Annotated in this window: 206 protein-coding genes, 7 tRNA genes and 2 pseudogenes (1 of these 215 only partly in view); 103 read left to right on the top strand and 112 right to left on the bottom strand. The window is 65.7% G+C overall.

Annotated features, from left to right (window positions below; genetic code table 11):
* The 3 genes in view from QX108_RS03590 to QX108_RS03580 are tightly spaced (at most 39 nt apart) and all read left to right on the top strand, a layout consistent with a single transcriptional unit that may run on beyond the window.
* A protein-coding gene (locus QX108_RS03590; RefSeq protein ID WP_315720183.1) for an efflux RND transporter permease subunit crosses the window boundary here: on the top strand, positions 1-2883 show its 3' portion. The gene continues 246 nt to the left of window position 1, outside the view; the window shows 2883 of its 3129 coding nt (coding positions 247-3129); its start codon lies beyond the left edge, outside the window; the stop codon is at positions 2881-2883.
* Positions 2883-5987, top strand: a complete 3105-nt coding sequence (locus tag QX108_RS03585) for an efflux RND transporter permease subunit (protein WP_315778755.1) — start codon at positions 2883-2885, stop codon at positions 5985-5987. The genes QX108_RS03590 and QX108_RS03585 overlap by 1 nt, the downstream gene beginning before the upstream one ends.
* 39 nt (positions 5988-6026) lie before the next feature.
* Complete coding sequence (locus tag QX108_RS03580; protein ID WP_315778757.1) at positions 6027-6767, top strand: tRNA-uridine aminocarboxypropyltransferase; 741 nt, start codon at positions 6027-6029, stop codon at positions 6765-6767.
* 271 nt (positions 6768-7038) lie between these two features.
* Here QX108_RS03580 and QX108_RS03575 read toward each other — a convergent pair.
* A tRNA-Cys gene (locus QX108_RS03575) sits at positions 7039-7112 on the bottom strand.
* A gap of 173 nt (positions 7113-7285) precedes the next feature.
* Complete coding sequence (locus QX108_RS03570) at positions 7286-7594, bottom strand: hypothetical protein (protein ID WP_315720166.1); 309 nt, start codon at positions 7592-7594, stop codon at positions 7286-7288.
* Positions 7595-7917: 323 nt separating this feature from the next.
* Here QX108_RS03570 and QX108_RS03565 point away from each other — a divergent pair, with 323 nt between their 5' ends.
* On the top strand, positions 7918-8493 hold the full coding sequence (locus QX108_RS03565) for a ubiquinol-cytochrome c reductase iron-sulfur subunit (RefSeq protein ID WP_315778759.1): 576 nt from the start codon (positions 7918-7920) through the stop codon (positions 8491-8493).
* A gap of 79 nt (positions 8494-8572) precedes the next feature.
* Positions 8573-10315 carry a methanol/ethanol family PQQ-dependent dehydrogenase gene (locus QX108_RS03560; RefSeq protein WP_315778761.1) on the top strand — a complete coding sequence of 581 codons (1743 nt, stop codon included), beginning with the start codon at positions 8573-8575 and terminating at the stop codon, positions 10313-10315.
* Positions 10316-10461: 146 nt separating this feature from the next.
* Here QX108_RS03560 and QX108_RS03555 read toward each other — a convergent pair whose 3' ends face one another.
* The 6 genes from QX108_RS03555 to QX108_RS03530 form a co-directional block, all read right to left on the bottom strand.
* A complete protein-coding gene (locus QX108_RS03555; RefSeq protein ID WP_172108797.1) occupies positions 10462-10641 on the bottom strand; it encodes a hypothetical protein in 180 nt (59 codons plus the stop codon).
* 535 nt (positions 10642-11176) lie between these two features.
* Complete coding sequence (locus QX108_RS03550) at positions 11177-11593, bottom strand: response regulator (protein ID WP_315720163.1); 417 nt, start codon at positions 11591-11593, stop codon at positions 11177-11179.
* Complete coding sequence (locus QX108_RS03545) at positions 11590-11976, bottom strand: response regulator (RefSeq protein ID WP_315778763.1); 387 nt, start codon at positions 11974-11976, stop codon at positions 11590-11592. The genes QX108_RS03550 and QX108_RS03545 overlap by 4 nt, the downstream gene beginning before the upstream one ends.
* Before the next feature lie 294 nt (positions 11977-12270).
* A complete protein-coding gene (locus tag QX108_RS03540; protein WP_315778765.1) occupies positions 12271-13116 on the bottom strand; it encodes an EamA family transporter in 846 nt (281 codons plus the stop codon).
* Positions 13117-13151: 35 nt separating this feature from the next.
* On the bottom strand, positions 13152-13655 hold the full coding sequence (locus tag QX108_RS03535) for an NUDIX domain-containing protein (RefSeq protein WP_315720161.1): 504 nt from the start codon (positions 13653-13655) through the stop codon (positions 13152-13154).
* Positions 13656-13856: 201 nt separating this feature from the next.
* Positions 13857-13931 (bottom strand) — tRNA-Asn (locus QX108_RS03530).
* Between the two features lie 256 nt (positions 13932-14187).
* On the opposite strand from QX108_RS03530, the gene QX108_RS03525 reads away from it, so the two are divergent.
* From QX108_RS03525 to QX108_RS03505, 5 genes are all read left to right on the top strand, one after another.
* Complete coding sequence (locus QX108_RS03525; protein ID WP_172108807.1) at positions 14188-14373, top strand: hypothetical protein; 186 nt, start codon at positions 14188-14190, stop codon at positions 14371-14373.
* A gap of 126 nt (positions 14374-14499) precedes the next feature.
* A complete protein-coding gene (locus tag QX108_RS03520; protein ID WP_315720138.1) occupies positions 14500-15165 on the top strand; it encodes a protein-L-isoaspartate O-methyltransferase family protein in 666 nt (221 codons plus the stop codon).
* Positions 15166-15449: 284 nt separating this feature from the next.
* A complete protein-coding gene (locus QX108_RS03515; RefSeq protein ID WP_315720137.1) occupies positions 15450-16835 on the top strand; it encodes a TolC family outer membrane protein in 1386 nt (461 codons plus the stop codon).
* A gap of 378 nt (positions 16836-17213) precedes the next feature.
* Positions 17214-17966 (top strand): DUF2497 domain-containing protein, encoded by a 753-nt coding sequence (locus QX108_RS03510; RefSeq protein ID WP_315778769.1) that lies wholly within the window; start codon positions 17214-17216, stop codon positions 17964-17966.
* Between the two features lie 265 nt (positions 17967-18231).
* Positions 18232-21096 (top strand): valine--tRNA ligase, encoded by a 2865-nt coding sequence (locus QX108_RS03505; RefSeq protein ID WP_315778771.1) that lies wholly within the window; start codon positions 18232-18234, stop codon positions 21094-21096.
* Between the two features lie 108 nt (positions 21097-21204).
* Here QX108_RS03505 and QX108_RS03500 read toward each other — a convergent pair whose 3' ends face one another.
* Complete coding sequence (locus QX108_RS03500; protein WP_315778773.1) at positions 21205-21828, bottom strand: DNA-3-methyladenine glycosylase; 624 nt, start codon at positions 21826-21828, stop codon at positions 21205-21207.
* Between the two features lie 134 nt (positions 21829-21962).
* Between QX108_RS03500 and lipA the strand changes: the two genes are divergently transcribed.
* Both lipA and QX108_RS03490 read left to right on the top strand, forming a co-directional pair.
* A complete protein-coding gene (gene lipA / locus QX108_RS03495) occupies positions 21963-22922 on the top strand; it encodes a lipoyl synthase (protein WP_315778774.1) in 960 nt (319 codons plus the stop codon).
* A 10-nt stretch (positions 22923-22932) separates the two neighbouring features.
* Positions 22933-23406, top strand: a complete 474-nt coding sequence (locus QX108_RS03490) for a type II toxin-antitoxin system RatA family toxin (RefSeq protein ID WP_315778775.1) — start codon at positions 22933-22935, stop codon at positions 23404-23406.
* Between the two features lie 343 nt (positions 23407-23749).
* On the opposite strand, the gene QX108_RS03485 is transcribed toward QX108_RS03490, so the two are convergent.
* Positions 23750-25012 (bottom strand): methyl-accepting chemotaxis protein, encoded by a 1263-nt coding sequence (locus tag QX108_RS03485; RefSeq protein ID WP_315720131.1) that lies wholly within the window; start codon positions 25010-25012, stop codon positions 23750-23752.
* 849 nt (positions 25013-25861) lie between these two features.
* Between QX108_RS03485 and QX108_RS03480 the strand changes: the two genes are divergently transcribed.
* Both QX108_RS03480 and QX108_RS03475 read left to right on the top strand, forming a co-directional pair.
* On the top strand, positions 25862-26419 hold the full coding sequence (locus QX108_RS03480; protein ID WP_315778778.1) for an HD domain-containing protein: 558 nt from the start codon (positions 25862-25864) through the stop codon (positions 26417-26419).
* 247 nt (positions 26420-26666) lie between these two features.
* Positions 26667-27014, top strand: coding sequence for a DUF1127 domain-containing protein (locus QX108_RS03475; protein WP_315778780.1), 348 nt, complete (start codon positions 26667-26669; stop codon positions 27012-27014).
* A 296-nt stretch (positions 27015-27310) separates the two neighbouring features.
* Here the strand turns inward: QX108_RS03475 and QX108_RS03470 are convergent, their stop codons facing one another.
* Positions 27311-27922 (bottom strand): CinA family protein, encoded by a 612-nt coding sequence (locus tag QX108_RS03470; protein WP_172133103.1) that lies wholly within the window; start codon positions 27920-27922, stop codon positions 27311-27313.
* Positions 27923-28281: 359 nt separating this feature from the next.
* A complete protein-coding gene (locus QX108_RS03465; protein WP_315778782.1) occupies positions 28282-29463 on the bottom strand; it encodes a bifunctional 2-C-methyl-D-erythritol 4-phosphate cytidylyltransferase/2-C-methyl-D-erythritol 2,4-cyclodiphosphate synthase in 1182 nt (393 codons plus the stop codon).
* A 391-nt stretch (positions 29464-29854) separates the two neighbouring features.
* Between QX108_RS03465 and dusB the strand changes: the two genes are divergently transcribed.
* The 9 genes from dusB to QX108_RS03420 all read left to right on the top strand — a co-directional run bounded on the left by dusB (position 29855) and on the right by QX108_RS03420 (position 42396).
* Positions 29855-30856, top strand: a complete 1002-nt coding sequence (dusB, locus tag QX108_RS03460) for a tRNA dihydrouridine synthase DusB (RefSeq protein ID WP_315779488.1) — start codon at positions 29855-29857, stop codon at positions 30854-30856.
* Positions 30853-32028, top strand: a complete 1176-nt coding sequence (locus tag QX108_RS03455) for a nitrogen regulation protein NR(II) (protein WP_315720126.1) — start codon at positions 30853-30855, stop codon at positions 32026-32028. Before dusB ends, QX108_RS03455 begins: the two co-directional genes overlap by 4 nt.
* A 9-nt stretch (positions 32029-32037) precedes the next feature.
* Entirely contained in the window at positions 32038-33480 is a 1443-nt protein-coding gene (gene ntrC / locus QX108_RS03450; RefSeq protein WP_172108835.1) for a nitrogen regulation protein NR(I), read from the top strand.
* Positions 33481-33658: 178 nt separating this feature from the next.
* Positions 33659-36001, top strand: a complete 2343-nt coding sequence (locus tag QX108_RS03445) for a PAS domain-containing sensor histidine kinase (protein ID WP_315778785.1) — start codon at positions 33659-33661, stop codon at positions 35999-36001.
* A 17-nt stretch (positions 36002-36018) separates the two neighbouring features.
* Positions 36019-37389, top strand: a complete 1371-nt coding sequence (locus QX108_RS03440) for a sigma-54-dependent transcriptional regulator (protein WP_172108838.1) — start codon at positions 36019-36021, stop codon at positions 37387-37389.
* 271 nt (positions 37390-37660) lie between these two features.
* Positions 37661-37909 carry an RNA chaperone Hfq gene (hfq, locus tag QX108_RS03435; protein ID WP_006613906.1) on the top strand — a complete coding sequence of 83 codons (249 nt, stop codon included), beginning with the start codon at positions 37661-37663 and terminating at the stop codon, positions 37907-37909.
* Between the two features lie 11 nt (positions 37910-37920).
* Positions 37921-39300 (top strand): GTPase HflX, encoded by a 1380-nt coding sequence (gene hflX, locus QX108_RS03430; RefSeq protein WP_315778787.1) that lies wholly within the window; start codon positions 37921-37923, stop codon positions 39298-39300.
* Between the two features lie 198 nt (positions 39301-39498).
* A complete protein-coding gene (locus QX108_RS03425) occupies positions 39499-40422 on the top strand; it encodes a hypothetical protein (RefSeq protein WP_315720123.1) in 924 nt (307 codons plus the stop codon).
* Positions 40423-40452: 30 nt separating this feature from the next.
* The gene (locus QX108_RS03420; RefSeq protein ID WP_315778789.1) at positions 40453-42396 is read left to right on the top strand and encodes a D-Ala-D-Ala carboxypeptidase family metallohydrolase; all 1944 of its coding nucleotides are present in this window, start codon (positions 40453-40455) and stop codon (positions 42394-42396) included.
* Positions 42397-42450: 54 nt separating this feature from the next.
* Here the strand turns inward: QX108_RS03420 and mazG are convergent, their stop codons facing one another.
* The gene (gene mazG, locus QX108_RS03415) at positions 42451-43269 is read right to left on the bottom strand and encodes a nucleoside triphosphate pyrophosphohydrolase (protein ID WP_315720121.1); all 819 of its coding nucleotides are present in this window, start codon (positions 43267-43269) and stop codon (positions 42451-42453) included.
* Between the two features lie 132 nt (positions 43270-43401).
* On the opposite strand from mazG, the gene queC reads away from it, so the two are divergent.
* Positions 43402-44112, top strand: coding sequence for a 7-cyano-7-deazaguanine synthase QueC (queC, locus tag QX108_RS03410; protein WP_315778791.1), 711 nt, complete (start codon positions 43402-43404; stop codon positions 44110-44112).
* Between the two features lie 54 nt (positions 44113-44166).
* On the opposite strand, the gene QX108_RS03405 is transcribed toward queC, so the two are convergent.
* From QX108_RS03405 to nthA, 4 genes are all read right to left on the bottom strand, one after another.
* Positions 44167-44979, bottom strand: coding sequence for a hypothetical protein (locus tag QX108_RS03405; protein WP_315778793.1), 813 nt, complete (start codon positions 44977-44979; stop codon positions 44167-44169).
* 165 nt (positions 44980-45144) lie between these two features.
* Complete coding sequence (locus QX108_RS03400) at positions 45145-45534, bottom strand: nitrile hydratase accessory protein (protein WP_315778795.1); 390 nt, start codon at positions 45532-45534, stop codon at positions 45145-45147.
* Entirely contained in the window at positions 45531-46190 is a 660-nt protein-coding gene (nthB, locus tag QX108_RS03395) for a nitrile hydratase subunit beta (RefSeq protein WP_172182903.1), read from the bottom strand. The genes QX108_RS03400 and nthB overlap by 4 nt, the downstream gene beginning before the upstream one ends.
* Positions 46190-46840 (bottom strand): nitrile hydratase subunit alpha, encoded by a 651-nt coding sequence (gene nthA, locus QX108_RS03390; protein ID WP_315779490.1) that lies wholly within the window; start codon positions 46838-46840, stop codon positions 46190-46192. The genes nthB and nthA overlap by 1 nt, the downstream gene beginning before the upstream one ends.
* A 196-nt stretch (positions 46841-47036) precedes the next feature.
* Between nthA and QX108_RS03385 the strand changes: the two genes are divergently transcribed.
* Both QX108_RS03385 and QX108_RS03380 read left to right on the top strand, forming a co-directional pair.
* Positions 47037-48497, top strand: coding sequence for a GH1 family beta-glucosidase (locus QX108_RS03385; protein ID WP_315778797.1), 1461 nt, complete (start codon positions 47037-47039; stop codon positions 48495-48497).
* Positions 48498-48785: 288 nt separating this feature from the next.
* Entirely contained in the window at positions 48786-49622 is an 837-nt protein-coding gene (locus QX108_RS03380) for a hypothetical protein (protein ID WP_315778798.1), read from the top strand.
* Between the two features lie 45 nt (positions 49623-49667).
* On the opposite strand, the gene QX108_RS03375 is transcribed toward QX108_RS03380, so the two are convergent.
* Positions 49668-50483: a hypothetical protein gene (locus QX108_RS03375; protein WP_315778800.1), complete on the bottom strand. Its 816-nt coding sequence runs from the start codon at positions 50481-50483 to the stop codon at positions 49668-49670.
* A gap of 435 nt (positions 50484-50918) precedes the next feature.
* Positions 50919-51770 carry a hypothetical protein gene (locus QX108_RS03370; protein WP_315778802.1) on the bottom strand — a complete coding sequence of 284 codons (852 nt, stop codon included), beginning with the start codon at positions 51768-51770 and terminating at the stop codon, positions 50919-50921.
* 466 nt (positions 51771-52236) lie between these two features.
* Between QX108_RS03370 and QX108_RS03365 the strand changes: the two genes are divergently transcribed.
* The 4 genes from QX108_RS03365 (at position 52237) to QX108_RS03350 (ending at position 58300) form a co-directional block, all read left to right on the top strand.
* Complete coding sequence (locus QX108_RS03365) at positions 52237-53379, top strand: hypothetical protein (protein ID WP_315778804.1); 1143 nt, start codon at positions 52237-52239, stop codon at positions 53377-53379.
* 164 nt (positions 53380-53543) lie between these two features.
* Positions 53544-54185 (top strand): papain-like cysteine protease family protein, encoded by a 642-nt coding sequence (locus QX108_RS03360; RefSeq protein WP_315778806.1) that lies wholly within the window; start codon positions 53544-53546, stop codon positions 54183-54185.
* Positions 54186-54200: 15 nt separating this feature from the next.
* Positions 54201-56621, top strand: coding sequence for a chitosanase (locus QX108_RS03355; RefSeq protein ID WP_315778808.1), 2421 nt, complete (start codon positions 54201-54203; stop codon positions 56619-56621).
* 29 nt (positions 56622-56650) lie between these two features.
* Positions 56651-58300, top strand: a complete 1650-nt coding sequence (locus tag QX108_RS03350) for a hypothetical protein (RefSeq protein WP_315778810.1) — start codon at positions 56651-56653, stop codon at positions 58298-58300.
* 24 nt (positions 58301-58324) lie between these two features.
* On the opposite strand, the gene QX108_RS03345 is transcribed toward QX108_RS03350, so the two are convergent.
* Entirely contained in the window at positions 58325-58528 is a 204-nt protein-coding gene (locus QX108_RS03345) for a hypothetical protein (RefSeq protein WP_315720110.1), read from the bottom strand.
* A 527-nt stretch (positions 58529-59055) separates the two neighbouring features.
* On the opposite strand from QX108_RS03345, the gene QX108_RS03340 reads away from it, so the two are divergent.
* Genes QX108_RS03340 through QX108_RS03330 form a run of 3 tightly spaced genes read left to right on the top strand, consistent with a single transcriptional unit; the run spans position 59056 to position 63667 of the window.
* Entirely contained in the window at positions 59056-60075 is a 1020-nt protein-coding gene (locus QX108_RS03340; RefSeq protein WP_315720109.1) for a TRAP transporter substrate-binding protein, read from the top strand.
* A gap of 33 nt (positions 60076-60108) precedes the next feature.
* Positions 60109-61995, top strand: a complete 1887-nt coding sequence (locus QX108_RS03335; RefSeq protein ID WP_315778813.1) for a TRAP transporter large permease subunit — start codon at positions 60109-60111, stop codon at positions 61993-61995.
* 28 nt (positions 61996-62023) lie between these two features.
* Positions 62024-63667, top strand: coding sequence for an acyl-CoA synthetase (locus QX108_RS03330; protein WP_315778815.1), 1644 nt, complete (start codon positions 62024-62026; stop codon positions 63665-63667).
* A gap of 289 nt (positions 63668-63956) precedes the next feature.
* Here the strand turns inward: QX108_RS03330 and QX108_RS03325 are convergent, their stop codons facing one another.
* From QX108_RS03325 to QX108_RS03290, 8 genes are all read right to left on the bottom strand, one after another.
* Entirely contained in the window at positions 63957-64616 is a 660-nt protein-coding gene (locus tag QX108_RS03325; RefSeq protein ID WP_315778817.1) for a hypothetical protein, read from the bottom strand.
* A gap of 3 nt (positions 64617-64619) precedes the next feature.
* A complete protein-coding gene (locus QX108_RS03320) occupies positions 64620-65249 on the bottom strand; it encodes an antibiotic biosynthesis monooxygenase family protein (RefSeq protein ID WP_315778819.1) in 630 nt (209 codons plus the stop codon).
* A gap of 161 nt (positions 65250-65410) precedes the next feature.
* Positions 65411-66211 carry an MBL fold metallo-hydrolase gene (locus QX108_RS03315; protein ID WP_315778821.1) on the bottom strand — a complete coding sequence of 267 codons (801 nt, stop codon included), beginning with the start codon at positions 66209-66211 and terminating at the stop codon, positions 65411-65413.
* Entirely contained in the window at positions 66208-66999 is a 792-nt protein-coding gene (locus QX108_RS03310) for a TatD family hydrolase (protein WP_315778823.1), read from the bottom strand. The genes QX108_RS03315 and QX108_RS03310 overlap by 4 nt, the downstream gene beginning before the upstream one ends.
* Positions 66999-69131 carry a methionine--tRNA ligase gene (metG, locus tag QX108_RS03305; protein ID WP_315778825.1) on the bottom strand — a complete coding sequence of 711 codons (2133 nt, stop codon included), beginning with the start codon at positions 69129-69131 and terminating at the stop codon, positions 66999-67001. The genes QX108_RS03310 and metG overlap by 1 nt, the downstream gene beginning before the upstream one ends.
* A 69-nt stretch (positions 69132-69200) precedes the next feature.
* Positions 69201-70241 carry a DNA polymerase III subunit delta' gene (locus tag QX108_RS03300; RefSeq protein ID WP_315778827.1) on the bottom strand — a complete coding sequence of 347 codons (1041 nt, stop codon included), beginning with the start codon at positions 70239-70241 and terminating at the stop codon, positions 69201-69203.
* Positions 70238-70918, bottom strand: a complete 681-nt coding sequence (gene tmk, locus QX108_RS03295; protein ID WP_315778829.1) for a dTMP kinase — start codon at positions 70916-70918, stop codon at positions 70238-70240. The genes QX108_RS03300 and tmk overlap by 4 nt, the downstream gene beginning before the upstream one ends.
* Before the next feature lie 4 nt (positions 70919-70922).
* A complete protein-coding gene (locus QX108_RS03290) occupies positions 70923-72077 on the bottom strand; it encodes a D-alanyl-D-alanine carboxypeptidase family protein (protein ID WP_409998502.1) in 1155 nt (384 codons plus the stop codon).
* Between the two features lie 251 nt (positions 72078-72328).
* On the opposite strand from QX108_RS03290, the gene QX108_RS03285 reads away from it, so the two are divergent.
* Positions 72329-73291: an alpha/beta hydrolase gene (locus QX108_RS03285; protein WP_315778831.1), complete on the top strand. Its 963-nt coding sequence runs from the start codon at positions 72329-72331 to the stop codon at positions 73289-73291.
* A gap of 12 nt (positions 73292-73303) precedes the next feature.
* Here QX108_RS03285 and QX108_RS03280 read toward each other — a convergent pair whose 3' ends face one another.
* The 4 genes from QX108_RS03280 to QX108_RS03265 form a co-directional block, all read right to left on the bottom strand.
* Positions 73304-73822, bottom strand: a complete 519-nt coding sequence (locus QX108_RS03280) for a GNAT family N-acetyltransferase (protein ID WP_315778832.1) — start codon at positions 73820-73822, stop codon at positions 73304-73306.
* Positions 73823-73840: 18 nt separating this feature from the next.
* The gene (locus QX108_RS03275; protein ID WP_315720097.1) at positions 73841-74389 is read right to left on the bottom strand and encodes a phage tail protein; all 549 of its coding nucleotides are present in this window, start codon (positions 74387-74389) and stop codon (positions 73841-73843) included.
* A gap of 53 nt (positions 74390-74442) precedes the next feature.
* Positions 74443-74976, bottom strand: coding sequence for a phage tail protein (locus QX108_RS03270; RefSeq protein WP_315778834.1), 534 nt, complete (start codon positions 74974-74976; stop codon positions 74443-74445).
* A 126-nt stretch (positions 74977-75102) separates the two neighbouring features.
* A complete protein-coding gene (locus QX108_RS03265; protein ID WP_315720095.1) occupies positions 75103-75648 on the bottom strand; it encodes a phage tail protein in 546 nt (181 codons plus the stop codon).
* Between the two features lie 416 nt (positions 75649-76064).
* Between QX108_RS03265 and QX108_RS03260 the strand changes: the two genes are divergently transcribed.
* Complete coding sequence (locus tag QX108_RS03260; RefSeq protein WP_315778836.1) at positions 76065-80522, top strand: beta strand repeat-containing protein; 4458 nt, start codon at positions 76065-76067, stop codon at positions 80520-80522.
* Between the two features lie 77 nt (positions 80523-80599).
* Here the strand turns inward: QX108_RS03260 and QX108_RS03255 are convergent, their stop codons facing one another.
* Both QX108_RS03255 and QX108_RS03250 read right to left on the bottom strand, forming a co-directional pair.
* The gene (locus QX108_RS03255) at positions 80600-81520 is read right to left on the bottom strand and encodes a septal ring lytic transglycosylase RlpA family protein (RefSeq protein ID WP_315720093.1); all 921 of its coding nucleotides are present in this window, start codon (positions 81518-81520) and stop codon (positions 80600-80602) included.
* 468 nt (positions 81521-81988) lie between these two features.
* Positions 81989-82207: a hypothetical protein gene (locus tag QX108_RS03250; RefSeq protein ID WP_315778838.1), complete on the bottom strand. Its 219-nt coding sequence runs from the start codon at positions 82205-82207 to the stop codon at positions 81989-81991.
* A 252-nt stretch (positions 82208-82459) separates the two neighbouring features.
* On the opposite strand from QX108_RS03250, the gene QX108_RS03245 reads away from it, so the two are divergent.
* A tRNA-Ser gene (locus QX108_RS03245) sits at positions 82460-82549 on the top strand.
* A gap of 308 nt (positions 82550-82857) precedes the next feature.
* Here QX108_RS03245 and QX108_RS03240 read toward each other — a convergent pair.
* Both QX108_RS03240 and QX108_RS03235 read right to left on the bottom strand, forming a co-directional pair.
* Positions 82858-84144, bottom strand: a complete 1287-nt coding sequence (locus QX108_RS03240; protein ID WP_315778840.1) for a hypothetical protein — start codon at positions 84142-84144, stop codon at positions 82858-82860.
* 356 nt (positions 84145-84500) lie between these two features.
* Positions 84501-85232: an NIPSNAP family protein gene (locus tag QX108_RS03235; protein ID WP_315778842.1), complete on the bottom strand. Its 732-nt coding sequence runs from the start codon at positions 85230-85232 to the stop codon at positions 84501-84503.
* Between the two features lie 84 nt (positions 85233-85316).
* Here QX108_RS03235 and QX108_RS03230 point away from each other — a divergent pair, with 84 nt between their 5' ends.
* Positions 85317-85943, top strand: a complete 627-nt coding sequence (locus tag QX108_RS03230) for a TetR/AcrR family transcriptional regulator (protein ID WP_315778844.1) — start codon at positions 85317-85319, stop codon at positions 85941-85943.
* 34 nt (positions 85944-85977) lie between these two features.
* On the opposite strand, the gene QX108_RS03225 is transcribed toward QX108_RS03230, so the two are convergent.
* Positions 85978-86637, bottom strand: coding sequence for a Spy/CpxP family protein refolding chaperone (locus tag QX108_RS03225; RefSeq protein WP_315779494.1), 660 nt, complete (start codon positions 86635-86637; stop codon positions 85978-85980).
* 451 nt (positions 86638-87088) lie between these two features.
* Here QX108_RS03225 and QX108_RS03220 point away from each other — a divergent pair, with 451 nt between their 5' ends.
* From QX108_RS03220 to QX108_RS03190, 7 genes are all read left to right on the top strand, one after another.
* The gene (locus tag QX108_RS03220; protein WP_315720088.1) at positions 87089-88429 is read left to right on the top strand and encodes an ABC transporter substrate-binding protein; all 1341 of its coding nucleotides are present in this window, start codon (positions 87089-87091) and stop codon (positions 88427-88429) included.
* A 132-nt stretch (positions 88430-88561) separates the two neighbouring features.
* The gene (locus tag QX108_RS03215; RefSeq protein ID WP_315720087.1) at positions 88562-89500 is read left to right on the top strand and encodes a sugar ABC transporter permease; all 939 of its coding nucleotides are present in this window, start codon (positions 88562-88564) and stop codon (positions 89498-89500) included.
* Positions 89500-90411: a carbohydrate ABC transporter permease gene (locus QX108_RS03210; protein ID WP_315778847.1), complete on the top strand. Its 912-nt coding sequence runs from the start codon at positions 89500-89502 to the stop codon at positions 90409-90411. Before QX108_RS03215 ends, QX108_RS03210 begins: the two co-directional genes overlap by 1 nt.
* 18 nt (positions 90412-90429) lie before the next feature.
* Positions 90430-91530: a sn-glycerol-3-phosphate ABC transporter ATP-binding protein UgpC gene (locus QX108_RS03205; protein WP_315720085.1), complete on the top strand. Its 1101-nt coding sequence runs from the start codon at positions 90430-90432 to the stop codon at positions 91528-91530.
* 35 nt (positions 91531-91565) lie between these two features.
* Positions 91566-92564: a hydroxyacid dehydrogenase gene (locus QX108_RS03200; RefSeq protein ID WP_315778849.1), complete on the top strand. Its 999-nt coding sequence runs from the start codon at positions 91566-91568 to the stop codon at positions 92562-92564.
* A gap of 194 nt (positions 92565-92758) precedes the next feature.
* Entirely contained in the window at positions 92759-93154 is a 396-nt protein-coding gene (locus QX108_RS03195; RefSeq protein ID WP_172109793.1) for a hypothetical protein, read from the top strand.
* Between the two features lie 255 nt (positions 93155-93409).
* A complete protein-coding gene (locus QX108_RS03190) occupies positions 93410-94201 on the top strand; it encodes a transporter substrate-binding domain-containing protein (RefSeq protein ID WP_315778851.1) in 792 nt (263 codons plus the stop codon).
* Positions 94202-95124: 923 nt separating this feature from the next.
* Here the strand turns inward: QX108_RS03190 and QX108_RS03185 are convergent.
* Entirely contained in the window at positions 95125-96144 is a 1020-nt protein-coding gene (locus tag QX108_RS03185) for a 1-aminocyclopropane-1-carboxylate deaminase (protein ID WP_172108925.1), read from the bottom strand.
* Between the two features lie 146 nt (positions 96145-96290).
* Here QX108_RS03185 and QX108_RS03180 point away from each other — a divergent pair, with 146 nt between their 5' ends.
* Both QX108_RS03180 and QX108_RS03175 read left to right on the top strand, forming a co-directional pair.
* A complete protein-coding gene (locus QX108_RS03180; RefSeq protein WP_172131834.1) occupies positions 96291-96767 on the top strand; it encodes an Lrp/AsnC family transcriptional regulator in 477 nt (158 codons plus the stop codon).
* A gap of 91 nt (positions 96768-96858) precedes the next feature.
* The gene (locus QX108_RS03175) at positions 96859-97752 is read left to right on the top strand and encodes a DUF2147 domain-containing protein (protein WP_315778853.1); all 894 of its coding nucleotides are present in this window, start codon (positions 96859-96861) and stop codon (positions 97750-97752) included.
* 68 nt (positions 97753-97820) lie between these two features.
* Here the strand turns inward: QX108_RS03175 and QX108_RS03170 are convergent, their stop codons facing one another.
* Both QX108_RS03170 and QX108_RS03165 read right to left on the bottom strand, forming a co-directional pair.
* Positions 97821-98225 carry a cupin domain-containing protein gene (locus QX108_RS03170; protein WP_172131836.1) on the bottom strand — a complete coding sequence of 135 codons (405 nt, stop codon included), beginning with the start codon at positions 98223-98225 and terminating at the stop codon, positions 97821-97823.
* Positions 98226-98261: 36 nt separating this feature from the next.
* Positions 98262-98960 (bottom strand): ribonuclease activity regulator RraA, encoded by a 699-nt coding sequence (locus QX108_RS03165; RefSeq protein WP_006613956.1) that lies wholly within the window; start codon positions 98958-98960, stop codon positions 98262-98264.
* Positions 98961-99205: 245 nt separating this feature from the next.
* On the opposite strand from QX108_RS03165, the gene pxpB reads away from it, so the two are divergent.
* Genes pxpB through QX108_RS03150 form a run of 3 tightly spaced genes read left to right on the top strand, consistent with a single transcriptional unit; the run spans position 99206 to position 101774 of the window.
* Positions 99206-99937 (top strand): 5-oxoprolinase subunit PxpB, encoded by a 732-nt coding sequence (gene pxpB, locus QX108_RS03160; protein ID WP_315720080.1) that lies wholly within the window; start codon positions 99206-99208, stop codon positions 99935-99937.
* On the top strand, positions 99934-100968 hold the full coding sequence (locus QX108_RS03155; protein ID WP_315778856.1) for a biotin-dependent carboxyltransferase family protein: 1035 nt from the start codon (positions 99934-99936) through the stop codon (positions 100966-100968). The genes pxpB and QX108_RS03155 overlap by 4 nt, the downstream gene beginning before the upstream one ends.
* Before the next feature lie 32 nt (positions 100969-101000).
* Entirely contained in the window at positions 101001-101774 is a 774-nt protein-coding gene (locus tag QX108_RS03150; protein WP_315778858.1) for a 5-oxoprolinase subunit PxpA, read from the top strand.
* 14 nt (positions 101775-101788) lie between these two features.
* Here QX108_RS03150 and QX108_RS03145 read toward each other — a convergent pair whose 3' ends face one another.
* The 5 genes from QX108_RS03145 to QX108_RS03125 all read right to left on the bottom strand — a co-directional run bounded on the left by QX108_RS03145 (position 101789) and on the right by QX108_RS03125 (position 107604).
* On the bottom strand, positions 101789-101938 hold the full coding sequence (locus tag QX108_RS03145) for a hypothetical protein (protein ID WP_315720077.1): 150 nt from the start codon (positions 101936-101938) through the stop codon (positions 101789-101791).
* A 172-nt stretch (positions 101939-102110) separates the two neighbouring features.
* Complete coding sequence (locus tag QX108_RS03140) at positions 102111-103727, bottom strand: sulfite reductase subunit alpha (protein ID WP_315778860.1); 1617 nt, start codon at positions 103725-103727, stop codon at positions 102111-102113.
* Positions 103724-105514, bottom strand: coding sequence for a NirA family protein (locus QX108_RS03135; protein ID WP_315778862.1), 1791 nt, complete (start codon positions 105512-105514; stop codon positions 103724-103726). The genes QX108_RS03140 and QX108_RS03135 overlap by 4 nt, the downstream gene beginning before the upstream one ends.
* Positions 105515-105862: 348 nt before the next feature.
* Positions 105863-107017, bottom strand: coding sequence for a CmpA/NrtA family ABC transporter substrate-binding protein (locus QX108_RS03130; RefSeq protein ID WP_315778864.1), 1155 nt, complete (start codon positions 107015-107017; stop codon positions 105863-105865).
* Entirely contained in the window at positions 107014-107604 is a 591-nt protein-coding gene (locus QX108_RS03125) for an ANTAR domain-containing response regulator (protein WP_008965342.1), read from the bottom strand. The genes QX108_RS03130 and QX108_RS03125 overlap by 4 nt, the downstream gene beginning before the upstream one ends.
* A gap of 113 nt (positions 107605-107717) precedes the next feature.
* Between QX108_RS03125 and rimO the strand changes: the two genes are divergently transcribed.
* A complete protein-coding gene (gene rimO / locus QX108_RS03120; protein ID WP_315720073.1) occupies positions 107718-109043 on the top strand; it encodes a 30S ribosomal protein S12 methylthiotransferase RimO in 1326 nt (441 codons plus the stop codon).
* Positions 109044-109056: 13 nt separating this feature from the next.
* Here the strand turns inward: rimO and QX108_RS03115 are convergent, their stop codons facing one another.
* On the bottom strand, positions 109057-110178 hold the full coding sequence (locus QX108_RS03115) for a DUF2336 domain-containing protein (protein ID WP_315779497.1): 1122 nt from the start codon (positions 110176-110178) through the stop codon (positions 109057-109059).
* Positions 110179-110586: 408 nt separating this feature from the next.
* On the opposite strand from QX108_RS03115, the gene QX108_RS03110 reads away from it, so the two are divergent.
* Positions 110587-111783 carry an acetylornithine transaminase gene (locus QX108_RS03110; RefSeq protein WP_315778866.1) on the top strand — a complete coding sequence of 399 codons (1197 nt, stop codon included), beginning with the start codon at positions 110587-110589 and terminating at the stop codon, positions 111781-111783.
* A 32-nt stretch (positions 111784-111815) separates the two neighbouring features.
* On the opposite strand, the gene QX108_RS03105 is transcribed toward QX108_RS03110, so the two are convergent.
* A complete protein-coding gene (locus QX108_RS03105; protein ID WP_315778868.1) occupies positions 111816-112802 on the bottom strand; it encodes an LLM class flavin-dependent oxidoreductase in 987 nt (328 codons plus the stop codon).
* A gap of 245 nt (positions 112803-113047) precedes the next feature.
* Between QX108_RS03105 and QX108_RS03100 the strand changes: the two genes are divergently transcribed.
* Complete coding sequence (locus tag QX108_RS03100; RefSeq protein WP_315778870.1) at positions 113048-113329, top strand: hypothetical protein; 282 nt, start codon at positions 113048-113050, stop codon at positions 113327-113329.
* Positions 113330-113448: 119 nt separating this feature from the next.
* Entirely contained in the window at positions 113449-114201 is a 753-nt protein-coding gene (locus QX108_RS03095; protein ID WP_315720070.1) for a hypothetical protein, read from the top strand.
* Between the two features lie 7 nt (positions 114202-114208).
* On the opposite strand, the gene QX108_RS03090 is transcribed toward QX108_RS03095, so the two are convergent.
* The 3 genes from QX108_RS03090 to pcsA all read right to left on the bottom strand — a co-directional run bounded on the left by QX108_RS03090 (position 114209) and on the right by pcsA (position 116803).
* A complete protein-coding gene (locus QX108_RS03090; protein WP_315778872.1) occupies positions 114209-115183 on the bottom strand; it encodes a quinone oxidoreductase in 975 nt (324 codons plus the stop codon).
* A 163-nt stretch (positions 115184-115346) separates the two neighbouring features.
* The gene (locus QX108_RS03085; protein ID WP_315778874.1) at positions 115347-116072 is read right to left on the bottom strand and encodes a TerC family protein; all 726 of its coding nucleotides are present in this window, start codon (positions 116070-116072) and stop codon (positions 115347-115349) included.
* Positions 116069-116803, bottom strand: coding sequence for a phosphatidylcholine synthase (gene pcsA, locus QX108_RS03080; RefSeq protein WP_315778876.1), 735 nt, complete (start codon positions 116801-116803; stop codon positions 116069-116071). Before pcsA ends, QX108_RS03085 begins: the two co-directional genes overlap by 4 nt.
* Before the next feature lie 117 nt (positions 116804-116920).
* Between pcsA and QX108_RS03075 the strand changes: the two genes are divergently transcribed.
* On the top strand, positions 116921-118120 hold the full coding sequence (locus QX108_RS03075) for a UbiH/UbiF family hydroxylase (protein ID WP_315778878.1): 1200 nt from the start codon (positions 116921-116923) through the stop codon (positions 118118-118120).
* A gap of 7 nt (positions 118121-118127) precedes the next feature.
* On the opposite strand, the gene QX108_RS03070 is transcribed toward QX108_RS03075, so the two are convergent.
* Positions 118128-119081: an AEC family transporter gene (locus tag QX108_RS03070; RefSeq protein WP_315778880.1), complete on the bottom strand. Its 954-nt coding sequence runs from the start codon at positions 119079-119081 to the stop codon at positions 118128-118130.
* 131 nt (positions 119082-119212) lie between these two features.
* Between QX108_RS03070 and hspQ the strand changes: the two genes are divergently transcribed.
* The gene (gene hspQ / locus QX108_RS03065; RefSeq protein ID WP_172108970.1) at positions 119213-119545 is read left to right on the top strand and encodes a heat shock protein HspQ; all 333 of its coding nucleotides are present in this window, start codon (positions 119213-119215) and stop codon (positions 119543-119545) included.
* A 175-nt stretch (positions 119546-119720) separates the two neighbouring features.
* Here hspQ and QX108_RS03060 read toward each other — a convergent pair whose 3' ends face one another.
* Positions 119721-120500 carry an invasion associated locus B family protein gene (locus QX108_RS03060; RefSeq protein WP_172108972.1) on the bottom strand — a complete coding sequence of 260 codons (780 nt, stop codon included), beginning with the start codon at positions 120498-120500 and terminating at the stop codon, positions 119721-119723.
* 261 nt (positions 120501-120761) lie between these two features.
* Between QX108_RS03060 and QX108_RS03055 the strand changes: the two genes are divergently transcribed.
* From QX108_RS03055 to QX108_RS03045, 3 genes are all read left to right on the top strand, one after another.
* Positions 120762-122588 carry an extracellular solute-binding protein gene (locus QX108_RS03055; protein ID WP_315778883.1) on the top strand — a complete coding sequence of 609 codons (1827 nt, stop codon included), beginning with the start codon at positions 120762-120764 and terminating at the stop codon, positions 122586-122588.
* Positions 122589-122639: 51 nt separating this feature from the next.
* Positions 122640-124148, top strand: a complete 1509-nt coding sequence (locus QX108_RS03050) for a class I adenylate-forming enzyme family protein (protein ID WP_315778885.1) — start codon at positions 122640-122642, stop codon at positions 124146-124148.
* A gap of 114 nt (positions 124149-124262) precedes the next feature.
* Positions 124263-125495 (top strand): GGDEF domain-containing protein, encoded by a 1233-nt coding sequence (locus tag QX108_RS03045; RefSeq protein ID WP_315778887.1) that lies wholly within the window; start codon positions 124263-124265, stop codon positions 125493-125495.
* A 42-nt stretch (positions 125496-125537) separates the two neighbouring features.
* Here the strand turns inward: QX108_RS03045 and QX108_RS03040 are convergent, their stop codons facing one another.
* The 3 genes from QX108_RS03040 to QX108_RS03030 form a co-directional block, all read right to left on the bottom strand.
* A complete protein-coding gene (locus QX108_RS03040) occupies positions 125538-126248 on the bottom strand; it encodes a hypothetical protein (RefSeq protein ID WP_315778889.1) in 711 nt (236 codons plus the stop codon).
* Positions 126249-126747: 499 nt separating this feature from the next.
* Complete coding sequence (gene mfd / locus QX108_RS03035) at positions 126748-130263, bottom strand: transcription-repair coupling factor (RefSeq protein ID WP_315778891.1); 3516 nt, start codon at positions 130261-130263, stop codon at positions 126748-126750.
* Positions 130263-130550, bottom strand: coding sequence for a succinate dehydrogenase assembly factor 2 (locus QX108_RS03030; protein ID WP_315778893.1), 288 nt, complete (start codon positions 130548-130550; stop codon positions 130263-130265). Before QX108_RS03030 ends, mfd begins: the two co-directional genes overlap by 1 nt.
* A 198-nt stretch (positions 130551-130748) precedes the next feature.
* On the opposite strand from QX108_RS03030, the gene recG reads away from it, so the two are divergent.
* Positions 130749-132851, top strand: a complete 2103-nt coding sequence (gene recG / locus QX108_RS03025) for an ATP-dependent DNA helicase RecG (protein ID WP_315778895.1) — start codon at positions 130749-130751, stop codon at positions 132849-132851.
* A gap of 200 nt (positions 132852-133051) precedes the next feature.
* On the opposite strand, the gene QX108_RS03020 is transcribed toward recG, so the two are convergent.
* Both QX108_RS03020 and QX108_RS03015 read right to left on the bottom strand, forming a co-directional pair.
* Entirely contained in the window at positions 133052-133903 is an 852-nt protein-coding gene (locus QX108_RS03020; RefSeq protein WP_315778897.1) for an NAD(P)-dependent oxidoreductase, read from the bottom strand.
* 171 nt (positions 133904-134074) lie between these two features.
* Positions 134075-135955: an autotransporter domain-containing protein gene (locus QX108_RS03015; RefSeq protein WP_315778899.1), complete on the bottom strand. Its 1881-nt coding sequence runs from the start codon at positions 135953-135955 to the stop codon at positions 134075-134077.
* A gap of 275 nt (positions 135956-136230) precedes the next feature.
* On the opposite strand from QX108_RS03015, the gene QX108_RS03010 reads away from it, so the two are divergent.
* Positions 136231-136608, top strand: a complete 378-nt coding sequence (locus tag QX108_RS03010; RefSeq protein WP_315720057.1) for a VOC family protein — start codon at positions 136231-136233, stop codon at positions 136606-136608.
* A gap of 53 nt (positions 136609-136661) precedes the next feature.
* Here QX108_RS03010 and QX108_RS03005 read toward each other — a convergent pair whose 3' ends face one another.
* From QX108_RS03005 to glmS, 3 genes are all read right to left on the bottom strand, one after another.
* Positions 136662-137453, bottom strand: coding sequence for a DUF502 domain-containing protein (locus tag QX108_RS03005; protein ID WP_315720056.1), 792 nt, complete (start codon positions 137451-137453; stop codon positions 136662-136664).
* 153 nt (positions 137454-137606) lie between these two features.
* Positions 137607-138506, bottom strand: a complete 900-nt coding sequence (locus QX108_RS03000; RefSeq protein WP_315799386.1) for a LysE family translocator — start codon at positions 138504-138506, stop codon at positions 137607-137609.
* Between the two features lie 128 nt (positions 138507-138634).
* On the bottom strand, positions 138635-140461 hold the full coding sequence (glmS, locus tag QX108_RS02995) for a glutamine--fructose-6-phosphate transaminase (isomerizing) (protein WP_315720054.1): 1827 nt from the start codon (positions 140459-140461) through the stop codon (positions 138635-138637).
* A 230-nt stretch (positions 140462-140691) separates the two neighbouring features.
* Here glmS and QX108_RS02990 point away from each other — a divergent pair, with 230 nt between their 5' ends.
* Positions 140692-140919 (top strand): hypothetical protein, encoded by a 228-nt coding sequence (locus QX108_RS02990; protein WP_315778903.1) that lies wholly within the window; start codon positions 140692-140694, stop codon positions 140917-140919.
* Between the two features lie 229 nt (positions 140920-141148).
* On the opposite strand, the gene glmU is transcribed toward QX108_RS02990, so the two are convergent.
* The gene (gene glmU, locus QX108_RS02985) at positions 141149-142495 is read right to left on the bottom strand and encodes a bifunctional UDP-N-acetylglucosamine diphosphorylase/glucosamine-1-phosphate N-acetyltransferase GlmU (RefSeq protein WP_315778905.1); all 1347 of its coding nucleotides are present in this window, start codon (positions 142493-142495) and stop codon (positions 141149-141151) included.
* Between the two features lie 138 nt (positions 142496-142633).
* On the opposite strand from glmU, the gene QX108_RS02980 reads away from it, so the two are divergent.
* Complete coding sequence (locus QX108_RS02980) at positions 142634-143905, top strand: hypothetical protein (RefSeq protein WP_315778908.1); 1272 nt, start codon at positions 142634-142636, stop codon at positions 143903-143905.
* Positions 143906-144012: 107 nt separating this feature from the next.
* Positions 144013-144393 (top strand): hypothetical protein, encoded by a 381-nt coding sequence (locus QX108_RS02975; protein ID WP_008963041.1) that lies wholly within the window; start codon positions 144013-144015, stop codon positions 144391-144393.
* On the opposite strand, the gene QX108_RS02970 is transcribed toward QX108_RS02975, so the two are convergent.
* Positions 144353-145927 carry a beta-(1-6) glucans synthase gene (locus QX108_RS02970; protein ID WP_315778910.1) on the bottom strand — a complete coding sequence of 525 codons (1575 nt, stop codon included), beginning with the start codon at positions 145925-145927 and terminating at the stop codon, positions 144353-144355. The genes QX108_RS02975 and QX108_RS02970 overlap by 41 nt on opposite strands.
* A 397-nt stretch (positions 145928-146324) precedes the next feature.
* On the opposite strand from QX108_RS02970, the gene QX108_RS02965 reads away from it, so the two are divergent.
* The 5 genes from QX108_RS02965 to QX108_RS02945 all read left to right on the top strand — a co-directional run bounded on the left by QX108_RS02965 (position 146325) and on the right by QX108_RS02945 (position 153835).
* On the top strand, positions 146325-146900 hold the full coding sequence (locus QX108_RS02965) for a beta-1-3, beta-1-6-glucan biosynthesis protein (RefSeq protein WP_315726153.1): 576 nt from the start codon (positions 146325-146327) through the stop codon (positions 146898-146900).
* 337 nt (positions 146901-147237) lie between these two features.
* Positions 147238-149955 carry a glycosyltransferase gene (locus QX108_RS02960; RefSeq protein ID WP_315778912.1) on the top strand — a complete coding sequence of 906 codons (2718 nt, stop codon included), beginning with the start codon at positions 147238-147240 and terminating at the stop codon, positions 149953-149955.
* 509 nt (positions 149956-150464) lie between these two features.
* Positions 150465-150540 (top strand) — tRNA-Lys (locus QX108_RS02955).
* Between the two features lie 273 nt (positions 150541-150813).
* Positions 150814-151941, top strand: coding sequence for a TylF/MycF/NovP-related O-methyltransferase (locus tag QX108_RS02950; RefSeq protein WP_315778914.1), 1128 nt, complete (start codon positions 150814-150816; stop codon positions 151939-151941).
* Between the two features lie 187 nt (positions 151942-152128).
* Positions 152129-153835, top strand: coding sequence for a hypothetical protein (locus QX108_RS02945; RefSeq protein ID WP_315778916.1), 1707 nt, complete (start codon positions 152129-152131; stop codon positions 153833-153835).
* A 101-nt stretch (positions 153836-153936) separates the two neighbouring features.
* Here QX108_RS02945 and QX108_RS02940 read toward each other — a convergent pair whose 3' ends face one another.
* Positions 153937-154686 (bottom strand): endonuclease NucS domain-containing protein, encoded by a 750-nt coding sequence (locus QX108_RS02940; RefSeq protein WP_315720046.1) that lies wholly within the window; start codon positions 154684-154686, stop codon positions 153937-153939.
* A 276-nt stretch (positions 154687-154962) separates the two neighbouring features.
* Between QX108_RS02940 and QX108_RS02935 the strand changes: the two genes are divergently transcribed.
* Entirely contained in the window at positions 154963-155703 is a 741-nt protein-coding gene (locus QX108_RS02935) for a hypothetical protein (protein WP_315720045.1), read from the top strand.
* Positions 155704-155842: 139 nt separating this feature from the next.
* Here the strand turns inward: QX108_RS02935 and QX108_RS02930 are convergent, their stop codons facing one another.
* Positions 155843-156343 carry a hypothetical protein gene (locus tag QX108_RS02930; protein ID WP_315778920.1) on the bottom strand — a complete coding sequence of 167 codons (501 nt, stop codon included), beginning with the start codon at positions 156341-156343 and terminating at the stop codon, positions 155843-155845.
* A gap of 126 nt (positions 156344-156469) precedes the next feature.
* The gene (locus tag QX108_RS02925; RefSeq protein ID WP_315720043.1) at positions 156470-157009 is read right to left on the bottom strand and encodes a hypothetical protein; all 540 of its coding nucleotides are present in this window, start codon (positions 157007-157009) and stop codon (positions 156470-156472) included.
* A 982-nt stretch (positions 157010-157991) separates the two neighbouring features.
* Between QX108_RS02925 and QX108_RS02920 the strand changes: the two genes are divergently transcribed.
* Complete coding sequence (locus QX108_RS02920; protein WP_315778922.1) at positions 157992-158621, top strand: LysE family translocator; 630 nt, start codon at positions 157992-157994, stop codon at positions 158619-158621.
* Positions 158622-158931: 310 nt separating this feature from the next.
* Here the strand turns inward: QX108_RS02920 and QX108_RS02915 are convergent, their stop codons facing one another.
* Positions 158932-160569, bottom strand: a complete 1638-nt coding sequence (locus QX108_RS02915) for an isocitrate lyase (RefSeq protein WP_172185731.1) — start codon at positions 160567-160569, stop codon at positions 158932-158934.
* A 146-nt stretch (positions 160570-160715) separates the two neighbouring features.
* Between QX108_RS02915 and QX108_RS02910 the strand changes: the two genes are divergently transcribed.
* Positions 160716-162182 carry a short-chain fatty acyl-CoA regulator family protein gene (locus QX108_RS02910; RefSeq protein WP_315778926.1) on the top strand — a complete coding sequence of 489 codons (1467 nt, stop codon included), beginning with the start codon at positions 160716-160718 and terminating at the stop codon, positions 162180-162182.
* Positions 162183-162361: 179 nt separating this feature from the next.
* Entirely contained in the window at positions 162362-163486 is a 1125-nt protein-coding gene (locus tag QX108_RS02905) for an acyltransferase (RefSeq protein ID WP_315778928.1), read from the top strand.
* On the opposite strand, the gene der is transcribed toward QX108_RS02905, so the two are convergent.
* The 6 genes from der to QX108_RS02875 form a co-directional block, all read right to left on the bottom strand.
* On the bottom strand, positions 163375-164745 hold the full coding sequence (gene der / locus QX108_RS02900) for a ribosome biogenesis GTPase Der (RefSeq protein ID WP_315778930.1): 1371 nt from the start codon (positions 164743-164745) through the stop codon (positions 163375-163377). The two genes, QX108_RS02905 and der, sit on opposite strands and share 112 nt — an antisense overlap.
* Before the next feature lie 91 nt (positions 164746-164836).
* The gene (locus tag QX108_RS02895; RefSeq protein WP_315779499.1) at positions 164837-165370 is read right to left on the bottom strand and encodes a hypothetical protein; all 534 of its coding nucleotides are present in this window, start codon (positions 165368-165370) and stop codon (positions 164837-164839) included.
* Positions 165371-165436: 66 nt separating this feature from the next.
* Positions 165437-166090, bottom strand: coding sequence for a tetratricopeptide repeat protein (locus QX108_RS02890; protein WP_315778932.1), 654 nt, complete (start codon positions 166088-166090; stop codon positions 165437-165439).
* 178 nt (positions 166091-166268) lie between these two features.
* Positions 166269-167864, bottom strand: a complete 1596-nt coding sequence (locus QX108_RS02885) for a class I adenylate-forming enzyme family protein (protein WP_315778934.1) — start codon at positions 167862-167864, stop codon at positions 166269-166271.
* 114 nt (positions 167865-167978) lie between these two features.
* Positions 167979-168566 (bottom strand): NnrU family protein, encoded by a 588-nt coding sequence (locus tag QX108_RS02880; protein WP_315720034.1) that lies wholly within the window; start codon positions 168564-168566, stop codon positions 167979-167981.
* 100 nt (positions 168567-168666) lie between these two features.
* Positions 168667-169263 (bottom strand): hypothetical protein, encoded by a 597-nt coding sequence (locus QX108_RS02875; protein ID WP_315778936.1) that lies wholly within the window; start codon positions 169261-169263, stop codon positions 168667-168669.
* A 165-nt stretch (positions 169264-169428) separates the two neighbouring features.
* Here QX108_RS02875 and QX108_RS02870 point away from each other — a divergent pair, with 165 nt between their 5' ends.
* The 3 genes from QX108_RS02870 to QX108_RS02860 all read left to right on the top strand — a co-directional run bounded on the left by QX108_RS02870 (position 169429) and on the right by QX108_RS02860 (position 171516).
* Positions 169429-170160: an aspartate/glutamate racemase family protein gene (locus QX108_RS02870; protein WP_172185721.1), complete on the top strand. Its 732-nt coding sequence runs from the start codon at positions 169429-169431 to the stop codon at positions 170158-170160.
* 94 nt (positions 170161-170254) lie between these two features.
* Positions 170255-171121 (top strand): S1C family serine protease, encoded by an 867-nt coding sequence (locus QX108_RS02865; protein ID WP_315778938.1) that lies wholly within the window; start codon positions 170255-170257, stop codon positions 171119-171121.
* Positions 171118-171516, top strand: coding sequence for a response regulator transcription factor (locus QX108_RS02860; RefSeq protein WP_315778940.1), 399 nt, complete (start codon positions 171118-171120; stop codon positions 171514-171516). The genes QX108_RS02865 and QX108_RS02860 overlap by 4 nt, the downstream gene beginning before the upstream one ends.
* A gap of 137 nt (positions 171517-171653) precedes the next feature.
* Here the strand turns inward: QX108_RS02860 and QX108_RS02855 are convergent, their stop codons facing one another.
* The 9 genes from QX108_RS02855 to QX108_RS02815 all read right to left on the bottom strand — a co-directional run bounded on the left by QX108_RS02855 (position 171654) and on the right by QX108_RS02815 (position 180571).
* Positions 171654-173273, bottom strand: a complete 1620-nt coding sequence (locus tag QX108_RS02855) for a peptide chain release factor 3 (protein ID WP_315720030.1) — start codon at positions 173271-173273, stop codon at positions 171654-171656.
* A 139-nt stretch (positions 173274-173412) separates the two neighbouring features.
* On the bottom strand, positions 173413-174420 hold the full coding sequence (locus tag QX108_RS02850; RefSeq protein WP_315720029.1) for an inorganic phosphate transporter: 1008 nt from the start codon (positions 174418-174420) through the stop codon (positions 173413-173415).
* A gap of 11 nt (positions 174421-174431) precedes the next feature.
* On the bottom strand, positions 174432-175076 hold the full coding sequence (locus QX108_RS02845; protein WP_172109042.1) for a DUF47 domain-containing protein: 645 nt from the start codon (positions 175074-175076) through the stop codon (positions 174432-174434).
* Between the two features lie 144 nt (positions 175077-175220).
* Positions 175221-176189: a branched-chain amino acid ABC transporter permease gene (locus QX108_RS02840; RefSeq protein ID WP_315778943.1), complete on the bottom strand. Its 969-nt coding sequence runs from the start codon at positions 176187-176189 to the stop codon at positions 175221-175223.
* A 1-nt stretch (position 176190) separates the two neighbouring features.
* Positions 176191-177054: a branched-chain amino acid ABC transporter permease gene (locus tag QX108_RS02835; RefSeq protein ID WP_315720028.1), complete on the bottom strand. Its 864-nt coding sequence runs from the start codon at positions 177052-177054 to the stop codon at positions 176191-176193.
* Positions 177055-177130: 76 nt separating this feature from the next.
* Positions 177131-178351, bottom strand: a complete 1221-nt coding sequence (locus QX108_RS02830; RefSeq protein WP_315778945.1) for an ABC transporter substrate-binding protein — start codon at positions 178349-178351, stop codon at positions 177131-177133.
* Positions 178352-178393: 42 nt separating this feature from the next.
* Positions 178394-179140 (bottom strand): ABC transporter ATP-binding protein, encoded by a 747-nt coding sequence (locus QX108_RS02825; protein ID WP_315778947.1) that lies wholly within the window; start codon positions 179138-179140, stop codon positions 178394-178396.
* The gene (locus QX108_RS02820) at positions 179133-179888 is read right to left on the bottom strand and encodes an ABC transporter ATP-binding protein (protein ID WP_315720025.1); all 756 of its coding nucleotides are present in this window, start codon (positions 179886-179888) and stop codon (positions 179133-179135) included. Before QX108_RS02820 ends, QX108_RS02825 begins: the two co-directional genes overlap by 8 nt.
* 326 nt (positions 179889-180214) lie before the next feature.
* Positions 180215-180571 carry an ArsC family reductase gene (locus QX108_RS02815; protein WP_315778949.1) on the bottom strand — a complete coding sequence of 119 codons (357 nt, stop codon included), beginning with the start codon at positions 180569-180571 and terminating at the stop codon, positions 180215-180217.
* A gap of 219 nt (positions 180572-180790) precedes the next feature.
* On the opposite strand from QX108_RS02815, the gene QX108_RS02810 reads away from it, so the two are divergent.
* Positions 180791-180991: a hypothetical protein gene (locus tag QX108_RS02810; protein WP_172185135.1), complete on the top strand. Its 201-nt coding sequence runs from the start codon at positions 180791-180793 to the stop codon at positions 180989-180991.
* Between the two features lie 50 nt (positions 180992-181041).
* Here the strand turns inward: QX108_RS02810 and QX108_RS02805 are convergent.
* From QX108_RS02805 to QX108_RS02790, 4 genes and pseudogenes are all read right to left on the bottom strand, one after another.
* Positions 181042-181248 (bottom strand): annotated as a pseudogene (locus tag QX108_RS02805) (hypothetical protein); the annotation flags it as partial.
* A 78-nt stretch (positions 181249-181326) separates the two neighbouring features.
* Complete coding sequence (locus QX108_RS02800) at positions 181327-181917, bottom strand: histidine phosphatase family protein (protein WP_315778952.1); 591 nt, start codon at positions 181915-181917, stop codon at positions 181327-181329.
* A gap of 134 nt (positions 181918-182051) precedes the next feature.
* Positions 182052-183029, bottom strand: a complete 978-nt coding sequence (locus QX108_RS02795; protein WP_315778954.1) for an oxygenase MpaB family protein — start codon at positions 183027-183029, stop codon at positions 182052-182054.
* Positions 183026-183730, bottom strand: a complete 705-nt coding sequence (locus QX108_RS02790; RefSeq protein ID WP_315778956.1) for a glutathione S-transferase N-terminal domain-containing protein — start codon at positions 183728-183730, stop codon at positions 183026-183028. The genes QX108_RS02795 and QX108_RS02790 overlap by 4 nt, the downstream gene beginning before the upstream one ends.
* Positions 183731-183854: 124 nt before the next feature.
* On the opposite strand from QX108_RS02790, the gene QX108_RS02785 reads away from it, so the two are divergent.
* A complete protein-coding gene (locus tag QX108_RS02785; RefSeq protein ID WP_315778958.1) occupies positions 183855-184214 on the top strand; it encodes a hypothetical protein in 360 nt (119 codons plus the stop codon).
* Positions 184215-184216: 2 nt separating this feature from the next.
* Here QX108_RS02785 and QX108_RS02780 read toward each other — a convergent pair whose 3' ends face one another.
* Entirely contained in the window at positions 184217-184444 is a 228-nt protein-coding gene (locus QX108_RS02780; RefSeq protein ID WP_172109065.1) for a hypothetical protein, read from the bottom strand.
* 79 nt (positions 184445-184523) lie between these two features.
* On the bottom strand, positions 184524-185606 hold the full coding sequence (locus QX108_RS02775; protein ID WP_315778960.1) for an Acg family FMN-binding oxidoreductase: 1083 nt from the start codon (positions 185604-185606) through the stop codon (positions 184524-184526).
* 1139 nt (positions 185607-186745) lie between these two features.
* Between QX108_RS02775 and QX108_RS02770 the strand changes: the two genes are divergently transcribed.
* Together QX108_RS02770 and QX108_RS02765 are read left to right on the top strand one after the other, a co-directional pair.
* A tRNA-OTHER gene (locus tag QX108_RS02770) sits at positions 186746-186820 on the top strand.
* A gap of 173 nt (positions 186821-186993) precedes the next feature.
* On the top strand, positions 186994-188334 hold the full coding sequence (locus QX108_RS02765) for a vWA domain-containing protein (RefSeq protein ID WP_315720018.1): 1341 nt from the start codon (positions 186994-186996) through the stop codon (positions 188332-188334).
* A gap of 78 nt (positions 188335-188412) precedes the next feature.
* Here the strand turns inward: QX108_RS02765 and QX108_RS02760 are convergent, their stop codons facing one another.
* Both QX108_RS02760 and QX108_RS02755 read right to left on the bottom strand, forming a co-directional pair.
* Positions 188413-189402: a ribonuclease Z gene (locus tag QX108_RS02760; protein WP_315778962.1), complete on the bottom strand. Its 990-nt coding sequence runs from the start codon at positions 189400-189402 to the stop codon at positions 188413-188415.
* A gap of 281 nt (positions 189403-189683) precedes the next feature.
* The gene (locus QX108_RS02755) at positions 189684-189995 is read right to left on the bottom strand and encodes a hypothetical protein (protein ID WP_172109074.1); all 312 of its coding nucleotides are present in this window, start codon (positions 189993-189995) and stop codon (positions 189684-189686) included.
* Positions 189996-190726: 731 nt separating this feature from the next.
* Between QX108_RS02755 and QX108_RS02750 the strand changes: the two genes are divergently transcribed.
* The 5 genes and pseudogenes from QX108_RS02750 (at position 190727) to QX108_RS02730 (ending at position 193493) form a co-directional block, all read left to right on the top strand.
* Positions 190727-191134 carry a hypothetical protein gene (locus QX108_RS02750; protein ID WP_409998478.1) on the top strand — a complete coding sequence of 136 codons (408 nt, stop codon included), beginning with the start codon at positions 190727-190729 and terminating at the stop codon, positions 191132-191134.
* Positions 191135-191319: 185 nt separating this feature from the next.
* Positions 191320-191733: pseudogene (nuoB, locus tag QX108_RS02745) on the top strand (NADH-quinone oxidoreductase subunit NuoB); the annotation flags it as partial.
* Positions 191734-191903: 170 nt separating this feature from the next.
* Complete coding sequence (locus QX108_RS02740) at positions 191904-192131, top strand: hypothetical protein (protein ID WP_315778966.1); 228 nt, start codon at positions 191904-191906, stop codon at positions 192129-192131.
* 375 nt (positions 192132-192506) lie between these two features.
* Positions 192507-192920 carry a response regulator gene (locus QX108_RS02735; RefSeq protein ID WP_315720014.1) on the top strand — a complete coding sequence of 138 codons (414 nt, stop codon included), beginning with the start codon at positions 192507-192509 and terminating at the stop codon, positions 192918-192920.
* Positions 192921-193070: 150 nt separating this feature from the next.
* Entirely contained in the window at positions 193071-193493 is a 423-nt protein-coding gene (locus tag QX108_RS02730; protein ID WP_315720013.1) for a group II truncated hemoglobin, read from the top strand.
* Positions 193494-193504: 11 nt separating this feature from the next.
* On the opposite strand, the gene QX108_RS02725 is transcribed toward QX108_RS02730, so the two are convergent.
* The 5 genes from QX108_RS02725 to QX108_RS02705 form a co-directional block, all read right to left on the bottom strand.
* The gene (locus QX108_RS02725) at positions 193505-193699 is read right to left on the bottom strand and encodes a hypothetical protein (RefSeq protein ID WP_172109804.1); all 195 of its coding nucleotides are present in this window, start codon (positions 193697-193699) and stop codon (positions 193505-193507) included.
* A 48-nt stretch (positions 193700-193747) separates the two neighbouring features.
* Entirely contained in the window at positions 193748-194134 is a 387-nt protein-coding gene (locus QX108_RS02720) for an NUDIX hydrolase (protein WP_315720012.1), read from the bottom strand.
* 173 nt (positions 194135-194307) lie between these two features.
* Positions 194308-194952, bottom strand: a complete 645-nt coding sequence (locus tag QX108_RS02715; protein WP_315778969.1) for a hypothetical protein — start codon at positions 194950-194952, stop codon at positions 194308-194310.
* A 591-nt stretch (positions 194953-195543) separates the two neighbouring features.
* Entirely contained in the window at positions 195544-195720 is a 177-nt protein-coding gene (locus QX108_RS02710) for a hypothetical protein (protein ID WP_315778973.1), read from the bottom strand.
* 12 nt (positions 195721-195732) lie between these two features.
* The gene (locus tag QX108_RS02705) at positions 195733-195984 is read right to left on the bottom strand and encodes a hypothetical protein (protein ID WP_315720010.1); all 252 of its coding nucleotides are present in this window, start codon (positions 195982-195984) and stop codon (positions 195733-195735) included.
* A gap of 326 nt (positions 195985-196310) precedes the next feature.
* Between QX108_RS02705 and QX108_RS02700 the strand changes: the two genes are divergently transcribed.
* A complete protein-coding gene (locus QX108_RS02700; protein WP_172109088.1) occupies positions 196311-196664 on the top strand; it encodes a DUF6481 family protein in 354 nt (117 codons plus the stop codon).
* Positions 196665-196798: 134 nt separating this feature from the next.
* Here QX108_RS02700 and QX108_RS02695 read toward each other — a convergent pair whose 3' ends face one another.
* Positions 196799-197038: a pentapeptide MXKDX repeat protein gene (locus QX108_RS02695; RefSeq protein WP_172109806.1), complete on the bottom strand. Its 240-nt coding sequence runs from the start codon at positions 197036-197038 to the stop codon at positions 196799-196801.
* 363 nt (positions 197039-197401) lie between these two features.
* Here QX108_RS02695 and dctP point away from each other — a divergent pair, with 363 nt between their 5' ends.
* From dctP to QX108_RS02680, 3 genes are read left to right on the top strand one after another with little or no spacing between them, the layout of a single operon-like run.
* On the top strand, positions 197402-198424 hold the full coding sequence (gene dctP / locus QX108_RS02690) for a TRAP transporter substrate-binding protein DctP (RefSeq protein ID WP_172109090.1): 1023 nt from the start codon (positions 197402-197404) through the stop codon (positions 198422-198424).
* 3 nt (positions 198425-198427) lie between these two features.
* Positions 198428-198973 carry a TRAP transporter small permease gene (locus QX108_RS02685; protein ID WP_172185145.1) on the top strand — a complete coding sequence of 182 codons (546 nt, stop codon included), beginning with the start codon at positions 198428-198430 and terminating at the stop codon, positions 198971-198973.
* Positions 198970-200328: a TRAP transporter large permease gene (locus tag QX108_RS02680; RefSeq protein ID WP_315778977.1), complete on the top strand. Its 1359-nt coding sequence runs from the start codon at positions 198970-198972 to the stop codon at positions 200326-200328. The genes QX108_RS02685 and QX108_RS02680 overlap by 4 nt, the downstream gene beginning before the upstream one ends.
* Positions 200329-200392: 64 nt before the next feature.
* On the opposite strand, the gene QX108_RS02675 is transcribed toward QX108_RS02680, so the two are convergent.
* From QX108_RS02675 to QX108_RS02665, 3 genes are read right to left on the bottom strand one after another with little or no spacing between them, the layout of a single operon-like run.
* Positions 200393-201307, bottom strand: a complete 915-nt coding sequence (locus tag QX108_RS02675) for a hydroxymethylglutaryl-CoA lyase (protein WP_315778979.1) — start codon at positions 201305-201307, stop codon at positions 200393-200395.
* A 22-nt stretch (positions 201308-201329) separates the two neighbouring features.
* Positions 201330-203336, bottom strand: coding sequence for an acetyl-CoA carboxylase biotin carboxylase subunit (locus QX108_RS02670; RefSeq protein ID WP_315778981.1), 2007 nt, complete (start codon positions 203334-203336; stop codon positions 201330-201332).
* A 2-nt stretch (positions 203337-203338) separates the two neighbouring features.
* The gene (locus QX108_RS02665; protein ID WP_315720005.1) at positions 203339-204946 is read right to left on the bottom strand and encodes a carboxyl transferase domain-containing protein; all 1608 of its coding nucleotides are present in this window, start codon (positions 204944-204946) and stop codon (positions 203339-203341) included.
* Between the two features lie 328 nt (positions 204947-205274).
* Here QX108_RS02665 and QX108_RS02660 point away from each other — a divergent pair, with 328 nt between their 5' ends.
* Positions 205275-205913, top strand: a complete 639-nt coding sequence (locus QX108_RS02660) for a TetR/AcrR family transcriptional regulator (RefSeq protein ID WP_315720004.1) — start codon at positions 205275-205277, stop codon at positions 205911-205913.
* A 12-nt stretch (positions 205914-205925) separates the two neighbouring features.
* Positions 205926-206414: an Lrp/AsnC family transcriptional regulator gene (locus QX108_RS02655; RefSeq protein ID WP_315778983.1), complete on the top strand. Its 489-nt coding sequence runs from the start codon at positions 205926-205928 to the stop codon at positions 206412-206414.
* 55 nt (positions 206415-206469) lie between these two features.
* Here QX108_RS02655 and QX108_RS02650 read toward each other — a convergent pair whose 3' ends face one another.
* Complete coding sequence (locus QX108_RS02650) at positions 206470-206775, bottom strand: ETC complex I subunit (RefSeq protein WP_172109106.1); 306 nt, start codon at positions 206773-206775, stop codon at positions 206470-206472.
* Positions 206776-206998: 223 nt separating this feature from the next.
* Here QX108_RS02650 and QX108_RS02645 point away from each other — a divergent pair, with 223 nt between their 5' ends.
* The 5 genes from QX108_RS02645 (at position 206999) to QX108_RS02625 (ending at position 211781) form a co-directional block, all read left to right on the top strand.
* Positions 206999-208198 (top strand): OpgC domain-containing protein, encoded by a 1200-nt coding sequence (locus QX108_RS02645; RefSeq protein WP_315720002.1) that lies wholly within the window; start codon positions 206999-207001, stop codon positions 208196-208198.
* Positions 208199-208336: 138 nt separating this feature from the next.
* Complete coding sequence (locus QX108_RS02640) at positions 208337-208741, top strand: translational machinery protein (RefSeq protein WP_172109110.1); 405 nt, start codon at positions 208337-208339, stop codon at positions 208739-208741.
* 36 nt (positions 208742-208777) lie between these two features.
* Complete coding sequence (locus QX108_RS02635) at positions 208778-209860, top strand: efflux RND transporter periplasmic adaptor subunit (protein ID WP_315799385.1); 1083 nt, start codon at positions 208778-208780, stop codon at positions 209858-209860.
* Entirely contained in the window at positions 209857-211092 is a 1236-nt protein-coding gene (locus tag QX108_RS02630) for an ABC transporter permease (protein WP_315720000.1), read from the top strand. Before QX108_RS02635 ends, QX108_RS02630 begins: the two co-directional genes overlap by 4 nt.
* Positions 211093-211118: 26 nt before the next feature.
* Positions 211119-211781, top strand: coding sequence for an ABC transporter ATP-binding protein (locus tag QX108_RS02625; RefSeq protein WP_315779502.1), 663 nt, complete (start codon positions 211119-211121; stop codon positions 211779-211781).
* 350 nt (positions 211782-212131) lie between these two features.
* Here QX108_RS02625 and QX108_RS02620 read toward each other — a convergent pair.
* The 3 genes from QX108_RS02620 to QX108_RS02610 all read right to left on the bottom strand — a co-directional run bounded on the left by QX108_RS02620 (position 212132) and on the right by QX108_RS02610 (position 214028).
* Positions 212132-212208: transfer RNA gene (locus tag QX108_RS02620), tRNA-Pro, on the bottom strand.
* Positions 212209-212415: 207 nt separating this feature from the next.
* The gene (locus QX108_RS02615) at positions 212416-213069 is read right to left on the bottom strand and encodes a cold-shock protein (RefSeq protein ID WP_172109115.1); all 654 of its coding nucleotides are present in this window, start codon (positions 213067-213069) and stop codon (positions 212416-212418) included.
* A 197-nt stretch (positions 213070-213266) separates the two neighbouring features.
* The gene (locus QX108_RS02610) at positions 213267-214028 is read right to left on the bottom strand and encodes an SIR2 family NAD-dependent protein deacylase (RefSeq protein ID WP_315726145.1); all 762 of its coding nucleotides are present in this window, start codon (positions 214026-214028) and stop codon (positions 213267-213269) included.
* 348 nt (positions 214029-214376) lie between these two features.
* Here QX108_RS02610 and QX108_RS02605 point away from each other — a divergent pair, with 348 nt between their 5' ends.
* Entirely contained in the window at positions 214377-214541 is a 165-nt protein-coding gene (locus QX108_RS02605) for a hypothetical protein (RefSeq protein ID WP_172109117.1), read from the top strand.
* Positions 214542-214619: 78 nt separating this feature from the next.
* Here the strand turns inward: QX108_RS02605 and QX108_RS02600 are convergent, their stop codons facing one another.
* The gene (locus QX108_RS02600; protein WP_315779504.1) at positions 214620-214904 is read right to left on the bottom strand and encodes a hypothetical protein; all 285 of its coding nucleotides are present in this window, start codon (positions 214902-214904) and stop codon (positions 214620-214622) included.
* A 130-nt stretch (positions 214905-215034) separates the two neighbouring features.
* Between QX108_RS02600 and QX108_RS02595 the strand changes: the two genes are divergently transcribed.
* On the top strand, positions 215035-215178 hold the full coding sequence (locus QX108_RS02595) for a hypothetical protein (protein WP_315778989.1): 144 nt from the start codon (positions 215035-215037) through the stop codon (positions 215176-215178).
* Positions 215179-215641: 463 nt separating this feature from the next.
* On the opposite strand, the gene QX108_RS02590 is transcribed toward QX108_RS02595, so the two are convergent.
* Entirely contained in the window at positions 215642-215944 is a 303-nt protein-coding gene (locus QX108_RS02590; RefSeq protein ID WP_172109121.1) for an HU family DNA-binding protein, read from the bottom strand.
* 601 nt (positions 215945-216545) lie between these two features.
* On the opposite strand from QX108_RS02590, the gene QX108_RS02585 reads away from it, so the two are divergent.
* Together QX108_RS02585 and QX108_RS02580 are read left to right on the top strand one after the other, a co-directional pair.
* Complete coding sequence (locus tag QX108_RS02585; RefSeq protein ID WP_315719998.1) at positions 216546-216998, top strand: VOC family protein; 453 nt, start codon at positions 216546-216548, stop codon at positions 216996-216998.
* A gap of 275 nt (positions 216999-217273) precedes the next feature.
* Positions 217274-217912: a glutathione S-transferase family protein gene (locus QX108_RS02580; RefSeq protein WP_315719997.1), complete on the top strand. Its 639-nt coding sequence runs from the start codon at positions 217274-217276 to the stop codon at positions 217910-217912.
* 310 nt (positions 217913-218222) lie between these two features.
* Here the strand turns inward: QX108_RS02580 and QX108_RS02570 are convergent, their stop codons facing one another.
* The 3 genes from QX108_RS02570 to QX108_RS02560 all read right to left on the bottom strand — a co-directional run bounded on the left by QX108_RS02570 (position 218223) and on the right by QX108_RS02560 (position 219244).
* Positions 218223-218480: a PilZ domain-containing protein gene (locus QX108_RS02570; RefSeq protein WP_172109129.1), complete on the bottom strand. Its 258-nt coding sequence runs from the start codon at positions 218478-218480 to the stop codon at positions 218223-218225.
* Between the two features lie 137 nt (positions 218481-218617).
* Positions 218618-218692, bottom strand: a tRNA-Glu gene (locus QX108_RS02565).
* 219 nt (positions 218693-218911) lie between these two features.
* Positions 218912-219244: a Rieske 2Fe-2S domain-containing protein gene (locus QX108_RS02560; protein ID WP_315719995.1), complete on the bottom strand. Its 333-nt coding sequence runs from the start codon at positions 219242-219244 to the stop codon at positions 218912-218914.
* A gap of 199 nt (positions 219245-219443) precedes the next feature.
* Between QX108_RS02560 and QX108_RS02555 the strand changes: the two genes are divergently transcribed.
* Entirely contained in the window at positions 219444-220196 is a 753-nt protein-coding gene (locus tag QX108_RS02555; protein WP_172131895.1) for a hypothetical protein, read from the top strand.
* 246 nt (positions 220197-220442) lie between these two features.
* On the opposite strand, the gene QX108_RS02550 is transcribed toward QX108_RS02555, so the two are convergent.
* The 4 genes from QX108_RS02550 to QX108_RS02535 form a co-directional block, all read right to left on the bottom strand.
* Complete coding sequence (locus QX108_RS02550) at positions 220443-220664, bottom strand: hypothetical protein (protein WP_315719993.1); 222 nt, start codon at positions 220662-220664, stop codon at positions 220443-220445.
* Between the two features lie 82 nt (positions 220665-220746).
* Positions 220747-221322, bottom strand: a complete 576-nt coding sequence (locus QX108_RS02545; RefSeq protein WP_315719992.1) for a hemerythrin domain-containing protein — start codon at positions 221320-221322, stop codon at positions 220747-220749.
* Between the two features lie 140 nt (positions 221323-221462).
* Complete coding sequence (hemA, locus tag QX108_RS02540) at positions 221463-222695, bottom strand: 5-aminolevulinate synthase (RefSeq protein ID WP_315778995.1); 1233 nt, start codon at positions 222693-222695, stop codon at positions 221463-221465.
* 116 nt (positions 222696-222811) lie between these two features.
* The gene (locus QX108_RS02535) at positions 222812-223993 is read right to left on the bottom strand and encodes a PLP-dependent cysteine synthase family protein (protein WP_315778997.1); all 1182 of its coding nucleotides are present in this window, start codon (positions 223991-223993) and stop codon (positions 222812-222814) included.
* Positions 223994-224308: 315 nt separating this feature from the next.
* On the opposite strand from QX108_RS02535, the gene QX108_RS02530 reads away from it, so the two are divergent.
* A complete protein-coding gene (locus QX108_RS02530) occupies positions 224309-224545 on the top strand; it encodes a hypothetical protein (RefSeq protein ID WP_315778999.1) in 237 nt (78 codons plus the stop codon).
* A 190-nt stretch (positions 224546-224735) separates the two neighbouring features.
* On the top strand, positions 224736-225764 hold the full coding sequence (locus QX108_RS02525) for a PrsW family intramembrane metalloprotease (protein WP_315779001.1): 1029 nt from the start codon (positions 224736-224738) through the stop codon (positions 225762-225764).
* Between the two features lie 41 nt (positions 225765-225805).
* On the opposite strand, the gene QX108_RS02520 is transcribed toward QX108_RS02525, so the two are convergent.
* Positions 225806-227176: a hypothetical protein gene (locus QX108_RS02520; RefSeq protein ID WP_315799384.1), complete on the bottom strand. Its 1371-nt coding sequence runs from the start codon at positions 227174-227176 to the stop codon at positions 225806-225808.
* A gap of 78 nt (positions 227177-227254) precedes the next feature.
* On the opposite strand from QX108_RS02520, the gene QX108_RS02515 reads away from it, so the two are divergent.
* Positions 227255-228745: a M6 family metalloprotease domain-containing protein gene (locus tag QX108_RS02515; RefSeq protein WP_315799383.1), complete on the top strand. Its 1491-nt coding sequence runs from the start codon at positions 227255-227257 to the stop codon at positions 228743-228745.
* Positions 228746-228937 lie beyond the last annotated feature (192 nt).

The raw sequence follows: 228937 nt of genomic DNA, 5'->3' as shown, positions 1-228937 counted from the left end.
ACGAGTTCGTTCGGCGTCAGCCAGATCTCGCTGCAATTCGATCTCGGACGCGACATCGACGGCGCCACGCAAGACGTGCAGGCCGCCATCAACGCCGCCGCCGGCGTGCTGCCTAAGTCGCTGCCCTATCCGCCGACCTACGCCAAGGTCAATCCGGCCGACGCCCCCGTGATGACGCTGGCGCTGACCTCGGACACGATCTCGCTGCGCGCGATGAGCGACATGGCCGATACGATCCTGGCGCAGCGGCTCAGTCAGGTGTCCGGCGTCGGCCGCGTGTCGGTGCTCGGCGGGCTGAAGCCGGCGGTCCGTGTTCAGGCGGATCTGGCGCGGCTCGCGGCCTATGGCATCTCGATGGAGGATCTGCGCGCCGCGATCGCCGGCGCCAACGTCTCTGGTCCCAAAGGCTCGCTGGACGGCGCCCAGCAGGCCTATCTGATTACGGCCAACGATCAAATCGCGGCCGCCGACGCCTACAAGCCGATCATTATCGCCTACCGCAACGGCTCGCCGGTCACGATCGGCGACGTCGCGACCATCGTCGATGGACTTGAGAACGACCGCACCGGCGGCTGGTACCAGGGCGTGCCGGCCGTGATCCTCGACATCCAGCGCCAGCCGGGCGCCAACGTCATCGAGGTCGTCAGGCAGATCCGCGCCGAGATCCCCAAGCTGCAGCGCACGATCCCGGCCGGCGTGAAGCTCGCTACTGTCAGCGACCGCACTGTCACGATCCGCGCCTCGGTGCACGACGTGCAGTTCACGCTGGTCTTGAGCGTCGTGCTGGTGACGCTGGTCGTATTGCTGTTCCTGCGCTCCATCCGCGCCACGATCATCGCCGGCGTCGCATTGCCGCTGTCGCTGATCACGAGCTTCGGCGTGATGTATTTCGCGGGCTTCAGTCTCGACAATCTCTCGCTGATGGCGCTGACGATCGGCACCGGATTCGTCGTCGACGATGCGATCGTCATGATCGAGAACATCGTGCGCCACATGGAGAACGGCGAGAGCGCGATGAATGCCTCGCTGCGCGGCGCGCGCGAGATCGGCTTCACCGTGATCTCGCTGACCGTGTCGCTGATCGCGGTCTTTATTCCGCTGCTGTTCATGTCCGGACTGGTCGGCCGCATGTTCCGCGAATTTGCGCTGACGCTGACGATCGCGGTGGTGACCTCGGCGGTGGTGTCGCTGACATTGACGCCGATGATGTGCTCGAGGCTGCTCAAGCACGCCAGCGAGGAATGGGTGCTGCCCGGGTTGAACGCGGTCAGCCGCTTCATCGACCGCACGGTGGCGCTCTATCACCGCAGCCTGCTTTGGGTGCTCGACCGCCAGACCGAGACGCTGGTGGTCACCTTCGCGACCCTGGCCGCGACGCTGGCGCTTTATGTCGCCGCGCCCAAGGGATTCCTGCCGCTGCAGGACACCGGCTCGATCACCGCGGTGACCGAGGCAGGTCCCGATGTCTCGTTTACCGAGATGAAGAAGCGGCAGGCCGAGGTCGCGGCCGCCATCCAGGCCGATCCCGATGTGATCGGCGTGGTCTCGGTGATCGGCGCCGGATCGGTCAACCCGACCACCAATGTCGGCCGCCTGGTCATGACCTTGAAGCCGCTCGGCGAACGCCAGGATGGCGTCTCCGAGGTCATTGACCGGCTCAAGCAGAAAACGTCGGGCGTCCCCGGCATGACCGTGTACTTCCAGCCGGTCCAGGACGTGCAGATCTCGACCCAGGCGAGCCGCTCGCAATACCAGTATACGCTGACCGGCGCCGATGCCGGCGACGTGTCGAAATGGGCGCGGCAGCTGGTGGCGGAGATGCGGCGCGATCCGCTGTTCCGCGACGTCTCCTCAGAGGCACAAGAGGGGGGCCTGCGCGCGGAGCTGACGATCGATCGCCAGCGCGCCGGCCAACTCGGCGTCAGCCTGCAGGGCGTCACGGATACGCTCAACGACGCCTTCGCGCAGCGGCAGATCTCGACCATCTACGGTCAGGCCAACCAGTACCGCGTGGTGCTGGAGGCGCTGCCGATGTATCAGCGCGATCCGTCGATCCTGTCCAAGCTCTATCTGCCCGGCGCCGGCGGCCAGGTGCCGCTCTCGGCGGTCGCCAGCCTGAAGCGCACCACGGCGCCGCTGGCGATCTCGCATCAGGCGCAATTTCCGGCGGTCTCCTTGAGCTTCAACCTCGCGCCCGGCGTCGCGCTGAGCGAGGCGGTGGACGCGCTCCACGCCACGGAGAACCGCATCGGCATGCCCGGCAGCATCATCGGCGTGTACTCGGGCGATGCTGCCGAATTCGCCAAATCGCTGGCGGGTCAACCCTGGCTGCTGCTGGCCGCCGTCATTACGATCTACATCGTGCTCGGCGTGCTCTATGAGAGCTATATCCATCCCATCACGATCCTTTCGACGTTGCCGTCGGCCGGCGTCGGCGCCATCCTCGCCTTGATGCTGTTTGGCCAGGATCTCTCCGTGATCGGGCTGATCGGCATCATCCTGCTGATGGGCATCGTGAAGAAGAACGCGATCATGATGATCGACTTCGCGCTCGAGGCCGAGCGGCACGACAGCCGCACGCCTTACGACGCGATCGTGCAGGCCTGCCTGCTGCGCTTCCGGCCGATCATGATGACGACGCTCGCCGCGCTGTTCGGCGCGCTGCCGCTGGCGATCGAAAGCGGCACCGGCTCGGAGCTGCGCTTTCCGCTCGGCATCTCGATCATCGGCGGCCTGCTGCTCAGCCAGCTGCTCACACTGTACACGACGCCGGTGATCTATCTTGCGCTCGACCGGATCAATCGCCGCTTCGAGCGCGCCTTGCCGCCTGCGCCCGACCTGCCGTCGCCGCCGATCGCGGGTGCCACCGAAGGCATCCAGTGATGGCCTCGATCTCCGAGCCGTTCATTCGCCGGCCGGTCGGCACCACGCTGCTCTCGGTCGGCCTGTTCCTGCTCGGCATCGTGGCCTACATCTTCCTGCCGGTCGCGCCGGTGCCGAATGTCGATTTCCCGTCGATCTTCGTGAGCGCATCGCGGCCGGGCGCCGATCCCTCGGTCATGGCGGCGACGGTCGCAGCACCGCTGGAGCGGCGGCTCGGCGAGATCGCGGGCGTCGACCAGATCACCTCGACGAGCTCGCTCGGCACCACCAACATCCAGATCCAGTTCTCGATCGGCCGCGACATCGACAAGGCGGCGCGCGACGTGCAGGCGGCGATCAACGCTTCGCTGTCGGACCTGCCGAGCGACCTGCCGGCGCTGCCGCGCTTCCGCAAGGCCAACACGGCGGCTGCTCCCGTGTTCGTGCTGGCGCTCACCTCGAAGACGCTGACGCCGAGCGCGATGTACGACGTCGCCGACACCGTTCTGGCGCAGCGCCTGTTCCAGGTGCCGGGCGTCGGCAATGTCACGGTCAGCGGCGCCGATCAGCCGGCAGTGCGCATCGCGCTCAATCCGGTCTCGCTCGCCAATGCCGGGATTTCGACCGACGACGTCAGGACGGCCATCGTCAACGCCAATCCGATCGGGCCGGTCGGGATCTTCGAGGGCGGACGGCAGAGCGAGACCATCGCGGTCAACAAGCAGATGCGCACCGCCGCGGAATTCCGCGACATCCTGATCAAGAGCAGCAATGGCAGCTTCGTACGGCTGTCGGATGTCGCCGATGTCGAGGATTCCGTGCGCAACGTGCGCTCGATCGCCTGGTTCAACAAGCAGCCGGCGGTGCTGATCCAGATCGCCAAGCAGGGCGATGCGAACGTGATCGAGACCGTCGACCGCGTCAAGGCGCTGATCCCGGAGCTCAAGCAATGGCTGCCGGCGGGCATCGAGATCGCCACTCTGGTCGACCGCACCGGCACCATCCGCGCCTCGGTCGAGGACATGCAGTGGACCCTGCTCGCGACCGCCGTGCTGGTGATGGTGGTCGTGTTCCTGTTCCTGCGCCGCTTGGTGCCGACGGTCGCGGCCGGCGTCTCGGTGCCGCTGGCGCTGGCCGGCACCTGTGCCGCGATGTGGCTCGCCGGCTTCTCGATCGACAATCTCTCGCTGATGGCGCTGGCGATCTCCGTCGGCTTCGTCGTCGACGACGCCATCGTCATGATCGAGAACATGTACCGCAATCTCGAGCATGGCCTGTCGCCGATGCGCGCGGCGCTCGACGGCGCGCGCCAGATCGGCTTCACCGTGCTGTCGATCAGTCTCTCGTTGATTGCCGCCTTCGTGCCGCTGATCTTCATGGATGGCGTGGTCGGCCGTCTGCTGCGCGAGTTCTCGCTGACGCTGACCTTCGCGATCGTGGTGTCGACCCTGGTGTCGCTGACGGTCACGCCGATGATCTGCGCGCATTACATCAAGGAGACGCTGTCCGACCGTGCCACCTGGTTCGACCGCATCGTCGAAGGCGCGCTTTCGGGCATGGTCGGCTTCTACACGTGGACGCTCCGTTACGTGCTGATGTTTCCGTTCCTGACCCTGCTCGTGTTCTTCGCCACGATCGCGCTCACGGTGACGCTCTACATCAAGGTGCCCAAGGGCTATTTTCCGACCGATGATTCCGGCTTCATCATCGGCGCGACGCGCGCCTCCGCCGACATCTCGTTCCAGTCGATGCTGAGCCTGCAGCAGCGGCTCGCCGACATCGTGATGGCGGATCCCGCCGTGGCTGGCCTTGGCTCGACGATCGGAGGCGGCGGCGGGCCGGGCGGCGCGACGTCGAACCGCGGCACGATGTTCATCAATCTCAAGCCGCCGGAGGAGCGGGGGGGCGTCCCGACGCAGGCAGTGATCGATCGTCTGCGGCGGAGCCTGTTCATGGTTCCCGGCATCCGTCTCTTCATGTTCGCCGCCCAGGACGTGCGCACGGGCGGTCGGCAGAGCGATTCCGACTATCAATACACGCTGAGCAGCCCCGACCTGGACCTGTTGCAGAAATGGGCGCCGATCGTGGCCAAGCGGCTGGAGACGGTCGAGGGCATCACCGACATCTCCAGCGACCGCGATCCCGGCGGCTTGCAGCTGGCGCTGAAGATTGACCGGCAGAAGGCGGCGAGCATGGGCGTGCGCGTCCAGGACATCGACAACGCGCTCAACAACGCGTTTGCGCAACGCCAGGTCTCGATCGTCTACAGCCAGCGCAACCAGTACATGGTGGTGCTGGAGATCAATCCGAAGCTTCAGACCGATCCGTCGAATCTCGACCGCATCTATGTGGCCGGGGCAGGGGACGCGCAGGTCCCGCTCTCGGCGCTGGTGAAGGCCGAGCGCGGCCTGTCGCCGCTCGCGGTCTATCACTCGCAGTCGTTCCCCTCGACCACCGTGTCGTTCAACCTGCTGCCCGACGTGCCGCTGCAGGCGGCAACGACGAATATCCAGCGTGCCGTCGACGAGCTGCATATGCCCGAGGGTATCCGCGGCAGCTTCGACGGCAATGCCGGCGATTTCAACAAGAGCAGCGGACGGCAGCCGCTGCTGATCCTCTCCGCGCTGGTCGCGATGTATATCGTGCTTGGCGTGCTCTATGAGAGCCTGGCGCATCCGCTGACCATCATCTCGACCCTGCCGTCGGCCGGGCTTGGCGCGCTGCTCGCCTTGCAGATCACCAATACGCCGCTCACCGTGATCGCCTTCGTCGGCATCATCCTCCTGATCGGCATCGTCAAGAAGAACGGCATCATGCTGGTCGACTTCGCGCTCGAGGCCGAGCGCCAGCGCGGCATGTCCTCGGCGGACGCGATCTTCGAGGCGTGCCGCGTCCGCTTCCGGCCGATCCTGATGACGACGCTGGCCGCACTGTTCGCCGGCCTGCCGCTGGTGATCGCGACCGGCCCCGGCACCGAGCTGCGCCGGCCGCTCGGCATCACCATCATCGGCGGCCTGCTGGTGTCGCAGATCCTCACCCTCTATACGACGCCGGTGATCTACCTCCTGATCGACCGGCTGCGCCGCCGCTCCGCGCCCGAGCCGCTGGCCGCGCCCGCGGAATGAGCGATTGTCGCGCTGCCTGCGGGCGCGTATAGGCGCGATATGTCCGACCAGCCTCAAGACCATCCGCCGCTCACCGCCGAGCCGCCACCCGACTGTCCGCGCTGCCAGAAGCCGTTGCCGCTGTGCATCTGCGACAGCGTCGTCCCGCTGGAGAGCCGGCTGGGGCTCCTGATTCTGCAGCACCCGCAGGAGCAGGACCGCGCGCTCGGCACCGCGCGGCTGGCCGCGCAGCATTTCAAGAACGCGGTGGTCAAGGTCGGGCTGTCCTGGCCGAGCCTCGCCAAGGCGCTGGGCCGGCCGGTTGCGGACCCGGCCCGCTGGGCGATCCTCTATCTCGGCTCGGCCAAGGCGGCCGAGTTGGATCCCGAGAGCGAGGTGATGGCGCTGACCCGCAAGGGCGAGATGGCCGAGAACCAGCGCGCCATCCTCAAATCGATCGAGGGCGTGATCCTGCTCGACGGCACCTGGAGCCAGGCCAAGGCGCTGTGGTGGCGCAATCCGTGGATGCTGAAATGCCAGCGCGTCATTCTCGGACCGCGTCGCCCCTCCCGCTATGGGCATCTGCGCCGCGAACCGCGCCGCGACGGTCTGTCGACCATCGAGGCGGCGGGCCTGCTGATGGCGGCGCTGGAGCGCCGGCCGGAGATTGCCACGACCCTCGATGCAAGCTTCGAGCGGATGCTGGCAAGGTATCGGGAGGTGGAGAAGGCGCACCCCGAGCTCACCTCGCGGCCCAAGCCCCGCAAGCCCGACTGGCGTGGCCGTAAACGCCGGATTTAGGAACCCCGGGTACGCTTCTTGCATTGCAGCATGGAACGAGGATGAGAGCCATGCAGGAAGCAGAAAAAACCAACGTGGTGCAGTTCCGAGACTATGCGCCCCGGCGAGCCGGCAGGTCCGGGTCCGAACGGGCCGGTGTCTCGGCTGGCGAGCGAGGGGCGGTTCTGACCTGGCCACGCGCACCGGCCAGCTATCCCGGCGGCATCGACGATCTGCCCATCTAGCGCCGGTCTCGACGCGACGGGTGGTCCAGCCGCTTGATTCGATTGAGTGGAGGCCACGACCAGAATTGAACTGGTGTAAACGGTTTTGCAGACCGCTGCGTAACCACTCCGCCACGTGGCCCCATGGCGCATGCCTTAGACTTTTCCGTCGCATGTCGCAAGTGCAACGGTTCGCCGAGCGGAGGCGGCATCGTCACGCACCCGCCGGGTGTCACGTTCCGTGTATGTTTTCAGGCTACATGGCCGATCGTCCGGCGAGATCCGATCATGGCTCCCAACATGACGTCGCGGTTTTCATTCCGCGATGGTGAGACCAACAGCAACATCCTCGCCTGTGCGTGCAAGCCTCCGAGTTCGCGTGTCATCAATTGCGGAGGACAAATCGTGGAGCAATGCCTTCAGCTCGGTTGATAGGCCCGCCGTGTTGACGATCTTGATGATGTAAGGCGGCTTGAGCGTGTTCAAGCCACCTCCAAAAATGGAATCCAAGAACGCACCTACGATGTCGCCGTGCCATGTCGGGGCTCCAATCGCGCCCTTGAGCGCCGATCGGAAATCGTCAGGCGTTCTCCAGTTCCTTGCATCGAGTTCGATGTCCTGCATATCCGTATGATCGGCCGCTGCAAAATGAAGGCTCCCACGCTGCGACTGTCGGAGCCTTGCTGCAGGATGCTCAAGCGCGATCAGTGACGCAATCGTAGTGCGTGAGCGCACGCCCTGCAACCGCGGCGTTCGCCGGCTGCTGCATCCGCGATGACGCGAAGCAGCGACGATATTTGAAAACATCGCGGCGAAATCGCGCTGCGCGCCTTGATTTCGGCGGGTTGTATTGTTCTAATCATTCTATGTCAGGGTGCGCTGCGGGACGGCGGGTGTAAGGCAGCATTCCCAGAACTCACACACAACATCACACGCAAAGATCTGTCATGGACGAGCATCCGACACGTCGTTCGGTGGTTCTCGGCACGCTTGCCGCTTGCGCGTCGGTCGCAGGCGCGGCGGCCGATGACGATGATCCTCGTAAGGAGAAGCGGCCACAAAAAGGCGACCTGCTCGTCTTCTCGGAAGGGGACCGCGAAGGACAGACGATCACGCTGGGCGACATGAAGGTCGGAGAGCCACCGGTCCATGCATGGCCGAAGGATCCGATGGATGCGATCGTGCGCGACGGTTCGCGGCTGAACGAGGTGCTTCTCGTCAGACTGGATCCGAACGAACTCGACGAGAATACGCGTTCGCGCGCAGCGGAGGGCATCGTCGCCTATTCGGCGATCTGCTCGCATGCGGGGTGTCCGGTAACGGCCTGGATCAAGGCCAGCGAAGGCAACGACGATGTCTTCAAATGCATGTGCCACAACTCCGAATACGATCCACGGCGCGGGGCGCAGGTCGTGTTCGGTCCCGCGCCGCGGCGGCTTGCCGCGTTGCCCCTCGTGATCAAGGACGGCGTGCTCGTGATCGCCGCACCTTTCATCGGAAAGGTAGGTGGCCAGCAGGGCTGATGAGATCTCGTGTGCCTATCGGAACTCGCATCGTCACGACAAGCATTGAAGCGAAAAACGAAGCAGGGGAGGTTTGTCCATGTCCATCACGTCCATCACGATCAAACAATGGCTGCTATCGAGCGCCGTCGCGTTCAGCTGTCTCGCCGCACCGGCGGCCATCGCCGGTCCGATCGACAACTACAGTCCGGTTACGCCGGCGCGGCTCGAAAATCCCGAGCCCGGCAACTGGATGCTCTATCGCCGCACCTATGACGGCCAGGGCTACAGCCCGCTCGACCAGATCAATACCACCAACGTCAAGAGCATGGTGCCGGTCTGGACCTTTGCTACAGGCGTGGTCGAGGGGCACGAGGCGCCGCCGCTGGTGAACAACGGCGTCATGTTCATCACGACGCCGATGGGGCAGGTGATCGCGCTCAATGCCAAGACCGGCGATCAGTACTGGCGCTACAAGCGCGAGCTGCCCGAGGATCTGTTCCAGCTGCATCCGACCAACCGCGGCGTCGGGCTGTGGCAGGACAAGCTCTATCTCGCCACCACCGACGATCATCTCGTCGCGCTCGACGCCAAGACCGGCAAGGTGCTCTGGGACAAGAAGGTCCAGGACTACAAGAAGGGACAATATCTCACGCTGATGCCGCTCGTCGTCGACGGCAAGGTCATGGTCGGCGGCTCGGGCGGAGAGTTCGGCGTGCGCGGCTATGTCGCCGCTTATGATGCCGAGGACGGCAAGGAGCTGTGGCGGACTTTCACGATCCCGGCCGAGGGCGAGCCCGGGCATGACACCTGGAGTGGCGACGATTGGAAGAACGGCGGTGGTTCCGCCTGGATGACCGGCACCTACGACAAGGACACGAAGACCGTGTATTGGGGCGTGGGCAACGCCGCACCATGGCCGGGGAATCTGCATCCCGGCGACAATCTCTATACCAGCTCGGTCATCGCGCTCGATCCGTCCACCGGCAAGATCAAGACGCACTTCCAATATCACCAGAACGATTCATGGGATTGGGATGAGGTCGATGCACCCATGCTGATCGATCTGCAGCGCGATGGCCGTACCTTCAAGAGCCTGATCCATCCCGGACGCGACGCGATCTTCTGGGTGCTCGAGAGCACGCCGGAGCGCATCAAATACGTCAACGGCTGGAACTTCGTTCACACCGACGTCTGGAAGGGCATCGAGCCGGAAACGGGACGGCCGATCGTCGATCCCGCGCACAAGCCGACGCTCGGCAAGCGCGTCGATTTCTGTCCGTCGCTCTGGGGCGGCAAGGACTGGCCGTCGGCGGCCTACAGCCAGAAGACGCGCTTCGTCTACGTGCCGGCGAACGAGAACTTCTGCGGCGGCTTTACCGGCGAGAAGTTGCCGCTCGTTCCCGGACAGCTCTGGCTCGGCACCAAGGCCGAGGACATCGGGTTGACGGTGCGGCCGGGCGCGGATCATTTCGGCGAGCTGCAGGCCTGGGATCCGGCGTCAGGCAAGAAGGTGTGGTCGCACAACTTCCCGAAGTCGCAATTGTTCGGCTCGGTGACGGCGACCGCGGGCGATCTCGTCCTGGTCGGCGGCACCAACGACCGGATGTTCCGCGCCTTCCACGCCAAGACCGGTGAGCTGCTGTGGGAGCAGAAGACCAACTCGGGCATCATGGGGATGCCGGTTGCCTATGAGGTCGACGGCACCCAGTACATCGCCGTGCAGTCCGGCTGGGGCGTCGATGCGCAGCGCATCCAGGATGCGCTCGCCAAGGGGAACACGGGGCTGGAGGACAACGTGCCGCAAGGCGGCGTGGTCTGGGTGTTCGCCGTCAAGAAATAGCTGGTGTGATCAGCAAGGCGGCGGCCATCGCGCCGTCGCCATTGCATCAACGGGAACCGTTTCGGGTGAAGTCAGAGGACGACCGTCGACCCAATCGCCGGGCGAGCCGGACGCATCAAGAACAGGCCCGAATCCGCAGGCGCGAATCAACAGGCCGCGAACCAGCCATCCGGAAACGGGATCAGCGGCCAAGCGCCCTGATTGTCGTTGGCAGCCTTGGGGAAGGTTGAAATTGAAAACAAGCGGGCCATGGAATCGATCTCAAGCTCTGGCGCAATAGCCGTTCTTACAACGTCCATCAACAACTCGTATTCGGCTTCGCTCATCGTGCCCTCGCGCAACTGCGAGCAAGATCGCAAAGCTTCACTTTGTTCAAATTGAGCGGATCACTCAAATTCTAACGATCCGGAGCGAAAGACCTAATTGGTTACCGGTGCCTTTCGTTCCAGCGATAGGTATCTCAGTCTGCGAGCCGTCTGGTGTGAACGAGGTCACATCCCATCGAACTTAATCGTTCCTAAATGGCTCCAGGACTTCGCGTGTCCGCATGAGATGGGATGAAGAAGATGAAGCCGCGATTCGGACGACGCTTTGTCGCAGGCTCTCGAGCTTCGCCGAGCTCGACGCTCAAGCTCTTTCTGAACCTGTTCCTTCTCGCATCAGTCCGGCGCCGACCGGTCAGGCGATTCGCGGTCGTCCGGGGCTGACGAGCCAACTTGCCAAGCGCGCGTTCCGGCCTGGATGCGCACGGCTGCAATTCAGCAACTCCCGCGCGGCGGCCCTGGACTGTCGGCGACGCATGCCGTCCCGCAATGAAGGGCGGAGCGGGCGCGCGTGTCAACGGCTCATGTCCGGGTCATCCTACTGTCGGGTCATCGTCGCGACGGCAAGGGGCTCGGAGTCGTGAGCAAGAATGTCTCGCATCAGCTGCGACAGATCGCGTGGCTTGAACGGTTTTGCCAGACGATGCAGGCCGACCACCCGGGCCGAGAGTCCGAGGAAGTCGGGCGTCCCGTGTCCGGACTCCAGGACCATGCCCGACATCATCACGATCGGCATGTTCGGCCGCGCTGCTCGCGCGGCCCGAATGACGTCGTTACCGTCCATGTCGGCCAAGTTGAGGTCGATCAGGGCGGCGGCGAAATCGTCGCGTGCCACGGCGTCCATCGCCAGTCGACCGTCCGTGACGGCGGTGACAGCATAGCCTTCGCGAACCAGAAGATGCTGGATGACACAGCAGACGCCAACTTCGTCATCGACAACCAGGATGTTCGTCATGAGGCTTTCCTGACAGATGTGGCTGCGGAGCCGGGTTGCCGGGCTTCGACCAGCAGCTGTTGACGGACCTCGATCGCACGATCCACGGCTTCGAGCAGGTCAAGAATGTCGAACGGCTTCTGCAGAGCCGCCGTCGCTCCGAGCTTGATCGCCATGCCGAGGAAGTCCGGAGCTCCCTGCTTCTTGTCGGTGAAGGCGTAGCCGGAGATCGCAATGAACGGCACCGTGGGATCAATCTTGATAAGCTCGCGAATGGTCGCGATTCCGTCCATGCCCGGCATGAACATGTCGATCACGACGGCATCGAACGAGACGCTGCCGATCAGCCGAATGCCGGTGGGTCCGTCCGGCGCGAGAAACACGCAGAATCGCTTCTTCTTCAACAACGTTTCCAGCGCAGCGCGCGTGGCAGAATCATCATCAATAATGAGGACGGTAGGCATGGGCCACCTCAGTATCAGCTGGACTGAAGGACTCTCACGCTACAAGGACAATGGGGCTGGGACTCAAAAATGACAAAGTGATTAACACTGAATTAGTTGCCTCCGATTTGCAACCAGGAGTTTTACGGAGGTTTCGTTGGCGTGCATCATCGTGGCACATCTATGCACACTGCGATGAACATGGAACTATGGCATTCGGCAGCGTTCCTCCACAGGACGCAGCGACAGGCCAGCTCAGGCCGGCTTGAGCAGTGCGATGACGACCAGGCCTCCTGCGATCAGTGCCGCGCAACAGAGCCGTCGTGGCGTTGGACGCTCGTTCAGAAACAGGACACCGATCAGCGTCGCAAACAAGACGCTGCACTCGCGAAAGGCGACAACGCTGGCGATCGGATTTCGGCTCAGGGCCCACAGGAACACGGCGAACGAGATGACGCCCAATGCTCCCGCGACGAGGACCGGGAGCAGGGCGTTACGAATATCCGACAGGATTGCCGGTCCTTGCAGTCCCGTCGCGACAACGAAGAAGACGATGCTGTCGAGCACGATCACCCAGACCGTGAATGACGCCCATCCCTCGATCTGCCTGGTGCCCGCGCCATCAACGACCGAGTAGGCGGCGACCATGGCCGCGGCAGAGACTGCAGCCCAGAACGCGCGGCGGTCGATCGGACCATGGATGCGGTCACGTGCAAGTCCGAGGATGCCAAGGACGACGATGAGGATGCCGACGAGCTGCTCGAGGCCGGGCCGTTGCTGCAGCCCGACATAGGCGAGCAGCGTCGCGAACAGTGGCACGGTGCCGCGGGCGATCGGGTAGGAGCGCCCGAACTCGGCCGAGCGGTAGGCCGTTGCCAGACTTGTCTTGTATCCGGCGTGCAAAACGAGCGAGGCGAGAATGATCGGCCATGTCGATCTGGATGGCATTGGAACGACGAACATGAAGGGCATCGTCAGCACGCTGCTGACCAGACCCATGCCGGCCAGGATGGACAGCCCGCTGCCGGTCTTGACGATCGCATGCCAGGTCGCATGCAGCAGACCAGCCAGCAGCATCAGAATGGCAGCGACGGGGTCCAACGTTGCAGGGCCTTGGTGAGATCGGGGCTCGGAGGTCAGTTCTCGGGCCGCCAGCCTGCTGCAGCAAAATACGGTGCCGTGTCTTGGTCAAACGCCTGGCGAGAGATGATTCGGCTCGACGGCGACACTGGGAGCTGTTCCCATTCCTCGCGATCGACGAAGCGCAGGGTTGCAATCTCCTCGCCGTCGGGCACGAGCGCCCCGCCGACGATCACGGCTTCAAAGGCGATCACGGTGTAATAGGTCAGGTCGCCATTGGGATAGCGGATGAGAAATTCGGGGCCGCCGAAGACACCGAGCAGGCGCTGCGGCCGAACGATGAGCCCGGTCTCCTCGAAGCATTCTCGGCTGGCTGCGTCGGCCGGATGCTCGTTCGGATCGATGGCGCCGCCGGGCAAGGTCCAAAGGTTGGTTTCGGCGTCGCGCCCCAGCAGGATTCGGCCCTTGTCGTCGAAAATGGAGATCGAGACCGCCGTCGTCGCCAGGAGATCGTGGCCGATCTTGCTGCGGACGGCTTTCAGATGGTCGGAAATGGGCATCGCGGGTCGTCGCTCGCAGGAGGTCGGCCCCGCTTGCCCGAGCCCTCATGCGCCGTCAAGACGGGCCGCACGCGAGCAGATCCCGGCTGGAGATCGTCTGGGCTGGCCATGTGGCAGCGCATCGGTCCGCACCGAACGCCGGGAGGGATCATTCACGGGGGAAGAATGGGGGTGAAGAAGAACCATTCGGCATGGCCAGAATGGCTCCCCGGGCTGGATTCGAACCAGCGACCATTCGATTAACAGTCGAATGCTCTACCGCTGAGCTACCGAGGAACAGGCGAAGCAATGTTCGCGAGCGGGGTGCGTATAACAAAGCCCTTTCGCCTTGCATAGAACGAAATCGCATCTTGATGACAATTACGGTTGCTCAGCCAATTTCACGATTTTTCAGCAACTTACTCTGATTTTGAACGGTTGGTGGGCAGCTGGCGCCCACAGTTGGATGACAAGAATTTCACTTGGACAACGGCAAACCGGCACCGATAGTTGCTGGAACTTGCCAGTCACCGGGGTCAGGGAGTGTTGTCAGATGCCGAACACCATCATCCAGTTCACCCAGGCTGTCGCTGCGCCCTCGCTGATTCCCGACCCGCTCGAGCGTCTCAGCGATGACGAGTGCCTCACGCGATTGGCCGATGCCGTGACACGCGGCGAATCGGAGCAGCTGGACGAGATCGTGCAACTGATCGGCCGGCTGGCTGTGGTGATCGAGTAGTCCCGTCGACGATCACCCGACATCGCGGTGTGTCCGTTCGAACCGCGTGTTGCCTTTTCGGGAGCCTTGTACCAAAAGATTGCGCAGATCGTTCGCGGTCCATCCGCTTTGCTTGCAGGTCTGCTCATGTCTTCATTCGCGACGGCGCGCCAAAAAATGGTCGATGGTCAGGTCCGGACCAACGACGTGACCGACCACCGCGTGCTGGACGCCATGTTGACCGTGCCGCGGGAGGCTTACGCTCCCGCCGACCGGCAGGCGCTGGCCTATCTGGATCTCGATCTCGACGTCTCTGAAACTGCTGGCGCGAAGCGGTTTCTGATGAAGCCGATGCTGACAGGAAAGCTGCTTCAGGCTGCCGAGATCAAGCCGACCGACAGCGTCCTCGTCGTGGGCTGCGCGACCGGCTATCTCGCGGCCCTGGCCGCCAGGCTGGCCGGCAGCGTGACCGCCACCGAGATCGATCCCGCCTTGGAAGGACGCGCCAAGCAGTTGCTCGGCGCGGCCGAAGGGTGCCCCGTTACGATTCGTGTCGCGCCTGCCGTGCAGGGCGATCCGGCCGACGGCCGGTTCGACGTGATTCTGCTCAATGGGGCCACCGAGATCGCTGTCGACGGCCTTTGTCGCCAGCTCAAGGACGCCGGGCGGCTCGTCGGCGTCTTCGGCAAAACCAGGCCCGCCCGTGCCATGATCTTTACGCGATCGCATGGTGACATCGGCAGCAGGGTCCTTTTCGATGCCGCGGCACCAGTCCTTCCCGGTCTCGAACGGGTCCCCGAGTTCGTGTTCTAGGCGTTCATCGACGTTCCCTCTCGATTCGCTCGGGCGTGCGGTCATCCGGTCGTGCAATGGGCCGTAGTTGAGTCGTCTTGGCGGCTCCGCTCAGGCAAAATTCTGTTTCAAATCAGAAGTGTGGCCCGGATGCTGCACGTGGGGAGATTTCCGCAGGAGTTCCAGGGGAGGGTGGTTCCGTTGCGCTTGCATGGGGAATAAGGTGCGAGGTGCGCGGGAGTCTCTTCAACAAGTTACGGCCCGGCTCTGGCGTTCGAGCCGGTAACAAAATGAATGGAACAGGGATGTTTGGGGTGAAGCTCGTCACCGCGGCGGCGGCTGCGGTTCTCGTGATGGCTTGTGCGGGGCCGGCGCCTGCGCTTGCCGACACGATCGAGGCTGCGCTGGTGCGCGCTTATCAGAACAACCCGCAACTGAACGCGTCGCGGGCGCAGGCGCGTGCGGTCGACGAAGGCGTCCCACAGGCGCTCTCCGGGTATCGGCCGAAGGTCAATCTGACTGCGACAGCGGGCATTCAATATACGGACTTGCAGGCAGCGCCGGGGGCACCGGCCGTTAACGGCGTACAGAGGCCCCGCAGCGTCGGTCTGACCGTCAACCAGAATCTCTACAACGGCCAGCAGACCGCAAACGGCGTGCGCAGGGCCGAGGCGAACGTCTCGGCGCAACGCGAGGCCCTCCGCGTGCTGGAGCAGCAGGTCCTGCTGCAGGCGGCTACCATCTACATGGACTATCTGCGCGACGCGGCGATCGTCGAGGTCCAGCGCAGCAACACGCGGGTGCTGGAGCAGACACTCAAGCAGACCCGCGATCGTTTCAACGTCGGCGAGGTGACCCGAACCGACGTCGCACAATCCGAAGCGCAGCTCGCCGCGGGTCGCACCCAGCAGCTCACGGCCGAAGCCAACCTGACCGCGACGCGCTCGAACTTCCGCCGCATCATCGGCAACGATCCCGAGAACTTGGCTCCAGGCTCTCCTGTCGACCGGTACTTGCCGCCGTCGCTGCAGCAGTCGATCGAAACGGCGCTGACGGAAAGCCCGAGCGTGACCTCGGCGATGTATGGCATCGACGTCCAATACCTGCAGGTCAGGATCAACGAAGGTGCGCTGCTGCCGACGGTCAATCTCCAGGCTCAAGCCCAGCAAGGCTATGAGTCGAGCTTGCAGTCCTACCGTGGGTTCACCGCTTCGGCCGTCGCCTCGGTGAACGTCCCGATCTACAACGGAGGCGCGGAATATGCGCTGATCCGTCAATCCAAGGAGTCGTTGTCGCAGCAGCGTCTGGTCCTTGAGCAGACGCGCGATCAGGCTCGCTCCGACGTGGTATCTGCCTGGGGCAAGCTGCTCGCCGGCAAGGCCCAGGTGCAGTCGGCGCAGGCCCAGGTCTCGGCCTCGGAGATCGCCTTGAACGGCGTCCGCGAGGAGGCCAAGGCCGGCCAGCGCACCACTCTCGACGTCCTGAACGCCCAGCAGGCGCTCGTCAACGCGCGGGTCTCGCTGGTGACCGCCCAGCACGACCGTGTGGTTGCATCCTATTCGGTCCTTCAGACCGTCGGACGCCTTTCGCCGCAGGTGCTGAACCTGCCGACGACCACCTACGATCCGAGCGTTCACTACCAGCAGGTTCGGGACAGTTGGGCGGGTGCACGGACCCCCGATGGTCGTTAGTGAAATCTTAATATCAGTGCTGATCCCTCGGTCCTTGGCCGGGGGATTTTTTTATGGCACATGCTGTGGTTGTGATGATTGCGCGACGCTTGCCCGGCGAACTCCGTGCTCCACCGGTTCGCGGCGGGCGTTGCTTGCATTCATTTGTTGCCATGACATAGCCTCAAAATGGCCGCCGAACGATTCGGACTACGTCGGATGTTGTTCCAAGAATAGACTCCGAGATGAGCAGTATCGTTCTGTTGTTTTGTATCAATCGGGCCTCGTCTGGAGACAGTTTGGCATGTCCGTTGAGAAGTCCAAGCCAATTGGATCCGGCGCCCGGGACTTTTGCGCTAAGCCGACGCGTGCGGCGGCATCGCTGATTTGGAGTCGGAAATGACGCAGCCTGCGAAGGTCCAAGAACCCTCCATGGAGGAGATTCTGGCGTCGATCCGGCGTATCATTGCCGACGACGAAGCCAAGCCGCCGGCAGCCGAGAAGGCGGCCGCCCCGGAGCCCGTGAAGGCCGAGAAGCCTGCTGCTGCGCCCGCTCCAGCGCCCAAGCCCGTGATGAACGACATCCCGCCGTCGAAGATTGCGGCGGCTCCCGCCAAGCCTGCGCCACCCCCACCGGCGCCGCCGCCTGCGCCGGCTGCGACGAACAATCAGGACGACATTGACGCATTGCTGGCGGGTTTGGATGAAACGACTCCGGTCGCGGAGGTCAGGCCGGCGGAACCCGAGCCTGGGCCCGAACCAGAAGTACTCGAGTTGACGGACGACATGGCAGTGGCACCACCGACCCCCGCTCCGGCCCCCGCAGCGGCCTCCTTCCGCAAGGTGGATCCGCAGGACGACATCGAGTTCATCGAGTCCGGGCGGCTCAACCACAAGGCCGCCAGCTTCGAAACCTCGTTCGAGCAGGTCTCGCCGAAGCAGCCGATCATGGCGCCATCCACGGTTAACGCCGTCGAGTCGGCGTTCAACGCGCTGGCCAACACGGTGCTGAGCAACAATGCCCGGACGCTGGAGGATCTCGTCAAGGAGATGCTGCGCCCGATGCTCAAATCCTGGCTGGACGACAATCTTCCGGCCCTGGTCGAGCGCATCGTCAAGGCCGAGATCGAACGGGTCTCGCGGGGCCGCTGAGGACAGGGCAGGGCTCTCACGCTGCCGTCAATGTTGGCCGCCGCTGTTGACTTGGCGGCCCGCGGCGGCTTTCTAGCCTGTTCAAGCTGATGCCGGCCGGGCGGATCGGAGAGAGGTCTCCGAGAGCGCGATAGGTGGCCGGACGTCGGTCCGAAAAGAGCCCAAGCCCCAATAGCTTGCGCGAGCTTTTTCAGGTCGCGATGAAGACCCGGACGAGCCGCGCCATCCCGAATTGGACGGCGGCCTTGCGCCCGCTGGAAGTGTCATGATCGAGAAGAATTATCAGCCCGCCGACCTCGAGGGACGCATGTCCCTGATCTGGGAGGATGCCCGCGCGTTCTCCGCCGGCCGCCCGGATCGCCGCGGCGCCGATCCCTTCACCATCGTGATCCCGCCGCCGAACGTCACCGGCTCGCTGCACATGGGGCACGCGCTCAACAACACGCTGCAGGACATCCTGTGCCGGTTCGAGCGCATGCGCGGCCGCGACGTGCTGTGGCAACCAGGTACCGACCATGCCGGCATCGCCACCCAGATGGTGGTCGAGCGCCAGCTGATGGAGCGCCAGCAGCCGGGCCGCCGGGAGATGGGCCGCGAGAAGTTCCTCGAACGCGTCTGGCAATGGAAGGACGAGAGCGGCGGCACCATCATCAACCAGCTCAAGCGCCTCGGCGCGTCCTGCGACTGGGGCCGCGAGCGCTTCACCATGGATGAGGGCCTGTCCAAGGCTGTCGTGAAGGTGTTCGTCGAGCTGCACCGCGCCGGCCTGATCTACAAGGACAAGCGGCTGGTCAACTGGGACCCAAAGCTCTTGACCGCGATCTCCGACCTCGAGGTCCAGCAGATCGAGGTCAAGGGCAACCTCTGGTACCTGCGCTACCCGATCGAGGGCAAGACCTTCAGTCCCGAGGATCCCTCGAGCTTCATCGTCGTCGCCACCACGCGTCCCGAGACGATGCTGGGTGACAGCGCGGTCGCCGTGCATCCGGATGACGAACGCTACCAGCACCTGGTCGGCAAGCGCGTGATCCTGCCGCTGGTCGGGCGCGAGATCCCGATCGTCGCCGACACCTATTCCGACCCGGAGAAGGGCACCGGCGCGGTCAAGATCACGCCGGCGCACGACTTCAACGACTTCGAGGTCGGCCGCCGCCACGGCCTGCCGCAGATCAGCATTCTCGACCGCGAGGGCTGCATCGCGCTGGTCGACAACGAGGACTATCTGCGCGGCCTGCCGGAGGGCTCCGAGGAGTTTGCGAAGGAGTTCCACGGCATCGAGCGTTTCGCCGCGCGCAAGAAGATCCTGGAGCGGCTGGAGACCTTCGGCTTCCTCGAGCGCGTCGAGCCGAACACGCACATGGTGCCGCATGGCGACCGTTCTGGCGTCGTGATCGAGCCGTACCTGACCGACCAGTGGTACGTCGACGCCAAGACCTTGGCGCAGCCGGCGATCGCCGCCGTGCGCTCGGGCGCAACGACGTTCGTGCCGCGCAACTGGGAGAAGACCTATTTCGAGTGGATGGAGAACATCCAGCCCTGGTGCATCTCGCGCCAGCTGTGGTGGGGCCATCAGATCCCGGCTTGGTACGGCCCCGACGGCAAGGTGTTCGTCGCCGAGACCGAGGAGGAGGCCGTCGGCCACGCCATCGGCTACTACGTCGAGCAAGAAGTGATCACGGCGGAGCAGGGCCGTGAGATGGCGCTCGACCGCAACAAGCGCGAGGGCTTCATCACCCGCGATGAAGATGTTCTCGACACCTGGTTCTCCTCGGCGCTGTGGCCGTTCTCGACGCTCGGCTGGCCCGACGACACGCCCGAGGTGAAGCGCTACTACCCGACCAACGTGCTGGTCACCGGTTTCGACATCATCTTCTTCTGGGTCGCCCGCATGATGATGATGGGCATCCACTTCATGAAGGAGGTGCCTTTCTCGACCGTCTACATCCATGCGCTCGTCCGCGACGAGAAGGGCGCCAAGATGTCGAAGTCGAAAGGCAACGTCATCGATCCCCTGGCCTTGATCGACGAGCAAGGCGCCGACGCGCTGCGCTTCACGCTCGCCGCCATGGCCGCCCAGGGCCGCGACATCAAGCTGTCGACGCAGCGGGTCGAGGGCTACCGCAAGTTCGCCAACAAGCTCTGGAACGCCAGCCGCTTTGCCGAGATGAACGGCTGCACCGTCCCCGAGGGCTTCGATCCTGCCTCCGCCAAGGAGACGCTGAACCGCTGGATCGCCCACGAGGCCGCCGCCGCCACGCGCGAGGTCACCGAGGCGCTGGAGGCCTATCGCTTCAACGACGCGGCCAACGCGATCTACCGCTTCGTCTGGGACGTCTATTGCGACTGGTATGTCGAACTCTCCAAGCCGACACTCCTGGGCGAAGAGGGCCCGGCCAAGGATGAGACCAAGGCGATGGTCGCCTGGGCGCGCGACGAGATCCTCAAGCTGCTGCATCCGTTCATGCCCTTCATCACCGAGGCGCTGTGGGAGTCGACGGCCAAGCGCGACAGCCTGCTGACGCTCTCGCCGTGGCCGCACCGCGTCGACACGCCGACCGTCGCCGAGATCGCGGCGCTGTCCGCTGCCAGCTTCGGCGATCCGCTGGTGCCACCGGTGCTGGTGTCGTTCGACGCCGCCAGCTTCAAGGACGAGGCGGCCGAGGCCGAGATCGGCTGGGTGGTCGATCTCGTCACCGCGATCCGCTCGGTCCGCGCCGAGATGAACATCCCGCCGGCGACCTTGATGCCGCTCGCCCTCGTCGGTGCCTCCGCCGAGACCCGCGACCGCGCGCCGCGCTGGAGCGAGGTGATCAAGCGCCTCGCGCGGTTGTCGGACATCACCTTTGCGGACACCGCGCCGGAAGGCTCGGCCCAGTTCGTCATCCGCGGCGAGGTGGCAGCGTTGCCGCTCAAGGGCGTCGTCGATCTCGCCGCCGAGCGCACCCGGCTCGGAAAGGAGATCGCCAAGGCCGAGGCGGACATCGAGCGCGTCGACAAGAAGCTCGGTAACGAGAAGTTCGTCGCCAACGCGCCGGAGGAGCTCGTGGAGGAGGAGAAGGAGAAGCGCGAGGCGGCGTTGGCGCGCAAGGCCAAGTTCCAGGAGGCGCTGTCGCGGCTGCAGGGCGTCTGACGCGACGCTCTCTCTCTCCGTCATTCCGGGGCGATGCGAAGCATCGAACCCGGAATCTCGAGATTCCGGGTCTGGTCCTTCGGACCATCCCGGAATGACGGCCCAGCATTAAGTCGGGAACGGCTTGCTGACGAACCGCGAGCCCTTCAGGCCGAAGCGCCAGGGCTTCTCGACGGCCTTGGTGATGCCGATGCGGACGCCGGTGACGATCTCGACATCGGCAGATCGTGCGAACAGCTCGATCGGCGGAGCATCGAGCGGCAGCGCGTTATGCGCGATCGTGATCCCCATCGCCTCCGTCAGCTTGCCCGGCCCCGAGCACAGCATCCTGATATCCTCCAGCCCGCGCCGTCGCTGCATCTCGCCAATCCCGAGCGTCGGCTCGATCGCCCGGATCAGCACCGCGCTGGCCGAGCCCGCAGGCTCGCAGACGAAGTTCACGCACCAATGGATGCCGTAGGAGCGGTAGACATAGGCGAAGCCGGGCGGGCCGAACATCACCTGGTTGCGCGGGGTCGGTCCGCGGAATGAATGTGCCGCCGGGTCGGTGTGGTGATACGCCTCGACCTCGACGATCACGCCGCCGACGCCGTCGACCAGGAACGTCGCCCCGATCAGCTCCGGCGCCACGTCGAGCACGTCGCGGGCGAAGAACGCCCGCGTGAGCCGCTTGCCTGGCGCGACGCGCGAGGGCCGGGAAACTCCGGTGGTTCTTGCTGGTTTTTGCGCCATTCTTGAAGAATTCCGCCGGGATCAGCGCGGTTCCGCGCTGCCCATATCTGCCATGCCCTGGTATCCTCGGCCAGCCGGTTGCGGCGCGGGCCGACACGGAATAGCTAGGGCGCAACAGAGATTTGCTGGGCATCATGGTCACCATCGTCGACATCAACGCGAACACGCCGCTGCGCCCCCGCCACCCCGAGAAGGTGAACCGGCCGGACTCGGTCTCGCCGGCCAAGCCGGCCTGGATCCGCGTCAAGGCGCCGACCACCCGCGGCTATGCCGACACCCGCAACATCGTCCGCGAGAACGGCCTGGTCACCGTGTGCGAGGAGGCCGGCTGCCCGAACATCGGCGAGTGCTGGGACAAGAAGCACGCCACCTTCATGATCATGGGCGACACCTGCACGCGGGCCTGCGCCTTCTGCAACGTCAAGACAGGCATGCCCGCCGCGCTCGATGCCGGTGAGCCCGAGCATGTCGCCGAGGCGACCTTCAAGCTCGGCCTTGCCCATGTCGTCGTCACCTCGGTCGATCGCGACGATCTCGCCGACGGCGGTGCCACCCATATCGCCGCGACCATCCGCGCCATCCGCGCGAAGTGTCCGACCACGACCATCGAGGTGCTGACGCCCGACTTCCTGCGCAAGGACGGCGCGCTGGAGCAGGTCGTCGCCGCCAAGCCGGACGTCTTCAACCACAATCTCGAGACGGTGCCGTCGCGCTATCTGTCGGTCCGCCCGGGCGCGCGCTACTTCCACTCGATCCGGCTGCTGCAGCGGGTCAAGGAGATCGACCCCACCATCTTCACCAAATCCGGCATCATGGTCGGCCTGGGCGAGCAGCGCCACGAGGTGCTGCAGGTGATGGACGATCTGCGCTCCGCGGAGGTCGATTTCCTCACCATCGGGCAGTACCTGCAGCCGACCAAGAAGCACCATGCCGTGATGAGCTTCGTCACGCCGGAGGAGTTCTCCAACTACGAGACCGTCGCCTACACCAAGGGTTTTCTGATGGTGTCGGCCAGCCCGCTGACGCGCTCCTCCCACCACGCCGGCGAGGATTTCGCCAAGCTGAAGGCCGCGCGCGACGCGCTCGCGCGCTGATCGAGACGAGATGCCGAGATTTTCCAACAAGCGCCGTGTCGCGCATACGGCCGACCAGATGTTCGACCTCGTCGCCGATGTCGAGCGTTACCCGGAGTTCGTGCCGCTGTGCGAGCGGCTGGTGGTGCGCCAGCGCAACGCGAAGCCCGATGGCACCGAGGTGGTCGTCGCCGACATGACGGTGTCGTTCAAGCTCGTGAAGGAGACCTTCACCAGCCGGGTCACGCTGGACCGCGCCAAGCGCAACATCCTGGTCGAATATGTCAGCGGGCCGTTCTCCAGCCTGGAAAACCGCTGGAGCTTCGAGCCAACAGGCGAGGGCGCCTGCGAGGTGACGTTCTTCATCGCCTACGAGTTCAAGAGCCGCATGCTGGCGATGCTGATGGGCTCGATGTTCGACACGATCTTCGCTCGGATGTCGGCGGCGTTCGAAAAGCGCGCGGACGCGATCTACAGGCGAAAGCCGGCGGTGTCGTCGACGTAAGTCTTTCTCCATGCCAGCCGGTGGTAGACGACAGAGGGCGCCTCACCCTCAGTTGTCGTCCCGGCGAACGCCGGGACCCATAACCACAGGGGGGCGTGTGGCCGTACGCCCGTCCTTCCGATCTCGTCTCACCACATCCGCCGCGGAGTATGGGTCCCGGGTCAAGCCCGGGACGACGGCGGAGGGTTGGTCGGCCGCGTGCCAACTCACAGCAAAGCTGCCCCCTATCAAGCCGCTGCCAGCTCGACTTGGCTTCAAATTCCTATCCACGTTTCAAACAGCTGCTCCGCGACATCGTCGCGGAGCCGGTCTGATCGCGGACGGTCAGTCTGCGACCAAGACCCTACGCCGCCTGCACGGCGGTCAAAAAGTCCTTCACCTTGCCGCGCAGCTCGTCGGCATGCTTGGAGAGCTGACCCGCAGCTCCCAGCATCTGCCGCGCGGCGCCGCCGGCGGACTCCACCGTCTGGCTGACCGAGCCGATATTGGTCGCCACCTCGCGGGTGCCACTGGCAGCCTGGCTCACCGAGCGGGCGATCTCCTGCGTCGCGTGGCCCTGCTGATCGACCGCGGTGGCGATCGTCTTGGCGATCTCGCTGATCTGGCCGATGGTGCCGCCGATGCCCTGGATGGCGGCGACGGTGTCGCTGGTGGCGCGCTGCATCGCGCTGATATGGGCCGAGATCTCGTCGGTCGCCTTCGCGGTCTGGCTCGACAGACTCTTCACCTCCGAGGCGACCACGGCAAAACCTCGGCCGGCATCGCCGGCCCGCGCCGCCTCGATCGTGGCATTCAAAGCGAGGAGATTGGTCTGGCTGGCGATCGCATTGATCATGTCGGTGACCGCGCCGATCTTGGCGGCCGCATCCGCGAGGCTGTTGACGAGGTCGTTGGTGCGAGAGGACGCCTCGACCGCTTCGGCCGCAATGGTCGAGGAGGTCGCGACCTGGCGGTTGATCTCGCTGACCGAGCTCGACAGCTCTTCGGTCGCGCCCGCGACCGACTGTACGTTGGACGAGGCCGAGCTCGACGCCGATGCGACCAGCGCCACGCGCTGCGCCGCCTGGTCGGCGGTCGTGGTCAGCGACGCCGCGGTGGTCTCGACCTCGCGCGAGGCGCCGGAGATCGCATTGGCGATCGCGCCGACGCTAGCCTCGAAATCCTTGGCGATCCGGTCCAGCGCGCGCTTCTTCTCCTCGCGCGCGGCGACGAGGTCGGAGAGATCGCGGCGGAAGCTGAAGACGTAGGTCTGGCCCTCGATCGTGGTCGGCACCAGCGTGATCTGCACCAGCGCCGGGCTGCCGTCGGCGCGCTTGGTGGTCCACTCGAAGCTGGCATGGCCCTCGCGCTTGGCCTTGGCGTCCATCTCGCGCACCACGTCGGCGGACTTCTTGCCGTTGGGCTGCACTTCCGGCGCCATCGCCGCCGGCGAGCGCGACAACAAGTCCTGCTTGCTGCGGAAACCGCCGAAGCGCACCGCACTTTCGTTGCAGGCGATGATCTTGCCCTCGGACATCACCAGGATGGCGTCGCGATGGCGTTCGAACAGCTCGGCCATCAGGAGGTTGTGCACGCGATCAGCCGACTTGCCGGAGAAGAAAGCCATGGGGATACCGAATCCACTGTCAGAGAAGAATGAGCGAGAGCTAGCAGGACAAAATTAACCAAAACCTTTCGGCGCACGGTCGGTGAGCGATATTCATCGGGAGGGGCGCGGTCCGCACAAATACGGGTGAGAGTGGCTGCGGGCGTGCAGCCGCGTCTTCCGCGGCGCGATGACGCCCGGGCTGTGCTCGTCGATCACCCTCGGAACAATCACGAGGGCGCAGGGAATGCCGGGCGCTGGCCGCAACCCATGGCCCGCCTGCAACAAAAAAGCAGGCGGCAGTCACCACAGGTTCAGCCGACATCCGGCATTCCCTGCGCGATGGTCTTCACGCTTATACGCAGTCTCCCCGGGGACCGGCTGTCTTGCCCCCGTGACCGGCGGATCATCACCGCCGGCGTGACACCAGCATCGGGGTGTCAGGACGCTGCGACTTCACGTCCGCCAAGAGCCGTTCGTCGGCACGTCCTTGGACGCGCTGCGGCTCACCGGCGGCCATCGCCTCCCCACCTCGCGTCTCGTGACGATCGCGATACGTCCCTCGTGTCGAGGCGGGATGAGGGGAGAAAACATGAAATTCGGAAAAATGAAAGTAGGATATTTTTGCTGTGAGGACTGGACAGTGAGTCGGGTGTTGAATGCACAGGAGAAATTCGCCGCGCGACGCACGGCTTCTGCTTCGCTTTCCGGCCGCTGAAGGTTCGGCAAGGGCGACCGACGCAGGCCGGCGGCATTGCCGATTTGCCCGACGGGCGGGCTGGTCTGGTGCTCGATATCCCCCGGGGGCTGCTGAATGTGTCTCACGTCTGAGATGATGATCCTCAATCATCAGGAGAAGGAAGCTAACCAATGTCACTCTCGAAAATCTACGATGACGCGCTGGTCTATGCGGCAGAGCTGCATCGCAGCCAGTTCCGCAAGGGCAGCAACGTGCCCTACATCGCGCATCTGCTGAGCGTCTCCAGCCGGGTGCTGTCCGCCGCCGGCAGCGAGGTGCAGGCGATCGCCGGCCTGCTGCACGACGCGGCGGAGGACCAGGGCGGTCAGCCGACGCTGGACGACATCCGCCGGCGGTTCGGCGACGGCGTCGCCGACATCGTCGCGGACTGCACGGATTCCTGGGTCGATCCGAAGCCGGCATGGCGTCCTCGGAAGGAAGCCTATCTCGCGAAACTGCCGGACAAGCCGGCGTCATCGCTCCTGGTCTCGCTCGCCGACAAGATCGACAATGCCGAAGCGATCGCGCGCGACCTCGACGAAGTCGGCGACGCGGTGTGGCAACGCTTCACAGGCGGAAAGGATGGGACGATCTGGTACTACCGCACGCTGAGCAGCATCTTCGATCAGGTGTTGCCGGGATCGTTGGCGCGGCAGCTTGCGCGGGCCGTGGACGCTTTTCCGGCCTGACAGATTGGACAAGGCGGGTGCCGATCTTTGGCCGGACCGGCAGATGACAACCTCAGATCGATCAGCTATAGAGCCAACCATGATCACCGTCGCCACCCATCGTTTCGGTCGTTGGACGCACCGTAGCTCGCGGGCGGCGGGAGGATCACGCGCAATCTGATGAATTGCAGTCTTTGATCCGAACAGCCGCCAGGAACCTGGCGGCTTTTTTGTTGCCGGCAGGTTCTTCTTTTCAAGGGAGTCCGCCATGCAGAGCACGACCGACGATCCGAGCCTCAGCGCCATCGGCACGCGCGGATTTCGTGGTGTCGCGCATGGGCCGCGGATCTTCGAGCGCGGTCGCGATCGCTCCGCGCGACGTCCTGCTTCGCCGAAGCCTGGAGGCAACGTCTACTACTTGCCGCATGTGGTTGCCGACCCCGCCCGCGCTGAGCCCGAGTCAAAATCGCTGCTTCGGCTCTGGTGGGCACGCTGGCGCGAGCGTCGCCGCTTCGCCATGGAGCTGCCCTGGCTCGCCGACGAAGTGCTGGAGGACTACGGCCTGACGCGCGACGAAGCGCGGCGGCTGTGCCGGCGGCCGTTCTGGCGCGCATGAGGACTTCGAGCTGAGACCGAGGTGGCGGCCCACCCACAATTGTCATCCCGGGCAAGCCTCCACGGCGCAACGCGCCGCGGAGGCGCCGACCCGGGATCCATACGCCGCAGCAGATGTGGTGAGAGGAGATGTGAGCCACCGACGTGCCGCCACACGGGATCCTGTGGTTATGGATCCCCGCTTTCGCGGGGATGACGACGGAGGTTGAGGCGGCAGACGAGATCAAGGCCATATGGGCCAAGCACGGTCTCTGAGGCTTCGCTTCACGACTCGTGCGGCCCGCATCCTGTGGCCAGTCAAGTCCGTGGCCGTCTCGGCCGCTTCACCGGATGCAGCCGCGGCGCCCGTGCCACGCGTGGACGCAGCCGGGTCGCCGCCGCGCGCTTCGGCTTCGCCGGCACCTGCGGCCTTGCCAGTTCCATCAGCATGCGCAGCGCCTCGATCACCGACCGTGTCCGCACCGTGCTGCGGCCGATGGCGCCAAAGCGGTGTTCGCGGTGGGTGATGCGGCCGTCGCGGGCGGCGACGGCGAAATGCACGAGGCCGACCGGCTTGCCGGGGGTGGCACCGCCGGGGCCGGCGATGCCGGTGATGGCCACCGCGAGGTCGACGTCGGCGCGTTCGAGCGCGCCGACAGCCATCTGGATCGCGGTCTCCTTGGAGACGGCGCCGAAGGTCTGCAGGGTCGAGGCCTCGACGCCGAGCATCGCGCGCTTGGCCTCGTTGGAGTAGGTGACGAAGCCGCGGTCGATGACGTCGGAGGAGCCGGGGATCTCGGTCAGCGCCGCGGCGACCAGGCCGCCGGTGCAGGACTCGGCGGTCGCGATCATCAGCTTGCGCGACCGGCAGAGGTCGAGCAGCGAGCGGGCCAGCGCGCTGGTGGAGCCGATTTGACGTTCGCTCGCCATGTGCAGCCTGTCCTCGAAGCAATAGCTACTTCAACGTGGACCGCGCCTGGAATGGACGGCCCCGAGGGATTCGAGACGCTTCCGCGGGCTCGGCTCGACCTTGCCCCGCCAGGGCGAAGCGAAGCTTCGCTCGGGCCGGGAGAGGTCGGATTGCATCGCAAGATGCAATCCGGGTGAGGGGGTACAGGTCTTTCCGCACACACCTCCCGTGCGGCTGCCCCTCACCCCAACCCTCTCCCCGTAAGAACGGGGCGAGGGGGCGCACCGCCGTCGCGGTGATAGCTCGACTCAAACTCGGATACGATCAATCTCGTAGGTCAATGGTTTCCATCACCTGCGAATCAATCCAGTGCTACTCGCTACTCGCCCCACGGCAACCGGATCGTCGCGCTCGCCGTCGCTGCGATGCCTTCCTCGCGGCCGGTGAAGCCGAGGCGTTCGCTGGTGGTGGCTTTCACCGCGATGCGGGAAATGTCGACGCCGGAGATCTCGGCGATGCGGGCGCGCATCTGGTCGCGGAGAGGGCCGATCTTCGGGCGCTCGCAGATCATCGTGACCTCGAGATTGGCGACGCGGCCGCCGCGGGCGGTGACGCGCTCGATGGCGTATTTCAGGAACTGGTCGGAGGAGGCGCCCTTCCACTTCATGTCGGAGGGCGGGAAGTGCGAGCCGATGTCGCCGTCGGCCAGGGCGCCCAAAATTGCATCAACCAGAGCGTGCAGGCCGACGTCGCCGTCGGAGTGGGCCAGGAAGCCCTTGCTATGCGGCACACGCAGGCCGCACAGCCAGACATGGTCGCCTTCGCCGAAGGCGTGGACGTCGTAGCCGGTGCCGGTCCTGATGTCGCCGAGCGAGGCTGCCAGCCGCGCTTCCTCGCGCACGAAATCTTCCGGGGTGGTGAGCTTCATGTTGGCAACATCGCCCTCAAAGGTCGCGACGGTCAATCCCGCCCATTCGGCAATCGCCGCATCATCTGTGAACTCGGTGAGGCCCTCGCGCGCGGCGCGGCGATGCGCCTCGAGGATCGCCTCGAACTTGAAGGTCTGCGGAGTCTGCGCAATGCGCAGCTTGGCGCGCTCCGGCGTCGCGGTGATGTCACCGCCGGCGCCGACCTCCTTGATCGTGTCGGTGACCGGCACGACGGGGATCGCGGCGCCGGTCTTGTTCGCAGCTTGAATCGCGCGCGAGATCACCGCCGGCGTCACGAAGGGGCGGGCGGCGTCGTGGATCAGCACGATCTCCGGCTTGTGCGGCACCAGCGCTTCGAGTCCTGATAGCACCGAGGCCTGGCGCGTCGCGCCGCCATGCGCGGGCGCCTCGTGGCGCAGGCCCGATACCGCGGCATTGAAGACGTCGATGTCATCGGGGTTCACCACCGGCTGCACGACGGCCACGTCGGGATGATCCGCGAACGCCGCGAGCGCGCGATGGATGACGGTGCGGCCGCCGATCGTGCGGTATTGCTTCGGACCGCCGGCGCCGGCACGCAGGCCGCGTCCGGCTGCGACGAGAATGGCTGCAGTCCGCTGAGAAGTCGTCATGGGAACAGGGTATCGGTGCTGAGGAGATGAGGAAGCGGTGAATGGTCGCGGCTTCTTACATCTGCAGAGGATGTTAAGCGAGCAGGATCACACATTGCATGAGCGGCGGAAGCCCGACGCAGGTGCAGGAAGCATCGCGGGTCCGACGACCGGCTCGCGGAGGTCGCCTGCGAGCCATGCAAAAATCCGGCGGCTCAAGGGTTTACCATGACTGCCGAACAAGCATATTTTGCTGCACTGCACTTGAAATGCTGGGGGTTTTGGCTAAAGTGTAGGCATGACGCTTGACTGCCCAAGAATTGTGCTCAAGAGTGCAGGCAGACGCAATGATGCGTCGGAAGAGCTTTAAGAGTCGTTCGTGACCGGTCCGGCCAATACACCTGCCAACGCTTTGAAGATAGGCGACGTTTCGCTCGCGAACCGGGCCATCCTCGCGCCGATGTCGGGCATCACCGACGCGCCGTTCCGCCGACTCGCGGCCGAGCTCGGTGCCGGGCTGGTGGTGTCCGAAATGACCGCAAGCGACGATCTGGTGCGCGGGCGCTGGATATCCCGGTTGCGCTGCGAGGCCAGCGGCATCGGGCCGCATGTGGTGCAGCTCGCCGGCTGCGAGGCCCACTGGATGGCCGAAGGCGCCAAGGTCGCCGAGGATGGCGGCGCCGACATCATCGACATCAACATGGGCTGCCCGGCGCGGCACGTCACCGGCGGCCAGTCCGGCTCGGCGCTGATGCGCGATCTCGACCATGCGCTGACCCTGATCGAGGCGACGGTCGAGGCTGTCGACGTGCCGGTCACCCTGAAGATGCGACTCGGCTGGGACGAGCGCAGCCTGAATGCGCCGGAGCTGGCGCGCCGCGCCGAAGCCGCCGGCGTGCAGCTGATTACCGTGCACGGCCGCACGCGGCAGCAGTTCTACAAGGGCGAGGCGGACTGGAGCGCGGTGCGCGCGGTGAAGGACGCCGTCGATCTGCCGGTCGTCGTCAACGGCGACATCACCACCTACGCGGATGCGCGCGAGGCGCTCGACGCCTCCGGCGCCGATGCCGTGATGATCGGCCGCGGCGCGCAGGGCGCCCCCTGGCTGCCGGGCCAGATCGGCCGCCGCCTCGACGGCGGCGCGGAGGAGGGTGCGCCCGAGCTGGCGCAGCAGCTTGGTCTTCTCACCGCACTCTATGACGAGATCTGCCGCCACTACGGCGAGCGGGTCGGCCTGCGCCACGCCCGCAAGCATCTCGGCTGGGGGCTCGACGTCGCCGCCCGGCACGCCGACGCGCCTGCCGAAAAACTGAAGGCGTGGCGCGAGCGTATCCTGACATCCGAGCAGCCGTCCCTGGTGCATCGGGCGCTGCGTGACGCCTTCGACGATTTTGCCTGGAGTGCAGCCGCATGAGCTCAGCCGCAGAACAGCGCAAGCGCCTTCCCTCGGATGGCGACGCCATCCTCAACGCTCTGCCGAATCCGGTGCTCGTCATCGGCCCGGACGGCATGATCATGGACGCCAACATGGCGGCGGAATCGTTCTTCGATTCCTCGACGCAGTTTCTGCAGCGGCAGTCGCTGAAGAAGCTGGTGCCGTTCGGCTCGCCGCTGCTGGCGCTGATCGATCAGGTGCGCACGACCAGCGCGCCGGTCAACGAGTACAAGGTCGATCTGGGCACGCCGCGCACCGGCGCGGACCGGCTCGTCGATCTTCACGTCGCCCCCTTGCCGGAGCGGCCGGGCCATATCGTGGTGATGCTGCAGGAGCGCACCATCGCCGACAAGATGGACCGCCAGCTCACCCACCGCAGCGCCGCGCGCTCGGTGATCGCGCTGGCCGCGATGCTAGCGCATGAGATCAAGAACCCGCTGTCGGGCATCCGCGGCGCCGCGCAGCTGCTGGAGCAGCAGGCCTCCTCGGAGGACCGCATGCTGACCCGGCTGATCTGCGACGAGGCCGACCGCATCGTCACCTTGGTCGACCGCATGGAGGTGTTCGGCGACGACCGCCCGGTGGCGCGCGGGCCGGTCAACATCCACTCCGTGCTCGATCACGTGAAGCGGCTGGCGCAGTCCGGCTTCGCCCGCAACATCCGCTTCATCGAGGACTACGATCCGTCGCTGCCGCCGGTGCTCGCCAACCAAGACCAGCTGATCCAGGTGTTCCTGAATCTGGTCAAGAATGCCGCCGAGGCGGTCGTCGACCTCGGCTCCGATGCGGAGATTCAGCTCACCACGGCCTTCCGCCCGGGTGTGCGGCTGTCGGTGCCCGGCAAGAAGTCGCGGGTGTCGCTGCCGCTGGAGTTCTGCGTCAAGGACAACGGCCCCGGCGTGCCGGAAGACCTGATGCCGAATTTGTTCGATCCGTTCGTGACCACCAAGCCGACCGGAAGCGGCCTCGGTCTTGCATTGGTCGCGAAGATCATCGGCGACCATGGCGGGATCATCGAGTGCGAGTCGCAGCCGCGCAAGACGACCTTCCGGGTGCTGATGCCGATGTACAGCGCTAGCAAACAACCAGACCACAGCAATCGCGATGACGTTTCGGGGACGCCGTTGCATGCCTCTCAGGGATCAAATTGAGGACCACCCATGCCTGCAGGTAGCATTCTCGTTGCCGACGACGATACGGCCATCCGCACGGTCCTGAACCAGGCGCTGTCACGCGCCGGCTACGAGGTGCGGCTGACCGGCAACGCCGCCACCTTGTGGCGCTGGGTGAGCCAGGGCGAGGGCGATCTCGTCATCACCGACGTGGTGATGCCCGATGAGAACGCGTTCGACCTGTTGCCGCGGATCAAGAAGATGCGGCCGAACCTGCCGGTCATCGTGATGAGCGCGCAGAACACCTTCATGACCGCGATCAAGGCCTCCGAGCGCGGCGCCTATGAGTATCTGCCGAAGCCGTTCGACCTGAAGGAGCTGATCGCGATCGTCGGCCGCGCGCTGGCCGAGCCGAAGGAGCGTGCGGCGAGCCAGCCCGATGACAGCGAGTTCGAATCGATCCCGCTGGTCGGCCGCTCGCCGGCGATGCAGGACATCTACCGCGTGCTGGCGCGGCTGATGCAGACCGACCTCACGGTGATGATCTCCGGCGAGAGCGGCACCGGCAAGGAGCTGGTGGCGCGCGCGCTGCACGATTACGGCAAGCGCCGGAACGGCCCGTTCGTCGCCGTCAACATGGCGGCGATCCCGCGCGACCTGATCGAATCGGAATTGTTCGGCCACGAGCGCGGCGCCTTCACCGGGGCCAACACCCGCGCCTCCGGCCGCTTCGAGCAGGCCGAGGGCGGCACGCTGTTTCTCGACGAGATCGGCGACATGCCGATGGAGGCGCAGACGCGGCTTTTGCGCGTGCTGCAGCAGGGCGAGTACACCACCGTCGGCGGCCGCACCCCGATCAAGACCGACGTGCGTATCGTCGCGGCGTCGAACAAGGACCTGCGCATCCTGATCCAGCAGGGTCTGTTCCGCGAGGACCTGTTCTTCCGCCTCAACGTCGTGCCGCTGCGGCTGCCGCCGCTGCGCGAGCGCATCGAGGATCTGCCGGATCTCGTCCGCCACTTCTTCGCGCTGGCCGAGAAGGACGGGCTGCCGCCGAAGAAGCTCGATGCCGCCGCGCTCGAACGGCTCAAGCAGCACCGCTGGCCGGGCAACGTCCGCGAGCTGGAGAATCTCGCCCGCCGCCTCGCCGCGCTGTATCCGCAGGACGTCATCACCGCGTCGGTGATCGACGGCGAGCTGGCGCCGCCGGCGGTGACCACCGGCTCCAACACGCCGACCTCGATCGACAATCTCGGCGGCGCGGTAGAGGCGTACCTGTCATCGCATTTCCAGGGATTTCCGAACGGCGTGCCGCCGCCGGGCCTGTATCACCGCATCCTCAAGGAAATCGAGATCCCGCTGCTCACGGCCGCGCTGGCGGCGACACGGGGAAATCAGATCCGCGCGGCCGATCTGCTCGGCCTCAACCGCAACACGCTGCGCAAGAAGATCCGTGACCTCGACATCCAGGTCTACCGCAGCGGCGGCTGATGACGGTTAAATAATACCATACCGGTGCGGCCGGGACGGCCGCAGATGAGAAATATTGTAGACAAATCCGCGACGCCCTCCCGCGCCGCGGATTTGTCGCAATTTGGCAACAGCGTGGTAGGAATGCATCAGTCCGATTCCCGGACGTGCCGCGTTCAGCATCACACCAATTGCCGGAATGACCAGCGCAGAGGCCTCGGCCACCCCCTTCGACTCCTCGTCCGCCGATGGCCGGCGCTGGACCTGGCGCACCTGGCTGGCGCCGGTGGCGGTCGGGCTCGCACTGCTGTCGGCCTTTTTGACCTTCATCGTGCTGGTGGGCCTGAGCCCGATCGAGCCGACGCCCGAGGTCGTCAGCACCTTCCTGCTGATCGACGCCGGAACGATCCTGATCCTGGTCGGGATCATCATCCGCGAGGTCTGGCAGATGGTCCAGGCACGGCGGCGGGGCCGGGCCGCGGCGCGACTGCACGTCCAGATCGTCAGCCTGTTCTCGGTGATTGCGGTGCTGCCGGCCGTGCTGGTGTCGCTGGTCGCCAACGTCACCATCGACCGCGGCCTCGACCGGCTGTTCTCGGGGCCCGCCAAGGAGGCGATCCAGAACTCGCTGACGGTGGCCCGCGCCTACACCTATGAGCATGCCCAGCTGATCCGCGGCGACATCCTCGGCATGGCCAACGACATCGCGCACGCCCGGCCGCTCTACGACCAGGACCGCGGCACGTTCCGCGAGCTGCTCACCGCCAGCGCCGCTTCGCGCAATCTGCCGGGCGCGATGCTGATCGACAAGGACCGCAACGTCCTGGAGACGGCGGAGACCGGCATCCAGCAGACCTTCCAGACGCCGCCGGCCGACTTCCTCAGCAACGTCAACGAGACCGAGCCGCAGATCGCGGTGTTCCCCGACGCCAACTACGTCGCCGCCGTGATCCGCCTGCGCGCCTTCAACGACACCTTTCTCTACGTCGCGCGGCTGCTCGATCCGCGGGTGATCGCGCAGCTCAAGCAGACCGAGACCTCGGTCGCCGAATACGCCCAGGTCGAGTCGCGCCGCCTCGGCATCCAGGTCGCTTTCGCCCTGATGTTCGCGGTGATCGCGCTGACCATCCTGATGGCCTCGGTGCTGATCGGATTGAACTTCGCCAACTGGCTGGTGTCGCCGATCCGGCAGCTGATGAACGCCGCGCACACGGTTGCGACCGGCGATCTCAACGTCCGGGTCCCGGAGCATCGCTCCGAGGGTGATCTCGCCCAGCTCGGCCACACCTTCAACAAGATGACGCAGGAGCTGCGCACCCAGCGCGACGAGCTGGTCAGCGCCAGCGAACTGATCGACAGCCGGCGGCGCTTCATCGAGGCGGTGCTGTCGTCGGCCTCCGCGGGCATCATCGGCGTCGATGCGTCCGGCAGCGTCGGCATCCTCAACCGCTCCGCCGAGAAGCTGATCGGTCATGCCGAGCAGGAGGTGCTCGATCATCCGCTGTCGGACGTGCTGCCCGAGCTCGACGACATGATGAAGACCGCGCGCGAGGGCAAGCAGCGCCTGGTGCAGGGACAGATCACGATCCAGCGCGACGGACACGAGCGCAATCTCTCGGTGCGCGTCACCGCCGAGCAGACCAACCAGGCACGCGACAGCTACATCATCACGCTCGACGACATTACCGAGCTGGTATCGGCGCAGCGCACCTCGGCCTGGGGCGACGTCGCGCGCCGCATCGCGCATGAGATCAAGAATCCGCTGACGCCCATTCAACTCTCGGCCGAGCGGATCCGCCGCAAATTCGGCAAGGTCATCACCGAGGACAAGGCCGTATTTGAGCAATGTACCGAGACGATCGTGCGGCAGGTCGACGACATCAGGCGAATGGTCGACGAGTTCTCGCGCTTTGCGCGGATGCCGAAGCCGGTGATGGAAGGCGAGGACGTCGCCGACACGGTGCGTCAAGCGGTGTTCCTGATGAAGGTCGCGCATCCCGAGATCGATATCGAGACCGAGATCAAGCAGGACCCGCTGCGCGCGCAGTTCGACCGCCGGCTGATCTCGCAGGCGCTGACCAACATCATCAAGAACGCGACCGAAGCGATCGAGGTGGTGCCCGAGGCGGAGCTCGGCAAGGGGCGCATCGACGTCGTGGCCTCGCGCGAAGGCGACGACGTGCTGATCGACGTGATCGACAATGGCATCGGCCTGCCGAAGGTGGCACGGCAGCGGCTGCTCGAGCCCTATGTCACCACGCGCGCCAAGGGCACCGGCCTCGGGCTCGCGATCGTCGGCCGTGTGCTGGAAGACCATGGCGGCAAGCTGGAGCTGAAGGACGCGTCTGACTTTCGTTCCGGTCAGCGCGGCGCCTGGATGCGGCTGCGCTTTGCGGTGTCCGGCCAGGCCGCGCAGCCCGGGGCGAAGGAGCTCGCGGCCGCTACGAGCAATCCGCAGACGACCGAGGCCGGCGGGGAAACCGCGGGCAACGTTCAAGCGACCAATGATCAACCAAAAATCCAAGCTGCAACCGGCAGCTGACGAGACAGGCGTGACCCATGGCGAGTGATATTCTGATTGTCGACGACGAAGCCGATATCCGGGAGCTGGTGGCCGGCATCCTGGACGACGAAGGCTTCACGACTCGAACGGCTCGCGACAGCGATTCGGCGCTCGCCGAGATCGCGGGCCGCCGGCCGAATCTCGTGTTTCTCGACATCTGGCTGCAGGGCTCGAAGCTCGATGGCCTGCAGCTGCTCGAGCAGATCAAGAAGGATCACCCGGATCTGCCGGTCGTGATGATCTCCGGCCACGGCAACATCGAGACCGCGGTCGCGGCGATCAAGCGTGGCGCCTACGACTTCATCGAGAAGCCGTTCAAGTCGGACCGCCTGATCCTGGTCGCGACGCGGGCGCTGGAGACCTCGCGGTTGAAGCGCGAGGTCCGTGAGCTCAAGCAGCTGGCGCCGACCGCAAGCGCGATGACCGGACGCTCGCCGTCGATGAACCAGCTGCGCCAGACCATCGAGCGCGCCGCCAAGGCCAACAGCCGCATCCTGATCGTCGGTCCTCCCGGCTCCGGCAAGGAGCTCGCCGCGCGCACGCTGCACGCGCAGTCGCCGCGCGCCGAAGGACCGTTCGTCGTCATCAACGCCGCCGCGATCACGCCGGAACGGATGGAAGAGGAGCTGTTCGGCATCGAGCAGTCCAACGGCGAGCAGTCGCGCAAGACCGGCGCGCTCGAAGAGGCGCATGGCGGCACCTTGTTCGTCGACGAGATCGCCGACATGCCGCGGGAGACGCAGAACAAGATTCTGCGCGTCCTGGTCGATCAGACCTTCCAGCGCGCCGGCGGCACCACCAAGGTGCACGTTGACGTGCGTATCATCTCGTCGACGGCGCGGAACCTGGAGGAGGAGATCGCCAGCGGCCGCTTCCGCGAGGATCTCTATCATCGTCTCTCGGTGGTTCCGATCCGCGTGCCGCCGCTGTCGGAGCGGCGCGAGGACATTCCCGAGCTGATCGACTATTTCATGGACCAGATCTCGGTCACGACCGGCCTGCCGAAGCGGCAGATCGGCCAGGACGCAATGGCGGTGCTGCAGTCGCATGTCTGGCCCGGCAACGTCCGCCAGCTCCGCAACAACGTCGAGCGCGTGATGATTCTCGCCGCCGGCGGACCGGAGGTGATCATCACCGCCGACATGCTGCCGCCCGACGTCGGCTCGATGGTGCCGGCGATGCCGACCAGCAACAATGGCGAGCACATCATGGGGCTGCCGCTGCGCGAGGCACGCGAGGTGTTCGAGCGCGATTATCTGATCGCGCAGATCAGCCGATTCTCCGGCAACATCTCGCGCACCGCGGAGTTCGTCGGCATGGAGCGCTCGGCTCTGCATCGCAAGCTCAAGGCGCTCGGGGTGGGGTGATCCGCGCAGGCCGGCCAAAATTGCCGAGCTGGACGAATTTACATTGGAAAAAACGTCCAGTTCCGGAATTTTACGGGCGAATCCGGTTCTTTTGGAACCGGCTTCGCTGCAAGCGGCTTGCCTAATATGCTCGCCTGTCTTCTAATCCGGCATCCCGTGGTCCCTCGAGGGGGATCTCAATGGACCATGGGCCACCTTGACGAATCCGGGGCCTGCGAACGGATCGTCGAAGGTTCAATAAGAAAAAGCACAAGACTGCGAGATAACAACAATGGCGGCAGACCGCGCACAAAACCTACAAGACACCTTTCTCAACCATGTCCGCAAAACCAAGACTCCGCTGACGATCTTTCTGGTCAATGGCGTGAAACTGCAGGGGATTGTCACATGGTTCGACAATTTCTGCCTGTTGCTCCGGCGCGACGGTCACTCGCAGCTCGTCTACAAGCATGCGATCTCCACCATCATGCCGGGCGCCCCGATCCAGCTGTTCGAAGGCGGCGAGGACGCCTCTGCGTGAGAGTAACCTGATTGGAACCCAGGGATCGCGAAGGGACCATCGGCCTTGCGAGGCCGGATGACGTCAAGACAACGGGCCGAGTCATCGTGGTCGGCCCGTATTTGCGGACACGCCGCGGTGACGACGGCGCGTCCGCCAGCCAATCCGAAATGCGAGATGTCGAGGCGCGGATCGATGAGGCCGCGGGACTGGCGCGCGCCATCAATCTCACCGTGGCCGAGTCCATCCTCGCGCTGATCGGTCAGATTCGTCCTGCGACCTATCTCGGCAAGGGCAAGGTCGACGAGATCGCCGGCGTCATCGCCAGCCAGGATGCCGAGCTGGTGGTGATGGATTGCGCGCTGTCGCCGATCCAGCAGCGCAACCTCGAGAAGGCGTGGAACACCAAGGTGCTCGATCGCACCGGACTCATCCTCGAAATCTTCGGCCGCCGGGCCAAGACCAAGGAAGGCGCGCTGCAGGTCGAGCTCGCGCATCTCAACTATCAACGCAGCCGCCTGGTGCGGTCGTGGACCCACCTCGAGCGCCAGCGCGGCGGCTTCGGCTTCATGGGGGGCCCCGGCGAGACGCAGATCGAAGCGGACCGGCGATTGATCGGCGATCGCATCACGCGACTCGAAAACGAGCTGAAGAAGGTCCAGGCGACGCGGCGGCTGCATCGCGCGGGCCGCCAGCGCGTGCCTTATCGCGTGGTCGCGCTGGTCGGTTACACCAATGCGGGCAAGTCGACACTGTTCAATCGCCTGACCCGCGCCGACGTGCAGGCGGCCGACATGCTGTTCGCCACGCTCGATCCGACCTTGCGTGCGATCAGTCTGCCGCATGGTGGCAAAGCCATGCTGTCCGATACCGTCGGCTTCATCTCCAACCTGCCGACGCAACTCGTCGCGGCGTTCCGCGCCACGCTGGAGGAGGTGCTGGAGGCGGATGTCATCCTGCACGTCCGCGACATGTCGCATGAGGACGCCGAGGCGCAGCAGCACGATGTCGAGCTGGTGCTCAGCCAGCTCGGCATCGATCCCGAGGCGACCGACAGCCTCATCGAGGTCTGGAACAAGATCGACCGGCTCGACGACGCGGCGCGCGAGAACCTCGCCAACATCGCCAGCCGGCGGCCGCCGGAGCGGCCGTGCCTGATGGTCTCGGCCGAGACCGGGGAGGGCGTCGACGCGCTGCTGCAAGCAATCGAGGACCGCCTCGCCGCTGCGCGAACCACGCTCGACCTCACCATCGACGCCGCCGACGGCGCCGGCATCTCCTGGCTGCATCGCAACGCCGAGGTGCTCGCCAAGGAACTGCACGAGGGCCACTACGACATGACCGTGCGCGTCGACGCTACCAAGCGCGACATCGTGGTGGAGCGCTACCACGGCATTCCAAGGGTGGCGTGAGCGAGCCGTCGCCTTGGCTTTCGCTCTCATCGCAGGAACGGTGGAAGACACCGCTCGGCGCGGGCGGCACGCCCGGGTTGCGCCCGGCTCGGATATGACCTAATCTTGCCATATTGTCATCGGGGCCGGCCAGCAGAGCTCGCATGATCTCGGAGCTCCCTTAGAAGAAGAAGCTGGGTCTCGTTTGTGGGGGCAAGCGTGGCTAAGGCGTATTCGGCGGTCGCAGCACGTCTGCGGCTCGTCACAATGTTCATTGTCGGCTTGGCCCTGGCGTCTTGCGCTAGCGTTCAGGGCGTCGAGCAGTTCGAAGCCTATCGTGTCGCTTTCGACAAGACCTACGGCGCCTCGACCGCGATTCTCGATCAGCTTGCCGTTCAGGAGCGCGCGCTGTTTCTGCGCCGCTACCGTATCGATGGATCGTCGGGATCGCTGAGGTTCGATCCCAACCTCGCGCGCTATTACACTGATGCCGTCGATCCGCCCGGGACGGCCGCCTTCCGCCATTCGATCGATGCGGTCAAAGCCTACAACGAGCTCCTCTACGGACTCGCGACCGGGCAGACCGCGGCAGCGCTCACAGCAAAGGTGGGACAGCTCAACGGCAAGATCATCGATGCCGCGGGGGAGGCCGGCGCGCTGCTCGGAATCGCGAACCAGGCCAAGATCCAAGCGCTCGGCGCACTGTTGAACGCCGCCTTCACCCAGGCGCAGCCGTTGGTTCAGATGGGGCTGACCTATCAGTCGCGCGAGGAATTCAGACGCTACGTCATCGAGTATCACCAACCGGTTCGCGCCATTCTCGTCGAGCTCAGACAGGGAACGGAAGCGATCTTTCCGGTCCTCACCGCGGCCACGTTGAGGCGATCGCGGGTGGCCGTGACCGCGGCGGAAGGCAAGCTCACCCAGCAGGAGGTCGAGAAGCTGGAGACCTATCGGAAGCTGCTCGCGGACTGGGTCATCCTGCTCGATGCCACCATCAAGTCGATCGATCAGGCGAAGGCGGCCGCCGAGGCGCCGCCGACCGTGGTTGGAACCATCACGGGACTGACCACGGTCGCCATCGAACTCGAAACGGCGTCACAAGCCGCCCGCAAACATCTCGCGGAGCTGGCAGCCAAATAGCGGCCGAACCCGCGACGGGGGGACATAGTCATGGCTGAGCTGGACGATCTCATCGATGAGGCCAGGGAGAAGCTGCGCGCGGCCTATGCCGAGGCCGAGGGCAATGCGCAGGTCCAACAGGGAATACGTGAGCAGCTCATTGCGCTGGCGGATCTCCAGGAGGACATCGCGCTCGGTGAGCTGCTCAGAAGGGCCGCGATCCTCAACAAGCTCAGCGCCATTCTCGAGGCGGCCATCGAGACCATTAAGCACAACATCGCCAACTTCTTCCTGGACGACCTCAAGGAGCTGAAAGACAAGATCGACAGGAAGTCCGGCGCCGCTCCAGGACGCCCGGCTTCGCCAAATCTCGGCGGCCGACCCGCCGGACCTGTCGTGCCGCCACCTCCACCTCCGCCGCCTCCCATCCACCCACCTGCACAGATGGGCCGCGTGCTGCTTGGTCGCGCGCCAGCCGGTTGCCGCGATCCCAGCGGCCCGCTGGTCATGGCGCTCCAGGCCGCCCTGATCCGGGCCGGCCAGGCGCTCGAGCCCGACGGCGCCTTCGGAAACATCACCGCCGGAGCGCTCCGGCGCTGGCAGAAGGCGAACGGCTTCGAGGAGCATGACGGCATCGACGAGGCTCAGTGGAAAAAGCTGACGCGCAGCGACCGCTTGCCCGCTCCGTTCGATATCTGCCTCAACATCACGGCGGACTATGAAGGCACGTCGTTCGATCGCGTTGTCGGCAATTTCGACGGTGCCGGCATCACGTTCGGACTGATCGGCTTCACGCTCGCGAACGGCGAGATCGGACGTCTGCTGACCAGGATCGAGGCGATGCGCCCGGGTTCGGTTGCGACGGCGTTCGGCGCGCTCTATCCGCAGCTCATGTCGATCCTGTCCGCCACCAAGGCGGAGCGTCTGGCCTGGGCCGACAGCATCTCGCTGGGTGCCAACAAATACGACGTGGCGAAGCCCTGGAAGGACGCCTTCAAGCGGGTCGGCTCCTATCCGCAAGCGAGGCGTGCCCAGATCGAGCACGCTTATGACGTCTATTGGAAGGCCGCCAGATCCCGAATATCAGACTTCATGCCAGGCAAGCCTCTGACGATGCAGGATGCCGCCTTCTGGTTCGACGCGGCCGTTCAGAACGCGCTCGACGACGAGGAGCGGGACCTGCTGAAGCAGGCAGGCCATTCCGCCGCGACGGGGAGGCAGCTGCGCGGTGACTTCGCCAAGATCATCGCCGACGGCAGCAGCCCGCGATGGCGCAGGGACGTGCTGTCCCGCAAGATGACCTTCGTCGACGGCACCGGCGCCGTTCACGGCTCGCAATACGCGCTGGACTCCTGGGGTGTCAGCAGCGCCGCAGTGGCCGCAGCCGATCTCGCGACGCCCTCGGCCATCATCGATCTGGTCAGCTCGGTGGCGACGGCGCCGCAAGACGATATCACGGCGCCCAGCGATGAAGCCGGCGAAGCCGCCATGGTGGGTGGTGCGGCACCGCTTACCGAAGCGGTAGCAGGGACGAGCCCGCATGCGGGTTGGCCGCTCTATGCGAGGTTCGCCGCCTTTATCGCCCAGCTAGGCCTGCGCCATTTCGACGCCGACGAGCTGCTGTATCTCGGCAGCCAGAATGCCGGAGGCACCTGCAAGGGTCTCAACACCTATCCACCCGAAACGCTCTGGCCGAATATCGCTCCGACGGCAGCGGTGCTCGACAAGTTGCGCGAGGAGCTGAATGTTCCGATCCGTATCCTCAGTGTCTACCGGTCACCGCTCTACAACAGGTGCATCGACGGCTCGGCCGTCAACAGCTTCCACATGCAGTTCAAGGCGGTCGACTTCGCCTGCGATAGCGGCTCTCCCGCTGTCTGGGCCGCGAAGCTGAAGGAGTACCGGTCGCGCGGAGTCTTCGCCGGCGGCATCGGCGTCTACCGATCCTTCGTGCATGTCGACACCCGCGGCTACAATGCGGATTGGACGGGGTGAGAGGCCGCGCGGCTGGTTCGATTGCGGCGTGGGCAAGATACGCGAATGCGTGAACTACTTCTCCAACCGCTTGGCCTCGTTCCACAGCTCGTCCATCTCGTCGAGAGAGGCCTCCGCAAGCGTGCGTCCCTTGGCGGCGAGGGCGTGCTCGATGTGAGCGAAGCGACGTTCGAACTTGGCGTTGGTGCTGCGCAGCGCAGTCTCGGGATCGACTTGGGCGTGGCGGGCGAGGTTGACCAGCGCGAACAGCAGGTCGCCGGTCTCGGCAGTCAGCTCGGCGGCGTCCCTCTTGTCGAGCGCGGCTTCGATCTCGTCGGCCTCCTCGCGGATCTTCTGCAACACCGCGCGTGGATCGTTCCAGTCGAAGCCGACGGTGGCAGCCTTCTTCTGCAGCTCCATCGCGCGCACCAGCGCCGGCTGCCCGGCCTTGACGCCTGATAGCAGCGAGGACTTGCCGGCGTGCTCCTCGGCCGGCCGTCGCGCGGCGCGCTCGGCCTTTTCCTCGGCCTTGATGCGATCCCAATTGCCCTTGTTGGGCTTGGCGACGTTGCCGTCCGCGTCGGGAAACACATGCGGATGGCGGCGGATCATCTTCTTCGTGATGCCTTCGACGACGTCACCGAACGCGAACGCGCCTTGCTCCTCGGCGATGCGGGCGTGATACACCACCTGCAACAGGAGATCGCCAAGCTCCTCGCGCAGGTCGTCGAGATCCTCGCGCGTGATCGCATCCGCCACCTCATAGGCTTCCTCGATCGTATAGGGCGCGATCGTCTGGAAGGTCTGCTCGACGTCCCAGGGACAGCCGGTGACGGGCGTCCGCAGCGCGGCCATGATTTCGATCAGGCGTGAGATGTCGCGGGAAGGGATCATGGCAGGTCCTGACGGCGTCTTTCGATCGGCTCCTGTATGCCTCAAGCCACGCGCCGGTCCCAGCAAAAACGGCCGGAGAGCGCAGCGAGCGGCGGGTTGGCCGGGCCTGATGATGATGCTAAGCGGAGAAGCATGATTGAACAGGATGACACGGCCCTGGTGCTGTTCTCGGGCGGGCAGGATTCGACGACCTGCCTCGCATGGGCGCTCGACCGCTTCGCCCGCGTTGAGACGATCGGATTCGCTTATGGTCAGCGCCATGCGATCGAGCTCGATTGCCGCGCCAGGCTGCTCGAAGGCCTTGCGCACATGCGCCCCGACTGGGCGGCCAAGCTCGGCTGCGAGCATACGCTGGACATTCCGACGCTGGCGGCGATTTCAGAGACCGCGCTGACGCGCGACGTCGCCATCGAGATCGGCGCCGACGGCCTGCCCAACACCTTCGTGCCGGGCCGCAACCTCGTGTTCCTGACCTTTGCTGCGGCCTTGGCCTATCGGCGCGGCATCCGCCACATCGTCGGCGGCATGTGCGAGACCGACTATTCTGGCTATCCGGACTGCCGCGATGAGACCATCAAGGCGCTGCAGACGGCGCTGAGCCTCGGTATGGCCCGTCGCTTCGAACTGCACACACCGCTGATGTGGCTGTCGAAGGCGGCGACCTGGCAGCTTGCCCATGATCTCGGGGGCAGGGGCCTCGTCGATCTCATCCGCGACCAGTCGCACACCTGCTATCTCGGCGAGCGCGGCGCACGGCACGATTGGGGGCACGGCTGCGGTCAATGTCCCGCCTGCGAGCTGCGCGCCAATGGCTGGCACGCTTATGTCGGCGGCGGGTCCTGATACGAAAGCGGGGCCATCGGGCCCCGCCTCAGGCGCAGATTGACGTGATCGAGGTCAGGCCGCTTCGTGGTCGGACGGCTCGCGCTTGCTCACGACGACGAGATCGGTGTCGGCCTCGTCATGGCTGTCGTCGTCCTGGCTGACGGCGGCGGAGGCCGCCTGGGCGGCGAGACGCGCGGTGATGTCGTCCTTCGCATCCTTGCTGCTCTTCTCCCAGGCTGGCGCGTTGAGGACGACGATGTCGTCATCGTGGCCGGCATCGGCCTCATGATCCGCGGGCACGATCGACGGCGATGTGGCCTCGACGACGCGCAGCGCGGGAGTCGCCGGCTCTGCATCGACCTCGGCTTCCGCGGGCTCGGCGGTGGGCTGCTCCGCGACCGCGGGCTCGACCGCCTCGTTCTCGGCATTGTCCTGGTCGACGTCGGCGGCCTCGGCGGCGACGGTCTCCGCGGACGCGGTCTCGCTCGCGGCCTCTGCGCCCACAGCGGCGGCCTCGGGCTTCGCGTCATCGGCAGCTGCAGCCACACTCGGCGCGGCCGCTGCATCGTCCTGCGCGGTGAGGCCGAGATGCTGCGAGATTTCCTTGATCACCCTGTCGATCGCCACGAGCACGCGATATTGCGGGATCGAGGTCATGTGCTGCTCGAACCGGGTGCGCGCATATTGCAGCGAGTCGATCACGTCGGTCGCGATCGACGAACCAGAGGCCTCCGTGCCATGCAGCGCACCGGCCGCCTTCTCGGTCGAGTCCTCGATCAGCAGGAAGGCCTCGTATTGCGGGATCGATTTCAGCTTTTCGTGATAGTCGCGGCGCACGCTCATGAGCGTGTCGATGACGGTGGCGAAAGACTCTGGCGCGGGCATGTCGGCGTCCCCCTCAACTTCAGCACAGAAGATGCGCGGGACGCTACGGACACACTCGTGAACGTTCAATTTCGAGCAAATACGGCTCTTCGCGTCATGAATACCGGCCCGTTAAGACATGATCGTCAAATGCCGTGCAAGCTGGTCACCAGCGCTTAACGCTGCTCAGCCGGCGAAATCTTCGGGCGAGAGCTCGATCGGCTTGCCGTGGGGCGTGCGGTCGGCGGCGTGATCCCAGGCGTCGCGGTAACGGGCAAGGTTGGCCGACGTGGTCACGCCCTTGTCCGCGACCAGGCGCTCCAGAGTCGCGAGCCAATGCCGGTAATAAGTGTAACCGCAATCGGAATCGCCTTCGGCCTGCGCGCGCGCAATCTCCTCGGCGAGCGCTGCGGCCCATTCGGGCCAGGTGAACAGCCCGCGCGCGTGCAAGGTCACCGCCATCGCGAAGGCGTGGGCCTCCCACGGCTCGCGAAACACCGGCCCGTCGGCATCGACGGGAATGCCGGGCAAGGCATGCGTCGCCGCCAGCGCGGCGTGATGATCGGGGCCCGTCATGCGCGCTCCAGATACGGCTCGAAGGCGTCGACGGTCACCTCGAGCAGCGGGTCGGGCGCATCGGCCCACAACTCGGCGCCGCTGAACGACACCGTATAGAGCCATTGCGGATCCTCACCGCCGCCATGTGCGTTGCTGTCCGGGAAGACGTGCGTCCCTCTGACCGCCTCGATGCGGCCGAGATGGCCGCGGACGTAGCGCGGCAGGCGGGTATGGGTCGGCGGATGCATGTCCTTGGCGCGCACGCGGTCGCCGACCGCAAACAGCGCGGGCCTGGTTGCCGGGCGCTCCGTCGGGCCACCCCGACGCAGTGTGCCAGCAACCTCGTCGGCCGTGAGGATGCGCGCGACGGGCTTCGGCGGATGCAGGACCTTGCCGGCGGCGAGCTCGTCGGCTTCGACGAGATGCCGCTCCTGCATGAGGCGCGCGAGACCGGCGAGCCAGATCTGGTAGTAGCTCATGCCGAGGTAATCGTCGGCCGGCCGGTTCTCGCGCGCAAAGCGCGACATGTCGATGTTCCAGCCGCCCGGCATCGCCATCGCCAGCGTGATGGCGAGCGCACGACGCTCCCACGGGGCGTGAAACACCGGCTCGTTCGGCTCGGGGCGGACCGGGCCGAAGCCGGAAGCGCCGCCCATGTCATGCGCGCCGTCCATCAGGATCGCCCCCCGGAGCGTTGCACCTCATCGGGTCGCTTCGGCAGGCCGGTGCCGATCATGCTGTCGCGCGTGACCAGCTCCGCGAGCTGCTCCTCGCTCCAGCCGTCGGTGCCTGCGGGGCGCATCGGCAACACGAAATAGCGGATTTCCGCGGTCGAATCCCAGACCCGGATCTTCGTCGTCGGCGGCAGCTCGAAGCCGAAATCCTTGAGCACGCCGCGCGGGTCCTTGACCGCCTTGGCGCGATAGGGGGCGGACTTGTACCAGACCGGCGGCAGGCCGAGCACCGGCCATGGATAGCAGGAGCACAGGGTGCACACGACCATGTTGTGCAGCTCGGGGGTGTTCTCGACCGTCACGATGTGCTCGCCCTGGCGCCCGGCATAGCCGAGCTCGCCGATGGCCGGCGTGGCATCGGACAGCAGGCGGTCACGAAAGGCCGGGTCGGTCCAGGCCCGCGCCACGACCTGGGCGCCGTTGCGGGGGCCGACCTTGCTCTCATAGGTCTCGATGAGCACATCCAGCGCGGCCGGGTCGATATAGCCCTTCTCGGTGAGGATGCTCTCGAGTGCACGGACGCGCAGCTCGGTCTCGGACAATTCCGAGTGATCGTGGTGATGGTCGTGGGGGTGATCGTGATCGGTCATGGCGTGAAAATACGGCGATCCCGCTGCACTGTCGAGCAAGGCGTTTTCCAGGTGGTGAGCCGTCGCGAAGGCACGCTGAAAATGTAACTTCATTTTCGGCGGGTTCCACCGGTTCAAATCGGCGCCGAGTTATGCTTCCTGTTGGACGATGCCTGCCGGGCAGGGGGCAAAACGACCACAGGATTGAGGTTCATCAATGCCGAACGACGTCTCCCGCCGTGATCTTGCGAAGCTGGCCGGACTGGCTGCCCTCGGGGCGGCGAACGGGCCAGCGCAAGCCGAGGAGGCCGCCGTGAGGGAAGATGCCAGCCGTCGTTTCCCCGCCGATTTCGTCTGGGGCACGGCGACCTCGTCCTATCAGATCGAGGGCGGCGCCACTGCCGATGGCCGCGGCCCCTCGATCTGGGACGTGTTCACGCACATTCAGGGCAACATCGAGGACGCCAGCACCGGCGACGTCGCCTGCGATCACTACAACCGCTACAAGGATGACGTGCGGCTGATCAAGGAGCTCGGCTGCCGCGCCTATCGCTTCTCGATCGCCTGGCCGCGGCTGTTTCCCGATGGCGGGCTGACGCCCAATCCGAAGGGGCTCGACTTCTACAACCGCCTGGTCGACGAACTCCTGGCCAACGGCATCGAGCCGTACGCGACGTTGTACCATTGGGACCTGCCGCAGGCGCTGCAGGACCGCATCGGCGGCTGGCGCTCGGCCGACGCCGCCAAGGCGTTCGCGCATTATGCCGGCTACGTCGCGCAGCATCTGAGCGACCGGGTCAAGACCATCTTCACCATCAACGAATGCGGCCGCTTCATCCCGTTCGGCTACGGCCTCGGCGTCGATGCGCCCGGCCTGAAGCTGCCGCCGCAGGAGGTCAATCAGGCGCGCCATCACGTGGCGCTGGCGCACGGCCTTGCCGTCCAGTCGATCCGCGCCCAGGGACGGGCGGGCACGCGTGTCGGCATGGCCGAGAATATCACCGCCTGCCTGCCGGCGATCGATACGCCGGAGAACATCCGCGCCGCCGAGATCGCGACGCGCGAGATGAATGCCGGGTTTCTCAACGTCATCCTCGAGGGCCGCTACACCGACGGCTTCCTGGCCTGGTCGGGCAAGGATGCGCCGGTCTTCACGGCGGACGAGCTGAAGACGATCGCCGCGCCGGTCGATTTCGTCGGGCTCAACATCTACGCGCCGCAGGCCTATGTCGTGGCCTCCGACCGCGCGCCAGGCTTCGACGTGCTTCCGATGCCGGCCTCGTTTCCGCATATGAGCTCGCCGTGGCTCTTGGTCGGGCCGGAGACCGCCTATTGGGTGCCGAAGCTCGCCGCCAAGATCTGGAATCTCAAGACCATCTACATCACCGAGAACGGCACCTCGTCGGACGACATGATCACGGCCGACGGCAAGGTCCACGACCTCGATCGCGTGATGTACTTGCGCAACTATCTCGCCCAGTTGCAGCGCGCGACGTCCGAAGGGGTGCCGGTGAAGGGCTATTTCCTGTGGAGCCTGATGGACAATTTCGAGTGGGTGTTCGGCTACAAGCAGCGTTTCGGCGTCTATCACGTCGACTTCGACACCCAGGTGCGCACGCCCAAGCTCAGCGCGTCCTATTATCGCCACGTCATCACGCGCAACGCCGTGAGCGCGTGAGCAGGTGGCCGCGCACGCTGGCGCCGTGCGAATGAATGACGACGTGCGGCGCTGATCGTCCCCGGACGTCGATTGATCGGCGTCAAATCTTCACGTGTTGATTGCAAATCCATGATCTGGAAAGCACACCGCGTGCGACTCTTTTGCGCGCGCGAGGTTTTCGAGGCGAAAGGACAGGAAATTTGACGTAAACCGCTGGCAGCCGGCTCCTCAACAGAGAATTCTTGCATGCAAATTTTCCTCATTCGTTCGCCCGCGCGGATTGTGCGCGCTGCGGTCTTGTCCTGCATGGTAGGCGCGATCGCGAGCTCCGGCGCCTGGGCGCAGAGTTCGGCCGGTGATGCAGACAAGGCTGCCAGCGAAAGCTCCGCGACGGCGCCGCCCGAGAAGCCCGTCGAGGCCGAGGTGAAGCCGGCGGGCACGGACAGCAAGCCCGTGGAGCAGGTGGTGGACAAGCCCGCGGGTGCGGCCGAGCCGGAGAAGGTGGCGGCCGAAAAGGCCGCTGAACCCGCAGCACCAGCGGCCGCTGCCGTTGCGCCGACGGACACGGCAGCCGGCAAGCCCGGAGAGCCGAAGGCCGACGAGTCGACAGCAGAGTCCAAGGCTGAGTCCAAGCCGGAGGCCGATGCCGCTCCCAAGCCCGCCGTCACCGAGGCGAAGCCGGCCGAGCCGGTCGTTCAGCCGGCCGCTGCCAAGGACGCCGTCGCTCCGGTCCAGGACAAGGCCGAGGAAAAGGCTGACAGCAAGCCTGCGGTCGCAGCGCCTGCCGAGAAGCCCGCCGCCGCTGCGGAGGCGAAGCCAACGCCTGCTGCGGCCGAGACCAACAAGCCCGCATTGCCGTCTGCGGCCGTGGCCGCGCAGCCGACAGCCGCTCAGGACAAGCCTGCCGCCAAGCAGGACGTTGCGAGCCCGTCAGCCAAGCCCGAACGCCAGGGTCACGCGCACCATCACCATGCCAATGGCGATCAGGACAAGCCCGCCAAGCGAAAGCGCAACGCCGGCAAGAAGAGCGAGTTGAAGCGGGAGGCGAAGAGGGGCAGCGTCAGCTGCAAGACCTTCCGCACCTATGATGCGGCGAAGGGCACCTATCGCGGCTATGATGGGCAATTCCACGCCTGCTCTTGACCGCGATTGCTGGGGATCGTGCTGGCGGCCGCTGCTGATCCAGGATCAGCGCGGCAGCGGCGATTGAATGCCGGAGTTGTTGCGGGTCAGGAACGTCCCGAACGTCGAGCCCTGCTGCGGCGGCTGGTTTCGCGCCAGCCCCGTCGTGGTCCGCTGCTGCGGCGTCACGACGATCTGCTGCGGCGGAGGCGGCGGCACGCCCGCGCCGCGCGCCTGCGCCGCCTGGTTCGACATCCGTGACACCAGGCGCATCAACTGATCCTGGCCGGCCTGCAACTGCTCGATGGCCCGGGTGTGATCGCGGCTGGCCTGATCCTGCGTGGACTTGATCTGCTCGATGCCCTGCTGCAGCTCGGCGATATCGCGCGCCATCCGCTGCATCAACGTTCCCGGCTCACGGGCGCCGTCTTCCGAGCCTCTCAACGAGGCGTTCGACATCATGGCCTCCTCGTTGCCCGGCTGGGCCGAGGCCTCGTCCTGTGTCCCCTCGGTCGCGCCAGGCATCCAGCGGTCCATCAACGACGAGCCGGCGTCGCGCTGCGACCAGGCGACGGATCCGCCGACCAGGACGACCAGCAGCGCGAGCCCCACGGCATTGCGGCCGCGCAACTTGCCGAGCGGTGCCTTGATGCGCGCCCAGCGGCTGACCGCAGGACCTGCAGCGTCGCGGGTACTGGCGGCTGCGGCCGCATCCGCCGCCACGCCCGGTTTCTCGATCGCCGCCAGCCGGGTGTCGATCCGCGTCAGGACCTCGCGCAGGACCCGCCGATACAACTGATCGTAGCTGGTCTTCTCCGGCTTCTCCGGGGCGAGGCCGATCTCGCTCGGATCGATCTGTTGCACATTCTGTGTGGATTGCATTGGTGATCCCCAAACCCTGAACGCCCGCCGCCGACGCCGATTTCTCTTTGAATTTTCAAACGTGACTCGACCCGCCGCTTTGGCCGAAAGCAAGACAGCGTCGTGACGAGGAGGGGGCCTTTTCGGACAATATTCCCCCCGCAGCGGTGCCTAGGACTGGTGGGAAAGTGCTGGAAAAGCCCGAGTTTCTTGCATCGGCGTCAAGCTGGAATATGCCGGCACCTATCTGGTCTCGCGCTGGCGGCGCTTCTCGCCGTCATGACCTGCGACGTGCATGAGGTGCTCAGTCACTTGTGCGGCAGCCTGCCTGAGCCGCCGTCCGCCAAGGGCCGGGACGAGCCCGGCCATGACGATACGGAGACGACGCGCGCAATACTTCCCATCGTCATATGCAGGAGTGCCGGGGGCAGGGGCACCCCTGCTCGGATCTCATCCTCAGAAGTTCGGAAACCGAGGCTGGCGCGTCTGTGGTGGCTGCGGCGGTCTTGGCGCGAGACGCGCGGCTGCGCCGACGGTCGTGGGCTCGGTCTTCGACGTCCGGACGGCGCGCGCGAGCTGCTCCTGGCTGGCCTGCAGCTGCTCGATGGCCTTGGCTTGATCGCGGCTGGCCTGCTCCTGGCTGGCCTTGAGATCCTGCAGCCCGGTCTGCAGCGCGGCGACGTCATGCGCGATCTTTTCCATCAGGGGGGCGAGCTCTCGCTCGGCCGCGGGCGGCATGTCGCGCTCGGGTGTTGCTTCGGCCATTGCGGAGGATGGATCGCTGGACCGTCCGGAGGACGGCTCCGGTGACGGCGACGCGGACGGAGATGATGCGGCCGGGACCGTGTCTGCGGTCTCGGTTGTGCTCGATCCGGACGTCGCCGCGTCCCCTCCGCCGGTCGGCATTGCCATCTGGGGCGTCTCGCGACGGATGGATTGGATCGCGGCCTCGATCCGATCGGTCACCGATGTGATGGCCTCCTGATGATCGCGCGCCAATGTGGTGACAGCGCCCACGAGCCCGGCTGAGGCGGCGAGCGTGATTGCGGCTCGTAACACGGGCCGACGCCTCGTTGCGGTTGGCGCAGCTGCGCTGCCGGCTTCGGCCGATGGTTCGGCGGCTTCGACGGCCTCAGCATCGACTTCAGCCTCCGCCGCAGCCTGGGCCTCGATGGCCGCAATCCGCTGGTCGATGCGAGCACGCACCTCAGTGAGGACGCGCTGATAGATCTGCTCGCAGATCTCGTTGTCGGGCGACAGCGCGACATCGTCCGGATCAACTTCCTTCGGCGCCGACTGAACTGACATGTCCTCGGGTCCTGTACGCGAAACGCCCGTGCCCAATCCCCGCCAGCGATTTGGCCAAGGGCTTTGACGAAACCAAGACTAAGGGGTGACCAGTGAGGGGCGATTTCGCACGCCTGCGTGGCTGACGGCGCGGTGCCATCGGGCCGGCACGGGCTGTGACATCTCACCATCGGACCCGTATCGCTTTGCGCGCTGCACGCTGCATTGACACGGCTTGGTTGCGGTATAGGATGCAACTTCCCGATGTAGAGGGAGGGCCATGCTGATGCATGTGCAGCGCAGATTTCTGCTTTCATTTTCTTTGTTCATTTCGATCGGCTGCCATAGCAGCTCGAGTTTTGCGCAGAGTGAGAACCAGAACAGCTATTCGGCATTCGTGTCGGCGTTGTCCGCGATGTCGGTCTCGGCGAACGATCTGATTCAGAACGAAAGAAATGCCGCACGGCGCGAGTTCGTTAGACAAAAGGTGACCGCCAAGGTTCTGGCGGCATTTCCTCATGCGTCGGGCCAGGCGCCGGTCACGGATGCGACCAACAAGATCTCGCTTGCGGACGTCCTCGATGAGGCGGAGCTGCTGTGTGAGTTTCGCTGGAGCAAGAAAGTGGTCGTGGCGAAGATCTCGCCGCGAGAAAACGCTGCCTCGATCACGGTCGACCATCTCGGGACGCGGGCGCAGCAGGATTACATCAATGCGGTGACGAGCCAGTTGCAGGCGCTGGCCGCGCCGAGCGATGCCTCCGATATTCCGTCGGCGATCAAGTCGCTGTTCTCCAGCTACCAGGTCGACGTGGCGAAGAAGCCGAGCGCCGACCCGCAGATGGAGAGCCAGTTTCGCAAGAGCTGCGAGGCCGACCTGAAGGAGTTCGATGCTGCCTACTATGGCATCGTCATTCCTCAAACGTCAGAGCTGGTCGCCGCTGCTGCTCCGTTGGGCGGCGGCACGGGACTGCCGGATTTGAGCTTCTTCGGCCCGATCGGCGCATTGTTCAACACGGTCGCCGGAATCGTGCAGCCCGTCCTGACCAACTTCTCCAACATCCTGAACGACGCGCGCAAACGTGCGGCGATCAAGGAGTTCCTGAAGGACGATCAGCACAAGCAGGATATCATCAGCGCCGGGCGCGGCCTTGGACGAGCGACCTCGGACTATCTGTTCGCCAGGCGCCTGATGCTGGCGGGAGAGTTTGCCGAGCAGATCGCGCTGGTCGCAGGCAATCCCCTCGATCTCAGTTCGAAAGAGGTGAAGGAGGCGTGTGGGGCGGGCGAGGCCATGTACAGGCGAAACGACAAGGGCATTCTCAGTGGACGGTTCCGCAGGTGCCACGCGCTGATCTGGAACCACTTCGAGAAGGGTCTCGAAGCCGCGCTGAAGACGGCCGCCTCGTACGACCAGATCGCCGATACCGGCAACACCACGCTGGCCCTCAACAAGTTCAACGGCCTGGTCGCGCAATATGACGAGATCGTCGACAACAGCGCCGCGCAGGCAGATCTCTGGAAGACCGTCACGCAGATGCTGACCTTCGCCGGGGCGGTGACGACAGCCTTCTCGCAGGAGAATCTCAAGAAGATCGAGCAGGCATTCGACGCAGTCTCGAAAGGCAAATGAAGCTCGGGCGCAACTGATGGCGCCCTTGTCGTGCAACGGCGGCCAGGCTCGAGATCCAGGGTCGGGAGCGGAAAAACGGTTCGAGGCGTCATTGGTTTCGAAATCATTTGGGCGACGGCAGAGTCGACGATCTGCGCCAATGTATCTTGGTGGGGAGTAATGACATGGCTCTCGCGGGATTTTTGCAACCGCTGCAGCCGCTGGCGACGGCCCCCGTCAACGCAGCGCCGGCAGCCGGTGCTGCACCGACGATGGCGGCGGCGGCGCTGACCGATTTTATCGTGACACCGCAGGAGCAGGCGGAATGGTGCTGGGCGGCCGTCAGCAGCAGCGTCGGGAATTTCTATGGCCAGGCGTCCTGGACGCAATGCGCCGTCGCCTCCGCCGAATTGACGCCGCTCAATTGCTGTGGAGATGCCGCGGCGGGGGACTGCAACAAGCCCTGGAGGCTCGATACGGCGCTGCGAAGCGTCGGACATTTCGACCGGATGACATCCGCAAGCCTCGCGTTCGACGCCGTGCAGGCCGAGATCAATGCCAGGCGGCCGGTCGGCTGCCGCATCGCCTGGGCCGGCGGCGGCGCTCACTTCGTCGCGCTAGGCGGCTGGCTGATCGCAGGCAACGGCACCCAATATGTCGACGTCCGCGATTCTTTCTACGGACCGACCCGGAAACGGTATGTCGATCTCGTCTCGGCCTACAAGTCGCCCGGCGATGAGTGGAGCCACAGCTATTTCACGACCGACCGGGCGATCGCGGTCGCCGCAGCTCCATCGCCCGATTCAGACTCTCCGATATCCGCCTGACCGAGGGAGTACCGCATGGCCATCAGGATGCCGCCAGGACCGGCCGGTGGCGTTGCCGTCGTCGAGATGGCGCTGAACGACCTGATGGCCGATCGCGTTGCGGCGTTCGCCGCGAGCAGCGGCGCGCCTCAGCTGACCCAGCCCATTCGCCGGTTCGTGGTGAAGCTGAACGAGCTGACCGATGCAGGCTTCCTTGCGCGCGCCAAGCCGGTCGGCTGGCGCTATCTGGTGATTGGCGGCGGTTCATCGGCCGTTGCCGATGTGAAGCACGATGCGTCCGGCGCCCCCGATTTCGACAGCCTGATCAGCGGCGACCTCGCAGCGCGTCTGGCGAAGGCCGCGGAGCAGGCCGAGCAAATCTATGGCAGCCGGGCCGGCGAGTTCGAAGCGCGCATCCTGGATATCCCGGCGATCTACATGTCGGCATTCTGGCTGCACGGCCCCCGTGACATCTTCATTCCCCTCGTCGACGGCCATCCCAGCAAGCCGCTGCCGCCGCGCGAGGATGCGTCCTTCATCTTGCGCGCCGTCCAAGCCGCTGCAAGCAAGCGCCGAGCGGCGCAGAAAGGTGGAAACGTGCCCAATCCAGCTGATCAGACGGACTTGCAGCGCGCCATCGATGGCCTGATCAAGGCGGCGTTGCAGATCAATCGAGCAGTGCGCCAGCTCAGCGAGATCGGGCCGGCGGCCGCATCGCCGGCAATGGCCGCGCCGGCAGCAGTGACCGGCGGTGCAGCCGCGGCCACCACCATTCAGTTGACGGCCGACCAGCGCCTTGTCTGCGAGCGCATGATCAATGCCTTCGAAACCGGCTCGGTGCAGGGCGACTACAGCAATATCACCGTCTTCAATGACGGCCCGCACGACATCCGGCAGATCACATATGGACGCTCGCAGACGACGGAGTACGGCAATCTCCGCGAGCTGGTCGCCATGTACAGCGAGGCCGGCGGTCGGTTCTCGAACGAGCTCCGTCCATATGTCGAACGGATCGGCAGAGTAGCCCTGGTCGACGATGCCACGTTCAAGGGCTTGCTACGCCAGGCCGGCGCGCAGGATCCGGTCATGCGCGAGACCCAGGACGTGTTTTTCGATCGGCGCTATTTCAAGCCCGCGCTGGCCTGGGCGAACACCAACGGCTTCACCCGCGCATTGTCAGTCCTCGTGATCTACGATTCCTTCATTCACAGCGGTGGCATTCTCGATCTGCTGCGGGCGCGCTTCCGGGAAGCCGTTCCAGCGCGCGGCGGCAATGAGCAGACCTGGATCCGGGAGTACACCGAGACCCGCAACGACTGGCTGCTGAACCATCACCGTCCTGCCGTTCGGGCAAGCGCCTATCGGACGCGAGATCTTATGCGCGAGATCGGCCGCAACAATTGGGATCTCGCGATGCTGCCGATCTCAGCCAACGGCGTGCAGGTCGATGCGCGCCCGCCCGGAGATCTTCAGATCGCAGCGGAAAGCCCGCCGCCTGGCGTGCCCTTTTTCGATCAGCCCCTGGTCCAGGACGCTCCCATGGTCCAGGACACTGGGGGGGAGGATCCCGGCGCGCCCGTCGCAGGGGAGTTCGACGACCTCGCGAGCGAAAAGGATATCGCGAATTTTGGCGAAGGCGGTGCCCTCGATCTCGCCCCGCTCGGCGGCGCTGCGGGTCCAGCTCCACTGCTCACCCTCGACATGAATGCCGCCTGGAGCTTCCTGCAGGCCTGCATGACGTCGCGGCCGCGCGTCACCTACGGTCTTGGAAAGAAGGTGCCTTTCCTCGGCGCCGTCCCTGGCCGTGACTTCACGCAGGTTGACTGCAGCGGCTTCGTACGCGAAGCGCTACGCCGGGCCACCAGCCCTGCGCTCAGGTTTCCGGATGGCTCGGTCAATCAGCATGACTGGATCCGCGCGCAGGGATTTGCCAAGTCGACGGTGGCCGCAGCGACCCAGAGCGACGGCCTGGTGCGGATCGCGTTTCTGCGGCCGCAGGACACGTCCAGCCATATCGGCCATGTTGTCCTGATCTCGGGCGGCAAGACGCTGGAATCGCATGGCGGCGGCGTTGGCCCGGATTCGCGGCCCTGGACCGGAGCCAGCTGGCAGGCCAGCACCTTCGTCTATGTCCTTGCCCACGACCACGACACGGTCGCTGCCATCGCCGGCATGGCCATGGCGCCGGTCGCCGCGCGGCAGGCGACGTTCTCGGTCAAGACCGGCCATCGCTACCGCGCCACGCTCAGTCTGCAAGGGCTCGAGCAATTTGCCAGCAATGACATGGTTGCGGCCCGGCTGCAGGGATACGGCTTCATCAACGTCACGGTCACCGGCAGTGGCGGGAGCCGATCTGCAGAAGGCACCTGGGGCGGAGCCGATACGACGGCTCAGCTGGATGCGCACATCATCGACGTCGTCGAAATCCCGGCAGGTGCCGCCGGGCGTTTTGCGTGACGCCGCGCTGAACCGGAAGGAGCTTCGCCATGGCGAAGAAGAGCAAGGACGATGACGCGGCCACGATTGCAGCCCTGCAGCGCGTTGCAGAGCTGATGCAGTCGACCAGCGAAGATCTGCAGGCCTTCATGAAGTCCCGCGCCGTCGGCGGCGCCGCCACGGCGGGGGCGGGGGCGGGGCAGGTGAGCAGTTGGGACGATCCTTTCAGCGAGGCCGTGCCAAGCACAAATCCCCCGCTGGCCCCAACCCGGCCGGTCCCGGTCGTCACCAACACGTTCTCGGCGATGCGCGTCACCACGGCGGATCAGGCGCCGCCGGTCGCCAATTATAATCCCGGCACGCCGGAGTTTCGCTACTGGGTCGCTAACGAAGCGCTGGCGCGGGGCATCCGGTTCTGGGGCTCGCTGCTGCCCGCCGGCACGACCTGGTCCACTTCCAATCCGATGCAGGTTAGCCTGGTCGAGGCGGGGACGCAACTGAACGCGAACTACACGCGCCGGTTCGGCTTGCGCTTCTACCGGCAGAAGGTGCGCGAGATCGACATCTTCACCGCCGAGAGTCCGGATGTCGTCTGTCACGAACTCGGACACGCGGTGCTCGATGCACTGCGCCCGCAACTGTTTCATGTTGCGAACACCGAGACAGGGGCGTTCCACGAATCCTTTGGCGACATCAGTGCGCTGCTGTGCGCGTTGCAGGTTCCCGAGATGCGAAAGGCGGTGATCGAGGAAACCGGCGGTCGGCTGAATACGAGCTCCAGACTGTCACGTCTGGCTGAGCAACTGGGCTGGGGCCTCCGTCAGATCAGTCCGCGAACGGTGGAGCGCGACTGCCTGCGCAACGCCGCCAACCGCTTTTTCTACCGCAGGCCAGATCTGGTGCCGCCGGTCGCGGATGCCAGCCTGCTGTCGAGCGAGGAGCATTCGTTTTCCCGCATCTTCACCGGCGCCTTTCTCGACGCGCTCGCTCGGATGTTCTCCGCAGGTCCGTCAAAGGATGAGGCGAGCCTTTTGAGCGTGAGCCAAAACATCGCCCAGATCCTGATCGACGCCGTGCATGGCGCTTCGATCACTTCGGCCTATTTCAGCCAGGTCGCAGCGGCGATGATCCAGGCCGATGAGGCGCGCTTCGAGGGCCGACACAAAGCCGAGCTCACGGGAGCGTTCCTCGAGCACGGCATCCTGTCCGTCGCTTCCACGCTTCAGATGGGCGCGGCGCCGCTGCCGGAGGCCATCCATCTGGGCGCGCTCGACATGACGGGCGCTGGAGGCGCCGCGATCATCTATTCCTATGAGGACAGAAAGGACGATGATGCGCACCGCCTGGGCTTCGGCGAGACGCCCGACCTTCCGCTTCGCCCGCTGACCATCGGGAGAGATCTGCAGTTGGAGGTGCATGCGCCGGAAGACGAGGGGCGGTTTGCCGTCGCGTCGGCCACCTATGGAGCTGCTCCCTATGACGGCGCCATGAGCCAGGAGGCCGCGTCCTACAACTTCGTTGCGGGCCTGATTCAGCGTCAGCAGATCGATCTGAGCGAAGCGACGCCATCGCTGAGCGGCGCGGGAAAGAAGCGGGACGGACGAATGACGCACGCACTGGTGATGGAAGGGGGCAAGAGCGTGCTGAAGCGGGACGGCTTCGCCTGTGGCTGCCAATCCCCAGGCCTGGTGTGCCGCTGATCGTCTGTGCCGCGGCGTCGGGCGTCAGAGGTGCTCGAGGTCGCCGTTGGGATAGAGCAGGTACTTCACGTTCGGAGGCAGACTGCGCAGCTGTTCGGCAGTCCAGCTCTCGTCGACCGCCGCAACCTTGTGCTGAGCCTTGAGGTTACTCAGGAAGCTCGCGTCATACTCGCTCGCCGGAATGCGCCGCGCAGCCAGCGGTCCATGGTCGTCACTCGCCGGGCTCATCTGCCGTGCTCTGTTTGATCTGCAGGCTTCACGTGTGGCCATCCGTGCGGTCCCGCATCCAGCGTCGCGGGCCACCACCAGCCTCGATCTAGGACCGCAACCGGGCTTCGGCAAGGCACGACGGAGCAGGCGCTGCCGGACAGGTGAGGTTTCTCGCAAATCAGGTCCGATGATGCGCACGGGCATCGGACGAGACCGACAGCCCAACAGCGGAACGATCTGTCGATAGCCAATTCGCATAAGGTATATTATGGAATATTTATATGTCCAGGCAGATCAATGGCTTGGCGCCAAAACCTCAAACTTCGGCCGCGACGGACGCTCCGGCACGCCTCGGCAGCGATATTTTCCGCAGCTTGCAGACAGCCGAGAATCGCGCCGCGCATGGCCCGCTGCGAACGCCGATATTGCTGCTGCGGCCCATCGCTGCAATAAGCGCAGATGATGTCGCCGACGTCGCCCGGATTCGTCCGGCGTCGCCCGCGGCGCGATGCAACAAGAAGAAGCTTCTTCAGGGAGAAACGAGAATGAGCCTGTCACGACGCGCGCTGCTGAAGGCCACGGCGGCCTCGGCCGTTCTGGGTGGGATTGCGGCCCCGCATGTCGCGCGCGCTGAGAGCGCCGAGTTCACCTACAAATACGCCAACAACCTGCCCGACACCCATCCGCTGAACGTCCGCGCCAAGGAGATGGCGGCGGCGATCAAGGCGGAGACCAACGGCAAGTTCGACCTGCAGATCTTCCCGAACAACCAGCTCGGCTCGGATACGGACATGCTGAGCCAGATCCGCTCCGGCGGCGTCGAGTTCTTCACGCTGTCCGGCCTGATCCTGGCGACCCTGGTGCCGGCGGCGTCGATCAACGGCATTGGCTTCGCATTCCCGGACTACGACACGGTCTGGAAGGCCATGGACGGCGATCTCGGCGCTTACGTGCGCGGCCAGATCAACAAGGCCGGCCTGATGGTCATGGACAAGATCTGGGACAACGGCTTCCGCCAGACGACGTCGTCGACGAAGCCGATCAACGGCCCGGACGATCTCAAGGGCTTCAAGATCCGCGTGCCGGTGTCGCCGCTGTGGACCTCGATGTTCAAGGCGTTCGACGCGGCGCCCGCCTCGATCAATTTCAGCGAGGTCTATTCGGCGCTGCAGACCAAGGTCGTCGAGGGCCAGGAGAACCCGCTGGCGATCATTTCGACGGCGAAGCTCTACGAGGTGCAGAAGTACTGCTCGCTGACCAACCACATGTGGGACGGCTTCTGGTTCCTGGCCAATCGCCGCGCCTGGGAGGCCGTGCCGGCCGACATGCGCGCCATCGTCGCCAAGCACATCAACGCCGCCGCCGTGAAGGAGCGCGAGGACGTCGCCAAGCTGAATGCCGGCCTGCAGGCGGATCTCGCGGCCAAGGGCCTGACCTTCAATCAGCCCAACGTGGCGCCGTTCCGCGACAAGCTGCGCACCGCCGGCTTCTACGCCGAGTGGAAGGGCAAATATGGCGACGAGGCCTGGGCGCTCCTGGAAAAGGCCGTCGGCAAGCTGTCCTGAGTTGGACTGACTTAGACGCGTTCGGGTGACGTCATGGCGCATGCCGAGTTCACGGAAATAGCCATCAGCGAGGTGGTCATCGAGACCCCTCGCCGCTGGTCCTGGCTCGACCGCCTGGAGGCCCTGCTCGGCCTCCTGGTCGAGATCCCGGCTGCGCTGCTGGTCGTGGCCGAGATCGTCATCCTGTTCGCGGGCGTTGTGGCGCGCTACGTCGTGCACCAGCCGCTGATCTGGTCCGACGAGCTGGCCTCGATCCTGTTCCTGTGGCTCGCGATGCTCGGCGCCGCGGTGGCGTTCCGCCGCGGCGAGCACATGCGGATGACGGCGATGGTGGCGCGCGCAAGCCCGAGCTTGCGTGGCTATCTCGATCTGGTCGCAACGTCCGCCGCGCTGGCGTTCCTGGTGATGATCGCCTGGCCGGCCTGGGAATACTCCTACGAGGAAAGCTACATCACGACGCCGGCGCTGCAGATCTCCAACATCTGTCGCGCGGCCGCGTTGCCGGTCGGCATCGGGCTGATGGCGCTATTCGCGCTGATCCGCCTGGCGCGCGCGGCCAACGCCAGGACGATGCTGCTCGCCGTGGTGTCCATCGCGGCGATCCTGGCGCTGTTCTGGCTGGCGCAGCCGGTGCTGAAGCCGCTCGGCAACATCAATCTCGTGATCTTCTTCGTCGGCGTGGTCGGGTTCTGCGTCTTCGCCGGCGTGCCGATCGCGTTCGCGTTCGGGCTCGCGATCTTCGGCTATCTCGCGCTGACGACGCGCACGCCGCTGATGGTGCTGGTCGGGCGCATGGACGAGGGCATGAGCCACCTGATCCTGCTCTCGGTGCCGCTGTTCGTCTTCCTTGGCCTCTTGATCGAGATGACCGGCATGGCCCGTGCCATGGTGGCGTTCCTCGCGAGCCTGCTCGGCCACGTCCGCGGCGGACTGCATTACGTGCTGGTCGGCGCGATGTATCTGGTGTCCGGCATCTCCGGCGCCAAGGCGGCCGACATGGCCGCGGTCGCGCCGGTGCTGTTTCCGGAGATGAAGGCGCGCGGCGCCAAGCCCGGCGATCTCGTCGCCCTGCTCGCCGCCACCGGCGCACAGACCGAGACCATCCCGCCGAGCCTGGTGCTGATCACCATCGGCTCCGTCACCGGCGTCTCGATCGCGGCGCTGTTCACCGGCGGCCTGCTGCCGGGCGTGGTGCTGGCGATCACGCTGTGCGCGCTGGTCTGGTGGCGTTACCGCAACGAGGACATGAGCGGCGTCCGCCGCGCGACCGGAGCCGAGATCGGCAAGGCGTTCATCGTGTCGCTCCCTGCCCTGGCCCTGCCCTTCGTGATCCGCGCCGCCGTCGTCGAGGGCATCGCGACTGCGACGGAAGTCTCCACCATCGGTATCGTCTACGGCGTGCTCGCGGGCCTGCTGATCTATCGGAAGTTCGAGTGGCGCCGGCTGATGCCGATGCTGATCGAAACCGCCGCGCTGTCCGGGGCCATCCTGCTGATCATTGGCACGGCCACCGGCATGGCCTGGGGCCTGACGCAGTCCGGCTTCTCGCGGTCGCTGGCGGCCGCCATGACCGGGCTGCCGGGCGGGTCTGCGACCTTCATCGCGGTCTCGATCGTGGCCTTCACCATCCTCGGCAGCGTGCTCGAGGGCATTCCGGCGATCGTGCTGTTCGGGCCGCTGCTGTTTCCGATCGCGCGCGCCGTCGGTGTGCACGAGGTGCACTATGCCATGGTCGTCATCCTGGCGATGGGAATCGGCCTGTTCGCGCCGCCTTTCGGGGTTGGATATTATGCGGCCTGCGCGATCGGCCGGGTCGATCCCGCCGAAGGTATCCGGCCGATCTGGGGCTACATGCTGGCGCTTCTCATCGGCCTGATCATCGTTGCGATTTTTCCGTGGATTTCGATCGGGTTCCTGTAAACTCTTGAGGTGACAAGGGAGGGCAGCCATGAGCACGAACCAGTACCAGCTCGGCCTCGACAAGAACCCCGCTAACTACGTGCCGCTGACGCCGCTCAGCTTCCTGGCGCGCAGCGCGGCCGTCTATCCCGACCACGTCAGCACGGTCTATGAGGGCCGCAGCTTCACCTGGCGCCAGACCTATGAGCGCTGCCGGCGCTTCGCGTCCTATCTCGCAGGTCGCGGCATCGGCGAGGGTGACACGGTCGCGGCGATGCTGCCCAATATCCCCGCGATGAATGAAGCGCATTTTGCCGTGCCGATGGCCGGCGCCGTGCTCAACACGCTCAACATCCGGCTCGATGCGCCGTCGATCGCGTTCCAGCTCGATCACGGCCAGGCCAAGATCATCCTGGTGGACCCTGAGTTCTCCGGAGTGATCGGCGAGGCGCTGAAGCTGATGAGCGGCCCCAAGCCGTTCGTGATCGACGTCGATGACGCCTCCTACACCGGCGGCAGCCGCATCGGCGAGATCGAATACGAGGCCGCCGTCGCCGCAGGCGATCCGAGCTTCGAACCGCGCCGTCCTGCCGATGAGTGGGACGCGATCGCGATGAGCTACACGTCGGGCACCACCGGCAATCCCAAGGGCGTCGTGACGCATCACCGCGGCGCCTATCTGAACGCCGTCAGCAACATTCTCGCCGGCGGGCTCGGCCAGCATCCGGTCTATCTCTGGACCCTGCCGATGTTCCACTGCAACGGCTGGTGCTTCCCCTGGACCATGGCGGCGGCGGCCGGCGTCAATGTCTGCCTGCGCAAGGTCGAGCCGAGCAAGATCTTCGAGCTGATCAAGACCCACGGCGTCACCCACATGTGCGGCGCGCCGATCGTCTACAACGTGCTGATCAACGCGCCGGACGCCCCCAAGGGCAAGCGCGAGAGGCCGGTGGTCGGCCTGATCGCCGGCGCCGCGCCGCCGGTCGCCGTGCTCGAGGGCGCCGAGAGCATCGGCATCAAGCTGACCCATGTCTACGGCCTGACCGAGGTCTATGGCCCCGCCTCCGTCTGCGCCGAGCAGCCCGGCTGGGACGACCTGCCCGCGCCTGAACGCGCGCGGCTGAAGCGGCGCCAGGGCGTGCCCTATCCCCTCCAGGAAGCCGTCACCGTGCTCAATCCGGAGACGATGCAGGAGGTGCCGCGCGACGGCGAGACCATCGGCGAGGTCATGTTCCGTGGCAACATCGTCATGAAGGGCTACCTCAAGAACGAGAAGGCCACGCAGGACGCGTTCGCCGGCGGCTGGTTTCACACCGGCGATCTCGGCGTGCTCGACGAGCACGGCTACGTCATCATCAAGGACCGCTCCAAGGACATCATCATCTCCGGCGGCGAGAACATCTCCTCCGTCGAGGTCGAGGACATCCTCTACAAGCACCCCGCCGTGCTGTTCGCCGCCGTCGTCGCCAAGCCCGATCCGAAATGGGGCGAGGTCCCCTGCGCCTTCATCGAGCTGAAGGACGGTGCGGAGGCGACCGAAGCGGAGATTATCGCGTACTGCCGCAGCCACATGTCCGGCTTCAAGACGCCGAAGGTGGTGGTGTTCGGGCCTATCCCGAAGACGTCGACGGGCAAGATCCAGAAGTTTCTGCTGCGGAACGAGGTGAATTCGGCGAAGGCAATTTCGGCGTAGGGCTGCTGCCGAACTATTTCAGCTGAGCTGATCAACTGCATCGCCGTGCTCGGTGCACCCTCTCCCCTTGTGGGAGAGGGTGGTTTCGATGCGAAGCATCGAAAGCGGGTGAGGGGTCGCCACGAACTCGGAACGGAATGTGAGGCTCGAACCCCTCACCCGAGTGAGTCCGCAGTGACCACCTTTGAGCCCTCTCCCACCCAAGGCGAAGCTTCGCTTCGCCTTGGGTGCGAGGGCACAGTCACAGGCATCATGAAATGAAGGATGGATCGGTCCAGACCAGCGCTGCCTACCCACGACGCAGCACCCTGCCCGTGAGGTAGTCCAGCAGATAGACATCGCCATTGAAGTCGATCACTTCAATCGCCATTGGGAGGCACCGAAATCCCTCGGTGAAGATATCACGACCGTCTGTGGCCCAGATCGTTTCCCCCTTGAGGGATAACCGGGAGATCTGGAGTTCGCCGTGAGATATCAGCGCGTGATGCCGGTCGTCCCAATACACACCGAAACACGATGCCCAATCGACCTCCAATGACCATTCCATCCTCGCAGTCTGCAGGTCGAGGCACACAACCTGGTTGCCGATGGCAAGGAACAACCGCCCGTCGAGTTCGACGGCAGAATGTTGATGCACGGTCGTTGGTCCTCGACCGGCGCCGAAAACCACCGACCACTTCCCGTCGATACTGACCCCGTAGATGGAATAGGGTGTGGAGTCATCCAGCCGGTATTCACTTTCGTATCGACGCAGATTGTCGGTCGATCCGAACGTGTAGGACGGCTCGTCCAGCACCCTGATTTTTCCGCTAGGTGTATCCAGAACCAGTTCTCTCTCGCGCGTTGTCATCGTCGACCATGCATGCCTATGGGTTCGCCGGTCCTGATACATCGAGATTTGGTAGATGGGCGGCAGCAGTCGGTTGAGCTGCCAAAGAAGGGGAGCCATGACTCAGCCGTCTCTGCTCTTCTCTGGATAGTATTGCGGCGCCTCGCGGCGGTCGTACATGCCGTAGTCGCGGGTAACTTCCACCACGCGAATGTTGTCGGCGCCTGGTTCGGTAAGCAGCCGCGTGACGAGCGCGATGCCGGTGGGCTCATCCGGCAGCTCGATCAAATGCGCGAAGCGACCGTCGCGATAGACGCTGGAAAAGCTCTCGACCGGTAGCTCTGTTGCGGCGCTCAGCTTCGGCTCTGCCGTCTCCAGCACCAGCACATAGGTCGGCGCGCGCCGCTTCGGATCGTTGTACGTCCCTCGCCGTTCCGGCTGCCAGGCGGCCTGCCCCGGTCTCACCTCTTGGATCAGCTCGGCGACGCGCAGGCGATAGTCGGAAAACACCCTGTCGCGGCCGAGTGTCTGGATTTCGTGGTGATGGGCGTGGACGCGCCAGGCGGTCATGGCGCCCTCGTCCTGCCAGATCTGGTAGGACAGGATCCGATTGTCGCGCGACAGGCTCTTGAAGCGGTCGAGGAACAGGCAGCCGCCGAGCGCATCGAGCTCGGGCCGCAGCGCGGCTGCGAGTTGCAGGTACTGGTCGAGATGGCCGGGCTTGACCTCGACCTCGAAGAACAGCGACAGCATGGTGGCGCCTCCATGTTCCTGGTGTTGGCCGAGCTTCAAACATCGTGGCTGGCCAGAACCGTCATTGCGAGCGAAGCGAAGCAATCCAGAGTCCCGCAACGACTCTGGATTGCGTCGTCGCCTTCGGCTCCTCGCAATGACGGCCGGGGTGGCGACGAGGCCTACGCGGTCAGTTCCAGCCGCATCCCGTCATAGGCCGGCGCCACGCCGGCCGGCAGGCTCTGGCGCAGCACCTCGTAGTCGAGGTCGGCGGTCATGTTGGTGATGACAGCGCGCCGCGGCTTGAAGCGCTCGATCCAGGCGAGTGCGTCGTTGACCGAGAAATGGCTCGGATGCGAGGCGGGGCGCAGGCCGTCGACGATCCAGAGGTCGAGGTCCTCCAGCGCACCCCAGCTCTCCTCGGGGATGTCGTTCAGATCGGGCGTGTAAGCGGCGTCACCGATGCGGTAGCCGAGCGCGGGAATGTTGCCATGCTGGACCAGGAAGGCCGTCAGCCTCAGCTCACCGCCCTTCCCCTCCACTGCCTGGGTCTCGCCGGCCTCGATTGAGTGCTGGGTGAGGATCGGCGGATAGTCACTGCCCGGCGGCGAGATGAAGCAGTAGGAGAACCGGTGCATGATGTCCTTGGCGGTCGACTGGTTCAGGTAGACCGGAATGCGCCGGCGCTGGTGCATCACCACGGAGCGCAGATCGTCGATGCCGTGGGTCTGGTCGGCGTGCTCATGCGTCAGGAACACCGCATCGATGTGATCGACCTGGGTGTCGATCAGCTGTTCGCGCAGGTCCGGCGAGGTGTCGATGACCACCCGCGTCACGCCATGCGCGCCGCGGCGCTCGGCCAGCAGCGAGCAGCGCCGGCGGCGGTTCTTCGGGTTGTTGGGATCGCAGGCGCCCCACCCCAGCGCCGGGCGCGGCACGCCCGCCGAGGAGCCGCAGCCGAGGATGGTGAGCGTCAGGGTCATGAGAGCTCCTGCGGTCGCGGCACCTTGGAGAACAGCTTGAAGAAGGTCTCGGTCGTCTGTTGTGAGAATTCCTCGAACGACACGCCGCGCGCTTCCGCCAGCACCTTCGCGGTCTCCACCACATAGGCCGGCTCGTTGCGCTTGCCGCGGAATTTTCCCGGCGCGAGATACGGCGCGTCGGTCTCGACCATGATGCGGTCGGCCGGCACCTCGGCGGCGAGCGCGCGCAGGCTCTCCGACTTCTTGAACGTCACGATGCCCGTGAACGAGATGTGCAGTCCGAGATCGATCGCCTTCATCGCCAGCTCGCGTCCGCCGGTGTAGCAATGCAGCACGGCCTTGAAAGGTCCGCGCGCCATCTCCTCGTCGAGAATGCGGCTGCACTGCTCGTCGGCCTCGCGGGTGTGGATCACCAGCGGCAGGCCGGTTTCGCGCGCCGCGGCAATATGGGCACGGAACCCGCGCTCTTGCGCGTCCTTGGAGCCGTGGTCGTAGAAATTGTCCAGCCCGGCCTCGCCGAGCGCGACGACCTTGGGATGCCTGGTCAGCCCGATCAGCTCATCGGCCGAAATGCCGTCCTCCTCGTCAGCATGATGAGGATGCGTGCCGACCGAGCAGAACACGTTGTCGAACCGCTCAGCGATGGCGAGCAGTTCGGGCAGCCGCCGCACCCGGGTCGAGATCGTCACCAGGCGGCCGACACCGGCGGCGGCGGCGCGCGTGACGATGCCCTCCAGATCCTCGGCGAAATCCGGAAAATCCAGATGGCAGTGACTGTCGACCAGCATCACGCCGCCGTCGGCTCGATGTAGCGCGGGAACACCGCCTGCGGCGCCGGCAGCTGCGTGCCGGCCGCGATGCGCACATCCCCGCCGAGCTGTGCGAAGCTGCGCTCACCTTCGGGGATGCCGAGGCTGTCGAGCAGCTTCGCCGACGCCGCCGGCATCACCGGCTGGGTCAGGATCGCGACCTGCCGGATCACCTCGGCGGTGACATAGAGCACGGTGTGCTGGCGCTTCGGATCGGTCTTGGCCAGCGCCCACGGCGCCTCGCCCGCGAAATAGCGGTTGGCCTCGGCCACGACCGACCACACGGCGTTGAGCCACTGGTGGATCTGCTGCGTCGCCATCGCCTTGCGCGCCGCGCCGATCATCGCATCGGCCTCGGCCAGGATCGCCTTGTCGTTCGCGGAGAACTCGCCGGGCTCCGGCAGCACGCCGCCGAGCTGCTTTGCGATCATCGACAGCGAGCGCTGCGCGAGATTGCCGAGATCGTTGGCGAGATCGGCGTTGATGCGCGCGACGATCGCCTCGTGATTGTAGTTGCCGTCCTGGCCGAACGGCACCTCGCGCAGGAAGAAATAGCGCAGCTGGTCGACGCCATATTGGTCGGCGAGATTGAACGGATCGACGACGTTGCCGACCGACTTCGACATCTTCTCGCCCCTGTTGAACAGGAAGCCGTGCGCATAGACCCGCTTCGGCACGGGCACGCCGGCCGACATCAGGAACGCCGGCCAGTACACCGCGTGGAAGCGGATGATGTCCTTGCCGATGACGTGCACGTCGGCCGGCCAATATTTCCAGTTCGGATCATTCTCGTCGGGGAAGCCGACACCGGTGATGTAGTTGGTCAGCGCGTCGACCCAGACATACATCACGTGCTCGTCGTCATGGGGCACGCGGACGCCCCAGTCGAAGGTGGTGCGCGAGATCGAGAGGTCCTTCAGGCCACCCCTGACGAAGCTCGTGATCTCGTTGCGCCGCGCGTCCGGGCCGATGAAATCGGGCTGGCTCTCGTACAGCGCCAGCAGCTTGTCCTGATAGGCCGACAGGCGGAAGAAGTAGCTCTTCTCCTCGACCCACTCGACGGGCGTGCCCTGCGGCCCGCGGCGGACGTTGTCCTCGCCGACTGTGGTCTCGTCCTCGGCGTAGTAGGCCTCGTCGCGGACCGAGTACCAGCCGGAATAGGTGTCGGCGTAGATGTCGCCGTTCTCGAGCATGCGCGTCCAGATCGCCTGCACCGACTTGTGGTGGGCGGGCTCGGTGGTGCGAATGAAGCGGTCGAACGACACATTGAGCCGCTCGTCCATCTCGCGGAAGCGGCCGGCGTTGCGGGTCGCAAGCTCGGACGGCGTCAGCCCCTCGTTCTGCGCGGTCTGCACCATCTTCAGGCCGTGCTCGTCGGTGCCGGTCAGGAAGAACACATCCTTGCCGTCGAGCCGCGCAAAGCGCGCAATGGCGTCGGTCGCGATCGCCTCATAAGCGTGGCCGATATGCGGGCTGCCATTGGGATAGGCGATCGCCGTGGTGACGTAGAAGGTGTTGGCGTTGTCGGGCGCGGCGGCGACGGGCGCTGCGGCTTCCGCGGCCTCGGTCACCTCGAGCTCCTCCACTTCGACAAGCTCGACCTCAGCAACTTCAATCTCGGGAATTGCAGCGGCCTCGGCCTTCGGCTTGCGCGGCGCCTTGGGCTTCGCGGGACGCGGCGCCTTCGGCGTCTCGACTACGACGGGGGCGACGGATTTTTTCGGCGCGGCCGGCGGCTTGGCTGCCGCAGGCTTCTTCGCCGCAGCGGGCTTGCCGGCTGTCTTCTTGGCTGGCGTCGTCGAAGGCTTGGCCGCGGCTTTCTTGGCAGGCGCTTTCACTGCCTTCTTCGGGGCGCTCTTGGCCGCCTTTGACGTCGGTGCCTTTGACGCCGGCGCCTTGGACTTCGGTGCCTTGGCTTTCGCGGCCGCTACCTTGACGGCTTTTGCCTTGTTCGCCTTGTCCTTGATGTCCTTGCCCTTCGCCGCCTTGTCCTTCGCGCCGGCCTTGGCCTTCGCGGGCGACTTGGCAGCCTTCTTGGCGGCAGCCTTTTTCGCGGCGCCCTTGGTCGCCGGCTTGCCCTTCTTCACGGTTGTCTTGCTGGCCTTGGCCACGGCAGATTCCTCTTTGACGCCGTCGGTGGACGGATTGATCCTGATGATCCCGGGATGATGGTCGGCGCGTTACCGCGTGGCTTCGGCGAGCATCCCGAACACCGAGAAAACCAGCGGTTTTCGCTCCAGATTATAGGATTCGGTGTCGCGCGCGGCGCGGACGATCTTTTCCCATACCTCCGCCAGCCGTGCAAGGCGCGGCAGTTCCGCGTTGGGATCTTGCGCCCGCAGCCGTTCCGCCACCCAGCGCTCGATGCTGTCGAGAAAGCTCGCCAGCGCGACGCGGTCGCTGGTGCCGAGCGCATCGCCCAGGGCATGCAGCTCGCCGGCGTCGATTCGCGGCAGGCTCGCCAGCAGCGCGGCGGTCCGGGTCTGCAGCTGCAACCCGTCGCCGCCCATCAGCATCAGGGTCCTGGAGACGCTGCCTTCGGAGGCTTTGGCGGCCTCCCGCAGCGCCGGCTCACCGCCGTCCATGCCGGTGGCCTCCACAGCCGCGCTGATGACGTCCTCGGTCGACAGCGCCCGCAGCGAGAGCCGTCGGCAGCGCGACTTGATGGTGGCGAGCACCCGCGCCGGCGCGTGGCTGACCAGCAGGAACAGCGACTGCTGCGGCGGCTCCTCGAGGATCTTGAGCAGCGCATTCGCCGCGTTCGGATTGAGCTCATCGACGGTGTCGACGATGCATACCCGCCAGCCCTCGACGGCCGCGGTCGAGCCGAAGAACGAGATCGTCTCGCGGGTCTCGTCCACGGTGATGACGGTGCGCAGCACGCCCTTGTCGTTGGCCGAGCGCTCCAGCGTCAGCAGCCCGCCATGCGCTTCCGAGGCAATCAGCCGTGCGACGTGGTCGCCCGCGTCGACGTGGAGCGAATCGGCTGCGCGCACGTCCGCTGCCATGGGATCGCGATGCGTCAGCACGAAGCGCGCCATGCGATAGGCCAAGGTCGCCTTGCCGATGCCCTGCGGCCCGCCAATCAGCCAGGCATGGGCCATCCGCCCGCTGCGATAGGCTGCCAGCAGCGCCGCCTCCGCCTCACGGTGCCCGAACAGCGCCGTGGTCTCGCGCGGATGCCGGACCGCGATCTCCGGCTCGACCTTGCGCGCGCTCATGATGCCGCCGCCACGGCCGTGAACAGCCGCTCGCGCACGGCATCCCAGACGATGTGCGCCACGGTCTCGGCGTTCGCGGTCGCGTCGATCAGCACGCAGCGCCGCGGCTCAGCGGCCGCGATCTTGTGAAAGGCGTCGCGCAAGCCCTTGTGGAACTTGATGTCCTCGCCTTCGAACCGGTCCGGCGTGCCGCTCCCGCGCCGTGCCGAGGCACGCTGCAGGCCGACCTCCACGGGCACATCGAGGATCAGCGTCAGATCCGGCTTGAGGTCGCCGATCGTGACCCGCTGCATCGCGTTGAGCACGTCGGGCGCGACCTTGCCCTGGCTGCCCTGATAGGCCCGCGTCGAATCGAAGAAGCGGTCGCACAGCACCCAGCTGCCCTGGTTCAGCGCCGGCAGAATCACGTTGCGCACATGGTCGTCGCGGGCGGCTGCGAACAGCAGCGTCTCGGCCTCGGCGCCGAGCAGCTTGCCCATTCCGGACAACACGAGGTGGCGCATAATTTCGGCGCCCGGAGACCCGCCGGGCTCGCGGGTCAGCACCACGCGCACACCCTCTTTCTCCAGACGATCCGCCAACATCTTGATCTGCGTGGATTTTCCAGCGCCCTCGCCGCCCTCGAAGGTGACGAATCGGCCGCGGCCCGGACCACGTTTCAAAGCTGCTTCCGCCATGTCTCTAGAGCTTCTCGGCCCCGGCGCGGAACATCCCGATCACGAGCTCGCTCGCCCCATCGATCGCGCGCCGCATCGTGGACCCCCTGCCCACCGCCTCCGCAGCATAGACGGGGGCCTCCATGGCGATATTGGGGCCGCGCCAGACCCTGACAACCCCGACCTTCTGCCCGGGCTCGATCGGAGCCTTGACCGGGCCGCTGTAGACGATGCGCGCGATCAACTTGTCGCCGCCGTTCTTCTGCACCATCACCTTGAGCGGCACCGGGCTCGACAGCTTGACGGAACGGCTCTCGCCGCCGAACACCTTGGCGTACCCGACCGGCTGATCCGCCGCGAACAGAGTGCGGGTCTCGAAGTTGCGGAAACCCCATTCCAGCATCTTCTTGGCCTCGGTGGCGCGATCCTCGGGATCCTCCAGGCCGTTGACCACGACGATCAGCCTTGTGCCGTTCTGCACGGCCGAGCCGACCATGCCGTAGCCGCCCTCCTTGGTGTAGCCGGTCTTCAGCCCGTCGGCGCCTTCCATCGCATTGAGCAAGGGATTGCGATTCTGCTGACGGATCTTGTTCCAGGTGAATTCCTTCTCCCCGAACAGCTTATAGAATTCAGGGAAGTCCAGGATGATGTGGCGGGCGAGCATCGACAGCTCCCGCACCGTCATCTTGTTGCCGGGGTCGGGCAGCCCGTTGGAATTGGCGAAGGTCGACTTGGTCAGGCCGAGCTCACGCGCCCGCTTGGTCATGTAGTCGGCGGCGAAGATCTTCTCGTTGCCGGCCATGCCTTCGGCGAGCGCGATGCAGGCGTCGTTGCCGCTCTGGATGATCGCGCCATGCAGGAGGTCGCTGACCGAGACCTTGCTGTTGAGCGCGGCGAACATCGTCGAGGTGCCCGACGGCGCCCCGCCCTTGCGCCAGGCGTTCTCGCTGATCCGATACTCGTCGTTGAGCTTGATGGTGCCCTGCTTGACGGCGTTGAACACCACCTCGGCGGTCATCAGCTTCATCATGCTGGAGGGCGCGCGCAGCTCATCCGCGTTCTTCTCGAACAGCACGCTGCCGCTGTTGGCCTCGATCAGGATCGCCGTCGGCGCGTCGCCGTCGAAGCCGCCGTCATCCTTCTTCGCGCCCTGGACGCTCTGATTGGCGGCGTAGAGCATGCCGCTCCAGCCCATCGCCAAGGCCGCCGTCAATATGACGAGCGCGCGCGCGGCCCGCCCGGAGGTGAAACCGGCGCGACGGAACGGTGAGGGCATGAGGTTCATCGGCTAAGCTCTGGAGCGCGCTGGGAATCTAGCAGCTGGGCGGAGCGCAAACAACTCGGCAATCCCGCGGGGACGGCGGCTGTCCCGTGATTTGCACCGGGCTCAGCGCGATGCGATCATGATTGCGCAAAAACAGGACGTCGAGGGTGGAAGCGGTGTCGCCGGGTATCATCAAGGTCAATGGGATCGAGCTGTTCGTGCGCGAGCAGGGCAAGGGACCGCTCGTGGTTCTCTGCCACGGTTGGCCCGAGCTGTCCTATTCGTGGCGGCATCAGATGGCGGCGCTTGCGGAAGCCGGCTATCGCGTCGTCGCACCCGACATGCGCGGCTTCGGCGGCTCGCAGGCACCGGCGGACGTCACCGCCTATTCCATCTTCGACATCGTGGGCGACATGGTGGCGCTGGTCACGGCGCTCGGCGAGGACAAGGCGGTCATCGTCGGTCACGACTGGGGCGCGCCGGTGGCCTGGCACGCAGCGATGTTCCGGCCGGACATGTTCACGGCGGTCGCCGGCCTGAGCGTGCCGCCCCCGTTCCGCGGACGCGGCCGGCCGCTCGACACGCTCCGCGCCGGCGGCATCGAGAATTTCTACTGGCAGTATTTTCAGGCGCCCGGTGTGGCCGAAACCGAGTTCGAGCGCGACGTGGCGCTGACCATGCGCACGATGCTGGCGCGCGGCTTCTCCGATCCGCAGTCCCTGTTCGTCGCGCCAGGCAAGGGCTTCCTCGGCGCGGTGAACCCCGACCTGCCCTTGCCGGCGTGGCTGAGCGAGGCCGACCTGGCGGCGTTCGTCGCGGCCTACCGCGCCTCGGGCTTTCGCGGCGGCCTCAACTGGTACCGGAATATCGATCGCAATTGGGCACTCACCGCGCCCTGGCAGGATGCGCAGATCCGGCAGCCGGCGCTGTTCATCGCCGGCAGCGAGGATGCCGTGGTGACCGGACTGATCGGTGCCAAGCGCATTCAGGAGATGGAGCGCGTGCTGCCCGATCTCAGGCGCAAGCTGATCATCCCCGGCGCCGGCCATTGGATTCAGCAGGAATGCGCCGACGAGGTGAATGCGGCGCTGATCGCATTCCTGCGCGAGGTCGCGCCTGTCGGCGCATGAGCGAAGCGACGATCAGGGGCTCAGCACCAGCTCCATCCGGCGATGCGCCGCGGTGGCGTCCTCGGCGACATCGCGGAATCCCAGCCGGACGTAGAACCGCATCGCGTCCTCATTGGCGGTGGAGACCGCGAGCGAGAGCACGTCGGCGCCCTGCTGCCGCGCGGCTGCGGCGACAGACTGCATGATCTCGCGTCCGACGCCCGCGTTGCGGGCGCCCGGCAACAGCGCGAGATCGACCACGTGCCATCGCGACGTCCCGCGGTCGAGCAGCAATCGCCCCACGGGCGCACCGTCGCGCAGGATGATCAGCGACTGCGCCGCGGGACATTGCACCGCATAGCCTGCGAGCTGCGCACGATATTGCTGCGCCAGCACGACTTCGATCATCGCGGGCGGCAAACCGCCGGTGGCCAGTTGTGCGCCTTTGACGGATCTGAAGAGGTCGCTCAGGAACGGTTCGTCGGCGGTCTCGGCGACACGCAGCCGCAGACGCGCGTCCGTCGACACGATCTCGCTTTCGATCGTCGGCACCGCGATCGCGCCGCGGCGTCAGGAATTGTTGAACGACGGGAAGAGGCCAGCGTAGCAAATGCACCAGATCAGCGCCTGGGTCGGCTGCATGTTGTCGTGCGGAATGTTCTGCCCGGTCAGTGTCACGGCATTGACCGAAAAGGTGGTGTTGGCCGGCGGTGCCACGAAGCCGTTGAAGGTGGGATCGATGGCGGTCATGGTCGAAGGCGTGCCCGGCCCCGGCGCGGCGTTCGCAGCCCCCCTGCTCCCGAGCTGCAGGTTGTGCGTGTGGGCGGGCAATTCGGTGGACAGGAGGGACACGGTGCTGCTTCCCATCGTTTCGCCGATGACGCGCGGCTGGAGGCCGGGTCCATCGCCCTGGCCGTTGGTGATGCTGCCGCTCAGGTTCGGTAGCTGGAAGTTGGTCGTGCCGTTGCCGCCGTAATAGGTTCCTATCAAGGCAAACAGTGGCGTGAACCGCTGGATCGGCAGCACCTGGCCAAAGCACGGCAGCCAGGCATTGTTGAAGCCACCGGTCGCAAAGGTGAAGGGGAAGGCCTGGATTTCGCCAACGAAGGGATCAGACACGTCGTCTCTCCTCGAGAATGTACGGATGAAGCCGATTGAATTGCGAGCGGGCTTCAGCCTGGCGACGGGAAGATGCCGTTGACGCAGATGCAGTAGTTGCCCACGACGGTCGGCATGATGTTGTTGTGCGGCTGGCTCTGTCCCGCCGTCGCGAGGGACGTCGGCGACATCACCGCGTAGGGTGCGGCGTCGGCAGCCGGCGCGTAGAGATTTCCGGTCGACGCGGTCGCCAGATGGACGGTGGGTCCCGGTTCGGTGACATCGGCGACGGCGAGTGACGACAGCAGCCCGTGATTGTGCGCCGGCATCTCGCTTTCGATCAGCAAATGCTCGTCCTCGCCGGCCATTTGGCCGAGGATGTAGGGCGCCGATCCGCCCGGCGGCTGCCCCTGCCCGATCGGAACGCGGCCGCGCAGGTCGGGAAGGTTGAAGGTCTGGACGCCGTCACCGCCAAAGGTGGTGCCGATCACCGCGTAGAGCGCATCAAAGGCGGAGATCGACTGCGAGCTCCCGTCGCAAGCGAGCCAGCCGTCGGGAATGCGCGGAAAGGCAAACAACCTGATCTCGCCGAGAAACGGGTCTGACATCCCGAGATCCTTTCATTGGGGTTTGCAGCGCGACCGCGCTGAGCGCGGTGCGAAGGAATTGGGCGAAGGAGCTGCGCCGAAGGACACGGATCGGGTGGCGCCGAAACGCAGTGCTTTGCTGCCGCCTCAATCGCGCGAGGGATAGACCCCCTGCATTGCAATCAGGTAGTTGATCACGAGGTAGGGCTGCATGTTGTTGTGCGCCTGCCCGCCTCCGGTGTCCGTGATGTTGGTACCCAGCGCCAGTGGCTCTTCCTGCGCGCCCGCAGTGGCGAAGATCGCCTTGGCATTCGGCGGCGGCGGCAGCGTGTTGGCCCCGAACAGATTGTTGGCGGGAGATGCACCGCGACCGGCGCCGGCTGTGGTCGAGGCATTGAAATTGTGATTGTGCGCGGCAATCTGCGACACGTTCAGGGTCACCGTGGTCTCGCCGCTGACCATGCCCGCCGGAAACTGGCCGCTGCTCCCGGTCGAGCCGAGGATGGCCCGGCCGCGCAGATCAGGAAGCGCGAAGGTGGTGACGCCGTTGCCGCCGTAATAGGTGCCGAGCAGTGAGAACAGGCCCTGATTCGTCTGAATCGCGAGCAGCGCACCGTTGCAGAGCGCCCATCCTCTCGGTGGCTGAGATCCCGCAAAAGGCATGATCTGCCCCAACACAGGCGTCATCGGCATGCGCTTCTTCTCCCAATGTCATTCTTTGAAACGAGGAGCGGGGCTTTGAGCACCACCACCGCACGCTGAAATCTTGCCGTCGAGAAACAACCTCAGAGAGAAGTCTAAGTTGTGATGCGCGTATCCGTCAAGTGCATAAAGTTCCACAACTTCTGCTGTTGCACACATGCAACGCAAGGCGGAAGTTGTTCGCTGTAGGGTTGAATAAACTTGCTCGTGAGCGGCCAAGCATCCAAGGTTGCGGTTGTGTTACCAAATTTGTTGGAAACGATAATTTTTTTTGGGCGGCACCCTCAGTTCAATGAGGGGCCACGAGGGGCACGGTCAAATTGTCAACCGGAATTGGGCGCCGGAAATTTCGCGAGGGCTGCGCGCAACTGCGACGGGCGCTAACCCGTGTCGGTGTGGCTCTTGCCATGCTGCTCGGCGCAACCCTGGCTGCGCAGGCGGCCTGTAATTTCACGACCGCTTCGACGAGCGGCGCCACCATCACGATCAACGGCACGGGTGCGGGCAATGCCGTCGGCCTCTGCGTGCAGAACGACGTCGTGCTGTGGGGCTTGTACGGACAATCCAACGGCGCCAATCCCAGCATCGATGCCTTCAACAATGTCCCGATGACCGCGGGCGGCTTGAGCTACAGCAATCTGAGCTATAGCGGCAGCAAGGCGACTTACACGCTGATTCCGGTTCCCATCGGGGGAGATTTCTCGCAGGTCCCGGAATACAGCATCAGGATCGACACTCAGTCGGGATCCGGGACCGATACGATCACGGTCTGGTACGCCAGCGACTGCTCGCATGCCGCCAACAGCTGTTCCGGCAGCGGCATCACCAATACGTCCTTCACGATCACGGTGAACCTGCCCGTTCCCACGGTGACGTCGATCTCACCGACGTCGGGCCCCACCGCGGGCGGCACCACCGTGACCATCACCGGCACCGGCTTCACCGGCACCAGCGGCGCCGGCGGCGTCAAGTTCGGCGCCACCAACGCCACCGGCTACACCGTCAACTCCGCAACCTCGATCACGGCGACAGCGCCAGCGGGCACGGCGGGCACGGTCGACGTGACCGTGACCAATGGCGGCCAGACCTCGGCGACTTCGGCATCCGATCAGTTCACCTATGTCGCCGCGCCCACGGTGACGTCGATCGCGCCGACCTCGGGACCGGCGAGCGGCGGCACGTCGGTGGTCATCACCGGCACCAATTTCTCCGGCGCAACCGGAGTATCGTTCGGCGGCACACCCGCGGCCGGATTCACCGTCGATTCGGCCACCCAGATCACCGCAACCTCACCGGCCGGCACCGGCACCGTCGATGTGACGGTCACCACGGCAGGTGGCACCTCGGCGATCACGGCTGCCGATCAATTCACCTACGTCCCCGCGCCCACGGTCACCTCGATCTCGCCGACATCGGGCCCGGCATCGGGCAGCACGACGGTGACCGTGACCGGCACCAACTTCACGGGCGCGACGGCCGTATCGTTCGGCGGCACCGCTGCGACCGGCTTCACCGTTAACTCGGCGACCTCGATCACCGCGACCTCGCCGGCCGGCACCGGCACCGTCGACGTCCGCGTGACCACGGCAGGTGGCACCTCGGCGACGTCGGCGTCCGATCAGTTCACCTACATCGCCGCGCCGACGGTGACTTCGGTCTCGCCGGCCTCGGGACCGCTGGCCGGCGGCACCAGCGTCACCATCACCGGCACCAACTTCACCGGTGCCACCGCGGTCGCCTTCGGCGGCAACGCCGCAGCGAGCTTCACCGTGAACTCGGCGACCTCGATCACGGCGACGTCGCCGGCCGGCACCGGCATCGTCGATGTCCGCGTCACCACGCCGGGCGGCACCTCGGCGATTACTGCAGCCGATCAGTTCGGCTACACCGGCCCGCCAGCGGTGACCTCGATCTCGCCGACGTCGGGTCCGACCGCCGGCGGCACCAGCATCACCATCACCGGAACCAATCTCACGGGCGCCACCGCCGTGAACTTCGGCGGCACCCCCGCGGCCGGATTCACCGTCAATTCGGCGACCTCGATCACGGCGACCTCTCCGGCCGGCACCGGCACGGTGGATGTGACGGTGACGACGCCGGGCGGCACCTCGGCGACGTCGGCGGCCGACCAGTTCACCTACGTGGCGGCACCGACGGTGACCTCGATCTCGCCGACGTCGGGACCGGGCAGCGGCGGCACCTCGGTGACCGTCACCGGCACGAACTTCACCGGCGCCACCGCCGTGTCGTTCGGCGCGACCCCGGCCACCAGCTTCACGGTGAACTCGGCGACCTCGATCACGGCGACCTCGCCGGCCGGCACCGGCACGGTCGACATCCGGGTCACGACCGCAGGCGGTACCTCGGCGACGTCGGTGTCCGATCAGTTCACCTATATCCCAGCGCCGACCGTGACCTCGATCTCGCCGACATCCGGGCCGACCGCCGGCGGCACCTCGGTGACGATCACCGGCACCAACTTCACCGGTGCGACGGCCGTGGCGTTCGGCGCCACGGCCGCAGCCAGCTTCACGGTGAACTCCGCGACCTCGATCACGGCCACCTCACCGGCCGGCACGACCGGGACGATCGACGTTCGCGTGACGACGCCGGGCGGCATCTCGGCAACATCGGCATCCGACCAGTTCACCTATATCGGCCCGCCGGTCGTGAGTTCGATCTCTCCGACGGGTGGACCTGTCGCGGGCGGCACGACCGTGACCATCACGGGCAGCGGCTTTACCGGCGCCACGGCCGTGGCGTTCGGGGCCAGTGCGGCGGCCAGCTTCACGGTGAACTCGGCGACCTCGATCACGGCGACCTCGCCGGCCGGCACCGGCACGGTCGACGTCCGGGTCACCACGCCCAACGGCACCTCGGCGATTTCGGCGGCGGACCAGTTCACCTATGCGGCAGCACCGACGGTGACGGCGATCTCGCCGAGCGGAGGCCCGCTCGGCGGCGGCACGTCGGTGACCATCACCGGCACCAACCTCACCGGCGCCACCGCCGTGGTTTTCGGCGCGACACCGGCGGCGAGCTTCACGGTCAATTCCGCCACCTCGATCACGGCGACCTCGCCTGCCGGCACCGGCACGGTGGATGTCACGGTGACCACGCCGGGCGGCACGTCGGCGATCTCCGCAGCCGACCAGTTCACCTACGCGGCCGCACCGACGGTCAGCTCGATCTCGCCGACCACAGGACCCGTGGGCGGCGGCACCTCGGTGACGATCACGGGCACGGGCTTCAGCGGCACCACGGGCGCGGGCGGCGTGAAGTTCGGTGCGGTCAACGCGGCCAGCTACACCGTGAACTCGGCGACCTCGATTACCGCCGTCTCGCCCGCCGGAACCGGAACGGTGGACGTCACCGTCACCAACAACAGCCAGACCTCCGCGACATCGGCGGCCGATCGCTTCACCTATCAGTCACCGGCGACCCAGACCGCGCTGACCTCGTCGCAGAACCCGAGCCAGTTCGGCCAGGCCGTGACCTTCACCGCGACCGTGACGGCGTCGGGCGGCACGCCGACGGGGACGGTGACGTTCAACGACAACGGCTCTCCGATCGGCACGGGCACGCTGAGCGGCGGCGTCGCGACCTTCACGACGACGACCCTGGTCGCCGGCAGCCACACGATCACGGCGGTCTATGCCGGCAATCCGCCATTCACGGCCAGCACCTCGCCCGGCCTCGCGCAGACCGTGAACGTACCCGCCGACAGCGCCAGGCTGCGCTCGCTGCAGCAGACCGTCAGCAAGCTGGTGGCGCAGAACTCCGGCCAGGCGATCTCCGGGGCGATCGATGACGCGATCGCATCGGGCTTCAACGATGGCGGCGCGTTCGTCACCCCCGGCAATGCCCGCATGCGCTTCAATTTCTCCGCTGATCCGCGCGACGACGATTCGCAGGCCGCCGGCGATGGTGCGGGCGGCAGCAGCTATGCTGCCGGACGTGGACGCAGCCGCGGCCGGGTCGACGATGCCTTCGCGGCGATCGATCACGGCCAAAAGAAATCGGCCGCGCCGAGATGGCAGGAGCAGAAGGAGTGGCTGCTATGGGCCGACGTGCGCGGCACCGGCGTCGATCGCTGGGGCACGACGACGACGGGCGGCGTGGTTCAGTCCAGCCAGTCGACGCTCTACGGCCAGCAGCTCAATGCCATGCTGGGACTGACCTATCGCGCAACGCCGAGCTTCCTGGTCGGCGTCGTCGGCGGCTACGAGACGTTCAGCTACACCCAGCAGGACATCAATGGACGGCTCAAAGGTGACGGCTGGACCACCGGCGCCTATCTCGGCTGGAAGATCGTCCCCACCCTGCGCTTCGATGCCGCGGTCGCCTATTCGGGTATCGGCTACAACGGCACGGCCGGGACCGCGCAGGGCAATTTCGACGGCCAGCGCTGGCTGCTCTCCACCGGCCTGACCGGCACGTACAACTGGGCTGGCCTGCTGCTCGAGCCCTCCGCCAAGGTCTACGCGCTGTGGGAGCACCAGAACGCCTATACCGACTCGCTCGGCACGCGGCAGGGCACCAACGACTTCGCCAGCGGCCGCGCTTCGGGCGGTCTGCGGGTCGCCTACCCGGTGTCGTGGTTCGATAGCGGCATCGTGCTGACGCCGTTCGCGGGCCTCTATGGCGACTACTACTTCTCCAAGGATGATGCGAACGCCTTCACAACCGGCCTGGCCTCGACACCGCTGCTGCAGGGCTGGTCGGCACGTGCGACCGGTGGCCTCGGCATCGTCACGCCGGGCGGCGCCAGCCTCGGAGTCGGTGCCCAGCTCGGCGGCATCGGCAGCAACACCCAGGTCTGGACGTTCTCGGCGCGCGGCCGCGTACCGTTCTCGGCGCGATAGGACGTGTCGGACGCCAGAATCAAGAACCGCCCCGATCGGGGCGGTGCGCTGAAATCGTGTGCCGGTTGGGGGGCGGATCAGTACAGGCCGCGACCGCCCATGATGTCGCGGGCCTCATCGGCGCCGTCATTGCCGCTCGCCTGCCCCTGCGGGACGTAACGCCCAGCTTGATCGTAGGACACCGCGCGCGGATTATCGAGGCTGCGCCCCCGCGTCCGGCTCGATGCCGACAACTCGGAGGTCGCGTTGATCGAGGCCATGTCGGCCGAGCTGTTGCCCAGCGTATACGGCCGGCCCTCGGGCAGCGGGATCTCGCCGCGAATCGGATGGCTGGCGCCCATGTCGGGTACGAACGGCTTGGCCGAGGCGACGCGGACCAGTGACGGCGCCGGCGCCGGGATGCCGGTGCGCAAGGTCGCCATCAGCTGGGTGTCGTCGGAGCCTTCCAGCGGCGCGCGGCCGACATATTCGACACGCACCTTGGCGATGCCGTTGCCCTTGAACTCGAGCAGATCGGCCGCCTTGTTGGAGACATCGATCAGCCGGTTGCCGTGGTACGGGCCGCGATCATTGATGCGGACGATCAGTGATTTGCCGTTGGCGAGATTGGTGACGCGGGCATAGCTGGGCAGCGGCAGCGTCGGATGCGCGGCCGTCAGCGAGGTCATGTCGAACACCTCGCCATTGGCGGTCAGGCGGCCGTGAAAATCGTCGCCGTACCAGGAGGCCATGCCCTCGGCGCGATAGTTGGCGTCCTCTTCGGGGACGTAGGTCTTGCCGGCGACCGTATAGGGCTTGCCGATTCGGTACACGCCGCCCCCCTTCGGCACCGGCTCGCCAAAGCCGACGACGCGCGGGCTGGACGACACGCCGTATTTCGGATCGACCTTGCTGGCGAATTTGTTCGAGGAGGCGCAATTCGCGACCATCAGGCAGGCCAGGACAGCGACGGCACCGCGCGCCGCTCGTCCGACCGGATCTGTTTGACCAATCCCCATCGACCCCAATGACCACTTCAGCGGCTGTCGCCCTGCCCGCGCCAAGCCGCTCTTCCCCGAGTCGCATCCCCTGCAACTCAATGCATGAGACTAACGCAACCCGAACACGGCGGAAATGGGGTGGCCCCCGCCGTGGTTAACCGGAGCTTTCCCGCGGTTGTTCGCGGGGTGCAATAGCTGCCCGTGCGTGCATGTCCCCACGTCGCGATGTTGCGAGTGCACCTTTTTAGACACATATGTTGCGTGAAAACCTCACTTAGGACGGTTCTCATTTTCCGGGGCCTGAATCATTTTGACTGTGCAGGGCTGCACGTCGTTTCCTTCACACGGGGCGCAACAAGGGTGTGTTCACGATGATTGAAGCAATGACAGCGGTGATGGGCTTGGTTGGCGCCGGCATCTTCCTCGCTCATGCGTTTGAAGGGGTCCGGTCGCGGGCCTGAGTCTGGACGGATCGGACAGCCGACGTCACGGTCGGCTCTCGTCCGATGTTTTCGTCCGCTTCACTAGCGACACTTCAGGTGCAACCCTGAAGGTGACAGTTTCGACCGGCAGGTTTTCAAGACCGCTTCTTTTCTGATCCTCCGCTTCTTCCGATCGGTTTTCTTTTGCGACCGACCCTTTGCGATCGACCTTGGCGATCCGCCCGAGGCCGAACCGGCAACCCAGCCACAGCAGGTGGCCCATGCGACACCGAGATCTAGGACGTCAGGACTGGCTCACGGGCAGCTTTCTCGCCCTGACGGCATTGAGCATGGCCGTCTTGTGCTCGGGCCTGATGGTTTTCGCGCTCAGATGAGCGCGAGCTTTGAGATTGATGGCGTCCGGACAGGCGCGAATGCGCCGTTGACGAGCCGCAACCCCACCCCCTAAACAAGGATCGCGTCGATGCCGCGGTCATGCGTGGACGACGCCGACGTTCCGGACACGACGCCGGATGGAAGGGTGGCCGAGTGGTTTAAGGCACCGGTCTTGAAAACCGGCGTGCCCGCAAGGGTACCGTGGGTTCGAATCCCACCCCTTCCGCCAGACCCACTTTCATGGTCGATTCCGCTTTGAAGTTTCCTGCGGACGTTGCACGCGGTCTTTGCGGCAGCGCCGGTCTGAATGTGATTGCGACGGCCGATTCGACCGCGGTCGTCGCTGCTACATCGTCCCGCGCCTGAAAAATTCTTGGGCAAGGCGGACAGACTTGGCGGACGCGCAATGCTGTCGGTTTCGTTGGCTCATGGCTGCGCGAGGCAGTGGCGGGCAGATCCAATCGCCCCTTTGCTGCAGCGAGCCGGTCGACGACGCGCTTCGGGGACTGAGCTTGCCGGCCCTGGGGACCAGGCCGCTCAACTGTTCAGGCGCACGCCGTCGTGGGGGCGTGGAGCGCCATGCTCAGTCAATGGAGCTGCCGTCTCCGGCGTGACCCCGACCCGCTCCATCAGCTCGCGAACGTCGCTGATGCGGTGGTCGAGAAGCCGATAGGTCTCGCTCAACGTCCAGCGCAGCTCATCCAGCGCGCCCGGCGCCTCGTCCGGAAAATGCGCGAGATGATAGATCAGCTCGTTCAGCACCTGCCGCACGCCGTAGAGATCGTCGTGAGCGAGCTTCTGGACGTCGAGCTGGCCCAGCAGGCGCTGCACGAAGCTGCGGCGTTCGGCCGGCACGTGGCGCAGGTCGACGAAGCGGTTGACGTGGAAAGCCCGCGGCGCTTCGGTGCTGCCGGCCGCATGGGCCAGCGCAGCGCGCACGCTGTCCAGAGCGAGGTCCTCGGTATCGACCGACAGCGTATTCGGAAACAGGCCCTTGGACTTCTCGATCAGAGCGTGGGTCTTGTCGTAGTACCAGCCGAACTTGTCGGTCAGCGGCAGATCCAGCCATTGCTGCTTCGACATCTCGCCGAAGTGGAAAGCCGTCGGCCGCTTGCGCCGCGCGGCCGGCGAGTCGGCGTAGTAGACGTGGTTCTCCGGCGCGACCTCGGCGTTCTCCGCCAGACTTGCGATGCAGGCCGCGCGGTCGCGGCGGCGCAGATGCACCAGCGTGACCTGGTCGCCGAGCAGCTCGGCGATGATCGGCAGCACGGCCGCATATCCATTGCCGACGACGCAGGCATGGGGGCAATCGAGAATCGTCTGGCGGATCTGATCCTCGAAGCCGGGATCGTTGGTTTCCTTGAGCTGGCAGAACAGCTCGTTGAGCTCGCCCGACGCCCACTCGTGCACCGCGCGGTCGCCGTTGCCCTGGTTGTCGAAGACCTCCTGCATCATCCGTGCGAGCGACGTCGTGCCGTCGCGCCCCGTTCCCACGCACAGCACGCGAAGCGCGGACCGCGGCGTGTTCTTCAAGGCGGATCCGTCATGGCCGTTGCCGGCGCGGCGCGCGGAGCCATTGCCGAAGGCCGGCGTCGCGCGCGGTCGGGTCAGCCGGCGAAGCTCCGCGGATGCGGCCTCCCACTCCAGCCTGTAGCCGTCGCGCTCATCGCGCAGCCGGCCCATGATCACGCCCATCTCCTCGGTGATGCGCTTGTAGCGCTGCGCGTCATCCTTGGCAGCCTTCAACTCCGCCTGCACAGCTTCGATGAAGCGTTTCGCATCCGCATCGAGCCTCTCGGCGGTGCTCGCTTTGCCACGACCCAACCGAGATTCAATCCATCGGCGCACGCGCACTCTCGATAACAAAATGGCTCTCCACACCAGTCGGAAGCCGCCCGCCAGGATTAGCTTCGGGCACGTCTGGCTCAACAATGACCTCAGTGCAATCCAGACGCCGCCGCAGGGGCGTCTACGTCGCAACTCTATATATGCGAATTGATCGCAACGCACGTTAACATATATTTCAGCGCAAACTCTGCGGCTGATGGTGCCAGGCGAAAGTTGTGCAACTCGCGGCGCGCACGTCGTGACGCGGCTTAGCCGCCGCCGCCCGCCCGGTCAACGCGACCAAATGGACGCAGGGTAGCGGTCGCTGCAGACGGAACTCGCGCCGCCGGGGATCACCAGGCGCAGAGCGATCGTGAGCCGGGGGTGAGGTATGACACCTCGATCGGCCGCCAGCACTGGGCGTCGATGGAGGGCTGGACATGATCAGTCCAGTCGGAATTGCGCGAAAGGCGCTCGCGATAGCGCAACAGGCTGGCCTCGTCCTGATGACATTCGAGCCACACGAACACCGTCTCTCCCTCCCGGACCGGCAGCCTCGGGAAGCCGTTCGGGCTGTGCTCGCTGATGAGCATGGCCTCGATGCGCGCGCCCGCCTCGCGCAGGATCGGACGGGCGTGCTCGGAGAAGAAGCCGGCCAGAGCGGTCTCCTTTCCCGGCGCCAGTGAGCAGGTGCTCACGACGACGATGCCGCTGGCCGGCAACGAGCGGTTCCCTTCCTCAGCGCGCGGCAGATTGCCGGCGAACGGCAGCTCGGCCCCGGCCGGCTTCAGCAGCAGCACGTTGTCGGAATTGAGCATCGTCTCATTCGCCGCGGCGCGATGCGCGGCCCAGACATCGCCGCCATAGAACGACTGCAGCGCCTGCGTTCTCGCGTCCATGTCGGCGAAGGAGCGCACCCAGACGAAGGCATTGGGATCGTCGCGATCCCTGAACTCCCCCTCGATGCGCATCCCCAGCGCCTCCTGCGGCTCGATGAAGGTGCTGTCGAACAGGTCGATCAGCGTGTCCCGTCCGTCAGGGCGCATGCGGTAGCGGCGCAGCTCGAAGATCGCATGATATTGCATGGCCGTGCTCCAACGGGTCAATCGTCCTGTTTTGTACAACAGGATGATTGACCCGTTTTGTCAAGCCGCTATTCTCTGGCGGAGATGAAGACATCCCGGCGAACCAACGATCCCGAGGGCGTGCGGCGGCGCATCGTCGACGCCGCCTACGACACGTTCGTCCGCCACGGTTATCTCGCCACGGGGATGCTGGAGATCCGCGAGAAGGCGTCAGTGTCGGGCGGTGCGATGGCGCACCATTTCCCGGCCAAGCGCGATCTCGGCCTCGCGGTGATTCAGGATCGCGTGGCGCAGGCGGTCGCGCAGACCTGGATCGCGCCCCTGGAGGCTCATGCCGACGCGCCCTCCGCCATCGACGCCGTCTTCGCGGCCATCATCACCGAGCTGACCGGCAAGCGCGCCGTGTCCGGCTGCCCGCTGAACAACATGGCGATGGAAATTTCGGCGCATGACGCCGAGATGCGCCGCGCGCTCAATGCCATCTTCGCGGCCTGGCACGACGCCCTGCGTGCGAAACTCTATGCCGACGTGCTCGCCGGCCGTGCCCGCGACCTGCATCCCGACAGCCTCGCAACTCTGGTGATTGCCGCCTATTCCGGGGCGATGGCGATGGCCAAGGCCCGCCAGGACGCCATTCCGCTGGCCGATGCGAGAGTCGAGCTGGCGGCGCTGCTCGCCGCCAAATACCGCGGCGCGATGCCGGCCGGTTGACGCAGTCGCAGCAGGCCAGGGCCGGCGCGCTGAACTAATCCAGCCCGCGTTCGCGGCTGAGGCGCACCATCTCGTCGATGAAGATCTGCTTCTGCCTGTCGTCGAGGCTGGTGAAGAGCGGCTCGGAGGCGTCCGCCACCGCGCGCTGGTCGGCGGCGCGGTCGACGAGGAACTGCGCCTCGTTGCGCATCTGCTCGACGATGTCGTCAGGCGGATCGCGCTTCGCCCGCGCGATGCGCAGATTGAGCCGGTCGGCGCCGTTGCGGCCGAGCGCGTGCATGGCGTCGGCGAACGGACCCCAGCTCTTCGCCTGCTCCTCGGTCAGGTTCAGTCCGGTCTTCAGGCGCTCGACATTGGCGTCGCTGTTGGCGACGATCTGCTCGGCGGTGAGCTGCGGCGCGCCCGGCTGCGTCAGCATCGGCGCGGCCTTTGCCACCTTCGTCTTGGTCGTCTTCGAGGGCTTCGCCTTCTTGCTTTCCGACGGCGGCGCCGGTTGCGCACTGTGCTGGTCGCTGTTGCCGGTGAACGCCCCGGTCACGCCGGTGACCACGCCGACGACACCGCCGATCGCGCCGCCGAGCACGCCGCCGACCGGGCCCGCCGCCCTGTTGCCTTCGCGAGCTCCCTGCTCGACTCCTTTGAACAGGCCCTGCGCGGCAACCTGACGCGGCAGCACCGCTGCGCCGCCGAGCATCAGCAACAGGCCTGCTGCAACGCAGAGACGACGGCGCCTCACCCCCGTCCATCGGCTGAACGTCATCGGCTCGCACTCCCCTGCCAACACCAGGGAGACCACATCGACGAGATGAAGCGGCGGCCCCCGAGTCGCCAGAATTCTACCTTTGCCGCAACGCGCAAGTCCATCTGTCGGCATGCGGGCCGCGACGAGTCGCGGTGACCTCGCCTGCTTCCGTCTCCGCTTCGCGTTGCAGCGCTGTTCGTTGCAACGCGATCAGTCGAGGCCCCTGCGACGAATTGCGCACGCCATTAGTTCTAAGTTTCGCCGCACCTGCTTTCTCGACAGCCGCGCGCAATTCTGCTCTGATTGCACTCAAGCGAAATCCATGCGTCGCATGACGCGACGCAATAACTAACAAGCTGGATTCGCATCAACAGAATGCTTGGCCCACCAGGGAGGGAACGCCATGTCACGGAGGAAGCTGAACCGCCGACAATTTGTTGCTGCGACCGCTGCCACTTCGGCGGTCATGATCGCCGCGCCCTATGTGCGCGGCGCCTATGCCGCCGGCAAGCTCTCGATGGGATTCTGGGACCATTGGGTTCCCGGGGCCAATCAGGCTTCGACCGATCTCGTCAACGAATGGGCCGCCAAGGAGAAGGTCGAAGTCCAGATCGACTACATCACCAGCCAGGGCAAGAAGATCGAGCTGACGATCGCCGCCGAAGGGGCCGCAAAATCCGGACACGACCTGATGGCGATGCCGACCTGGTGGCCGCATGCGAATGCCGAGCTGCTGGAGCCGGTCAACGACATCATGGAGCCGATCATCAAGGAGAACGGCGAGGTCAACGGCACCGTCAAATATCTCGGACAATCGGGAGGCAAATGGCTCGCGGTGCCTGCCTGCGTGGGCAGCCAGATCAAGGGCCCCTGCACGCGCATCGACCTGATGAAGAAGCATGCCGGCATCGACGTGCAGGAACTGTATCCCGCCGGCGGCCCGCCGAAGGCCGACAGCTGGACGACGGAGACGTTCCTGAAGGCGGCGGAAGCCTGCCAGAAGGCCGGCGTTCCCTTCGGCATCGGACTTGGTGAGACCACCGACAGCGTCGACTCCGCCGGAGCCTTCTTCCAGGCGTTCGGCGCCGAGCTCGTGAATGCCAAGGGCGACGTCACGGTGAAGACCGACGCGGTGCGCCAGGCGCTGGAGTTCTACAAGCGGCTGATCGCGGCGCTGCCGCCGGATGTCGCCTCGTGGGACGACGCCTCGAACAACAAATGGCTGGTGTCCGGCAAGGGCGCGATGATCATGAATCCGCCGAGCGCCTGGGCGGTGGCCAAGCGCGACGCGCCGCAGATCGCCGAGCAGTGCTGGACCCACGGCTTCCCGGCCGGGCCGAAGGGCCGCTTCGCACCGTTCCTGCCCTATTTCTGGAGCATCTGGTCGTTCTCCAAGAACAAGGAGGCGGCCAAGAGCCTGATCGTGCATCTGTCGAAGCCGGCCTCGATCGAGAAGATGGTGGTGGCGAGCGGCGGCTACGACCTGCCCGCCTACGAAAAGCTGACCACGCTCAAGGTCTGGCAGGAGCAGGGACCGCCCAAGGGCACGCTCTATCACTATCCCAATCCCTATAATCACCAGACGCTGTCGATCGCGGCATCCCCTGCTCCGCCGAAGATCGCGCAGCAGATCTACGCGCAGGCGACCATGACCAAGATGTGCCTGCGCTACGCCCAGGGCGAGAAGATGGACGCAACCCTGGCCTGGGCCGAGGGCGAGTGCGAAGGCTTCATGCGCAGTTGAGCCGGCTTCGTTCGAACATGGACGGTCCGCATCCCGCGGGCCGTCCTCTCTGCGCCGTCTCCTTGGCGCCGTCTCCGTGCCCGCCCAGTGAAACCCGGCCGCAGCCGGGACCATCACGAGGAGCCCTTTCTCATGGTTGATGCCGCCATCGGCGAAGATTCCGTCGTCCGCCCGCGCAGGGCCGCCGGCCGCAAGGGCCTGCGCCATGCGCTGAAGCGCAAGTCGACCGTCGCTTTTCTTCTGACCCTGCCGCTGATCCTGCTGATCGCGCTGCTGGTGGTCTATCCCGCCATCTATTCGGTGCATCTGGCGACGCTGAACAAGTCGATGCAACGCTTTGTCGGCTTCGGCAATTTCGAGTTCCTGTTCAAGCGCGACACGTTCTGGCTGGTCGTCAAGCAGTCCTGCATCTTCGCGATCACGGCCGTGGTGTTCAAGGCGCTGATCGGTTTCATCGTCGCGCATTTCGTCCACAACATCCCGGCCAAGGGCCAGCGCAAATGGCGCGGCATGCTGTTGGTACCCTGGGTCATCCCGCCGGCGATGAGCACGCTCGCCTGGCTGTGGCTGTTCGATCCGTCCTACAGCGCCTTCAACTACACGCTCGCATTCTTCGGCATCGGGCCGATCCCGTGGACCGGCGATGCGGGCTGGGCGCGTTTCTCCGTGATCCTGGTCAACATCTGGTACGGCGCGCCGTTCTTCATGATCATGTATCTGGCGTCGCTGAAATCGGTGCCCGACCAGCTCTACGAGGCGGCCGCCATCGACGGCGCCAATTGGTGGCAGCGGATCTGGTACGTGACCCTGCCGATGATGCGCAACATCATCGCGATCACGACGCTGTTCTCGCTGATCGTCACCTTCGCCAATTTCGACATCGTCCGCATCCTCACCGCCGGCGGCCCGCTCGACAAGACGCACATCTTCGCGACCTGGGCGTTCCGCGTCGGCATCGAGGGCAGCGACATCCCGCTCGGCGCCAGCGTCTCGCTGTTCATGGTGCCGATCCTGGCGGTCGCCGCGATCTTCATCCTGCGCGACGTCAACAAGCGGGGGAACGAATCCTGATGAGCACGCTCACCGTCGACAAGGCCGGCCCGACCCGCAACGTCAAATACGGCTCGATGAGCCGCGACCGCGCCTGGGCGCTGCGCTGGTCGTATTTCTTCCTGACGCTGTTCGCGATCTTCTCGCTGGTGCCGCCGCTCTACATGCTGATCACCTCGCTGAAGGGCAGCGCGGAAATCTCGGCGGCGACCAATCCGTGGTGGGTGTTCCACCCGACGCTGGAGAACTACATCGGGTTGCTGACCTCGAACCAGTTCCAGCGCTTCTTCTTCAACTCCGCCATGGTCTCGATCGTGGTCGTGATCATCACCATGCTGATCAGCATTCCCGCCGCCTTCGCGCTGTCGCGGATGAAGTTCTGGGGCTCGGCGACGCTCGCCACCGGCGTGTTCCTCACCTACCTCATTCCGGACAGCCTGCTGTTCATCCCGCTGTTCAAGATGTTCGCCCTGATCGGCGACGTCACGGGAATCCAGCTGATCAACCGCTGGTATGTGCTGCTGTTCATCTATCCGACGCTGACGGTGCCGTTCTGCACCTGGATCATGATCGGCTATTTCGCTTCGATCCCGAAGGAGCTCGACGAGGCCGCCATCATCGACGGCGCGTCCTGGCTGCAGACGCTCATGCGCATCTTCATTCCCGTCGCCCTGCCCGGCCTGATCGCCGCGACGATCTTCGCCTTCACCGTCTCCTGGGCGCAGTTCCTGTATCCGCTGGTGTTCACGACCTCGGCCGACCAGTTGGTGCTGCCGGTCGGCATCGTCACCACCCTGATCAAGGGCGACGTCTTCAACTGGGGACAGATCATGACCGGCGCGCTGCTCGGCGCGGCACCACCGCTGATCATCTACGCATTCCTGATGGACTATTACATCGCCGGATTGACCGCCGGCGCGACCAAAGGCTGAGACAGGGGTTGATCTGACATGGCTGAAGTGAGCTTGCGCAAGGTCGTGAAGCGTTACGACGACGTCGAGGCCGTCCGGGGGATCGACCTCGACATCGCCGACCACGAGTTCGTCGTGCTGGTCGGCCCCTCCGGCTGCGGCAAGTCGACGACCTTGCGGATGATCGCGGGGCTCGAGGACATCTCCGACGGCGACATCTCGATCGGCGGCGACGTCGTCAACGACGTGCCGCCGAAGGACCGCGACATCGCGATGGTGTTCCAGAACTACGCCCTCTACCCGCACATGACGGTGGCGGAGAACATGTCGTTCGGACTGCGCCTGAAGCACTATCCGAAGGCCGAGATCAGGAGCCGGGTGGCCGAGGCCGCGCGCATGCTGGACATCGCCGACCTCGTCGACCGCAAGCCGAAGCAGCTGTCCGGCGGCCAGCGCCAGCGCGTGGCGATGGGCCGCGCCATCGTGCGCAATCCCAAGGTGTTCCTGTTCGACGAGCCGCTGTCCAACCTCGACGCCAAGCTGCGCGTGCAGATGCGCATCGAGATCAAGAAGGTGCATCAGAAGGTCCGCACCACGACGGTGTACGTCACCCACGATCAGGTCGAGGCCATGACCCTGGCCGACCGCGTCGTGGTCATGAACAAGGGCCGCATCGAGCAGATCGGCACGCCGAACGAGCTGTATCATAATCCTGCGACGCGCTTCGTCGCCGGCTTCATCGGCTCACCCGCGATGAACTTCGTTCCTTGCCGCCTCGAGGAGGCCGAGGGGCGACTCCATCTGCGTCTCACGGACCGGATCTCGTTTCCGTTGCCGCCGGCGCGGGCGGCGCGCTATCAATCCGTGTCGCGGAATGAACCGCTGCAGCTGGGCATCAGGCCGGAGCACATCACCGAAACCAAGCCGCATGCCGAGCCCGGAATCGAGCCGTTCGAAGCGCTGCTCGAGGTCACCGAGCCGATGGGGATGGAGACCCTGGTCTACTTCACCCTCAACGAGACGCCGGTCTGCGGTCGGGTCAGTCCCAATGCGGGCGCGCGGGATGGCAGCCCCCTGCGCATGGCAATGGACCTCAACAACATGCACCTGCTAAACGAGACCACGGGCCTCGTCATCTGACGAGGCCACCAAGAAACGTGGTTCAAGGGCAGGACATGAGCACCAGGACGGCAACCAACAAGAACAAGATCCTCGTCACGGAATCGTTCTCGGCCAAGGGACGCGCGCTGCTCGCGGCGCGCGACGACGTCGAGATGATCGAGTTCCCCAACATGATCTCGGCGGCCGACTTTTCTGCGCTGCTCACCTCCCACGCGCCCGTGCATGGCGTGGCCCTCGGCGCCACCCGTTTCGGCGAGCCGGAGCTCGTCGCCGCCGGCGACATGAAGGTGGTGACCCGGATCGGCGTCGGCTTCGACGCCGTCGATGTGCCTGCGCTGAGCAAGCACAAGGTGCCGCTGATGGTCGCGGGCACCGCGAACTCGCCGTCGGTTGCCGAGCAGGCGCTGTTCATGATGCTGACGCTCGCCAAGCGCGCCAACGAGATGCATGCGATGGTCAGGGACGGCACCTGGGGCTCGCGCCTCGGCGTGCTGCCGTTCGATCTCTACGGCAAGACCGTGCTGATCATCGGCTTCGGCCGCATCGGCACCCGCACCGCCAAGCGCTGCCTCGCGATGGAAATGCGGGTGCTGGTCTATGACCCCTACAAGCCCGCCGCCGAGATCACCGCCGCCGGCTGCGAGCCGGTCGCCGACCTCGATGCCGCGCTGCCGCGCGCCGACTTCGTCAGCATCCACTGCCCGAAGACGCCCGAGACCATCGGCCTGTTCAACGCCGCGCGTCTGCGGCTGATGAAGCCGACCGCGTATCTGATCAACACCGCCCGCGGTGGCCTGATCGACGAGGCTGCGCTCTATGATGCACTGGTATCAGGCCGGCTGGCCGGCGCCGGCCTCGACGTGTTCGAGCAGGAGCCGCCACCGGTCGGCCATGCGCTGCATGCGCTGCCCAACGTGATCATGGCTCCCCACGTCGCCGGCGTGACCCGCGAGGCCGTGGACCGCATGAGCGAGCAGACCGCGCGCAACATTCTCAGCGTGCTGGACGGCGCGCCGATTCGCCAGAACGTGATCAACCAGGACGTGCTGTAGTCGTCCGGCTCAGGCCATGGCCCTGCCTCATCGGCAATGAGGCAGGAGCCGGGCTGCATCACGTGAATGTCAGGATCTTTCTCCACCGCTTTGTTGCCCAATTTTCAACGCAATCTTGCAACCCGGCCAAATCTCGCTACAACTGTAACTATCGGTGCGGATGTTTGCGCGCGCCGGTAGGAACAGGGGCGGCCATGAGTGTTGCGACCGAGCACGCGCTCGCAACGATAGCGAGCATTCTGGATCAGCCTGAAGCCGCGAAGCCCGCGGACAGAGCGGGCTCGCCTTCGAAGAAGGCGGCCGCGACGGTCGTGTCCTTCGATCAGGCTGATGGCTATACCAAGATCGGACCGGGCCCGATCTCGGCGATCCGTTTCCGCTGGACGGCGAGGCGCGGCGAAGATGGCTACTACGTCGATGAGACGGTGGGGCCCACCTCGATCGCTGTGAGCAGCGGTCCGATGAGCGCCGAGGCCGCCGTCAAGACCGTCGATACCCGTGCGCGTGAGGCGATCGAGCGTTTCGAGGCCCTGAAGAACGAGATGACCGGCAAAGGCCCGACCGCGCCGACGGGCCCCGGCGAGCGCTAGCCGCGGCTCCCCAGATATCGACCGGCCCGGTGATCGCCGGCTCCTTTGTCGTCACGGCTGGATTCAGGCTGCCCCAGCGGCTGAAGCTGCCTCGGTGCAGTGGAAGCCGGGCGTCTCCATCGCTTTCCACGTGCAGGTATGGACCATGGCGATCGCGCCATGTGGCCCGGCTGCGGTCGACGCTCTCTCCCCTCGTCCGGCGATATCGCCTCGTATAAGAATAGCCTCGTCCAATCCAAGCCGAGGTGTCGCATCATGGGGTTCTTCGATCGTCCGCTATCCGTCCTGACCGGGCTCGTTCTCGTCTGCAGCCTCGCCGCTCCCGCGGCCGCGGACCAGGCCTCGCGCCTCGACGAGATCGTGCAGCGCGGCAGCCTGCGGGTCGGCATGACCGGCGACTACAAGCCCTTCACCTATCTCGACAAGGCGACGGCCAAGTTCTCCGGCTTCGACGTCGACATGGCCGAGTCGCTCGGCAAGGCGCTCGGCGTCAAGGTCGAGTTCGTACCGACCAGCTGGCCGCAGCTGATGAAGGATTTCGAGGCCGACAAGTTCGACGTCGCCATGGGCGGCGTGTCGATCACGCTCGACCGCCAGAAGAAGGGCTACTTCTCGACGCCGATCATGCGCGAGGGCAAGACCCCGATCGCCCGCTGCAGCGACACCTCGAAGTACCAGACGCTCGCCGACATCGACAAGCCCGGCACCCGCGTCGTCGTCAACCCCGGCGGCACCAACGAGCGCTTCGCCCGCGCCAACATCAAGGCCGCCGACATCCGCGTCCACCCCGACAACACCACGATCTTCGAGGAGATCGCCAAGGGCGACGCCGATTTGATGATGACCGACGCCTCCGAGACCCGCTACCAGCAGAAGCTGCATCCCGGCGTGCTCTGCGCCGTGCACCCGGAGAAGCCGTTCGACTTCTCGGAGAAAGCCTACTGGCTACAGCGCGACGTGGCGCTCAAGGCGTTCGTCGACCAGTGGCTGCACATCTCGACCGAGAATGGCAGCTATCAGGCGATCTACAAGGCCTGGTTCGATTGAGGCGAGGGCCGCGGGCCGAAGGTGCCGTCTTCGGACGTCATCATCGGCCGCCGCTCGCGGTCAGCAGCTGATCAAAAGCCGTTGCAACCCTTCACGGGAGCCATTTGCCGTCCCGCCCCGAAGCTGGACGACCCGCGCCTTCGTCGCGGTCGACACATCTGGGCAGTTACGTCAGCAATTCCAACAAGGAGATCGTTGTCAGGTGAGATGCAAGAAATTTTCTCTTGCGTTTTTCCGAAATCCATGGTTCACTGCGCGCATCCCGCCTCATCGAGAGGGGCGTTGCGCGCGATCGTCACGACACGCGAGGTGGGGAGGCGATGGCCGCGAGATGCCGAAAGCGTGCTTGCACGCGGACGAACGGCAGCTTGCGGACGTGAAGTCGCAGGGTCCTGATACCCCGACGCTGGTATCACCCGCGCAATGCGCAAGCATTGTCGCGGCATGGTGGCCAACAAGCCCGGCGCACCAGGGAGACTGCGTATAAGCGTTAAGACCGTCGCGCAGGGAATGCCGGTTGATCGGCAGCACCTGTGGTACCTGCCGCCTGCATTTTTTACGCAGGCGGGCCATGGGTGAGGCCCTCACCCGGCATTCCCTGCGCCCTCTTCTTCTACAGAGGGAGCCGACTGATGGATCACTCGGACGTCATGCGTCGCGAGAACGCGGTGTCTCGTTTTAGTCGCTCTCTCAACACACTCGGCGTCATGTTTGGATCGCTCGTGCCACACAAATGGTGTCGTCCCGGCCTCCGAGCCGGGACCCAGACTCACAGGCCGAAGTTTGTGGCAGGCGCGGAGATGCAGTGGACGACAACACCACAGCCAGTGGTTATGGGTCCCGGCTCGGAGGCCGGGACGACAGTTGTGTGTGTTGCTGCACCTCGGCTCATCGCGACGAGACAACGGCAGCCTGGGCCGGCCTCAGCCGTTGCGATAGGTGTAGCTGTAGCCGTTGATCGCGGGAGCGCCGCCGAGATGGGCGTAGAGCACCTTCGAGCCCTCCGGGAAGTAGCCCTTCTTGACGAGGTCGATCATGCCCTGCATCGACTTGCCCTCGTAGACCGGGTCGGTGATCATCGCCTCGGTGCGGGCGGCCAAGCGGATGGCCTCGTTGGTTTCGGCGCTCGGCACGCCATAGGCCGGATAGGCGTAGTCGTTGAGGATGACGATCTCGTCGTCGCGCACCTTGCGGCCGAGCTCGACCAGCTCCGCGGTGTTGTCGACGATCTGCCGCACCTGGCTGCGGGTCTGCTCCGGCGTGCCGGAGGCGTCGATGCCGATGACGCGGTCGGCGCGGCCGTCGGCGGCGAAGCCGACGATCATGCCGGCCTGGGTCGAGCCGGTGACGACGCAGACGATGATGTAGTCGAACTTGATGCCCATCTCGGCTTCCTGCGCCCTCACCTCCTCGGCGAAGCCGACATAGCCGAGACCGCCGAACTTGTGCACGGAGGCGCCGGCCGGAATGCCGTAGGGCTTGCCGCCGGCATCCTTCACCGACTGGATCGCGTTCTCCCAGCTCTTGCGGATGCCGATGTCGAAGCCGTCCTCGACGATGCGGCTGTCGGCGCCCATCAGGCGGGTCATCAGGATGTTGCCGACGCGGTCATAGACGGCGTCCTCGTGCGGCACCCAGCTCTCCTGCACCACGACGCACTTCATGCCGATCTTGGCCGCGGTCGCCGCCACCATGCGGGTGTGGTTGGACTGTACGCCGCCGATCGAGACCAGCGTGTCGGCATTGGATTCGATCGCGTCGGGCACGATGTATTCGAGCTTGCGCAGCTTGTTGCCGCCCATCGCGAGGCCGGAATTGCAATCGTCGCGCTTGGCATAGATCTGCACCTTGCCGCCGAGCGCCGCGGTCAGGCGCGGCAGATGCTCGATGGGCGTGGCACCGAAGGTCAGCGGATACTTCTTGAACTTGTCGAGCCGAAGCACGGGATCTCTCCGTGGGTGGTGAAATGGATCAAGCGAAACATACGAGAAAGCCGACGAAAGGTGCTCTCTTTATTGGTCCGTTCTTTCGTGCTTACGTCGAGGACGAGCCGATATGGCGGTATATTCCATCACTGGATCAGCAATCGATGAAAGAAACTTCCGAAGCCGACCTCGACCGCGTCGACCGTCGCATTCTGCAGCTGCTGCAGAAGGACGGCCGCATGAGCAATGCCGAGCTGGCCGCAGCCGTCCATGTCAGCCCTGCGACCTGCCATCGCCGCACCCAGCGGCTGTTCGAGGCGGGCTACATCAAGAGCGTGCGCGCGCAGATCGCGCCCGAGAAGGTCGAGCGCAGCGCGCTGGTGCTGGTCGGCGTCGTACTCGATCGCTCCACGCCCGAGAGCTTCCGCACCTTCGAGGCCGCGATCCGCAAGCTGAAATTCGTGCTCGATTGCCATCTGGTCGCGGGCGATTTCGACTTCTTCCTCAAGATCCGCGTCAGAGACATGCAGGACTTCAACCGCATGCATGGCGACCAGTTGATCTCGCTGCCCGGCGTGCGACAAACGCGCACCTTCTTCGTGATGAAGGAGGTTGTCGACAATGCGCCGCTCGATTTCTGAGCAGGCCGTCCATTGAACCGACCTCGCTGCATCAGCGACTTAACTGCGCGTGAGCTCGCTCACATCAGCAACCGACATTGCGGAGATCCTGATGAAGAGGCTGTTGGCCGTTGCTGCCGTGGTTCTGGCCAGCAGTGCCGCCCATGCGCAATACGTCATCGAGTACGGCGGCAAGACAATCCGCATCGATCCCGACCGCGGCACCGTGCAGATCCCGGGCGTCTACGACAATACCGAGCAGAAGAAGACCAAGCGCACCAAGCGCGATCAGGACAGCGCGGCCAAGCCGCAGCCCGGTTCGGACAAGCAGGCGCCAGCCGAGGCGGCCGTCACGCCGGCTCCGCCAGCGCAGGCTCCGGCAGTGGTGGCTCCGGCGCCGATGGCCCCGGCCCCGACGGCCGTCGCCCCCACGAGCCCGCCGCCTGCTCCTGCTCCGGTTGCGCCTGCTCCCGTCCAGGCGGCTGCGCCGCCGACGCCGCCACCTGCAGCTGCCCCCGTCGCACCAGCCGAACCAGTTGCCAAGACGGCAGCCCCCGCTGCGCCTCCCGCCGCTGCATCGGCCGCTGCCGCGGCTCCAGCACCGGTCGCGGTCCCACCGCGACCGGCCCAGGCCCCGCCCGCCGTGACGACCGCAGCAGCGCCGCCGACGGCACCCCCCCCCGCTGCGCGCGATCCGAACTCTCCCGTCGGGATCTGGCTGACCGAGGAGAAGGAAGGCAAGATCCGCATCGAGCCGTGCGGGACCAATCTGTGCGGCTACGCGGTCGACGCCAAGACCAACCAGAACGGCGAGCAGATCCTGATCAACATGCGTCCGAGCGACAAGACGCAGGAGAAGAAGTGGAGCGGCCGCATCTTCGATCCGAACAGCGGCAGCACCTACGACTCGACCATCGCACTGAAGGGATCGGACAGTTTGCTCGTGCAGGGCTGCGCCTTCGGCGGCATGTTCTGCGGCGGCCAGACCTGGACGCGGGTGAACTGAGCGTTGCGGCTTCAAGACAAAAGCGCGCGGCCTCTCGACCGCGCGCTGCACGTTTCATCAGTCGAGGATCAGCCGACCGGCGTCGCGTATTCCTCGTCGGTGACGTGCTCCATCCAGTTGGAGTAGACGCCGTCGAGCGCCTCCTGCATGGCGATGTGCGTCATCTCATTGTCGGGCGAAGCGCCGTGCCAGTGCTTCTCACCCGGCGGGATGAAGATGACGTCGCCCGGCCGGATCTCGCGCACCGGACCACCCTTGGCCTGGATGCGGCCGATGCCGGAGACCACATAGAGCGTCTGTCCGAGCGGATGGGTGTGCCACGCCGTGCGCGCGCCCGGCGCGAACGAGACGCGCGAGGCGTTGAGGCGCGCCGGCGCCGGGGCCATGATCAGCGGGTCCTGCAGCACGTTGCCGGTGAAGTACTCGGCGGGGGCCTTGCGCGTGGCGCGCGAGCCGGCGGGATGGAAGTCCATGATGTGCCTTTCTGGAGCTGTCGCTCGCGTGTGAGCTTACTTCTTCGACGCCGCGTAGCGCGCCTTGGTCTCGGCATTCATCGGATAGAGGCCCGGCAGCACGGCTCCCTTGTTCACCTCGTCGACGATCCAGGCCTCCATGCGCTCCTGCTCGGGACCTTCGGCCAGCACGTGATCGAGCATCGCCTGCGGGATCAGCACGGCGCCGTCCTGGTCGGCCACGATGACGTCGTTCGGGAACACGGCGACGCCGCCGCAACCGATCGCCTCGCCCCAGCCGACGAAGGTCAGGCCCGCGACCGACGGCGGCGCGGCATAGCCGTCGCACCAGACCGGAAGCCCGGTGCCCATCACGCCTTCGAGGTCACGCACCACGCCGTCGGTGATCAGCGCGGTCACGCCGCGCTTGACCATGCGGGCGCAGAGGATGTCGCCGAAGATGCCGGCGTCCTTGACGCCCATCGCATCGACCACCGCGATGCAGCCCTCGGGCATGGCCTCGATCGCGGTGCGGGTGGAGATCGGCGACGACCAGGATTCCGGCGTCGCCAGATCCTCGCGCGCCGGCACGAAGCGCAAGGTGAAGGCGGGACCGACCAGCCGCTTCTGTCCCGGGCGCAGCGGCTTGGCGCCGCGCAGCCAGACATTGCGCAACCCCTTCTTCAGCAGGACCGTCGTGATGGTCGCAGTGGTGACTTGAGAGAGGGTGGCGATGGCTTCGGGAGTGAGGGACATCTTGAGACTGGCGCTCCAACAGGCTGGCTAAAAAGGCAGGCGCATCTTGCGAGCGGCGGTCGCCGCGTCAAGGCCTCGCGGCGTGCGCCCGCTGCATGCGGGGTTGCGCGGCCCGATAAAGTTCTCTTATCGCAAGACATCCGATTAATTTATTGAATTTTCGAGACTTTTTGCCTTTCACCCAATTCCACTCGAGACTGAAAACGGCTAGATCAGGGACCAGCAACGCGGATCACTTCGGACCAATGGCCGACCCTTTTCTCCCTCCTCGCCTACTGCCCAGCGGCGACAGCGCTCTGACCGTCGAGTTCAGCCGGACCATCGACGAGACCGCGAACCGACGCGTCCTCGCGCTCGATCACGCGCTCGCGGCGGCTGCGATCGACGGCATCACCGAGACCGTGCCGACCTATCGCTCGCTGCTGGTGCATTACGATCCCGGCGTCATCGACTACGAGGCGCTCAGCGCAAGGCTGCTTGCGCTGTCGGCCGGGTCGCTCGCACCGGACACCGAGGTCAGACGCTGGCGGGTTCCGGTCTGCTATGGCGGCGAGAATGGCATCGACCTCGAGGACGTCGCCAAGGCGCTCGGCATCACGCCGGACGATGTCGTCGCGCGCCACGTCGCCGGCACCTATCGCGTCGCGATGATCGGCTTCACGCCGGGCTGGTCCTATCTCTCCGGCCTCGATCCGTCGCTACAGATGTCGCGCCGGCAAAACCCGCGTCTGGCGACCCCGGCGGGCATCGTCGCGATCGGCGGAATCCAGACCGGCATCCAGTGCCTCGCCGGTCCCTGCGGCTGGCACCTGCTCGGCCGCACCGCGATGCGGACCTTCCAGCTGCATCGCGAGCCGACCTTTCTGCTCGAGCCCGGCGACGAGGTCAGCTTCTACGCCGTGGATGAGAAGACGTTTGCCGAGCAGGAGCGTGCGGCGGAACATGGCGAGCTGATCGCCGAGCGGATCGCCGCATGAGCACGCTCATCGTCTCGCAGATCGGCCCGGCAAGTTCCGTCCAGGATGGCGGACGCTTCGGCGCGCAACGCTATGGGCTGACGCCGTCGGGCGCGATGGACAAGCTGTCGCTGGCCGCGGCGAACAGCCTGGTCGGCAACGCGCTGATGGCGGCTGCGATCGAGATCGGGCCGTTCGGCGCGACGTTCACGGCGAAGGGCGGCGCGGTGCGCGTCGCGTTGTGCGGCGCGCCGCGGCCGGTTGAGGTCGCCAAGCACCAGGTCGACATGAACACGTCGGTGATGCTGAACGAGGGCGAGAAGCTCACGCTCGGTTTTGCGCGCGGCGGCTCGTTCAGCTATCTCGCGATCGAAGGCGGCATACCGGGCGAGCCGATGTTCAACAGCCTCTCGGTCAATGCCCGCGCCGGCCTCGGCAGCCCCTACCCGCGGCCGCTGCAGGCCGGCGACGTGTTCGACGTCGCGCCAGCCGGCCAGACGCCGGAGATGCAGATCGATGTGCCGAAGCTGAGCGGCCCGATCAGGGTGGTGATGGGTCCACAGGACGACGAGTTCAGCGACGAGATGAAGGCGCTGTTCCTCCGCAGCAACTGGATGGTCTCGGCGACCAGCGACCGCATGGGTTATCGGCTCGAGGGCCCCGTCATCAGCCATCTGCACGGCCACAACATCGTCTCGGACGGCACCGTCGAGGGCAGCATCCAGGTGCCCGGCAACGGTTCGCCGATCGTGCTGATGTCGGATCGCGGTACCAGCGGCGGCTATCCGAAGATTGCGACCGTCATCACGGCCGATTTCGGTCGCCTGGCGCAGACGCCGGCCGGCACGCCGTTCCGCTTCAAGGCGGTCGGCATGGCCGAGGCGCAGGCCGAGCTGCGCCGCTACAAGGACCTGATGCGCAGCCTGCCCGGCCGCGTCACCGAGCTTGTGAGCAGTGATTTCAACATCGATGCGCTGTTCACGGCCAATGTGGCCGGGCATGCCGTCAGTGCGACCGACGTCACGACCTGGCTCGGAGCGGCGCCCGACTAAAGATCGTATCTCATCAACGAGCGGACCATCACATGACCAGCACCGTCGATCTGAACTGCGACCTCGGAGAAAGCTTTGGCCCTTGGGAGATGGGCAACGACGCCGCGATGATCGATCTGGCGACCTCCGTCAACGTCGCCTGCGGCTTTCACGCCGGCGATGCCGACATCATGCGCCGGACGGTGGAGATGGCGAAAGCGAAAGGCGTTAGCGTCGGCGCGCATCCCGGTTATCGCGACCTGCACGGCTTTGGCCGACGCCCGGTGCCGGGGCTGACATCATCGGAGGTCGAGAACCTCGTCGCCTATCAGATCGGTGCGTTGCAGGCGATCGCCACCGCGGCCGGCCACAAGGTCACGCATGTCAAGGCGCATGGCGCGCTGTCCAACGTCGCCTGCGAGGACGACATGACGGCCAACGCGATCGCCAAGGCGATCAAGGCCGTCGATCCCAGCCTGATCTTCGTGGTGCTCGCGAACTCGAAGCTGGTGACCGCTGGAGAAAAAGCCAATCTGTCGATGGCGCACGAGGTGTTCGCGGACCGCGCCTATGACGACAACGGCCTCCTGGTGTCGCGCAGCAAGCCGGGCGCGGTGCTGCACGATCCCAAGCAGATTGCCGATCGCGTCGTGCGCATGATCCAGGACGGAGCGGTCGTCTCAGTGACGGGCAAGGTGATGAAGATGCGCACCGACACCGTCTGCATTCACGGCGACACCGCCGGCGCCGTCGAGATCGCCCGCGAGGTGCGCAAGGCGCTCGACGTGGCCGGCATCAGGGTGGCGCCGTTCAAGGCGGTGCCGTGATCGAAGGAACCTGATCAGAACGGATGGGTGAAGGGCATGCCCAGCGTGATGGCCCCGATCAGCGCGAGTGCGCCGTAGAGGGCGACCAGTGCCGCCGTGGCGCCGCGCTCGCGAATGGCGCGAGCCTGAGGCATCTGTCGCAGGGGCGTCGAAAGCGTCCGCATGGCCGGTCTCCTGAAGTTCCGGCCATGAGAAAAGCGCTCTCACGGGCCGATGCAAGGCAACCGCGCAAATAACGACAAGCCCCCCGTTTCGGGTCCGCTTGGAACCAAAAAATTCTCGGCCGCTGTCCCGGCCGAGAATTTTATCCGCGGGGTTCCATGCACGGTGAACGCGTTAATAAACGTCGAGCTGGAACCGGCCCTTCTTCTTGAGGTCGGCGACGAAGCTGACGGCCTCGTCGGTCGATCGCGCGCCGAACTGGGCGACGATGTCCACCAGGGCACGCTCCACGTCCTTGGCCATGCGCTTGGCGTCGCCACAGATGTAGAGATGCGCGCCATCGGCGAGCCAGGTCCACACCTCGCGGCCGACCTCGCGCATGCGGTCCTGGACGTAGAACTTCTTGTCGCCGTCGCGCGACCACGCCAGGGACAACCGCGTCAGCAGGCCGGCGGTCTTCATCGCGTTGAGCTCGTCGGCGTAGAAGAAGTCGCAATCGCTGCGCTGATGGCCGAAGAACAGCCAGTTCTTGCCCGGCGCGCCGGTCGCCCTGCGGTCGTGCAGGAAGGCGCGGAACGGCGCGATGCCGGTGCCCGGGCCGACCATGATGATCGGCGTCTTCGGATCGGCCGGCAGCGCGAAGCCATGCGCCTTCTGGACGTAGACGCGGAGCTTGTCGCCGGGATTGATCCGCTCGGCCAGGAACGTCGAGGCGAGGCCGAGACGCTTGCGCTTGCCGATGACGTAGCGGACGCAGTCGACCGTCAGCGAGAGTTTTCCGGGCGTCGCGTTGTGCGACGAGGAGATCGAGTACAGCCGCGGCTGCAGCGGCTCCAGCGCCTCGACGAAGGCTTCGGGATGCGGCCGCACGCCGGAGAACTTCTGCAGCACCGCCATGACGTCGAGCGTCGCCGCATCGCCATCGGGATCCTCCCCCTGCGCCAGCCGTCGCGCCTTCTCGCGGGTGGAGCCGCCGGTGATGAAGGAGATCAGCTCGAACAGCGAATCCGGCGCCGGCGACAGCGAGACGTCCTCGAGCAGGCATTGCCGCAGCGGCTTGCCGTTGACCTCGGTCATGTGCGAGGCGCCCAGCAGCGCGATGATCTGATCGACGAGGCCAAGATCGTTCTTGGCGAAGATGCCGAAGGAATCGCCGACCACATAATCGAGCCCCGCCTCGGCGAGATCGAACTCGATGTGCCAGGTCTCCTTCTCAGAGCCCGACTTGTTGAGCAGACGCCGCGACAGAAACGTCGCCTCGACCGGATTGTCGCGCGATCGGCCGGGCGCGCTGACGACCAGGGAGACGGCTGTGGGGGTCGTGGCAACGGCAGCGGGCTTGGCCGCAGGCGCCTTGTCGATCTCCTCATACAGCGCCTTCACCATCCGCGCGGTTTCCTTGCCGCCGGGCACGCACAGGTTCAGCCGAGCCTCGCTGCGATCGGCGATCGCATCCGAATAGTCGCTGCAATTGTAGCCGCACTGGCCGCAGTCCTGCTGTGCCATGGCCGCCATCAGGCGCCGGCGCAACGGACGCCCCTCGGCGAGCTTCATCCGCTCGGCGATCGGCAGGGTCTGGTCGTGCCATGGCGCCTCGCCGTCATCGGCATCGCCTGCGGGCGCCAGCACCGCGCCGTTCTGCGCAAGCGGCAATGCCGTCGATCCATCAAGACCGAGTGCACCGGCGAGGAAGCCGTTGAGCCAGGAACGCTGGGCCTCGGAGAACGGTGCCGTCGCGGGAATGATCTCGATCTTCGGCTCGATCTTCGACGTGGGGGTGATCTGGTTCATGCTGACACCTCGGACGTCGTGTGGGCTTCGGCGAGCTGGCGCAGCGCGTGGCCATCGTGGCGGCGGGCGAAGGACAGGAAGGTCTCTTCGGGCGAAGCGCGGTGGGCGAGATAGGCCTTGAGCAGTTTCTCGACGAAGCGCGGCGCGTCCGCCGCCTTGAGGTCGCGATAGACCTCGCGGCCGATATCGGCCTGCGGGCCGAAGCCGCCGCCGGCGAACAGATGATAGCCCTCGACAGTGTCGTCGCCCTCGCCGACGGGCACCTTCGCCGCGATCATGCCGATGTCGCTGATGTAGTGCTGGGCGCAGGAGTGATGGCAGCCGGTGAGATGGATGTTGAGGGGCGTGTCGATGTCGACCCTGCTCTCGCACCAATCGCCGATCTCCGCCGCATGCTTCTTGGTGTTCGCTGCCGCGAACTTGCACCCGGCATTGCCGGTGCACGCGATCAAGCCCGCGCGGATGTGCGAAGCCTTCGTCGAGAGCCCGATCTGCTCGATCGCCGCGCAGGCCAATGCGACCTTGTCGTCGCTCACACCCGACAACAACAAGTTCTGCCACACGGTCAGCCGGATCTCGCCGTCGCCGAGATCGGCCGCGATCTTGGCGAGCGCCCGCATCTGATCGGTCGTCAGCTTGCCCAGCGGCAGCACCACGCCGATCCAGTTCAGCCCCGGCTGCTTCTGCGGGTGCACCCCGACATGCGCCATGCGATCGGACTCCGGCCGCGGCGCAAGCGCCTCGTCCGGCACGCGCGCGAGCTTGCGGCCGAGTCTTGCCTCGACCGCTTCCATGAACTTGTCATGGCCCATGCTGTCGAGCACGTATTTGAGCCGCGACTTCAGCCGATTGGTGCGATCGCCGGTCTCGATGAACAGCCGCACGATGGCGTCCGCCACTTCGGTGGCGCGCTCCGGCTCGACGATGATTCCCGTCGGCTTTGCGAAATCCTTGTGGCCGGTGATGCCGCCGAGGCCGAGTCTGAACCACACGCCCGGCGTCACGCCGAAGCCGTCCTTCACCTCGACCGCGGAGAAAGCGATGTCATTGGTGTCCTCCAGCGCCGCGATCCGGCCGGCGCCGTCGAAGGCGACGTTGAACTTGCGCGGCAGGCCGTACAGCGAGCGGTCGTTGAGGATGTGGAAGTGCCATTCGCGCGCATAGGGCCGCGTATCCAAGAGCTCCTGCGGATCGATGCCGGCGGTCGGCGTGCCCGTCACGTTGCGGATGTTGTCGGCGCCGGAGCCGCGCGCGGTCAGGCCGAGATCCGAGAGTCCCTCCAGCAGCAGCACGGCATGCTTGGGCGGGATCTCGCGCAGCTGCAGATTGGCGCGCGTGGTGACGTGGCTGTAGGGACCGCAGAGTTGATCGGCGAGATCGGCCAGGCCGGTCAGCTGCCAATGCTTCATGATGCCGTTGGGAATGCGCAGCCGGCACATGTAGGAGTCCTGCGCCGGTGCAACATGGAACAGGCCGAAATAGCGCCAGCGGAAATTGTCGGCTGCCGAGGGCGCCGCGTTGCTGCGGGCCTGCTGCTTCAGCCGCTCGTAGGCGTCGAACGGATGCAGCTCGCGCTTGACCTTCTCCTGGTCGGCGAGTTTGCGGCCTGCCGCGATGACTTTGTCCTGCGCCTTGATATGGATGGCGTCCGGCCCGGTCGGCTCGGAGGCCGTGACGGTTGCGGCCTGGGTACGGCCGCCCAGATTGACCTTGAGGCCGGCGGCCAACCCTTCCAGGTAGCGCTTCTGCTCGTCGTTGAAGTCGACTGACAAAGGTTCGATTTTCATGATGGCGGACGAAGCTCCAGCGGCCACGGCGATTGGCGTTCGGGGATGGGATGAGGATCGCGTCGTCCGAAACGGCCGGCATTGGCTTGATTTCAGATGAGCGGTCCGACCAGCTTCGTTGCTGCGGAAATCCGGCACGGATTGCAGTCAGCGGCATCTGCGGCGGCCGACTGCACTGCAATATTCAAGTTGCGTGCCAGCTTCGAGGGAGAGGAAATGCAGGATAAAACAATGGGATGTACGAATCGGCGAAAGCGCGTTCGCCGGCTCAAGCCCTGAAATGCGGGCACTCCGCCCAAAAAATGGTCGGGTGGCCGAGATGCCCAGATCATGATCGGGAGAGGTGGATCAGGCGGTCCAGCGGCCGATCTTGAAGGCCTTGAGGTGACCCATGACGTCGTCGGCTGCGAATGGTGGGCCAGCGAACGCGCCGATGGCGGCGTCCTGGACCTGCCCGGGCACACCGAGCGCGGCGTCGTAGATGTCCGGCCTGAACACGCCGATTGCGGTGCGCAGCCCCTCGTCGCTGAGCGCCGTCTGACCCCAGCGCACCATCTGCGCATAAAGCCAGGCCGCCTGGATCGGCTCGGGACGCGCCGCCCCTTCCCGCCCCACCAATAAATAGCGCGGGCTTTCGCGAAACGTGCCGTCGGGTGAGATCTTGAGCCGCCCATCAAGCGTACGCTGGAGCACCTCGGCATCGACGCCGATCCGCTCGGGCTGCGCCAGGATCAGCGACGCCTCGGCATGGTTCTGCTCGATGAAATCGGCGCCCCGGCCGCAGGCCCTGACCAGTGCCGCCAGCGCATCCGGATGCTTGTCGGCCCAGCTCTGCCGGACCGCGAGCACTTTCTCGGCCGCCCGCACCAGGACGTCCGACACGAAGTGCAGGATGTGGCCGATGCCCAGGTCGACCGCGATCGAGTTCCAGGGAGCGCCGACGCAGAAGGCGTCGACATGACCGCTGGCGATGCTCTCGACCATGTAAGGCGGCGGCAGCACCACAAGACGAACGTCCTCATCGGGATCGACGCCGCCCGCGGCCATCCAGAATCGGAGCTGGTAATTGTGGGTGGAGAACGGAAACGTCATGCCGAAGGTCAGCGGCTCGGCGCCAGCCTTGCGTCGGGCGGCGACGACGCGCGACAAGGCCAGCGCCGTCGCCATCGGGTCGAACCGGTCGCCCTCCAGATTCGCCATGAGCTCGGCATGCAGGGCCGGCGTGATCGTGATGGCGTTGCCGTTCACGCCGAGATTGAACGGCGCGACGATCGGGACCTTCACGTGGCCGATGCCGAGACTGGAGGCGATCGCGACCGGCGCCAGCAGATGCGCGGCATCGAACAGCCCGATGTTGAGCTTGTCGCGCACATTCGACCAGGAGACCTCGCGGACCAGCGTGACGTCGAGCCCCTCCGCGGCGGTGAAGCCCTTGTCGACCGCGACGATCAGCGCCGCAGCATCGACCAGCGGAATGAAGCCAATGCGAAGCGGCCCGCTCATTTCAGCATCTCCGAGGCGGTCAGGATCGACTGCGCGATCTCGCCGATCTTCTTCTTTTCGCGCATCGCCGTGGATCGCAACAGCACGTAGGCTTCTTCTTCGGTGAAGCCCTTCATCTTCATCAGAATTCCCTTGGCGCGGTCGATCACCTTGCGATCCTCCAGCGCCGATTTGGTACGCTCGAGCTCGTCCTGCAGCTTGGAGAACGCATTGAAACGGGAGATGCAGAGGTCGAGGATCGGCTTGATCCGCTCTTTCTTCAGACCGTCGACGATATAGGCCGACACGCCGGCTTCGACCGAGGCCTGGATCGAGGCGGCATCGCTCTGGTCGACGAACATGGCAATCGGCCGGCGGACGGCGCGGCTGACCTGGAACATCTGCTCGAGCACGTCGCGACTCGGGTTCTCCAGGTCAATGACGATGACGTCGGGGTCCAGGGCATAGATTCGCGCCAGCAGGCCCTGCATCTCGCTGACATGCACCACGCCGGTAAAACCCGCCTCCCGCAGGCCTTCCTCCAGGATGGCCGCGCGGATCGGGCTTTCGTCGACGATCACGATTTTGGGCGATTGCTCGGCGCTCATCGATCACCAGGGTGTCCGGGCGGTCATCCATAGCATGGACGCGACCGCCTTAAAGCCTTGTCTTTCTGAGTAATTCGGACTAGCTGACGCTTATCCCATCAGGCAGTTCCAAGATGCAGCAGGGTTCCGCGCCCAAGATCAGCTTTGTTTCGCTCGGATGTCCGAAGGCGCTGGTCGATTCCGAGCGCATCATTACGCGGCTGCGCGCCGAGGGCTATGAGCTCGCCCGCCAGCATGACGGCGCCGACCTCGTCATCGTCAACACCTGCGGCTTCCTGGACAGCGCCAAGCAGGAATCGCTGTCGGCGATCGGCTCGGCGATGGCCGAGAACGGCAAGGTGATCGTGACCGGCTGCATGGGCGCCGAGCCCGAGCAGATCGAGCAGGCCTATCCCGGCGTGCTGTCGATCACGGGGCCCCAGCAATATGAAAGCGTGCTGGACGCCGTCCATCGGGCGTCGCCGCCGGTGCACAACCCGCATCTGGATCTCGTCCCTCCCCAGGGCATCAAGTTGACGCCCCGGCACTACGCCTATCTGAAGATCTCCGAGGGCTGCAATAACAGGTGCAGCTTCTGCATCATTCCAAAGCTCCGCGGCGATCTGGTGTCGCGGCCGGCGGCCGACGTGCTGCGCGAGGCCGAGCGGCTGGTCGCGGCCGGCGTCAAGGAGCTCCTGGTCATCTCCCAGGATACGTCCGCCTACGGGCTCGACCTGAAATATGCCGAGAGTTCTTGGAAGGACCGCAGCGTCAGGGCCCGGTTCCTCGACCTCGCCCGGGAGCTCGGCGATCTCGGCGCCTGGGTCCGGCTGCATTACGTCTACCCCTACCCCCATGTCGACGAAGTGATCGGCCTCATGGCTGAAGGCAAGGTGCTACCCTACCTCGACATCCCGTTCCAGCATGCCAGCCCGAACGTGCTCAAGGCGATGCGGCGGCCGGCCGCGCAGGACAGGACGCTGGACCGGATCAAGGCATGGCGGGCGACCTGCCCCGACCTGGCGCTGCGCTCGACCTTCATCGTCGGTTTCCCCGGCGAAACCGACGAGGACTTCGCTTATCTCCTCGACTGGCTGGACGAGGCCGAGATCGACCGGCTCGGCTGCTTCAAATACGAGCCGGTGGCTGGCGCGACCTCCAACGCCCTGCCCGACCAGGTGCCGGACGAGGTCAAGCAGGAGCGCTGGAATGCGCTGATGGCGCGGCAGCAGAAGATCTCGGCGCGTCGGCTGAAGCGCAAGGTCGGGACGCGCCAGCAGATCATCATCGACGAGGTCGGCCCGACGGTTGCCAAGGGCCGCTCCAAGGCGGATGCGCCGGAGATCGACGGGGCCGTGTATGTGTCCAGCCGCCGTCCGCTGCGGGTCGGCGAGATCGTCACGGCCAAGATCGAGCGCGCCGACGAATACGACCTGCACGGCGTCGTCTCGGGGTTCTGAGCCGGACATCGGCTCAGTTGGCTGATGCGCCAGCCCTCACGTTCCAGAGCTTGATCAAGCGCTGTGCCTCATCCAGCGTCAGCTCGAGATACCTGTTCTTCAGCTTGGTGAGCTCATCAGGCTTGGTCGCGCCTGTCACGAACCGGCTGTCGAGGATCGCCGCAACCGTGGTCCAGCTCAGACCCGCAGCCTTGCACGGCACGAGAATGCCGTCGCTGCGCAGGCTCTGCATCAGCGGCCGCACCAGCTCGATGCTGCATTTTGCCAGCTCCGCGATGGCCGCGATGGTTTCGGTGTAGCGCCGCTGACGCGCAAAATCGAGCAGCGCGGCTTCGTTGAGCTTGCCCGCCTGCTTCAACTGCCCGACCGTCAGCTTCGCGCCGCCGAAGTCACGGCAACGCGACATGCCCTGCTCGGCATCGGTCGTCGCGGCCGCGATCGCGCTGCGGATCTCCTCGTAGAGATGCGGCGGCGCTGACGCGAGCAGCCTCGCCTTCACCGCTTCGGTTGCATTCTGCAGCAACGTCCGGCGCAGCGCGGACGGCAGGTCGGCGCGAATGCCTGTGGCAATGGCCAGCTCCGGGTCGCCCAACGCTTGCGCCAGAATGATCGAAAAACCGGCCGCCGAGATCCGCGCACCGGGATTCTTCATCAACTTGCGACTGACGCTGGGAAAGCGCCGGATCAGAAGCGCGTCGGTGACGACCTCCTGCAGCCACCAGCGACCGGCGACGGCAACCAGGTGCTTCTCACTCCGGGTGTTGGCGATCTCGATCAGATCCTCGGCGGTCAGTCGCGGCGACTCCGACAGCACCGGTCCGGCCACCGCGATGTCGTCATGATGGGCGAGCCGCCGGATCACCGTGACCGGTGTCTGAGGGATGGGAGCGAGCTGTGCGCTGAGTTCGGCGAGCGCGATGCGAGCGCCGACATCGGCCAGCGCCCGCAACTCGATCGTGTTGACGAGACGCTCGAAGACGTCGGCGAACAGCGCGTGCTGCTCGATATCCAGATTGCCAGCCGAGGCAATGAACAGCGAGGCGACCCGCTCGGCCACGCTGGAGCAGCGTTCCGCCGAGCCGGTGGCGATCGCCGCCTGGACGTCCTCGGCAATCATGTTGTGGGGATTCGACATCGCTCGTCCTGAGCGCTTGCGTTTCAAGCTGGGCAGCACGGTAAATCCTGCCGCTAAATGTTTGGTAAAGTTTGAACTAACCGGGCACAGCTGCGGCCAGCCCGTGCGTTCATCGCACGCAGTCCCCCTCCGGAGGGGGTGGCCTCCCCTCCTCGCTGCGAGCCGACTGACGTCTTGACATCTGTTGCGAATTGCCTGTATGGCCCGCGCATGATCCACAACCGGACCAACCGCCGCGCCGCCGTTTGCCGTCGTCACCGCCGTGACGATGCCGGGGCGCGCCATGTCCGAAGACGTTGCTGATCGACGAACTCATCAGCTTCAGGTTTTCGAGAAGGCCGCTCCCGCAAAGGAGCGGCCTTCTCGCTTTTCGGCCCGTGGTTTCCCCCTGAGCATAGGAGATTGAACATGCTGACCGCCCCCCATCCTTATGAGGCTCTGATGGACATCACGGCGCGTCCGCGCACGGTCTTCGTCCAGGGCAAGGGCTCCTGGCTGTGGGACGACAGCGGCAAGCGCTATCTGGATTTCATCCAGGGCTGGGCCGTGAACTCGCTCGGCCATGCGCCGCCTGAGCTGGCCAAAGCGCTCGCCGACCAGGCCACGCGGCTGATCACGCCGAGTCCGGCCTATTTCAACGACACCAGCCTGAAACTCGCCAAGGCGCTGGTCGATCGCTCCTGCTTCGACCAGGTGTTCTTCACCAACTCCGGCGCAGAGGCCAATGAAGGCGCGATCAAGCTGGCGCGCAAATACGGCGCGCTGCGCAAGAACGGCGCCCATGAGATCATCACCTTCGAGGGTGGCTTCCATGGCCGCACGCTGGCGACCATGTCAGCCTCCGGCAAGAAGGCGTTCGAGCCGCTGTTCGAGCCGAAGGTGACGGGTTTCCCCAAGGCGCGGCTGAACGACATCGCCTCGGTCGAGGCGCTGATCTCGGGCAACACGGTTGCGATCATGCTGGAGCCGATCCAGGGCGAGGCTGGCGTATGGCCCGCGACGGACAAGTTCCTGCAGCAATTGCAGGCGCTGACGACCAGGCACGGACTGCTGCTGATCGTCGACGAGATCCAGACCGGCATGGGACGGACTGGAAAGCTGTTCGGCTATGAGCACGCCGACGTCCTCCCCGACATCATGACGCTCGGCAAGGGCATCGGCGGCGGTGTGCCGCTCGCGGCCCTGCTGGCAACGGACGAGGCTGCGTGCTTCGAGCATGGCGATCAGGGCGGCACGTTCAACGGCAATCCGCTGATGTGTGCGGCCGGGCTTGCCGTGCTCGATCTCGTCGAGAAGCCGGAGTTTCTCAAGGCCGTCGTGGACAACGGGATCTATCTCGAGAGCGAGCTGCAACGCATCTCGGCGCGGCACGGGCTCGGCGATGTGCGCGGCCGCGGGCTCCTGCTCGCACTCGATGTCGTCAGGCCGATCGCACCAGCGCTGGTGGCGCACGCCTTCGAGCTCGGCCTGCTCTTGAATGCGCCCAGACCTGACACGCTGCGCTTCATGCCGGCACTCAACGTGACCCGGGACGAGATCGCAGCGATGATCGACGTGCTGGATGGTCTCCTCACCAAGGTCGGCGCCGCGCGCTGCGTGGCGTAGTGGCTGAGGTCGCGCCAGGGCCGGCGCGGTGTCTATGCGCCGGGCCGGCCTGCCAAGATGTGCGTCCGGAACGTTGCGAGCAGGTCACAGCGCCGGCCGGCGTCGATGCTGGTCGGGAGCAGCAGTACGCTGCGCGGCCCGGCCTCCGCGAGCTCTGCCAGCTTGGACCGGACCTCGTCATGGCTGCCGATCAGCGACCGTGCGAGGAAGCCCTCGACATTGGTCGGCGACACCCATGCACGAGGCCCCGCGGACAGCTGCCGCCTGCGATCGAAGAACTGCTGCAGGAATGGCGCCGCCTCGGCGATCGCCGCCTCCCGGGTCGGCGCGCTGCAGTAGAACCGCGATACCACGAGCCGCGCGTCTGCCTCGGTGTTGCGCTCCCAATAGCTCCGCAGCATCTGCTTGATGTCGTCGAGCGTCGAGGTCAGGCCGGCCATCAGTCCATGGCCATGCGCGGCTGCGTCGTCGAGCGCGGCTGCGCTGGCCGATGCAATCCAGGTCGGGATCGGCCGCTGCAGCGGCCGTGGCGTCAGCCGCAAGCGATCGACGTGGTAGTAACTGCCCCGATGCGACACCTCATCCTCCGTCAGGAGACGCTGGATCAGATGCAGCGCCTCCAGCATCCGCGGCCGCGCTTCATCGGACGAGACAGCGAAATTCCGGTTCTGCTCCGGGAACGGCCCGCCCCGCGCGATGCCGACATCAAGCCGGCCGCCGCTGAGAATGTCGATGGTGGCAATGTCCTCGGCGACTTCAATCGGAGGGCGAAACGGCAGCAGCACGGCCGCAGTGCCGAGACGAATGCGCGTCGTGCGGGCCGCGAGAAAGCCGAGCAGCGCGAAGATCGAGGGGCTCGAACTGCCGGCATCGAAATGATGCTCGGAGATCCAGGCCTCGTCGAAGCCGAGTGCCTCGGCTTTGAGCACCAGGTCGGTTTCAGCCTGAATGGCCGCGTGATCGCTGTCACCGTGATTGTCGTAGGGGCAGAAGATGCCGATGCGGAGATGGGTAGTCATGATGTCGAAATCTATCGGCATCGTCCTGCCTTTTCCAGTCGATTGACCTGGATCAAAGACAGCGCGTCCCGTGAGCAACGATGCTGTCGGGGCCAGACGCCTGCGATCCGATGACATACGTTATATTTGTATGGATATAGCGTTGCACGGGATGTGATCAGCTCGGAGGGGGCAAGGCTTGCCGGAACCAAGCTGATGTTCATTCCGCCGACAACGAGGTCGGCACGACACAAGGAGACGCACGAATGGCGAAAGACAATCTGGCTCGGGTGCTGCCCGTGGAGGACACCAGGAGCCACATCGCCGCCGCGGCCGCGACGGAAGAGGTGTTGATCCATGTCCGCTTCTTCCCGAACTCGGCCATCAACTCCATTGGCGAGAAGCCGGCCGGCCTGACCGCCGACCAATGGTACGAGCGGCTGCTCGATATGGCTCGTCCGCACTACCAGACCTTCGCGGGCGGCCGTGGCTTCTTCCGCATCCCGCGCCCCAGCTTCGACGCGATCCTGAAGGATGTCGCAGCCTGACATCTCGCCTCCGTTTGGATGAGGCCGTGAGCGTCCTCTCTGCCTCATCCCCGTCGACCGCGGTGGGCCGGGTCCGCCGCGGTCGATCGTGATTTCACGGGCTGCGCAGGAGAACGGCAGTGGCGCAATCGGTGTTCAGAGAGTTGCAACAGAGTTTCCGCGCCCTGCTCGCCAACTGGCCCCGATCAAGCGCGACCGTCGAGAGCCTCACCGAACAGGCCTTCGATCTGTTCGAGGCCAATATCGGCGCCCAGTCGGCGCATCTGCCGGCGCTCGCCTGCGAGAAGGGCTGTCCCTCGTGCTGCGCGCTCCGTGTCACGGCAACTGCACCCGAGATATTTCTGCTCGCCCGCTATATCCGCCAGATCGACCAGCGGATGCCGTCGACGGCGCTCGGCCTGCTGTCGCGCCGGGTCAAGCTCGCCAACCGGGCGACGCGTGGCATGGGCGAGACCGAGCGGATGAAGCTGCGCCAGCCCTGCCCCTTCGTGGTGCGCGGCGCCTGCATCATCCATCCTGCCCGTCCCCTTGCCTGCCGCGGGCACGCATCCTTCGACCGGCGCGCCTGCACCCAGGCGGTGGCTGGACGCGATGTCGAGGTCCCGATCTCTGGGCCTCATGTCGCACTGCGGGGATTGATCCAGGACGCGCTGATGTCGGCGCTCGCGGAGTCCGGTCTCGCCGCCGACCTGTACGAGTTGAACCAGGGGCTCGCGCTGGCGCTGGATGATCCGCAGCGCGAGCGCGCCTGGCTCGAGGGACAGGACAGTCTGGCACCTGCCAGGATCGAGCAAGCCAAGACGGGCCAGAGCAACGCGATGCTGTGGAGTCGCGCCGCCGATCGCACGGCGTCAGCCGACGATCAAAGCTAGCGAACCGTCACGGCTTGAGGATCGAGGCTCCGGTGGTGGCGCGGCTTTCGAGATCGGCGTGCGCCCGGCCCGCATCCTTCAGCGCATAGGCGTGATTGATCGGAACGTGCAGCTTGCCGCTGATCACGGCCGAGAACAGCGTGTCGGCGCCTTCGAGCAGTTCCGAGCGCTTGCCGATATAGTCGTTGAGCTTCGGCCGGGTCGCAAACAGCGAGCCGTGACTGTTCAACTCGGCGATCGAGAACGGCGGCACCGGGCCCGAGGCGTTGCCGAAGCTCACGAACAGGCCGCGCGGCTTCAGGCATGACAGCGAGCCTGGGAAGGTCGACTTGCCGACGCCGTCATAAACCACGTCGCACAGTTCGCCGCGACTGATCTGCTTCACACGCGCGACGAAGTCCTCTTCGCTGTAGATGATGACGTGGTCGCAGCCATTGGCGAGCGCGAGGTCGGCCTTGGCCTTCGAGCCGACGGTGCCGATGACATGCGCCCCGAGCGCCCGCGCCCACTGGCAGGCCAGCAGGCCGATGCCGCCGGCGGCCGCGTGAATCAACACGCGGTGATGCGGCTCGACCTTGAAGGTCTTGTGCAGCAGGTACCACACCGTCAGTCCCTTGAGCATCAGCACGGCGCCCTGCTCGTAGGTGATGTGGTCGGGCAGCTTGACGAGGCGCTGCCAGCCGATGTTGCGCTCGGTGGCGTAGCCACCGAGATTCTCGTAGTAGGCCACGCGGTCGCCGGGATGAAAATGGGTGACGCCAGGCCCCACGGCGATCACCTCGCCGGCAGCCTCGTTGCCGGCGATGAACGGCAGCCCCGGCGCCTTGTACAGGCCGGTGCGATAGTACACGTCGATGAAGTTCAGGCCGATCGCGTGCTGGCGGATACGGACCTCGCCGGGTCCGGGCGCGGCGATTTCGACCGGCTCGTAGACGAGCGCCTCCGGCCCTCCCACCTTGTGCACGCGCACCGCCTTGGCCATCGGGGCCCCCTCCCTGCAGAACCTGTGTGACCGGATCGGACGATCCGATCCAATCCGGACGCTTATCTGATTCTCGGCAGACATCCGGTTTCGCCGGACCAGCGGATCACTCCCGCAAGCGCGGCCTGGCAAAAGCCAAGGCGATCACGACGGTCTTGTCAACTCAGCCCGCGCGCTTCCTGCGGTTGCGCGAGGCCATCACGTTGAAGGCCTCGACCGCCAGCGCAAACACGATCGCGAAGTAGATGTAGCCGCGCGGAATGTGGAACTCGAAGCCGTCCGCCACCAGTGCGACGCCGATCAGCACCAGGAAGGCGAGCGCCAGCATCTTGGTGGTCGGATGGTTGGCGACGAAGCGCGCGACCGGCCCGGATGAGACGTACATGATGATCACGGCAATGATCACGGCGGCGATCATGATCTCCAGATCCTGCGCCATGCCGATCGCGGTGATGATGGAGTCCAGCGAGAACACGAGATCGATGACGATGATCTGCAGGATCACCCAGAAGAAGCTGCTGCCGCCGCCGGCCTGCGGCCCATCCCCCTCGCGGGCCTCGACCTCGGCGTGAATCTCGTGCGTCGCCTTGGCGATCAGGAACAGGCCGCCGGCGATCAGGATGATGTCGCGCCAGGAGAAGCCGAGCTTGCCGACCGAGAACACCGGCTGGGTCAGCCCGATCAGCCAGACCAGCACGCTGAGCAGCATGATGCGGAAGATCAGCGCCAGCGCCAGCCCGATCTGCCGGGCGCGCGTCGACTGCGGCTCGGGGATGCGCGACGTGATCACCGACAGGAAGATGACGTTGTCGATGCCGAGAACGATTTCGAGCGCGGTCAGGGTCAGCAGCGCGGCCCAGGCTTCGGGACTTGTCAGAAGGTCGATCATGATTTCAAGGATCTCAACAGGCGGATCGCGGAGTCGCTCGCGACGATATAGAGGCCGATGGCGCACAGCAGCGCTGTGACGATCGGGCCCACTGCAAAATTCTGGCGGAGCACGTGGATGACGAGCACACCCCAGAGCGCGACGAGTGGCAGCGTCAGCCAGCGCAGCCGCTGGACACGGACTGGATGGATGACGTGAAACGGGACGAAGGTCAGCGCGATCAGGATCGCGAGGCCGAGCGTCGCCAGCAGCGGCGTCGGATGCAGCATGAACAGATAGAACGCGGCAATGTTCCACAGGCCGGGAAAGCCGCGGAAATGATTGTCGTCGCTCTTCATGCGGCGGTCGGCGAAGTACAGCGCGCCGGTCACGGCGATGCCGATGCCGATCACCGGGGCGGCCAACGGCAGCAGCATGCCGCTCGCGGTGATCGCATAGGCCGGCACGAACACATACGTCGTGAAGTCCACCACGAGATCGAGCACGTCGCCGGACCAGTCCGGCTGCACGTTGAGGACGTCGAGCCAGCGCGCCAGCGGCCCGTCGACGCCGTCGATGACCAGTGCCACCCCGAGCCACCAGAACATCGCGGCCCAATGCTCGCGTACCGCCTCGAGCATCGCCAGCAGCGCGACCCCGGCGCCGAGCGCCGTGAAGACGTGCACCGAGAACGCAGCGGCGCGGCGCAGCGGCGTGGCGGATGCGATGCTGTCTGGTCTGAGCTGATCCATTTCGCTCCAGTGCTATCAGGAATCGAAGTGAATTGCATATCGGCGATTGCGGCGATGCGCCGCGCAGGCGTGCGGATCACACTTGAAAATGCCGGAAGGAACGTCAAATGTTCCGGCATGACCCACGCAGACTCCAGCTTCGATGTCATCGTCGTCGGCGGCGGCCCCGCGGGGCTCGCCGCCGCCATTGCCCTGTCGCAGACCGGCGCCCGTACGGCGCTCGTGGCACGCAAGGCGCCGTATGCCGATAATCGCACCACGGCCCTGCTCGGCGGCTCGGTCGACTTCCTCGATCAGCTCGGCGTCTGGGCCGCCTGCCGCGACCGCGCCGCCGGCCTGAAGACGATGCGCCTGGTCGACGACACCGGCCGGTTGATCCGGGCTCCCGAGGTGCGCTTCGACGCCGACGAGATCGGGCTCGAACTGTTCGGCTACAACGTCGCCAATGCCGTGCTGGTCGAGGCGCTGGAGCAGCGCGCCGGCGAGATCGAGGAATTGGTGCGGATCGCCGAGGATGCGGAGAGCGTCCACAGCGGCGCCGATGCCGTCACGGTCACCAGCGCATCCGGCCGGGTGCTGACCGCCCAGCTCGTGGTCGGCGCCGATGGCCGGCATTCGTTGTGCCGCGAGGCCGCCGGCATCGGTGTGAGCCGCAGGACGCTGCAGCAATCGGCGCTGACGTTCAACATCACCCACGCGCGTCCCCATCACGGCGTGTCGACGGAATTCCATACGCCGCAGGGACCATGCGTGTTCGTGCCGCTGCCCGGCGACCGCTGCAGCGTCGTCTGGGTCGCCGCGCCGAAGGAAGCCGAGCGGCTGTTCGCTCTCGATGATGACGCGCTGTCCGCCGCCGCCGAGCGGCAATCGCATTCGATCTTCGGCCGCGTCCGCGTCGAGCCCGGTCGCCACGTGTTTCCGCTCGCGATCGAGCGGCCGCAGCGCTACGCCCAGAACCGCGTCGCCCTGATCGGCGAGGCGGCGCACGTGGTGCCGCCGATCGGCGCGCAGGGACTGAATCTCGGCCTGCGCGATGGCATCGACATTGCCGCCGTCGTGCAGAAGGCCAAGGCCGCCGGCGAGGATCTCGGCGCGTCCCAGGTCATCGCCCGCTACGGCGCGGCCCGTCGCGCCGACATTCTCAGCCGCACCTTCGCGATCGACATGGCCAACCGCTCGCTGCTCAGCGACCTCCTGCCGATGCAATCGCTGCGCGCCGTCGGCATGCACCTGATCGGCGGCTTCGGACCCCTGCGGCGGCTGGCGATGCGTGAAGGCCTGGCGCCCTCCTGGCGTATGACCCGCAAGGCCGGCTGACCGGATGTCACGGGAACGCGAGCCGGCCACTCTGGATCAGCCACATCACGCTGGTGAGCGTGACCACGGACGCGAAGGTGCCGATCAGCACCGCTGATGAGGCCGGCTCGATCCAGCTGTCGTGCTGACGCGCGATCACGAACACGTTGAGCGCCGGCGGCAGCGCCGCCATCAGCACCGCCGTCGCCGCCCAGGGCTGCGCGAACGGGCCGAACAGCAGCATCAGTCCGAATGATATCAGCGGGTGGATCACGAGCTTCACGACGGTCAGGACCGGCACCTCCCAGGGCAGCCGCTGGAACGGCCGCAGCGCCACGGTGACACCGAGCGCGAACAAAGCGGTTGGCGCTGCGGCGTTCTGCAGGAACTGCAGGGTGCGATCGACGACGGTCGGGGGATGGAGCTGGAACGCAGCCGCCAGGATGCCGGCCGCGGTTGCCATGAGCAGCGGGTTCAGCACGATCTGACGCAACACGGTGCGCAGCGCATGCGACAGCGAGGCATGATCGCGCTCGGTGAGTTCCACCAGCAGCGGCACGATCGAAAACAGGAAGATGCTGTCGCAGCAGAAGATCAGCGCCGTCGGCGCCGCCGCCTTGGCCCCGAGCACCGACAGCGCAAGGCCCGGCCCCATGTAGCCGATGTTGCCATAGCCGCCCGCGAGCCCGGCCATGGTCGCTTCGCGCAGCGACAGGCGCCCGATCACCTTCCCGAGCAGCAGCGCCAGGGTGAAGGTGAGCATCGTCGCAAGCGTCGTTGCAACCAGGAAGGGAGGGTTGCTCAGCTCCGCAAACGGCGTGCGGGCGATGAGGTTGAACATCAGGGCCGGCAGCGACACGTAGAGCAGAAAGAAGTTCATCCAGGACAGCCCGGCCTCGGGCAGCCCTTTCCATTTACCGCAGGCGAAGCCTATGAAAACGACCCCGAAATATGGCAGGGCCAGGTTGAGAATGTCGAACATCGGTCTTTGCAGATGACCCGAAGCGGGCCTGGGACGCGGGAGGTCGCGGCACGGCGCGAATCGCCGATGTCTAGATTAAATCCGCGGCCGGGGCACTAGCATCGGCCTCAATCCTGGTCTATTCGACTAGAATGATCAAAGCGCGAACTGCCAAGTTTCAGATCGGCCAGATCGTCCGGCATCGAGTGTTCTCGTTCCGGGGCGTGATCTTCGACATCGACCCCGAGTTCAACAACACCGAGGAATGGTGGCTCTCGATCCCCGAGGAAGTCCGGCCGCACAAGGACCAGCCATTCTACCATCTGCTGGCCGAGAACGCCGAGTCCGAATACGTCGCCTACGTCTCCGAGCAGAACCTCGTTCCCGACGACACGGGTGAACCGATCCGGCACTCCCAGGTTGCAGAGATCTTCATCAAGGACAAGTCCGGCGGCTACCGTCCGCGCAACCCGTTGTTGAATTGACGGCGGCTACCGCCCGTCTCGCGCTTGCCGCCAGCGGGACCCGAGGCGGGCATGATCTGATCGCCAACAACACAACGACTGACAGACAAAGCGGCTGACAAACACAGCGACTGACGAAAAAGGCGCTCCTTTCGGGGCGCCTTTTGCTTCGTGAATGTCTCGGGCGCTGCCGGCGCTATTGCTTCGCCTGCGGCTGACCGCCCTGGGTCTGCTCCAGCTTCTTGCGCTGTTCCTCGGCGCGCTTCTGCAGCTCTTCCTGCAGCTTCTGCTGGGTCTTCTCGAACTCCTTCGGATCGGTCGGCGGACCGTCATAGGCCTTGGCGAAGCTGCTGCCGCCTTCCTGCAGCGGCAAGGGCAGCGTCAGCGCGGTGCCGTTGGAGTTGATGGCCTGGACGAACAGGTTCTGGCCCTTCTTCAGGCTGGCCACGAAATCCGGGGTCGCCTCGTAGTCCGACATGCAGCCGTTCTGGAAGCAGATGACGTAGCCGCTCTGCAGCGGCTGGTTGTTGTCGACCACGATGCGGGTGCCGGGCTGCAGCTGCATGCCGAGCGGCAGGGTCACGCGCAGGATCTTCTTCGGCTCGCCTTCCGGCTCGATGATCACGGCCGCCACCACCGGTTGACCGGACTCGATGCGGCCGTCCTTGCCGATGAAGCAGACCTGCTTGGCGTTGGCATCCTGCCCCTTGAGGCAGAACTTGGTCCAGGGCGCGTAGATCAGCTGCGGCATCTCCTGCTGGGCCTGCTGCGGCTGGCCGCCGGCCGGCGGACTGGCAGGGGCCTGGGCGGCCGGAGCGGGAGCTTTGGGAGCGGCAGCCGGAGCCTTTGCCTTCGGTGCAGCAGGCGCCTGAGCTTGCGCAGCAGAAGCAAAGGAAACGGCCAGCGCGGTGACCGCCAGCAGGGCGACGAGCCGCCCACGCGGCCCAACCGACGAGGCCAAGTCACGGAAATTCATTGCGGAAAACCCTTTCTGAACGGCAGCGCCCGAGACCGCCAAAGGCGCCACACCAAGCCGTTGAAGCGGCTGTCTCCTCAGGAAATGAGGCGGTTAAGTGACAGGCGTTGCCGCCAATGCTTAATCGCCCGCTTTCATAACGCGGTGCGCGGAAGAATCAATGCCGCGAGACCATGTCGAAGCCGCGGTCTAGCGCGGGCGAGCCTGTGGTAAAAGCCCTTCGTGGCCCGTTCCGAATCAAATGCTTGCACCCCGACGCTGATGCTGCAGCAGATGTTGCGCGCGGCGGCGGGATGGAGCGGCGTGATCCTGGCGCTGTTGCAGCCGATCTACACTTGCCGCGCAAACGCCGCCGAAACCGCCGCAATCGCGATGCACGGCGATCCGGCCTTGCCGGCCGATTTCGACCATATGCCCTATGTGAACCCGGCCGCCCCCAAAGGCGGCCGCCTCGTATGGGGCCTGCTCGGCACGTTCGACAGTCTGAATCCGTTCATCGTTCGCGGCGTTGCGGTGCAACAAATCCGCGGCCATGTGGTGGAAAGCCTGCTCACCCGCGGAAATGACGAGGCTTTCACGCTGTATGGGCTGCTGGCCCGTCGTGTCGAGACCGACGACCGCCGGACCTATGTCACGTTTCACCTCGACTCCCGCGCGCGGTTCTCGGACGGCCGCCCGGTGCTGGCCGACGACGTGGCTTTCTCCTTCGCGCTGTTGCGTGACCATGGCCGTCCCAACCACCGGCAGTTCTACGGCAAGGTCGCCAGGATCGAGGTGCTCGATCCGCTGACGATCCGGTTCGATTTCGGCGGCACGGAGGATCGCGAGCTGCCGCTGATCCTCGGGCTGATGCCGATCCTGCCGAAGCACGCCACCGACCTCGCGACCTTCGAGGATACCACGATGGCGCCGCCGCTGGGGTCCGGGCCCTACCGTGTCACCGCGGTGCGGCCGGGGGCGAGCGTCACCCTCACCCGCAATCCCGACTATTGGGGCCGCGACCTGCCGGTCAACCGCGGTTTGTGGAACTTCGACGAGATCAGGCTCGATTATTATCGCGAGGCCAATGGCCAGTTCGAAGCCTTCAAGCGTGGGCTCTACGACTTCCGCGTCGAGACCGAACCGCTGCGCTGGCACGACGGCTACGACTTCCCGGCGGCGCGCAATGGCGAGGTCATCCGCGACAGCTTCACCTCGGGCATGCCGCAGCCGTCGCAGTTCCTGGTGTTCAACACCAGGCGCGCGGTGTTCGCCGACGTCAGGGTGCGCCGTGCCCTGACCTTGCTGTTCGATTTCGAATGGATCAACCGCAACTACTTCTTCGGCCTGTACCGTCGCAGCGGCGGCTATTTCGCCGGCTCCGAGCTGTCTGCCTATGGACGCGCTGCCGACGCCACCGAGCGCGCGCTTCTGAGGCCCTACGCGGCGCAGATCCCGGCCGACATCATGGATGGCAGCTATCGCCTCCCCGTCACCGACGGCTCGGGGCGCGATCGCAATGCGCTGAAGGCCGCGCTCGATCTGCTTGCAGAGGCCGGCTACCATCTCGACGGGACGGTGCTGCGGCACCGGACCACGCAGGCCCCACTCGCGTTCGAAATCCTGGTCACGACACGCGATCAGGAGCGCATCGCACTGGCCTATGCCGGCAGTCTCAAGCGCGCCGGCATCGACGCATCGATCCGGGTGGTCGATCCCGTGCAGTTCGACCAGCGTCGCCTGAGCTTCGAGTTCGACATGATCCAGAACCGCTGGGACCAGTCGCTGTCCCCGGGCAACGAGCAGGCCTTCTACTGGGGCAGCGAGGCGGCGGACCGGACCGGAACCCGGAACTACATGGGCGCCAAGGATCCCGCCATCGATGCCATGATCGCCGCGCTGTTGCGGGCCCGCGACAGGACGGAATTTATCTCGACCGTTCGCGCATTGGACCGTACCCTGATGGCGGGGTTCTACGCTATTCCAGTGCTCAATGCCGCCGAGGAATGGATCGCTCGGTGGAATCGTATAGAACGGCCCAAGAGGACAGCTTTGACGGGAGCGCTCCCGGAGAGCTGGTGGCAGCGGCCGGAGCCGGCATCGAAATGACCAACCGGGGCAGTTGGTCGTGACCGGGTCCGTGAAAGTACGGGGCAACAGGTGAATCAGGCCAATACGTCGCCGACGCTCGACGCGTTGTTTCAACGCATCCTGGCGCGCAAGCCGGACGCGGTTGCGCTGGTCGATCCGATCAACAAGCAACGCATCACCGGCCGTGCGCCGATGCGCCTGACCTACGCCGAGGCCGACCGTGTGATCTCGGCGCTGGCGGCGCATTTCATCGATGCCGGCCTGCCCGCGCATTCGGTGATCGCGGTGCAGCTGCCCAACACGATCGAGTTCGTGCTGACGGTGCTGGCGGCGCATCGCGCTGGTCTGGTGGTGGCCGTGTTTCCGCTGTTGTGGCGGCAGTCGGAGCTGGTGGCGGCGCTGAACCGCACCAGCGCGCGGGCGATCGTGACGATGTCGAAGATCGACGGCGTCATTCATGCCGATCTCGCCATGAATGCCGCGGCGGAGGCCTTCTCGATCCGCCATGTCTGCGGCTTCGGCTCCGACCTGCCCGAGGGGATGTATTCGCTCGATCAATCGATCGCGAAGCCGTCGCGCTCGACGCGCGGGCTGATGCCGGACGGCCGCAAGGCCGCGATCGTCTCGTTCGACGTCACCGCCGACGGCTTCCGCGCGGTGCCGCGCACCCATCTCAGCCTGATCGCCGGGGGGCTTGCGATCTCGCTCGAGAGCGACCTGCCGCAGGGCGTGAACATGATGTCGGCGTTCGTGCCGTCGTCCTTCGCCGGTCTCGCCGCGTCGGTCGTGACCTGGCTGCTGTCCGGCGGCAGCCTCGCGCTGCATCACCCGTTCGATGCCGAGGCGCTCGAGCAGCAGCTCGCGCAGCTTGGTTGCGACACGCTGATCGCTCCGGCGCAGCTCGCGTTGCGTCTCCACGAGGTCGACATCACGGCCCGGCTGCCGAACCTGCGCTACGTTCTCGGGTTGTGGCGCGCGCCCGAGCAGGTGGCCTCGAGCCCGTCCTGGAAGACGCGCGACATCGAGATGACCGATGTCTATCTGTTCGGCGAGGCCGGCCTGTTCGCCCTTCGCCGCACCGCGGCGGACGGCAGTCCGGGCCCCGTCAAGCCGGGCCGCCAGGGCGCGCCGCGCGAGCAGCCGGGATCGTCGATCGCCGGCGAGATCCTGGTGACGCCGAAGGGCACGCTGGGCCTGCGCGGTCCCATGGTGGTGGTCGCGGCCTATGCGCCGCCGCCTCCGCCCAGCGACTCGCTGATGCCGGCGCCGCCGCGCGATTTCGTCGACACCGAATATGCCGTGCGGCTCGACCGTGCTCACGACACCATCTCCATCACCGCGCCGCCGGCCGGCGTGATGGCCGTCGGCGGCTATCGCTTCCTTGCGCAGGACCTGCACGAATGGTCGCGCCGGCTTGGCCAGGGCGCGCTGCTGACCGCCCTGCCCGACCGGCTGAGCGGCCATCGCCTCGCGGGCCGTGCGATGGACAATGCCCGTGCGCGCGAAGCCCTCGCCGAGCTCGGGCTCAATCCGCTGATGGTCGAAGCCTTCCGCGACCGGGCCAGCTCAGGCGGCTGAACCTGCCGTCCTGACGGCTACGGGGAACCGGCGTGTTTGGAACAGTGTTGACGCTGCGTTAACGGGACAGACCTAGGATCACGACGTATCGTCAGCGTATCCTGAGTTTCCTGGATGTCCCAACAAGGCCCGCTTCTCATCGTCTCCTCGTCCACGCGGCCTTCGCTGAGTGCGGCTCTCGCGGTGGCGCAAATTCTTCCCTCGGTCGAGACGCGCTGGGCTGATGCGATCAGCACGATGTCCAAGGTTCAGCCGGCGGCGGTCGTTGCCGTCGTCGAGGACGCTGATGCCGACGAGGTTGCGGCGTTCTCGCGTCATGTCGGTGCACGAAAACCCTATGTGCCGCTGATCGCAATCACGCCCGGTGGTACGGCTCTTCCCGACCACGCCATTCCCTTGCATGGCAGCGACAATCACGAGCGGCTGCTGGCGCGGCTGCGCGCGGCGTTGCGCGTCCGCACGCTGCACACCATGGTGCTGCGCCGTCTCGACGAGAAGAAGACGCCCGACGCGACGCTGCCGGACACCGATCCGCTCGACGATGCGACCGTGCTGCTGCTCGGCCGCGGCAGCTCTCTGCCCGGCCTCTCGGTCGCGCTTGGCGAGCGCATGGCGGTGGTCGGCGCGCTCAGCATCGAAGCCGCAGCGAAGCATCTATCGAACCGCGACATCGACGGCATCGTGCTGGGCGAGGGCTTTTCGCCGCGCGTGGTCGATGCGTTCCTCGCGGTGCTTGCCGAGGACACCCGCTTCCGCAACCTTGCCGTCGTCGTCACCGCCAACCAGCCGGCCCCGCTACAGGAACTCGCCAATCTCGAGATCATCGCCGGCGCTCCCGCCCACATCGCGGCCCACGCGCTGCCTTTGATCCGCCAGCACGCCTTCGAGACCCGGCTCAACCGCACGCTGCGCGCGATCGAAGCCGGCGGCATGCTCGATCCGCAGACCGGCCTGCTCACCCGCAATGCCTTCGCGCGCGACTTTGCCACGGCCGTCAGCCAAACCCAGAGGAGCGGCGGCAGCCTGGCCGTCGCCCGCTTCGCCTTCGATCCGGTGAATCCGCGCGCGCAATATGACGGCGCCCGCATCATCAGCCGCCTGATGCGGCGGATGGATTTCGGCACCCATGAGGACAACGGCTCCGTCGTCGTCGTGTTTGCCGAGACGGATCTGCGTTCCGCCCACGCGATCGCCCGCCGCCTCTCCAGCGTGATGCGCCACACCTCCCACGGCAAGCGCGACACGCGAAGCGAGCCGTCGGTCACCGTCGCCGCATTGCAGCCCAATGACACGGCGCGCACGCTGCTGGCCCGCGTCTATGGCGAGGCGCAGCGCGCGGCGTCGTGAGGCGGGGCAGCCGCTGGGTGAATTCCCGGCGGCGATCTCGCGTTAGCCCGAGTCAAGCAGACGGCTTTCCAGCGCCAGCACGTATTTCTCCTGATATGCGACGGCAGAGGCCTGGGTTCCTGTCGCGTTTCGCCGACCCGGTCCGACAAAGCCGTTTCTGCAGGCCTCGCGCCAAGCTTCAAACTCGCGGCGCTTGCCAGCTGCAGCCAGGATTGCTGCGACAACGATCTCCCTCATTTCAAGCCGGGATTTTGCCATGGGCTCCGTTGCCGCCCGGCTGAATATGTCGACGTCGCAGTATGGCTGAAAGTCCGGCAAGACCTTTTGCAGCAGGGTATCGACGACGTCTACGAGATGACGACGGATGGCGTCAGCCTCCGGAGGAAAAAAATATACATGATTGGATTTGTGATCATTTACGACCCGTAGCACAGCGATCGGATACAGCTGGGTTCGCGCCCTGCGGATCTCGGGCACGTCGGGACCATCATAGGGCGACGGCGGCCGGAGGTCGCGAAGCATCTCCTCAGGCTTCGGCCAGCGAAACCACGTCGTCCACGTCACGAGCAGCGCGCCGCGTTTTTGGATGTGAAAGCCGAACTCCGCCTCTAGCCTGATCTCGGGGCCACGGCAAAGTTCGATGATGAGGCGGCGTGTCCTTCTGCCTTCCACGACGGTCCCTCTCACCGCGAGGCCCTGCTGTTCGACCGTGCTCACAAGGAACGCCATGAGTTCTTTGACGAGAGACAGCATTTCATCGCTCAAGCTGTGCAGGGATTACCCAGGTTCACGATAGACAAGCTTGATCCGAATTGTCGAGCCGTTGTGCTGCGTAGGGCGGGCAAAGGCGCATGCAAGGTCTTGCCGCATGCGAGCCATCAGATGGCGCCGTGCCCGCCATCTGACGGCACGACGCGACGCGCGACGGTGGGCACGCTGCCGCCTGACGGCTGCCGCTTTGCCCCCCGTACCGCAGCTCATTGATGGATGCGCCCGCAATGACGTTGTTTGAATTGATCACGGTCTCAGCCAACCGCGTACATCTTGAGATCGCGCATTCGCCCCACTCGTCTGCTGAAATCCGCCAATCGCTCAGGGCATCTGACGAGGCGGAGCAGGCATCATGCACAACCGGCAATCCCGCGACGAGACCGATTGGGTCAGCGTCGTTGCAATCGTCTCGGTGTTTCTCATCGCGAGCTTCGCGCTACATGTCGGCTGGCAACTTCGATGATGCTCACCCGGCGGCGCCTCATGCCGCCTTCTTCTTCTCCGCGAGCTCAGCCAGCTCCTTGAGGATATCCGTGGTCCCCGCCAGCCGCTCCTCCGGCGTCTCCCACACCTGCAGGAACACCACCTTCATGTCGGGCCGCACCTTGGCGGCCTGGCCGTGACGCTTGATGAAGGCCACCAGGCGTTCGGGATAAGCAAAACTGTTGTCGCGGAAGGCGATCACGGCGCCCTTCGGGCCGGCGTCGACCTTCTCGACATTGGCGCGGCGGCAGTAGTTCTTGATCGCGGCGACCTTGAACAGATAGCGGGTCTCGTCCGGCAGCTTGCCGAAGCGGTCGCGCAGTTCGGCGGCGAAATTCTCGATCTCCTCGTCGGTCTCGAGATCGGCGAGCCTACGGTACAGCGACAGCCGCACCGAGAGATCGGAGACGTAGTCCTCGGGAATCAGCACGGGCATGCCGATGGTGATCTGCGGCGACCAGCGGTCGACGGTCGGCTCGGTGATCCCCGCCTTGAGGTTCTCGATCGCCTCCTCCAGCATCGATTGATAGAGCTCGAAACCGACCTCCTTGATGTGGCCGGACTGCTCGTCGCCGAGCAGATTGCCGGCGCCGCGGATGTCGAGGTCGTGGCTGGCGAGCTGGAAGCCGGCGCCCAGCGTCTCCAGCGATTGCAGCACGCCGAGCCGCTTCTCGGCCTGACCGCTGATCTTGTGCGTCGACGGCAGGGTGAACAGCGCGTAGGCGCGCAGCTTGGAGCGGCCGACGCGGCCGCGCAGCTGATAGAGCTGTGCCAGGCCGAACATGTCGGCGCGGTGCACGATCAGCGTGTTGGCGCGCGGGATGTCGAGACCGGATTCGACGATGGTGGTCGACAAGAGGATGTCGAACTTGCCGTCGTAGAACGCGGAGATGATGTCCTCGATCACGGTCGGCGCCATCTGGCCGTGCGCGACGGCGACCTTCATCTCCGGCACGGTCTTGTCGAGGAACTCCTTGACCTCGGCGAGATCGTCGATGCGCGGCACGACGTAGAACGCCTGGCCGCCGCGATAGCGCTCGCGCAGCAAGGCCTCGCGGATCATGACGGGATCATGCGGCGCGACGAAGGTGCGCACGGCGAGACGATCGACCGGCGGCGAGGCGATGATCGACAGCTCGCGCACGCCGGTCAAAGCAAGTTGTAGCGTGCGCGGGATCGGCGTCGCCGACAGCGTCAGCACGTGCACTTCGGCGCGCAGCTGTTTCAGCCGCTCCTTGTGGCTGACGCCGAAGTGCTGCTCCTCGTCGACGATGACGAGGCCGAGGTCGCGGAACTTGATCGACTTGCCGAGCAGCGCATGGGTGCCGACGACGATGTCGACCGAACCGTCGGTGAGCCCCTTCTTGACCTGGTTGAGCTCCTTGGTGCTGACCAGTCGCGAGGCCTGCGCGACGTTGACCGGAAAGCCCTTGAAGCGCTCGGTGAAAGTTTTGGCGTGCTGCCTCGCGAGCAGCGTGGTCGGCACGACGACTGCGACCTGCTTGCCGTCGAGCGCGACCGCGAACGCCGCGCGCAGCGCCACCTCGGTCTTGCCGAAGCCGACATCGCCGCAGACGAGGCGATCCATCGGGCGGCCCGCTTCGAGATCGGCGAGCGTCGCCTGGATCGCGGCGAGCTGATCCTCGGTCTCGTCATAGGGGAAGCGCGCGCAGAACTCATCGTAGAGGCCGGCCTGCACCGGCAGCTTCGGTGCCTCGTGCAACATGCGCTCGGCGGCGATCTTGATCAGCTCGCCGGCCATCTCGCGGATGCGGTTCTTCAGCTTGGCCTTGCGGGTCTGCCAGCCCGAGCCGCCGAGCTTGTCGAGCTCGACATTGGTCTGGTCGGAGCCGTAGCGCGACAACAGCTCGATGTTCTCGACCGGCAGATACAGCTTGGTCTCGCCGGCATAGCGCAATTCGAGACAGTCATGCGGCGCGCCGGCGACTTCCAGCGTCTGCAAGCCGACGAAGCGGCCGATGCCGTGGTCGACGTGGACGACGATGTCGCCGATCGCGAGGCTCGTCACCTCCGAGATGAAATTGTCGAGCTTGCGGCTCGCCCGGCGCGGCCGCACCAGGCGGTCGCCGAGAATGTCCTGCTCGGAGATCACCGCGATCTGGTCGGTCTCGAAGCCGGATTCCAGCCCGAGCAGCGCAAGCATGGTCTCGTTGCGCGGCGTCGCCTGCACGACGCGCCAGGTGTTGACGCTGGTGACGTGGATCAGCTTGTGATCCTTCAGCATGCTGGCCATGCGATCGCGCGAGCCTTCGCTCCACAGCGCGATCACCACCTTCTTGCGCACCGATTGCAGCGCCTGCACATGCGCGACCACGGCCTCGAACACGTTGACCGAGGCGTCGTTGCGCTCGGGCGCGAAGTTGCGGCCGGCCCGCGCGCCGATGTCGACGACACCGGCGCCCTCGGGCACGGCGAACGGCGTCACCTTTGCGAGCGGAACGGCGGCGAGCCGGTTGGCCCATTCGGACGACGTCAGATAGAGACGGTCGACCGTCAGGGGCTTGTAGATCGCACCGCCGCCGGGATGCTCCATCGCCTCGCGGCGCGCATCGTAATAGTCGATGATCTGCTTGAAGCGCTCGCGCGCCGCGTCCTCGCCCTGCGGCTCGATCACGATCGGCGTGTTCGGCAGATAGTCGAACAAGGTCTCCATCTTGTCGTGGAACAGCGGCAGCCAGTGCTCCATGCCGGGATAGCGGCGGCCTTCGCTGACGGCCTCATACAGCGCATCGTCGCGCTCGGGCGCGCCGAACTCGGCGACATAGCCCATGCGGAAACGGCGGATGGTGTCGGTGACCAGCTGGAATTCCGAGACCGGCACGAGATCGAGCGAACGCATGTCGAGCAGCGTGCGTTGCGTCTCGGCGTCGAAGGTGCGGATCGATTCCAGGCTGTCGCCGAAATAGTCGAACCGGACGGGCTGATCGAGCCCGGCGGGAAACAGATCGAGGATGCCGCCGCGCACGGCATATTCGCCGCTCTCGCGCACGGTCGAGGCGCGGACATAGCCGTTGTGCTCGAGCCACGCGACCACGGAATCCATCGGCACGACATGGCCCGGCGCCACCGACAGCGCCTGGCCTGCCATGGTGTCGCGCGACGGCACCCGCTGCACGATGGCGTTGACCGTGGTCAGCACGATCAGCGGCTTGTCGCTACCCGCGAGACGCGACAGGCGGGCGAGCGTGGTCACGCGCTGGGCCAGGATGCCGCCATGCGGCGAGACACGGTCATAGGGCTGGCAGTCCCAGGCCGGGAACTGCATCACCGGCAGATCCGGCGCGAAGAAATCGAGCGCCCGCGCCAGCTGCTGCATCCGATTGCCGTCGCGGCAGACCACGGCAAGGCTGACCGCCGGCGGCTTCGGCCGGGCGGCGATCGCACGCGCCAGATCGGAGACGACGAGGCCTTCGGCGCCCTCGGCGACATTGGCGAGCGTAAGCGCGCGCCCCGGCGCGAGGTGCTCGGCAGGCGACTTGACCGGGCTCTTCATCAATCGGCGTCCACCGCGCGGAACGCCTTGATGCGCGCAAACAGCGCCGGCGTCTGCTCCGGCGGCAACGGCCGGGCGCCGGTGATCGCGGCATAGAAATCCGGGTCGGGGACCTCCAGGAGCTGCTCCAGCTCGGCCAGCTCGATCTCGCTGAGCGTGCCGATCTCGGCGTCGGCAAAGCGGCCGAGGATCAGGTCCATCTCACGGGTGCCGCGATGCCAGCAACGGAACAGGAGCCGCTTGCGGCGGTCGTCGAGGCCTTGGCTTGATCGGGTGGTCCCTGTCATCGCGGTATCCCTGCAGTACAACGCCGAAAGCCCGGACTGTGCCGGGCGCGGCTCGATATAGCGGTGCGCGGGGCTTATGTCAGCCCTCCCCGCCGCAGAACCGGCATGCCGCTTTTGCCGGAAACCGGCGAAAAAAGAGGTGGATGTCTCGGCATTCACGGCTATTCCGACCGTCAAACGGCTTTAAGTGTTCGGTCCATGCGCCCTAGCGTCCTCAATCCCCTGTTCGCGCCGGTCACCACCCTGTCGGGAGTCGGGCCGAAGCAGGACAAGCTGCTGCGCTATCTGCTCAGCTGCAGCGAGACGCCGCGCGTCGTCGACCTCTTGCTGCACCTGCCTGCCAGCGTCATCGACCGCCGCAACCGGCCGAAGGTGCGCGACGCCGAGGTCGGCACCGTGGTGACGCTGGAGGTGACGGTCGACCGCCATCGGCCGTCGCGCAACGCCCGCGCGCCCTATCTGGTCTATGCCAGCGACGAGACCGGCGACGTCGTGCTGACCTTCTTCCGGCCCAAGGGCGACTACATCGAGAAGATGCTGCCGGTCGGCGCCAAGCGCTACGTCTCCGGCACGGTGCAGATGTATGACGGCATTCCGCAGATCGTGCATCCCGACCGCATCCTCGATGAAGCGGGGTTTGCCAAGCTGTCAGGGATCGACCCGGTCTATCCGCTGACCGAAGGCCTCGCCCTGGGCTCCCTGCGGCGCGCCATCGCATTGGCGCTGACGAAGCTGCCCGATTTGCCGGAATGGATCAGCCCCGAGGTGCTCCGGCGCTGCGGCTTCCCGTCGCTGAAGGACGCGCTGCATCGGGTGCACGTGCCGCAGGAGCTGACGGACATCCTGCCTGAAAATCCGTTCTGGTCGCGCCTCGCCTTCGACGAGCTGCTCGCCGGCCAATTGGCGCTGGCGCTGGTGCGGGCGCAATTGCGCCGCCCCGCGGGCAACCGCCATGCCGGGGACGGCCACCTGCGCCGCAGGATCATCGACGCCCTGCCCTATGCGTTGACGAACTCGCAAGGCCTGGCGATGGACGCCATTGCGGCCGATCTCGAAAAGCCGGTGCGCATGCTCAGGCTGCTGCAGGGCGACGTCGGCTCCGGCAAGACGGTGGTGGCGCTGCTCGCGGCGGCCGCCGTGGCCGAAGCCGGCAAGCAGGCGGCGCTGATGGCGCCGACCGAGATTTTGGCGCGCCAGCATGCCAAGACCATCACGCCGCTGGCCGAGCGCGCCGGCATGACCATCGCCATTCTCACGGGGCGCGAGAAGGGCAAGGAACGCCGCGACATTCTCGCCCGGCTCGAAGCCGGCGAGATCGACCTGCTGATCGGCACGCACGCGCTGATCCAGGACGACGTCGTCTTCAAGTCGCTGGCGCTCGCCATCGTCGACGAGCAGCACCGCTTCGGCGTGCGCGAACGGCTGGCGCTGACGTCGAAAGGCGAGGCCGTCGACGTGCTGGTGCTGTCGGCAACGCCGATCCCGCGGACGCTGGTGCTGACCTATTTCGGCGACATGGACATTTCCGAGCTGCGCGAGAAGCCCGCCGGCCGCCAGCCGATCGACACCCGCGCCGTCGCCGATGTCAGGCTCGGCGAGGTCATTGACGCCGTCGGCCGCGCGCTCGACGCCGGCAAGCTGGTGTACTGGATCTGCCCGCTGGTCGAGGAATCCGAGGCCGAGGGCATCGATCATCTCACCAACGCGACGGATCGCTTCGAGAGCCTGCGCGAGCGCTTCGGCGACAAGGTCGGCCTCGTCCACGGCAAGATGAAGGGCAGCGAGAAGGACGACGTCATGGGCCGCTTCGCGGCCCATGAGCTGCGGCTGCTCGTGGCCACGACGGTCGTCGAGGTCGGCGTCGACGTACCCGCGGCGAGCATCATGGTGATCGAGAACGCCGAGCGCTTCGGTCTCGCCCAGTTGCACCAGCTGCGCGGCCGCATCGGCCGCGGCGCGGAGGCCTCGACCTGCATCCTGCTCTATCACGAGCCGCTGGGGCCGATGTCGAAGGCGCGGCTCGCCGTCATCCGCGAGACCACCGACGGCTTCCGCATCGCCGAGGAGGACCTCAAGCTGCGCGGCGAAGGCGACGTGCTCGGCATCCGCCAGAGCGGCCTGCCCGGCTATCGCATCGCCCGCCCCGAGGTGCATGCCCAGCTGATCACCCAGGCGCGCGACGAGGCGCTGCGCATCCTGAAGGACGATCCCAAGCTGAAGGGCCCGCGCAGCGAGGCATTGCGGTGTCTGCTGTACCTCTACGAACGCGACGAGGCGATCCCGCTGCTGACGGCGGGGTGATTGGCCGAAGGTGCCTCAACGAACTCCGCTGTCGTCCCGGCCTCCGAGCCGGGACCCATACCCCCAGGCAGCAGTTTGAGGCAGGCGGGCCATTGGCTTTTTCGCTCCTCACAGCCGCCGCGGAGTATGGGTCCCGGGTCAGCGCCGCGACGCGCTTTGCGCATCGCAGCTTGCCCGGGACGACGAGCTGAGATGAAGGCTCACTTCGCCTTGCAGCTCTCCGCAAACGCCACCAGCTGCGCCGCGTCGGCCCCCTCGCCCTGCACGTCCGCCGCGATGTGCTCGAACAGCCGTGCGAAGCCTTCGTAGATCTGCGCCGCCGGATGATCCTCGCCCAGGAAGCCCGCGATCTCGCGCATTTCGGCGACCCAGCGATAGGCTTTCGGCAACATGTCCGGCAGCGCGTTGGCGAGCCGGGCCTGGACGTGGGGCAGGCTCAGCGCGAGCTCGTCGCGCAATGCGTCGGCGGCGCCGGCACGCGTTGCGGCCAGCACCATCGCGGCACCGAGCCCAGTCAGGCCCTTGTTGATGCCGGCATAGGACATCTTCAGCGCCGAAGCGGCGCCGATCGGACCGTCGATCACACGCACATCGAGCCCGAGCTCACCCAGCACGGCGATGTCGGCGGCCGCCTCACCGCTGACATAGAACGCCGGGCCCTTCGTGCCGGGCTTCGGCGGCAGGCCGATGATGGCCGCGTCGACCAGGCGCGCGCCCGACGACAGCACGACATCCTGGATGCGCCTGACGGTCTCGACGTTGACGGCATTGCAGTCGACGACGACGGGTTTCTTGCCGTTGCGGTTGATGGCCGTCGCAAGCTGCTCGGCCAGCGCCACGGCCTCGCCCGGCGGCACGATCGACAGGATGATGTCGGCATTGACGATCTCGCTATCGTTCGCGGCGCTCATGCCGGAGGCGGCCGCTCTCGCCTGCGTCGCGCGACTGCGCCCTTCGAGCGAGGTCAACACCTTGCAGCCGTGCTCCACCAGGCGGGCGGCGATGGCGCTGCCCATGGCGCCCGGTGCGATGACGGCAATGCTGGGGGGCATGATGGCGGTCTCCGAGTCGATCGATGCGCATCGAAGAATATCCGCAGCCCATGACGGAACTGAAGGCCCGAAAACGAAGGGCAGCCCTTCCGGGCTGCCCTCGCCTTGGCCGCAACGTCAGCGCCGCCCCCCTCAGAGCCCCCAAAGAACGCTGGCCGCCGTGGCTGACCTTCAGAACGAGATCTTCAAGCCTCCGCTGCCGTAGAAATCGTCGCCGCCAGTGCGTCCGATGGTGCGCGAGACGTTCGCGGTCAGCGCCACGTTGCTCCAGAACGGCGCCACCACGCCCGCGCTCACCCGGCCATAGACGTTGTGCGAGGTGCCGTTCGGGACCGTCCAGTTGTTGACGATCAGGGGCGCCGAGGTCGCGCTGTACTGGATCAGGCGACCATTGCCGACGATGTCGTCATCGAGCGTCAGGTTGAGATAGGGATGGATGGTGGCACCCTGCACCTGGAACGGGGTGCGCAACTGCACGCCGACGCTGCCGATGAGGGTCTCGGCGGTCTGCGAGCCCACCGTGAGCGTCAGTGCGGGATCTCCCGCCTCGGTGAAGCCGTCGACGCGGGCGCGGGCATAGGTCAGCCCGCCGATCGGTCCCATTTTCGCAGAGCCGGCATCGAACAGATAGCCGATCTTGCCCGCCGCGACGAAGGTCGTGCCGCCGGGATTGGAGGTGATGGTATCGACCACGCCCGGCCGGGTGTTGCGATAGTCCTGGTGGCCGATGGTGGCGAGACCTTCGGCAAACAGGCTGCGGCTGGCCCAGGCGCCATAGAGGCCGAACTGATAGGAATTGGCATCCGTCGTGCCGGTGTTGTTGAACAGCCGCGCCCGCGGATTGGAATAGTCGAACGCGGTGCCGATCATGGCGTTCGCCGACAGCCGATACTCGACGCCGATGGTGCCGCCGATGCTGTCGAGATTGAAGCCGTTCGAGGCGACGTTGCCCTGGCGGTCGCTGAGACTGCCATTGCCCTGCATGTAGAACGACCACGGGCTGACCGGCGCGAGCGGCGGCGCCTTGACGTGAGCCGGCCGGCCCAATGCGGCATAGGAGTTCATCGCCGACGGCGGGAAGCCCGCCGTCTCGCGGAACATGTCGAGCTTGCCGAACAGAGTCGAGGCGAAGCCCATCGCCGAGATCGACGCCACCTCGCCCTGCGGCGCGAAGGTCAGCGGTGCGTTGAGGCGGTTGACGATGTACTGGCCGAGCACCTCGAAACCATGCGAGGTCAGATGCACGCCGTCGACATAGAACAGATACTGGTTCTGCAGCGCCGGATTGCCGATGCAGGCCACCGGACAAGCGCCGACATTGCTGAAGCCGTAGCGCTGCGGATTGGCCTGGATCAGCGTGCCGACCAGTCCGGTATCGACATATTCGACACGCACGCCGGAGCGCGCCACCGCCGCAAGCGACGATTGCATCAGGCCGTTATAGGTCGTGCTGTAGGCCTTGCCGGCCGGCGCATTGGCGTTGCCGACGGCCTCCGGCAAGGTGCTGACGTCGCCCACCGTGAACACGATGGTACGAGCGCCGTCTCCGACCAGCGCATTGACGCCGGCCATGGCCTGCTGCGCCGTGACCGCTGCTGCAGCCGGCGCACCGGCGAGCGATCCGCCCGCGCGGTAGTAGGCGCGCGCGTCGTTGCCGCCGATCGAAATCTCGACCAGATCGGTCGACGAGATCTTGCCGGAGAATCCGGTCAGTCCGCTCCACTCCTGGAAGAAGCCGGGAATGCCGGGCGCGACCACGTTGGTGTTGCCGGCCATGGCGCCGCCGATGGCATAGTTGAGCTGGGGGATGCCGAGCAGCGCCGAGGTCGTGTCGACGAAATTGGTGCCGCCGCTGAAGCGCCCGGTCGGATAGAGCGGCAGCTTGCCCGCCCCGCCGGTGAAGGTCCAGAGATTGCCCGTGTCGGCGTAGCTGTCGCCAAAGGCCTGGATTCGCGTGTAGGCAGTCTGGGCCGATACCGGCCCGGAGAGCTGCAACCACGCTCCCGACAGTGCAACGACGCACCACAACGACGTCCGACTTGCAGGCTTCATTACGCGCCTCCCCAACGCCACATCTTTGTTTGCCGGATGTTTCCATGGCGACGGATTGCAACACCACCGCCTGTCGGTTGTAGCGGCGAGGTCAACGGGGCCTGTGCCTTTCGCGCATCATCATGCAGCGCAAGGCGCCGTCATGCGGACGTCTGCGCGCCTGGCGCACGAGACGGCGTTGAACATGGTGACGAAGACTGCTGACAGGATCTGGCAGGAGGCTGGGCTAATGCCTTCGCGCAGGCGCCGCTGCCGGCGCCGCACGGAGAATGCCAATGCCCGCCGACTTCAGCTTCCTGCTCCTCTATGTCGACGCCCCCGCGACGAGCGCGGCCTTCTACGCCGACCTGCTCGGCCTGCCCGTCATCGAGCAATCGCCGACCTTCGCGATGCTGCCGCTGCGCGAGGGCGTGATGCTCGGCTTGTGGTCGCGGCACACGGTGGAGCCGGCCGCCACCGGCGCGGCCGGATTCAGCGAGGTCGCGTTCACGGTCGCCGATTCCGGCGAGGTCGAGCGCCTTCACGATGACTGGGCGGCACGCGGCCTCACCATCATCCAGGCGCCGACGCGGATGGATTTCGGCACCACCTTCGTCGCGCTCGATCCGGATGGGCATCGGCTGCGCGTATTCGTTCCGCAGGATGCGGGCTAGCGGGCCCTGGGCTCGACTTCCATCGATCCTCCGGAGACGGTGAGAGCGAAGGATCAGTCGACCTTGGCCGGCTCGAGCTGCGGCGATGGCTGGGCCGGGCTGTTGGCGATGCGCGCGGCGTTGGCCATGGTGGCGAGCGCCGCGGCCTTCTTCTGCGGATCGGAGCCGGGCTGCACCACGCCGCAGGACATGATCAAGGTCGCTGCATCCTCGGCGCTCATGTCGACCTCGATGATCTTGCTCCTCGGCAGATAGAAGAAGAAGCCGGTGGTCGGGTTCGGCGCGCATGGCAGGAACACCGAGATCTGCTCGTCCTCGCCCGGCAGCCGGTTCGCAATCTCCAGGCTCGGCGGCTGCGAGATCAGCACGATCGACCACATCCCCGGCGAGGGAAACTCGACCAGGCCGACGCGGCGCAGGCTCGACCCCTTGCCGGAGAACAGCGTCTCGAAGACCTGCTTCAGGCCGCGATAGATCGCCCGTACGGCCGGGATGCGGCCGAGCAGCCGCTCGCCCAGATCGACCAGCGTGCGACCGATCAGATTGGCCGCGAGAAAGCCGACCAGGGTCAGGCCGATCACGGCCACGATCAGCCCCGAACCAGGCACGCCAAACGGCAGATAGGTCTCAGGGCGGTAGGCCAGCGGCACGAACGGACGCACCAGGCCGTCGACCCAGGTCACGAACCACCAGGTGAGATAGAGGGTGATCGCGACGGGTCCGGCGACCACGAGGCCGGTCAGGAAATAGTTGCGAAAGCGAAACATCAGCCCATGGTGGGGCGTCTCGGCCGGGGCTTCGGCCAAGGGATCGGTCTCAGGCGGCACGTCGTCGCGGGAACTCATGCGAACTTCCAGGTCGGATCAGATCTCAGCTAGGCTCTTAGCAGATTTTTGGAAGGGCAAGGCCCTCTTTCAGACACAGCTGGACGCTTTGCCCCCGCATGTGGCGGGCTGGCCGCCCCTGCCCCGGCTCCAAAAACGTCGGAAATCAGCCCGCTAGGCGCTGCGCAGCGGCAGGGCCAGACCGACCGCCACAAAGATGCCGCCGCAGACCTGATTGAAGCGGCGTCCGGCCCTGGCGAGCCAAGGACGCACCCGGGCGGCGGCGCTGGCGATCGCGACCTCGGTCAGGAACTCCGTGACCGTGTATGTCAAGGCAACGATCGCGAACTGCCCGAGAAGGCTGCGATCGGGGTCGATGAACTGCGGCAACAAGGCGCTGAAGAACAGCAGGCATTTGGGATTGGTCGCAGCGGTCAGAAAGCCCTGACGAAAGAGCTGATGCCCGCCGGCTTTGACGGTCGCATGGCCGATATCGACCGCCACCGGTGGCGATCGCCACAGCTTGATGCCGAGCCAGGCGAGATAGAGCCCGCCGATCCATTTCAGCACCACGAGCCAGGTGATCGACGACTGCACCAGCGCGCCGATGCCGAACATGCACAGCGCGATGATCAGGACGAAGCCGATCAGGCCGCCGGCGATCGTGAACAGCGTCTTGCGCCCGCCATGCAGCGCGCCGTGCGTCAGGGCCAATAGGCCATTCGGCCCCGGCGTGAGCGAGATGCCGATGCTGGTGAGCAGGAACAGCATCCAGGTGTCGAGAGCCATCGAGAGTCCCGTGACGGAGTAGACGCCGACCACTGCCGCGGCATCGTCCGACGCTGATGTCGGATTGCCGCTCAGATGGCAAGCGCCACCGAGTTTGCCACGACTGCCGCGCCATTCGAAGAACGATCGCAGGCTCGCGCCCGAATGACGGGTGAGCGCGAATAAAAAAACGCTGTCGTCCCGGACAAGCCCGGCAACGCGACAGCGTTGGCGGGCGCAGATCCGGGAACCATACTCCCAAAAGGTGATTTGAGGCAGGCTGGATCTGCCAGAGGTGCCAGCCACAAAGCACGGTAGCTCTGGATCCCGGCGTTCTCCGGGATGACACTGAAGGGGCGGAGGCGGCGTCGCGCCTCACGCCCTGCGGGTTCAAGGCGATGCGAGAGCATCGCTTCGTAGGAGCGGCGGCTGATCTACTCCACCGTCACCGACTTCGCGAGATTGCGCGGCTGGTCGACGTCGGTGCCCATCACCACGGCGGTGTGATACGCCAGCAGCTGCACCGGGATCGCGTACACGATCGGCGTGAAGGTCGCGGCCATGTCGGGCATGGTGATCGTCACCAGCGAGTCCACGGTCGCCTCCTCGGCACCCTTGGCGTCGGTCATCAGGATGATGTTGCCGCCGCGCGCGGCGACCTCCTGCATGTTCGACACCGTCTTCTCGAACACCTTGTCATAGGGCGCGATCACGACGACCGGCATGGTCTCGTCGATCAGCGCGATCGGGCCGTGCTTGAGCTCGCCGGCGGCATAGCCCTCGGCATGGATGTAGGAGATCTCCTTCAGCTTCAGCGCGCCTTCGAGCGCCAGCGGATAGGAGGTGCCGCGGCCGAGATAGAGCACGTCCTTCGACTTGGCGATCTCGCGCGCCAGCTTCTCGATCTGCGGCTCAGTGGTCAGCGCCGCCGCGATCAGGCGCGGCACCTCGACGAGGCCATGCACAAGCTTGGTCTCATCGGCTTCGGAGAGTTCGCCGCGGCCGCGGCCGGCGGCAATCGCCAGCGCCGCCAGCACCATCAGCTGACAGGTGAAGGCCTTGGTCGAGGCGACGCCGATCTCGGGACCGGCGAGCGTCGGCATCACGATCTCGCTCTCGCGCGCGATCGTCGAGGTCGGCACGTTGACGACCGACAGCGTGTGCACGCCCTGCGACTTGGCATAGCGCAGCGCCGCCAAGGTGTCGGCGGTCTCGCCCGACTGCGAGATGAAGATGGCGAGATCGCCCTTGCGCAGCGGCGCCTCGCGGTAGCGGAACTCGGAGGCGACGTCGAGCTCCACGGGCACGCGCGCGAAGCGCTCGAACCAGTATTTGGCGACGAAGCCGGCATAGCTCGCGGTGCCGCAGGCGGTGATCGAGATGCGCTGGATGTCCTTGAAGTCGAACGGCAGCCGCGCCGGCAGCATCACGCGCTCGGTGCCCATGTCGACGTAGCGCGCGAGCGTATGGCCGACGACCTCCGGCTGCTCGTGGATCTCCTTGGCCATGAAGTGGCGGTAGTTGGCCTTGTCGACCAGGAAGGACGACGCGCCCGACTTCAGCACGTCGCGCTTCACAACAGCGCCCGAGACGTCATGGATGATGCCGGAGTCGCGGGTGATCTCGACCCAGTCGCCATCGTCGAGATAGCTGATCGTATCGGTGAACGGCGCCAATGCGATCGCGTCCGAGCCGAGGAACATCTCGCCGTCGCCATAGCCAAGCGCCAGCGGCGAGCCCTTGCGGGCGCCGATCAGCAGGTTGCCGTGGCCCTTGAACAGGAAGGCCAGCGCGAACGCGCCCTTCAGCTGCGGCAGCGACGCCGCCACGGCCTGCTGCGGCGTGTGACCCTGCAAGAGATAGGAATTGACGAGGTGGACGACCGTCTCGGTGTCGGTCTCCGAGGAGAACCTGGCGCCCTGCTTCTCGAGCTCGGCACGTAGTTCGCGGAAGTTCTCGATGATGCCGTTATGAACGACAGCGACGTTGTCAGTTGCGTGCGGATGGGCATTGCCTTCGGTCGGCTTGCCGTGCGTCGCCCAGCGGGTGTGGCCGATGCCGGCGTGCCCTTTCAGCGGCTCCCGCTCCAGCCGCTTCTCGAGATTCTTCAGCTTACCCTCGGCGCGCCGGCGATCGAGGTGATCGCCCTCGAGCGTCGCAACACCGGCGGAGTCGTAGCCGCGATATTCCAGACGTTTCAGGGAATCGACGAGATGCTCGGCGACCGGCCCGCGTCCCAGGATCCCGATGATTCCGCACATCAGCGCTAGTCCCCAAATCGTCGAGAGAGATTCAAATGCGTGGCATTGTCTTAACGAAAACCGCGCGCTTTCAGGATTCAATAATTATTGCGGATTGCGACAGGGTTAAGTGGAAGGCTTAACCGCGCGGCCGGCGCGCAACTCCGGTCCGATGCGGAGGTCCGGCTCACCGCGGCCTTAACGCCAGCTCAACGCTTACCCGGTGAAACTGTCGCGTCGGAGAGGACGCCATGACCTATACCCGTCGCCCAACTGATCCCAAAGGCGCCAGCTCGCTGAGCCTGTCGCATCCCACGTCCGGCAGCCATCTCGCGCACTGGCCGCCGCCGACCATGGGCCATGAGCTGAAACCAATGCCGGTCAGGCATCACACCAACGAGCCCGTCAAGCACGCCACCCGCCGCGGCTGGCGCCTGACCCGCGAGATGTTCGCCGAGTTCCTGGACGAGAAGGACTAGCTTCGCGCAGCGCGCGCATCGAAGCGGCCAAGCCCAGGCGATCGCACCGGCCAACGCCCAGAGACCGATGCCGGTGAGGAGCATGATCTCCCGTGCCGGAGCGAGGCCGATCGCGCCGTAGGGCATGCGGCCGGAGAACGTTCCCAGCCGCGCGGTCGCGATCAGCACCTCTCTGGCCAGATCAAATACCAGCTGACCGAGCTCCAAGCTCGCCTTCCCTTCCCCGCGTCTACTTCTTCTGGCGCTGCTTCGCGGTCCGGAAACGCGCCGCCGCCCCCTCCCGCGTCGTCTGCGGGCTGCGCTCGAGCGCCAGCGCATCATCGGGCACGTCGCGGGTGATCACCGATCCCGAGCCGATATAGGCGCGCGCGCCGACGTTGATCGGCGCCACGAGCGAGGTGTTGGTGCCGATGAAGGCGCCCTCACCGATGTTCGTCTTGTGCTTGTTGAAGCCGTCATAGTTGCAGGTGATGGTGCCGGCGCCGATGTTGGCGTTGGCGCCGACATGCGCATCGCCGATGTAGGACAGGTGATTGACCTTTACGCCCGGCTCGAGCACGGCGGCCTTGGCCTCGACGAAATTGCCGATCTTGGCGCCGTCGCCCAATGACGTCCCGGGTCGCAGCCGCGCGAACGGTCCCAGCAGGCTGTTGCGGCCCAACTTCGATTGCACGATGTGCGAGAACGAATGCACCACCGCGCCGTCGCCGATCGAGACGCCGGGTCCGATCACCACGAACGGCTCGATCGTGACATCCCTGCCGAAGGTGGTGTCGGCGGCGAGATAGACCGTCTCCGGCGCGATCAGCGTCACGCCGGCCTCCATCGCCGCGCGGCGCAGCCGGGTCTGCATCACCGCCTCGGCCTGCGCGAGCTGCGCCTTGGTATTGATGCCGCGCACCTCGTCCTCGGAGGTCTCGATGACGACGGCGTCCAGGCCCTGCTCGCGCGCGATCGCCACGGCGTCGACGAGATAATATTCGCCTTTGCTGTTGGCGTTCCCGATCCTGTCCAGGATGGCGAGCGCGCGATGGCCGTCCATCGCCATCACGCCGGCATTGCACAGCGTGATCGCCCGCTCGGCCTCCGACGCATCGGCCTGCTCGCGGATCGCCACGAGCTTGGATCCCTCCAGCAGCAGGCGCCCATAGCCGGTCGGATCAGCGGCGCGAAAGCCGAGCACCGCGAGCGCGGCGCCCTTGGCCAGCGGCGCGCGCAGCCGCGCGAAGGTTTCGGCCGTGATCAACGGCGTATCGCCGAACACAACCAGCAGGTCATCCGCGCCGCGCGCGATCGCCTCACGCGCGGCCAGCACCGCATGCGCGGTGCCGAGCCGCTCGCGCTGCACGAAGATGTCGGCGTCGGAACGCAGACGCCTCGCTTCCTTCTCGACGGCGCTGTGCTCCGGCCCGATCACGACCGCGATGCGGGCACCGTCGCCTTTCGGCGCGGCCGCCAGCACGTGGGCGAGCAACGATTCGCCGGCGATCGGATGCAGCACCTTGGGCAGGCTCGTGCGCATCCGCGTGCCCTCGCCTGCCGCAAGCACGATGGTCAGACTGGATCGAGCGGTCATCAAGCACCCTGGAAATGGCTGAGTGGCACACGGGCCGCTGTCATAAATCGTTTTGCCCGCGCAGCAAACCTGCACCCCCTGAAACCCATACGGGTTTTCCTGTTAATGTTCGCTTCGTGATTCGATTAAGGCAGGTTCATGGCTAAGGACTCCCACAAATCAGCCGGCGTGCATGGAGCTGAAAAGACCGGCGGAACGCTGTCCGGACTGTTTGCCGATGAGAACGAGCTCGATCGGCGCGCGATGTGGCGGCTCGGCTGGTGGGGTGCGGGTGCGGTCGGTGCCGTCGGGCTTGCCATTTTCGCCAATCAGACGGCGCAGGGATGGCGCAAGGACCGTATTTCCGCGGCTGACCTCTCGCGCCAGGCCCAGCTCCTGCAGTCGCTCGCGCGGGACACCCAGAGCGAGGCCCGCCAGCTCGGGGCGGCGATCGAGACGCTCAACACCGATCGGGATCGGCTCTATGCGCGTGTGACCGTGCTGGAGCAGGGACTGGACTCCGTCACCGGTGCGCTGGCCAAGCAGAGCCCCCAGCCCGCGGCGAATCAGGCAGCCGGCACCAAATCGACGCCGCAGCCGCAGATCGCGGCGGTCGATTCGCAGGCGCCGCAGCCGGCAGCGCCGGGTTCCCCACCGCCGGGCCCGCTGCCCGCCTTCGGCAACCTGTCGCCGTTCATGCCCATCCCTGGCGGCTCGCTTGGAGCCAGTCCCACTGGCGCGGTGGCGACGACACCGCCCGCTCCTGCGGGCGCGCCGGCACCGGCGACCGTTGCCGCTGCCGGCTCCAAACCGCAGGCCGTGGAACCGGCCGCGAAGCCGGCTGAAGCGGAACGGCTCGCCAAGGCCGATCCGACCGAGCCCCCCGCCGCCAAGGGCGCCGACACGGCGGAGCCCGCGGTGATGGCGGTCCAGAGGACCGAATTCGCGGTCGATCTCGGCGGCGCCAACTCCATCGGCGGCCTGCGAGCGCTGTGGCGGGGGTTGGCGAAGAACAATGCCGACCTCGCAGCGCTGAAGCCGATCATCATGCTGAAGGAGGGCCGTGGCGGCCCCGGCATGCAGCTGCGGCTCGGTGCCGGCCCGCTGACGGATGCAGCGGCAGCGGCCCGGATCTGCGCCGCCCTGGCCGAAACCCAGCGCCCTTGCGAAACCACGGTGTATGACGGCCAACGTCTGGCCGTCGGCGAAGAGCCCGAGGGCGGCGAGGCCAAACCCGCCGCGCCGGCGGCGGCAGCGAAGCCGGTCCCGGCACAGCGCCGGCGCGTGCTGCAGCCGCAGGCCCAGCAACAGCAGCGCCATGGCCGCCGCGAGGAGCCGCCGGCCGCAGCAGCGCCGCCCCCGGCGCCGCCGCAGGAGGCGCCCAAGCCCGAGCAGCCGTCGACGCTGTCGTCGTTCTTCCGCCGCTCCTGAGCTCGAATCATCCCATCCGGCAAGGCGGTTGCGGCGGACTGTGAAAGCGGTCCGTGAAGCGCCTTTGCGGCTTGTCCGCCGATCCGTTCCGCAGCATAGTCCCGCGCATGAAAAAGACCCCGTTCCGCCTCTCGCCCTATCAGGTGCAATGGCTCCTGATCGTCGGCTTCGTCACCGTCGGCTACGCCCTGTATCTGCGCTATCTCGCAATCGAGCTGTCGAGCGTCGCGCTGGCCTGCGACGCGGGTTTGCAGACGCTGGCCTGCAAGAGCCGGGCGGTCGCGACCACGCTGTTCAAGAATTCGGTGTTCGGCGCCACCGCGCTCGTCATCGCGGTGCTGCACGTGATGCGGCCGTCGATCGTGCTGCTGACCGGCGGACTGATCGCCGCCGGCCTCGGCATCGTGCTCTACAACATCGTGCTGTCGGGGCTGGCGATCGGCCTGCTCATCCTCGGCTTTGCCCGGCCCGCGCCCGCCACAGCGTGAACGCCAGCAGCAGATACATCGCGCAGGTCCACATCGCCTGCCAATTGTCGCGCCCCTCGTTGTAGATCACGTAGACTGAAGAGATCGCGAGCAGCCCGGCGAAGCTGGCCTCGGCGATCGGCCGGGCGCCCTGCGCCGGACGATTGCCGAGCAGCATCGCGAACGGCACCACCGCCATGGTCAGGCTGGCGAACGGGAAATCGCGGTAGCGCGGATCGAACACGAAGCCGAGCGCCGTCTCGGCCGCGATCAGCACGGCGACGACCAGCGTCAGGCCCAGCGCATAGGTGATCTTGAGCTGCTTGCGGCCATCATCCGGTCCGAGCAGGTCGAGGAAGGTCGGCAACGGGCGGCCGGCCATGGCCGCATTGGCGGCCAGGATCGGCGCCAGCACGCCGGCAGCGAGCAGCGCGCCCCATTGCAGCCACCCGCCCACGCCCAGGCTCTCATAGAACATCTTGTCCGCGGCCATGCCGAACAGCACGCCCGCCGTGGTTGCGGAGATGCCGACCCCGATCCAGGCCGAGATGTGCGGCGGCCAGGGCCGGCGGCGCACCGTCAGCCAGCCCGCCAGGAACACCATGAACGACAGCACCATGCCGGCGGCCATCTGCAGCTTCCACTGCGGATAGTTGCTGACGGGCTCGCCCGGCGGGTACTTCAGCGCGCGCGTGTCGTCGCTGATCAGACCCCAATAACCGCCGACGGTGCCCTCGAGCTTGCGCTTCCAGGGCTGGTCATAGGCCTCGATCAGATTGACGCGGAAATTCTCGCGCTTGGCGAGAGTGAGGATCTCCGAGACCACGCGGGCCTGGTTGGCGCGCGACGGCAGCGCGCCCTCGCGCATGCGGCCCTCGCTGGGCCAGCCGGTCTCGCCGATCAGGATCTCCTTACCGGGAAACGCCACGCCGACCTGCTGGCGGATGGTGTCGACATGCGAGGCGGCGAACTTGGCGCGCACCGGCATGTCCTCCCAATAGGGCAGGATGTGCACGGTGACGAAATCGACGATGTCGTAGAGCTCGCGGTTGCGCAGCCAGAACTCCCAGACGTCGGCATAGGTCACGGGAACCTGGACCTGCGCCTTGACGCTGCGGATGGTGGCGGCGAGGTCGGCGGTGGTCATCTCACCGCGGAGCAGCACCTCGTTGCCGACCACGACGGCCGTGATCACCTTCGGATAGCGCTTGATCAGGTCGACAGCGATGCCGATCTGCTGCTGGTTCTTCAGCCTGTTCGAGCCGAGCCAGATGCCCTGGATCACCTTGATGCCGACCCGGGACGCGATTTCCGGCACCTGATCAAGGCCGTTCTCGATCGAATAGGTGCGCACGCATTCGGAGATCTTGGCGAGCTGCACCAAGTCCTGCTCGATCTGCCCGGCGTCGATATGCGTGGTCGGATCGAGCGGGCTCTGCTGTCCCCGGAACGGCGCGTAGGACACGCACTGCAGCTTCGAACCGGGGTCGATCGGCGCGCGCGCGAGCGTGATCGGCCTGGCCAGCCACCACCACGCGGCGGCGATGACACCCAAGGATACGAGCAGAAGCGCCAGCGGCGTAGGAAGGGATTTCAGTTCCGTGTCTCCAGGCAGGGTGGTGTCGATTACCCGGTCGGGGGCGATCTGCCAAGTAGGCGATCTCCGGAGCTTCTGGCACGGCGTACGCCTGTTCCCAATCCCGCTTTTACGATGACGCGAGAAAGTTGGGCCGTTGCTGGACAAAATCCGAGATTCCGGTCATTGGGAATCCCCGGTTGACCCGACCGTTGCGCCCGAGGTCTCGGGGCCGTTCATGCGCCCGTTAGGAACGCCATTTTAGGAACGGCATGCGAAGGTCGGAATCAACCTCCCGCCGCAATCGGGGCCGAATTGATCGGCATCAACACTGCGTCCCCCAGGGGACGACATGAAGGCAACCATCGGGGAATTTATGGGTCGACGCGTGCTCCAGTCCAAGTTTTCGGTTTCGCGCCTGTTCGCGTCGCTGGCCCTCATGGTCCTCGTCGGCGCCCCCGGCGCCTTCGCCCAGAGCGGCAGCGACCATCCCCAGGACCAAAAGCCGCAGGCGGCCAACCCGGCCGACCAGTCGAAGGAGAACCAGCGCAAGGCCGACGAGTTTACCGAGGCGTCACAGGCGCTCTCTGGCGGCCCGGCCGGCAACCCCGAATGCGTCTGGCTCGGCCGCCGCGTCGTCCAGCTGATGTACAATGACGACCTCGATACCGCCTTCCGCCACCTCGACCTCTATGACCGTTTCGGCTGCCCGGGCGGCCATGTCCAGGCGGCCTTCCGCTGTCTGACGCGCTTTTTTCCGCAGATCGATCCGAAGGTGCCGAACTCGCTGAACAACCACGTCCACGGCTGCTGGATCAATCCCGACGCCAAGCCGCAGGTGGCTGCGGCGCCGGCGCCCGGCCCGGCCCCGACACCGGCCGCGCAGGCTTCGCCAGCGCCGGCGCAGCAGCCTGCCCCCCAGGCCTCGCCCCCGCAGCCTCCGGCGAAGTGAACCGCGCCGCGAGGCAGGCTGGACGCAAGATCGCGACGACCGGACTCCATGCGTGGCGCGCGCATGACAGCGCTCCGATGACATGGCAGGATGCGATCGACGTCGTTGACGCACTTGGCCGCGCCCTGGTTCAGGCACCGTTCAGCATGAGTGGGCTCTGTTGGAATGCATTTGTCGCGGCCTTCGGCCGTGACGGCGCGAGAGTGATCGCCTTCGCCGTTCATCGTCGAACGTCACGCGTGAGCATGATCCCAGTCGCATCGCATATCCGAGATGGAACGGCGCTCGACCGCTCCGCTTCACCGCCGCCTTGATCCTAGGAATGGTTGCCCCTCCCATGCGCGCCGTCGTCGCCGTCCTGCTCCTCGTCACTGCCGTGCACGCCGCCCTCTGGGGTCTGCTGCAGGAGCAGCAGGAGGCCCCCAATTTCACCGGCCTGCTGCAGAGCGTCTCCTACGATCCACATGAAGGAACCGGAGCCCCCGGTCCCAGCACCGTGGCGTCGCCGGACCGTATCCGCGCCGACATGAAGAAGCTGGCCACGATGACGCGGGCCATCCGGCTCTACTCGTCGACCGGCGGCCTCGAGATCGTGCCGCCGCTGGCCGCGGAGGCTGGCCTGAAAGTGATGCTCGGCGCCTGGATCGACAAGGATCCGGACCGCAACGAGCGCGAAATCCAATCGGCCATCACCCTCGCCCGCCGCAACAGCAACGTCATCGGCATCGTCGTCGGCAACGAGACCATCCTCACCGACACGCAGAAGGTCGGCGAACTGATCGAGAAGATCAAGCGCGTCAAAAAATCGGTCAGCGTGCCCGTCACCACCGGCGACGTCTGGAACACCTGGCGCGACAACCCCGAGCTCGCGGCCAATGTCGACTTCATCGCCGCGCACGTCCTGCCCTATTGGGAATTCTTCACCGACGACCAGGCCGTCGATCAGGCGGTGGATCGCTATCAGCTCCTGAAGAAGCAGTTCACCGGCAAGCGCATCATGATCGCCGAGTTCGGCTGGCCGAGCCAGGGCTACAGCCGCAGCGACGGCAATCGCGGCCCCGCCGTGCCGGGCCCGCTCCGGCAGGCGCAGGTGTTGCGCAACTTTCTCGCCCAGGCTGCCTCGATCGGCATGGAGTACAACATCGTCGAGGCGATCGATCAGCCCTGGAAATATTTCGAGGGCGGCGTCGGCCCGTATTGGGGCGTGCTGAACGCCTCGCGTGAGGCGAAATTCGCCTGGTCCGGCCCGATCGTGAACCCGGACTATTGGAAGCTCGCGGCCATCGCGCTGCTCGTCGGCGTGCTGCTGTCGCTCCCGATCGCACGGCTGCGCCAGCCGACCGTGCTGCAGGCGATGGTGCTCGCGATCACGGCCCATGGCGTCGGCGCCTGGGTCTCCAACGTCTTCGCCTATTGGAACGTGCATTATTTCGTCTGGGGCTCGACCTTCGCGCTGACCCTCGGCCTGATCCTCCTGGTTCCCCTGATCCTGATCGCGATGGCCCGCATCGAGGAGATCGCCGCGATCGCCTTCGGCCGCGCGCCGCGCCGCCTGCTCACCCGCGACAAGGTCGCGCGCGACCGCGCCGCGATGCCGCAGGGCTATTGCCCGAAGGTCTCGATCCACGTGCCGGCCTATTTCGAGCCGGTCGAGATGATGAAGCAGACGCTGGATGCGCTGGCGCGCCTCGACTACCCGAACTACGAGGTCGTCTGCATCATCAACAACACGCCCGACCCGGCGTTCTGGCAGCCGATCCAGGATCACTGCCGCATGCTCGGCGAGCGCTTCAAGTTCATCAACGCCGAGAAGGTCAAGGGCTTCAAGGCCGGCGCGCTACGCATCGCGATGGAGCGCACCGCCGCCGACGCCGAGATCATCGGAATCATCGACGCCGACTATGTCGTGACGCCCGACTGGCTGTCCGACCTCGTGCCGGCCTTCGCCGATCCCGCCGTGGGCCTGGTGCAGGCGCCGCAGGAGCATCGCGACGAGGATCTGTCGCTGATGCACTACATCATGAACGGCGAATATGCCGGCTTCTTCGACATCGGCATGGTCCAGCGCAACGAGGAGAACGCGATCATCGTGCACGGCACGATGTGTCTGATCCGGCGCGCGGCGATGGACATGGCCGGCGGCTGGTCGAGCGACACGATCTGCGAGGACACCGATCTCGGCCTCGCCATCCAGGAGCTGGGTTGGCAGACGCACTACACCGCCACCCGCTACGGCTCTGGCCTGCTGCCCGACACCTACGAGGCGTTCAAGAAGCAGCGCCACCGCTGGGCCTATGGCGGCTTCCAGATCGTCAAGAAGCACTGGCAGCGCTTCCTGCCCGGCCGCAGCCGGCTGACGGCGGACCAGAAGCGCGAGTTCTCGCTCGGCTGGCTCAACTGGCTCGGCGCCGAGAGCCTCGGCGTCGTCGTTGCGATTCTGAACCTGATCTGGGTGCCGATCGTGGCCTTCGCCGGCATCGCCATTCCCGACAAGATCCTGACCATCCCGATCATCGCCGCCTTCGTGGTCTCGCTCGCGCACTTCCTGATCCTCTACCGGCTGCGCGTCGCGGTCCGGCCCTGGCAGATGCTGGGCGCGATGATCGCCGCAATGAGCGTGCAATGGACCGTCAGCCGCGCCGTGGCGCAGGGTCTGATCACCGAGCATCTGGCGTTTGCCCGCACGTCCAAGGGCGGTCTCTCCAGGATGTCGATCGAGTTCCAGGCGTTCTGGGAGGCCGTGATCGGCGCCCTGCTCCTGATCGGCGCCGCCATCCTGATCACCACCAATACGCTGCAGATCACCGAGCTCTATATCTTCGCCGCGGTCCTGATCCTGGAGAGCCTGCCGTTCCTGTCCGCGGTCGCGATCGCGCTCTTGGAGATGTCGCGCATCAACTCCTTCGAGTTCTGGCGCTACGCCCGGGTCCGCACCGCCGAGCTGATCGGCCTGCGCCCGGTCTGGGTGCCCGAGCTGGCCGGCCCAGGAATGCTGCAGCCGATGCAGCCGGCCCCGCTGAGCGCGGCGGCGACGAAGGTGCCGGAGAAGGTGTAGGCGGGAGAACGCAGCGCCCGGCCGCCCTCCCTGCCGATCTGCGCCGCGCGACGCGTCCTCTCCATCTCCCCGTCATTCCGGGGCGATGCGCAGCATCGAACCCGAAATCTCGAGATTCCGGGTTCAGCCCTGACGGGCTGCCCCGGAATGACACCGGGCATGGCGCAGCCGACCTGCCCTCAGCTCGACACACCGAATCTCCCACCCCTCGTGGTGAGGAGCGCCGCCCAAAGGCGGTGCGTCTCGAACCACGAGGCCCGCTGGTGCGGCATACTCCCGCCGACCACCACCTCCACCCACCCCCTGTGGTTTCACCCCGCCCCCTATTGACCGGACCGCACCCACCCCCTACACAGCGGCCACGACAGCATGCGGCCCAAGGCCGGGGCCTTCACCGCCCCGTGTCCATGGCCGCAGTGAACCACAGCCCCGCCGCAAGCGTTCTGATGGTCACCTGCCGACGATCCGGACAGTGACGGTTTGAGCCGTCACACCGCTTCCTTGGGAGCGAGCGCGTAGCTCAGCCGGTAGAGCACGTGACTTTTAATCATGGGGTCCCGGGTTCGAGTCCCGGCGCGCTCACCAAGAATCCCGAACTTTCGATACTCAGCTTTGGCAAGCGCCTGCCTTGGCCATGTCGGATGATCCGACGGCCGGCCCACCTATGGACGTGAGACGAGCGCGATCCGCGGACCGCGCTCTCGCGTGAGCTGGATTTTGTCGGCACCGAGACCTCCTTGGGAATTGCAGTCTGCGCGGCCAGCGGCTAAGGTCGACAACCATAAGTATCGTTATTCGTCTCTATCGATTTCAGGTAAGGCCTTTTTGGCAAGGCGCTCGCGCGCCGGGGGAGCCAGCATGTCTGCAAGCTATGGCGCCGTGATCAACCGGATGCTCAACGGTGTCGGCTTCCATCTCGTTCGCCAATCAACGCTCGATCGGCTGATCTCGACGGCTCACAATGGACATGCGAGCAAGCAGGACGACGAGGCCGGACCGAACGACGACGCCGCCGAAGTCGATCACGCGCCATTGTGCAACGAAGGTTCGCATCACTTCCGTCCGGTTTCGCAAGCCGGCGATCCGACGGAGACGGTACCGGCCATCTACCTCCAGAACCTGGAGCGCGAGAGCTTGGCGCTTCGTGAGATGTCGGCCGAGCTGATCAAACTCAAGCTGCAACTGGCCGGAGCGAACGGCGGCGCAACGAGCGAGCCTTCAACTCCGGACGTTGCGGGTCACCGGCTCTACACACCCGTATACGATTACTGGGGACTGCGAACCGATCCTGCGATCGTGCATAACCATGACTTCATGCGGGATCCGCGCTTCGTCGCCGCCTACGAACGGGGCGTCGTCGCCGAGGGCTATGAGCCTCGATATTTCTGGCGGACGCACGTTGCGCTCTGGTGCGCCAGCATCGCCGTCAGCCTTGGTGGCGATTTTGTCGAATGTGGCGTATGTCGCGGCATGCTCAGCTCTTCAATCATGCACTATCTCGACTGGAACAACATCCACCGTCGATTTTTTCTGTTTGATACGTTTGCCGGTGTCGACGAGCGACTCGTCACCGACGAGGAGGTCGCAAGCGGCAATCTCGGCTACTTCCGGGAGATGTACAAGACCGACATCTATGAGGATGTTGTTCGCAATTTCGCCGATTACAAGAACGTCGAAATCATTCGTGGCAGTGTCCCATCAAGCTTGTCGACCGTCGACATCGATGCGGTCGCATATCTTTCGATCGACATGAACAACGTCACGCCCGAGATCGCAGCCATCGACCATTTCTGGAGCAAGCTCCAGCCGGGTGCCCCGGTTCTGCTCGACGATTATGGTTTCGTTCGATACGAGGCCCAGAAGCGTGCATTCGACACTTGGGCCTCTCAGCATGGCGTGGACATTCTCGCGCTTCCCACAGGGCAAGGCCTGATGATCAAGCCGCCATCGGCGCCAGAGGCCGCACATCGGAACGGCGCTCCATAACGATCGGCGGCCGGCCCATACCGGCGAAATCGCCGATTTTTTCAGCTGCGAGATCGTGGACCACGTGAGCCGCCCGGCGGCGGAAGCGGCGCGCGCTGGACAATTCACACATTTCTCACACGGGTTCCCGCCAGTTGGGACTTACGATCCGATCGCGACTTCCACACAACATGTAGGAGTTTCGGTCATGGTTCGCCTACGTCGCATCCTCCTCTTCAACCTCATCCCGCTGCTTGCGGCCTGCCCTGCGCTTGCGCAGCCCACGCCGACGGGCGCGCTCGAGATCGACTCGTCGGTGGTGATGCAATGGGCCATTACGCTGCTGGGACTGGCCACCGCGGCCCGGCTGGCCTGGAGCGCCTTCGGCCGGGACGTTGCCGTCGACGAATTCCCGACCATTCCGCGCTACATGACCAACCGATCGCAATACCTTCTCGGCAGCATTGCGTACACGTTGTTCGCCTGCGGCGTCTTCCTGATCCTGGTCCGGGAGCATCAGCCGATCCTCGCGATGGCGCCGCCCGGCATCATTCCGGAGCCCATTCTGAAGGCGATCGCGGAGAACTCGGCCCCCTATATCGCCGTCGTCGCGGCGATCGGTGCCGTCTATCTCTACCTTCTCACCAAGGAGGCTGACTGGAACCTGCTGCTGGGGATGCGCGACGTGATCCACCTGTGGATCAGCGTTCCCCAGCTCGCCAAGGAGATCATTGCCCAGATACGGTATGCGTTGCGCGTGTCGGAGAAAGTCATTCCGCTGGTCATCGCGAACTCGCGCGCGCTGACCGAGCGCGACTTCCAGAAGGACCGCCAGACGCCGGACCGCCTGTGGGCCGAGATCTGCTACATGAACTGGTGGCTGCAAAAGGGTCATGAGGCGGGCAACGATGCCACCTTCTTCACCGAAGCGAGCTTCGGCTACGACAAGCTGATCGCCGAATTCGAGCAGACCTCGTGGACGATGAAGCAGCGGAAGTCGGGCTCCGTCGCAAAGTTCGCGATCGTCGACGTCGATCAGGGCATCAAGCGTCTGCACAGCCGGTTTGCTCGGCTCATCGCCTGCTACCTGATCTACCGGAATGGCTCGCGACGCGCTCTCTGCGCAGAAGCCCGCGAATTCGGCGTCGACGTCGACGCGCCGGTCATCCAGAACCCGCTGCAATATTGGATCATCTATGCCGTCGTCCTGATCGCCGCTGCGCATCTCGGCGTCTATCTGTCGGCGGTCACCTTCGATGCGCTCCAGGGCCAGGGGCTCGTCATGGGGCAGGATTCAGGTCGCATGCTCGCCTGGGTCCTGTATTCGATGTCGAACTTCGGCTTCGCCATCGGCCTGGTTCTGGTGCTTCGACTGGCCGCGCATTCGCTCGGGTCGGCCTTCGACCAGTCGCCGATGGTCACGTATTGCTGGACCTTCCTGGTCGCATTTGCCGCCGGGCCCTTCGGCCTGGCTCTGGCGGTGCACGTCTTCGGCGAGGACGCATCGCGCGCGCTTCCCTTCTCCGACCTCTACTTCCGGATGCTCAGGTGGGGTCTCGGCCCGGCCCTGGTGTCCGTGTACATCTCCTACTACCTCGACCGGCAGAGCTGCTCGGCGCTGCCCGACATCGACATGTCCCCGTCCAGGATCTTCTGGCGCAATCTCAATTGCCTCGCCTTTTCGCTCGGAGTGGTGTTCCTGCTGCTGCCCTCGCTCTTCACCCTCGTCGCCCCGGAGGGCGCCGTATGGGACACCAACAAGCTCCGCTTCCTGGCGACCGGCACCACCTTCGGCATCGCCTACGGCCTCGCCCTCGCCGCGCAGTTTGCTCTGGTCAAACCGGGGCAAAGTATCGGAGTTGATCCTCGCAGTCCGGCACCGATGAACAACTCAGCGTCCTTGGTCGGACATTAGCGGCTCGCCAGGTTCAGAGCCGGCAGCGGAGCTACCGCAAGAGAGGCAGCCACGGCTCAGGCCTTGCCGTGGCTGCCTCGCGGCCATCCACCCTGGCGCGGTTAGATCGGCCTCAATCTGAACTCGATTTCGTATTCGATGAGCCGGACTCCCTCGATTCGAGACGCAGCGAGCTTTAGATCCTCGGTTATCTCCTTCGCCACGATGATCCCGCGCACAGGGCGGGACGTCTCCATGTTCTTCTCCACCCAGGCGATATAGCGAAGAAGCTGACCGATCACACGGTCATAGCCACGAGACACCTTGAGTTCGATGACCACATAGCCGCCTTCTGCGTCGACGGCGAGTATATCGATGTACCGGCCTCCCGCCTGAAATTCCAAGCCGTTTATCTCTTCCTCTTCGTAGAGACGTAGCCCCGGCTCAATTCGCTGAAGGTTCTTGGCGAGATAATTCTGCAGGTCGCGCTCGTAGGCGAACTCTGATCCACCGGCCTCGTCCCGCTCTTCGACGACGTCTTCCGTGAGCGTCGAAAGAGCGTCAGGTTTCGGGTCGCTCAGATATGTGGGTCGCCCATCTGTCTCGACATTCCAGAGTCGATATCGATCAGGCCCGAGCTTATAGAACAGATCATGCCCGCTCCCCGGCTTGATGTTCTGATGGTGCTTACGATTGGGATTGTTGATGGACATGCCATCGATGTGCATCACAACCGTGTTGCGCTTTATCTTCGGATAGTGCTGCGCGAACCACGGCAGCACGTTGGATTTGGAGAACTCCTGACCCGGCTTAAGATGCTGGCTCGCCCATTCGGCCATAAGCGTTTTTGTCGGACGCTCATAGATCGCCATTTCCGTCCCCCGATGATGATCTGATTAGTATAGGTCGCAAGTCGAGCTCAGAGTACGTAGCCATTCACGTCCCAAGCGAAGGAACTGAATCACGCGCCACGAACTAATTCTGAACCGGCAACTCGCCAACGACCAGAGGTAATCAGCTGCACCTCTCTCCCGAGCAGATTCGAACCCCCTCATTGTGCACAACCGTTGGATATGCCACCAAAATAGAAAGGCGCCTCTTGAGTTCCCGCATCGGTTGCGATTGGATGTTTTGATTTGGGGACCAAAATGCGACATTGGGGATCTCTGCTGATGCTGTGCAGCCTGCTCGCGGGATGTGTCACATCTGGCGAGACGATCTCGTTTCGGGCCTCGAACCCACAGCAGCAGTCGCTGATGCGCGACGGCCAGCCTGCGCTCGTGTCGCGCCAGAAGACCTCGCTGGTGCTCGTACGGCCGGCCTCACGCCAGCTCCAGCGCAATGGTCGCCCCGTATTCGTCGTCGCCATCAACAATCTCAGCCGCCAGCCGGTCGATTTTCGCGTCGCCCAGGTCGAGGCCGTGCAGCATGCCGCAGGCTCCGACTTCGAGATGAAGGTCGTGACCTACGAGATGCTGGTCCAGGAGGAGCGCAACCGGCAGGTCGCCGCCGCCGTGCTGACCGGCCTTGCCGCCGGCGCCAACGCGGTGAGCGCGTCACAGGCTGGGCACGGTACTTACACGACCCCCGGCGGCCGCACAGGCACCTTCTACAGCCCGACCGCTGCCGCGATCGCCCAGAACAACGCAGCGGTCCAGAACGACGCCATGATCTCCGCAACCATCGAGACCGGCCAGCGCAACATGGCGATGCTGGAGCAGGCGGTGATCAAGGACAACACCCTGATGCCGAGCGAGTGGTATGGTGGACAACTGCATCTGGCCCCACCGACGGATCAGGCCGGTGCGGCGAAGACGTATACGATCGTGATCACGGTCGGGACAGAACGGCATGTGGTCGAGGTGTCGCAGGCACCGGCGGGGGCCTGAGCGTACTGGGAACGCACGGCCAGCCGCGGCAAGTCGCTGCATAACGCCGCGGTCGAACAAGTTTCGTGCACTGTCACCGTAACTCCTAATGTCCATGCGTTATTCAGGAGCAGCGCCAATGGAGCCACGAGACAGCGGATCACGATCCGCCCTGCGGACCTTCGTCTCGAAGAATTTGCTTCGCTTCTTCATCATTGAGCGCAGCAGCTTTCTTCACCCAGTAGATAGCCCGGTCTGGATCCCTTGCAGCACCATTCAGGCCATGAGCGTAGTTGACTATCATCTCCCGAATGGCCCCCAGATGGCCCGCTTCCGCCACTCGCTCCTTCAAATCGAAGGCTCGAAAATAGCGCTCCTTGGCAGTCCCGGCTCCAAGTCCGCGCCGAAGAGCTCCCGCAAGATACAGAAGCGAATCGAAGTCCTCGGGTCCGATTGCCCGTTCGGCCTTTTCCATCCAGCTCAAACTCGAGGAGCTGTCTCCCTTGTCTAGCAAATACTCCGCCATCTCGATCATGGCCAAGATAGAGCCCTTTGCTATGAACTGCTCCAAATAGGCAACAGCTCTTTCCTCTTCACCTTGCCAAATAAGCTCCCTGGCTTCTCCTACATCAAAGCCGAATGCGTCCGAGAAGATCTGCACGGAAGCCTGATCCATCCATCGTCGCGGGAGACACACACAGCGTCGCGCAGGATTCCCGCGCAGCCAGATTCACGCACCGTCACCGCAACTGCCCTAACCGCCGATGACCAAAGCTCTGTCCCTTCCCTACCGCGGGGCATCGGCCTCCAACACCACCTTCGCCACCGGATAGCGCCAGTCGTTCTTCGAGTTGTCGGCGGCGGCGTCGATGCCGGCCACGATCACCGCACCAAGGATCCCGCCGTTCATGCCGCTGGCCAGACGCGCCTGGCGCGTCGCATCGATCGGCGCGACGGTGATCATCCGCTTTTGATAGCCGGGCTTCTGGCAGGTCACGGCAAGCGTGCTCGACTGTCCGCGATAGAGCGGGACGCGCACCTTTGCGGGGCTCGTCATGGTTGCGGTGAAGCCGGAAGCTTCCAGCGAGCAGGACGCTCCGGCCATCTCGACCTCGCCTCCCCCGCCGGGATTGTGAAAGGTCCGCACTTCCACGAGCTGGTCACCCGCAAACTCGGGCACGCTGGCGTCGGTTCGGCGCTTCGGCTCGTAGACGTCGATCCCTCGGCTGCCCGTCGTCGACCGGATGTCAGTCACATTGTTGACCGCAAGCGGCGCAGCACAACCGCCAAGACACGCCCCTCCAATGATGGCCAGCCAGCTGGCCATCCAACGCAAACCGTTCATTTGAGCCCCCACAGCACCCCTACTGTCGATGACTTCAGGGGTAGCAGGGGCCGGTCTGGGGAACAATAGCCGCAACCTCGGAGGGAATGGAAACAACTAACAAAAAGCCGACTTCGTTGCGGGCCGGACACATTCGCTGCCGTCCCGGCACGCAATGCTCGCATGAATTGCAGTGGTCGGCGGGCCTTCATGGGGCAGCCTCTCGGGACGGACACCGGATGCTGGCGCGAGACGCTGCGCTTTGCCGGAGGATCGCTGGGAGGATGCGCGGACAAACTGATTTCGTCAGGCCGGTCAAGACGATCACCCCTGTCCAGTCCCGTCGCCGAAAACATTCTCCTTCCCTTTTTCCGAATTTCATGATTGATTGTCGCCATCCCGTGCTCCTCGAGAGGGGCGGATCGCGATCGTCACGGACGTTGGGTGCGGGGAGCGGTGGCCGCGGCTGGCTGCAGCGCGCTCGAGGCGTGCGGACGAACAGCCGGTCGCGGACGTGAAATCGCGTGGTCCTGGCGCCCCGAAGCTGGCGCCAAGTCCTGGGGGATGATGACCCCATGGGGCGACGGTGGCTAACAAGCCGGACACCGGGGAGATCGCGTATAAGCGTGAAGACCATCGCGCGGGGAATGCCGGGTTGATCCGGCTGAACCTGTGGTGACTGCCGCCTGCTTTTTCTTCTGCAGGCGGGCCATGGGTTGCGGCCAGCAGCCCGGCATTCCCCGCGCCCTCTGTATTTTCGGGGGCGAGACGACCTGAAAAGCTCGGGCGCGAACGCGCCGCGATGACGGTCGAACGCGTCCCCTGCCCTGATGTCCCTCACGCGCTGCGGCGCCAGCGTCACGCCTCGGCGGCTCGCCGTCCCGTGAAGCGTCGCCGGCTATCGCCCGACGGTACGGCGTGGAATGTTGGGGGTCGATTTGAAAGACGCCGGCCGCCTCGCGGCCGCGAACCTGGGAGACCGCCGATGTCCACTGCCTTCCTGCTGACCTCGCTGATCGTGGTCGCCTCGCCCGGCACCGGCGTGCTCTACACGCTCGCGGTGGCGCTGACGCGGGGTTCGCGGATGAGCATCGCGGCGGCGTTCGGCTGCACGCTCGGCATCATCCCGGCGATGCTGGCTGCGATCGTCGGCCTCGCTGCGGTGCTGCACACCAGCGCGCTGGCGTTTGCCGCGCTAAAATATTGCGGCGTGGCGTATCTCCTGTACATGGCCTGGCAGACGCTCGGCGAGCGCGGCGCGCTGTCGGTGGAGGCCAAGAATGATGACAAGCAGGATGCGGATGCGCGCTCGGCCGTGCGGGTGGTGCTGACCGGCTTCCTGATCAACATCCTCAATCCCAAACTGTCGATCTTCTTCCTCGCCTTCCTGCCGCAGTTCATCGCGGCGGACGAGGCCCATCCGCTCGCCGCCATGCTGGAGCTGTCGGCCGCGTTCATGGCGATGACGTTTGCGGTGTTCGTGGTCTACGGGCTGTTCGCGGCCGCGGTGCGCGATCGCGTCGTGAGCCGTCCCGGCGTGATGACCTGGCTGCGCCGGGCGTTTGCGGGTGGCTTTGCTTTGTTGGGTGCGCGGCTGGCGCTGAGTGAGAGGTGAGCGCAGCGAACGGAGCAACTCATGGCCACACCCGCGGCCTCGCTCCTCACCCTGAGGAGCCCGCCGCAGGCGGGCGTCTCGAAGGGCGAGGCCCCGACTGTGGCCTCATGGTTCGAGACGCGCCGCAAGGGCGGCGCTCCTCACCATGAGGGTTAAGGTCCGAGGGCGAAACGGCATATCGCCGATGAGCAGCTTGCTCATCCAATGTAAAGCGAGTTGCGCCTTGGATCGTCCGCGCAACAGCAAAACCCGCCTGGAGCGTTGCCGCTCCAGACGGGTCTCATCAGTTCAGCTGGTCACCCGGCGGAAATCAGCCGAACTGGTTCATCGTATTGTGGGCGCCGCCGGCCTTCAGGGCCTTCTCACCCGCAAAATACTCCTTGTGGTCGTCGCCGATATCGGAGCCGGCCATGTTCTGGTGCTTGACGCAGGCGATGCCCTGGCGGATCTCGGCGCGCTGGACGTTCTTGACGTAGCCCAGCATGCCCTGCTCGCCAAAATACTCGCGGGCGAGGTTGTCGGTCGACAGCGCGGCCGTGTGGTAGGTCGGCAAGGTGATGAGGTGGTGGAAGATGCCGGCGCGCTTGGCCGAGTCCGCCTGGAAGGTGCGGATGCGCTCGTCGGCTTCCTTCGCCAGCGGGGTGTCGTCGTACTCCGCCTTCATCAGCTCGGCACGGTTGTACTTGCTGACGTCCTGGCCCGCCTCCTTCATCGCGTCATAGACCTGCCAACGGAAGTTGAGGGTCCAGTTGAACGACGGCGAGTTGTTGTAGGCGAGCTTGGCGTTCGGGATCACCTTGCGGATGCGGTCGACCATCTTGGCGATCTGCTCGATATGCGGCTTCTCGGTCTCGATCCACAACAGGTCCGCGCCGTTCTGCAGCGAGGTGATGCAGTCGAGCACGCAGCGGTCCTCGCCGGTGCCGGGACGGAACTGATAGAGGTTCGAGGGCAGCCGCTTCGGACGCATCATCTTGCCGTTCTGGTTGATGATGACGTCGCCGCTGCGCGCCGTCTCCGGCGTCACTTCCTCGCAATCGAGGAAGCTGTTGTACTGGTCGCCGAGGTCGCCCGGCTGGCTGGAGAAGGCGATCTGCTGCGTCAGGCCGGCGCCGAGCGAGTCGGTGCGGGTGACGACGATGCCGTCCTCGACGCCGAGCTCCAGGAAGGCGTGGCGGCAGGCGCGGATCTTGGCCAGGAAGACGTCATGCGGCACGGTGACCTTGCCATCCTGGTGGCCGCACTGCTTCTCGTCGGAGACCTGGTTCTCGATCTGCAGCGCGCAGGCGCCCGCCTCGATCATCTTCTTGGCGAGCAGATAGGTCGCCTCCGCATTGCCGAAGCCGGCATCGATGTCGGCGATGACGGGGACGACGTGGGTCTGGAAGCCATCGATCTTGGCGATGATCTCGGTCTCCTTCGCCTTGTCGCCGGCCTTGCGGGCCGCGTCGAGCGTGCGGAAGAGATCGTTCAGCTCGCGCGAGTCGGCCTGGCGCAGGAAGGTGTAGAGCTCCTCGATCAGCGCGGGCACCGAGGTCTTCTCGTGCATCGACTGGTCCGGCAGCGGGCCGAACTCGGAGCGCAGCGCCGCGATCATCCAGCCGGACAGATAGAGGTAGCGGCGGTCGGTCTTGCCGAAATGCTTCTTGATCGAGATCAGCTTCTGCTGCGCGATGAAGCCGTGCCAGCAGCCCAGCGACTGGGTGTACTTCGTGCTGTCCTCATCATAGGCGGCCATGTCGGCGCGCATCACGGCCGCGGTGTAGCGGGCGACGTCGAGACCGGTCCTGAAGCGGTTCTGCAGGCGCATGCGCGCCACGGCCTCGGCGGTGACGCCGTTCCAGGTCGGGTTGGCCTCGAGCAGCGCACGCGCCGCCTCGACCTCGGCCTGGTAGGACGCGGAGCCTTGGAGAGCCTGGTCGTTCAGTCCACGCGGTTGGAAGTTCATGTCCGTGATCCCTTGGTTAAGGACAACCTGGGACCTGTTGTAAGCACCCGCAGCGAACGGACCAGACATTGCGCGGAAAACTTGTCACACTTTACAAATCTCTCGTGTATAGCTGTAAGGAGATTACAGACGGGAGATGACCGGCCATGAGTACCGCCACGGCACGCTCGATCTTCATGGGCCCGCGCCTGCGCCGGCTGCGCCGCGAGCTCGGCCTGACCCAGGCCGACATGGCCGCGGACCTCGAAATATCAGCACCTTACGTCGCGCTGTTGGAGCGGAACCAGAGGCCTGTCACGGCCGACATGCTGCTGCGGCTGGCCCGGACCTACAAGATCGACCTGGCCGATCTCGCCGGCGACGGCGGCGCCGACCACACCGCGCGGATGCAGTCCGTCCTGAAGGATCCGATGTTCTCGGACATCGACATCCCGGCGCTGGAGATCTCCGACCTCGCCGTCAGCTATCCCGGCATGGCCGAGGCCTTCCTGCGGCTCTACACCGCCTATCGCGAGGAGCAGCTGGCGCTGGCCGAGCGTGCGCCTTCCATCTCCGGCGGCGCGCCGCTGCCCGAAGGCTTCGACGCCAACGATCCCGTGGCCGACGTCCGCCGCTTCCTCGCCGCCCGCCGCAACAACTTCGCCCAGCTCGACGAGGCCGCCGAGCGGCTGGCGCAGGCGGTCTTCCAGGGCTCGGCGACCGGCTCGCCCCAGGTCACCGCGAGCCCCGCAGGCTTCATCGAGCGCTTCCGCGAGAAGCACAAACTGCAGGTCCGCTACATGCCGCCGAACGTGATGCTCGGCTCGCTCAGGCGGCTCGATCTGCACCGGCGGCAATTGCTGATCGAGGATTCGCTGGACAGCGCCAGTCTCAAGTTCGAGCTGGCGCGGCAGCTCGCTTATCTCGAGCTCGACACCGAGATCGGCGCGGCGCTGGAGGACGGCAAGTTCGCGAGCAAGACCGCCGAGCTGCTGGCGCGCCGCGCGCTCGCGGCCTATGCCGCGGCGGCGATCATCATGCCCTATTCGATCTTCGCCAAGGCGGTCGATGCCAGGGCCTACGATTTCGAAGCCCTCGCGCGGCAGTTCGGCACCAGCTTCGAACAAACAGCGCATCGCGTCACGACCTTGCAGAAGCCGGGCGCCGAGAAGATTCCGTTCTTCCTGATCCGTATCGATCCCGCCGGCAATGTCTCGAAACTGCTGGACGGCGCCGGATTTCCGTTCGCGCGGCACGGCGGCGCCTGCCCGCTGTGGTCGGTGCACGGCATCTTCAAGACGCCGCGCCAGATCGTGACGCAATGGCTGGAGCTGCCGGACGGCCGCCGGTTCTTCTCGATCGCGCGCACCGTGACCGCCGGCGGCGGCTCCTATGGCGCGGTCCGCGTCGAGCGCGCGATTGCGGTGGGCTGCGCCGCCGAGCATGCCGGGCACCTGATCTACACCCGCGACGGCCATGGGCCCGATGCCAGCGCGCCGACGCCGATCGGCACCGCCTGCCGCGTCTGCCACCGGCCGAAATGCGCCGCCCGCTCGGCGCCGCCGATCGGCCGCGAGATCCTGCCCGACGATTTCAGGACGTCGTCGGTGCCGTTCGGCTTTTCGTCGGATTGAGAGAGCGTCTGTGACCGGTATGGCACACAAGCAGTCGAAAGGAGCACACCGGACGTCGCCAGCTGTCGATGAGCATCATTATACCGCTGTGAATTGTGTCCGACCATTACTGTTCATTGCTGGGACTGACGGTCTTTACCCGGCGCACGGTGCGCCCGGCCGTCGGCGAAGGCAGCGTCATGAACGAGCCGCAGCGTGGATTCTGGCCGGTGCTCGGCGGCCTCAGGTTTCTGTTGGCGATGTGGGTGCTGTTTGACCACACCTACAATTTCGGGCCGGCGGAGCGCGCCATTCCGGTGCTGACCAAGAGCGGCCTGATGGCGGTGATGTGCTTCTTCGTCATCTCCGGCTTCAGCATTCACCACTCGATCGCGACGCGGCCCGAGGGCTATCTGCGCCGCCGTGTCCTGCGGATCCTGCCGCTCAATGTGCTCGCGGTCCTGATCGGCTGGCTCGCCTGGTCGATGTTCGGCGCCGCCGGCGGCTACCTCGCGCCTGCCAAGCCGCCGACCGCGCTGCAGTTCATCGGCTGCATGCTGCTGCTCGAAGCCTTCCTGCCGATCATGATCTCCTTCCTGTACCCGGCCTGGTCGCTGTCGATCGAGGCGGCGTACTATCTGCTGGCGCCGCTGTTCAGAAAGCTCGAGGGCCGGCCGCACATTCCCGCGCTGATGATCGCCTCCGGGCTGTTCTTCGTTGCCTGGCCCCTGTTCCGCAACGAATACGTCGCCGGCCGCAACTCCTATTGGCTGACCGGCATCGTGATGCTGTGGGCCTGGCTGGCCGGCTGGGTGGCCTACCGGCAGCCACGCGACCGGCGCTATCTGGTGTGGCTCGGCCTCGCGGGGTTGGCCTCGGTCGCAACCCAGGCGAGGTTCTTCGACGTCCACAATTTCGGCTCCGCGGCCGTGAACTGCGTCGCCTGGATCGGCACGCTGGTCGTGGTGTTCTATCGCGTCGGCGATCTCGGCGGCCGCACCGCCGCCGTGCTCGACTATCTCGGCGAGCTCAGCTTCCCGCTCTATATCCTGCATTATCCGGTGCTGTTCGCGGTCACGGGCTCGCTGTTCAGGATCTATCCGAACCTGAACTGGGGCATCAGCCAGGTCGCCATTTCACTGGCCGCCGCGATGCTCGCTTATCATGTCGTCGACAAGCCGCTGCGGCTGTCGCGAGGGACCCGGCTCGCCGATCAGTTCGGCCGCTTGCGCTTGTGGGCGAACGGGTTCGCCTTCTCGCGCAGGGTGATGCGCACCGGCGTGCCCGGCAGCTCGAAGGTCTCGCGCATCGAGTTGACGAGATAGCGGAGGTAGGATTGCGGGATGGCGTCGGCGCGCGAGCAGAACAGCACGAAGCTCGGCGGCCGCGCCTTGGTCTGGGTGATGTAGTTGAGCTTGAGGCGGCGGCCCGACACCGCCGGCGGCGGATTGTTGGCGATCGCGCCCTCGAACCAGCGATTCAGCGCGGCCGTCGGCACGCGCCGGTTCCAGACCGCGTAGGACTGGACGATGGCCTGCATCAGCCGGTCGATGCCCTCGCCCATCAGGCCGGACACCGCCACGATCGGCGCGCCCGCGACCTGCGGCAGCCAATGGTCGGCGTCCCTGCGCAGGGCTGCGATCTGGCCCGGCTGAGCCTCCATCAGGTCCCATTTGTTGACGGCGATGACCAGCGCCCGCCCCTCGCGCTCGATCAGGTCGGCGATGCGCAGATCCTGCTCCTCGAAGCGGTTCTGCGCATCCATCATCAGCACGACGACCTCGGCAAACCGCACCGCGCGCAGCGCATCCGCCACCGAGAGCTTTTCCAGCTTCTCCTCGATGCGCGAGCGCCGCCGCAGGCCGGCGGTGTCGAAGATGCGGAAACCGCGGCCCTTGTATTCGATCTCGACCGCGATCGAATCGCGTGTCGTCCCGGCCTCGGGGCTGGTCAGCAGCCGCTCCTCGCCGAGCAGATGGTTGATCAGGGTCGACTTGCCGGCATTGGGGCGCCCGACGATGGCAACGCGGATCGGGCGTGCAGCGCGCTCCTCGTCGGTTTCCTCATGCTCCTCGTCCTCGTCCTCGGTGGGCGGCACGAGCTTGCTGATGGCGTCGTAGAGCTCACCCATGCCCTCGCCATGCTCGGCCGAGATCTGAATCGGATCGCCGAGGCCGAGCGCATAGGATTCCATGGCGCCGAGCTCGCCATGCTTGCCCTCGCTCTTGTTGGCCAGCAGCAGCACCGGCTTGCCGGCGCGGCGGGCGAAATCGGCGAAGGCGCGATCGGCCGGCGTCAGGCCGATGCGGGCGTCGATGACGAAGAACAGCGCATCCGCAAGCGCGATCGCGGTCTCCGTCTGCTCCTGCATCCGCGCGGTCAGCGAGCCCTTCGGGCCCTCGTCGAGCCCGGCGGTGTCGATGATCGTGAAGCTGAGATCGTGCAGCTTCGCCTCGCCCTCGCGGCGGTCGCGGGTGACGCCGGGCATGTCGTCGACGAGCGCCAGCTTCTGTCCCACCAGGCGATTGAACAGGGTCGATTTGCCGACATTGGGCCGGCCGATGATGGCGATGGTGAAGGACATGATGATCCGTGCGCGTGAGCGCGCAGCTTTAGCGCATCCGGACGTAAAACCGAAACCGCTGATCACGCGATCGGCGGACGGGCTTAACGGTTTAGCGGCTGAACGAGCCGCTCGGCACCGGCGCCGGGAATTGGCCGCCGGACTGGCGGACGGGCTGCTGCGCGGGCGCGGCCTCATCCGGCGGCGGCGCGGTGGTGCGGCGGCGGACGATCTTCTGCGGCTTCGGGGCCGGCGGAACGGCCGCCGCCCCCTCCTCGACCGCAGCCGCCTCGCCGTCCTGCGGATCGGCGGGGGACGGATTGCTGACGGCGGCCTGCCGGCCCTTGGCGCCCTTCTTGCCCTTGGGCTCCTCGGGCGCGGGTGGCGGCACAGCCGCCTGCGGCGCGCCGGGATCGGTCATCTGCTGCTGTTGGGCGCCCTTGTAGAGTTCCTTCGGGACACCCTGCTCGAGACCGGGCACGCCTTCCGGGAAGACCGGCTTACGATCGCCCGGCAGCTTCTTCTTCGTGTCGAGGAAATCGAGCATGTCCGAGGGATCGAAGCTGCCGCCGCTGGCGCAGCCGCCGAGAACGCCCGTGAGCGCGGCGAGGACGGTCAGGGCGATGAGGCGTTGTGGGCGGCGCATGGTCGTCATTTTCCGATCAAATTCAGTTTCGCCGCCGCGTCACCCGCGATCGGCTCAGCTCCTGAGTCAGCTCTTGGCGACGGCAGGCAGCAGAGCCTGCAGCGCTTCGGCGCGCGAGCGCAGGCCCGGCGGCGTCTCACCATCCAGCGCAATCATGTCGAGCCATTGACGGGCCGCGGCCGCATCGTTGGCCTTCCACGCCGACAGGGCCAGGAGCTCGCGGGAGGCGTGACGGAACGGCGCGCCGGCTGCAGCCTCGCTCTCGAGCCGCTGCTTGATGTCGGCATAGGGGGCGGTGTCGACCAGGAGGCCGGCGGCGCGCAGGCGCGCCATCGATTGCTGCTCGGCGCCGATGCTGCGGTCGGCGGCGAGCTCATCATAGAGCTTCACCGCAGCGGCCTTTTCGCGCACCGCGGCCTCGGCCGCCTGATGGAAGCGCGCCAGCATGCGGTATCCCGATGGGGCCGCGGCAGCGACATCGGCGAATGCCTTTTCGGCCTCGGCGTGCTTGTTCTGCTCGGAGAGCTCGATGGCCTTGTTGAAGCCCACGCCGGCCTCGGCGGCCTTCTGGGCCTCCATATATTGGTAAGCGCGCCAGCCACCGACGCCCGCAATGATCAGCACCGCGATCGCGATGATCAAGATCGAGTAGCGGTCCCACAGCTTCTTGAGCTGTTCCCGACGGACCTCCTCGTCTACCTCATCAATGAATTCAGACACTTAGTGACATCCCGTCAGGTTCGCTGCCAGATCGCGCGAACGAATGTTGAAGTGCCGCGCGAGCCGCCCTTTGCCCGCACGCCGGCGCCGATACCGTATCGATATGGCGGTGGCAAGGCGAGTCCAGCCGAATCAAGGCGTTACTCCCGGCTTCCGCCACAACGACCGGACGCGGCTATCACGCCGTCAACGACTCGCGCAACTGCCGTTTCATCACCTTGCCGTTGGCGTTGCGCGGCAACGGGTCCGCCGTCACGGTCAGGGTCTCCGGGACCTTATAGTCGGACAGCCGCTCGCGACACCAGCTGCGCAGGGCCTCGGCGCTCACCGGCGTCCGCGTCACGACCACGGCGTGGACCCGCTCGCCCAGCACCGGGCACGGCCGGGCAACGATCGCGCTCTCGACCACGGCCGGATGGGCGGCGAGCACCGACTCGACCTCGGCCGAGTAGATCTTCAGCCCGCCGCGGTTGATCATGTCCTTCTGGCGGTCGAACACCCGGACGAAATCGTCGGCATCGATCGAGCCGAGGTCGCCGGAGTGCCAGTAGCCCGCGGTGAAGCTCTCGGCGGTGGCCTCGGGCCGGTTCCAATAGCCCTTGATGACCTGCCCGCCGCCGATCCAGATCTCCCCGATCTCGCCGCGCGGCAGCTCCCGCCCCTGCGCATCCATCACGAGGATGCTGGCGCCCGGGCACGGCAGGCCGACGCTGTCGATGTGGCGTGCCGTCAGACCCGGCGGCATCAGGGTCGAGGGCGAGGTGGTCTCGGTCGATCCATAGGCATTGACCAGCCGCAGACCGGGGATCTTCGCCGCCAGCTTCTCGATGGTCGCAACCGGCATCGGCGCGCCGCCGAAGCCGCCGATGCGCCAGGACGACAGATCATGGCTGTCGAAATCGGACTGCATCAGGCAGAGATTGTACATCGCGGGAACCATGACCGTGTAGGTCACGCGCTCGCGCGCGGCGAGCTTGAGATACTCGCCGGCCTTGAACTCCGGCATGATGATCAGGGTGCCGGCGCAGCGCGCCATGCTGGTGACGTTGGCGACGACGCCGGTGACGTGACCGAGCGGCACCGCGGCGATCGAGCGGTCGGCCGGCGTCAACCCGAGGCAGTCTTCGTAGACCATCGAGGAGTGGACGATGTTGCAATGCGCGAGCATCGCCCCTTTGGGCCGACCGGTGGTACCGGAGGTGTAGAGGATCATCGCGGTGTCCTCTTCGGCGACGTCCTCCTCCGCCGCGAGCGGCGCGCGGTCAGCAAGCCGCGCAAGCTCGGATCGGCCGATGTCGTCATCGACGGCAATCCGATGCAGCAGATCAGGAACGTCGGCAGCGTCCGGCAGCCGCTCGGCGAGCGAGGCCTCGTGCAGCAGAAGCTTGGCGCCGCAATCCTTCAGCACATAGGCGATTTCCGGCTTCTGTTGGCGGGTCGAGAGCAGGACGGTGATGAGACCGAGTTGCGCCGCTGCGAACAGCGACAGCACGAATTCGATGCGGTTGCCGAGCAGGAGAGCGATCCGGTCGCCGCGTCGCAGTCCCTTGTCGCGCAACAGCGCGGCGATCTGGCCCGATTGGGGCACCACGTCTCGCCACTTCAAGCGCCAGTCGCCGCAAACCAGCGCCTCGCCGTCGCCATTGCGCGCCGCTGCCTCCCTGACCATCGCCCAGATGCTGGCCGGACGCTCCGCGAACAGCGGCACCACGCGGTCGCCGAAACGCTGCTCCCAGCGCATCGGTCTGATGGCGGCATGTTGCGACCACTCCATCGGATCGCCTCCCCTGAATTGTTCTTGTCGGTTGCCGAATTGTTCCGGTCATGTGCGCCGCTCGATGTTCGAGCGACGCTGAATTTTGCGGCAGAAAGCGTCCGCCGAGAACCGCTAATTGCCGATGACGGGAATGCCGAGCACGACCGGATGGAACGCGAAGGCCAGCGCGGCATAGACGATGATGCCGACCACCACCGCGATGACGTCGTTGCCGACGCCGCCGACGGGGATCGGCGGCCCACCAGCATCGGCGCGGCGCTTCAGCGAGATGCGATCGAACACCGCCCATGCCAAAATCGAGCCGAACAGGATCATGCCGCCGAGGTCGCCATTGCTGAGCAGATGGCCGAACGCCCACAGCTTCACGCCGGCCAGCATCGGATGTTTCAGCGTCGTGTAGATGCGGCCGCGGATATAGGCGGCGACGATCATGATGACCGCCGGCAGCATCAAGGCGAGATTGATGTGCTTGAGCGCCTTCGGCGGCGTCCACACTTGGATCCAGCCGCCGTTGTTGCGGTACTGCGCGAAGCCCCAGACGATCAGCACGAGACCGGCGAGCGCAACGACCGTGTAGGCGAGCTTGTAGGGCGCCTCGCCCAGCTTCGCGATGACCTGCGCCCGCGCCTCGCGCCGGGTCGTGAACACGTGGGCGCCGAGAAACAGCACCAGCCCCACCACCATCACCAGAAGTCCCACGGCGTCCCTCTCCTGTGCACGCAACCTGTGGGAACTGGGTATCATTTTCGGGGGCAGCGTCGCAACGTGGCCTTGTGCCAACCTGCCGCCGACCGAGCGGCTATCGCTGCTCGGACGTCTTGTTCAGATCGCGATTGTCGACATAGCGGATTGCGATTGGCCGGCCGGCCAGGGCGCCGCCGAGGCCCGACGTGAACTTCAGCGGCAGGCAGGCCTCCAGCGAGGCATTGATCGCCTTCAGGTAGATCGCCCGGGTGTCGGCCGGGGCGCTCGGCGTCGCGAAGGTCACGCGCGGCGGGGCGACCATGTCGCCGGTCCGTTTGAAGCTGAAGCGCACCGTCATCTGCATCCCTGCGCGGGCGTCGTCCTCTGCCGGCGGCGTCCAGCAGGAGCGAAGTGCGCCGAACAGATCAGCGATCGTGTCGAGATCGTGGTCCGGCTTCTGATACTTGGCCAGCTGGTCCGTGGCGGGCCGGGTCTCGATGGTCAGCTGCAGGTTCTGGCCATAGGGATAGTTCATCTCGGGGATGCACGGCCAGGGCCCGTAGACGCTGCAGAACGACGGCGTGCACGGCCGCTCGTCGAGCACGCTGCACGGCGTGTGCGCGAACGGCACGGGGTTGATCTGGCGGCGGCGCGCGTCGGCGGTGACCGGAGCGGCCACCATCAGCAGGACGAGCATGACGATACGCAGCATGGAGTCTCTCGAGAAAGGGACGAACGCAAAGCTGGGCGCGACCACGACATCCGCAAGCTCAATCCCGTTCACGTCTGCGCGTTCCGCGTCGCGAACGGCCCTCGACCATGCCCGCGGAACTCGGCTAGAACACGGCAGGACACGACAACAACAACGGACGCAACGATGAGCCGCCCCGGCGAGACCGTGATCAACGTCATCAACCCGAACATGACCGCGACGATGACCGATCTGATCGCGCAGGCGGCGCAGGCCAGCGCCAGCCCGTCCACGCGGATCGTCGGGCGCACCGCGCGGTTCGGCGCCGCCTCGATCGAGGGCCACTATGACGAGGCCATCGCGGCCGTCGGCATGCTCAAGGAGGTCGAGGCCGGCGACGCAGAAGGTTGCCACGCCCATGTGATCGCCTGCTTCGGCGATCCCGGCCTGCTCGCCGCACGCGAATTGTCGGCGGTGCCGGTGCTCGGCATCGCGGAAGCGGCGATGCACGCAGCGAGCTTCGTCGCCACCCATTTCAGCATCGTCACGACGTTGTCGCGCACCAAGGTGATCGCCGAGCATCTCGTGCGCAATTACGGCATGGAGCATCACTGCCGCAAGGTGCGCGCGGTCGACGTCGCCGTGCTCGATCTCGACAAGCCGGAAGCGAATGTGCGCGGCACGCTGCTCGGCGAGTGCCGGGCGGCGCTGCGCGAGGATGGCATCGGCGCCATCGTGCTCGGCTGCGCCGGAATGGCCGATCTCGCGCACGATCTGTCGACCGAGCTCGGCATTCCCGTGATCGACGGCGTCGCCGCCGCGGTGCGCTTCGCCGAGGCGCTGGTCGGATTGGGCTTGAAGACGTCGAAGCACGGCGATCTCGCATTTCCGCTGCCAAAGGCGCGAACGACGATTTGAGGTGTCGTAGCCGGGCTCGCGATGGCCTGCCCATCCGGGGAGTTCCGAAACGCCGTCCGAGGCTCCACATTGGCTTCAACCAATGGAGCCATCGATGTCCGATCTCTCTGCCCTGTCCGCGCTGTCGTCAGCGCTCTCCACAGCGGCCGCCGCTGCTGCGCCGTCGCTCGTCTCGGTCCATTCGCACCGCTCGCGAGCCTCCGGCTTCATCTGGAAGCCCGGCCTCGTGATCACGGCCGACGAGGCGCTGGCCGACGAAGGCGAGGTGTCACTCGCATTCGCTGACGGTACGACGCGCGCTGCAACCATCGCCGGGCGCGATCACACCACCGACATCGCCCTGCTTCGCTTCGACGGTCAGGACGCGCCGGCTGCGCTGCTCACAAACGACGTCCCGCCGCTCGGGTCGCTCGCCGTCATCACGGCCGCCGACCAGGGCACGCCGGTCGCGGCACTCGCGCTCGTGTCGAAATCCGCCGGCCCCTGGCGCAGCCTGCGCGGCGGCGACATCGAGGCGAGGGTCGAACTCGACACCCGCTTGCGCCACAGCTCCGAAGGCGGGCTCGTGCTCGACGCGCAGGGACGCGCGATCGGGATGGCCGTACGCGGGCCGCGCCGCACGCTCGTCATTCCCGCCGCGACCATCGCCCGGGTGGCCGGCAAGCTCGAGACCCACGGCCGCATCGCGCGCGGCTATCTCGGCGCCGGGCTGCAGCCGGTCAGGCTCGATGACGGCTTGGGCGCAATGGTGATGAGCGTCGACAAGACGGGTCCGGCCGCCGTCGCCGGACTGCGCCAGGGCGATATCATCACCGCACTCAACAACCAGCCATTCAGAGGCATGCGCGCGCTGATGCGCGAGCTCGGCCCGGATAGCGTCGGCGCCGTGGTCGAGGTGGCGGCGCTGCGCAGTGGCGAGCCGTTGCAGGTGGCGCTGACCATCGGCGAGCGACCCGCGTGAGCGCGGACGAACCCGCGCCGATCACGATCGCCATCACGGTCGACGATGCCGAGTTGGCCGACCGGCTGGCGGCGCTGCTCGGCGGCGTCGCCGGACTGCGGCTGGTCGCATCGGGCGAAAACGCCGAGGTGGCGGTCACGCGCAACAGCGAGGACGCAGGCGATCGCCCGGCGCCTGACGGTGCCGCAAGCGACGCGTTTCAGCTCACCGCGCGCGAGCGCGACGTGCTGGCGCTGATGGCCGAGGGCTGCTCGAACAAGGAGATCGCGCGCAGCCTCGGCATCTCCGTGCACACCGCAAAATTCCACGTCGGCTCGCTGCTCGAGAAGCTGGATGCCACCGGCCGGACCGATGCGGTGGCGCATGCGGCTCGGCGCGGGATCATCGAGCTTTAAGATGATCTCTCCGCACCGTCGTTCCGGGGCGCCCGCAGGGCGAACCCGGAATCCATCGGGCGGCAGAACAAGAGATAAGATGGATTCCGGGTTCATCGCTGCGCGATGCCCCGGAATGACGACGGAGTGTCGGGCGGCTACGCCTTCTTCTTCACGTCCTTGACGTTGGAGAACACGATGCCTTCGGCGCGCTCCTTGGTGTAGCCGAGATAGAACTCGTTCTTGGCCAGGAACACCGGATCGCCATCGACGTCGTCGGCGACGCCGGAATTGTTGGAGGCGATGAACGCTTCCAGCTTCTTCTTGTCGTCGCAGGAGATCCAGCGCGCCAGCGAGAACTCGGAGATCTCGAACTCGACGGGGAGCGAGTATTCCGCGTCGAGCCGCGCCTTGAGCACGTCAAGCTGCAGCGGACCGACGACACCGACCAGCGCCGGCGCACCGTCCCGCGGGCGGAACACCTGCACGACGCCCTCCTCCGACATCTGCTGCAGGGCTTCCTTCAGCTTCTTTGCCTTCATCGCATCGGTGAGGCGGACGCGACGAACGATTTCCGGAGCGAAGCTCGGGACGCCGACGAAGGTGAGGTCCTCGCCCTCGGTCAGCGTATCGCCGATGCGCAAGCTGCCGTGGTTGGGAATGCCGACGACGTCGCCGGCAAAGGCTTCGTCCGCGACCGAGCGGTCTTGGGCGAAGAAGAATTGCGGGCTCGACAGCGGCATGGTCTTGCCGGTGCGCACCAGCTTCGCCTTCATGCCGCGGTTGAGCTTGCCCGAGCACAGACGCGCGAAGGCGATGCGGTCGCGATGGTTCGGGTCCATGTTCGCCTGGATCTTGAACACGAAGGCGCTCATGCGCGGCTCGGCGGCGTCGACCTTGCGCAGGTTCGACTCCTGCGCGCGCGGCGACGGCGCATAGCGGCCGAGGCCTTCGAGCAGATCGCCGACGCCGAAATTGCGCAGCGCGCTGCCGAAATAGACGGGGGTGAGATGGCCCTCGCGGAAGGCGTCGAGGTCGAACGGCTTGCAGGCTTCTTTGACCAGCTCCAGCTCGTCGGTGATCTGGCCGATGTCGAGATTGGCGTTGAGCTTGCCGAGTTCGGAAATTGCGATCTGCTGCGCCGCGCCGGTCTTGGCGCCGCCGCCTTCGAGCAGACGCACGCCGCCGTCGCGAACATCATAGGTGCCGATGAAGTCGCGGCCGCGGCCGACCGGCCAGGTCATCGGCGTGGTGTCGAGCGCCAGCGTCTTCTCGATCTCGTCCAAGAGATCGAACGTGTCGCGGCTCTCGCGATCCATCTTGTTGATGAAGGTGATGATCGGGATGTCGCGCAGGCGGCAGACCTCGAACAGCTTTCGCGTGCGCGCCTCGATGCCCTTGGCGGCGTCGATCACCATGACGGCGGAGTCGACCGCGGTCAGCGTACGGTAGGTGTCCTCGCTGAAGTCCTCGTGGCCCGGCGTGTCCAGCAGGTTGAAGACGAGGCCTTCGAACTCGAAGGTCATCACCGAGGTCACGACCGAGATGCCGCGCTCGCGCTCGATCTTCATCCAGTCCGAACGGGTGTTGCGGCGCTCGCCCTTGGCCTTGACCTGGCCGGCGAGATTGATGGCGCCGCCGAACAGCAGCAGTTTCTCCGTCAGCGTGGTCTTGCCGGCGTCCGGATGCGAGATGATGGCAAAGGTGCGCCGGCGCGCGACCTCGTCGGACAAGGCGGTGCGGGCGGGCTGTTCGGTCGTGACGGTGGTGTCGGACATGAGGCGGCAGGCGTCGTTTCGGGCCAGAGAACGGGCGATGTGTCGGGAGACGCGCGGGCTCACGGCCGCCGCGCGCCCTCCATATAGGCGTTTTGCACCGCAACTCCAACCGGGGAGTTCATCCCCTGCCCGCCCCGGATCAGTGCCGGAGCACCGACACCAGCCAGAAGGTCAGCGCCGAGACGATCGCGGAGGCCGGGATCGTGAAGATCCAGGCGTAGACGATCGATCCGGCGACGTTCCAGCGCACCGCCGAGGCGCGGCGGGCGGCGCCCACGCCGACGATGGCGCCGGTGATGGTGTGGGTGGTCGAGACGGGCACGCCGAGGAAAGTGGCCAGGAACAAGGTGATCGCACCGCCGGTCTCGGCGCAGAAGCCCTGCATCGGGTTCAGCTTGGTGATGCGCAGGCCCATGGTGCGGACGATCCGCCAGCCGCCCATCAGGGTGCCCAACGCCATCGCCGCCTGGCACGACAACACCACCCAGAACGGCACCGTGAACTGCTCGCCGAGATGGCCCTGCGAGTACAGCAGCACCGCGATGATGCCCATGGTCTTCTGCGCGTCATTGCCGCCATGGCCGAGCGAGTACAGCGAGGCGGAGGCGAATTGCAGGATGCGGAAGGCGCGGTCGACGGCGAACGGCGTCGATCGCACCGAGGCCCAGGACACGATCGCCACCAGGATCATCGCCAGCAGCAGTCCGACGAGGGGCGACAGCACGATGGCGAGGATCGTCTTCGACAATCCGCTCCAGACGGCGGCCGAGATGCCGGCCTTGGCGATCCCTGCCCCGACCAGCCCGCCGATCAGCGCGTGCGAGCTCGACGAGGGAATGCCGGCGGCCCAGGTGACGAGGTTCCAGACGATGGCGCCGACCAGCGCGGCAAAGATCACCTGTGCGTCGACGATCGCGGGATCGATGATGCCGGTGCCGATGGTCTGCGCGACGTGCAGGCCGAACACCGTGAAGGCAACGAAGTTGAAGAATGCGGCCCAGAACACCGCATATTGCGGCCTGAGCACCCGGGTCGAGACGATGGTCGCGATCGAGTTGGCGGCGTCGTGCAGGCCGTTCAGAAAATCGAAGGCGAGTGCGACGCCGATGAGGCCGACCAGGATCGGAAGGCCGAGATGAGCATCCACGGCGCGCGCCCCTAGACCTGTTCGATCATGATCGAATTGATCTCGTTGGCGACGTCGTCGAAGCGGTCCGCGACCTTCTCCAGATGGTCGTAGATTTCGGCGCCGACGATGAAGTCCATGGTGTTGGCGTTGCGGTGCTTGAGGAACAGCTCCTTCAGGCCGATGTCGTGGAGATCGTCGACGCGCCCCTCGAGCTTGGTCATCTCCTCGGTGATCGCGGTGATCATCGGCACGTTCTGGCCGATCGCCTGCAGCAGCGGCAGCGCCTTGCCGATCAGATTAGCGCACTCGACCAGCAAGGTGCCCATCTCGCGCATGGTCGGCTCGAACTCCTTCACCTCGAACAGCACCACGGCCTTGGCCGTCTGCTGCATCTGGTCGATGGCGTCGTCCATCGAGGTGATCAGGTTCTTGATGTCGCCGCGGTCGAACGGGGTGATGAAGGTGCGGCGGACGGCGGTCAGCACCTCGCGGGTGATGTTGTCGGCCTCGTTCTCGAACTGGCTGACGCGCTGGCAATGAACGAGAATGTCGTCGCCGCCCTGCAGCATGTCCTGCAGCGCATGCGCGCCCTGGATCACCACCTTGTTGTGGCGGGTGAACAAATCGAAAAACCGCTCCTCCCGCGGGAGGACGGCGCGAAACCAGTGCAACATGGGACGAGGTCCATCGATTCTGGAACGGGCCAGGGCCGGCCCGTCACAGAACTGTCATATCCCGGATCTCGCCGCAGCAGAAGCGGCGGCCGGATCATCCACCGCTTTCTGCCATCTCGCATGAATTTCCAGCAAATCAATGACTTAGAGGGAGCGCTTGAACAGATGGGCGAGTTCCCCGATCACGCCGCGGCGGAAGGTCAGCACACAGGCGACGAAGATGCCGCCCTGGATGACCTTCACCCACTGACCGAAGCCGGCCAGATATTGCTCCATGCCCACGATCACGAACGCGCCGACGACGGGGCCGAACACGGTTCCGAGGCCGCCGACCAGGGTCATCAGCACGATCTGACCCGACATCGCCACTTCGACGTCGGTCAGCGAGGCGTTCTGTGCAACGAACACCTTCAACGCGCCGGCCAGGCCGGCCAGCGTCCCCGACAGGATGAAGGCGAGCAACTTGTACTGGTCGGTCTTGTAGCCAAGCGAGATCGCGCGCTGCTCGTTCTCACGGATCGACTTCAGCACCTCGCCGAACGGCGAGTTGATGGTGCGAAAGATCAGCAGGAAGCCGCCCAGGAAACCCACCAGCACGACGTAATAGAGCACCGTCGGCTTGGACATATCCAGGATGCCGAACATCCGGCCCTGAGGGATGCCCTGGATGCCGTCCTCACCATGGGTGAAAGGCACCTGCAGATAGATGAAGTACAGCAGCTGCGACAGCGCCAAAGTGATCATCGCGAAATAGATGCCCTGGCGGCGGATCGAGATGTATCCCGCGACGACCGAGAGGACGAATGATCCGGCCACGCCGACCAGGATGCCGAGCTCCGGCGGCAGGCCCCAGACCTTGAGTGCGTGCGCGCTGCAATAGCCGGCGGTGCCGAGGAACATCGCGTGACCGAACGACAGCAGGCCGCCATAGCCGATCAAGAGGTTGAAGGCGCAGGCGAGCAGTGCGAAGCACAGCGCCTGCATGACGAAGAACGGGTAGAGCCCCGTCCAGGGCACGATGGCGAGCAGCGCCGCCATGATGACGAACACGATCATCTCGTCGCGCATCGCGCGCGGGGTGATCGGCAGGGTCGCGTCGGTGATCGATGTCATGTCAGGCCGCCCGTCCGGTCAGACCCGTCGGCTTCACCAGCAGCACCAGGACCATCAGAACGAAGACCACGGTGTTGGAAGCCTCGGGATAGAAATATTTGGTCAGTCCCTCGATCACGCCGAGAGCAAAGCCGGTGATGATGGAGCCCATGATCGAGCCCATGCCGCCGATCACCACCACCGCGAACACGACGATGATCATGTTCTCGCCCATCAGCGGACGGACCTGGTTGATCGGCGCCGACAGCACGCCCGCGAGTGCGGCGAGCCCGACACCGAGCCCGTAGGTGAGCGTGATCATGCGCGGCACGTTGATGCCGAACGCCCGCACCAATGTCGGGTTCTCCGTGGCGGCGCGCAGATAGGCCCCGAGCCGGGTCCGCTCGATCAGGAACCAGGTCGCCAGACAGACGACAAGGGAGAAGATGACGACCCAGCCGCGATAGACCGGCAGATACATGAACCCGAGATTCATGCCGCCGCGGAGCTGTTCGGGAATCGCATAAGGCAGGCCGGACGAGCCGAAGAAGTTCTGGAACACGCCCTGGATGATCAGCGCGAGACCGAAGGTCAGCAGCAGGCCGTAGAGATGATCGAGCCCGGCCAGCCATTGCAGCATGGTGCGCTCGAGGACCATGCCGAAGATGCCGACGATGATCGGCGCCAGCAGCAGCGCCCACCAATAGCCGATGCCGCCGAGGTTCAGCAGGAAATAGGCGCAGAACGCGCCCATCATATAGAGCGCGCCATGGGCGAAGTTGATGATGTTGAGCATGCCGAAGATGACGGCAAGCCCGAGACTGAGCAGCGCGTAGAACGAGCCGTTGATCAGTCCAACCAGAAGCTGTGCGTAGAGGGCCTGCATCGTCTTGTTCTATTTTCTCTCGGCGTTTCCTAAAGACAGCGGTGCCGGCGGGGTCAGCCGCCGAGACCGCAGCGGTTCACTTCTTCAACAAGGCGCACGCGCTCTTGTCGAGCGGCGTGAAGGCCTGGTCGCCCGGCACCGAGCCGACCAGCTTGTAGAGATCCCACGGGCCCTTGGACTCCGAGGGCTTCTTCACCTCGAACAGATAGGCGGTGTGGATGGTGCGGCCGTTGGGCTGGATCTCGCCCTTGCCGAACAGCGCATCCTCGGTCGGCATCGACTTCATCTTGTCGACGATCTTGATGCCGTCATGCGGATTCTCGCCGAGCGCGTCCAGCGCCTTGAAGTAATGCGACAGGCCCGCATAGACGCCGGCCTGCACCATCGTCGGCGGCGCGCCGTTCTTCATCCGCTTGGCGAAGCGATCGGAGAACGCGCGGGTCTGATCGTTCATGTCCCAGTAGAAGGTCTCGGTGAAGTTGAGGCCTTGCGCGATGTCCAGCCCAATCGACTTGACGTCGGTGAGGAACAAGAGCAGCGCCGCGAGCTTCTGGCCGCCCTTGGTGAGGCCGAACTCGGCCGCCTGCTTGATCGAATTGGTGGTGTCACCGCCGGCATTGGCAAGACCGATGACCTTGGCGTTCGACGACTGCGCCTGCAGCAGGAAGGACGAGAAGTCGGAGGTGTTGAGCGGATGCTTGACGCCGCCGATCACCTTGCCGCCATTGGCAGTCACCACCGCCGTCGTATCGCGCTCCAGCGCCGCGCCGAAGGCATAGTCCGCCGTCAGGAAGAACCAGCTCGTGCCGCCCGCCTTGACCAGCGCCTGGCCGGTGGTGTGCGCGAGCATGTAGGTATCGTAGGTCCAGTGCACCGTGTTCGGCGAGCATTGCGCATTGGTGAGGTCGGAGGTGGCCGCGCCCGAATTGATGTAGACGCCGTTCTTCTCCTTGACGACGTTGTTCACAGCCAGCGCCACGCCGGAGTTCGGCACGTCGACGACGACGTCGACCTTCTCCACGTCGAACCACTGCCGCGCGATCGAGGTGCCGATGTCGGGCTTGTTCTGGTGATCACCGGAGATCACGTCGATCTTCCAGCCCTTGGCGGTGAGGCCGGAATCCTCGATCGCCATCTGCGCCGCGAGGGTCGAGCCGGGGCCGCCGAGGTCCGAGTACAGACCGGACTGATCGGACAGCGCGCCGATCTTGACGGTCTTGTCTCCGGCCGAGGCGATGCTGCCGGCCGCGAGAGTGAGCGCCGTACCCAGCAAAGACGCGATGAATCTGCTCTGCATTTCCAACTTTCCAAAATTCCCAAGATACAGTCGCGGCGCCTGTCAGACGCCGAGATAAGTATGCAACTTGTCCATGTTGGCGGACAGATCGGCATTGGCGAATCCGTCGATGACCTTGCCGTGCTCGACGACGTAGTAACGGTCCGCGACCGTCGAGGCGAAGCGGAAGTTCTGCTCGACCAGGAGGATCGTGAAGCCCTCCTTCTTCAGCCGCGCGATGGTGTGTCCGATCTGCTGGATGATGACCGGCGCGAGGCCTTCGGTCGGCTCGTCCAGCATCAGGAAGCTGGCGCCGGTGCGCAGGATGCGTGCGATCGCCAGCATCTGCTGCTCGCCGCCCGACAGCTTGGTGCCCTGGCTCTTCAAGCGCTCCTTCAGGTTCGGAAACAGCTCGAAGATCTGGTCGAGCGTCAGCCCGCCCGGCCGCACCACCGGCGGCAGCAGCAGGTTCTCGCGCACGTCGAGGCTTGCGAAGATGCCGCGCTCCTCCGGGCATAGCGCGATGCCGAGCCGCGCGATCCGGTCGGAGGTCATGCGGATCAGCTGCTGGCCGTTGAACTGAACCGAGCCGGTGCGTTTGCCGATGATCCCCATGATCGACTTCAGGGTCGTGGTCTTGCCGGCGCCGTTGCGCCCGAGCAGGGTGACCACCTCGCCGGCATTCACGTTGAAGTTCATGCCGTGGAGAATGTGGGATTCGCCGTACCAGCTCTCGAGATTCTTGACGTCGAGAATGGTGCTGGTGGCAGCCGCCTGTCCTGAAGTCGTGGCCGTCATCACCTCAGGCATGTCCGGCTCCCAGATAGGCTTCCTTGACGCGCTCGTCCTTGGAGAGCTCCGAATATGGACCTTCCGTCAGCACCTGCCCGCGCGTCAGCACGGTAATGGTGTCGGAGAGGTTGGCGACGACGCTGAGATTATGTTCGACCATCAGGATCGTGTACTTGGCCGAGATCCGCTTGATCAGGGCGGCGATCTTGTCGATGTCCTCGTGGCCCATGCCGGCCATCGGCTCGTCCAGCAGCATCATCTCCGGATCGAGCGCCAAGGTCGTCGCAATCTCCAGCGCGCGCTTGCGCCCATAGGGCATTTCGACTGCCGGAATATTGGCGAACTCGCTGAGGCCGACGTCGTTGAGCAGCTCCAGCGCCCGACCATTGAATCGGTTCAGCACGCTCTTGGAGCGCCAGAAGTCGAATGACGAGCCATGCTGCCGCTGCAGGGCGACGCGAACGTTCTCCAGCGCGGTCATGTGCGGAAACACCGCCGAGATCTGGAACGAACGAACCAGGCCGAGGCGCGCCACGTCGGCCGGCGCCACGGCTGTAATGTCCTGCCCCTTATAGAGAATCGTGCCGGCGGAGGGCCGCAGGAACTTGGTCAGCAGGTTGAAGCACGTCGTCTTGCCGGCCCCGTTCGGGCCGATCAGCGCGTGAATGGTGCCCCGGCGAATTTTGAGCGAAACATCGCGAACGGCAAAGAACCCCGCGAACTCCTTCGTCAATCCGTGGGTCTCGAGAATGAACTCGTCAGCCAAACAGATTCCCCCCGCGCCGGCGCGTCGCGCGCCTGGCCCTCGCTTCTCTTCCTGTAAGGCGGCTCTGCCGGATGGCTGGACGATTCCCGTCGCCACCCGCGGCCGCTTCGCGCCGGAATATGCCGTCAACCGAGGGAGTTAGGCAAGGCGGAAAGCTGGGCAACGGCGTCGCAAGCCGGCCGATTGACCTTGCGTTGCGCGGGATCTGTAATTCCCGCGTACATAGAACCGGGCATCGCGCCGTCGAATGGACCGGGCGGGAGCCTGCGGGCACGCCGACGGCCGTTCGTCGGCGCAGCCGAAAGTTGCTCGCCGCTGCTGCGCTGCTACTTCGCTGTCTTCACCTCCTTGGCGTAGAGGTCAGGCTTGAAGCCCACCACCCGCTTGCCGCCAAGGTCCAGAACCGGCCGCTTGATCATCGACGGCTGCGCCAGCATCAGCGCGATCGCCTTGCTCCTGGTCAGGCCTTCCTTGTCAGCCTCCGGCAATTTCTTGAACGTGGTGCCGGCGCGATTGAGCAGCAGCTCCCAGCCGACCTCCTCGCTCCATGATTCGAGCCTGGCCTTGTCGATGCCTGCGGTCTTGTAGTCGTGGAAGTCGTAGGCCACGCCGTGATCGTCGAGCCAGGCGCGCGCCTTCTTCATCGTGTCGCAGTTCTTGATTCCGTAGATCGTGATGCTCATGCCACGCGTCCTCAACCAATCGTGTCCGACCACGGCGCTTGTCTCATGTTGCGACAATCGGCCCCGCATTTTGCAGTGCGATTCACTCGCTTTTGATGCGGCAGCCGCGGTCCGTTCCGCAGTCGGAATTCACTCCGAGCTTTGCCACGAAAGTGTCGGCTGAGCATTACATTTTCTTCGCATCCCCGGCGTATCTGGCCCACGAACAGGAGACCGCGAATGGGCAAGATCATGGTCCGTTGTCCGCAGACCGGCCGCAGCATCGAGACAGGGATGGAAATGGATGCCGAGCGCTTTCAGCGCATGCCCGTGTTCTTCTCCCGCGCCTACTGCCCGCACTGCCGCACCTACCATGAATGGTTCGCCGCCCACGCGTGGGTCGAAGAGACACGCGACCGCGAGCGCGTTGCGGTGGCGTGATTGCACCCGCAATAACGCATGCCACGCGCGCCGCAGCGACGGACACGAGATCAAGATAGCAACACAGCAATATCGTCCTCGGTGAGCGCCTTGCCGATATTGCCTTGGTTGTCGAACAACCGGTCGGCGATCGCCTGCTTGCGCAGCTTCAGCTCTCCGATCTTCTCCTCGATCGTGCCGGCGGTCACCAGCCGATAGACGAAGACCTTCTTGTTCTGACCGATGCGGTGAGCACGGTCGATCGCCTGCGCCTCGACGGGCTGATCCTCGGCCGCAATATCGCGTCGTCCTGCTGACCCGGGGATATTTCCCAGGCGAGCCGCGCGGTCAGTAGTTCACTCGTCCTTCGGATCGCTCTTCAGTGGCTTATCGGAATCACCCGGCATCAGGCAGGGATAGAGTTCGGTGAACTCGAATTCGGTTCCGTCGGCGCCGCGATCGAACTTTAGCACCACATCGAAGCGCTTGCCCGGCCAGTGGGTCGGCAACTGGTCGGCGTTGCTGACTGGCAGCCGCGGCAGGATGTCGGAGATGATCGCCTTGTGCTCCCACGCGACCAGGACGACGCCCGACAGCGGCAGCAAGGCGTCAACCAGCGCCGCCTCCTGCCCCTTTGCGAACGACATATCCGGTTTGACGAGCCCTAATCGGGCGGCCAGTTCAAGCACCGTCTCATAGGGCCGCCGGCTCGGATCGGAGCCATCCCTGGTGCTATCGGGATCGGCGGCGTAGATCGCCTGCGGCGTCGGATAGGTCGTGCCGCCCAATCCGCTGCCGAACAGCGCCGTCCATGCCCCTGCCCGTTCCCAGCCGAAAATCACGAGCGACTTCGAATCCGGCTTGCCTGTGTGGGTCAGGCCAGGGCCCGTGGTGTCACCGTCCGGCTTTTCGGCATGGCGAATGATCAGGAGCGTGAGCGCGTTCATGGCTTCCTCCGCGTGCTGCCCGCCGGGCCGTCAAGAGACGCGCGTCCAGCATCGACAGGCGACCGTTGGCAGCGCAGATTACCGCACGCGACACGTCCGCTGTATGAACCCGATCACAACCTGCGACGACGCCCTCAGTGAGCGGGGCGCGGCGCCCGGCGGCCGCCAGCCTCCGCGGCCGGCATCAACGGCTGGCCGATCCAGGCGCGGTTGAGCAGCCGGGTGAATGGCGGACAGGCCTGTCCGCTGATGCGCGCCATCGCCTCCTGATAGGGGCCGACCGTGCGCAATCGCACCGGCAGCAATCCATAGACGCGCGGCAGCCAGATCCGGGCACGCGCGGCACTGCGGCGGTCGCGCTCATCATATGGCAGCGCGAATGCCAGCCGCAGCCGCTCCGGCAGCATCTCCGCGGTCAGTGCGGTGAACCAGCGCGGCGGCCCGATCGAGGTCGCCTCGCCCGAGAAGATGCGCTGGGCGATGTCGCGCGCGGCCGCGCTGACCGTTAACGTCTCCGATTCCATCATCGCGGCCGTGTAGGCCTTGAAGGACGCCCAGTCCGGCGGCAGCTCGTCGCGTGGAATGCCGAACAGGCCGGCGAAGCGCATGGCGTCGCGCCAATATTGCTCGCGCTCGTCCGCGCTGAGCGGCGGACACAGCAGGCCGTAGGACATCATGGCCGTCTCGACCAGCGTGGCGTGCACCCAGCGCAGCGCGTCGACATCGTTGGCGCGATAGCGCGAGCCCGCCGCGAACGGCCCGGCCGTCTCCGTCATCACGCCGTCGACCGCGGCGTGACGCCGGTACAGCCGACGCGCCACCGCGATCGCCTGGTCGCGCGTGCCGAACACCATCGTGTAGACGATGCCGAAGGTGCGATGGAAACGGCCGAGCGGATCGGCGAACACTTTCGACTGCTCGGCAATGCCGGCCGCCACCCAGGGATGGGCGAGCTGCAGCAGCAGCGCGCGTCCCGCCCCGAGAAACAACGCCGCCTCGCGATGCACGCGCCACATCACGCTGTCCGGGCCGAGCACGCCGTCGCCTGTCACGGCGGGGGCCGACAGCACCTCATCGAGATAGCGCTGGAAATCGGCCTCGCTGACGATCACGGCCGTTTGGGGATCTCCAGCCCGCGCTGCACCGCCGGCCGCGCCAGGCCACGTTCGAGCCAGGCCGGGACCTGCTTCAGTTCATCGAAGGCGACCAGCTCGCGCGCGCCATAGAAGCCGATCAGATTGCGGACCCAACCGAGCGTGGCGATGTCGGCGATGGTGTAGTCGTCCTCCATGATCCACTGCCGGCCGTCGAGCCGCGCCTCGAGCACCGAGAGCAGCCGCCTGCTCTCGGCGACGTAGCGCTGCAGCGGCCGCTTATCTTCGTACTCACGGCCGGCGAATTTGTGGAAGAAGCCGAGCTGGCCGAACATCGGCCCGATGCCGCCCATCTGGAAGTGCAGCCATTGGATGGTCTGCCAGCGCCGCGCCGGATCCGTGGGGAGGAATTTCCCGGTCTTCTCGGCCAGATATTGCAGGATCGCGCCGGACTCGAACAGGCCGAGCGGTTGGCCGCCGGGCCCATCGGGATCGACGATCGCCGGGATCTTGCCGTTCGGATTGAGCGAGAGAAACTCCGGCGTCTTCTGGTCGTCCGTGCCGAAATTGATCGTGTGCGGCTCGTAAGCCAGCCCGGTTTCCTCCAGCATGATCGAGACCTTCACGCCGTTGGGCGTCGGCAGCGAGTAGAGCTGGATGCGGTCGGGATGCCGCGCCGGCCAGCGCGTGGTGATCGGGAAGCTGGAGAGGTCGGACATCAGGGCTTGCTCGCGCGTTGCGGTTGGGCCTCAATCTAAGTCCATCCCGAGCCGCTGCAAGATGCCGTGTGGAACCGGCCGCGTGTCCGGGGCCTTAGGTGGCTGCAACGTGCAGAAGGTCAGCATGCCCAGTCAGACCTACCAGTTGATCATGCAGGCGATGCACGAACGACGACAGGTGTTGTGCATGTATGGTGGATTTGCCCGTGCGCTGTGCCCGATCATCCTCGGTCATACTGCGGGACGCGAGCGCGTGCTCGCATTTCAGTTCGCCGGCGGCGCGAGCCGCGGCCTGCCGCGAGGCGGACAGTGGAAGTGTTTCGACATCGCCGAGATGAGCGAGGTCGAGCTGCGCGAGGGGCGCTGGCATTCCGGGCGCAGCCATCGCCATCCGCAACATTGCGTCGCCGAAGTCGAGCTCGATGTGAATCCGGACAGTCCCTACGAGCCGACGCGATCGATTGCGACGCCTCGCAGGCGGTGAAGCTATTGCGGCTCGCGCAGGCGCACACGCAGCAGCGCCGGCAGCTTCGCCGTGGCCTCGTGCTGGGCGAGCTTCGCCGCGACGCGGCGCATCAGCGATGAGGCCCCCTGCTTTGCCAGCACCTTCAGGCCACGTGCGCTGAAATCGACGACCACCTCGTGATGACGCATGCCCTTGCCGCCCTTGACCAGGCCAAGGTCGCGCACCAGGCAATAATGCCCGTCGCTCATGCGTGCCAATCGGGTGTTCTCGAACATGTCCCGAAGCAATGCACCGAGTCGGGATTCCGTCAAGATTGACAGGAACGACTCAGGAACTCAGCACATGGCCGATCGGACGCCGCGGCGAAAACGGCAGCGCAGGCCCGTAGCCGAAACGCAGCACGAGATCCGGCCGCCGCGTCGTCCCGATCAGACGCGCCAGCTCGGGCCGCAACGCGGCCACTTCGACCGGCTGGTTGATGAAGGCAAGCTTGAGCCCGAGCCGCGTTGCTTCGAGCGCGAAGCGCTGAGCGGCCTGCCCGACCCTGATCCAGTGCGCGGCATCGGCCTGCTCGGCCGCGAACACGGCGATCCCCGCCGAGGACGCGATCTGGCGCGCATATTTGTCGTTCTCGGCAGATGCGTCGAACAGGCGGTCGAACGCGATGCCGCCCAGCGCCGTCGGCAATGATGGATTGCCGCTGGCTCCAGCAAACAAGCCGTCGCCACTCGCCATCGCACTGCGCGGATTGAAGCGGATCCAGTCCTTCAGCTCGCGCATGAACGCGGCGTCGCGCATCTGTGCGCTGTTGCCGGCAATGACGAGATCGCGGATTGCAGCGATCGCGGCGGGCGCCGTGATGATGGCGAGATCGACACCGGCCACCGCTGACGCGACCTGCAGGGACGAGAGATCGCGCGGCGGCACCTCGCGTCCGTCATAGTCGGCGCGCGTCGACTGTCTGCGGACGATGGCGGACAGCAGCGGATCGACGTCGTCACGCCGCCCTCCGGTGAAGCTGTAGCGCACCATCGGACCATCGATGATCACCTCGCCCGGACGGCCGCTGGCAGCGGCCGCGATCGCGAGGTTGGCCGCCGCACAGCCGAGGCTGACGTACAGATGATGATCGTCGGGGTCGACCACCGCCGTGCGTCGCGACAGATCGGGCGTGATCGTGATCGCATCGGCCGCCACGGCGAAGCGCCATGGCTGCGTGTTGTGGCCGTTGGCCGCCAGCGTCGCGTAGCGGATCACGTCGGCGACCTCCGCCGACAGCGGCGCGCGCAGCCGCGCGCTGTAGTCGTCGTATGCGGACATCGTGCCGGTGGCGGAGCGCCAGGCACCCGCGCCGACCGCGGCCGCCGTCAGCGCGCCACTCGCTCCTAACAGGATCTGCCGTCGGTTCATGACCACATGCTCGCCGGACTAATGGTCATGAGGATAAACGTGCCTCGCGCCAAAGTGTTGTTTCAGATCAACAACGTCACGTTCGACCAAAATACTTCGCAATGCGCCGTTGACAGCAACAACAAACGAGCGTAGTTACCCCGGCCTCGCGGATGACTGCGCCCGCGACGAACATGAGTGAAACGATGTCCTTCGGTGACGAACACATGATCTGCACGTCCAACGGCTTCGGGCCGTCGGATGGCGCACGCCATGCTCGGGGGAGCGATCTTGCCTGACGCAAGATCCATTGTCCGGTTCACACGGACCCTCCCGAGCCAGCCGCTCCGGAGGGTTTTTTGTTGCCCTCACGTCAGCGGCTCGCACGGCGAACTCACAATTGTCCCGGCGACCAGCCGGAACGGGAGACCCGGATCCCGGGGCTCGCGCAGGTGATGCGCGTGCCCAAGAGCGCGGGGCCTGTCGGAGGGAACGAGGCGTTCGCGCCGGAAACCGATGACAGAGCGAGCTTCCTAGGAGCTCGCAACACGCGGCGCCATCAGCGCCGCAGACAAGCTATTTGATTTCCCGGCCGTTCGCGGCCGGGAGCTGCTGGTGGTGAAGATCGCGGATCCTTCGCGCCAATGCGGCGACGAGCCGCCTTCGATCGATCGTACCGTGGAATCCGTCAAGCGAGACGGGTGAGTCGCGGGTTGCGGTGAGGCTGATGCCGAACCTGCGTTTCGATCGTCGTATCGCCGCGATCGCCCGTTCCCCAGCACGCCACAACAACCGCCCGGCCGCATTTCGCAGCCGAGCAACGCACCGTCGCAACTCACAATCGGCGTCGTCCGCGCGAACGCGTGGCGACACAGCGGAGTTGCACGGCCACACATCCACGAGCCGTGGTGAAGACGACTGTTACTTCGCTTGCCACGCCAGAGGTCGCGGGTTCGAATCCCGTCCGGCAGCACGCCGGTAGCTCAGAGGTCAGAGCGCTGTCCGGTCCGCGAAAGTGGGACCGGGTCTCAGTCGTCGCCTGTTCCCGGCTCGTGGTCCCGCTTTCGCGGCGGTGGTGAAGATGTCTGTTACTTCGTTGAAACCGAGCGCCCGACAAGGGCAGCGACAGCATCGACCGTTCCCCGCCGCCCCCCTGGCACGCGCCGTGGTGAAGAGTGCTGATACTTCGATTGCTAATCGAGAGGTCGTGGGTTCGACTCCCATCCGGCGTTCCATGCGCCGGTAGCTCAGCGGCAGAGCACTATCCGGTCCACGCGAGTGGAGCGGAGCTCAGCATTCGCCCGTTCCCGGCGCGTGGTCGCCATCGCGTGTGATGTCACGGCATCGCGCGTGTCGGCCGGTGCTCCGGCCATTCCATCCAACATCCATCAACCCAGAGGAGGCCACCATGGTCAGGCTCAACACGTTCCTGCGCGCCTTCACCCACGAGGGTGCGCCATCCCGACAGCTCGCGCCGGTGCAGGCGCTCCAGCGCACGCTGATGAGCTGCCTGTTGTGGGAGGACCAGTTCTACGAGGACGGGGTCGCGATCGCCGATCGGATCAAGGCTCTCGTGGCGCAGGTCGAACCGCGCGAGGTCGCTCAGCTCGCGGTGCGCGCGCGCGAGGAGATGAAGCTGCGCCACGCGCCGCTGCTCGTCGCCCGAGAAATGGCACGGCTGCCGTCGCACCGCGCGCTGGTCGCCGAGACGCTGGCCCGCATCATCCAGCGGCCGGACGAGATGACCGAGCTGCTCGCGATCTACTGGGCGGACTCTCTGGGTCCGCAGCAGCAGCGCAAGCGGCAGCCGGTCTCGGCGCAGGTCAAGAAGGGGCTGGCGAAGGCGTTTGCGAAGTTCGACGCCTATAAGCTTGCGAAGTATGACCGCGACGGCCCGGTGCGGCTGCGCGACGTCCTGTTCCTGGTGCACGCCAGGCCCAAGGACGCGGACCAGGAGGCGGTGTGGAAGCAGCTCGTCGATGGCGAGCTGCCCTCGCCCGACACCTGGGAGGTCGCGCTGTCGGCGGGTGCGGACAAGCGGGCGAGCTTCGAGCGGCTGCTGGCCGAGAAGCGGCTCGGAGCGCTGGCGCTGCTGCGCAACCTGCGCCTGATGCGCCAGGCCGGGGTGCCGCGCGCGACGATCGCGGCCGCGATCGAGACGATGCGGACGGACCGAGTCCTGCCGTATCGGTTCATCACGGCGGCCCGGCATGCGCCGAACTTCGAGCCAGAACTCGAGCAGGCAATGCTGCGCTCGGTCAAGGGCCATGCGCGGCTTCCGGGCCGCACGCGGCTCCTGATCGACGTGTCCGGTTCGATGTTCGCGACGCTGTCCGCCAAGTCGGAGATGACGCGGGCGGAGGCGGCGTGCGGGCTGGCGGTCCTCGCCCGCGAGGTCTGCGACGAGGTGGAGATCTTCACGTTCAGCGATGAGGTCGTGAAGCTGCCGCCGCGCCGGGGCTTCGCGCTGCGCGATGCGATCATCAACTCGCAGCCGCATTCCGGGACCTATCTCGGCCGCGCGGTGAAGGAGGTCGACCGCAAGGGCGACCGCCTGATCGTCTTCACCGACGAGCAGAGCCACGATCCGGTACCGTCGCCGAAAGCGCGCGGGACCATGGTCAACGTGGCGTCGTACCAGCACGGGGTCGGCTACGGCCCCTGGACGCGGGTCGACGGCTTCTCCGAAGCCGTGATCGCCTGGATCGCGGCGCAGGAGGAGACGCTGCGGGGCACCACCCTGCACTGACGACAAATGACCCGGACGCGTCACAGGCGCGCCCGGGTCTCACGTCGAAAACGAGCATTGATGACCCTTGCGCCGATCTCATTCGCGCGCAGCGAACGCCGTCTCCGCCTCGCGACGCAGCCGGTCCGGCGTGTCGACATAGCGCGGCGAGTAATGGAAGGTCGTCAGGCGTCGCGCGCCGGCCTCACGCGCCAGACGGCCCGCTTGGGCCGCGGTGAGATGCCGCCGCTCCTGCGCAATATCCGCATCTTCGTCGGCAAAGGCGCTCTCGATGAACAGGTGATCGGCGTTGCGCGCGAGCGCGACGATCCCAGCGGCGTTCTCGGGGGTGAACGCGGCATCGGTGACATAGACGATGCGTTGGCCGCGGCCGCTGCGCAGCACGTGCTCGCGTAGGAGGCCCAGCGGCAGGATGCGACCGCCCGCCTCGATCGGTGTGTCGTCCCCCTCGCCGCGTCGTGCCGCGCTCTTGGCGATGTTGAGCCACGGACCGACGTCGAGACCGAGCGTGGCGAGGCCCTCGGTCCAGACATTGATCCGCATGGCTTCCTGCAGTGCGAAGCCGAGCGAGGGAATGTTGTGCTCCAGCGCGCAAGCCTCGATTCTGAGTTCGCCATCGTCGAACACGATGCCCTCCGGGAAGGACTCCTCCGGCAGCGCCTCGCCGCGGAATGCGTGCCGCGCGCGGAAGAGTGCGCGGCCGGCAAGTCGGTTGGACACGAACTCGCTGACATCGATCACGAGATCCGGCGAGCCCTCGCCGAGCAGATTCCAGTCGTAAGCGGCAAGCTTCGCAGCAACGCCTTCGATCAGGCCGGAAGGTCCGACCACACGCAGCGCGCCCATGCGCCCGAGATGTACGCGCAGCAGCCGGTCGAAGCCGCAAAAATGATCGAGATGGCGGTGGCTGACGAACACCTCGCTGACGCGCAGCAGCTCGCGATGGGACAAGGATCCGAGGTCGCCGCAATCGAACAGCATCGCGCGGCGGCCGAAGCTGAAATCGACATAGACGCCGGGATCGCCGAACACATCGTTGATCAGGCGCGGCTGCACCAACGCACTCATGATGCCCTGCCGTGCTGTTCCACGAGCCCTCCGTCATCATCGCTCAATCAAGCATCGCGCGGCCTTCATCAGCGCAAAGCCGAGCAGATTGAGGCCAAGCCGTGCGGAGGGATCGCGCGCCCTTCGCAGCCATCACCTGATGGCCGCGGTCAGATGTGCCAGATTTTCCTGCGATGTCCAGCTGCCGAGAAGGCAGCGAGCGGGCTCGTTCGTCTCACCGCCTGCTCGTTCGTCGCGCAACCCGTTCTTGCGTTGATCGAGGCGCTTGCACCGGCCGGCCCTCAAAGCGACTTCGCGCTGACCCGCCGCGCGCCCGCTTCCTTCAGTATGCCCTCCACCTCGCCCGACTGCCGTCCGTGACAATCGACGGATACCTCGATCTCGCCTCCCAGCTCGGGCGCGCCCGTCTTGTCGACGCCGGGGTGGCCGCTCTCGACGTCGGCGCCGGCGGCTTGCGAGCCGGCGCTGTTGGCGGTGCCCGGCGCCTGCACGAACACGTCGGTGCGGGCAATGCCGTGATCCTGCACCAGGTGCTCGACGGCGAGCTCGGCGTCACGGCGCGTTGCGAAATGACCGATGATCGTGCGTTCCATTCGATAGTCCTTGGCTGTCTCGCCGCTGAGCATCATCTGTGTTCAGCGTCGAACGCATGGCGCATGGACACCGTTCCATGGCGCCGCGGCGCCAGTGATCGACGCTGATCGACGTGCATCGGCGTCTTGCTCCACCGAGCCGAAGGGTTGGAGCGATCGCGGCCGGCTGTTGTAAGTGGGTCCGGCAAACCATTCCCCTCAGGACGTCTCGTCTCGCGCGCATGACCGTCGATCGCAAGCAGACATGCCTGGTGTTCGCGGGCGGGCTCGGACTCGGCGCCTATCATGGCGCAACGTGCCCGACGGCATCGAGGCCGCGGCGGAGCGCAAGAACGATCTGATGTTCGGCAATCAGACGTTCCAGCGGCCGCATCACGCGCTCGACGCCCGCCGGCTGCGGCGACAGCTGCAAGGCCGCGCCGGAACCGATGAGATCCAGCTGTTGAGCTGCCGTCCAGGCGCCGAGGAGGCCGGGCCTGAAAAGTCGTTCGACCTTTCGCCACGGCGCTCGCCCAGCGCTGGCGTGCCGGTTCCCTCGACATGCAGCAGGCCATGGCGATGGAACCGCCGATCAGCGGTATCCAGGTCGTGCGGCGGCCTTCCAAAGCCTGACGACGGCCGAAATCGCCCGAAAATGCCGCTTCGAACCGTCGTCCGAGGTCACTGCACTTGACGGAACAGCCATAAACCGGACAAAGATTGCGCCAAAATGTCGCGGCGGAGGTGATCCCATGAGATACGTCGACGGCGCTGTGATGTTCTTCAGCCTGTGGCTGCTGGCATCCATGATTCTCGACGCGCTGACGCCGCCCGAGCTGAATTTCTACATGATCGGCCCGATCATCGCGCCCGCGGTGCTCATCACCGGCTTCCTGTATGGGCTCCGCATTCCCTCTCGCGACTTCGTGCTGGTGTCAGCGGCCGTCTGGTTGGTCTGCGAGATGATGCTGGAGATGATCACGCCGAAACCGCTCTCACCCTTCCTGGCGGTTTCAGCCGTTGCGCCGCTGCTGTTGGCCGGCATCCTCCTGCACGTCCAGCACTGGCGCCAGACCGGCGGCCATTCGCGCCGGCCCGGTCCGTCGTCGTTGACCGACGCGCCGGCCTCAAACGTCCTTCCGAGCCGACGCCCGTTCTGACCGGATCCGGCAGCCCGCGTCACACGCCGGTGGCCTCCATCGCCAAGCCGGACGGCCCTGAACCGGCACCATCGCCCCTCGCCGCTTAGGAACGGCGGATCGCACGCATCTTGGTGACCGAATCGCGCGACCGCGGATTGCTCCGCACGCGCATCGAATCGCCATGGCGCGAGGTGAGAGCAGGAATGGCGAGTGGCCCGTTTCAAGACGGTGCGCCGGGAACGCAGGCGCTGCGGCCCGGCGAGGGCAAGCCGGACAACGCGACCGATGCCTATTTCATCCGGGTCCGCGACGATCTCGCCGACAAGGGATTCTTCACCGCCAATGCGGAGGCGCTGATCACCTGGGCGCGCAGCGGCTCGTGGATGTGGATGACCTTCGGGCTCGCCTGCTGCGCCGTGGAGATGATGCAGATGTCGATGCCGGGCTACGATGCCGAGCGCTTCGGCTTCGCGCCGCGCGCCTCGCCCCGGCAATCGGACGTGATCATCGTCGCCGGCACGCTCACCCACAAAATGGCGCCGGCCTTCCGCAAGATCTACGATCAGATGCCGGAGCCGCGCTACGTCATCTCGACACCGGGTCGAACGCGTAACGGCGTCATGCGCCCAGAAATTCGTTTCGCTTGTCCGCTCAACGACATCACCGCTGTCCAGTCTTGTCCTTAAAAATATTTCTCTTTCTATTTTTCGGAATTCATGTTCTATCTGCGTGATCCCGTGCTCCTCGAGAGGGACGCTTCGCGATCGTTACGGACGTTGAGCGCGGGATGCGGTGGCCGCTGACATGCCGCAGCGCAGGTGACTGCGCGGACGAACGGCAGTTGGCGGACGTGAAATCGCGTGGTCCTGGCATCCCGACGCTGATGCCAAGCCTTTGGGTGATGATGATCCCGAAGGCGACGGTGGCTAACACGCCGGACACCGGGGAGATCGCGTATAAGCGTGAAGACCATCGCGCGGGGAATGCCGGGTTGATCCGGCTGCACCTGTGGTGACTGCCGCCTGCTTTTCTTGCTGCAGGCGGGCCATGGGTGAGGCCATCACCCGGCATTCCCCGCGCCCTCTGTTTTCCGAGGGCGAACCGACCGCACAGCTCGGGCGCCATGCGCGTCGCGAGGCCGAACGCTGACGTCTGCAGGGGGATGATGATGCCGGAGCCGGCACATGTCACCGCCGCCGGAGGCAATCAGCGGCAAGGACCTCGAGGCCGAGGTCGAGACGTGCTTTGCCCTTGGCAGCCTTTGGATAATGCACGGCAGAATGCAGAATTTTCCGTAATCCTACGGGACTGAAAATTTACGTGGAACTCAGAAACCTGCTCTTAAGCTCTCTACGTCCATCAGAAGCCGACACACAGCCGCGCAGGGACCATGCTGAACGAACTTCTCGTGATCGAAGATGCCGACGTTCATCTGTCGATCCTGCGCAAGATCGCTGTGCAGGCGGGCTTTGCGACGACCGGCGTGAACTCGGTGGACGGCGCCATGAACGTGCTGCGCCGGCGCAACTTCGAGTGCATCACGCTGGACCTCAATCTCGGCGAGCGCTCCGGCACCGAAGTACTGCAACTCCTCGCCGACATCAAATCCCGCACCCCCGTCCTGATCATCAGCGGCTCGGACGACCAGACACGCGACGTCACCGTCCGTGCCGGCAAGATCCTCGGCCTCAACGTCTACCCGCCCTTCTCCAAGCCGGTCGACCTCGCGCTGCTGCGTCAGACCTTGCGCCAGATCGCCGCCGACACCGACCGCCAGCGGCTCGTCAAAGCCAACATGCGCTAGCGCGCACGCGCCTGTCTCACCGATGTTCTTCCTGCCGGCGCCCGCGGCATTGCCGCGCGGCGGCCATCGCCATGTCGCCTTTGATGCAGATCAAGGCGCCGCACGCCGGCCGCCTGTTGGCTGGTCCGGGGCGAACGGAAACGAGATGCAATGACGGCAGCGAATTCAGCCAGCGAAGCAGCGGTGGTCGAGGCCACGCCCTACGAGCTCATCGGCGGGGAAGCGGGCGTGCGACGTCTGGCCGATCGCTTCTACACGATCATGGACGAGGAGCCCGACGCGAGCGGCATCCGCGCCATGCACGATGCCGACCTCGGTCCGATCAAGCAGCTGCTGTTCGAGTTTCTCAGCGGCTGGCTGGGCGGGCCGGCGTTGTATTTCGAGCGCGCCGAGCATCGCTGCATCATGTCGGCCCACCGGCCCTATCCGATCGGCGACGCCGAGCGCGACGAGTGGATGACGTGCATGCGCCGCGCGATGTTCGATTGCGACATCACGGGCGACATGTACGATCTGCTCGATCGGGCGTTCCTGCGGATGGCCAACGCCTTCCGAACGCGCCCCGCCGGCTGAGCCCCTCGGGCTCAGCCCCGCTTCTCGGCGGCTTCGCGCGCCAGACGCTCGGCGCGGAGACGCTCGCGGTTCTTGTAGAAGGCCCGCTGGGCCTCCTCATGTTCGCGCATGGCCTGCTCGGCATCGGCCCTGCGCATGGCATCGCGCGCCCGACGCTCTTCAGGCGTGAGGACGCGTGGCGGTCTGGCTGTGCTTTCGTAAGTCATGCCCAGATAACGCCGGGAACCACGCGCGGTTCCGGGCCGCCTGGCCAGTCACTCCACTTTGCGCGGAAACAGCCGGTCGCGGATGTAGCGGGACGTCGGCGTCAGGCTGAGACCATAGGGCTTCTGCCAGACCGCGCGGTCGATCTCCTTCTTGTCGCCGATTTCGAGCCGGCCCTTGGCGTGCTTGGCGATGAAGATCGCGTCGCTCATCTTGCGACCCGACCGCTTGTTCTTGGCAGTGACTTCCTTCCACAGGCGCAGCCGGCCGAGCTTGAGCTTCGGCAGCTCCTCCTTGATCTCGCGCTTCAGGCAGTCCTTCGCGGTCTCGCGCGCCCGCTTGCGGCCGCCCGGAAACATCCAGCGCCCATCGATACGGCGCCGGACCAGGAGAACCTTTCCGCCCTTGGCGGCAACCAGCTTGGACGCCTTGGTCATGTCTCCGGAACTCTCACCTCGGCCGAGCAATGAAGCAGAGCGTATCAGGATTCGTTCCCAATCCCGCCCCGGAGCTTTGCGGAGCCTCGCTGCGGTCCAACGTCGTCAGGCTTCGACGCCCGGCGGCATCGCCGAGAGCGCCGGCTTGCAACGCCTCGGCGATCGGGACCGGTCTAGTAGCAGGAGCGCGGATCGACCGCGACGTACTCCCCCGACGGGTAGCGATAGTAGCAATTGCCCTGCGACAGATAGTAACCCGGCCGGGACGCGGCGGTCGCGCCCGCGATCGCTCCGGTGGCGCCACCGAGCACGGCGCCTGCGGCTGCGCCGCCGGCCTTGCCGGTCAGGATGCCGCCGAGGACGCCACCGATGATGGCGCCGCCGAGCGCGCTGGCCGCAGGATCCGGATCGGCCGGCGGGGGCGCAGGTTCGTATTCGACCGCCGGCGGCGCCCGATAGGCTGCGGCCGGCGCATAGACGACGTCGTCGGCGTAGTCATCGGACACGTAGGTCGGCGGTCCATCCATCGGCTCGTCATAATAATACCAGACGCCGCCCACGTCCCACCACCAGCCGCGGCGCCCATTGTGCACCTCGTGACGCCAGCGGCCGCCTTCCCAGCCGAGCCGGCCCCGATAGGATTGCCCGCCATAGTCCCGCACGGCGATACCGCCGCGCGCATATCGGGCGTCGGGGCTCCGGCCCGCGGCCGCGGGGCCGGGCCCGGGTGCGTAGCCATGACCACGGTCATAGCCGGCGCCCGGAGGGCGCCCCTGCTGCTGCGCGACGGGTGCCGCTGGACGGGGCTGGGGCGGCATGGCGACGCGCGGCGCCGGTCCACCCGGCTGTCCTGCCACCGGACCTTGGCTCGGCGTTGGGATGTGCCCCTGGACAGCCCCTTGCATAGCGCCCTGGCGTGGCCCCTGCTGCGCCTGGGGCTGACCGGCCGGCTGACCACCCTGCCCCTGGCGGATGACGCCTGGCGGGCGGCCCTGCGGAGGATGGCCCGGGCCGGCCTGGTCCGGGCCGGGACCCTGGGCGTTCCCGGCGGCAGGCCATGCGACGGCCGTGAGGATCGCCAAGGCCGGCAGCCAGAATCTGGTTTGATCGAACAACGTCATGCTTCCCTACCCCTCGCTCGCCCGCCAACTCTGCTGTCGTGGCCAGGGCGGTGGCTTGCCGATCTTCGGCTGGACGCTGCGCCGAACCTCTCGGCCGCACCACATTCTGCGCGACAAACCGATCAAATCGCGACAATTTTGCGGCGAGTTCCCTCGGCCACGATCAGGATACGCGAAAAGCGCCCTGATTCGCCGCCGCGATCGTCCGGTCGAGCCGATGCGCAGCGGGCGATGATCGGGCTGCAGCCGATGCCGCATTCGGTGCTGCGCAATCGGGGGCCACCGTCCTCAGCGCTCCGGCGTGATGACGTTGCAATTGCTCCGCCCCGACATCAGGCAATCCTGCATCTTGCTCGCGGCCGTAAGGCTGTGCGCCAGCCAGAGGCCGAAACCGACCATGATTGCTGCGAACACCAGCGCTGCGATTGCGCCTCCGCGGCCGCTGCCCTCGTCCTGTCCACCCATGCGATGACGTGCCTAGGCCGAGCGCTGGTCGGCCGCCGCGCCGTGGGGCTCCTGGTGGTGACGCGAAGCCGGCGTGACCGGCGCGATCCGGGTGCAGCTCGTCACCCAGAAGATCTGCCCGCATTCCCATTCCGCGCCGAGCACGCCGGGCGGCACGGGCGTGGGACGGGCGAGGACCGCGGTCATGACGCATGCGCTGATCACGAGACCCACAAGCGCGAGGGCGAGCGCGATGCGCCCGCGCCCCCGAAATACAGAGGTCATGCCGGTAAACTCCGTTGGATGTCGCACCCGGGCGGTGCGCCAGTGCCCGTGGGGTGTGAGGCAATTCACATCCGGCTGACCTTCGTCAGCGCGACGGGGGCTGCTTACATAGCGCTGGGCGCACAGCATGCAAGCGTTGGACATGGCCGATGTGGAGGAGCGGCGATAAAGCATTTGTCATCGACGCATGCGATCCTATACACACTGCCTCGCGCTGGCCTTCGCTCCTGTTCACACGACCGTGGACGACCTGCCGGGTGGCGCACACAGCCCCTGACCGACCACACCCTGACCGAACACCCAAATAGCGAAGTGACGACGTCTCCATGAGAGGATTCAAGGAACCTGGATTTGCCGACCGGCAGAAGGCCGCACAGCAGGCCCGCCAGAGCATCGTGCAGAAGTTCAAGGCGCAGCCCGGGCCGGACGATCCCGAAGTCGTGAAGCGCCGGCAGGAGCGCGAAGCTGCCGCCGCCCGCCGCGAGCAGCAGCGGCTCGAGCGCGAGGTCGCGAAGGCCGAGCAGAAGCGGCTCGAGGAGGAGGCGAAGGCGGCCGAGGCCGCGCGGCTTGCCCGCGAGGCCGAAGAAGAGGCCGCCCGCCTGGCCGAGATGGAAGCCGAGCAGAAGGCCAAGCGCGATGCGCGCTACGCCGCGCGCAAGGCGCGCGGAAAGAAGAAGTAAGCGTGCGAGGCGCCATGGCGAGCAGCTCGCCACGGCGCCTTCGTCGATGTCTCCGGCTTGGCTTCCAGACCAAGCCTCGAGCCTGACAGAGCTGGGGCCTGACAGGGACTCGGGCCCGACGGGGATGGGCCGAATCAGTTCTTCTTCATCATCCCGTCGTCCTTCTTCATTCCGTCCTTGGACATGGCATCGTCCTTCTTCATGCCGTCCTTGGCCATCGTGTCCTTCTTCATGCCGTCGTGGGACATCGCCCCTTTCTTCATCCCGTCGTCCTTGCCCATCTTGTCGTCCGCGAAAGCGGCCGGCGCCGCAGCGACGCTGAACGCGACGGCAGCGGCAGACAAAGCGAGGATGAGGCGGTTGCGAGAGGTCATGATGGTCGCTCCTTCGAGGTGCGGGGTTGGACGGCGATCAATGCGCCGCTCACCCATCTCGACGATGCAAACAGAGCGGTTGTTACGGGCACTCGGAATTATTTCCATCGATCAATTTTGATTCGAGTTTGGCGATGTTTGGAACGTCGACACAATTTCGCCCCGGCAGGTCGATGTTAGTACAACCGCTGCACGGGACTCAGAGGCTGACATTTGCGCCGCAGCAATATGTCGCTTCCCCTGCATTTGAACTCGAACCGACAGTATAGTTCGGCTAGAGGTAATTCCGGCGGTTTGGCTAGTATTCAGCAGGCCAGCGAACCCGGTCGGGAACCCAATCAGAAGTTGTCCAGGGGAAGTCTCATGCTCTCACGACGCCATATCATCGCCTCAGCGCTCGCTGCGCCGGCCATCCTGCGCTTTGGAACGGGAACGGCCCAGGCCGCGACGACGCTGAAAATCTCGCATCAGTTCCCCGGTGGAACCATCGACAAGGGCGACTTCCGCGACCGGCTCTGCCGCGTGTTCTCCGAGGAAGTGGCCAAGCGTTCCGGCGGCGAGATCGCCACCGAGATCTATCCGAACTCGTCGCTGATCAAGACGGTGGCGCAGTTTTCGGCGATGCGGAAGGGTGCGCTCGACATCAGCCTTTACCCCATGCCCTACGCAGGCGGCGAGGTTCCCGAGACCAACATCGCGTTGATGCCGGGCCTCGTCACCACCTACGACCAGGGCATGCGCTGGAAGAACGAGCCGGTCGGCAAGATGCTGAGCGACTTCCTCGCCGACAAGGGCATCATTCTGCTGAGCTGGGTCTGGCAGGCCGGCGGCGTGGCCAGCCGCTCGCGTCCGCTGGTGACGCCCGACGATGCAAAGGGCATGAAGGTGCGCGGCGGCTCGCGCGAGATGGACATGGTGCTGCAGACCGCCGGCGCGTCCGTGCTTTCGGTTCCCTCGAACGAGATCTACACCGCGATGCAGACCGGCGCCTGCGATGCCGGCATCACGTCGTCGACCAGCCTGATCTCGTTCCGCCTGGAGGAGGTCTCGAAGGCCCTGACCTCCGGCGCCAAGGCATCGTACTGGTTCATGCTCGAGCCGCTGATGATGTCCAAGGCCTCGTTCGACAAGCTGCCGAAGAACCAGCAGGACATCCTGCTCGCCGTCGGCGCGGAGATGGAAGCTTTCGGGCGCAAGGGCGCGCAGGAGGACGATATCGAGGTCGCCAAGGTCTATGAGAAGGCTGGCGCCAAGGTTGCCGAACTGGACGCCGAGACGGTCAACAAATGGCGCGACATCGCCCGCGACACCGCCTGGAAGGACTATGGCGGCAAGTCGGCGAACTGCGCCAAGCTCCTCAAGCTCGCCTCCGACGTCGCGGCCTGATTGATGCACGCGCCCGTCTCCGATAGCGAGGCATCGCCGGTCACCGGCGCCAGCGGACCGCTGGCGCCGCTTCAGCGTGTGATCTCGCTGCTCAACAGCATCATCGTCGTTCTCGCCGCGATCGCACTGGTCGCGGCCTGCGTCATCCTCAGCTACAGCGTGGCCGGCCGTGCGCTGTTCAAGGCCGCCAACTACTGGCAGGACGAGGCCGCCGTGTTCCTGCTCGTCGGCGCCACCTTCATGACTGCGGCCTATGTGCAGGAGCATCGCGGTCACGTCAGCATCGAGGCGTTCGTCGGCCTGATGTCGCCGCTCGCCAACAAGATCAGGCTCTGGCTGGTCGATGTCGCGAGCTTTTTGTTTTGCGCCTTCTTCACCTGGAAATCCTGGACGCTGACCCACGAGGCCTGGGTCGATGGCCAGGTGTCCAACTCGATGTGGTCGCCGCCGCTCGCGATTCCGTACGGCCTGATGGCCGCCGGCATGAGCCTGCTGTGCATTCAGATGCTGCTGCAGATCGTGTCGCCGCTTACCGGAGCCCGTCGATGAGCGTATTCGGAATTGGAGTCGCTTACGGGCTTTCCACCCTGTTTGCGATGTTCGCGGGCATGCCGATCGCGTTCGCGCTCGGCGCCGTCGCCGTGGTATTCATGGCGATCTACATGCCGACGGCATCGCTCGATACGGTCACGCAGAACGTCTACGAGGAAATGGCCTCGATTACGCTGCTGTCGATCCCGCTGTTCATCCTCAAGGGCGCCGCGATCGGCCGCTCCCGCGCCGGCCAGGATCTCTACTCGGCGCTGCATGCCTGGCTGCATCGCGTTCCCGGCGGCCTCGGCGTCGCCAATGTGTTCGCCTGCGCGTTGTTTGCCGCGATGGCGGGATCCTCGCCCGCCACCTGCTCGGCGATCGGCTCGGCCGGCATCCCCGAGATGCGCAAGCGCGGCTATTCCGGCGGCTTCGCGGCCGGCATCATCGCCGCCGGCGGCACGCTCGGCATTCTACTGCCGCCCTCGATCACGATGATCCTGTTCGCGATCGCCGCCGAGAAGTCGCTGGGCCGTCTCTTCCTGGCCGGCATCGGCCCGGGATTGCTGCTGGTCACCCTGTTCGGCGTCTACGCGGTGGTGCGCTTCCGCCAGGAATACGCCCGGGCCAAGGTCGCCTATGAGAAATCCGGCGCCTGGTCAGACATCCTGACCAAGGACGACTTCACGATGGCGCAGCGCTTCTCGGTGCTGCCCCGCGTGATCCCGTTCGTGCTGCTCTTGACCGGCGTCATGGTCGCACTCTACGGCGGCTTCGCCACGCCGTCGGAGACGGCCGGCCTCGGCGGCATCCTCGCGCTGGTGCTGATTGCGATCATCTACCAGGTCTGGAGCCCGGCCGATCTCGCGCCGATCATGAAGGCGACACTGCGGGAATCGACCATGCTGATGCTGATCATCGGCATGTCGCTGCTGTACTCCTACGTGATGAGCTATCTGCACATCTCGCAGTCGGTCGCCGAGTACATCGTGGCGATGCACCTGCCGCGCTGGGAGCTCTTGTTCGCGATCCTGTTGATGGTGGTCGTGCTCGGCTTCTTCCTGCCGCCGGTGTCGATCATCCTGATGACCGCGCCGATCATCCTGCCGCCGCTGCGGGCGGCGAACTTCGACATCATCTGGTTCGGCGTGGTGATGACGATCGTGATGGAAATGGGCCTGATCCACCCGCCGGTGGGCCTGAACATCTTCGTCATCAGGAACGTCGCGCCCGACATTCCCTTGCGCGAGGTGATCTGGGGCACCCTGCCCTTCGTGCTGCTGATGATGGCCGCAGTAGTATTGCTCTGCTTCGTGCCGCAGATCTCGACCGCGCTGCCGGACCTGGTGATGGGGCCGGATCTCAGCCGCTGACGCGGCGGCGAATGACGACTAGGGAGTAGCGAATAGGGACGATCCGGCAGGCCTCGCCCATTCGCTACTCGCCATTCGCTACTCGCTTTTGTTTTGCATTCAGCGCGCAAGCGACACGGCTGACCGGCGGGCGGCCGAGCAGCCGGCTCATCTCATTGGTAGCCGCCAAGAGCTTCGTCATGTCGACGCCGGTGCGGATGCCCATCCCTTCGAGCATGTAGACGACGTCTTCGGTCGCGACATTCCCCGTCGCGCCCGGTGCGAACGGGCAGCCGCCGAGGCCGCCGGCGGCGGCGTCGATCACGCGGACGCCCTCTTCCAGGCCGGCATAGAGGTTGGCCAGCGCCTGCCCGTATGTGTCGTGGAAATGCATCGCCAGATGCGACACGGGGACGTCGTCGCAGACCGCACGCAGCATCTGCTTGGCCTTGAGCGGCGTGCCGACGCCGATCGTGTCGCCGAGCGAGACCTCGTAGCAGCCGAGGTCCCACAGCGCCTTGGCGACATCGGCCACCGCCTGCGGGTTGATCTCGCCTTCATAGGGACAGCCGAGCGCACAGGAGACGTAGCCGCGCACCTTGATGCCGTCAGTCTTGGCATGCGCCACCACCGGCTTGAACCGCTCCAGCGACTCCTCGATTCCGCAGTTGATGTTGGCGCGGGAGAAGCTCTCCGAGGCCGCCGTGAACACCGAGATCACCTTGGCGCCGGCGGCATGCGCGGCCTCGTAGCCCTTCACGTTGGGCACCAGCACGTGAAATTCGCCGGGCAGCCCCGCCACGCTGCGCATGACCTCGTCCGAGCCCACCATCTGCGGGATCGCCTTGGGCGAGACGAACGCGCCGACCTCGACGGTGGTCAGGCCGGCGTCCACCAGCGCGCGCACGAAGGCGATGCGGTCGGCAACGCTGACCTGCGTCTTCTCGTTCTGCAGGCCGTCGCGCGGGCCCATTTCGATGATGCGCACGCTCTCGCTCATGCTGCCCTCTTTTGTTGGAGGATCAGGCGGAGGGTTCGACTTCCGCCAGTTCGACGCCTTCCTGCACGATGTCGCCGACCTTGCACTTGATCGCCTTGAGCCGACCGGCGAACGGCGCACGCAAGGTCTGCTCCATCTTCATCACCTCCAGCGTCAGGATTGCCGCGCCTTTTTCCAGCTCGGCCCCCTCCTGCGCCAGCAAGGCCACCACCGTCCCCGGCAACGGCGCAACGATCTTGTCCTCGCCGCTTTGCTCCTCGTCATCGCCGCCGAACGGGTCGACCCAATGCAAGTCGAAGCGACCATTGCGGGTGCGGAGATACAATTCGTGCCCTTCGATGACGGCCACCACATGGGATTTGACGCCGTCGCGTACAAGGTCGAAGCCGCCATCCCCGGCCGGAATGGCCGAGAATGAGGTCACGCGGCCCTCGATCGTCAAGGTCTGCACGCCCGGACCATAGGCCAGCGTGACCGTGCGCGGCTCGCTGCCTGTGCCCTGCCGCAACGAGAACACGCGCTGCCGCAGCCCGACAGGCATCCAGCCGGAGGCGCGCCATGGCGAACCCCGTTCCGCCGTGGCAATCTTCTGCTCCTCGATGAGAATGGCAGCAACGGCAGCGCAGAGCTCGATATCACAGGCCGCGGCACCGGCCTCCGTCAAACGCGTCAGGTGACGCTCGATGAAGCCGGTGTCGATCGCATTGGCCGCGACGTCGGGATGCGTCAGCAACGCCGAGAGGAACGGAATGTTGCTGACGATGCCCCGGACGTCGGTGTCCTCGAGGCCGCGATTGAGCCGTTCGATCGCCACGTCCCGCGTCGGCGCCCAGGCGATCATCTTGGCCAGCATGGCATCGTAATAGGGCGACACGGCATCGCCCTCGCGATAGCCGGCGTCGATGCGCAAGCCACCGGTCTCCGCCGGAGTCCGCCAGGTCTTGATGGTGCCGACCGAGGGCATGAAGTTCTTGGCCGGGTTCTCGGCGTAGACCCGGGCCTCGATCGCATGCCCGTTGAGCTTGATCTGATCCTGCGTCAGCGGCAGCGCCTCGCCAAAGGCGACGCGCAGCTGCCATTCGACGAGATCGACCCCCGTGATCAGTTCGGTCACGGGATGCTCGACCTGGAGACGCGTGTTCATCTCGATGAAGAACACGTCGCGGCCGTCGGAGACGAACTCGATCGTGCCGGCGCCGACATAGCTGACCGCCCCCGCCGCGCGGCGCGCGGCTGCGCACACCGCCTCGCGCTGCGCCGGCGTCAGCGTCGGCGACGGCGCCTCCTCGATCACCTTCTGATGCCGGCGCTGCAGCGTGCATTCGCGCTCGAACAGCGAGACCAGATTGCCAAGGCTGTCGCCGACGATCTGCACCTCGATGTGGCGAGGATTCTCGACGAACTTCTCGATCAGCACACGGTCGTCGCCGAACGCCGCCTTGGCTTCGCGCTTCGCGCTGGTGACCGCGTCGGCGAGATCGCCCGCCGCATGGACCACGCGCATGCCGCGGCCGCCGCCGCCGGCGGACGCCTTGATCAGCACGGGATAGCCGATCCGGGCTGCTTCATTGGCAAGCGTCGCCTCGTCCTGCGCCTCGCCGTGATAGCCGGGCACCAGCGGAACGCCGGCCTGCTCCATCAGGAATTTGGAGCCGGATTTCGAGCCCATCGCGGTGATCATCGCGGCGGTCGGACCGACGAAGACGAGCCCCGCGTCGAGACAGGCCTGCGCGAACTCGGCGCTTTCGGACAGGAAGCCGTAACCGGGATGGACGGCCTCGGCGCCGGTCTGCCGGGCCGCTTCGATCAGTCGCTCGATGTTGAGATAGGAGTCGCGGGCGCGCGCCGGCCCAAGCAGCACCGCTTCGTCGGCGAGTGCGACGTGCAGCGCGTTGCGATCGGCCTCGGAATAGACGGCGACGGTCTTCAACCCCATCGCGCGCGCGGTGCGGATGACGCGCACGGCGATCTCGCCGCGGTTGGCGATCAGAAGCTTGCGGAAACGACGATACAATCCGGGACGAGCCATGATCACATCCTGAACAGGCCGAACTTGGTCGGCTCGACCGGGGCATTGGCGGCGGCTGACAATCCGAGACCGAGCACGAGGCGGGTGTCGGCGGGATCGATCACGCCATCGTCCCACAGCCGCGCCGTTGCGTAATACGGATTGCCCTGCGCCTCGTATTGCGCGCGGATGGGCGCGCGGAATTTCTCTTCCTCTTCCGCGGGCCAGCTCTCGCCCTTGGCCTCGATGCCGTCGCGGCGGACCTGGCTCAGCACCATCGCCGCCTGCTCGCCGCCCATCACCGAGATGCGGGCGTTCGGCCACATCCACAGGAAGCGCGGCGCATAGGCGCGGCCGCACATGCCGTAGTTGCCGGCGCCGTAGGAGCCGCCGATCACGACGGTGAATTTCGGCACCGAGGCAGTCGCGACCGCCGTCACCAGCTTGGCGCCGTCACGGGCAATCCCGCCCGCCTCGTATTTCTTGCCGACCATGAAGCCGGTGATGTTCTGCAGGAACACCAGCGGGATGTTGCGCTGGCAGCACAGCTCGATGAAGTGCGCGCCCTTCAGCGAGCTCTCGCTGAACAGGATGCCATTGTTGGCGATGATGCCGACGGGATAGCCGAAGATGTGGGCGAAGCCGCACACCAGCGTCTGGCCGTACAGCTTCTTGAACTCGTCGAATTCGGAGCCATCGACCACACGGGCGATGATGTCGCGGACGTCGAACGGCTTGCGGCCGTCGACGGGCACCACCCCGTAGATCTCCTCGGCCTGATAGCGCGGCTCGCGCACCTCGCGCATGTTGAGCGCAGTGCGCGCCCCCGGCGGCTTCAAGGTGCCGACGATGCGGCGCGCGATGCCGATGGCATGCGCATCGTTCTGCGCGTAGTGATCGGTGACGCCGGATTGGCGCGAATGCACGTCGGCGCCGCCGAGCTCCTCAGCGCTGACGACCTCGCCAGTGGCGGCCTTCACCAGCGGCGGGCCGCCGAGGAAGATCGTGCCCTGATTGCGCACGATGATGCTCTCGTCGGACATCGCCGGCACGTAGGCGCCGCCCGCCGTGCAGGAGCCCATCACGATCGCGATCTGCGGAATACCCGCCGCCGACATCTGCGCCTGGTTGAAGAAGATGCGGCCGAAATGCCGCTCGTCGGGAAAGATCTCGTCCTGCAGCGGCAGAAACGCGCCGCCGGAATCGACCATGTAGACGCAGGGCAGATTGTTCTGCCGCGCGATGTCCTGGGCGCGCAGATGCTTCTTCACCGTCATCGGGTAGTAGGTGCCGCCCTTGATGGTGGCATCGTTGGCGACGACCATGCATTCGCGCCCCGCGATGCGGCCGATGCCGGTGACGATGCTGGCCGAGTGCACGTCGCCGCCATAGAGCCCGTGCGCGGCGAGCGGCGACAGCTCCAGGAACGCGGTGCCGGGATCGAGCAGCAGGTCGACGCGCTGGCGTGCCAGCATCTTGCCGCGCGACAGATGCCGCTTGCGCGAGGCTTCGCCGCCACCTTCGGACACCTGCGCGAGCTTGGTTCGCAGATCGGCGACCAGGGCCCGCATGGCGTCGGCGTTACGTGCAAAATCGGAGGATGAGGGATCGATCGTGGAATGAAGGGTCATGACCGGCGTCTTCGTTGCTGGGGCCGAATAGAAAGCCGTAGGAGCACGCGTCAGACCACGCGCGGCCGGAGCGAACGCCGCGAGCGCGGGTGTACCATCTTTGCCGGCATCCTGTCCTCCCTGCCCGTCTGCGGCCATCGGGGGCCGTCGATCGTTCTCGAATTAAACGATCATACGTTTTTAAATTCTATTCTCAAGCGGATTGTTGTATGATCCAAACAGAATGGCAGCCTATTGAGAAAACGAATGTTTTCATACTTCAGCGACGAAGGCCGATCGCGTCGGGCTCTCCGGAACGACGCCCGCAGGATGGCCGGGCGAGGCTGAGATGGCGCGCACGATCGGGTCCCATGGTCCGACCACGATGGAGGCGATCCGCAAGGCCGGCCTGCGGTTGATCTTCCAGCATGGCTACGAGGCCATGAGCCTGCGCCAGCTCGCCGCCGAGGTCGGCATCCAGCCCGGCTCTCTCTATAACCACATCAGCACCAAGCAGGAGCTGCTGGCGGACCTGATCCAGGACCACATCAACGATCTTCTGCGCGAGCTCGAGACGGCGCTGCACGACAAGGAGGGTGCGGTCGAACGTCTCAGGGCGTTCGTCGCCTTTCACGTCAGCTATCACATGACCAGGAAGCGCGAGGTCTTCATCGCCAATTCGGAGCTACGCAGCCTCGACCCGCGCAACTATGAGGCGGTGGTGGCGCTGCGCGGCGCGTATGAGCAGCGGCTCGCCGGGATCCTCACCGATGGCGTCGCGGAAGGCGTGTTCGACGTCGACGACGTCCAGGTCGCAACCTTTGCCATCATTGCCCTGCTCACGGGCCTGTGCAGCTGGTATCGTCCCGGAGGCCGGTTGACCAAGGATGCGATCATCGCCGCCCATGAAAAGCTCGTGTTGTCCGGAGTCATGCCACGGAGCGCAAAGCCATCACCCGGCGGCCGCGACGGCACCAAGACGGAATAGGCACAGGCGGCGATGACGGAGCGCCCCGACCTCGACGAGATCGACCGCAGGATCCTCCGGGAGCTGCAGGCCGACGGCCGCATCCGCATCAACGAGCTCGCCGACCGTGTCGGCATCTCCCATCCGAATTGTCTGCGCCGCGTCCGCGCGCTGCGCAGCAGCGGCGTGATCAAGGCGGTCCGCGCCACCATCGACGAGCGGCGGCTGGGCTTTGAGGTCGTGTCTTTCGTGACGATTCAGCTGGAGAGCCAGCACCAGACGGCGCTGGGAGCATTCGAGGCCGCGATCATGCCGCTGCCCTGGGTCCAGCAGTGCTGGCGGATCTCGGGAGACGCGGATTTCCTGCTGAAATGCGTCTCGACCGGGGTCGAGGGGATGAGCCGGCAGCTGCGCCAGTTTGCCGCCCTGCCCGGCGTCCGCGCGATCCGAAGCTTTCCATCGCTCGGCCAGTCCAAAGACGAGCCCCTGCCGATCCCCGGCCGAGATGGTCCGCCCGGCTGAGCCTCGAGGGCACAGCAGGCCGTCCGGTCGGTCGGCCGGAATCAGGGGGTGAGAATCAGTGCGTCCAAGGCTCGCCGCGGCGGAACGAGAAATTGTCGGCGTAGGCAATCTGCCGCTTCACCGGCTCCTTCGGCTCGATCACCTGGTAGGGAATGCCCTTGCGCTCGCAATAGGCAATCGCTTCGTCCTTGCTGTCGAAACGCAGGGTCAGCTGCTGCTTCATGTCAGACGAGGACGTCCAGCCCATCAGCGGCTCGACCGCGCGGGGCTGCTCCGGCTCGTAATCCAGCTGCCAGTCCCGGGTCTTGGCCTTCCCGGATTGCATGGCGTTCTTGGCCGGCTTGAAAATGCGTGCGGTCATGGCTGGAAGAGCCCCTGGAAGCTGCGGTCGTCAGGCGTTTGGCGGAAACGGCCGGGATGGGGTACACGCAACCTTCAGCACGGAACGGTGATTCCCATCCTGGACGTGACCGTCTATCGTGCCCCGTATAGTCATTCTGCCGTCCCGTGACAATCTCGGTCGACTGCCACGGCGCCTCCTGCTCCCAAACGTTCCTCATTCAAAACAGCGCGTTGAAGCGGCCATGAAAATCAATGCCACGCTGCCCGAGAGGGGGCGCGACCTTCGGCTGGACCTGTTTCGCGGAATCGCCAACTGGGCGATCTATCTCGACCACATCCCCGACAATGTGGTGAACTGGATCACGACCCGGAACTACGGCTTCAGCGACGCCGCCGACCTGTTCGTCTTCATCTCCGGCTATACCGCCTCGTTCGTCTATGCGCGGATGATGATCGACCGCGGCTTCATCGTCGGCGCAACGCGCCTGACCAAGCGGGTGTGGCAGCTCTACGTCGCCCACATCGTGCTGTTCGTCATCTACATCGTGGCCATCAGCTATCTGGCGACGCGGTTCGGCGTGTCCGAGATCATCGACGAGTTCAACGTCGCAGGCCTCGTCGACCATGCCAGCGATACCCTTGCGCAAGGCCTGATCCTGAAGTTCAAGCCGGTCAATCTCGACGTGCTGCCGCTCTATATCGTGCTGATGGGGTTCTTCCCGCCGGTGCTGTGGATGATGCTGCGCCAGCCGGATCTGACGATGATCGCCTCGATCGTGCTGTGGCTCGTGGCGCGCCAGATGGGCTGGAATTTCGCCGCCTATCCGGCCGGCACCTGGTACTTCAATCCGTATTGCTGGCAGGTGCTGTTCGTGTTCGGCTCCTGGTGCGCGCTCGGCGGCGCCCGCCGTTCGATGGGCATCATCATGGCGCCCGCGACACTCTATTTCTGCCTCGCTTATCTGCTGCTCGCGCTGATCATGACGATGGCGGGCCGCTTCCCGGACTACGGCACGATGATGCCGCACTGGCTGTATTCGGCGTTCAACCCGAACGACAAGACCAATCTCGCGCCGTACCGCTTCCTGCATTTCGTGGTGATCGTGATCCTGGTCATCCGCTTCGTGCCCAAGGAATGGCCCGGGCTGGAATGGAAGGGCTTCGATCCGCTGGTCGTATGTGGCCAGCAGTCGCTCGCGGTGTTCTGCGTCGGCGTATTCCTGTCCTTCATCGGACACTTCACGCTTATGCTGAGCTCGGGCTCGCTGCTGGCACAGATCCTGGTCAGCGCGGCCGGCATCGCGATCATGACGACGGTGGCCTATTACATTTCGTGGTCGAAGCGGCAGGACAAGCCGCTGCCGAAGCCGGCGGCCGCGAAGCCCGCCGCACCGACCTCAGCCGGCGTCGAGGGGCGTATCGGTGAGCGGCCCGTCGGTTGACCTGCATCAAGGGCGCTCGAGACGGGCCCGCTAAGGTCCGCAGCACAAGAGCTGCCGCATCCGCAGCGCGCGCTTCCCGCAAGCGCGCCGATTGCAGCGCGGCGATTTGCTGACGAGTTTGCTGACAAGGACCAGATCATGTCGACCCATTTCCATGCCGTCGTGTGGCTCGATCACAGCGAGGCCAAGCTGTTCCATATCGGCCTCACCGGCTCCGACGAGCTGACGCTGCATCCGCACCTGCAGACCAAGCATCTACATCACAAGGCGAACGCGATCGGCAGCGGTCACGCCGCTCCCGACAAGCATTTCCTCGAGGAGATCGCCCACGCGCTCAACGACGCCGGGGAGATCCTGATCATCGGTCCGGCCAGCGCCAAGACCGAGCTTGCCAAGTACCTGCACGAGAAGCATCCTGCGGTTGGAAAGCGCATCGTCGCCGTCGAAGCAGCCGATCATCCGACCGATCGCCAGATCGTCGCCTATGCCAAGCAGCACTTCAAGATGGCGCCGCCGCGCGTGGCGACGGGCACTGCGGGCTAAATTGCGCCGTCGTCCCGTCGCAGGGTCCGCTCGATCATGGACATGCTGACGCCGGACGATGCCAACGCCATCAACGTCACGCCGGACGTTCATCGCGGCCGGCGCCGCGTCCCCTGGTCCGGGCTGATCTCGATCATCCTGATGCTGGCTGCCCTTGCCGGTTTGGCTGCGTGGTGGCTGCGCGGACCCGTCATCACCACAACGCGCATCACCCGCGGCACCGCGGCCGAGATCGTTTATGCGACCGGCGCGGTCGAGCCGGAGACGTGGTCGCGGACCACGCCCCTGGTGCGCGGCCGCATTGTCGAGCGCTGCCGCTGCGAAGGCCGGCAGGTCAAGGCCGGCGACCTCCTGGCACGGCTCGACGACAAGGAGGCGCAGGCCACCTTGAACGATCTGCGCGCACAGGAGGACTTCCAGCGCCACGAATTCGAGCGGCAATCGCAGCTGCTGGCCCGGGGCGCTGCGACCTCGCAATCCTATCAGCGCTCCGAGAGCGACCTCGCCCGCATCCGCGCCCAGATCGCGGCGCAAAGCCAGCGCCTCGACTACTACAAGCTGGTCGCGCCGATGGACGGCATCGTCCTCAAGGAGGATGGCGAGGTGGGCGACATGGTCGATCCCGGCACCATCCTCTACCGCGTCGGCCTGGAGAAGCCGCTCTGGGTCGTGGCCGACGTCAACGAGGAGGACATCCCCCGCGTCCAGGTCGGCCAGAAGGTGCTGCTGCGCACGGATGCGTTCGGCAATCAGGCGCTTGCCGGCACGGTGAAGCAGATCACGCCCGCCGGGGATCCCGTCGCCAAGACGTTCCGGGTCCGGATCGGCCTGCCCGACGACACGCCGCTGCGGGTCGGCATGAGCGTGGAGGCCAACATCGTCAGCCGCGAGAAGGCGGACGTGCTGCTCGCCCCAGCCAATGCGGTGGTGAGCAACAGCCTGCTGGTGATCGCGGACGACCGGGTGCACCGGCGCAAGGTCCGGATCGGCATCCGCGGCGCGGCGGCTGTGGAGATCATCGAGGGCGCACTGGAGGGCGAGCTGGTGGCATCGCCGGCGACCGCCGACATCAGAGACGGTGAACGCGTCCGGCCGCAGGCCGAGACCGCACTGCCATGAAGCTCGTCCTCAGCATCGCCTGGACCCATGTGCGCCATCGCGCCCGGCAGACCCTGGTCGCGATCGCCGGCGTCATGACCGGCGTGGCGTTCTCGGTGATGATGGCCGCGATGATGGAGGGATCGCAGGACGACTTCATCCGCACCCTGGTCGACGCCCTGCCGCACATCTCGATCACCGACGAGCTGCGCCGGCCGAGCCGGCAGCCGGCGGATCAGGTCTTTGCGGCAGCCGAATTCCACGGCCTGATCCCGAACGTGCGCCGCCCCGGCATCAAGAACCCGATGGCGACCATCGCCTCGTTGCAGAGCTGGGTCCCCGGCGCGCTGACGGCGTCGGTGCAATCCAAGGCCGTGCTGCGCTACGCCGGCCGCAATCTGACCGTCTCGATCATCGGCATCGACCCGCATACCGAGCGCGAGGTGTCGACGCTGGCCAGCCACATGCGCCAGGGCAACCTCAATTCCCTGTATCGCTCCTCGCACGCGATCCTGCTCGGCGACCGGCTTGCGGCCAAGATTGGTGCGCGGGTGAACTCCAACCTTACCCTCGCCTCGGCCCAGGGCGTGAGCATGAACGCCACCGTGGCCGGCACCTTCCATTCCGGCTTCCGCGCCACCGACGAGACCACCGGCTATGTGCTGCTGCGCACTGCGCAGATCCTGGAGCGCCAGACCGGCATCATCAACGAAATCCGTATCCGCACCAACGATCCGATGCAGGCGCGGCTGATCAGCGAGCGCATCGGCGAGCAGACCGGCTACAAGGCGATTTCCTGGCAGGAGGCGCAGGAGGACCTGCTGTCGGCGATCACGCTGCGCAACGTGCTGATGTACACCATCGTCGGCGCCATCCTGCTGGTGGCAAGCTTCGGCACCTACAACATCATCTCCACCATCACCCACGAGAAGACCCGCGACATCGCGATCCTCAAATCGCTCGGCTTCCGCGACCGGACCATCCGCGCCATCTTCATCGTCGAGGCGCTGCTCATCGGCCTGACCGGCGCCGCCCTCGGCTGGGTGTTCGGCTATCTCCTGACCCGCGGGCTTGCCTCGCTCGAGTTCAAGACGCCGTTCTCCGACTACAACCATCTGCCGGTGCTGTATTCGCTGAAACATTATCTGCTTGCCGGCGCCGTTGCGCTGGTCTCGAGCCTCGTCGCCGGCTACTTCCCTGCCCGCGCCGCGGCGCGTCTGCATCCGGTCGACATCATTCGGGGCGCGACGTGAGTCCGCCGCTGATCGAAGCGCGCAAGATGACCAAGGTGCTGCCGGGCGAAGTGCCGGTGACGCTGGTCGCCGACATCGATCTGGCGATCGCGCCGCGCGAGTTCATCGCCATCACCGGCCCGTCCGGGTCGGGCAAGTCGTCGCTGCTCTATCTCCTCGGCCTGCTCGATTTACCGAGCCGCGGCGACGTGCTGATCGACGGGCGTTCGACGACCGCCATGAGCGAGGAGGACCGGGCCGAGGTGCGGCTGTCGCGGCTCGGCTTCGTTTTCCAGTTTCATTTCCTGCTGCCGGAATTCTCGATCGCGGAGAACGTCGCCCTGCCGATGCGCGCGCTCGGCCGGCTGTCGCCGCGCGCGATCAGCCAACGCGCCGAGGAGCTGCTGGCCTCGCTCGGTCTTGCCGACCATCTGCGCAAGACGCCGGACAAGCTGTCAGGCGGCCAGCGCCAGCGCGTGGCGGTCGCGCGCGCCCTCGCCAACGACCCGCCCGTGATCCTCGCCGACGAGCCGACCGGCAGTCTCGACACCGCCGCGACCGCGCAGGTGTTCGGCATCCTGCGCGATCTGGTCCTGCTCAGGGGCAAGACCGTGGTGGCCGTCACCCACGACCTCAATCTCGCCGCCCAGATGCAACGGCGCGTGCACATCATCGATGGTCGGCTGGCGCAGGACGAGCTGACGCGCTGAGCTCTCGGTGCATCAATCCCGCCGCAACATTCGGCAGGTTGAGCCGGACAAGCCGCAAGCCGTTGATTTGATTTAGCGCAAAGACGCGTGTTTCGGATTCAGATGATGTGAGGGCTGGCGGATGTTCCTTCCCCGGATTCACCCGCACCACTTCGGATGCTCCCGGGTCTTGCCGCTGCGGGAGCATCCGGACTTTTTTTTGCAAAAGCCGCGCTTCGATCGCATGTGCAGCTCGACGCCGGCACGCCCCCGCGCAATGTCCCTACCCGGTATCCGCAATATCGTGAGTCTCAGCACGGGAAGCCGCACGCTGCCTGCTACGTACGGGCAGGCCGAGCCGCACGGGGAATTGGTCGGGGCAGCTGGATTCGAACCAACGACCTGCAGTACCCAAAACTGCCGCGCTACCAGGCTGCGCTATACCCCGATGCCCTCGGGACCACCGTCCCGGAAGGACTAGGTCACTACACGGTCACAGCTCCGGCAGCAAGACCGCGGACAGCGCCATCGAAGGACCGGGCCCAGTCGCTCCGGCAGGGAAACGGTAAAGTCCAAGAAGGGCCTGCCTGACGACCTCCAGGAATGGCAAAGCCCCGGACCCGGGGCTTTGCAAACTCGGCCAGATACGCCTGGCTCAGTGCGAGGACAGTGCCGGAGACCCCGTCTCCGGATGAATCTCCGCCGCCATCATGCCCTTCGAGCCCGGCCCATAGCGCACCAGCACCCACTGGCCGGGGCGCAGCTCGGTCATGCCGAACCGGCGCAGGGTCTCCATGTGGACGAAGATGTCCGGGCTGCCCTCGCCGCAGGTCACGAAGCCGAAACCGCGCAGGCGGTTGAACCACTTGACCTGGGCCCGCTCCAGCCCGCTGGTCGGCGTCACCGTGACATGGGTGCGCGGCGGCAGCATCTGCGCCGGATGGATCGCCGTCGACTCGTCCATCGAGACGATGCGGAAGGCCTGGTAGCCCTTGGCGCGCTGGACGCATTCAACCACCAGACGAGCCCCCTCATAGGCGGTCTGGTAGCCGTCGCGCCTGAGCACCGTGACGTGCAGCAGAACATCCGGCCAGCCATTGTCGGGAACGATGAAGCCGTATCCCTTCGAGGCATCAAACCATTTGATGACGCCGCTGATTTCGACGAGGTTCTCGCCTAGGCCAGCCAGCGCATCGATTGCCGAGTCGCGCTCGACACCGCTCTGATAGTCAGCCCCGAGCCGGCTTGGTGTAGTAACACCAGCAACCGGTACCCCAAGCTTCTTGGACTCAAATCCGTCCGACCCCATAACCCCGGACCTCACAGATGAATTGTGAGCCGCCACCCCTGCAACGGCGCCCTGCGCGTGCTCATCACTTATACCCTCGACGAGTCACGCGAATCTCTCGAATCAAAGATAACATTCCCTCGTGCCGCGCATAGACAAAAATCGGATTCAGTGAGGCATATGAACAGACTTGCCGACAAAAATGCATCAATTTCCGTTCAATTACGGACGAATGGTCCGAGCACTTCACCGATGTCGAAGCGAATGACGAGGTCTGCAACGTCGTCCTGATCGGTCGGTTCCCGATTGATGATCGCGAGTTGCGCACCCGCCTGCTTTGCCATCAATGGAAAGCCCGCCGCCGGCCACACCACCAGCGATGAACCGATGGCGAGAAACAGATCGCAATGCTGCGCAAGCTCGGTCGCGCGCTGCATCTCGGCCTCGGGCATCGCCTGACCGAATGAGACCGTCGCCGTCTTCACCGGTTCGGCGCATTCCGGACAATCGGGCGCGGCGCCACCGGTCTCGAAGCGCCGCTGCACCCAGTCGAGCTCATAGCGCTGCCCGCATCCGATGCAGCGCGCATAGGTGGTGTTGCCGTGCAGCTCGATGACATGATCGGCGGCGAAGCCGGAGTCCTGATGCAGGTTGTCGATGTTCTGGGTGATGACCGCCGGGATCTTGCCGGCCCGATAGAGTGAGGCGAGAGCACGGTGGCCGCGGCCGGGCCGCGCCGCGGCAAATGTCTCCTGCATCGCGAAGCGCCGCCGCCACGCCTCGTCCCGCGCGTCCTGGCTGGCAACGAACTCGTCGAAATGGATCGGGCGGTTGCGCGTCCACAGCCCGCCCGGGGAGCGGAAGTCGGGAATGCCGGTCTCGGTCGAGATGCCCGCACCCGTAAACGGGACGATGACCTTCGCGCCCGCGATCATGTCGCCCAGGCGGTTCACGCCGTCCTGCAGATTGGACGCAATCATCAGCGGCCGCTCCGATGCATCTCGGTTGGCATCATTCTCCTCCCCCTCATAGCACGTTCGGGACTGCCCGGGCCCGCGCCGCCCCTGCGTCGTTGAGCCACCCGAGCGCACGCGGAACTCTTCAGCATCGCGCTGCAAGCGGAACGAGTCTCGAACCTCGGATTCTCCTATGAGGCGGCATCCCGCCCCTGCTCTCCCCAGCTAAGCCGTCGGACGCTGCGCGACCAGGCGGGCTCTCCGCAATCACGCCGCAATCAGGCATCCACATCGCGCCAGCGATTCGCCAGGAAGTTTGTCACGCGTCTCATGGCTCGTTTCGCCGGATAGCGACCGGAGCAGAGAGGATCCGTGGCCCAGAAAGAGACGCAGGACGATCGGCGCACCCAGGAGCGTGCCGAGATCACGGCAAGGATTGCACGATTCAAGTCGACACAAGAGAGGTTCGCGCGCGAGCGCGAGGAATATGCGCGGCAAGCCTGGCGCAAAGCCCAGCGTGGCGAGGCTGCCGAATAGCGAGCCTTGCCTACGGATGAAAGAAAAGCCCGGAGGCAGTGCCGTCCGGGCTGTTCTTCTCATCCCTGGCGCTCGCGCCTACCAGTGATGACGCCAGTAGTGATGGCGATGATAGTAGGGTGCGCCGTAATAGGCATACGGGCCGGGTCCATAGACGTAACGCGGCCCATACCCATAGTAGCCGTAGCCCGGGCCATAGTCATAGGGACGCGAGGCCGCGATCGCGCCCGCGGTCAGCGCTCCCGCCGCCAGGCCGAATGCGAGCCCGGGCCCGAGGCCGCGCGCTTGTACAGGCGCGGGCGCGGCCAGTGCGGTGGCGGCGACGGCACCTGCCGTCGCCAGAACGGCCAATGTCTTTCTCAGCATGATGACCTCCAATTCGAATGCGTCCAAACAACGCAGTCGGCAGCGAATTGGTTGCAGCTGGAGGTACCGTGACTGCGGGAACCGAACACCCTCCCCGGGTGTTGGAGAGGGTCGAGGTGGAGTGGACATGGCGTCTTGGCTGGAACTTCTGTTCAACATCATCGGCTATGGCGGCTTCGTCGTGATCGCCTCGCGGCACCATGCGCCGGCGTCCGTCGATGTGCGGGAGCGTCACGTAGATGCACCCGGCGTGGATGCCGACGGCCTCTGACATCGCATGCAGCCAGCCAAGCTCCTCCACAGGTCATCCGCAGCATATCCACACCCCCGGACGGTCCGCTTTAGCGCCACCCGATCAACGGCTTGGCGCGCAAGATGTGCAGAATTGTCCACATCCTGCGGGGCGCACTTGCGAGCCCGCCTTTCGCCCGCGGGATGCCTGCCGCTGCCGCTCGCGCCCGCGCTGCGGCGTCGGATCCGGCTTCACGAAATGCCTTGAACCTTCTGGTGCCTGCCCAAGACACATCAATACTGGGGATTTCAGGGCCCAGTCTTCGAGGGTAGCGCCACGCGACGAAGATATTCCGTCGCGCTGGCGCTGCTGTCGTTTCAGCTCGGCCGCTGCGCCATGCCATCGACCGATCCCGCAAGGATCCACCCGGCCATGTCGTCAAAAAAAGAGGCCCCCTCTTCAGGGAGCCTCTGATCGCGATCGGCAACCGTGGAAGGTCGGATCAGGCGACCGCGTCCTTGGCGGCCTTGACCGGGCGGGCGCGCACGATCTTGCGGGCCGGCTTGGCCTTGAACATCATCTCTTCGCCGGTGAAGGGGTTGGTGCCCTTGCGCGCCTTGACGGCCGGCTTCTTGACGACGACGAACTTGGCGAAGCCCGGCACGAGGAACACGCCGTTCTTCTTCAGCTCCTTGTGGCCGACGTCGGTGAGCGTCTCCATGACGTTCTTGACGTCGCGCTTGGACAGCTCGGTGGAGGTCGCAATCTTCTCGATCAACTGCGACTTGGAAAGTTGGGTAGCCATCGTATCTCCTCGTGATTGGTACCGGGTGATTGGTACTGATGAATGACGTGACGACTGCGCGGCTATCAGCGCATTGCTGCGCAGACTGGTCGGGGCTTTCTGGCTGCATTGCACAGCCGGGACTTCAGTCGTCTGGTGGCGTATCACCCCGCGATTTTCGGGATTGTCCTGCATTTCAAGGGGCCCCGAAGCACCCACAGCGGCGCCAAAATTCCAACGGAGCGCGAAGAAGTCAAGCTGCGATGGCGATCGAACGGAGCATGCGATTCATTTTCCCCTATATTTCCAGGCATTTTCGACGCTCCTGCGTGATTTTGGCCGCACATGAGCGTCGAAAAGCGCTGAAAAGCCTGCATGCGGCGGCATCGCGCCGTTCATTCGTCGTCGCGAATCACTGCCAAAATAGCGATTCGCCAGCATTCCGCGCCGCTGGCTCGGCGCGCAAACCCAGTAAAGCTACGCATCGAGCGGATCACGATCCGGCGCGAGCCGACATGCCTCGATCACAGGCGTGATGCGCGAAAGAACCAATTGCTGCTATGGATCGACGTCCACAGGCGGCGGTCGATCATCCGCTGCAAGTTCAGGGAGAGAAGAAACGATGCGTTATCTTCACACCATGCTGCGCGTGCGCAATCTCGACGCCGCGCTCAAATTCTATTCCGACGCGCTGGGCCTCAGGGAGGTGCGCCGGATCGACAACGACAAGGGACGTTTCACGCTGGTGTTTCTCTGCGCACCCGAAGATGAACATCTGCTGAAGAGCCTGCCGCCGACGCGCGGCGCACCACTGGTCGAGCTCACCTACAATTGGGATGAGGAAAGCTATGGCGAGGATCGGTTCTTCGGCCACCTCGCTTATGAGGTCGACGACATCTACGCCACCTGCGATCGGCTGATGAAGCTCGGCATCACCATCAACCGGCCGCCGCGCGACGGCAACATGGCCTTCGTCCGCTCGCCCGACCTGCACTCCATCGAGCTGTTGCAGAAGGGCGAGCCGAAGGCGCCCGCCGAGCCCTGGCTGTCGATGCCGAACACCGGACATTGGTAGGCCGCTCGCCAGCATCATCCGGCCGGAACATCGAGCCCACCCTCGCGTTGTCGCTCCGATTGACGGAGAGCATATGAGGAGGCCGAGATGGGTCGTGGAATTCTACTGTGGTTGTTGGGCGTGCCGATCCCGGTGATCATTCTGCTGTGGCTGTTCTTCGGCCGCTGATCGCCGCGAACGATACGTTCGACGGAAAAGCCCCGCTTCGAGCGGGGCTTTTTGCGTAACATGAGCTAACGTCGATGCCCATGCGAACGCCGGGACAGGAGCCGAACGTGTCCGACAACAAACTGACGATCTGGGGCCGTCCCAACTCGGTGAACGTACAGAAGGTGCTGTGGTGTCTCGCCGAGCTCGACCTCGCTCATGAGCGGATCGACGCCGGCATGCAGTTCGGCCGCAACAACGAAGCCGACTATCTCGCCATGAATCCGAACGGCCGCATTCCGACGCTGGTCGACGGTGATTTCGTGCTGTGGGAGAGCAACGCAATCATGCGTTATCTCTGTCTGGCGCATGGCAAGGGCACGCCGCTCTATCCGGCCCTGCCGCGCCACCGCGCCGGCATCGAGCGCTGGCTGGACTGGACCTTGTCGACGGTGCAGCCGATCGAGCGGCCGCTGTTCTGGGGCCTGGTGCGAACTCCGCCCGCGGAGCGCGATATGCTCGGGCTGCAGAAGGCTGCCGACGAGGCCGCGGCGATGTGGCGCATCCTGGACGCGCATCTGGCGACGCGAAGCTATGTCGAGGCCGAGAGCTTCACGCTCGCCGACATCGCGCTTGGCGCCTATGCGCGGCGCTGGTTCGGCGTCGAAGGCGTCGCCAAGCCTGAGCTGATCAACCTGGCGCGCTGGTACCACGTCATCGCGCAGCGCCCGGCCTTCATCCGCCACATCGCGCCGCCGCTATCGTGAGGGCATCAGCGCCCGACCGAGGTACCCATCTCGAGGCGCAGGGCTCCGCCGACTTTCATGCAGGTGTCGGTGCCTTCGACGCGGACGAAATTGGCGCCGTAGGATGCGCAGGGATTTCGAGCGACCGCGGCGGGACGGGATGCCGGCTTGTTGCTTGCCGCGGCCTTGGGTGTCAGGAGCGATGACCCCGGCGCGCCCGCAGATGCGGGGAGCGGCACGACGGCCAACCATGTGACGATGCCGAGGATGAAAGTCCTGCACATATCGGCTTGATAGCGCGTCGGTCGCAAGAACGCGACGGCGCGATGCGCTACTTCCCGATGAACTTGACGCCGACCGAGGCGCCGCGGCGCCAGACCACCTGGCACAGCCGGCCGGTGCGCGCGTCGCGCGCGAAGGCGAGCCGGATGGTCGCCGGCAGAGCCGCGGCATCCTCCAGGGTCAGCCGGGCGCCGGCACTCGAAATGTCCTGGACCAGACAGTGCCGCACCGCGAATCCACCCTCCAGCGTGATCCACGCCGGTTGCTTCATCGATTTGCGGGCTTCCCGCTTCTTGGGCGCGGCCATCATCCTGCTCCTGCTCGCCCGCTGCAGTACGGCAAGGACCCTAATGGACGGTTGACTGGACCAAACAGGCCGCCGCCGACCGACCGGAAGCCCGGCCGTCGATCAATTTGCGAATGGTGAGGGATGACCGTGCGAAGTGGCGCTCCCTAGCGGAATCGAACCGCTCTCTCCACCGTGAAAGGGTGGCGTCCTAACCGATAGACGAAGGGAGCCTACGTACGATGCTGCCGGGGTAACTCCCCCAACACCACCGCCGCCTGCACGCCATTCGGCAAAACCTTCAGCAAATCAGCGAGTTGAGGCTGAGATCTGCGAGGTCGGCCGAACCACCGGAGATGATTCCGTGCCGCGCGCGGCCGAACGTATAGAGGCGTTTGTCCGCCCGGGCAAGCCGCCCCTTGCACGTCTTTACCGGCCGCCTCGTGCCATGCTCAACGCGCCGCAAACAAGGGAGAGATCCCGTCCGTGTCGATATAGACGATGCCGTCCTCGACCTTCAGCGGATACTGGGCCAGCGCGCTCTCCGGCGGGTGCACGGGCTGGCCGGTCAGTGCATCCCAGGTCCAGTTGTGCACCGGGCAGCTCAGCAGGCGGCCGTCGAAGCCCGCCTCCTCCATCGGCGCCGCGGTATGCGGGCACACGCCCTGAAACGCCTTGAGCTCACCCTCGTCGGGCCACGCCAGGATGATCAGCTGGGCGTCCGCGATGACGAGGCGCATGCCGCCTTCGTCGATCGTGTCGGCCTTGCAGACGCGGGTGAACATGCGGGCCCTCCTCGTCGTGGCTTGCACCATGGGCCAACGAAGCAAGACGCGTTCCGCGGATCGCTTCGTGCCCACCGCAACAGCCCGGGCTGGCACCCTTCTTGCGACACCCGATGCCGGGATGGCGTTGGCCGTCGCACCGTGTCGCAAAGGCGACAGGGCGTGCGGCCGAGGGCAAGTGGCGGCAGCGGAGTGCGACATGACCGACATGACCGAGCTGAGGACACGCAAGGAGCCGCTCAACCTCGCGATCGTGCATGTCGACCCCGACGCTTTCATCGCCAACCTGATGGGCTGGCTCGAGATTACGGCCTTCATCAAGGCGCAACGCGCCGGCGAGGCTGTCGTGCCCGCCGACGGCAAGACACCGGCTTTGACGGCTGCGCAGCTGAAGAATGGCGGCGTCCACGAGGTCGGCAACGACGCGCTGTTCGCCTTCGCGATGACGGCGGCACTGAAGGGCGACAAGCCCGCGGTCGACAAGGTCGAGACCGCCCTGCTCGACAGCATGGGGCAGGATTTTCCGGGGTCGTTCGCGCTGTGGCACTTCCGCGCTGCGATCGATGCGCCGACCACGCTCGACGATTTCGTCGGCCAGGCGGGCAAGAAGATGCTGGCGGGCGATCTGCCGCCGCCCCCCTTGCGCGCCAAGGAGTCCTGGAGCGCCGGACTGCGGTTCTTCGAGAAGGCGCGCAAGTCCAACTTCGTCCACGAGATCATGTATCCGCTGGCGAAATGGACGCGGGCGCGCTGGACCGAGACCGCCGAGAAAGGCGTCGCATTCCTGCATCACATCGAGGACAACGTCCCGGTGCTGCGCGAGGTGCTCGAGGAGAAGCGCAACGACCAGGCGTTCATCGCCAACGTCCTGCTGCGGCTGGCGCCCGCCGTCGACATGGAGCTGAACGAGGAATATCAGGGATTTCTGCGCTCGCTGGCGCGGCGCAACTGACGGGACACCCCGCCGTCAGCTCGGTTGTCCGTAGCGGGCGAATTGCGATGGTGGACTTTGCGACACGCGCTTTTTGACATGCGGCGGCAAAAAGGCCGGCGGGCATTACGCCGCCGACCTTTTGTCGCGACTGCCGGCTCCGGCTGGCCGGTTCCGTCGCACTCCTGGGGGAGTACACGGACAGGGTCGCGCGACCTGGTTAACGATTTCCTAACGGCGGCAGCCGTGCGCGTACGGAGAACTCGGTCAGCTCAGCAGCAATGCACGCTTCTTCTCGCGCCGCAGCTTGAGCTCCTGACAACCGGAGAGCCGGACCAGCTCCTGCGGGTGCATGTCGTAGCCGTGGCTGCCATAGAGATTTTGCTGCGCCATCGGAACCTGCGCCGGCCGGCCGGCCGCATCGGCGGTCAGCGTATCCCGGGACGGTGAACCACGGACCGGTTCGATCCCTGTCCTCAAAGCGGTCATCGCCAACTCCGTGAAAGAGTGCCTGCCCCCGGCCTTGAACTATAGCCCTCTGCCGGCGCGGCGCAATTGGGACAAAATGCCATCAGCGACCGGCGCGGGCCTGCTCCGCCTCCTGCTCCCAGCGCAGGATCGACCGCTCCAGACTGTGGAATTTCTCGGCGACGTCGCCGTCGAACAGCGGGTCCTTGCGGTCGGACATGCGGGCGTCGATGTCGGCCCAGTCCTCGGCATGCAGGGCGCGCAAGGCCGCAGGAAACAGCAGCGTCTCCTCCTTGCGCAGATGCTCGCGCTGGCTGTCGATGAACTGCAATACGGCCGCGTGGAAGCTCTCGCGCAGGATCTCCTGGTCCGACAGCACCGCGTTCACCGCCTCGGCAAAGCCGCGCAGCCGCTGCGCCTCGCTGTCGTGCTCGTCGTCGACGTCGCCATAGGTGGCCGCCGCCGCGGGATCGCGCGCGCGCAGCTTGGCGAAGATCATCTCCTCCTTGGGATGATGACAGCGCTGCGGATAGTCCTCGAAATAGGCGATGATGCTTTGCAGGATGTCGTAGTCGGGCTTCCGGTTGTGATCGAACAGCTCCAGCTCGTGCTCGAGCACCGAAAGAAGCTTCTCGAGATTCTCGTGCTCCTGCAGCAGCGCTTCGATGATCTTTGCCATGGCGGTCTCGCCTTTGAGCCGGCCGGGACTGCCGAACCGGCATGCTCCCCTGATCGCAAAAGAATACGCCCGCGCGAGCGCGGGCGGCATTGCGGCAGATCAAACTGACACGGCGACATGACAGGCCGGCGGGACAGGCTTTACTCCGCGGCCATGGCCCGCGGCGCACGTGGCAGGCCGAGCCTGTCCCAGACCTCGACCAGCGCTTCGGCAAGCGCGTCGATCAGGCCGTCATCATGGTAGGGCGACGGGGTGATGCGCAGCCGCTCCAGGCCGCGCGGCACGGTCGGGTAGTTGATCGGCTGGATGTAGATGCCGTGCTCGGCCAACAGCAGATCGGACGCCGTCTTGCACTTCTCGGGATCGCCGACATGCACCGGCACGATGTGGGTATCGGAGGGCATCACCGGCAGCCCGGAGGCGTTGAGCACGGCCTTCAGCCGCGCGGCGCGGTCCTGGTGCCGGTCGCGCTCCCATTGCGAGGTCTTCAAATGGCGGATCGCGGCGGTCGCGGCGGCGCAGACCGGCGGCGGCAGCGCGGTGGTGAAGATGAAGCCCGGCGCATAGGAGCGCACGGCGTCGATCAGATTGGCGTTGGCGGCAATATAGCCGCCGAGGCAGCCGAATGCCTTGGCCAGCGTACCCTCGAGGATGTCGATGCGCGCCATCGCGCCGTCGCGCTCGGCAATGCCGCCGCCGCGCGGACCGTACATGCCGACCGCATGGACTTCGTCGACGTAGGTCAGCGCGTTGTAGCGCTCGGCCAGGTCGCAGATGCGATGCAGCGGCGCGACGTCGCCGTCCATCGAGTACAGGCTCTCGCAGACGATCAGCTTGGGCCGGTCCGGATCGGCCTGACGCAGCAGCTCTTCGAGATGGGCGAGATCGTTGTGCCGCCAGACCTGCTTCTCGGTGCCGGCCTTGCGGACGCCCTCGATCATTGAATTGTGGTTCAGCGCATCCGACAGCAACAGGCAGTTCGGCAGCAGCTTTGCGATCGTCGAAATGCCGGTCTCGTTGGAGACGTAGCCTGACGTGAACACCAGCGCGGCTTCCTTGCCGTGGAGATCGGCGAGCTCGCGCTCGAGCTCGATCAGCGGATGGTTGGTGCCGGCGATATTGCGGGTGCCGCCGGCGCCGGTGCCCATGCGCGCGGCGACATCGACCATCGCCCCGATGACTTTGGGATGCTGGCCCATGCCGAGATAGTCATTGGAGCACCAGATGACGACGTCCTTCGGCCCCGCCGGGGAATGCCAGATCGCGTGCGGAAAGCGGCCGGCGAGGCGCTCGAGATCGGCGAATACGCGATAGCGGCGCTCCTGGTGCAATTGGTCGAGGGCGCGGTCGAAATAGCTGTCGTAGGTCTTCACCTGATCCGTCCTTCCCCTGCCCGGCAGCCCGACGTCACCGGTTCCGCGAGCCCTTTTCGAGGTTTGTTTCGGGCGTGGACCAAAGCGCAGTTCTGCGCGGCCTTCGTTGATCCAGATCAGGTATTGGGCAGGTTGCCGGGCATCCGGACCGGCTCAGGGCTGGTGGGATTGGCTGCGTCGGCGATGTCGAGGCGGAGCGGCGCACCGGTGTCGAGAAACGCGGACAGAGCCGCCTCGTACGGCGCGGGATCGAGGCCGCGGCCGGCCAGCCATTGCGGCTCGTAATAGGTCTGGCGGTAGCGCTCGCCGGAATCGCAGATCAGCGTGACCAGCGAGCCGGTCCGCCCCTCCTGCCGCATCTCGGCAGCGAGCCGGCACAGCGCCAGGAAGTTGGTCCCGGTCGAGCCGCCGACCGGACGGCGCAACCGCCGCGTCAGCACGTTCATCGCCGCGATCGAGGCGGCGTCCGGCACCTTCATCATGCGGTCGACCACGCCGGGCACGAAGGACGGCTCGCAGCGCGGACGGCCGACGCCCTCGATCAGCGACGGCCGGTCGCAGGTCTTGGCGCAATCGCCCGAGCAGAAGGCGTCGTAGAACGCCGAGTGCTCGACATCGGCGACGCACAGTCGCGTCGGATGGCGGCGGTAGCGCAGATAGCGCCCCATCGTGGCCGACGTACCGCCGGTTCCCGCGCTCATCACGATCCATTCGGGCAGCGGACAACGCTCGCCCTGCAATTGAGTAAAGATCGACTCGGCGATGTTGTTGTTGCCGCGCCAGTCGGTGGCACGCTCGGCGAAGGTGAACTGATCCATGTAATGGCCGCCGAGCCGGCGCGCGAGCGCCGCCGCCTCGGCATAGAGCGCGCGGCCGTCGTCGATCAGGTGGCAATTGCCGCCATAATGCGTGATCGCCGCGATCTTTTCCGCCGAGGTCGTGCGCGGCATGACGGCATAGAACGGCACGCCGATCATCTGCGCGAAATAGGCCTCGGACACGGCGGTCGAGCCCGAGGAAGCCTCGACGACCGGCGTGCCCTCACGGATATGGCCGTTGCACAGCGCGTACAGGAACAGCGAGCGCGCCAACCGATGCTTGAGGCTGCCGGTCGGGTGCGTCGATTCGTCCTTCAGGTAGACATCGATGCCGGCGAGCGCGGGCACGATCAGGCGGATCAGATGGGTGTCGGCGGTCCGGCACTGGTCGGCCTCGATGGCCGCCACGGCGTCGTCGACCCAGCCGCGGCGATGGCGCGGACCACAGGGGCTGGAAGGTGACCAAGGCGGTGAATTCATTGCGGCAACCGACCATGATCGCTTGCCGGCATCAAGTCCGTCGGCCCGGTCACGCGGAGCAAGCTGGGGGCAAATGGCTCGGCGCCAACGATTCGCAAGTCCCCGCCCCCCGCCGCGCCCCCCTCCAGGGCTCCCGCCCGGCGCGCAGCGCGAGGCAGGCGCACGCGCGCGCCTCGGCAGGAATTTTGAATGACGGCGACAATGGTCAAACAAATGCACACTTTCGCGACGAAGTATGGCCAGGCATCAGTCGACCCGGCGCGACCGCGATCGACCCATGCATGCGGGCGCACCGAGCCCGCTCCGAGGGGCACCATGAGAGTTGTTTCGATCATCCTTGTTGCGTGTGCAATCAGCCAGGCTGCCTCGGCAGAGGGCCTGGAATGCCGGCGTGTCGCCGATCCGACCCCGCGACTGAGCTGCGTGGAGACACCGACCACCGCGCAGGCGCCGACGACGTCGCGCACCGACGCCTGGACGCCGGTCGAGCCGCGGCGGGAGATCCCGCGCGAGGTCGATGGCGCGACTGCGCGAGGCTCGCGGACGCGCTGAGGCGGGCGCCCTGGGACTCCCTCCGGCTAGCGGGACGGCCGCGTGAGGTCCGCTCCGTCGATGCCTTGATGTGCGGCCGTTTTTGCCGACATGTAGGTCGTGGCTCGCAGCCACGGACCGACGTCGCCCCCATGCCGGGCGCGGCAGGTGACGAGTTGGTTCGGCCAGCGGCACGGGATGATTGGAGACCATGGCCTACCTGCCCTCGCAAATGACCCTGCTCGAAGCGCTTGCGACCGTGATCGGCACCGCTGCCATCGCCCCTGCGCTGCTGATCCTGTGGCTGGTGGTGGCCGCCGGGGACAATTCCGGTCCGCCGCTCAAGATATGGACCGCATTCCTGCTCGGGGCAGCCAGCGTGTTGCTGCTCGGCATCGTCAGGATCCCGTTCCAGCACGTCGGATTGTCGCTGGAGAACCCCTGGATTGCGCAGGCCGTCCGGGCCCTGTTCACCGTCGCTCTCCCGGAAGAGATCGCCAAGGTGGCCGTGATCGCGGCGCTATGGTCGCGGCGCCGCCAGGTCGGCAATGCCATGGATACGGTGTTCTATGGCGCTGCGGTCGGCCTCGGCTTCGCGGCCTATGAGAACCTCGCCTACCTCGTCCAGCACGCCGAGATGTGGCGCTCGCTGGCGATCCTGCGCAGCGTGCTCACCGTGCCGTTCCACGGCGCGCTCGGCATCATCGCCGGCGCCTATCTGGCGATCGCCCGCACCTCGACGGCGCTCGGCGCCAACCGGCACAACCGCGACTGGGCGCGGATGTCGAGCTGGGCGCTGGTGCTGGCCGCCCCCGTGGCGCTGCATGCGGCCTTCGACTATCCGTTGCTGCTGCTGCAGCGGGCCTCCAATCTCGATCCGACCTCACGGCTCTGGCTCGGCGGCGTCAGCGTCTTGATCGGCTTCTCCTCGATCGGGCTTGCCGTGCGGCTGGTGCGCCGGGTCGCCCATCACCACACACCGCGCACCGAGGTGGCGAAGGCCCGGCTCAGCCAGTTGCGCCGGATGTGGGCGCTGCTGCTGCTCGGCGGCGCGGCTGGCTTCATTGGTCTGGGCTTCGTGCTGACCTCGATCCGGCACTGGCTGCTCAACCCCGATCGCAACGTCGCCGGCGTTCTGATTCCCCTGGGGCTGACGGCGATCCTGCTCGGGGGCGCCCTCCTGATTGTCACGACCACCATCTATGTCTTCGGCCGCAACCGGATGCGGACGACGGCGTAGACGGGAGCGAGGCCGAACCTCGATCGCTCCATGGCGTCAGATCAAACGTAGCTGCCCACCCTGTCGACGGAGACGAACCCACTGTGGGCCGGGACGAGACCCGCGGCGATGATCGTGCCGGTGGTATCGGCCAGATCGTAAGTCACCACCGTGCCGCCCATGACGAAGAACGGGATCGCCGAGCTCAGGAAGGTCCAAAGGCTCTTTCGCGTATAGTAGCTCGCAACGCCGGCGCGCACATCGACCGACAACAGCAACGTCTTAGGATCCAGAAGCAAGTCGTACTGGGCTTTCTCCTGCAGGATCTTGCTCAACAACACGATCCCCTTGGCATCGGCTGCGCCAAGCGAGGCGATGAACTCCTCGGCCTTGGCGATTGCGTTTCGGAGGGTGGCGGCAGCCTGCTCGTAGGTCTTGGCTGCAGCCTTCAGGATGTCGTTCCTGGCCTCGTCGGGCCCTGCGCCGGCCTCCGCAGTGGTCCTGGCGCTCGCGGCAAGTCGATCCGCGGCCGCGCCCGCCTTCGCAACCAGATCCGCCACGATCTTCAGCGTCGACTGCAGCCCCTGCGTCGGCGGGATGCAGCGGCTGGGGAGCACGACCACCACGTCCTTCGCCAGCAGCGCGTTGGCAACCGCCGCGATCAGCTGTTCGGCGTCCGGGCTCAGCGCGATCGGCCCGACCTCGACATTGCTCAGAAAGTAGCTGCCGAGCTTGGCGACGGCGTCGAGCGCGACTGCGGCCGTCGTCAGGATCGGAGGCGCCACCGACACCGCTGCCACGTCGCTTGACCCGGCCTGACCGACGGCCCGGTCTGCATCGGCCCGCAGCCGAGCCGCCTCGTCATGCGCCGCCGCGAAGACCCGCTCGATCAACGCCTGTTGGAAGACGAACTGACGATAGTTGACGAAATGCTCGGTGCCTTGCCGAATGAGAATACGCCGTTGCGGCGCTTTGGCCGTGACCACTTCGGCGATGGTCGCCGCAACCTGCCTCATGGCGCACGCGGCCAGCAAGGTCGCCTCGCCCTTGCCTGCCTCGGGCTTGAGGGTCAGATCGCCAGCGATGCCGCTGGCGGGGACGGCGCCGATCAGCGCCTGGGCCGACGCCTGGTCAGCGCTCTTGGTGCTGTCCGCGAGCGCCTTCCTCGCATCTGCCACGGCCTTCTGATTGTCGAGCCGCTCCTTCTCGGCCTTGCTCGCTTCCAACGCCGTATCGGCCGGCTTCCGTGCATCGGCCAGGGCCTTCTCCGCCTTGACGCGCTCGAGCTCGGCCTTCGCGAATTCGGCCTCGGCCTTCGCCTGGGAGGTCTTCTGTGTCAGTTCGGCAGTCGGATCTGCGCTCATCCTGGCCCCTCCCTGTAGCGGGTGCACGGCTGCTCTCACGCGCCGGAGATAGTGCAGCGCGCCCGGCACGAAATCAACTATCAGTTGTATTTGGCCAAAGTCTGTGCTGGATTTGCCGGGCGCCGCAATGCATCTGGGAGGAGGGCCATGTCGCTGCCATTCGCCAACCGCGAATTCGTCTTCACCCAGCCCGATGGCACCAAGCTCAAGGTTTTCGGCACAGGAAATCAGCACCAGGCGACGTTCAAGACGGCCGACAACTTCACTGTCGTTCGAAATCCGGCCTCCGGCTATTATGAATATGCGCGCAGGGACGTGACCCAGCACCCGGCGCCGAGCGGCATCGTGGCCGACGCGGTCAATCCCCTCAGCGCCGGACTACGTCCTGATCTCAAGCCGCCAGCTCCTCACGGGATCAGCGCCTACGTCTCCCCTGGGCTGCCGCGCTCGCCGTCACGCTGGCAGGTCCGCCGCGACCAACATCGCCTGCGCATGCTGGCGGATGCCGTCAATGGCGCGACACCAGCGCCGCCGCAGCGGCAGACGGTCGGGACCTTCATCGGCCTCTGCCTGCTCGTGGAGTTCGACGATGAGCCAGCCGTCATCCCGCAGGTCGGAGTCGACAATTTCTGCAATCAACCGGGCTATCGCGGCTACGGCAACAACGGCTCGGTTCGAGACTACTTCTTCGACGTTTCGGACGGCAAGCTGACCTATACCAACATCGTCGCGCCCTGGTACAAGGCCAGCAAGCCGCGAACGTATTACACGGATGAGAGCGTGCAGTATCCGCTGCGGGCACGCGAGCTCATTCTCGAAGCGCTGGCGCATCACATGAATAACGGCTTCGACTTCAGCACGCTTTCCGCGGACGATCAGAAATTCATCTATGCCGTCAACGTCTTCTATGCTGGCACGCGGGTGAACAACTGGTCGCAGGGACTTTGGCCGCACTCGTTCCACCTGCAGGCGCCGATCCAGCTCGCACCCGGAAAGTTCGCCAACGACTATCAGATCACCGACATGTCGACCGAGCTGACGCTCGGCACGTTCTGCCATGAGAACGGACATATGATCTGCGATTTTCCCGACCTGTATGACTACGGCAATGAATCGCGCGGCGTCGGCTCCTATTGTCTCATGTGCGCCGGACCCAACGTCGATCCCAAGAACCCGCCCGAAGTCGGCGCCTATCTCAAGCATGCGGCAGGGTGGGCGTCCAAGGTGACGCCACTCGCCGCTGGCGCCACCTGCCGGTTGTCAGCCGGAAAGAACGAATTCGGCCTGTTCCGCCGCAACAGGACTGAGTACTTCATCGTCGAGAACCGCGAACGCTCCGGTCGCGACACGAGCCTGCCGAGCGTGGGGCTGGCGATCTGGAAGGTCGACGAGGCGGGCAACAACAGCAGTGAGGCGATGACGCCTGCGTCGCATTACGAATGCGCGCTCATCCAGGCCGATGGTCGCGCTGACCTCGAAATGGGTGTCAACGATGGCGACGCGGACGATCTCTACGGCGAAGGCGGCAACTTCTCGTCGACGAGCACCCCGAACAGCAACTGGTGGGACGGGACGGCTTCCGGCTTGAGCATCGCCAGCATCAGTGCGCCGGGACCGACGATCACCGTGTCCGTATGAAGGCCGCTTGCGGCGGTCGCCATTTCGCAACGGGGCCGTACGGCCGGCCGATGTCCCGATAGAGGACGGGCGCCGAACGCGGATATTGGCGAGATGCCGCGCAGGAAGTGAACGCAAGCAGCGCATGGCGGAGTTGGCCGGGTTGCAGAAGCGGCCGCCGCGAATGCGCCGAAACACGGCTCGTGCGCTTGT

Origin of the sequence: Bradyrhizobium sp. SZCCHNR1002, assembly GCF_032381435.1 — a bacterium.
GTDB lineage: Bacteria > Pseudomonadota > Alphaproteobacteria > Rhizobiales > Xanthobacteraceae > Bradyrhizobium > Bradyrhizobium aeschynomenes.
The sequence above is the reverse complement of the archived record's forward strand: the minus strand, read 5'-3'. Positions and strand labels throughout refer to the sequence as shown.

Bases quoted from the DNA above. Each gene is read 5' to 3' on its own strand.
- QX108_RS03585 (WP_315778755.1), top strand. From the start codon at position 2,883: ATGGCCTCGATCTCCGAGCCGTTCATTCGCCGGCCGGTCGGCACCACG.
- QX108_RS03580 (WP_315778757.1), top strand. From the start codon at position 6,027: ATGTCCGACCAGCCTCAAGACCATCCGCCGCTCACCGCCGAGCCGCCA.
- QX108_RS03570 (WP_315720166.1), bottom strand. From the start codon at position 7,594: ATGCAGGACATCGAACTCGATGCAAGGAACTGGAGAACGCCTGACGAT.
- QX108_RS03565 (WP_315778759.1), top strand. From the start codon at position 7,918: ATGGACGAGCATCCGACACGTCGTTCGGTGGTTCTCGGCACGCTTGCC.
- QX108_RS03560 (WP_315778761.1), top strand. From the start codon at position 8,573: ATGTCCATCACGTCCATCACGATCAAACAATGGCTGCTATCGAGCGCC.
- QX108_RS03555 (WP_172108797.1), bottom strand. From the start codon at position 10,641: ATGAGCGAAGCCGAATACGAGTTGTTGATGGACGTTGTAAGAACGGCT.
- QX108_RS03550 (WP_315720163.1), bottom strand. From the start codon at position 11,593: ATGACGAACATCCTGGTTGTCGATGACGAAGTTGGCGTCTGCTGTGTC.
- QX108_RS03535 (WP_315720161.1), bottom strand. From the start codon at position 13,655: ATGCCCATTTCCGACCATCTGAAAGCCGTCCGCAGCAAGATCGGCCAC.
- QX108_RS03525 (WP_172108807.1), top strand. From the start codon at position 14,188: ATGCCGAACACCATCATCCAGTTCACCCAGGCTGTCGCTGCGCCCTCG.
- QX108_RS03520 (WP_315720138.1), top strand. From the start codon at position 14,500: ATGTCTTCATTCGCGACGGCGCGCCAAAAAATGGTCGATGGTCAGGTC.
- QX108_RS03515 (WP_315720137.1), top strand. From the start codon at position 15,450: ATGTTTGGGGTGAAGCTCGTCACCGCGGCGGCGGCTGCGGTTCTCGTG.
- QX108_RS03510 (WP_315778769.1), top strand. From the start codon at position 17,214: ATGACGCAGCCTGCGAAGGTCCAAGAACCCTCCATGGAGGAGATTCTG.
- QX108_RS03505 (WP_315778771.1), top strand. From the start codon at position 18,232: ATGATCGAGAAGAATTATCAGCCCGCCGACCTCGAGGGACGCATGTCC.
- QX108_RS03500 (WP_315778773.1), bottom strand. From the start codon at position 21,828: ATGGCGCAAAAACCAGCAAGAACCACCGGAGTTTCCCGGCCCTCGCGC.
- lipA (WP_315778774.1), top strand. From the start codon at position 21,963: ATGGTCACCATCGTCGACATCAACGCGAACACGCCGCTGCGCCCCCGC.
- QX108_RS03490 (WP_315778775.1), top strand. From the start codon at position 22,933: ATGCCGAGATTTTCCAACAAGCGCCGTGTCGCGCATACGGCCGACCAG.
- QX108_RS03485 (WP_315720131.1), bottom strand. From the start codon at position 25,012: ATGGCTTTCTTCTCCGGCAAGTCGGCTGATCGCGTGCACAACCTCCTG.
- QX108_RS03480 (WP_315778778.1), top strand. From the start codon at position 25,862: ATGTCACTCTCGAAAATCTACGATGACGCGCTGGTCTATGCGGCAGAG.
- QX108_RS03475 (WP_315778780.1), top strand. From the start codon at position 26,667: ATGCAGAGCACGACCGACGATCCGAGCCTCAGCGCCATCGGCACGCGC.
- QX108_RS03470 (WP_172133103.1), bottom strand. From the start codon at position 27,922: ATGGCGAGCGAACGTCAAATCGGCTCCACCAGCGCGCTGGCCCGCTCG.
- QX108_RS03465 (WP_315778782.1), bottom strand. From the start codon at position 29,463: ATGACGACTTCTCAGCGGACTGCAGCCATTCTCGTCGCAGCCGGACGC.
- QX108_RS03455 (WP_315720126.1), top strand. From the start codon at position 30,853: ATGAGCTCAGCCGCAGAACAGCGCAAGCGCCTTCCCTCGGATGGCGAC.
- ntrC (WP_172108835.1), top strand. From the start codon at position 32,038: ATGCCTGCAGGTAGCATTCTCGTTGCCGACGACGATACGGCCATCCGC.
- QX108_RS03445 (WP_315778785.1), top strand. From the start codon at position 33,659: ATGACCAGCGCAGAGGCCTCGGCCACCCCCTTCGACTCCTCGTCCGCC.
- QX108_RS03440 (WP_172108838.1), top strand. From the start codon at position 36,019: ATGGCGAGTGATATTCTGATTGTCGACGACGAAGCCGATATCCGGGAG.
- hfq (WP_006613906.1), top strand. From the start codon at position 37,661: ATGGCGGCAGACCGCGCACAAAACCTACAAGACACCTTTCTCAACCAT.
- QX108_RS03420 (WP_315778789.1), top strand. From the start codon at position 40,453: ATGGCTGAGCTGGACGATCTCATCGATGAGGCCAGGGAGAAGCTGCGC.
- mazG (WP_315720121.1), bottom strand. From the start codon at position 43,269: ATGATCCCTTCCCGCGACATCTCACGCCTGATCGAAATCATGGCCGCG.
- queC (WP_315778791.1), top strand. From the start codon at position 43,402: ATGATTGAACAGGATGACACGGCCCTGGTGCTGTTCTCGGGCGGGCAG.
- QX108_RS03405 (WP_315778793.1), bottom strand. From the start codon at position 44,979: ATGCCCGCGCCAGAGTCTTTCGCCACCGTCATCGACACGCTCATGAGC.
- QX108_RS03400 (WP_315778795.1), bottom strand. From the start codon at position 45,534: ATGACGGGCCCCGATCATCACGCCGCGCTGGCGGCGACGCATGCCTTG.
- nthB (WP_172182903.1), bottom strand. From the start codon at position 46,190: ATGGACGGCGCGCATGACATGGGCGGCGCTTCCGGCTTCGGCCCGGTC.
- nthA (WP_315779490.1), bottom strand. From the start codon at position 46,840: ATGACCGATCACGATCACCCCCACGACCATCACCACGATCACTCGGAA.
- QX108_RS03385 (WP_315778797.1), top strand. From the start codon at position 47,037: ATGCCGAACGACGTCTCCCGCCGTGATCTTGCGAAGCTGGCCGGACTG.
- QX108_RS03380 (WP_315778798.1), top strand. From the start codon at position 48,786: ATGGTAGGCGCGATCGCGAGCTCCGGCGCCTGGGCGCAGAGTTCGGCC.
- QX108_RS03375 (WP_315778800.1), bottom strand. From the start codon at position 50,483: ATGCAATCCACACAGAATGTGCAACAGATCGATCCGAGCGAGATCGGC.
- QX108_RS03370 (WP_315778802.1), bottom strand. From the start codon at position 51,770: ATGTCAGTTCAGTCGGCGCCGAAGGAAGTTGATCCGGACGATGTCGCG.
- QX108_RS03360 (WP_315778806.1), top strand. From the start codon at position 53,544: ATGGCTCTCGCGGGATTTTTGCAACCGCTGCAGCCGCTGGCGACGGCC.
- QX108_RS03355 (WP_315778808.1), top strand. From the start codon at position 54,201: ATGGCCATCAGGATGCCGCCAGGACCGGCCGGTGGCGTTGCCGTCGTC.
- QX108_RS03350 (WP_315778810.1), top strand. From the start codon at position 56,651: ATGGCGAAGAAGAGCAAGGACGATGACGCGGCCACGATTGCAGCCCTG.
- QX108_RS03345 (WP_315720110.1), bottom strand. From the start codon at position 58,528: ATGAGCCCGGCGAGTGACGACCATGGACCGCTGGCTGCGCGGCGCATT.
- QX108_RS03340 (WP_315720109.1), top strand. From the start codon at position 59,056: ATGAGCCTGTCACGACGCGCGCTGCTGAAGGCCACGGCGGCCTCGGCC.
- QX108_RS03335 (WP_315778813.1), top strand. From the start codon at position 60,109: ATGGCGCATGCCGAGTTCACGGAAATAGCCATCAGCGAGGTGGTCATC.
- QX108_RS03330 (WP_315778815.1), top strand. From the start codon at position 62,024: ATGAGCACGAACCAGTACCAGCTCGGCCTCGACAAGAACCCCGCTAAC.
- QX108_RS03325 (WP_315778817.1), bottom strand. From the start codon at position 64,616: ATGGCTCCCCTTCTTTGGCAGCTCAACCGACTGCTGCCGCCCATCTAC.
- QX108_RS03320 (WP_315778819.1), bottom strand. From the start codon at position 65,249: ATGCTGTCGCTGTTCTTCGAGGTCGAGGTCAAGCCCGGCCATCTCGAC.
- QX108_RS03315 (WP_315778821.1), bottom strand. From the start codon at position 66,211: ATGACCCTGACGCTCACCATCCTCGGCTGCGGCTCCTCGGCGGGCGTG.
- QX108_RS03310 (WP_315778823.1), bottom strand. From the start codon at position 66,999: ATGCTGGTCGACAGTCACTGCCATCTGGATTTTCCGGATTTCGCCGAG.
- QX108_RS03300 (WP_315778827.1), bottom strand. From the start codon at position 70,241: ATGAGCGCGCGCAAGGTCGAGCCGGAGATCGCGGTCCGGCATCCGCGC.
- tmk (WP_315778829.1), bottom strand. From the start codon at position 70,918: ATGGCGGAAGCAGCTTTGAAACGTGGTCCGGGCCGCGGCCGATTCGTC.
- QX108_RS03290 (WP_409998502.1), bottom strand. From the start codon at position 72,077: ATGCTCTACGCCGCCAATCAGAGCGTCCAGGGCGCGAAGAAGGATGAC.
- QX108_RS03270 (WP_315778834.1), bottom strand. From the start codon at position 74,976: ATGTCAGACCCGTTTCTCGGCGAGATCAGGTTGTTTGCCTTTCCGCGC.
- QX108_RS03265 (WP_315720095.1), bottom strand. From the start codon at position 75,648: ATGCCGATGACGCCTGTGTTGGGGCAGATCATGCCTTTTGCGGGATCT.
- QX108_RS03260 (WP_315778836.1), top strand. From the start codon at position 76,065: ATGCTGCTCGGCGCAACCCTGGCTGCGCAGGCGGCCTGTAATTTCACG.
- QX108_RS03255 (WP_315720093.1), bottom strand. From the start codon at position 81,520: ATGGGGATTGGTCAAACAGATCCGGTCGGACGAGCGGCGCGCGGTGCC.
- QX108_RS03250 (WP_315778838.1), bottom strand. From the start codon at position 82,207: ATGGGCCACCTGCTGTGGCTGGGTTGCCGGTTCGGCCTCGGGCGGATC.
- QX108_RS03235 (WP_315778842.1), bottom strand. From the start codon at position 85,232: ATGCAATATCATGCGATCTTCGAGCTGCGCCGCTACCGCATGCGCCCT.
- QX108_RS03230 (WP_315778844.1), top strand. From the start codon at position 85,317: ATGAAGACATCCCGGCGAACCAACGATCCCGAGGGCGTGCGGCGGCGC.
- QX108_RS03225 (WP_315779494.1), bottom strand. From the start codon at position 86,637: ATGCTCGGCGGCGCAGCGGTGCTGCCGCGTCAGGTTGCCGCGCAGGGC.
- QX108_RS03220 (WP_315720088.1), top strand. From the start codon at position 87,089: ATGTCACGGAGGAAGCTGAACCGCCGACAATTTGTTGCTGCGACCGCT.
- QX108_RS03215 (WP_315720087.1), top strand. From the start codon at position 88,562: ATGGTTGATGCCGCCATCGGCGAAGATTCCGTCGTCCGCCCGCGCAGG.
- QX108_RS03210 (WP_315778847.1), top strand. From the start codon at position 89,500: ATGAGCACGCTCACCGTCGACAAGGCCGGCCCGACCCGCAACGTCAAA.
- QX108_RS03205 (WP_315720085.1), top strand. From the start codon at position 90,430: ATGGCTGAAGTGAGCTTGCGCAAGGTCGTGAAGCGTTACGACGACGTC.
- QX108_RS03200 (WP_315778849.1), top strand. From the start codon at position 91,566: ATGAGCACCAGGACGGCAACCAACAAGAACAAGATCCTCGTCACGGAA.
- QX108_RS03195 (WP_172109793.1), top strand. From the start codon at position 92,759: ATGAGTGTTGCGACCGAGCACGCGCTCGCAACGATAGCGAGCATTCTG.
- QX108_RS03190 (WP_315778851.1), top strand. From the start codon at position 93,410: ATGGGGTTCTTCGATCGTCCGCTATCCGTCCTGACCGGGCTCGTTCTC.
- QX108_RS03180 (WP_172131834.1), top strand. From the start codon at position 96,291: ATGAAAGAAACTTCCGAAGCCGACCTCGACCGCGTCGACCGTCGCATT.
- QX108_RS03175 (WP_315778853.1), top strand. From the start codon at position 96,859: ATGAAGAGGCTGTTGGCCGTTGCTGCCGTGGTTCTGGCCAGCAGTGCC.
- QX108_RS03170 (WP_172131836.1), bottom strand. From the start codon at position 98,225: ATGGACTTCCATCCCGCCGGCTCGCGCGCCACGCGCAAGGCCCCCGCC.
- QX108_RS03165 (WP_006613956.1), bottom strand. From the start codon at position 98,960: ATGTCCCTCACTCCCGAAGCCATCGCCACCCTCTCTCAAGTCACCACT.
- pxpB (WP_315720080.1), top strand. From the start codon at position 99,206: ATGGCCGACCCTTTTCTCCCTCCTCGCCTACTGCCCAGCGGCGACAGC.
- QX108_RS03155 (WP_315778856.1), top strand. From the start codon at position 99,934: ATGAGCACGCTCATCGTCTCGCAGATCGGCCCGGCAAGTTCCGTCCAG.
- QX108_RS03150 (WP_315778858.1), top strand. From the start codon at position 101,001: ATGACCAGCACCGTCGATCTGAACTGCGACCTCGGAGAAAGCTTTGGC.
- QX108_RS03145 (WP_315720077.1), bottom strand. From the start codon at position 101,938: ATGCGGACGCTTTCGACGCCCCTGCGACAGATGCCTCAGGCTCGCGCC.
- QX108_RS03140 (WP_315778860.1), bottom strand. From the start codon at position 103,727: ATGAACCAGATCACCCCCACGTCGAAGATCGAGCCGAAGATCGAGATC.
- QX108_RS03135 (WP_315778862.1), bottom strand. From the start codon at position 105,514: ATGAAAATCGAACCTTTGTCAGTCGACTTCAACGACGAGCAGAAGCGC.
- QX108_RS03130 (WP_315778864.1), bottom strand. From the start codon at position 107,017: ATGAGCGGGCCGCTTCGCATTGGCTTCATTCCGCTGGTCGATGCTGCG.
- QX108_RS03125 (WP_008965342.1), bottom strand. From the start codon at position 107,604: ATGAGCGCCGAGCAATCGCCCAAAATCGTGATCGTCGACGAAAGCCCG.
- rimO (WP_315720073.1), top strand. From the start codon at position 107,718: ATGCAGCAGGGTTCCGCGCCCAAGATCAGCTTTGTTTCGCTCGGATGT.
- QX108_RS03115 (WP_315779497.1), bottom strand. From the start codon at position 110,178: ATGTCGAATCCCCACAACATGATTGCCGAGGACGTCCAGGCGGCGATC.
- QX108_RS03110 (WP_315778866.1), top strand. From the start codon at position 110,587: ATGCTGACCGCCCCCCATCCTTATGAGGCTCTGATGGACATCACGGCG.
- QX108_RS03105 (WP_315778868.1), bottom strand. From the start codon at position 112,802: ATGACTACCCATCTCCGCATCGGCATCTTCTGCCCCTACGACAATCAC.
- QX108_RS03100 (WP_315778870.1), top strand. From the start codon at position 113,048: ATGGCGAAAGACAATCTGGCTCGGGTGCTGCCCGTGGAGGACACCAGG.
- QX108_RS03090 (WP_315778872.1), bottom strand. From the start codon at position 115,183: ATGGCCAAGGCGGTGCGCGTGCACAAGGTGGGAGGGCCGGAGGCGCTC.
- QX108_RS03085 (WP_315778874.1), bottom strand. From the start codon at position 116,072: ATGATCGACCTTCTGACAAGTCCCGAAGCCTGGGCCGCGCTGCTGACC.
- pcsA (WP_315778876.1), bottom strand. From the start codon at position 116,803: ATGGATCAGCTCAGACCAGACAGCATCGCATCCGCCACGCCGCTGCGC.
- QX108_RS03075 (WP_315778878.1), top strand. From the start codon at position 116,921: ATGACCCACGCAGACTCCAGCTTCGATGTCATCGTCGTCGGCGGCGGC.
- QX108_RS03070 (WP_315778880.1), bottom strand. From the start codon at position 119,081: ATGTTCGACATTCTCAACCTGGCCCTGCCATATTTCGGGGTCGTTTTC.
- hspQ (WP_172108970.1), top strand. From the start codon at position 119,213: ATGATCAAAGCGCGAACTGCCAAGTTTCAGATCGGCCAGATCGTCCGG.
- QX108_RS03060 (WP_172108972.1), bottom strand. From the start codon at position 120,500: ATGAATTTCCGTGACTTGGCCTCGTCGGTTGGGCCGCGTGGGCGGCTC.
- QX108_RS03055 (WP_315778883.1), top strand. From the start codon at position 120,762: ATGCTGCAGCAGATGTTGCGCGCGGCGGCGGGATGGAGCGGCGTGATC.
- QX108_RS03045 (WP_315778887.1), top strand. From the start codon at position 124,263: ATGTCCCAACAAGGCCCGCTTCTCATCGTCTCCTCGTCCACGCGGCCT.
- QX108_RS03040 (WP_315778889.1), bottom strand. From the start codon at position 126,248: ATGCTGTCTCTCGTCAAAGAACTCATGGCGTTCCTTGTGAGCACGGTC.
- mfd (WP_315778891.1), bottom strand. From the start codon at position 130,263: ATGAAGAGCCCGGTCAAGTCGCCTGCCGAGCACCTCGCGCCGGGGCGC.
- QX108_RS03030 (WP_315778893.1), bottom strand. From the start codon at position 130,550: ATGACAGGGACCACCCGATCAAGCCAAGGCCTCGACGACCGCCGCAAG.
- recG (WP_315778895.1), top strand. From the start codon at position 130,749: ATGCGCCCTAGCGTCCTCAATCCCCTGTTCGCGCCGGTCACCACCCTG.
- QX108_RS03020 (WP_315778897.1), bottom strand. From the start codon at position 133,903: ATGCCCCCCAGCATTGCCGTCATCGCACCGGGCGCCATGGGCAGCGCC.
- QX108_RS03015 (WP_315778899.1), bottom strand. From the start codon at position 135,955: ATGAAGCCTGCAAGTCGGACGTCGTTGTGGTGCGTCGTTGCACTGTCG.
- QX108_RS03010 (WP_315720057.1), top strand. From the start codon at position 136,231: ATGCCCGCCGACTTCAGCTTCCTGCTCCTCTATGTCGACGCCCCCGCG.
- QX108_RS03005 (WP_315720056.1), bottom strand. From the start codon at position 137,453: ATGAGTTCCCGCGACGACGTGCCGCCTGAGACCGATCCCTTGGCCGAA.
- glmS (WP_315720054.1), bottom strand. From the start codon at position 140,461: ATGTGCGGAATCATCGGGATCCTGGGACGCGGGCCGGTCGCCGAGCAT.
- QX108_RS02990 (WP_315778903.1), top strand. From the start codon at position 140,692: ATGACCTATACCCGTCGCCCAACTGATCCCAAAGGCGCCAGCTCGCTG.
- glmU (WP_315778905.1), bottom strand. From the start codon at position 142,495: ATGACCGCTCGATCCAGTCTGACCATCGTGCTTGCGGCAGGCGAGGGC.
- QX108_RS02980 (WP_315778908.1), top strand. From the start codon at position 142,634: ATGGCTAAGGACTCCCACAAATCAGCCGGCGTGCATGGAGCTGAAAAG.
- QX108_RS02975 (WP_008963041.1), top strand. From the start codon at position 144,013: ATGAAAAAGACCCCGTTCCGCCTCTCGCCCTATCAGGTGCAATGGCTC.
- QX108_RS02965 (WP_315726153.1), top strand. From the start codon at position 146,325: ATGGGTCGACGCGTGCTCCAGTCCAAGTTTTCGGTTTCGCGCCTGTTC.
- QX108_RS02960 (WP_315778912.1), top strand. From the start codon at position 147,238: ATGCGCGCCGTCGTCGCCGTCCTGCTCCTCGTCACTGCCGTGCACGCC.
- QX108_RS02950 (WP_315778914.1), top strand. From the start codon at position 150,814: ATGTCTGCAAGCTATGGCGCCGTGATCAACCGGATGCTCAACGGTGTC.
- QX108_RS02945 (WP_315778916.1), top strand. From the start codon at position 152,129: ATGGTTCGCCTACGTCGCATCCTCCTCTTCAACCTCATCCCGCTGCTT.
- QX108_RS02940 (WP_315720046.1), bottom strand. From the start codon at position 154,686: ATGGCGATCTATGAGCGTCCGACAAAAACGCTTATGGCCGAATGGGCG.
- QX108_RS02935 (WP_315720045.1), top strand. From the start codon at position 154,963: ATGCGACATTGGGGATCTCTGCTGATGCTGTGCAGCCTGCTCGCGGGA.
- QX108_RS02925 (WP_315720043.1), bottom strand. From the start codon at position 157,009: ATGGCCAGCTGGCTGGCCATCATTGGAGGGGCGTGTCTTGGCGGTTGT.
- QX108_RS02920 (WP_315778922.1), top strand. From the start codon at position 157,992: ATGTCCACTGCCTTCCTGCTGACCTCGCTGATCGTGGTCGCCTCGCCC.
- QX108_RS02915 (WP_172185731.1), bottom strand. From the start codon at position 160,569: ATGAACTTCCAACCGCGTGGACTGAACGACCAGGCTCTCCAAGGCTCC.
- QX108_RS02910 (WP_315778926.1), top strand. From the start codon at position 160,716: ATGAGTACCGCCACGGCACGCTCGATCTTCATGGGCCCGCGCCTGCGC.
- QX108_RS02905 (WP_315778928.1), top strand. From the start codon at position 162,362: ATGAACGAGCCGCAGCGTGGATTCTGGCCGGTGCTCGGCGGCCTCAGG.
- der (WP_315778930.1), bottom strand. From the start codon at position 164,745: ATGTCCTTCACCATCGCCATCATCGGCCGGCCCAATGTCGGCAAATCG.
- QX108_RS02895 (WP_315779499.1), bottom strand. From the start codon at position 165,370: ATGCGCCGCCCACAACGCCTCATCGCCCTGACCGTCCTCGCCGCGCTC.
- QX108_RS02885 (WP_315778934.1), bottom strand. From the start codon at position 167,864: ATGGAGTGGTCGCAACATGCCGCCATCAGACCGATGCGCTGGGAGCAG.
- QX108_RS02875 (WP_315778936.1), bottom strand. From the start codon at position 169,263: ATGCTGCGTATCGTCATGCTCGTCCTGCTGATGGTGGCCGCTCCGGTC.
- QX108_RS02870 (WP_172185721.1), top strand. From the start codon at position 169,429: ATGAGCCGCCCCGGCGAGACCGTGATCAACGTCATCAACCCGAACATG.
- QX108_RS02865 (WP_315778938.1), top strand. From the start codon at position 170,255: ATGTCCGATCTCTCTGCCCTGTCCGCGCTGTCGTCAGCGCTCTCCACA.
- QX108_RS02855 (WP_315720030.1), bottom strand. From the start codon at position 173,273: ATGTCCGACACCACCGTCACGACCGAACAGCCCGCCCGCACCGCCTTG.
- QX108_RS02845 (WP_172109042.1), bottom strand. From the start codon at position 175,076: ATGTTGCACTGGTTTCGCGCCGTCCTCCCGCGGGAGGAGCGGTTTTTC.
- QX108_RS02840 (WP_315778943.1), bottom strand. From the start codon at position 176,189: ATGACATCGATCACCGACGCGACCCTGCCGATCACCCCGCGCGCGATG.
- QX108_RS02835 (WP_315720028.1), bottom strand. From the start codon at position 177,054: ATGCAGGCCCTCTACGCACAGCTTCTGGTTGGACTGATCAACGGCTCG.
- QX108_RS02830 (WP_315778945.1), bottom strand. From the start codon at position 178,351: ATGCAGAGCAGATTCATCGCGTCTTTGCTGGGTACGGCGCTCACTCTC.
- QX108_RS02825 (WP_315778947.1), bottom strand. From the start codon at position 179,140: ATGCCTGAGGTGATGACGGCCACGACTTCAGGACAGGCGGCTGCCACC.
- QX108_RS02815 (WP_315778949.1), bottom strand. From the start codon at position 180,571: ATGAGCATCACGATCTACGGAATCAAGAACTGCGACACGATGAAGAAG.
- QX108_RS02810 (WP_172185135.1), top strand. From the start codon at position 180,791: ATGGGCAAGATCATGGTCCGTTGTCCGCAGACCGGCCGCAGCATCGAG.
- QX108_RS02800 (WP_315778952.1), bottom strand. From the start codon at position 181,917: ATGAACGCGCTCACGCTCCTGATCATTCGCCATGCCGAAAAGCCGGAC.
- QX108_RS02790 (WP_315778956.1), bottom strand. From the start codon at position 183,730: ATGTCCGACCTCTCCAGCTTCCCGATCACCACGCGCTGGCCGGCGCGG.
- QX108_RS02785 (WP_315778958.1), top strand. From the start codon at position 183,855: ATGCCCAGTCAGACCTACCAGTTGATCATGCAGGCGATGCACGAACGA.
- QX108_RS02780 (WP_172109065.1), bottom strand. From the start codon at position 184,444: ATGAGCGACGGGCATTATTGCCTGGTGCGCGACCTTGGCCTGGTCAAG.
- QX108_RS02775 (WP_315778960.1), bottom strand. From the start codon at position 185,606: ATGAACCGACGGCAGATCCTGTTAGGAGCGAGTGGCGCGCTGACGGCG.
- QX108_RS02765 (WP_315720018.1), top strand. From the start codon at position 186,994: ATGGTCAGGCTCAACACGTTCCTGCGCGCCTTCACCCACGAGGGTGCG.
- QX108_RS02760 (WP_315778962.1), bottom strand. From the start codon at position 189,402: ATGAGTGCGTTGGTGCAGCCGCGCCTGATCAACGATGTGTTCGGCGAT.
- QX108_RS02755 (WP_172109074.1), bottom strand. From the start codon at position 189,995: ATGGAACGCACGATCATCGGTCATTTCGCAACGCGCCGTGACGCCGAG.
- QX108_RS02750 (WP_409998478.1), top strand. From the start codon at position 190,727: ATGAGATACGTCGACGGCGCTGTGATGTTCTTCAGCCTGTGGCTGCTG.
- QX108_RS02740 (WP_315778966.1), top strand. From the start codon at position 191,904: ATGCGGTGGCCGCTGACATGCCGCAGCGCAGGTGACTGCGCGGACGAA.
- QX108_RS02735 (WP_315720014.1), top strand. From the start codon at position 192,507: ATGCTGAACGAACTTCTCGTGATCGAAGATGCCGACGTTCATCTGTCG.
- QX108_RS02730 (WP_315720013.1), top strand. From the start codon at position 193,071: ATGACGGCAGCGAATTCAGCCAGCGAAGCAGCGGTGGTCGAGGCCACG.
- QX108_RS02725 (WP_172109804.1), bottom strand. From the start codon at position 193,699: ATGACTTACGAAAGCACAGCCAGACCGCCACGCGTCCTCACGCCTGAA.
- QX108_RS02720 (WP_315720012.1), bottom strand. From the start codon at position 194,134: ATGACCAAGGCGTCCAAGCTGGTTGCCGCCAAGGGCGGAAAGGTTCTC.
- QX108_RS02715 (WP_315778969.1), bottom strand. From the start codon at position 194,952: ATGCCGCCCCAGCCCCGTCCAGCGGCACCCGTCGCGCAGCAGCAGGGG.
- QX108_RS02710 (WP_315778973.1), bottom strand. From the start codon at position 195,720: ATGGGTGGACAGGACGAGGGCAGCGGCCGCGGAGGCGCAATCGCAGCG.
- QX108_RS02705 (WP_315720010.1), bottom strand. From the start codon at position 195,984: ATGACCTCTGTATTTCGGGGGCGCGGGCGCATCGCGCTCGCCCTCGCG.
- QX108_RS02700 (WP_172109088.1), top strand. From the start codon at position 196,311: ATGAGAGGATTCAAGGAACCTGGATTTGCCGACCGGCAGAAGGCCGCA.
- QX108_RS02695 (WP_172109806.1), bottom strand. From the start codon at position 197,038: ATGACCTCTCGCAACCGCCTCATCCTCGCTTTGTCTGCCGCTGCCGTC.
- dctP (WP_172109090.1), top strand. From the start codon at position 197,402: ATGCTCTCACGACGCCATATCATCGCCTCAGCGCTCGCTGCGCCGGCC.
- QX108_RS02685 (WP_172185145.1), top strand. From the start codon at position 198,428: ATGCACGCGCCCGTCTCCGATAGCGAGGCATCGCCGGTCACCGGCGCC.
- QX108_RS02680 (WP_315778977.1), top strand. From the start codon at position 198,970: ATGAGCGTATTCGGAATTGGAGTCGCTTACGGGCTTTCCACCCTGTTT.
- QX108_RS02675 (WP_315778979.1), bottom strand. From the start codon at position 201,307: ATGAGCGAGAGCGTGCGCATCATCGAAATGGGCCCGCGCGACGGCCTG.
- QX108_RS02670 (WP_315778981.1), bottom strand. From the start codon at position 203,336: ATGGCTCGTCCCGGATTGTATCGTCGTTTCCGCAAGCTTCTGATCGCC.
- QX108_RS02665 (WP_315720005.1), bottom strand. From the start codon at position 204,946: ATGACCCTTCATTCCACGATCGATCCCTCATCCTCCGATTTTGCACGT.
- QX108_RS02660 (WP_315720004.1), top strand. From the start codon at position 205,275: ATGGCGCGCACGATCGGGTCCCATGGTCCGACCACGATGGAGGCGATC.
- QX108_RS02655 (WP_315778983.1), top strand. From the start codon at position 205,926: ATGACGGAGCGCCCCGACCTCGACGAGATCGACCGCAGGATCCTCCGG.
- QX108_RS02650 (WP_172109106.1), bottom strand. From the start codon at position 206,775: ATGACCGCACGCATTTTCAAGCCGGCCAAGAACGCCATGCAATCCGGG.
- QX108_RS02645 (WP_315720002.1), top strand. From the start codon at position 206,999: ATGAAAATCAATGCCACGCTGCCCGAGAGGGGGCGCGACCTTCGGCTG.
- QX108_RS02640 (WP_172109110.1), top strand. From the start codon at position 208,337: ATGTCGACCCATTTCCATGCCGTCGTGTGGCTCGATCACAGCGAGGCC.
- QX108_RS02635 (WP_315799385.1), top strand. From the start codon at position 208,778: ATGGACATGCTGACGCCGGACGATGCCAACGCCATCAACGTCACGCCG.
- QX108_RS02630 (WP_315720000.1), top strand. From the start codon at position 209,857: ATGAAGCTCGTCCTCAGCATCGCCTGGACCCATGTGCGCCATCGCGCC.
- QX108_RS02625 (WP_315779502.1), top strand. From the start codon at position 211,119: ATGACCAAGGTGCTGCCGGGCGAAGTGCCGGTGACGCTGGTCGCCGAC.
- QX108_RS02615 (WP_172109115.1), bottom strand. From the start codon at position 213,069: ATGGGGTCGGACGGATTTGAGTCCAAGAAGCTTGGGGTACCGGTTGCT.
- QX108_RS02610 (WP_315726145.1), bottom strand. From the start codon at position 214,028: ATGATTGCGTCCAATCTGCAGGACGGCGTGAACCGCCTGGGCGACATG.
- QX108_RS02595 (WP_315778989.1), top strand. From the start codon at position 215,035: ATGGCGTCTTGGCTGGAACTTCTGTTCAACATCATCGGCTATGGCGGC.
- QX108_RS02590 (WP_172109121.1), bottom strand. From the start codon at position 215,944: ATGGCTACCCAACTTTCCAAGTCGCAGTTGATCGAGAAGATTGCGACC.
- QX108_RS02585 (WP_315719998.1), top strand. From the start codon at position 216,546: ATGCGTTATCTTCACACCATGCTGCGCGTGCGCAATCTCGACGCCGCG.
- QX108_RS02570 (WP_172109129.1), bottom strand. From the start codon at position 218,480: ATGGCCGCGCCCAAGAAGCGGGAAGCCCGCAAATCGATGAAGCAACCG.
- QX108_RS02560 (WP_315719995.1), bottom strand. From the start codon at position 219,244: ATGTTCACCCGCGTCTGCAAGGCCGACACGATCGACGAAGGCGGCATG.
- QX108_RS02555 (WP_172131895.1), top strand. From the start codon at position 219,444: ATGACCGACATGACCGAGCTGAGGACACGCAAGGAGCCGCTCAACCTC.
- QX108_RS02550 (WP_315719993.1), bottom strand. From the start codon at position 220,664: ATGACCGCTTTGAGGACAGGGATCGAACCGGTCCGTGGTTCACCGTCC.
- QX108_RS02545 (WP_315719992.1), bottom strand. From the start codon at position 221,322: ATGGCAAAGATCATCGAAGCGCTGCTGCAGGAGCACGAGAATCTCGAG.
- QX108_RS02535 (WP_315778997.1), bottom strand. From the start codon at position 223,993: ATGAATTCACCGCCTTGGTCACCTTCCAGCCCCTGTGGTCCGCGCCAT.
- QX108_RS02530 (WP_315778999.1), top strand. From the start codon at position 224,309: ATGAGAGTTGTTTCGATCATCCTTGTTGCGTGTGCAATCAGCCAGGCT.
- QX108_RS02525 (WP_315779001.1), top strand. From the start codon at position 224,736: ATGGCCTACCTGCCCTCGCAAATGACCCTGCTCGAAGCGCTTGCGACC.
- QX108_RS02515 (WP_315799383.1), top strand. From the start codon at position 227,255: ATGTCGCTGCCATTCGCCAACCGCGAATTCGTCTTCACCCAGCCCGAT.